This is a genomic window from Micromonospora sp. NPDC049201 (genome assembly GCF_055586805.1).
In genome coordinates this window covers 110,753-334,184 of record NZ_JBVJHM010000008.1, presented here as the reverse complement: position 1 = coordinate 334,184, position 223,432 = coordinate 110,753, and the positions used below count along the sequence as shown (strand labels likewise).

Genomic DNA, 223,432 nt, shown 5'->3' with positions numbered 1-223,432 from the left:
GTCGAGCGGGCGGGACCAGCCGCCCAGCGGCCCGGCGACGGCGCCCACCGCTTCGGCGTCGACGTCGGTCAGCAGCACCCGCCAGCCGTCGGCGTGCAGCGCGGCGGCGAGCGCACGGCCCAGCCCGCCGGCCGCGCCGGTCACCACGGCGGCACCCCGCCCCGAGGTCGTCATCGCCGCACGCTATCCGCCCGCACCGGTCGCCGGCCAGCGGTCAGGAGGTCGGCGGTTCGAGCGGCTGGGGACGGTTCTCCCACTTGGTCGACAGCGCGATCCCGGTACGGGTGGAGGCCACCCCGGGCGTCCGGTTCAGCCGGACGATCAGCTGTTCCAGCTCGGCGATGGTGCCGACCCGCGCCTTGAGCAGGAAGGATTCGACGCCGGCCATGAAGTAGCAGGACTCGATCTCGGGGATCTGGCGGAACGCCTCCAGCACGTCGTCGGTGTCCGCGTCGGAGTTCTCCACGATGCCGATCAGCGCGGTGACCCCGAGCCCGATCGCCTCCGGCTCGACCTCGGCGCGGTACGCCCGGATCACACCACCGGACTCCAGTTTGCCGACCCGCTCGTGCACGGCCGGGGCGGAGAGGCCGACCTGCCGGGCCAGCTCGGCGTACGACAGGCGGGCGTTGCCCCGTAGCAGCTCCACGAGGGCCAGGTCGATCGTGTCCACGGAGAGTGACCCTATCCTCTGGGCCGTGACCGGAGGCGGACGGCACCCGTTGAACATGACGGTACGTTGCCATTCACAAACGTCCCGTCACGGAGGTTCTACGCCGGTACCATTTCCTAACTTCGCAGTGTGTGCGTATTTCGCGTTTGGCGGACACGCCCGGTCCCTGGTGCTGTAATTGCCATACGTCCCTCATGACGGCTCTGGGCTCGCACCGGCCGGGGGCAGTGTGTTCAGCCGGGGGCTTCGTCGACGCGAGGAGGGGGCTGTGGACACTGGAGATCGCCTGCTGACACCGGGTGAGGTCGCTGCGCTGTTTCGGGTGGACCCGAAAACCGTGACCCGATGGGCAGCGGCCGGCCGGATCGGCAGCATCCGGACTCCAGGCGGGCATCGCCGGTTTCGGGAATCCGAGGTGCGAGCCCTGCTTGAGGGGGAGGGCATGCTGGACGAGGCGGAGGACATGGGCAAGGCCCGCAACATGGGCCCGACCGCTTCGACCGGCCCCGGCCCGGCAAACGCCGGCATGTACTGAGCGAGCGGGGCGCGGTCCGGCCGGTGAGGCGGGCCGCGCCCGGCCGGTGAGGCGGGCCGGTGTCGGCCGCTCCGGTGGTGAGCCGGTCAGGCCCTGTCCACGTCCCGACCGTTCACGTCGCGGCGGTCCGCGCCGTTCACGTCGCGGCGGTCCGCGGCGTTCACGTCCCGGCGGTCCGCGCCGTTCACGTCCCGGCCGTCCGCGCCGTTCACGTCGCGGCGGTCCGCGGCGAGCGTGCCCGACCAGCGCCGGAACAGCGTGTGTTCGACGCCGAGCGCGTCGAGCACCTTCCCGGCCACGAAGTCGACCAACTGCTGCGCGGAGGCCGACGCGCCGGCGCCGTAGAAGCCCGGACTGGCCGGCAGCACCACCGCGCCGGCGTCGTGCAGCGCGATGAGGTGTTCCAGGTGGCTGCGGGTCACCGGGGTCTCCCGGGGCACCACCACGACCGGACGGCGCTCCTTGAGGTTCACCTCGGCGGCCCGTTGGAGCAGGTCCTTGGAGAGACCGATCGCGATGCCGGCGCAGGCCGCGGTGCTGGCCGGCACGACCGCCATGCCGCGTACCCGGTAGGAGCCGCTGCTCGGGCCGGCGGCCAGGTCACCGGCGGGCCAGTACCGGAGGTCCGCGTCGGTGAGGTCGCGGTCGAGCCACCCGGCCAGGTCCGCGGCCCAGTGCGCGTCCCGGAAGGGCCGGCCGGTCTCGTCGAGCACGGTCAGCCGGGCGGCCCGGGACACGACCAGGTCGACCGCCGCGCCGGCGTCCAGCAGTCCCCGGACGACCGCCGCCGCGTACGGGGTCCCGGAGGCACCGGAGACGCCCACCACCCATGGTTCGCGCATGCCGTAAGCCTGCCAGGCCAAATGTCCGGTGGGTCGACGGGGTTTCCCGCCGCATGGGATTCTCTGATCCGGCGATCCACCTCCATGGAAGGGCCGGTGATGACGGCGGCGGTGCTGCGGGCGCTGCGTTCCGACTGCCCCGTCGCGCCCCGGTTCTCCCCGTACGCCGACGAGGTGCAGGTCTGGCTCGTCGACCACCTCGACCAGCTCGGCCTGCCGCTGGATCCGGGCACCCGCCGACGGCTGGCCCGCGCCGGCTTCGCCCGGTACGCCGGCCGGCTCTACCCGGACGCCACCGAGCCCGACCTGCGGGTGCTGGCCGCGCTGTTCACCTGGTTCTTCCTGGTCGACGACGCCTGTGACGGGCCGGACGGGCTGGCCCCGGCGCAGATCCGCGCGCTGCGCGACGGCGCGCTCGCGCTGCTCCGCGAGGGCCCGCGAGCCCGCCACCCGGGGTTCACCGGTCCGCTGCGCCGGCTGCTCGTGCAGGCGTGGCGGGAGCCACGGCACCGGATGCCGGCGCGCTGGCGGCTGCGCTTCGCCGACGCGGTGGCCGACCACCTCGACGGCGTGTCGCGGGAGACGGCTGCCACGTCGGCCGGCCGGCAACCCGGTGTCGCGGAGTACGTCCGGTTGCGCCGGGCCACCTCGGCGGCATACGTGTCGTACCCGCTGATCGAGTTCGCCGCCGGTCGCCCGCTGCCCGACGCGGTCTACCACCATCCCGCGTTGCGCCGTCACGCGGACCTCGCCAACGACCTGCTCTCCTGGTTCAACGACATCGCCTCGCTGGAGCGGGACCGGGTCACCGGCGGGGGGCACAACCTGGTGCTGGCGGTGGCCGCCGAGCGGGACGTGCCGTTGCCGGTCGCGGTCGACCTGGTGGCCGCGCACTGGCGCGCCGAGATGAGCCGCTTCATGGCGCTGCGTGCGGCGGTGCCGTCCTTCGGCCCGGCGTTGGACGAGGCCGTCACCATCCATCTCGACGGGGTGGCCGCCGCCGTGCGCGGCACTGTCGACTGGACGCTGGAGAGCGCCCGCTACCCGGTCGCCGCGACGCCCTGACCGCCCGGCGGGCGACCGGCACCGGCACCGGCACCGATCCGCCCGACCCGTCAGGGGCGCAGGCCGAGCCGGACCACCAGGTCGAGCAGCGCGAGCACGAACAACGCGATGCCGACGAACCCGTTGGCGGTGAAGAACGCCCGGTTGACCTTGCTCAGGTCGGTGGGGCTGACCACCAGGTGCTGGTAGCCGAAGGCGACCGCGGTGAGCGCCAGCCCGATCCACCACAGCCAGCCGAAGCCGACAAGCGCGCCGAACCAGATGAACAGCGCGAACGTCACCACGTGCGCGACCGTGGAGGCGTGCAGCGCGAAGCGCCGGCCGTACCGGGCGGGGACGCTGTGCACCCCGATCTCCCGGTCGATCTCCGAGTCCTGGCAGGCGTAGATCAGGTCGAAGCCACCGATCCAGAGCCCGACGGCGGCGCCGAGCAGCCAGGCCGGGCCGGAGCCGTCGAGCGTGCCGGTGACCGCCAGCCACGCGCCGACCGGGCCGACCGCCTGGGCGACCGCGAGGATGGCGTGCGGCCAGTTGGTGAAGCGCTTGCCGTACGGGTAGACCACCAGCGGCACCACGGCCAGCGGCGCGAGCATCAGGCAGAGCGGGTTGAGCAGCGCGGCGGCGGCCAGGAAGACCACGAGCGCGACGGCCGCGCCGGTCCAGGCCGTCCGCACGCTCACCGCCCCGGTGACCAGTTCCCGGTTCGCGGTACGCGGGTTCCGCGCGTCGATCCGCCGGTCCAGGATCCGGTTGGCGGCCATCGCGAACGTCCGCGCGCCGACCATCGCCACGGTGATCAGCAGCAGGTCCCCCCACCGCACCCGCCCCCCGTCGACCCGCATCGCGGTCAGCGCCGACAGGTACGCGAACGGCAACGCGAACACCGAGTGCTCGATCGCGACGAGCTTCAGGAACGACCCCACCCGCCCCCGCGATCTTGCGGTTGCCGCCCCGACAGAAGGGGATGAACCGGACTGGTCAGGGGCCGCATCTGCAAGATCGCGGGAGTCGGAGGTGCCGGTCATCAGATTCCGTACTCCTGCCAGCGCTTGTCGACCAGGGACGTCACCTCGGGGGACATCCGCATCTCCTCCGGCCAACCCCGGGTGTACCCCTCGGTGGGCAGCTTGCGGGTGGCGTCCACGCCGGCCTTGCCGCCCCAGAACTGCTGGTACGAGGCGTGGTCCAGGTGGTCCACCGGGCCCTCGGTGAGGAGCAGGTCGCGGGCGTAGTCGACGTTGCCGAAGGCGCGGAACGCGACCTCGTTGTAGTCGTGCACGTCGCAGTCCTCGTCGACGATCACGATCAGCTTGGTCAGCGACATCATGTGCGCGCCCCAGATCGCGTTCATCACCTTCTGCGCGTGCTTCGGGTAGCGCTTGCGGATCGACACGATCGCGCAGTTGTGGAACACGCCGGCGGCGGGCAGGTCGTAGTCGACGATGTCCGGGATCAGGAACCGCAGCAGCGGCGCGAAGATCCGCTCGGTGGCCTTGCCGAGGCCGTGGTCCTCCTGCGGCGGCTGGGACGTGACGATCGAGTGGTAGACCGGGTCGCGCTGCATGGTCATGGTCTCGATGTGCAGCACCGGGAACGGCTCCACCGGCGTGTAGAAGCCGGTGTGGTCGCCGAACGGCCCCTCGGGCAGCCGCTCGCCCGGTTCGAGGTAACCCTCCAGCACGACCTGGGCGTGCGCCGGCACCTGCAACGGGACGCTCAGGCAGTCGACCATCTCGACCCGCTCCCCGCGCAGGAAGCCGGCGAACAGGTACTCGTCGATGTCGGCGGGGAGCGGCGCGCTGGCCACGTACGCGACCGCCGGGTCGGCGCCGATGGCGACCGCCACCGGCAGGCGCTGCCCGAGCCGCTCGGCGACCGCGTGGTGCGCGGTGGAGTTCTTGTGGATCTGCCAGTGCATGCCGAGCGTGTTCCGGCCGTGCTGCTGGAGCCGGTACAACCCGAGGTTGCGCTTGCCGGTCTCCGGGTGCTTGGTGTGGGTCAGCCCGAAGTTGTGGAAGATGCCGCCGTCGCCCGGCCACACCTGCAACCCGGGCAGCCGGTTCAGGTCGACGTCGTCGCCCCGGTAGACCACCTGCTGGCAGGGGGCGGTCCGGACCTTCTTCGGCGGCATGGACTTGAGCTGCATGACCTTGCCGAGCCCACCCATCATGCCGGTGAAGCCCTGCGGCAGCTCCGGCTTGAGCAGCTCGCCGATCCGCGCGCCGATCTCGTCGAGCGACTCGACGCCGAGCGCCATGGCCATCCGCTTCTCGGTGCCGAACAGGTTGACCGCCACCGGCATCTCGCCCCGGGTGGGCCGCTCGAACAGCAGCGCCGGCCCACCGGCGCGGACGGTCCGGGTGACCACCTCGCTGATCTCCAGCGTGGGGTCGACCGGGACGCTCACCCGCCGCAGCTCACCGGCGCGTTCCAGCGCCGCGAGGAAGTCCTTGAGATCGTCGTACGGAAAGCCACGCCCCATGCCTCCATCCTCCCCCACCCCCCTGAGGTGCAAGGAAGGGCCCCTTCTTAACGCATTCGGTAGAGGCGGGGCCCCCTTTTAACGCCCCGTCGGGCGGGTAGTCGGCGGCATGGGCGACGAGCGGGTGCCGGCGGGATTCAGCGAGCAGCGGGGCCAGGTCGGCGACGTGGAGATCAACTATGTCCGGGGCGGTCAGGGGCCGACGCTGGTCCTGCTGCACGGCTACCCGCAGTGCTGGCGCATGTGGCGGCACGTGCTGCCGGAGCTGGCGCGCTCCTTCGAGGTGATCGCCCCCGACCTGCGCGGTTTCGGCGACAGCGACGCCCCGCCCGGCGGGTACGACAAGAAGACGGTCGCCGCCGACCTGCACGGCCTGCTCACCGCGCTCGACCTGGCCGGGGACATCCGGCTGGTCGGCCACGATCTCGGCACCATGGTCGCGTACGCCTATGCCGCCGCCCATCCCGACTCGGTCGCCCGGCTGGTGCTCAGCGAGGCGCCGATCCCGGACGAGAGCGTCTACGCCATGCCCGCGCTCACCGCGGCCGGCCCGGCGGTGTGGAACTTCGGCTTCTTCACCGTGCCCAACGGCCTGCCCGAGCAGCTCGTCGCCGGCCGCGAGGCGCTCTGGGTCGACCGGTTCACCGACTCGATCATGGTGAACAAGGGCAGTCTCGGCCCGGACGACATCGAGGAGTACGCCGGTCACCTGCGCGACGAGGCGCACCTGCGGGCCAGCTTCGCCTACTTCCGGGCGTTCGGGCAGGACGTCGCGGACAACACGGCGTACCGGAGCACGAAGCTGCCGATGCCGGTGCTGGCCGTCGGCGCGCAGGCCAGCCTCGGTGCCCAGGTGGCCGAGCAGGTGCGCCGGTACGCCGACCGGGTCACCGGCGAGGTGGTCGAGGACTGCGGCCACTGGCTGTTCGAGGAGCAGCCGGCGAAGCTCACCGCCCTGCTGCTGCCGTTCCTCACGGGTTGACGGACGGGCGGGTCAGCCCCGGCGGGCCGACTCGACGAACGCGCGCCAGGCAGCCGGACGGAACGTCAGCACCGCCCCGGCGCGGTCCTTACTGTCCCGGACGGCGACCACGCGCGGCAGGTTGTCGGCCACCTCGATGCAGTCACCGCCGTTGGTGCTGCTCCGGGTGCTGGTGCGCCACCGGGCGCCGGTCAGGTCCGCCATGTCTCCGCCACCTCCGTCAGCAACTCCATCGACTGCCGGGGCGGCAGCGCCTCCCCCTCGATCGACTCCCAGGACGACCGGACCGCCAGCACGTCCTCGGTGTGGTCGATCACCTGGCCCTTGAGCTGATCGTCGAGATAGACGACGTCCTCCCCGGAGGGGAGCGTAGCCAGCACGAAGGCCCCGGCGACACCGGGATATGCGCCGACCGAGGCGGGCACCACCTGGAGCCGGACCCGGGGCCGCTCATTGACCAGCTTGACCAGCCGCAGCACCTGCTCGCGCATCACCAGCGGGCCACCGACCGGCCGGCGCAGCACGTGCTCGTCCAGCACCGCGACGAGCTGCGGCGGCTTCTCCCCGGTCAGCACGGCCTGCCGCGCCAGCCGGGCCTCCACCCGCTGCTCCACCTCCGCCTCGTCGAACAGGCCGACGCTGCGGAACAACGCGCGGGCGTACGCCGAGGTCTGCAACAGCCCGGGCACCACCGTGTTCTGGTACGACCGCAGCACGGTGGCCTGCCGCTCGTTGGCCTCCCAGGCCCGCATCCACTGCGGCGACCCGAACCGGGCCAGCATGCGGCCGAACGCGCCACCGGTGTCGAGCGCCACGTCGGCCCGCTCCCAGAAATCCGGCGGCGGCTTGCGCGCCCCGGTCTCGACCATCGCCACACGTGGAGGATCTGTGCCGCCCCGCGCCGCCCCCGACGCGAAGGAGGGGCCCCCGGTTAACGCCTCCGGTAGAGGCGGGGCCCCCGCTTAACGCCCGCCGCCTTTCCGCCCGCCGCCCGCTTCAGGCGGCCGGCTCCCAGGCGTACCGGTGCAGGGGCGCGTCGAGCGGCGCGGCGGTGAGCCGGTTCGCGAACGTCGAGATGGTGTAGGTCCCGACGCCGAGCACGACGTCCAGCGCGTGCCGTGGCTGCCAGCCGGCGGCCAGGAACGCGTCCAGCTCCGCGTCGGGGACCGCGCCCCGGTGGTCGAGCACGGCGACGGTGAACCGGCGCAGCGCCTCCAGCCGGGGCTCGGGCAGCACGCCGCCGGTTCGCAGCGCGTCGATCAGCTCGGGCGCGGCGTCCTGCCGGGTGAGCGTGGCGGTGTGCATGGCCACGCAGAGGTGGCACTCGTTGCGGGTGGCGACCGTCAGCACGAGCACCTCCCGGGCAACCGGGTCGAGGTCGGCGGCCTCGAAGGCGGCGTTGGCGGCGAGAAAGCCCTTGAGCAGCTCCGGCGAGCCGGCCATCAGGCCGACAGCGGCGGGCAGGTGGCCCAGTTTGCGGTGGACGCCGGCCATGACCGGGCGGGCGGCGGCCGGCGCGGTGTCGGGTTCGTACGCGGTGAAGCGGGACATCCGCGGTCCCCTCTCGTAAGATAGTCAATGTGGTTGACCAAACCGTAAACCAGGTTGTCTAATATGGCAACGCCTGACCGCCCCGGCTTCGCGCTGCCGCTGCTCCTGCTGGCCGGCTTCCGTACGCTCGTCGACGACCTGCACGCCGAGCTGGCGCGGCACGGGCACCCCGAGCTGCGACCGGCGCACGGCTTCGTCCTCCAGGCCGTCGGACCGGCCGGCACCACCGCCTCCGACCTCGGGCAACGCCTCGGCGTCTCCAAGCAGGCCGCCGGCAAGACGGTGGACCGGCTGGTCGCGCTCGGGTACCTGGAACGCGTGGACGATCCCGCCGACGCCCGCCGGAAGCTGGTCCGGATGACCGCCCGTGGCCACGACGGGTTACGCCGCTCGGCGGTCGTCTTCGACGCGCTGCGCGACCGCTGGGCGGCCACGCTCGGCGCGGACCGGGTCGCCGCCATCGAGGACGACCTGCGCCGGATGGTCCCCGCCGACGTGTTCCGCCTCGACGTCCCCGGCTGGTTCGGCGCGTGAGCCTCAGCGGCCACCGAGCACGAGAGGGGCACCCGACCTCCGGTCGGGTGCCCCTCTTTGAACACTTCTACCGGAAGATGACGTCACTTCTGTTGACCTTGCAGTTGGCGTCGTTCCAGCCCTCACCGAGGTAGCTGGGTTCGCTGCCCTTGGCGACACCCTTGTACTTGCCGCAGATGACCGCCGAGCCGATCACGACCACGCGGGTGATCGTCGCGGTGTCGTTCCAGTTGCTGTTGATGCCGGCGAGCATGTCGATGTCGTCGACGAGGACGTTGTCGACACGCACGTGGCGGGTGTAGGAGGTGGAGCAGTTGCCGCAGGCGCGGTACAGCTTGCCGGACCCCTTGAGGTAGAAGCCGGAGATGCTGACGGTGCCGTTGCCGTTGTGCTGGAAGGTCTTGTCACTGCCGCTGCGCGCGCCGCCACCGATGACGTAGGACGTACCGCCGTTGGTCTGCTTGAAGGTGGCGGCGTCCTCACCGATGTCGTTCCACCACACGTTGCGCAGCGTGCAGGTGCCCTCGCAGTGCACGCCGTCACCGGCGGGCGAACCGAGGATGACGTTCTGGAGCGTGCCACCGTTGGCGATCTTGAACATCGGGTCCTGCGACTCGCCCTGCCCACCGTCACCCATGCAGCAGTACGTCTTCATGCCGCCGTCGAAGGTGCCGGAGACGTTGACCGTGCTGGAGATGTTCACCGAGCCGGCCGACGACGGCCACGCGCCTGTCGGCGTGCCCGGGTTGCCGGTCGGGCCGGACGTCGGACCGCTGGTGGGACCACTGGTCGGGCTGGTGGTCGGCGTCGACCCGCCGCTGGAGTACGTCTCGAACTCGGCGATCCGCGGGGTGCCGGACGCGCTGGTGATGACGAAGGAGATCTTCTTCAGCGACGTCGAGGAGAAGTTGATGGTGCTCGGGGCGCTGCCGCCGCTGGCGAGGACGGAACCCGTGTCGTAGTTCTTGAGTTGCCAGCCGCTGATCGAGCCGCCGCCCGAGGCCTGCACGATGACGGCCGAGGACACCGTGGTGGCGCTGCCCCACTTGACCGAGATCGTGCCGGTCGAGCCGCTCGGCGACCAGTAGGTGCCGGCGTTGCCGTCGATGACGTTGCCGTAGCTGGTGCCACTGGCCTTGCTGGAGCCGTCGGCGCCGGCGCCGAGGCTCAGGTTCGTGGCGGCCGACGCGCTGGGGACCTGCAACGCCAGCGCGACGACGGCGCCCGCGACCGCAGCGGCACCGCCGGTCAGCCACCGAGTGGCGACTTTGCGTCTCATCCGGTTTCACCTTTCAAGCGTGTGTACCCTGTGTTAGAAAGCGCTTTCAGGTAAACCATAGACACCTATCGATGTCAAGGCAAGGGCCATCCTCCGTCGCGCTGGACGGATGGACGACGCGTACGTGGTGGGTGATCCCGACGGGCTCAGCCCGCTTCAGACCGAGATCCGTGACGCGGTGGCCCGCGAGCTGCACGCCCAGTTCGCGCTCCGGGCCGACCGCCTCGACCTGGCCGACCTGCCCGAGGTGGCCTACCAGATCACCCGTCGGATCGACGAGGTGCTGAGTCGTCGCGTCACCGCCTCGTAGGACGTCCTCACCTCCGACCCGCCGCCGTCACGGCCCTCTCGTCGTCGGTGACGGCCACGTCACGCGCCCCCGCGTCAACTGGGTCCCCGCAACGAGGCGGCCGGTCTGCCCGGACGGGCACGAGCGAACGGCCGTGGAGATCGGAGATCCCATGAAGAGGCTCGCCCTCCAGGCCGGGCTGGCCGCGTTGGCCCTCACCGCCGCGCTGCTCGTCGGCGCACCCCCGGCCTCGGCCGCCACCACCACGTTCCCGTTCGCCGCCACCCAGGACAGCTACGTCAGCTCGTCCAGCCCGAACGCCAACTTCAACAGCACCAACTCCCTCGTGGTCGGCGCCGCCCCGGTCCGGATCTCCTACCTCCGGTTCACCGTCACCCGCCTGACCGACCCGGTCTCCAGCGCGCGCCTACGTCTGCACGTCCGGAACACCGCAAACGCCCCCAGCCCCAACGGCGGCACCGCGCAGGAGGTCGGTACGTCCTGGTCGGAGAGCACGCTTACCTACGCCAACCGGCCGGCGTCCGTCGGCGGCCCGCTCGGCTCGCTCGGCACGGTCCGGAGCAACACCTGGTACGAGCTGGACGTCACCGGCGCCGTCACCGGCAACGGCGAGGTGGCGTTCTCGCTCTCCTCCACCAACCCGGACGGCGCGTTCTACGACAGCCGGGAGTCCGGCACGTACGCGCCGATGCTGGTCATCACCACCGGCCCGCCACCGACCGGGGACAACGTGCTGCTCAACGGCGGCGACATCTCCGCGTGCAGCACCACCGGGGCCGTGCAGACCGCGCAGCTCATCGCCCGCGAGCCCGGCACCGTGATGGCCGGCGGCGACCTGACCGACAGCGGTACGGCGACGCAGCTCGCCGACTGCTACGGCCCGACCTGGGGGCAGTTCAAGAGCCGCACGAAACCCATCCTCGGCAACCACGACTACCTCACCGCCGGCGCGCTCCCCACCTTCGACTACTTCGGCGCGGTCCTGCCGCCCGGCAAGGGCTACTACTCGTTCGACCAGGCCGGCTGGCACATCGTGGTGCTGAACAGCAACTGCTCCCACGTGGGCGGCTGCCAGGCCGGCTCGCCCCAGGAGAAATGGCTGCGCGCCGACCTGGCCGCACACCCGAACCGGTGCACCCTGGCCCAGTACCACCACCCGCTGTTCAGCTCCGGCGGCCGGACCTCCTCGAACGTGCGCCCGCTGTTCCAGGCGCTCTACGACGCGGGCGCCGAGATCGTCATCAACGGCCACAACCACCAGTACGAGCGGTTCGCCCCACAGAACCCGTCCGGCGTGGCCGACCCGACCCGGGGCATCCGGGAATGGGTGGTCGGCACCGGCGGCCGGCCGCTGATGAAGACGTTCCCCGAGCCGGCCGCGAACAGCCAGGCCAGGAACGGGAACACGTTCGGGGTGCTCAAGCTGACGCTCTCCCCGAACGCCTACACGTGGCAGTTCCTACCGGTGACCGGCGCGACCTTCACCGACTCCGGCAGCGGCACCTGCCACTGACCCACCGTCACACCCTCCCCATAGGATCGCGGACGCCGGCCGCTCGGGCCGGCGTTCCCGTCCGCAAGGAGTTCGATGAGACGTCTGCGCGTTTCGGTCGGCGCGGCGGCGCTGGCCACGCTCGGGGTGGTCGTGGCGCTGCCGGCCCCGGCCACCGCCGACCCCGGTTCCGGCTGGGTCGGCGGCTGGCTCGGCGACACCACCCTCGGCGGTCCGGCCGCCCCCGCCCGCACCGCCGCGTTCTCGCTCAGCAGCGACGCCGACGCGGTGCACCCGCGCGTCCGCATCGACGTGAGCGGCCTCGCCGGCGTCGCCACCGCCACGTTCCCGGCCGGCTGCGATCGGGCGGGCGCGGTGGCGACCTGCCCGATGCCCGCCGACGCCACCACCGACGAGTTCGGCGGCGTCACCGGCACCGTTCCGATCGTGCTCCGCACGGTGGCCGGTGCGGTCGACGGCACCGCCGGCACGATCGCCTGGGCGACGTTTGCCGACGGCGTCGACGGCGAGGCCCAGCAGGCGGCCGTCACGGTGCGCACCGGGCCGGACGCCGTCGACCTGGTCGACGCGTACGTGGCAGGCGCCGCAACCGGCGACCGGCTGGCCGTGCCGGTGACCCTGGTCAGCGCCGGCGACCAGCCGGTGACCGGCCTGCGGGCCACGTTCCGCTTCCCGGTCGGGCTGGAGCCGGCGGCGTTCCGCAACTGCCGGTACGGCACGGGTGGCCAGCTCAGCACCGTCGTGGTCTGCCACTTCGGCCGTGAGCTGACGCCGGGCGTGCGCTACCAGGTGCCCGGCGGCTTCCCGACCATCGTCGGCCCGGCCGCCATCGGTGACAAGCGCATCGTGCAGACCGTGGTGCCCGAGGCGACCGCCGGCCCGCTGCCCGAGGGCGTGGTGCTGCGACGCCGCCCGGCGGACGCGGCGCTGCGGCTGCGCCCGGTCGGCGACCCGGTCGACGTGCTCGGCCCGGATCAGCAGTCCGCCTCCGGTCAGTATTATCTCCGCGCCGTCCGTGGCGCGTTCGACGTGGTCGCGCTCGGCGCGACCGCCGCCGGGGCACCCGGCGACACGGTGCGGGTCCGGGTCGGCCTGCGCAACGACGGGCCGGGCGTGCCGGACGGCACCGTCTCCGGCGACAGCGCCGCCCGCTTCACGTTCACCCCACCGGCCGGGACGGTGGTGACGAACGCGCCGGAGCACTGTTCGGGCAACGGCGACGAGGAGGACCCGGGCGCGCCGATCACCTGGTACTGCACGGTGCCGGACGGTGTCTTCCCGGCCGGCGACACTTTCCTGGTCGACGTCGACCTGCGGATCGACGGCCCGCTGGGCACGCCCGGCACGGTCGCCCTGCCCTACGGCTACCCCCGGCCCGACGACGACCCGACGAACGACACCGCCCCGGTCGTCATCGGCTGAGCGGGCGACGACGCGACCGCCGGGAGTCGCCCGACTCCCGGCGGTCGATGCCGCGCCCAAGCCAGCACCACACCCAAGCCAGCACCACGCCCAAGCCGGCGCCGCGCTCCGATCGGTGAGGGGCGTGGCGACGCGCGCCACCGGGGAGCCGCCGCCGTCAAGACCCCCGAACGGTGATCGGCCGGACGGCCGAAGACCGAACGGCCCGTCTCCGCCCACGTTCGGCAGTCCGGGCACCCCGACGGGGCCACGACACGCCCCCCGGCGGCCCGCTTCCGCATTGCCTGTTCGGGCCCGCCAACACGAATTCCCGAGAAACGCGTCACCCGTCCGGACCGAGCCACCTGAACAATTCGTACCACCGTGGACAGTCGCCGTCGGGCAAGTAAGTTTTCCGACGTTGCGATGCCCTTCGGCGAATGGTTCGGTCAGTTCACCGAAACAATTCTCACGTGAATTGGCGGGTGACAACGGGCATGGCAACATTCGACCAGAAACACCAGACCGTGCGTGGCAACCAATTCAACGCCGACCGGATCGACCTGAGCGACGCCACGTTCACCGGGCTCCCGGACGACGACCCGACCACGCTCCTCCACCGACTCGACGCCGTCCGCGCCGCCGTCACGCAGGCGACCGAGCGTGGCGTCATCGACCCGGCGGCCGGTACAGCGATCGCCGAGGAGCTGCGGGTCGCCGCCGCGAGCATCGCCCGCGACGACCGGGCGGAGGCGTCGACCCGCGTACGCCGGGCCACCGAGGCGCTTCAGGTCGCGGCGCCCGTGGCGGCCATCGGCGCCGCGCTGGTGACCGTGTGGAACGCGCTCGGCGGGGTCTCCTGATGGCCGGCTACGACCAGCGCAACCAACGGGTCTTCGGCGCACAGATCAACGCCGAAACGGTCATTGCCGGTATGACCACGAGCCCGGGCGAGTTGATGGGCTACGGCCGTCGTGCCATTGCGGAGGGGCTCTATCCGAAGGCGGTCGAGTTCTTCACCGAGGCGATCGCCAAGGGCGCGGCCGGCGCGGACCCGCACTATTATCTGGCGCTCGCACTGCTCGGCGGTCGCAAGCCCAGCCGGATGGGAAGCGGTGCCCAGCGGACCATGGACCAGGTGGACGAACACCTCGGTCGGGCCCTCCGGATCGAGCCGACCGCCGCCCACGTCCGCGCGCTCTGGATCGCGCTCAAACGGGACCACTACGCCGACCGCATCGACCACGGGCCGAGCGTGGAGGAACTCCAGGCCGGCCTCGGCGAGGTGGCCCCGGTGCACGCCGCCGAGATCACCCCCTTCACGGACAGCCGGCAGGACCCGCTCTGGCAGGCCACGCTGGCGGTGGCCCGGGCCGGGATCGAGGCGCGTCGGCCGAACGTGCACCGCTACTTCGTCCGTGTCCCGAATCCACCGCTGCTCGGCACCGCCAAGACGATGATGATCATCGGCGGGGTGCTGGCCGGGCTGGGCCTGATCCTGCTGCTGATCGCGCTGAAGGAGACGGCGCTGTGCTGCCTGGCGGTGCCGCTCGGCATCGGCAGCGCGGTCATGCTGGTCAAGGGCTTCCAGGAGTACACGTCGTTGACGTCGGCCTACCAACGCGACCTGGCCGCCTCGCAGCCCAGGCCGACCGACGAGCAGATGGACCTCTGGCTGTACTTCGACAAGTTCGGCATCAGGGACCACGCGCTGCGCCACCTGGACACCGCCCTGGACGATCTCGTCTGCGAGCCGCAGCTCGTCATCGGGCCGGCGTCCCCCACCCAGCAGGCGCGCGGCCAGGACGGCGTGCTGCGCTTCTCGCGCTACAAGATCGTCATCCTGCTCCTGGGGCAGAGCCGGATCTCGGTGTTCTCCTGCGAGTGGGACTTCATCCGCTGCATCGTGTCGAACACCGACGCGTTCGACTTCCGCTACCGCGACATCACCGGCCTGCGGATGCGGCAACTGCACGGGGTCACCGAGGGCAGCCAGCTCGTGATCAAGGGAGAGGACGGGCGGGACGTCCCGGTCCACTTCAACAAGATCTTCGAAATGATCATCGCGGGCACCGACCGGATCGCCGTCACCATCGACGTCACCGAACAGGGCACCGGCACCGGGCTGCAACCCACCGGGGCCACCGCCACCGAACGACTCATCCGACGCCAACTGGACGAGGCGGGACGCTAGACCGCCGCGGTCGGTACCCCCGGCCGGCCGCGGCCCCGCGTCAGTTGACCCCGGCGTACGAGTGCAGGCCGGTGAAGAAGAAGTTGACCCCGAACAGGTTCATCAGCATGGTCAGGAAGCCCACCACGGCGATCCAGGTGGCCACGTTGCGCTTCACGCTCGGCGTGGCCCGCGCGTGCAGGTAACCGGCGTACACCACCCACGAGATGAACGCCCAGGTCTCCTTCGGGTCCCAGCCCCAGGCGCGACCCCAGGCCGCCTCGGCCCAGATCGCGCCCGCGATGACCGCGAACGTGAAGATCGGGAACGCGAAGGCGTGCGTCGTGAAGGTCAGCCGCTCCAGCCCGGCCGCCGCCGGCAGCCGGCGGGCCAGGGTGTACGGGAAGCTGCGCCGCCCCTGCTCCCAGCCTTCCCGCATCAGGTACGCGGCGGCCGGCACCACGCCCAGCAGGAAGATGCCCGAGGCGAAGATGATCGTCGACACGTGGATGATGAACCAGTACGACTGGAGCGCCGGCATCAGCGGCACGACCTGGACATAGAGCTTCAGCTCGGCGAACGCCAGCAGCAGCACCATCACCAGCGTCAGGAACAGCCCGAGCCGGCGCAACGACGGCTGCTTCCAGAGCACCACGAGCCACGCGGCCACCCCGATCCAGGTGACCGTCAGCACGAACTCGTACATGTTGCCCCAGGGCATCCGCTCGGCGGCGATGCCCCGCGTGACCACCGCGCCCAGGTGCAGCGCGGCGGCGAGCGCGGTGAGCCAGGTGGCGATCCGCCCGGCGAACGCGGCCCGCGCGGCCGAACGGTCGGGACGCGGCGGCGCGACCGGCGCGACCGGCGCGTCTACAGTCCCCCCGGTGCTGCCGACGCCCGCGCCGACCAGCTCGCGGGCCGGGGCGGCCACGGCCACCTTCCGCGCGTTGCCCAGCGCGAACTCCACGGCGTGGCTGATCATCGCGATCAGGTACGTCAGGATCGCGAACGTGACCAGCTGATCCGAGAGTGCGGACATCACTCGTCTCCTTCTCGCGCCCGCCGCTGCTCCGGCCCGCCGCCGCTGACCGCGGCGACGAGCTGCGTGAACTCGTCGGCGAACCCTGGGTGCTCGGTGCGCGGCAGCCCACCGGCCTCCACCAAACTACTACCGCCCGTCGGAGATCCACCGTCGGGGGGCGACACCCGGAACCAGACCCGCCGCCGCCGGGCGAACAGCGAGCCCATCAGCCCGAGCAGCAGCGTGCCGCTGGCCACCAGCAGCAGCGTCTGGCCGGGCGCGTGCCGGATCGCCAGCGTCACGTACGGCCGGGTGCCGACGAACTCCAGCGTGCTGCCGTCGTCCAGGGTCCACGTCTCGCCCGGCCGCAGCAGCTTCGTGCCGATCTGCTTCAGCTTGCCGTTGTCGACCTGCCGCTTGTCGAGTTGGTAGACCGAGCCGGGGATGCCGGCGTCCAGCCCGAGGTTGCCCCGGTAGGCGGTCAGGTTCAGCGCCGGGTCCCGCTCGGCCGGGAACTTCGACGCCACGTACGGCGCGCGGTCCCCGACGGTGGGCAGGTAGAGCCCGTCGAAGGCGACCTGCTGGTCCGGGGCCCGGGTGCCGGTCCTCGGGTCGACGTTCGCGTCCGGGAAGACGGCCACGCCCTCCTCGGTGGCGTTCGGGTCACCGGTGCGCAGGAACGGGTCGTCGCTGGTCTGGCTGGTGCCGAACCGGTCGGTGTACTTCAGCACCGGCGCGTAGCCGTTGCCGAGCAGGTAGACGTTGGCCGCGTCGAGCCGCAGCGGTGAGTTGACCGAGAAGCCGGCGGTGCGGGGCGGGTCACCGGGGGAGTCCACGCTGACCGTGGCCCAGAAGCGGGACGCCTGCCCGGAGTCCAGGTAGTCGGCCTCGAACTTCTCCAGCGTGAGGCAGAACGGCGGCAGGTCGGCGCTGTCCACCCGCGGGCCGAGCGATGCCTCGGCGTACTGCTGGCGGGTGTTGCAGAACGCGTTGTCCGCGCCGGCGACCAGGATGCGGTTGCCGTGCCAGCCGTACCAGGAACCGACCGCGACCCCGAGCAGGACGGCGATCAGCGACGTGTGGAACAGCAGGTTGCCGGTCTCCTTGAGGTAGCCCTTCTCGGCGGAGACCTCGTTGCCACGGACGGTGACCCGCCATCGGCGGCGGCGCAGCACCGCCGCGATCGCCGCCGGGTCGGCGGCGGCCGGGGCCTCCAGCACCGCGTGCTGCGGCAGCCGCTCCAGCCGCTTCGGCGCGGCCGGCGGACGCATCCGCAACGCCCGGACGTGGTCGCGGGTACGCGGCAGGATGCAGCCGATCAGCGAGGTGAACAGCAGCACGTAGATCGCGGAGAACCAGACCGAGCCGAAGACGCCGAACATGCCGATCTGGTCGAGCCGGGGCGCCAGGTCGGGGTGGTCGACGAACCACTTGTCGACGTTCTCCGGGTTGACCCCGCGCTGCGGCAGCACCGAGCCGGGGATGGCGGCGACCGCGAGCAGGAACAGCAGGATCAGCGCGGTACGCATGCTGGTGAGCTGCCGCCACGAGTTGCGCAGCAGGGCCAGCACCGGGTTGACCCGCCGCCGGGGCGCCTCCGCCGGCGGGGTGGCCGGCCGGTCGTCCACGGACGTCATCAGATGCTCACCTCACCCACGCCCACGTGCGTCTGCAACCAGATCACCACGTTCGTCCAGCCGCCGGTGACCAGCGCCAGGCCGATCACGATCAGCAGGGCCCCGCCGACGCGGGTGACCCAGCGGCTGTTGCGCCGGACGGCGCGGAACACCCCGAGCAGGCGTTGGAAGCCCAGCCCGAAGACGACGAACGGTACCCCCAGCCCGAGGCAGTACGCCACGGCGAGCACCACCGCCCGGTCGGCCCGGCCCTCGGTGGCGGCCAGGCCGAGCACCGCGCCGAGCGTCGGCCCGGTGCAGGGCAGCCAACTCAACGCGAAGACCGCGCCGAGCACCGGCGCGCCGAGCAGCCCGGCGGCGGGCAGCGCGCGGATGCGGAACTCGCGCTGCATGCCGGGGAGCACCCCGAGGTAGCCGAGCCCGAGCACCACCACCAGCGCGCCGATGACGATCTCCAGCGTGCGCTCGTACCGGAAGAAGAGCTTGCCGACGCCGGAGAAAAGGATGGCGGTGGAGACGAACACGGCGGTGAAGCCGGCGATGAAGAGCAGCGTGCCGGCGAGCACCCGCCCCTTGACGGCGACCGTGCTGCGGGCCGGCGCCCGCTCCACGACGCCGACGCCGCCAGCGGCGCTGTTAAGAGGGGGCCCCTGCTCTACCGGAGGCGTTAACAGGGGGCCCTTCCTTACACCCTCCAGGTCGGCGCCGGCGAGGCCGGTGACGTACGACAGGTAGCCGGGCATCAGGGGGAGCACGCATGGGGACAGGAAGCTGACCAGGCCGGCCAGTGCCGCCGCGCCCACCGCGAGCAGCAGCGGGCCGGACGCGGCGAGCCGGGCGAACGTCTCGCCCATCAGCGGGAGCCGTTCGGCGCCGGCCGCTCGGCGGCGACCTTCTCCACGATCGGCCGCAGCTCGTCCCGGGTCACCGCGCGGCGGATCACCACCGCGATGCGTCCGTCCCGGTCCAGCACCACGGTCGCCGGGGTGCTGTTCGGCGGGATGTCGAAGTTGAGCGCCTGCCGGCTGGACGGGTCGAAGATGCTCGGGTAGGTGACCCGGCCCTCCTCGAACGCGATCGCCTTGTCCTTGCTGTCCTGCACGTTGATGCCGAGGAACGTCACGCCGGCGCCCTTGGTGGCCTGGTAGGTGGCCTCCAGGTCGTCCGCCTCGGCCCGGCAGGGCGCGCACCAGGAGCCCCAGAAGTTGACCACCACGACCTGCCCACGGTCGCGGGCGACGTCGTAGTTTTCGCCGGTGAGCAGCTCACCGCTCACCTTCGGGGTCTTGGACCGCTGGTCCGGGGCGCAGGTCACGGTGAGCCCGTCGGCCGCGCACCGGCTCTCCTGGCTGCCGGAGGAGCAGCCGACCAGCGCCGTACCGGCGGTGACGGCGGCGAGCAGGGCGGCGGCGAGCCTCCGGGTGAGCATCAGGCCCCCTTGGCCGTCCGGGCGGTCGGCGAGATCGCGATCAGGTGGGCCGCCGGCTCGGAGTAGCCGATGCCGGCGATCCGGGCGCCGTCGAAGTGGAACGAGGTGAGGCTGGCCAGGCCGCACTGCCGGCGGCGCGGGTCGTGCCAGAGCCGCTTGCGCTCGACGTAGCGGCGCAGCGTCCAGATCGGGAGCTGGTGCGAGACGAGCACCGCCTCGCGCCCCTCGGCGGCGACCCGGGCGGCGTGCAGCGCGGCGAACATCCGCTCGGCGATCACCTGGTACGCCTCGCCCCAGGACGGCGTGACCGGGTCGCGCAGCACCCACCAGTTGCGCGGGTCGCGGAACGAGCCGTCCCCCGGGGAGACCTTCTTGCCCTCGAACCAGTTCGCGCTCTCGATCAGCCGCTCGTCGACGCCGACGGAGAGGCCGAACTGCGCCGCGATCGGCTCGGCGGTCTGCTGGGCGCGTTCCAGCGGGCTGGCCACCACGTGCACCACGGTCCGCTCGGCGAGCGCCTGGGCCGCCGCCTTGGCCATCTGCACGCCCAGCTCGGAGAGGCGGAAACCGGGCAGCCGGCCGTAGAGGATGCCGTCCGGGTTGTACACCTCGCCGTGCCGCAGCACGTGCACCACAGTCTCCGCCATTGGCTATACCCCCTTCGTTCGCGACTGCGGGGCTCGCAAACCCGGCTCACTCCTCGCGCTCACTGGGCCCCCTTCGTTCGCGACTGCGGGGCTCGCAAACCCGGCTCACTCCTCGCGCTCACTGGGCCCCGCTTCCCGCCGCTGCCGCCGCCCGCGCCGCCACCGGCAGGGCGGCGGCGATCTGGTCCCACGCGGCGTCGTCGATCGCCGCCGAGACGAACCACGACTCGAACGCGCTCGGCGGAAGGTAGACGCCACCGGCGAGCATCGCGTGGAAGAACGCCTTGAACGCCGACACCTGCTGGGTGCGGGCGCTGTCGTAGTCGCGCACGTCGGCGTCGGTGAAGAAGATCGAGAACATGTTGCCGGCGGTGGAGAGGCGGTGCGGCACGCCGGCCTCGGAAAGCGCCTCGGTGGCGAGCTTGCCCAGCGCGGCGGACGTCTCGTCGAGGCGACGGTAGAGCGCGTCGTCGGCGAGCCGCAGCGTGGCCAGGCCGGCCGCGCAGGCCAGCGGGTTCCCCGACAGCGTGCCGGCCTGGTAGACCGGGCCGGCCGGGGCCAGCTTCGCCATGATCTCCGCGCGCCCGCCGAACGCCGCCGCGGGCAGGCCGCCACCCATGACCTTCCCGTACGTCCACAGGTCGGCGTCGGAGGCGTCGAGGCCGTGCCAGCCGGCGCGGGAGACCCGGAACCCGGTCATCACCTCGTCGACGATGAGCAGCGCGCCGTGCGCGTGGGCGATCCGGGCCAGCGCGGCGTTGAAGCCGTCGCGGGGCGCGATCACGCCCATGTTGCCGGCCGCCGCCTCGGTGATGACCGCCGCGATATGCGGCCCCTCGGCGGCGAAGGCGGCCTCGACCGCGCGCAGGTCGTTGTAGGGCAGCACGATGGTGTCGCCGGCCGCCGCGCCGGTCACGCCGGGCGAGTCGGGCAGCCCGAACGTGGCGACGCCGGAGCCGGCGGCGGCGAGCAGCGCGTCGGAGTGGCCGTGGTAGCAGCCGGCGAACTTGATGATCTTGGCGCGACCGGTGAAGCCGCGGGCCAGCCGGATCGCCGACATGGTCGCCTCGGTGCCGGAGTTGACCAGGCGCACCTGCTCGACCGGCGTCCGCGCGACGATCTCCTCGGCGAGGTCCACCTCGCCCGGGGTCGGGGTGCCGAAGCTGGTGCCCAGCGTGGCGGCCTCGCGCAGCGCCTCCACCACGGCGGGGTGGGCATGGCCGAGGATCAGCGGGCCCCAGGAGCAGACCAGGTCGACGTAGCGCCGCCCGTCGGCGTCGAACAGCCAGGGCCCCTCCCCCCGGACCATGAAGCGTGGGGTGCCGCCGACCGCACGGAACGCACGCACAGGGGAGTTGACCCCGCCGGGCACGAGGGCCTTGGCGCGGTCGAACAGGGCCTCGGAGGCCGGAGCGTCGGCCGGGTAACGGCCGGATCCGGCGGAAAAGGTCTCGGTCACGATGCCCCCATTGTGTCAGCGCCCAACCCCTCCCCCACCAGCACCCCGCCCCGGGCGTTACCCGCCTCACCCCCGTGCGGTTTCACGGAAAGCGTGGCCGTCTCGCATTCCATGGCCACTCTTTCCGTGAACCAGCGTGCGCCCGGAGGCGGGGCGGGTGGGGCGGGAAGCGCTCGACGGGCCCGTTGGTGGGGATCGCGATAGGCTGACCGGGTGGATCGTGCCGAACTGTCCATCACCGTGCACCGGACGGGTGACGAAGCCGTGCTTCGCCTGGCCGGTGAGATCGACATGCTCACGGCCGCCCAGCTCTCCGCGGTGGTCAACGAGGTGCTGGCGGATCCGCCGCCGCGCATCGTGCTCGACCTGGGCGGCGTCACCTTCTGCGACTCACAGGGCCTCGGCACGCTCGTGGTGCTCAGCCGCAAGGCCAGCCACGCCCAGTGCGTGCTGATGCTGAGCAACGTCGGCGACTTCCTGCTCCGCGTCCTCGACATCACCGGCCTCCGCAGCGCCCTGATGATCCGCTGACCCGACCTCCCCGCGATCTTGCGCTTTCGGCCCCACACGTGGGTGGTTCATCCCTTACGTCGGGGCCGAAAGTGCAAGATCAACGGGTCAGGTGATGGGGAGGTCGCGGCGGCGGAAGGTTTGCAGGCCGGTCAGGGTCAGGATTACGGCCAGGACGGTCAGCAGGAACAGCGGGGTGGGGGTCCAGGTGGCGCGCAGCACCTGGGGGGTGTGCGTGAACGGGGACAGGTCCAGCAGCCACTGGTTCAGGTTCAGCACCGCGCCGAGCTGACCGAGCAGCACGCAGAGCGCCAGCACCGCCCACGCGGCCGACGCGAACCGGGGCAGCAGCCCGTGCAGCAGCACGGCCAGCCCGGCCAGCACCCAGGCCGCCGGCGCCTGGGCCAGCCCCGCGCCGAGCATCCGGCCCACCTGCCGGGGCACGTCGCCCACGCTGAAGCCGTACGTGAGGCCGGTGGCCAGGCCGGTCACCGCGAGCACCACCACCGGGCCGAGCAGCGCGAACGCCACGTGCGAGAGCAGCCACGTCGAGCGGCGCGTACCGGTGGCGAGCACCGGTTCGGCGCGACCGGCGGACTCCTCCGCGCGCATCCGCAGCGCCGCCTGGATGCCGTACCCGGCGGCGGCCAGCCCGGCCAGGCTCAGCGTGGCGCCCAGGTAGGCGTCCGCCAGCCCGGACGCCCCGCCGATCCGGGCCATGATCTCCTCCAGCCGCGGGTTGCCCTCCACCGAGCGGCCGGCCGCCTCGGCGGCGCCGCCCAGGATCAGCCCGAGCAGGCCGAACCCGACCGACCACCAGAGGAGCTGCCCCCGGTGCAGCCGCCAGGCCAGGCCGAACGGACCGGACAGCGCCCGATCGGCGGTGGCCGGCCCGAGGCGGGGCGGCAGCAGGCCCGCGCCGAGGTCGCGGCGGACCGAGACCGGGTACGCGAGCGCGGCCAGCAGCACCGTGGCGGCCAGCGGCAGCAGCAGCACCCACCACCGGTCCCCCTCGTACGCCCGCACCCGGGCCGCCCAGCCCAGCGGCGACAGCCAGCTCGGCCAGTCGTTACCGGCGGTGTCCCCGACCAGGCGCAGCGCGAACGCGACGCCGAGGCCGGCGAGGCCGATGCCCCGCGCCCCGCCGGCGGTCTCGGTGAGCTGCGCGGCCAGCCCGCCGAGCGTGGCGAAGACCATCCCGGTCGACGCCGCGGCCAGGCCGTACGCCCAGGAGCCGGCCGCCGGCAGCCCGGTCGAGGCGAGCCCGGCGGCGGTGAGCAGCCCGAGCAGCAGGTCGGCGGCGTACGTGACGAGCAGCGCTGCGGTCAGCCCGGCGTACCGGCCGAGCACGCTGCCGCCGAGCAGCTCCCGCCGGCCGGCCTCCTCCTCGGTGCGGGTGTGCCGGATCACCGTGAGCAGGCTGGCCAGCGCCACGATCACCAGCAGGAACCCGCTGCGCTGGGCGGTCAGCGCGCCGACGCTGTCGCCGTAGACCGGGCCGAGCAGCGCGACGATGGACGGGTTGCGGGCGGTCCCCTCGGTGTACGCGGCCCGCTCGGCGGCGGTGGGGAACAGCTCGAAGAAGCTGGTCGCGTACGACATCGGCAGCACGGCGAGGACCAGCACCCAGAGCGGCAGCAGGACGCGGTCCCGGCGCAGGATCAGCCGGGCCAGGTGACGGGTCCCGGTGAGCGCGCTCATGAGGCGACCTTCTCGGGCGCGGTCTCGTAGTGCCGCAGGAACAGCTCCTCAAGTGTCGGCGGGGTGCTGACCAGGCTGCGGACGCCCAGCTCGGTGAGGCGGCGCAGCGCGGCGTCCAGCGCGGCGGCGTCCACGTCGAAGCGCACCCGGTGCCCGTCCACCCGCAGGTCGTGCACGCCGGGCAGGTCGGCCAGCCCGTCGAGCGGGGCGGTGACCTCGGCGTCGATCGCGGTGCGGTGCAGGTGACGCAGGTCGCCGAGCGTGCCGGACTCCACCGCGCGACCGGCCCGGATGATGGTGACCCGGTCGCAGAGCGCCTCCACCTCGGCCAGGATGTGGCTGGAGAGCAGCACGGTGCGACCGTCGTGGCGGGCCCGGCGGACCCAGTGCTGGAACACCTCCTCCATCAGCGGGTCGAGCCCGGAGGTCGGCTCGTCGAGGATGAGCAGCTCGACGTCGGAGGCGAGCGCGGCCACTAGGCCGACCTTCTGCCGGTTGCCCTTGGAGTAGGTCCGGCCCTTCTTGCGCGGGTCCAGCTCGAACGACTCCAGCAGCTCGGCGCGGCGCCTCGGGTCGAGCCCGCCGCGCATCCGGCCGAGCAGGTCGATCACCTCACCGCCGCTGAGGTTGGGCCAGAGCGTGACGTCGCCGGGCACGTAGGCGAGGCGGCGGTGCAGGGCCACCGCGTCCCGCCAGGGGTCGCCGTCGAGCAGTCGGACGGCCCCCGCGTCCGCCCGCAGCAGGCCGAGCAGCACCCGGATGGTGGTCGACTTGCCAGAGCCGTTGGGGCCCAGGAAGCCGTGCACCTCACCGGTGCGGACGCTCAGGTCGAGTCCGTCGAGCGCCCGGGTCCGGCCGAACGTCTTCACCAGGCCGGACACCTCAATGGTGTTTTCCATACTTCGGAAGCTACGCTCGTTTCAGAAACTTGTGAAGACAGTGAGAGGTGAGAGACGATCACGGAGATGACCGCCGAGGAGAAGACCATGAGCCAGCCCCCCGCGTACGACGAGGAAGAGGTCCACCTCTTCGTCGAGCGGATGGCGATGGCCTTCGCCGACGTGGGCTTCCCCCGGATGGCCGCCCGGGTCCTGTTCACCGTGATGAGCGCCGACGACCCGCTGACCGCCGCCGAGATCGCCGCCCGACTGGGCGTCAGCGCGGCGGCCGTGAGCGGCGCGGTCCGCTACCTCACCCAGTTCGCCATGCTGGTCCGCGAACCGGTGAAGGGCTCCCGGCGCGACCGCTACCGGATGCCGGACAACCCCTGGTACGAGGCGACCATCACCAAGACCAACCTCTACAAGAACTTCATCGACATCGCCGGGGGTGGCGTCGACGCGTTGCGCGGGCGGGGCACGCCGGCCGGCGAACGGGTCGCCGAGATGCGGGACTTCTTCCTCTTCGTACAGGAAGAGGTGGAGTCGCTCGGCGACCGGTGGCGGGCCCGGCGTGCCGCGACCGGGCACGGCGGCCCGGCCGGCGGCTGACCGTTCAGCGGGTGTTGCCCCAGCGGGCCTGCTCCAGCAGGTCCGCCGCCCGCTCCCGGGCCGCCGGGTCGTCGTCGGCGCGCAACAGCGCGGTCGCGGCGTCCACCGCCTCGGCGAGGCGCCGCCACTGGAGGTCCCGCTCCCGCACCAGGTCCGCCTGGGCGGCGAGCTGCCGCGTCTTCACCCACAGCTCGACGAAGACGGTCACCTTGGCCCGCAGCACCCACGGATCGAACGGCTTGGTCAGGTAGTCGACCGCACCGACCGCGTAGCCACGCAGCGCGAGCTGGGCGTCCTTGTCCGCCGCGGTGAGGAAGATGATCGGTACGTGCCGGGTGCGCTCCCGCCGCTTGATGTGGGTGGCGGTCTCGAAGCCGTCCATGTCCGGCATCTGGGCGTCGAGCAGGATCACCGCGAAGTCGTCCACCAGCAACTGCTTGAGCGCGGCCTCACCGCTCTCCACCGCGACCGACTGCACCGGGAGCCCCTGGAGAATGGCCTCCAACGCCATCAGGTTCTCCCGCCGGTCGTCCACCAGCAGCGCCTTGGCCGTCTGCGTCACGCGTTCTCCTCGCCTTTGCTGCGGCCGATCCAGGACGCCATCAGCCCGATCAGCTCGTCCAGGTCCACCGGCTTGGTGATGTAGTCGCTGCCGCCGGCCGCGAGCGCCGACTCCCGGTCGCCGGGCATCGCCTTCGCGGTCAGGAACACGACCGGCAGGTCCGCGAACCGGTGGTTGCGGCGGATCTGCGCGGTCGTCTCGTAGCCGTCCTGATCCGGCATCATCGCGTCCATCAGCACGATGTCCACCTCCGGATGCTCGGCGAGCTGGCGCACCCCGTCCACCCCGTTGTCCGAGTACAACACGGTCATCCCGTGCAGTTCCAACGCGGAGGTCAGCGCGAACACGTTCCGGACGTCGTCGTCGATGATCAGGACGGTCACGCCGTCCAGCCGCCGGGTCGCCGGCGTCTCCTGCGGCTGCGGCAGCTCCATCGGCATGAGCAGCGACGACGGCAGGCCCGCGCGGCTCGGCGACGGCGGCGCGGGCGCCACCACCGCGTCCGGCGCCAGCACATCCGGTACGAAGAGCGTGAACGTCGACCCCTGCCCGGGCGCGGACGACACGGTGATCGTGCCACCGAGCAGGCGGGCCAGGTCCCGGCTGATCGACAGGCCGAGCCCGGTGCCGCCGTAGCGCCGGCTGGTGGTGCCGTCGGCCTGCTGGAACGCCTCGAAGATCAGCGAGAGCTTGTCGTCCGAGACGCCGATCCCGGTGTCGATCACGGTGAATGCGATGACCCGCTGCGCGTTGGTCAGCGCCGGCACGTCGAAGACCGCGTTCTCGGCGGCCGGCCCGATGCGCAGCGTCACCGCGCCGTTGTCGGTGAACTTCACCGCGTTCGACAGCAGGTTGCGCAGGATCTGCTGCAACCGCTGGGCGTCGGTGACCAGAGCCGGCGGCAGTTCCCGGCTGACCCGCACCTGGAAGTCGAGCCCCTTCTCCTCGGCCTGCGGCGCGAACGCCTGCTCGACGTAGCCGCGGATCTCGGCAAACTGGATCTCGGCCGGCTCCACGTCCATCCGGCCCGCCTCGATCTTGGAGAGGTCCAGGATGTCGTCGATCAGCGACAGCAGGTCGGACCCGGCGCCGTGGATGGTCCGGGCGAACTCGATCTGCTTCGCGCTGAGGTTCCGCTCCGGGTTCTCCGCCAGCAACCGCGCCAGCAGCAGCAGCGAGTTCAGCGGCGTCCGCAGCTCGTGGCTCATGTTGGCCAGGAACTCCGACTTGTACGCCGACGCGCGGGTGAGCTGCTGCGCCTTCTCCTCCAGGCCGAGCCGGGCCAGCTCGATCTCCCGGTTCTGCGTCTCGATGTTGGCCTTCTGCTCCGACAGCAGCTTCGCCTTGTCCTCCAGCTCGGCGTTGGTGCGCTGCAACTCCGCCGACTGGTCCTGCATCTCGTGCGCCAGCCGCTGCGACTGCGCCAGCAGCTCCTCCGTACGCCGGTTGGCCTGGATGGTGTTGACCGCGACGCCGATGGTCAGCACCAGCCGCTCCAGGAACGACAGGTGCAGCTCGGAGAAGGTGGTCACGCCGGCGAACTCGATCACGCCGAGCAGCTCCCCCTCGAACAGCACCGGCAGCACCACCAGGTCGGCCGGGGGCGTGTCGGCCAGCCCGGAGCGGACCACCAGCCGGCCGCCCGGCTGCGCCTTGACCCGGATCGTCCGGCGGGACAGCGCGGCCTGCCCGACCAGCCCCTCGCCCGGGCCGAACGTGACGTCGTGGCCCCGGGCCACGTAGCCGTACGAGGCGGTGAGCCGCAGCCGCATGCTGCCCTCGGAGCTGTCCGCCAGGAAGAACGCGCCGAGCTGCGCGTCGACCAGCGGGGTCACCTCCATCATGATCATGCGGCAGACCTCGCCCAGGTCCCGCTGACCCTGGAGCAGGCCACCGATGCGGGCCAGGTTGGAGTCGAGCCAGCCCTGCTCGGCGTTCTTCTTGGTCGTCTCCCGGAGGGTGACGATCATCTGGTTGATGTTGTCCTTCAGCTCGGCGACCTCGCCCTGCGCCTTCACGTTGATCCGCTGGGTCAGGTCGCCCCGGGTCACCGACGTGGAGACCTGCGCGATGGCGCGCAACTGCGTGGTCAGGGTCGAGGCGAGCTGGTTGACGTTCTCGGTGAGGTCGCGCCAGGTGCCGGAGACGCCCTTCACCTGCGCCTGACCGCCCAGCTTGCCCTCGGTGCCCACCTCACGGGCCACCCGCGTCACCTCGTCGGCGAACGACGAGAGCTGGTCCACCATCGTGTTCACGGTGTTCTTCAGCTCCAGGATCTCGCCCTGCGCGTCCACCGTGATCTTCTGACCCAGGTCGCCCCGCGCCACCGCCGTGGTCACCGACGCGATGTTGCGGACCTGACTGGTCAGGTTCGACCCCATCGAGTTCACGTTGTCGGTCAGGTCGCGCCAGGTGCCGGAGACGCCCTTCACCTGCGCCTGACCACCCAGCTTGCCCTCGGTGCCCACCTCACGCGCCACCCGCGTCACCTCGTCCGCGAACGACGAGAGCTGGTCGACCATCGTGTTCACCGTGGACTTCAGCTCCAGGATCTCGCCCTGCGCGTCCACCGTGATCTTCTGCGACAGGTCGCCCTTGGCGACCGCGGTGGAGACCTGGGCGATGTTCCGCACCTGGGCGGTCAGGTTGGACGCCATCGAGTTCACGTTGTCGGTGAGGTCCCGCCAGGTGCCGGCCACGCCGCGTACCTGGGCCTGACCGCCGAGCTTGCCCTCGGTGCCCACCTCACGCGCCACCCGCGTCACCTCGTCCGCGAACGACGAGAGCTGGTCCACCATCGTGTTCACCGTGGACTTCAGCTCCAGGATCTCGCCCCGGGCGTCCACGGTGATCTTCTGCGACAGGTCGCCCTTCGCCACCGCCGTGGTGACCGACGCGATGTTGCGGACCTGGGAGGTCAGGTTCGACGCCATCGAGTTCACGTTGTCGGTCAGGTCGCGCCAGGTGCCGGAGACGCCCTTCACCTGCGCCTGACCACCCAGCTTGCCCTCGGTGCCCACCTCACGCGCCACCCGCGTCACCTCGTCGGCGAACGACGAGAGCTGGTCGACCATCGTGTTCACGGTGTTCTTCAGCTCCAGGATCTCGCCCTGCGCGTCCACCGTGATCTTCTGGCCCAGGTCGCCCTTCGCCACCGCGGTCGACACCTGGGAGATGTTCCGGACCTGGCTGGTCAGGTTGCCGGCGAGCTGGTTGACGTTCTCGGTGAGGTCGCGCCAGGTGCCGGAGACGCCGCGTACCTGGGCCTGGCCGCCGAGCTTGCCCTCGATGCCGACCTCGCGGGCCACCCGCGTCACCTCGTCGGCGAACGACGAGAGCTGGTCCACCATCGTGTTCACGGTGTCCTTCAGCTCCAGGATCTCGCCCTGCGCCGCCACCGTGATCTTCTGACTGAGGTCGCCCTTCGCCACCGCCGTGGAGACCTGGGCGATGTTGCGGACCTGGGAGGTCAGGTTCGACGCCATCGAGTTGACGTTGTCGGTCAGGTCCTTCCACGTGCCGGCCACGCCCGGCACCTGCGCCTGCCCGCCCAGCTTGCCCTCGGTGCCCACCTCACGCGCCACCCGGGTCACCTGCTCGGCGAACAGCCGCAGCGTGTCGGTGAGCGAGTTCATGGTGTCCGCCAGCTCGGCCACCTCGCCGCGCGCGCCGACGGTGATCTTCTGCGACAGGTCACCCTTCGCCACCGCGGTCGCCACCTGGGAGATCGACCGCACCTGGCCGGTCAGGTTCGACGCCATGGTGTTCACCGAGTCGGTGAGGTCTTTCCAGGTGCCGGCGACGCCGCGCACGTCGGCCTGGCCGCCGAGCTTGCCCTCGGTGCCCACCTCACGGGCCACCCGCGTCACCTCGTCGGCGAACGACGAGAGCTGGTCGACCATGGTGTTCACGGTCCGGCCGATCCGCAGGTACTCACCGCGCAGCGGGCGCCCGTCGATCTCCAACGCCATGTGCTGGGACAGGTCGCCGTCGGCCACCGCCACGATGACCCGGGCGATCTCGGTGGCCGGCCGGCCCAGGTCGTCGATCAGCGAGTTGACCGCCCGCTGCCCCTCCGCCCAGGAGCCCTCCAGGCCCTCGTCGTCGAGGCGCTCGGTCAGCCGGCCGTCCCGGCCGACGATCCGGCTGATCCGGCGCAGGTCCAGCTGCTGCCGTTCCTGGAGCGACACCACGTCGTTGAACGCGTCGGCCACCTCGCCGGAGCGCCCCGCCCGACGCGGCAGGCGGACCCGGAGGTCGCCGCGAGCCACCCGCTGCAACGCCTCGACCAGCTCGCCGAGGAGCGCCTCGTGGTCGGTGGCGGACGGATCCGCGCTCACCGACTGTTTCGCCGTGGTCATCATTCCTCGCTCAGCTCGGGGCCCACCGGCTCGTGCCGACACGCGGCCATCCCATCATTCTGCCGCGCGATCCGTCGAGGTCACGGCGGGCGGGGGCGCGTCACGGACGGTATCCGCCCGAGATTCCGGGTTCGGGCGGGGTGGTTGGCAGCCGGGGTGGCGGCGGTAGAGGATACGGAGGTGGCAGCGGATGCGGGGCCGGCCCACGGCGGCGGCGCGGACGAGCACGTCCGCCGCGTCCGCCTCCCCGCCGACCGGCGCACCCCCGCGGCGGCCCGGGCGCTGGTGCGGGCCATGCTCCTCGAAGCCGGCCTGCCCGAACTGCTCAACGAGGCGCTGCTGCTCACCACCGAGCTGACCACCAACGCGGTCGAGCACGCCCGCACCGAACTGGACATCGAGGTCGAGGCCGACCCCGCCGGGTTCACGGTCACCGTCACCGACTTCGCCTCCGGCCCGGTCGACGAACTGGTCGTCGGCGTGCGCAACACCACCGCCGACATCACCGAGGTGGCCGCGCGCGGTCGTGGCCTGCTGCTCGTCGACCACTTCGCCAGCCGGTGGGGCACCACGTACCTCCCGACCGGCAAGGGCGTCTGGTTCCGCCTGGACCGGCCCGGTCGGGGTGGGCCCGCCCGGCTGTCCGCCGCACCGGCCCGGGCCGGCACGGAACGCCCGGACCAGGGCACGCCGAGCGCCGCGGCGATGAGCGAGCTGATGCAGACCACCCCCGACGCGTACGCCGACGATCCGCTGCCCGAGTTCGCCGCCGGGCTCCTGACCCGGGTCGGCGAGATGGTGGGCGCGGCCGGCGGCACGGTCCGACTGGACCGCGGGGACGGGCAGGGCACCCAGGTGTTCGCCCGCTACGGCCGGGCCCCCCGGGAGGGCAACGAGCTGCTGCGCGTCCCGCTCGCCGTGCACCGCCCGTACGCCGGCGAGCTGGAGCTGGACGCGGCGCCCTCGGCGTACGCCCGGCCGCTCGCGGTGCTGGCCGCCGAGCGGCTGTCGCTGCACCTGGAGAACGACCGGCTGCGTCGCGCCGACGTCCGCCGGTCCGCCTGGCTGACCTTCCTCGCCGAGGCGAGCGAGCTGCTCGCCCAGTCGCTCGACGTCGAGCTGACCATGGCGCTCGTGCCGCAGCTCGTGGTGCCCCGGCTCGGCCAGTGGTGCGCGGTGCACACCACCGACGAATGGGGGCGGCTGCGTCTCGCCGCGTCCAGCCACGCCGACGAGGCGATGCTGCCCCACCTGCACCGGGTCCTCGTCGAGGCCGGCCCGGACTCGATCCAGTCCCGGCTGCGCGAGGCGTCCCGCAGCCAGACGCAGGTGCCGCTGGGCGGGCCGATGGAGGGCTTCGCCGTCCCGTTGATCGCCCGCGGGCAGCGGCTCGGCACGCTCGCCGTGGGCCGCCACCAGCGGCACCGGCACGACCCCGACGAGGTCTCGGTGCTGGAGGACGTGGCCCGGCGGGCCGCGCTCGCCATCGAGAACGCCCGCATCCACGCCGAGCGTCGCCGGGTCGCGCAGACGCTCCAGCAGTCGCTGCTGCCGCCGGTGCTGCCGGTGGTCGAGGGCATCGGCTTCGCCGCCGAGTACGTCCCGACCGGCGACGACGCCGAGGTCGGCGGCGACTTCTACGACGTGGTGCCGCTGCCGGACGGTCGCTGGCTGGTGGTGGTCGGGGACGTCTCCGGCAAGGGCGTGCAGGCCGCCGCCGTGACCGGCCTGGTCCGCGACGTGATCCGGGTGCTGGTGGGCGACGGCAAGCCGCTGCCGGAGGTGCTCGGCCGACTCAACGAGACGCTCGTCGAGCGGGGCGGCGGGCGCTACTGCACGCTCGCGCTGGCGGCGGTCACACCCGGCGACGGCGACCAGCTCGACGTCTCCCTGCACCTGGCCGGCCACGACCGGCCGGTGCTGCTGCACGGCGGTGGCGGCGCGACGTTCGTCGGCGCCAGCGGCACCGCGCTCGGCCTGCTCGACGCCATCACCACCCCGACGGCCGAGCTGGCGCTCAAGCCGGGCGACGCGCTCATCTTCTACACCGACGGGGTGACCGAGCGGCGGCGCGGCCGGGAGCTGTTCGGCACCGAGCGGCTGCGTGAGTCCGCGGCGCCGCTGGCCGGCTATTCCGCCGACGTGGTCGCCGCCCGCCTGCGCGCCGCCACCATCGCGTTCTCCGCCGAGCCGCCGCGCGACGACATCGCCGTCCTGGTGCTCCGCAACGACATCCCCTGATCGCCCACGCGGCTCGGGTCAGAGGCCGCCGGGGAGGCGGCCGGGGGCCAGCCGACGGTGCGGATCCAGGTGCGCCTTGGCGCTGCGCAGTCGCGGCAGCGCGGGCAGCTCGCCCCAGAGGTCGACGCTGCGGCGCACCGGGGCCGGCGCCGCCACCACCACGCACCGGCCCTGCCGGGCGATCAGCACGCTGCGGACCGCGGTGAGGATCGAGGCGACCCGCTCGGGTGCCAGCGACCCGGGCAGGGCGGCGTACGCGGAGCCGATCCCGGCGGAGCCGCGCACCGGCATCGGGGTGCCGGCGGCGTCGCGCAGCGCGTAGACCGCGGCGTGCAGGTCGGTGGCGGGCAGGTCGATGCGCAGCGCGGTGTCGCCCGGGGCGAACGGATAACGGCCCCACCACTCGGGCGCGTGGCGGTTGACCACGGCCTCACCGCCGAGCACGGCGGTCAGTCGCTCGGCGCGTCCCGCCACGTCGGACGGGCCGCCCTCCAGCAGCACCACCAGGCTGCCCACCGCCGGCCGCCCGGTGACCGCCGGATGGTCGGGGCGGCCGACCACCGAGGGATGGCTGGCGGGGATCCGGCGGCGGGGCAGGGGGATCGGGACCGGCAGGTCCAGCTCGACGGCCGCCGGATCGACCCCGGCGGCCTGCACCGCGCGGACCAGGTCGGGCAACTCCAGCGGCGACCAGAGCGGGCGGGACACCCAGACCCGGCCGGCCGGTGCCGCGTGCACCCGCATGGTGGCCGAGACCAGCACGCCGAGGCCGCCCTGCGAGCCGCAGAGCAGCCGGGCCACGTCCAGCCCCGGCAGGCCACCGGACCCGAGGACCGCGTCACCACCACCGGCAACCGGGCCGCCGGCACCGAGACCACCACCGGCCGCACCGACGGCGACGAGGCCACCGAGGTCGAAGCCGCCCGTCGGGGCCGCGCGTTCGAGGCGTGCCGTGCCGGACTCGCCGACGCTGACCAGCTCGCCGTCGGCGTCGAGGTAACGCACCCCGACGAGTTGCGCGCACGGGCTGCCGTGCCGGTGGCGCAACGGGCCGGCCTCGTCGGCGGCGAGCACCCCGCCCAGCGTCGCCCCCGGCGAGGGCGCGTCGACCGGGAGCCGCCGGCCGGTGCGGCCCAGCGTGGCCTGGACGGCACGCAGCGGCGTGCCGGCGCCGATCTCGGCCACCGCGGCGTCCCTCGGCTCGTGCCAGACGCCGGCCAGCCGGCCGGTGTCGAGCATGATGTCGACCCGGCCCGGGGCGGCACCCCAGTCGATCTTCGTGCCGGCGCCGCGCGGCACCACGGTCAGGTCGTGCGCCGCCGCCAGCCGGAGCACCTCGGCGGCGGCACGCGGGCCGCCCGGCACGGCCACCCAGCGGGCGGTGCGGCCGGCCACCTCGTCGGCCGGGCCGGCGAAACGGGCGAACGGACGGCCGCAGATCTCGGCCAGCTTCCGGGTGATCTCAAGGGCTCCGGGTCGGTCGGTGGAACGCGCAGCAGCCGCCATGGCGGCAATCGTACACATGTTCGAAAATGCTGGCGGCGCGTCGCGGGCTTCGCGCGGCGCGGAGCCCGGCGGCGGTCCGCCGAGCGGTAACGTGACGCCGTGACCACGACCCCACAGCCCACGGCGAAGCGCGTTCCGGCCGAGCGGACCCACCACGGTGACACCGTCGTCGACGAGTACGCCTGGCTCGCCGCCAAGGACGACCCGGAGACGATCGCCTACCTGGAGGCCGAGAACGCCTACACCGAGGCGCGCACCGCCCACCTGGCCGGGCTGCGGGCCGAGCTGTTCGAGGAGACGCGCCGACGCACCCAGGAGACCGACCTGTCGGTGCCGACCCGCAAGGACGGCCACTGGTACTACACCCGCACGGTCGAGGGGCAGCAGTACGGCGTGCGCTGCCGGCGTGCCGTCCGCCCCGGTGAGACCACGCCCCCGGTCAGCGCGGACGGCGCCCCGCTCGACGGCGAGGAGGTGCTGCTCGACGGCAACCAGCTCGCCGAGGGGCACGACTTCTTCTCGCTCGGCGCGTTCGACGTGAGCCCGGACGGTCGCTGGCTGGCCTACTCCACCGACTTCTCCGGCGACGAGCGGTTCACGCTGCGGATCAAGGACCTGTCCACCGGCGAGCTGCTGCCCGACGAGGTGCCCGACACGTTCTACGGCACGGCGTGGTCCGGCGACGCCTCCACGCTGTTCTACGTCACAGTGGACGACGCGTGGCGGCCGAACCGGGTGTGGCGGCACACCGTCGGCACCGGCCCGGGCGAGGACGTGGTGGTCCACCAGGAGGACGACGAGCGGTTCTGGGTGGGCGTCGAGCTGACCCGCTCCGAGCGCTTCGTGGTCATCGACATCCACAGCAAGATCACCAGCGAGGTCCGGGTCATCCCGGCGGCCAACCCCACCGGCGAGCCGGCGATCGTGGCCCCACGGCGGCAGGGCGTCGAGTACGCGGTCGAGCACCACGGCCACCGCTTCCTGATCCTGCACAACGACGGCGCGGAGGACTTCGCGCTGGCGTACACCTCGGCCGACGCGCCGGGTGACTGGACGCCGCTGATCCCGCACACGCCGGGCACCCGGCTGGAGTCGGTCGACGCGTTCGAGAACCATCTCGTGGTCTCGCTGCGCGGCAACGGGCTCACCGGGCTGCGGGTGGTGCCGGTCGGCAGCGACGACAGCTGGGACATCGACTTCCCCGAGCCGATCTACAGCGTCGGGCTGGACGCGAACCCGGAATACCGCACCGGCGCGATCCGACTGCGCTACGCCTCGCTGGTCACGCCCGAGTCGATCTACGACTACGACCTGACCGGCCGCGAGCTGACGCTGCTGCGACGCAAGCCGGTACGCCCCGGCCCGGACGGGCGGGCGTACGACCCGGCCGACTACGAGCAGCACCGGGACTGGGCGCTGGCCGACGACGGCACCCGGGTGCCGATCTCCCTGGTCTGCCGCCGGGACACCCCGCGCGACGGTTCCGCGCCGGCGGTCATCTACGGCTACGGCTCGTACGAGGCCAGCATGGACCCGTGGTTCTCGATCGCCCGGCTGAGCCTGCTCGACCGTGGCGTCATCTTCGCGGTCGCGCACATCCGCGGCGGTGGCGAACTGGGCCGCCGTTGGTACGACGAGGGCAAGCTGCTGGCCAAGAAGAACACGTTCACCGACTTCGTGGCCTGCGCCCGACACCTGGTCAAGGCCGGCTGGACGGCGAGCGACCGGCTGGTCGCCCGGGGCGCCTCGGCCGGCGGCCTGCTGATGGGCGCGGTGGCCAACCTGGCCCCGGACGCGTTCGCCGGGATCGTCGCGCAGGTGCCGTTCGTGGACGCGCTCTCCTCGATCCTCGACCCGTCGCTGCCGCTGACGGTCACCGAGTGGGAGGAGTGGGGCAACCCGCTGGACGACCCCGAGGTCTACGCGTACATGAAGTCGTACACCCCGTACGAGAACGTGACCTCGGCCGACTACCCGGCGATCCTGGCGGTGACCAGCCTCAACGACACCCGGGTGCTGTACCACGAGCCGGCCAAGTGGATCGCCCGGCTGCGCGCGCTCGCCCCGCAGGGCGACTACCTGCTCAAGACCGAGATGGGCGCCGGCCACGGCGGGCCCAGCGGCCGGTACGACTCCTGGCGCGAGGAGGCGTTCGTCAACGCGTGGACGCTGGACCGCCTCGGCCTCGGGTGAGCGGGGAAGATCAGCCGGCGGCGCGACGCGGGCCGACCTGGCTGATCCTCGCGGTGGTCGCCGCCGCGCTGGTGGTCTGCTGCTGCTCGACCGCGATCGGCCTGGCCGTCGCCGGCTCCGCCGGCCTGCTCGGCCGCTGACTCAGGTGGTGCGCAGCTCCTCCACGGACGTGGCGGCGCGCAGGAAGAGCAGGCCGGCCACGACCGTGACCAGCACCGCCGCCAGCCCACCCGCCGCGAACCAGGCGAGCTGCTCCCACGGCACGTCCGGCGTGACCGTCACCTTCGGCACCCATTCGGTACGCGGCTCGCCGCCGTTCGTGCCGCACCCCGCTGTGCCGGCGGCGCAGACCTGCTGCATGAAGCCGCCGCCACTGGGTGCCGGCATCAGGCCGGCGACCAGCAGGTAGCCGACGGCCAGCGCGAGCCCGATCGCCGGCACCGCCGGGGCGAGCGCCACCCAGAGCAGCGCACGGCCGATGGTGGGCCGGGGCACGCCGGTGGCCACCTGGGCCGCGTACGCCCGCCGTCGGCTGGTGATGCCCTCGACCACGGCCACCAGCAGCCCGCCCGCGGCGATCGCCATGGCCACCGCGACGGCCAGGTCGACCAGGTCCATCGCGCCGAGATAGAAGTCCGGGTTGGACAGGCCACCGCCGGTGCGACGAGCCAGTTCCTCCTCGGCCTGGAAGTCGGCCCGTACCCCGGCGGCCCCGGCCCCGAAGATCAGCGCGGCCAGCAGCGCGGCGAACGTGCGGCTGCCGGCCCACGGGTCGGCGGTGAGCCGGCGCGCGGCGAGCAGCGCGGCCGGACCGCGCCCGTGGCGGTGCAGCAGCCGCCCGGTGGTGTACGAGATCCAGCCGGTGCCCGACACCACGCCGATCATGGCGGTCAGCCCGCCGAGCGTCAGCAGCAGCGGCACCACCGAGTCGGGCGGCGCCTGGTCGCGCCGCTCGTACCACAGCCCGATCGGCCGGATCGCGGCGAACGACGCCAGCGCGACCAGGATGAGCAGGCCCGGCCACGGCCACGGCGCCTTCGTGCGGACCCGGCGCACCACGCCGAACGGGGTGGTGGTGACGCGGCGCAGCAGCAACGCGCTGGCCAACGCGGCGACCAGCGGCAGGCCGAGCACCACGGCGGCCACGGCCACCGGGCCCGGGTGCACGTCGGTGGGAAGCGGCAGCCGCCCGTCGGCGGCCGGCCGGTGCAGCAGCCGACGGCCGACCTCGAACACGGCCAGGCCGGTGCCGGTGCCGAGCAGGCTCGCCACCCCGGTCTCGGCGACCGCGAGCCCGGTGACCTGGCCCGGGGTGGCCCCGGCCAGCCGCAGCGCGGCCAGCCGTCGGTCGCGCCCGGGCGCGCCGAGGCGAGCGCACTGCCCGGCCAGCCCGAGCACCGGCACGCAGAGCAGCAGCAACGCGAACGCCACGCCGGGCCGCAGGCCGGGCTCGCGCAGCAGCCCGTTGGTGTACTGCGCGGACTCCGTCCAGTCGTGACCGGGCGGTTTCGCCACCGCCAGCACGGTCAGCGCGGCCAGCCCGGCCAGCGTCGCCAGCGCGGCGCTCAACGCGGTCAGTGCCACCCGCGCACCGTCCGTGCGGGTTCCGGCCAACGCGAGTCGCAGCAGCGTGCCCGGCCTCACCGCGTGCCGCCCGGCAACACCGGATCGAGACCCAGCCCGCTGTGGTCGACCATGCCGTCGCGCAGGCTGACCTCCCGGTCGGCGTACCCGGCGATCCGCGGCTCGTGCGTGATCAGCACGACCGTGGTGCGTTGCTCCCGGGCCAGCCGGACCAACTGGGTGAGCACCTGCTCGCCGGCGAGCGTGTCGAGCGCGCCGGTTGGCTCGTCGGCGAAGAGCACCCGCGGCTCGGTGACCAGCGCCCGGGACAGCGCGCAGCGCTGCTGCTGCCCGCCGGACATCTCGCCGGGTCGGACGTCGGCGACCTCGGCCACACCGAGCCGTTCCAGCCAGGTGAGCGCCGCCGTCCGCGCCGCCCGTCGTCCCGTGCCGGCGAGAAGCAGCGGAAGCGCGACGTTCTCCGCCGCGGTCAGCTCGGCGACGAGCTGACCGAACTGGAACAACACCCCGAACTCGGTACGGCGCAGCCGGGAGCGGGCCGTCTCCGACCACGTGTCGATCCGCTCTCCCCGCCAGGTCACCTGGCCCGCGTCGGGGCGCAGGATGCCGGCGAGGCAGTGCAGCAGCGTGGACTTGCCGCAGCCGCTCGGGCCGGTCACCGCGAGGATCTCGCCCTCGGCCACGTCGAGCGTCACGCCGCGCAGCGCCGGTGTCGGGCCGTACGCCCGGACCACGCCGCGCGCTTCCAGGAACGTCACGAGTGCACCTCCCGGTGCCAGTCGGCGACCCGGTCCAGGGTGGTGTGCAGCCACCGTAGGTCCGCGTCGAGGTGAGCGATGGCGAAGTCGGCGGCGACCACCTCGTCGAGGTGGGCACCGGGGGTGGTCTTGACGGCGGTCAGCTCGCGCAGCCGTGCGGCGTGCGCCCGGCGCTGGGCGATCAGGTAGGCGCGGGCCTGGTCGGCGTCGGCCACCAGCAACGCGACCACCACCTTGGCGAAGAGCGTGCTGGCCACGTACGGCATCGGTGGCTCGACGGCGGCCAGCCACCGGTCGAGCGTGGCCCGTCCGTCGTCGGTGAGCGCGTAGGCGGTGCGGTCCGGGCCGCCCTCCCGGCCCTGGCCGGACGGCGTCACCAGGCCGTCGCGGTGCAGCCGGGCCAGCGTCGCGTAGACCTGGCCGAAGGCCAGCGGGCGGGCCCGGGGCAGCCGCTCGTCGTGGGCGCGCTTCAGCTCGTAGCCGTGGCGCGGCCCGGCGGCGAGCAGCCCGAGCAGGACGTGCTGGGTGGACACCGGCCTACTATTCGCTGAGCGAATAGCAGTGTCAAGAGCGGCCCGCGCCGGCCAGGGCCGACGCGGGCCGGTCGGTTCAGCGGCTCCAGGCCGGGTCGCGCCCGGTCCGGCCCAGCAGTGCGTCCACCGAGCCCGGGGCCGCGTCGGTCGGCACCGGCGCGGCGAACACGCCCATCCGCTGACCCATGTCGCCCCGCTCGTCCAGGAACTCGTGCAGGGCCGCCACCACCGACGGGTCCACGGTGAACTCCTGGTCGGTGGCGCGGGCCAGGTCCCAGCCGTGCACGGTGAGATCGATCAGAGCCATCGACCCGATCGTCTTCTGGGGCACGCCCATGCCCGCCGAGACGCCCTCCAGCACGGCCGGATCCGACCACGTCTCGACCAGCCGCGCCGCCTCCTTCGGGAACCGGTCCCGCCAGCCGCTGGTCAGGTGGTCGGTCCGGACCGACCAGTCGACCTCCTCGCGCCGGGCCAGCGCCTCGAAGTTGACCACCACGTCGAACAGGTGGTTGAGCAGGTCACGCACCGTGTAGTCACGGCACGGCGTGGGTCGGTCGAGGTGGTCGTCGGAGATGCCCCGCACCACCGCCACCGTGCCCGGCTCGGCGAGGGCCAGCAGCTCACTAGTCTTCGTACTCATAGGACCCAGGGTATGGGAGCCGTCTTGAGGAAATGCGACACATCGGTTCGATCGAAATCGATGCATTGCGTTGCGTAACCGCGATCGGCACCGTGGAGGTGAGGCCGGACCGCCTTTGCTCTGCAGCCATGGACGCATCGCGCACGTAAGGTGACGACGCCCCCCGACCGCCGCAGCACCGCTCGACCCGAAGACCCTGCTCAAGACCGTGCTGCGCCCGTGGCTGCAGAGCAAAGGCGGCGGAAGCTTCACCCACCGCCCGAGCCGACGGACACCGTCAGTAACCACTGCGAACAACTACGGTAAGTGGTCGACCGGAGGTCAGCGACGGCGGACCGCCACCACCGCGACATCGTCGTGGATCTCCGGCGGCGCCAGCTCGATCAGCAGCCGCTGGCAGAACTGGTCGAGGTCGTCGTCCACCCGGGTGGCCACCACGCCGAGCGCGGCCATCCCGTCGTCGATGGTGGCGTCCCGACGCTCGATCAGCCCGTCGGTGTAGAGGACGAGCGTGGCGCCGGCCGGCAGCACGAACTCCAGGTCGGGCGGGCGGGGCGCGCGCACGCCGAGCAACGCCGCGGACTGCGAGACGAACTCGACCCGCCCGTCCCGGCTCAGCAGCGGCGGCAGGTGCCCGGCGCTGGCCATCCGGATCAGCCCGGTGCCCGGGTGGAGCAGCAGCACGCAGATGGTGGCCAGCTCGTTCGGCAGCAGCGTCCGCATCAGCTCGTTGACCCGGTCCAGGATCATGCCCGGCTGGTGCCCCTCGACCGCGTACGCCCGGACCGCGTGCCGCAGCTCGGCCATCACGGTGGCCGCGTGCAGCGAGTGCCCGGCCACGTCGCCGATCGCCACCAGCAGGTGCCCGTCCAGCATCACCAGCTCGTAGAAGTCCCCGCCCACCTCGGTCTGGGCGCTCGCCGGCTCGTAGCGGACGGCCAGGTCCAGGCCGGCCACCTCGGGCAGCCGCCGGGGCAGCAGGCTGCGCTGGAGCGTCACCGCGATCCGATGCTCCTCGTCGAAGGAGCGCTGCGCCTCCACCGCCGACGCCACGGCCTGCGCGAGCTGCACCAGCACCGGCGTCCGCACGGTCTGGGTGGCCGTCGGCACCACCACGTAGAGCGGCGCCCGGTCCTCCCGCAGCCGCGAGGCGGCCACGGTCACCGTGTCCCCCTCCGGCCAGTCGGTCAACGGCCAGTTGCCCGGCTGGTCCACCCACACCCGGGTACCGATCGGCACGCCGGTGTCGTCCACCACCCACGGCACGATCCCGGCCGGCGTGTGCGGGTCGCCGGCCACGCCCGCCAGGCAGTCCCCGTCGAACGTCTCGGCGACCACCGCCGCCGGCGACCGGAAGATCCGCGCGGCACCGGACGCGGCGGCCTCCAGCAGCCGGACGAAGTTCGGCGACGCGTGCATCTCCACCGTGGCGTCGGCCAGCGCGGCCAACCGCTCGGCGAGCTGCTCCGCCCGCCGCCGGGCCTGGTAGTAGCGCAGCACCGCGTGCGCGGTGGCGACCAGTTCCTCCGGCTCGATCGGCTCGGCCAGGTACGCGTCCGCGCCCCGGGTGAGCCCCTGCGCCCGGTCGACCACGTCCACCGCGTGCGCGGAGACGTGGATGACCGGCACGGACGGGTACGCCTCCTTGATCCGCTCGCAGACCTCGAAGCCGCTCATGTCGGGCAGTCGCACGTCGAGCACGACCAGATCGACCGGTTCCCGGGCCACCCGCTCCAGCGCCGCCGTGCCGTTCTCGGCCTCCACGGTCACGAACCCGGCCCGGGCGAGCCAGTTCACCAGCAGGTAACGCTTCGGGCCGCTGTCGTCGACCACCAGCACCGTCGCCGGCCCGCCCTCCACCGTCACGCTCCGCCCACGGGTAGGACCACGGTGAACGTGCTGCCCCGGCCCGCTTCGCTGGTCAGCTTCAGCGTGCCGCCGAGCAGGGCGACCAGCCGCCTGGCGTACGGCAGGCCGAGGCCGGTGCCGCCGACCCGGGTCGTGCCCGGCACCTGGTAGAACTCCTCGAAGATCCGTTCGTGCAACTCGGGCGGGATGCCGACGCCGGTGTCGGTGACCGAGAGCGACCACACCTCGTCCCGACGCTCGGCGCGCAGCCGCACCTCGCCCCGCTCGGTGAACTTCAGGCCGTTGTGCAACAGGTTGCGCAGCACCTGGGCGAGCAGCACCTCGTCCGAGCGGACCGTCGCCGGGGCCGGCGGCTCCTCCACCACCAGCTCCACCTCGGGTCGGGTGGCCAACGCCCGCAGCGTGCCGCGAAGCTGCCCGAACACGGCCCGCAGGTCGACCTCGGACCAGTCCGGCTCGATCCGGCCCGACTCGGCCTTCGCCAGATCGAGCAGCTCGTTCACCAGGGCCAGCAGGTCACCCGCGGACGACCGGATCAGCCCCACCTGGCGGGCCTGCTCGCCGGTCAGCGGATCGGACGCGGAGTCGGCCAGCAGCCGCCCCAGACCGATGATCGCGGTGACCGGGGCCCGCAGCTCGTGACTGACGTTGGCCAGGAATCGGCTCTTCGACTCGCTGGCGGCTCGCAACTGGGCGGACTTCTCGTCCAGCTCGGCGTAGAGCGCCACCACGCCACGGTTGGTCTCCTCCAGCTCCTCGGTGAGCTGGTTGTAGAGCGCCATCACGCCCTGGTTCGTCTCCTGGAGCTCGGCGTTGAGCACCGCCAGCTCGTCCCGCTGCGAGCGCACCTCGTCGAGCGCGGCGATGAGCTGCGCGTTCTGTGCGGCCAACTCGTCCAGCGCGGAGCCCGGAGCGCGTTCCGCCAGCTCGGCGCGGAGCTGGTCGGCGCGTTCCGGCGTCAGCTCCTCGGCATGGTCCGGTACTCGTCGGGACATCCTCACGACGGTAACGCCCTCGACCGACATCACCCGCAACGAGTCCACGAGACGAGCGACCGCGCCGGACTGGGGCTCGTACCGGCCGCCGGGGAACGGACGGACCGGAGACAGGTCCACCCGCAGCTCCGCCCGACCGGCCGCACCGTCCCGGTCGACGGCGAACGTGACGTCGGCGCCGGCCACCCCGTGCAGCAGCTCCCGCGCCACCTCGCTGAGCGCGGTGGCGATCCGGACCTGGTCCTGGTGCTCCAGCCCGATCGCCGCGGCCACCTCCCGGCCCCGCTGCCGGACCAGGAAGATGTCCTGCTCGACCCGGAGCGCCAGGTGCAGGAGCGGTTCGGTGCGTTCACTCATTGTGCCGCCCGGGCGACCAGGACGCAGGCGTCGTCACGGCGGATCCCGGCGTCGCGGAGCAACGCGGCGGCGGCCAGCAGCGGCGGGCGGGCTACCAGCCCGGGGTAGTCGTCCAGGTCCCAGCGGTCCACCACGCCGTCGCTGTGCATCACCAGCGTCGCGCCGGGCGGGAACGGGTAGTCGTACCCGCGAACCGTGGGCCGCTGGTGCCCGGCGATGCCCGGCAGCGACACCAGGCCGCGCCGCCGCTCGCCGGTGGCCACGATCATGGCGGCGATGTTGCCCAGGCCGGCGTAGTGCAGTTGCCCCGTCCCGGCATCGGGCTCGGCCACCGCGAGCGCCGCGCCCCGGGTGTGCGAGATGGCGGCGTGCAGGTGCCGCACCACGACGTCCGGCGGGCCGGCCGGGGCCGAACGGAACGCGGCGACCGCGGCGCCGGTGGCGGCGGCGGCCAGCGGGCCGTGCCCCAACCCGTCGCAGACCAGCACCTGCCGTCGGTCCTCGACGAGCCGGACCGCGTACCCGTCGCCGCTGTCCTGCTCGCCGGTGATCGGCCGGGCCAACCCGCCGGCCCAGTCCGGCGCCGGTGGCGGACCGTCCCAGACCTGGGCGGTCAGGACCGTGCCCCGGCCGGGTCGTGAGTAGGCGTCGAACCGGCTCGACTGCCGGGCGATCGCGCCGAGACCGATGCCGAGCGTGCCGACCGTGGAGTGCCCGTCGGCCGAGGAGACCGTGAGATCGGCCATCCCCGGACCCGAGTCGATGGCCACCAGCTCCACCCCGGCCCGCCCGTCCCGACGCGCCGGACGGAGCAGCAGGGCGCCCTCGCGGGCGTGCTTGACCAGGTTGCTGGTGATCTCGGCGGTGACGATGGCCAGATCCGCGATGCGCTCCGTGCTGAGCCCGAGCTGCCTCCCGAGCCGCTCGGCCACCCGGCGTACGCCGCCGGCGGTCGCGCCGTTGTCGACCCGGAACCACACGCCGTGGTCGGGGACCACGTCGGTGCTCATCGTGACCACTTGGTGATGGTGATCTCCGTGCCCTCGCCCACGGCGGTCCGGATGTCGAAGTCGTCAACGAGCCGACGGGCGCCGCTGAGGCCGAGGCCCAGCCCGCCGCCGGTGGTGTAGCCGTCGGTGAGGGCCAGGTCGAGGTCGGGAATGCCCGGGCCCTGGTCGGCGAAGACGATCCGGACGCCGCGCCGGCGGCCGTCGGAGACGGTGGTCACCTCGGCGTTGCCCCCGCCGCCGTAGATCAGCGTGTTGCGAGCCAGCTCGCTGGCGGCGGTGACCAGCTTGGTCTGGTCGACCAGGGAGAGCCGGACCGCGACCGCGGTGGTCCGCACCAACTGCCGGACCCGCACCACGTCCTCGTCGCTACGGATCGCCTGCGTCGCCGGCACCCCCAGGTCGACGCCCGTGGTCATGGCGTCGCCGTCGTCTCGGTGTCCTCGTCGCCGACGAGCTCCGCGTCCCAGTCGTCGGCGCGACTCGCCGCGATCAGCTCCATGCCGCGCTCGACGTTCAACGCGGTCCGGATGCCGTTGAGCGACAGCCCCAGCTCGACCAGCGTGATGGCGACGGCGGGACGCATCCCGACCACCACCGTCTCGGCGTCCAGCACCTTCGAGATGGACGCGATGGTGGAGAGCATCCGGCCGACGAAGGAGTCGACGATGTCCAGCGCCGTGATGTCGATGATGACGCCGTGGCAGCCGGTGGCGACGATCCGCTCGGCCAGGTCCTCCTGGAGCTGGATCGCCGTCTGGTCGGACATGTCGACCTGGATGGAGACCAGCAGGATGTCGCCGATCTTGAGGATCGGCACCCGCTCCATCACGACTCCCGGCGGGCGCGGCGGGCGGCGGTCTCGACCCCGGTCAGGCGCAGCACGTGACGGAGCGCGTCGGCCAGGCTCGCCTTGGTGGCGATGTCGCCGAACTCGATGCCGAGCGCGACGATCGTCTGGGCGATCTGCGGGCGGATGCCGGAGATGATGCAGTCGGCGCCCATCAGCCGGGCGGCCACCACGGTCTTGAGGATGTGCTGGGCGACCTGGGTGTCCACCGCCGGCACGCCGGTGATGTCGATGATCGCGTACGGCGAACCGGTGTCGACGAGCGTCTGGAGCAGGCGCTCCATCACCACCTGGGCACGGGCCGAGTCGAGCGTGCCGACCAGCGGGACGGCGACCACGCCCTCCCAGAGCTTGACCACCGGGGTGGAGAGCTCCAGCAACTGCTCCGCCTGGTCGGCGATCAGGCTCTCCCGGGCCCGGACGAACGTCTCGAAGGTGAACAGCCCCATCTGGTCGATCAGCGAGGAGAACGCGACGAAGTCGCGGAGCGTGCCCTCGCCCCGCTCCTGCTCCATCAGCTCCAGCAGGGCGTCCTTGATCGCGAACACGCTGATCGCGGTCTCGGTGGCGCTGAATCCCTGGCGGGCCCGGTTGGTGGAGAGCTCGGCGAGCACCGCCCGCAGCTCCCCACCGTGCTCGTCGGCCAGGTCGCCGATGCCCTGCCGGCCGGCGTCGGCCACCGCGCGGTGCAGCTCCTGCACCTGGCGGGCCAGCTCGGCCCGGCTGAGCCGGCCGCGCAACGAGCCGGCGACGATCTCGATCCAGCGGTTGGTCAACCGGTCCTCGTGCCGACTCAGCAGTTCGGCGAGCCGACCGCCCTGCTCTGCGCCCAATGCCACGTTGACCTCCCAGATCTGGACGGGCGGACTCTATCACCGGGGGTTGCCGCACTACTTGCCACGGGGCAAAGAAATGATCGACAGCACCTGTGCCGGCTCCCGTTCTGCGCGGCGCGGTCATTGTGGGATACCGTTCCCCCGAACACAGGAGGTCGACGAATGTCCCTGACGGTGCACACGGAACAGCGCGGCGACGTGGTCGTGGTGTCGGTCGCGGGCGAGCTGGACATGGCCACCGCACCGCAGCTCCAGGATCAGATCACCGACCTGCTCGACAAGGGGCGCAGCCGCCTCGTGTTCGACCTGGCCGAGGTGTCGTTCTGCGACTCGACCGGGCTGTCGGTGTTCGTCCGCGCCAAGAACAGCTGCGACGAGGCCGGCGGTGTGGTCCGGTTGGCCGCCCCGCAGCGCGGCGTGCTGCGCATCCTCGAGGTCAGCGGTCTGGTCGAGGTGCTGCACACGTACCCGACGGTGGACGAGGCCGTCGCGGGCGACCCCACCCCGGCCTCCTCCTGACCGACTCCGCTCAGCGCTCGTCCTCGATGTAGCGGGGACGGGCGATCACCATGCCCGCGGTCGTCTGCACGGCGAGTGCCACCAGCAGGAAGCCGAGTGGGGCGGTCCAGCCGCCGGTCGCCTCGTAGAGGATGCCGACCAGCAGCGGGCCGAGCGCGGCGATGACGTACCCGGTGCTCTGCGCGAAGGCGGAGAGCGCCACGGTGCCCTCGGCGGTCCGGGCCCGCAACCCGATCGTGGTCAGGATGAGCGGGAACGCGCCCTGGCCGAGTGCGAGCAGCAGCACCCAGAGCGGCGCCAGGCCGCGCGGGGCGAGCGCCAGTCCGACGTACGCGGCGGTGGAGAACGCGGTCAGCGACAGCACCAGCGGACGCAGGGTCGCCAGCCGGCCGGCCAGCGCCGGCATCGTCAGCGCCACCGGCACGCCGAGCGCGGTCACGCCGGCGAGCAGCAGGCCGGCGGCCTCGGGCCGGTAGCCGGCGTCCCGGAAGAGCTGAGCCAGCCAGCCCATGATCGCGTACCCGCTGAGCGACTGCGCCCCGAAGTAGACCGCCATGGCCCAGCCGAGCCGGGTCCGGCCGGGCCGCACCCGCGCCGGGGCGGCGACGACCGCCGGGGTCGCGGCCCGGTCGGCGGCCCGGCGCGCGGCGCGCGCCCGCAGCGCCAGCGGCACCCACGGGATCACGGCCAGCGCGGCCAGCCCGGCCCAGACGCCGAGCCCGGCCCGCCAGGAGCCGAAGGCGTGGGCCACCGGCACCGCGGAGGCGGCGGCCACCGTCGTGCCCACCGTCAGCGCCATCGTGTACGCCCCGGTGACCAGCCCGGTGCGGTGCGGGAAGTGCTGTTTGACAAGCATCGGCAGCAGGATGTTCGCCACCGCGATGCCGGCCAGCGCGAGCGCGCTGGTGAGCACGAAGACGGCCGCCGAGCCGGTGACCGCGCGCAGCACCTGCCCGGCGGTGAGCGCGACCATGGCCAGTACCAGCACCCGGGGTGCCGCCCAGCGGCGGACCAGCCACGGGGTGAGCGCGCCGAGCCCGGCGAACGCGATGGTGGGCAGCGTGGTGACCAGGCCGGCCATGGTGCCGGAGAGGCCCAGCCCGACGCGGATCTCGTCGAGCAGCGCGCCGAGGCTGGTCACCGCCGCCCGGAGGTTCAACGCGACAAGCAGCATCCCGACCAGCACCAGGAGCCCGCCGCGCACCGGGGAGACCGCCGCCGGGTCCGGGGTGGCCGCCGGCGCCGGCCCGGGGGTGACGTCGGCGGTGGGCGCGGTCGCGGTGGGCGGGGGTGGCGGCGTCATGACCTCGAACCTACAATCATGGGATGAATTTCGGCAGCAGGTGTAACCGGTGACACCCGCCGTGGATTCCGTCGTCGTGCCGCCGCGCGGCCACCGGGTCCACCGGACGATCGAGCGGCTCCGGGCGCGCATCCTGGGCGGCGAGTGGCCGGTGGGCGCACGCATCCCCACCGAGCCGCAGCTCGTGGCCGCGCTCGGCGTGGGGCGGAACACGGTCCGCGAGGCGGTCCGTGCCCTGGTCCACGCCGGTGTGCTGGAGTGCCGGCAGGGCTCCGGCACCTACGTGGTGTCGACCGACGAGCTGGCCCCGGTGGTGGCCCGCCGGCTCACCGACGACCGGATGACCGAGGTGGTCGAGGTCCGGCGCGCGTTCGAGGTGGAGGCCGCCCGGCTCGCCGCGCTGCGGCGTACCCCCGAGGACCTGGCGGCGCTCGACGCCGCGCTCGCCGCCCGGGAGGCCGCGTGGCGCTCCGGCCGGGTGGACGAGTTCGTGGAGGCGGACGCCGCGCTGCACACGGTGGTGGTGGCCGCCGCGCACAACCCCATGCTCGCCGAGCTGTACGCCTCCGTCGGCGCCGCGCTGCGCCGCACCGTCGCGCAGGCTATGGGCCCGGCGCTGACCGCCGAGCGGTACGTCGACCACGGTCGACTGGTGGCGGCGATCCGGGCCGGCGACCCGACGCGGGCAGCGATCGAGGCCGGTGCGTTTCTTGAGGGGCCGACCGAGGCATAGGTTGTGCCGGACGCAGATTCGGACAGCACGGGAGAGCGAATGCTCAAGGGCTTCAAAGACTTCATCATGCGCGGCAACGTCGTCGACCTCGCGGTCGGCGTCGTCATCGGTGCCGCGTTCACCGGCGTGGTCACGCAGCTGACCAAGTCGTTCCTGGAACCACTGGTCCGCGTGTTCATCGTGTTGATCACCGGCAACAAGAACGGGCTCACCGGCTCGACCCCGAGCTTCCGGGGCATCCCGTTCGACTGGGTGGCGTTCATCAACGCGTTGATCACGTTCATGCTCACCGCGGCGGCCCTGTACTTCCTGGTCGTCTACCCGATGAACCGGCTCGCCGAGCGGCGCAAGCGCGGCGAGGAGCCGCCGCCCTCCGCGCCCAGCGAAGAGGTGAAGCTGCTCACCGAGATCCGGGACGCGCTGCTCGCCGGCAACCACGGCACGCCCGCCCAGCGCGGCGCGCTGGACGACGTGCTCGGCCGCCGGCAGGAGCCGCCGGCCCCGCGCTGACGCCATAGCCCACCGGCCCCCGCGGAGATTCCGCGGGGGCCGACCCGAATCGAACACATGTTCGATAGAGTCCCGGCATGGAGCAGCGTAGGCACTGGTGGAACGGGAAATGGGGCCGGCTCGCCCGGCGGGACGTCTTCCTCCGGGTGGACGGCGACCGCTGGCACGTGGAGCAGCGCGCCGGTGGCGCCGAGGGCGTCTCCCGCTTCTACGAGCACACCAGTGTCGAGGAGGCCGAGGAGACGGTCCGCGCGCTGCTCGACGGGCCGGACACCTGGCGCGAGCTGTCCCCCCGCCCGCCGGGCGGCTGGGCCCCCTCCGTTTAGCGCCCGCGCGCCCTGGGAACCGCTTCGGCATGAGCCAGCAGCAGGACACCGTCTCCCGGGTCACCACCGGCATGCGGGTGGTCGACTCCACCGGCGTCGAGGTGGGCACCGTGGATCTCGTCCAACGCGGCGACCCCGCCGCGGTGACCGTGGAGGCGCCTGCCCCGGTCGACCCGGGCAGCAGCCTCGACGAGCTGATCGAGTCGGCCGCCGTCGACGAGCCGGACGTGCCCGCCGACCTGGCCGCGCGATTGCTGCGCGAGGGCTACCTCAAGGTCTCCACCGAGCTGGCCGACACCGGCGCGGTCTACGTGCTGGCCGACCGGATCGCGGCCGTGGCCGACGGCGCGGTCCGCCTCACCGTCCCGGCCGCGGAACTGCCCGCCGAGGAGTGACCACCACGACCTGCGCGCCCGGGTCCGATGCGGACCGGCCATCGGGATCGGCCGGCGACGCGGCGGGCGGCGGGCGGCGGAAGAGCAGGAGCATCAGGCAGCCGGCGACCAGGCCCCAGAACGCGCCGCCGATGCCGAGCAGGCTGACCCCGGACGCGGTGACCACCAGCGTGACCACGGCGGCCTCCCGGGTCTCCGGCTGGGCGACCGCCGCCGACACCGCGCCGGCCAGCGCGGCGAGCAGCGCGAGCCCGGCCACCGCCTCGACCAGCACCGGCGGGGAGAGCAGCACCAGGGCGGTCGCCACGCCGGCGCCGAGGCCGAGCAACGCCATGCCGATCCCGGCGGTGACCGAGGCGATCCAGCGCCGGTCCGGGTCGGGGTGGGCGTCCGGGCCGGCGGCGAGCGCGGCGGTGATCGCGGCCAGGTTCACCGCGTGGCCGCCGGCCGACGCGCCGAGCGTGGTGGCGAGCCCGGTGACCCGTAGCGCGGAGCCCAGCGGCGCCCGGTAGCCGTAGCCGGCGAGCACGGCGGTGCCGGGCACGTTCTGCGCGGCCATGGTGACCAGGAACAGCGGCAGCGCGAGCCCGACGACGGCGGGCAGCGTCCAGGTCGGCGCGGTCAGCGCGACGACCGGGGCGACGTCCAGCCGGGCCGGGCCGGAGGTGGTCAGCGCGATCGCCACCACGGCCACCGCGAGCGCGCCGGGCACCGCCCAGCGGCGCGCGAACCGGTGCAGCAGCAGCCAGACGAGCACCACCGGCCCGGCCAGCCGGGGCACCTCCACCAGGGCGCGTACCGGCGCGGTGCAGAGCGGCAGCAGCACCCCGGCGAGCATGGCGGAAGCGACCGGGGCGGGGATCGCCGCGACCGCGCGGCCGAGCGCGGGGATCAGCCCGGCGGCGATGATCAGCAGACCGGTGAGCAGGAAGGCGCCCACGGCGGCGGGCCAGCCGCCGGGGACCGGCCCGGTGGCGACCAGCAGCGCCGCGCCCGGTGTGGACCAGGCGATGGCGAGCGGCAGCCGGTGCCGCAGACCGAGCCAGACCGCGCAGGCGCCGCTTGCCACGCAGAGCGTGAGCAGGCCGGAGGCGGCCTGGGCCGGGTCGGCGCCGACCGCGCGCAGCCCGGCCAGCACGACGGTGAACGAGCTGGCGAAGCCGACCAGGGCGGTCACCACGCCGGCCAGTACGGGTTGGAGTCGACCGGCCACGCTTCCTCCTCCGGTGTTCCGTTTACGGAACGACATGATGTAGCACGATAGCCCCATGGACGTCGGCCCGCGGATCCGCGCCCTCCGGATGGAACGAGGGCTCTCACTCTCCGAACTCGCGCGGCTGGCCGGCGTCGGCAAGGCCACGCTCTCCGGCCTGGAGAACGGCGTCCGCAACCCCACCCTGGAGACGCTGTACGCGATCACCGCACAGCTCGGGGTGCCGCTGACCGCCGTGCTCTCCGCCCCCGAGCAGACGCCGACCGTACGCGGCGCAGCGGTCGGCGCGACGCTGCTGGAGGTGTTCCACGACCGCGACGCGACGTACGAGCTGTACCGGATGCGGGTCAGTCCGGGGCCGGCGCAGCTCTCCCCCGCCCACCAGGCCGGCGTCACCGAACACGTGACCGTCTTCTCCGGCGTGCTCCGGGCCGGCCCGGTGGACGCCCCGCTCACCGGCGGCCCCGGAGAGTATCTGCGCTGGACCTCCGACGTGCCGCACAGCTACGCCGCGGTGGGCGAGGAGCAGGTCCGGGCCAGCCTGCTGTTGCGCTATCCGCGTCCATCCGGGAAGGACGGTTGACGGATACCCGGGATGCAAGTCGGTGACATTTCTTTCCACCGACCCGGCAGCGCGTAGAGACGCGGAGCGGGTCTTCTTGGCAAGCTTGTCCCCATGACGCTCATCCTCCGCTCGGCCATCCTCAACGACGTCGGCCTCGTCCGGACCAACAACGAGGACTCCGCCCTCGCCGGTGACCGCCTGGTGGCGGTGGCCGACGGCATGGGCGGCCTCCCGGCCGGCGAGGTGGCCAGCGAGATCGTCATCCGGATCCTGGACGAGCTGACGCCGCCCACCGGCGCCGAGGAGGCGGCCGACGCGCTACGCGCCGTGGTCAGCACCGCCAACCAGCGGATCCGGGCGGCCATCACGGTGGACCCGGCCCGCGACGGCATGGGCACGACGCTGACCGCTGCGCTGCTGGCCGGTGAACGGCTGGTCCTCGCCCAGGTCGGCGACTCCCGCTGCTATCTGCTGCGCGACCACGAGCTGACCCAGCTCACCCGCGACGACACGTTCGTACAGGCGCTCGTCGACCAGGGCGCGCTCTCCCGCGACCAGGCCCGGCACCACCCGCAGCGCTCGCTTGTCACCCGCGCGGTGCAGGGCCAGGACGCGCCGCCGGCGGTGGGGGCGCTCACCGTCTTCCCCGGCGACCGGCTGCTGCTGTGCAGCGACGGCCTCTCCGACTACGTGGAGGACGCCGCCATCGCCGCCGCGCTCGCCACCTACGGCGACCGGCAGCAGTGCGGCGAGCAGCTCGTGAAGCTGGCCCACCAGGCCGGCGCACCGGACAACGTCACGGTGGTCATCTCCGACGTCGCCGAGGCCTGACGGCGACCCATTCGGGTTGCGACCCGGGGGCGGGCACGTTGGGATGAACGGATGCACATTCGCCGGCTGAGCGCCGAGGAACGCCCGACCACCAGCTTCCCGCTCCAGGCGTACGCGTTCGAGGCGTCGCCGATGACGCCGGCCCGGACCGACGAGTTCCGCGCCTACCTGCCGACCAACGCGGGGAACACCACGCTGGTGGTCGAGGAGGACGGCGTCGCCACGGCCGCGGCCTCGGCGATCCCGATGCGGCAGAACCTGCGCGGCGCGGTGCTCCCGATGGCCGGTGTCGCCGGGGTGGCCACCCATCCGCTGGCCCGCCGGCGCGGGCACGTCCGGACGCTGATGCACCAGCTCCTCGACGGGATGCGGGACGAGGGGCACCAGCTCAGCGCGCTGTACCCGTTCCGGCCCTCGTTCTACGAGCGCTTCGGCTACGCCGGGTTGCCCCGGCGGCGTACCGCGGTGTTCGCCCCCGCGGAGCTGGCGCCGCTGCTGCGCGCCGAGCTGCCCGACGAGCTGGTCTGGGAGCGGATCGGGACGGGCTACCCGCGGTGGCGCGCCTACACCGACCGGTGCCTGCGCGAGCGCCACGGCTTCGCGGTCTTCCCCGACTTCCGGGCGGTCGGCCTGCGCGAGCGGGACGACCGCTGGCTGCTCAGCGTGGTACGCGACGGCGAGACGGTCGGCGCGGTGACCTACCGGATCGACGACCACGCCGGCACGCTGGTCGCCGACGACCTGCTCTTCGACGACCCGTACGCCCGGGCGTCGCTGCTCCAGTTCTTCGCCCGGCACGTCGACCAGGTGAACCGGGTCAGCGTCGAGCTGGGTCCCGACGAGCTGCCCGAGCTGTGGCTCACCGACTTCGACGTGCACGTCGAGACGCGGGCGCGCCGGCCCGACTCCTCCGCACCGATGGCCCGGCTGCTCAGCCTGGAGGCGCTGGCCGAGCAGCCGGTCGGGGTGGGGCGGGTGCTCGTCGAGCTGGTCGGCGACCGCTGGCTCGCCGGCCGGCACCTGCTCGACGGCACCACCGGCAAACTGGCGGTGCTGCCGGCCGACAGCGCCGCCGAGGGCACCGTGCCGGCGGCCCGGCTGACCGCCGCCGGGCTGTCCGCCCTGGCGTACGGCGTGCTCGACCCGACCGAGGTGGTGGTACGCGGGCTGGGCGAGGTGCCGGCGGACGCCGCCGTCGAGCTGCGTCGACTCTTCCCGCGTGAGCTGCCGTACCTGTTCGCCGACTTCTGATCGGATTGCCGGCATCGACGCGGGGTAGGTTCCTGCGAGTGCCGGAATGGTGGGAAGCGGGATTCTGGGGTCTGCTGGCCGGGTCCGCCCTGTTGATCGGGGCGGCCGTCGGGTTCTTCGCGCGGGTGCCGCGCCGGGCCACCGCGTCGGTGATGGCGTTCGGGGCGGGCGTGCTGCTCTCCGCCGTCTCGTTCGAGCTGATCGAGGAGGCGCACGAGCAGGGCGGCCTGCTGCCGGTGGCGATCGGCGCGGCGGTCGGCGCGCTCACCTACACCGGGGCGAACGTGCTGCTGGCCCGGCACGGGGCGCGGCACCGCAAGCGCTCCGGCGACGAGCAGCCCTCCGAGCGGGAGCAGCCCGGCTCGGGTAACGCGATCGCGGTCGGCGCGCTGCTCGACGGCGTACCGGAATCGGTGGTGATCGGCGCGAGCCTGCTGGCCGGCGGCCCGGTCAGCCTCGTCACCGTGATCGCGGTCTTCCTCAGCAACGTGCCGGAGGGGTTGTCCAGCGCGGCCGGCATGCGGCAGGCCGGGCGGTCCCGGCGCTACGTGTTCGGGCTCTGGGCGGCCATCGCGCTGATCTCCGGCGCCGCGTCGCTGGCCGGTTACACGCTGCTCGGCGGCGCCCCGCCGGAGGTGCTGGCCACCATCACCGCGCTCGCCGCCGGCGCGATCCTGGCCATGATCACCGACACCATGGTCCCGGAGGCGTTCGAGGACGCCCACCTGCTGGTCGGCCTGGTCACGGTGCTCGGCTTCCTGGTCGCCTTCGCCCTGTCGCACGCCTGACCGCCGGCTTAGCCGCGGGTTAAGGATCGCCGACGGAGTCGTGCCGGGGCGGCCGGTCCCCCTAGCATCGGCGGGTGCGCGTGAAGTCCGCTGTCTCCCTCCTCGTCCTCGCCCTGGCCACCGCCACGCTGCCCGGGTGCGGCGGCGATTCGTCCGACCGGACCGCCCCGGCCGCCGCCACCGGCACGCCGGCCGACACACCGGCCGGTGCCCCCGATGCCGCTGCCCCGGCCGCCCCGGCCGCCTCGCCGAGCGCCCGCGCCGGCCTCGGCACCGCCAAGCCGAGCCCCGGCCCGGCCGCTGTCGCGTTCCGCGCCGGCAACCCGGACGGGCGGGCCACCGTGCCGGCCGAGGCGCGGGCCGTGGACACGTCGCGTCCGACCCGTACCGTCGGCACCGGCACGCCGGCGAGCTGCACCTCGGCGGCGGTGGTGAAGGCGGTGGCGGCCGGCGGCATCATCACGTTCGACTGCGGCCCGGCGCCGGTGACCATCACCATGAAGGCCACCGCCAAGGTGGTGAACGCGCACGGCCCGCGCATCGTGCTGGACGGCGGCGGCAAGGTCACGCTGAGCGGCGGCGGCAGCCGACGGATCCTCTACCTGAACACCTGCGACCCGGCGCAGGGCTTCACCACCTCGCACTGCCAGAACCAGGACCACCCGCAGCTCACCGTGCAGAACCTGACGTTCGCGAACGGCAACTCGACGGGCGAGCGGACCGAGGGCGGCGGGGGCGGCGCGATCTTCGTCCGTGGCGGCCGGGTCAAGGTGGTCAACTCCCGGTTCGTCGACAACCGCTGCGACCGTACCGGGCCGGACCTGGGCGGCGCCGCGCTGCGGGTGCTCAGCCAGTTCGAGAACAAGCCGGTGTACGTGGTGGGCAGCACGTTCACCGGCGGGGTGTGCGCCAACGGTGCGGCGTTGAGCAGCATCGGCGTCTCCTGGACGGTGCTGAACAGCGTCTTCCGCGACAACCAGGCGGTCGGCACCGGCGCGAACCCGGCCCGGGGCGGCACGCCGGGCGGCGGCAGCGGCGGCGCGATCTACTGCGACGGCAACGAGTTCGCGGTGAAGCTCGCCGGCACGATCGTCGAGGACAACAGCGCCAACGAGGGGGGCGGTGCCATCTTCTTCGTCAGCAACAACCGCACCGGCACCCTGTCGATCACCAGCTCGACCCTGCGCCGCAACCCCAGCAGGGGCTTCGAGACGAAGGGTGCCCCCGGCATCTTCTTTCTCGGCGCCCGCCTCACCCGCGGCTGAAGGCCGGGCCCCTGCTTAACGCCTCCGGTAGAGAAGGGGCACCTTCTCACCGCAGCGCGGAGGTCAGTACGGGTTGGGGTGGCCGGGGAGGTGGCCCTTCGGCACGGCAGCCGCGCGGCCGGGGAGGGTGGGGTCCGTCGACAGGGGTGGCGACGTGGTTCCCGACCTCGTCGACATGCCGGCGATCAGGTCCTTCAGGGCGGTCACCGTGTCGACCCGGGGCACCCAGCCGAGGTCGGTCTCGGCCCGCTGCGCGGACATCAGCGGGACGTTCAGCGCCAGGTCCACCCAGCCGGTGTCGACCGGTTGCAGCCGGGCCCGCCAGGTCACCGCCGCCGCGGCGCGCAGCACCGGCACCGCCACCGGCACGGTCCAGCCGTGGAAGTGCCGCGCCACCAGCGCCGGCGTCAACACCGGGTCGGTCGCCACGTTGAACGCGCCGCGCGCGTCGCCGAGGACCGCCCGGGCGTACGCGTCGGCCACGTCGTCGGCGTGCACCGCCTGCATCCGGAGCCGCCTGTGCGAGGGCACCAGCGGGATCCGGCCGTAGCGCAGCAGCCGCACCGGCACCAGCGGGCCGAGGAAGTAGCGGCTGATCTCGGTGCCGGCGTCACGCTGGAAGATCAGACCCGGCCGCAGCCGGACCACCCGCAGCTCCGGGTGCTCCCGCCGCACGTCGTCCAGCAGCGCCTCCACCTCGGCCTTGTCCCGGCTGTACGACGACGTCCGCACCCCGGTCGCCGGCCAGTTCTCGCTGACCGGATGGTCCTTCGGGCCGGGCGCGTAGGTGCCGACGGATGAGGCGTACACCAGGGCGGGAACGCCGGCCCGGACGGTGGCCTCGATGACCGCGCGGCTGCCGCCGACGTTGGTCCGGTAGAGCGTGCGCCGGTCGTGGCTGGGCTGGATCTGCCAGGCCAGGTGCACGACCGCCCGCGCCCCGGCGAAGATCCGCACCAGCTCGTCGGCGCCGCGGGCCGCGCCGATGTCGCAGGAGTGCCACTCGACGTCGTCGTACGGCTCACCGGCGTCCGGCCCGGGCAGCCGGCGGGCCACGCCGACCAGTTCCGCCCCCGACTCCTGCCGCAACCGGCGCAGGACCGCCGTTCCCACGTTTCCGGTCGCCCCCACGATCACGATGCGCATGCCCGTCCGGTACCCGCTGAACCGGACAGCAACCGTGCGGGAGCGCGACTTCCGGCCCGGGCGGGGAGACCGCCCGGGCCGCGCCCGTCAGCGCCGGACGAGCGTGAAGCCGCCGGGCAGCACCTCCGCCGGCACCGTGCCACCCCGGGTCCGGGTCCGGGAGCGCCGTACGCCCTGCGCGTCGTACGTCTCGACGCACGCCGTCCCCGCGCCGGGCACGGTGACCGGGACGGTCCGGGGCGAGCGGGCGGCACTGCGCAGCAGCGCCGTCGTCGATCCGGTGCCGGCGATCACGTACCGGGAGACGAGCGGTTCGAGCAGGACCGCGTCGACCACGGCGTCCCCGCCGGCCGAGACCGCGACCAGGTCGACGGCGTCGGCCGGCGCCTCCGCCGGGCCGCTCGGCGTCACCGGCAGCAGCGCGCCGGGCGCCGGCGAGGTCCCCTGCGCGCCGACCCGCCCGTGCCGGACGGTGCCCACGGTCCGCGACCGGCCGTCGGGCGAGGCGGCGGACCACCGGGTGACGGCCCGGCTGCCCGGCCGCAACTCGACCACCGGCAGCACCAGCCGGGGCTGGTCCGCGGCCGGCAACCGCCAGCGGGCGGTCGCGCCGGCCGGCAGCAGGGCGTACGCGCCGCTGAACGCGGACTCGCCGGTCCACGTCGACTCGGGGGTGACCACCTCCGCGCCGCCGGTCAGCGTGGCCTGTTCGGCCTCCACCACGGTGCCGCCGACCCGCGTCACGATCCGGCCCTGCCGGGCCAGCGCCGCCACCTCGGGGTGGGCGTCCAACGCCAACATGCTGAGCAGGCCGTGGATGGTCGACTCGGCACCGGCGTTGCGGTTGACCGTCCCGTCGCCGGCGATGCCGTCGACGGTGCGCCCGGTCGCCGGGTCGTACCCGGGCACGCCGGCCGCGTTCGCGCCGAAGTACCAGGCGGCCGTCAGGCCGGCGAGCTGCCGGAACCCGTCGCGCCCGGTGGCGACGGCGACGGCGAGCAGCGACTGCACGCGGGAGTCCACGCCGTAGGCGATCTGCGACCGGTCCGTCGGGGTGGGCTGCCGCCCGTTGTCCGGGCCGCCGGAGGTGAGCAGCCACGGCGTGAAGACCGCCGCGTCGGCCACCGCCGCCGGCAGCAGCCGCCGGTCACCGAGCACCCGCGCGGCGACGGCCAGCGCCGCGGGCATCTGCGAACCCCAGGCGTGCCACACCGACCGGGACAGCGCCCAGGGGCGAACCGCGCCGAACGGCCACTCCCGGACGTCCCCGTCGGCCAGCGCGGCGATGCCCTCGGCGAACCGGCTCAGCGCCCGCCGCGCCCCGGCGCCACCACCGGCCCGCACGTACGCGGCCAGCCCCAGCACGGCCTCCGCGGTGGCGTCCGCGCCGTCCGCGATCAGCCAGCCGGGCGTCCGCTCGCCGTCGACGACCTGCCACGTGCCGTACCGGACGAGCACCTGGCGTTCCAACGCGCCGACCGCGAGGTCGAGGCGCTCGCGCAGGAACGACGCGAACCCGGGGTCGGCGGTACGCCAGGCCGCGTACCCCTCGCCCAGCGCCCAGACGGTGCGGGCCAGCCAGTACGACGGGCCGCTGTCGGACGGGTCGGGCAGCTCGACCGGTTCGGCGCTCGGGTTCAGCGTGCCGTCGGGTTGCATCCAGAGCACCACGTTCCCGGCGTCCGGCCCGGTGGCGGTCTGGAGGTAGGTCAGGCCCCGCAGCAGGGCGTACGAGGCGTCGCGGCTGGTGGTGGCGCCGGTGGACCGCCAGTGTCGCAGGTAGACCACGGCGGCGCGGGCGATGTCGTCGGCGTTGTAGGCGCCCTGCCCCCAGGTGTCCGTCGCCGGGTCGTACGCCCCGCCGCCGACGCGCCGGAACGTGCCGTCCGGGTTCGGTTCGGCGTACGTCCACAGCACCCCGACCGTCGGCGTGTCGGCGAGCCGGTACGTGGTGTGCCCGGCCTGCGCGGGCGGGGTGACCCGGTCGAGCAGGAAGTCCAGGTGGGACAGGTTCGTCAACGGGTCGGCGGGGGCGGCCCCGGCGGGGGCGGGCGGCGCCAGCAGCGGTCCGGCCAGCGCGAGGCTGCCGCCCAGCAGGAGGGATCGGCGTTTCATGGTGGTCTCCTCGGGCGTCAGGGGGTGCGGTCGAGCCGGGCGACGCCGATCTTCGTGTCCGCCATTCCGTAGAACACGAACCGCACGCCGTCGACCTCCTCGATCGCGGTGGGGAAGACGACGTTGGGCACGGTGCCGGCCTTCTCGTCCTCGGTGTCCGGCACGAGGATGGGCTCGGCGGTGCGGGCCAGCACCCGGGCCGGGTCGGCCGGGTCCAGCAGCATCGCCCCGGCCGCGTACTCGACGCGTTGGGTGGTCGGGTCCCAGCCGCTGGGGACGTGGCCGGTCACCCCGTGGTGGAGCAGCAGCCAGCCCTCCGGCACCCGCAGCGGCGGCGGGCCGGCGCCGATCTTCAGCTCCTCGTAGGGGAACTCGGACAGCGCCACGCAGCGGTGGTCGCGGGGGCGGGCCAGCGCGGTGACGTCGGCGTGCACCTCGTCCGCCGGCACGTACGAGATCCAGATGCCGGGTCGCTCGTCGGTGGTGCCGGCCGGCAGGTGCACGCCCTCGCCGGGGCGGAACCAGCCGAGGTCCCACATCGGCCGGTGCAGCATGGCGTAGCAGGGCCGGCCGTCCGGGCCGGGCACCGGTTCGGGGAAGAACACCGCGTCCTTGTTGGGGAACAGGTTGAGGTCGGTGTCCAGGTCGGGCTGGTAGGCGAACTGCACCGGGCCGAGCCGCCGCCAGGAGCGCAGGTCGGTGGAGACGGCCAGCGCGAGGCGGGGGCCGAGCGGCCCGTACGCCACGTACGTCATCAGGTGCTGGCCGAGGTCCGGCACCCAGGTGGTGCGCGGGTCCTCCACCCCGGCGTTGTTCAGGCCGCGTTCCCAGCCCTCGTCCGGGGCCAGCACGACGCCGTGCCGGCGCACGCCGACCGGTACGCCGTCGCGCAGTTCGACCTCGGCGAGCCCGACGCGGGACACGTTACCGTCGGCGACCAGCCGGGGCAGCAGGTGCAGCCGGCCGTCCGGGGTACGCCCGCTCGCCGGGTTGAGCACGCCGGCGGCCTCGAAGGGTTCGGCCGGGTCCGGCGCCATCAGCACGCCCAGCCGGGTCAGCGTGTACGGGACAGTGGTCGAGACAGGCATGTCAACCTTTCACACCGGAGCCGATGTCGGTGGAGATGAAGTGTCGTTGGAAGGCCACGAAGAGGCCGACGGCCGGCGCGGCGAGCACACAGGCCCCGGCCAGCACCGCGCCGTACGGGTTGGCGGCGCGGGCGGCCACGTTGCTGATGTAGTTGGCCAGGGAGACCGCCAGCGGCTGCATGTCCGCCTGCTTGGTGATCAGGAACGGCCAGAGGAACTCGTTCCACGGCCCGATGAAGGTGAGCAGCACCGCGGTCAGCAGCGCGGGGCGGACCAGTGGCAACGCCACCGACCAGAGCACCCGCAGTTCCCCGGCGCCGTCGATCCGGGCGGCGGCGAACAGCTCGTCCGGCAGTTGCAGGAAGAACTGCCGGAAGACGAAGACCGCCGTGGTGTTGATCGCGAACGGCAGGATCATCCCGAGGTAGGAGTCGGCCAGCCCGTACCCGCGCACGATCAGCACGTAGAGCGGGATCAGCAGGAGCTGGAAGGGGATCACCTGGACCAGCAGCACCAGCGCGAACAGCGTGCCCCGGCCCCGGAACCGCAGCCGGGCCAGCGCGTAGCCGGCGAGCACCCCGAATACCACGGTGCCGAGGATGACGCCACCGGTGAAGACGCCCGAGTTGATCAGCGAGCCGAGCAGGTCGACCCGGGAGTTGATGTCCCGGTAGTTGTCCAGGGTGAGCCCGGAGGTGGGGAACGCCCCGGCGACCGAGGTGTCCGGTTCGGCCTGGAGGCTGCCGATCAGCATGTAGTAGAAGGGGAAGAGGAACAGCAGGGCCCCGGCGAACAGCACCACGTGGCGCAGCAGCCCCGGCCACCGGGCGGTGGAGGTCGGTGTCACGTCAGTCCCTCTCGATCAGTCGGCGGTTGACCAACGAGATGAGCAGCACCCCGATCACCAGCAGCACGCCGATGGCGGCGGCCACGTCCGGCTGGCCCTGCTGGATGCCGCGCTGGTACATCACCAGCACCGGGGAGGCGGACGCGCCGTTCGGGCCGCCCCCGCCGGTGAGCAGGTAGGGCTCGGTGAACAGGTTGGCGCCGGTGATGGTGGCCAGGATGACCACCAGGGCGGTCGCCGGGCGGACCGCCGGCACGGTCACCGACCGGAACCGCCGCCACCAGCCCGCGCCGTCGACCGACGCCGACTCGTACAGCTCCTTCGGCACGTTCTGGAGCGCGGCGAGGTAGAGCAGGATGAAGAAGCCGAGCTGCTTCCAGACCACGAACACCGCGATGACCGGCATCGCCAGACCGGCGTTCACCAGCCAGGACGGGTCGGGCGCCAGCGGGCCGAGCACGGAGTTGACCAGGCCGTCGGAGTTGAACAGGAACAGCCACACCCCGACCACCGCCACGCTTGCGGTCACGTACGGCACGTAGAACGCGACCCGCAGGAACGTCCGGGCGTGCACCACCCGGTTCAGCGCGACCGCAAGCAGCAGCGCCAGCACCGTGGTCAGCGGCACGTTGATGACCAGGAAGATCCCGATGTTGCCGAACGACTGACGGACCGCGGGGTCGGCGAGCACCGCGCGGTAGTTGTCCAGCCCGACGAAGGGCCGGTCCACCACCGCGCCCGGCGCGGCGAAGAAGTAGTCGTGGAAGCTCATCCAGATCGCGAACCCGAGCGGGTAGGCGAACACCACGGCGATGAAGACCGCGTACGGCGCGGCCAGCACCAGGCCCACCGGGTGGCGGCCCAGCACGGCCGCCACCCGGCCCCGGCCGGCCGGTTTCGGGCTTCGCGCGGCGGCCCCGGGGGCGGGGGCCGCCGCGGTGTGGGCGGTGGACATCAGGAGCCGGCGGCGAGCTGGTCGACCTTGTCCGCGGCGGCGCCGAGGGCGTCGGGCACCGGCTTCTTACCGAAGATCACCGACTCGGAGTACGCGTCGCGGAACGCCTGCCAGACGGCCACCGAGTTCGGCACGTTCGGCACCTCGACCGTCCGGGCCGCCTGGTCGGCGAACGCCTGGTAGGCCGGGTTCTTGGCGAAATAGTCCGGGTACGCGGCGGCCAGGTCGGTGCGCAGCGGCATCTGACCGGTCTTGGCCAGCAGCGCGCCGTCCTGCTCCTTGCTGGTGGCGAAGCGCATCACGTCCCAGGCGGTGGCGCGGTTCTTGCAGGCGGAGTACATGGCGACGTTCTTCGCGTCGCTGAACGTGCGGATCTGGTCGGCCGGCTTGCCGGTGGACGTCGGCACCGGCACCGCGCCCCACTTCACCTTGTTGCCGTACACCGAGATCGCCCACGGACCGACGATGGCCATGGCGGCCTTGCCGTCGGCGAACGAGTCGCCGTTGTACTTCTCCTTCGGGGCGAGGCCCTCGGCGTAGAGCGTCTTCCAGAACTCCGCGACCCGCTGGCCCTCCGGCGAGTCGAACTGGGCCTTGCCCTGGTCGACGAGCTGCTTGCCACCGGTCTCGGCCGCGAACAGCGGGTAGAAGTCGAACCAGGACTGGAAGAACTCACTGGTCGGGGCCGGGTAGATGGCGGCCGGCGCGGCGCCCGACGACTTGATCTTCCGGGCGGCGGCGAGGAACTCGTCGTACGTCGCCAGCGGGGGCCGCTCCGGGTCCAGCCCGGCCTTGGCGAAGACCGTCTTGTTGTAGAAGATCATCACCGGGTTCGACTTCCACGGCAGTTGGTAGAACTTGCCGTCCGGCGACTTGTACTGGTCAGCCGTCTGGCCGGTGCGCTCGGCGATGTAGGCGGCACCACCGTCGAACGAGTCCAGGGCGACCAGGCCGCCCTGCTTCTGGAACTGCGGCACGGCCGCCGGCGCGGTGTTGAAGATCAGGCAGGGCGCGTTGCCGGCGGTGATGGCGGCCCCGATCACCTCCTCCGAGCTGGTGCCCGCCGGGATTTCCTGGGCGGTGATCTTCTGGTCGGCGTGCTCCGCGTTCCACGCCTCGACCATCGCCTTGCCCCAGGCCAGTTCCTCCTGGTTGTTGGAGAGCCAGATGTCGATCGGGCCACGGGCGGCGTTGGCCTCGGCGGCGTCACCGCCACCGCCGCTGCCGTCGCAACCCGCGGTGACGGCGAGCGCGGCGGTCAGCAGCAGGGCCGGAAGGGTACGTTTCATGTCTGCTCCGATCGGGACGGTGCGGGGGAACGACGCCGCTGGGCGGGCGGCGCCGGTGGTGGTGGTGCGGTGGAGGCACGGAGAACGAGCTGCGCGGGCGGCGTGGGCACGTCGGCCACCGGCTCGCCGTCGATGAGTTCGAGCAGGACGTGCGCGGCGGACCGCCCCCACTCGAACGGGTCGGTCCGCACGGTGGTCAGCGGCGGGCTGACGTAGCCGGCCAGCTCCGCGTCGTCGAACCCGGTCACGGAGAGCTGCCCGGGCACGTCGACACCGAGTTCCCGGGCCACCGCGAGCCCGGCGATGGCCATCAGGTCGTTGCCGTACACGATCGCGGTGGGCCGCTCGGCCCGGTCGAGCAGCACGCGGGTGGCCTGCGCGCCGCCGGCCGCCGAGAAGTCCGACGCCACGCAGAGGTCGGCGGGCAGGCCGGCGTCCGCCAGCGCCCGCTCCCAGGCCAGCCGCCGGACCCGGCCGTGCAGGAAGTGGTCCGGCCCGGCGACGTGCCCGATCCGGCGGTGCCCCAGCTCGACCAGGTGGGCGACCGCCGCGGCGATGCCCGGCCGGTCGTCGATCAGCAGTGCCGGCCAGCGGCTGGGCACCATCGGGCGGGCGATCGTCACCGCCGGTAGCCCGAGCTGTTCCAACAGCGCGAGCCGTGGGTCGTCCACCCGCAGGTCGAGCAGGAAGACACCGTCCACCCGGCCGTCGGCGGCCAACTTCCGGTAGCCGGCCTCCTCGGCCGACTCGGGCACCACCTGGAGGACGAGCGCCTGACCCCGGTCGGACAGGGTCCGCTCCACCCCGGCGATGAAGGCGGGGAAGAACGGGTCCGCGCCGAGCAGCTCGGGCGGGCGGGCGATCACCAGGCCGACCGCGAACGCCCGCGAGGCGGACAGGGCGCGGGCCCGGTGGCTCGGCTCCCAGCCCAGGGCACGGGCGGCGGTGAGGATCCGCTCCCGCGTCTCGTCGGCCACCCCGGGGCGGCCGTTGAGCGCGAAGGACACCAGACCCTTCGATACGCCGGCCGCGCGGGCGACGTCGCGGATCGTCGGTCGACCTGGCCGGGTCACCGGCACCTCCCTCGTCGGACGGACTACTAAACCGGTTTAAGAAACGGAGGTTAGACCCGTTCCCGTGACTGCACAACAGGAGACGGCCGATCGATGTCCGGCGGCTCGGTGGCAGGTCAGCGCCTTGGCCGGGCAGATCCGTCCGGGGCGCGGACAGCGGTTGCGTGCACCGATGTCGATCTGGTCAGCCGCCCTCCGGCCCGAGCGCTACGCCTTCAGGAGAAGTTCGGCGACCTCGGCCAACACGTCGGAGTGATTGGCCTGAACAAATAGCCTGGCCCGATCCGGGATACGCCACCCCTTTTCCTGGAGGTAGTCCCGGTGGCGCCCCCGGGGCACCGGCGAGGCCAACCTGAAGAGCTGCCGAGCACCCGGGTCCCAACTGGACGATGCAGCAGCCGGCAAAGACCGCACGCGGTCCATGACGTCGACGGGTCCGATGTAGCAGGACACGACCGTGGCCCCCCCGCGCCGTAGGGCGGCGATTTCCGCGATCGGCTCACCGTCAGTGCTCTCGCCATCCGAGATGATGAAGAGAATCTCCGATACCCGGGGGGCCAGCGGCCGTCTGATCCGCTTCACGCTTCGACCCAGGATGAGCCGGGCGACAATCCGGACGCCGGAGCGAACACGCGGAGGACCGGCTTGCGCGGTTCGGAAGGCCACACGGATCGTGGCGAGAAGGGCCGCTCGGCCGGCAGCGCGTACGGCGCCGGGAAGAGCACGAACGGCGGCCCGAGCGGCGGTCAACCACTCCCCCAGATTCCACCTCGCCACTGGCTTCGCCACTCCTCGCCCTCCGAGCCCCCATCGGGTGGCGATGCGTTCTGCGGTGAACCGTTGGCCGGCGTGCCGCACCGCCGAAGTCAGTGGCGTGCTTCCGTAGAGAAAATCACCGAGCTCAGAATCCACCGACCCCGCGGCGGCCAGTCGACTCAAAATGCTCGCTAACTCACCGACCGTGAGCATGGTTGAGCCGGCGTCCTTCAGGCGTTCCTCAAGCAGGTCGACGAAGGTCATTCGCCGACTAGCCACGGTGCGGACCATTCGCTCGGCCTCGCGGGTCTTGGCTCGAAAACCGCTGATTTCCGCCTTCAGCCACAGCACCAAGGCGCGGTAGGCGTAGAAGGGCCCGCCACTGACGAGCTTTCGCCAGTGGTGTCCGTCGGCGACCTCAAACTCTTTCTCGGAGAGATTGGGAAGGCTGGTGGCGATCTCCTGCTGCACACGCGGTGAATCACGCAGGTTGGCCACCAGTGTCGCGGCCTGGGCCGAGTCCAGATGCTTCCGGGCCCAGAGAGCCCACCCCTCCTTGCCGTGGTGCAGGGCGAGACGGGTGAGTTCCGAATAGGGATCGTCCGCCGGCCAGCCCTGCGGACCGATCGGCACCGTCGTGCTGTTTGCGCCGTGCTTGTCGCGAAGACGCAGCAGCGTCAGCAGGTCGACCACGGGTCCGATCTGGCGGGTGCCGAAGGCGAACGCGAACACTCGGACCGACGGCGCCGCCGACAAGTTGTCCGGCCCCTCGGCCTGAGACTTCTCCGCGGCCCGCCGCAGGGCCGCGGTCCACCCCTCCAACCGGCTGAGCGTCTCGTTCGTATCGTTGCGTAGGCTCGCCTGCATCGACGCGGATACGTCGACCAGCAGCCCGACCAGGCTCGGCAAGGCGTCAGCGGCCCTTCGGCAGCACCTCGGCCCTGCCGGGAGCGGGTGCGGGAAGCGCCTTGACGAAACCGTCGAGGGCATCAGAGTGATTCACCTGGACGAAGCAGGCCGCATCACGTTCGACGGCCCATCCCTCTCGTAGCAGCCGGCGGCCCAGCGGCGAGTCGACATCGAGTCGAGAGGCCATCCGGAACAACCGGGCGGCGCCGACCGGCCAGTCGGCCGACGCTCGTGCGGGCATACGCCTGGGTGAGGCAAGGTCGAAGTTCGTGAGATAGCAAGAGACGATGGTGACACCCATGTCTCGAATTTCCGTAGCCACCGGTTCCGGGTCGCCGTCGGTCGACTCTCCGTCGGAGACGATCAACAGCAGGGCGTTCAGGTCCGGGACCTGCTCGAACTCGCGCGCGAACCGGTCACGGACCGCGGTGAGGGCGGCGCGCATCGGTGTATGTCCGAAGATCAGGGGCTGGGCATCGGCCAGCCGCTGCGAACTGCTCCGCCAGAGACGTGCGAAGTCCCGGATGTCCAGCGTGCTGTCACCAAGTGCGGCGAGGCGCTGGTTCAGCCTTCGCTGGACCTCCTGCGCGATTCGTTGTTTGATCTCATGGCGGGCGAGGTCCTCGGCCTGGTTGACAAGCGCACCCAGGCCGAAATCCCGAGCGAGCCCGCCGAGATCGCCCCAGCCGCCGCCGCCGGAATACTGAGCCTTCAGCTCTGCGGCGTACCGTTCACCGAGTTCCCGCGCCTCCTCCGGTGTCATCACCTCCTTCGCTGCTTCGAGCAGTGAGAAAAGGTCGCAGACCTCGCCGCTGCGCAGTCCGAACGCGTACCCGAAGATCAAGGCATCCGACTCGGACGAAACGTTCGCGCGCAGGTCGGCATCCGCGAAACGACTCAACGAACGCCGAACGGACTCCAGTCGGGTACGGCCGTCTCCGTCACGGTTGTCGAAGCTTTCCTCCATAGACCCTGAGACATCCAGAGCCAGCCCCACCAGCAGCCGCCCCGGCGAGGTGCCGATCGTGCGCTGGGCTTGTCTTGCCGGCTTCGCCGCAGCAGGCTCATGCGTCTCGTTCCGTCGGAGAAGCACCGGGACGTCACGATCCGGGCTTGACGCCAGCCGCAACTGGTGGACGCCCTGGCGGAACGAGAACTCGACGTCCTTGCCGGCGCCGATCGAGTCGTAGAAGGCAGCTGAGAAGCCGATTGCCGCGTGGTCCGAGATCGGCTGCTCCATCCCAATGGTGAAAGGGACGCCCATCGACATGAACCGGCCCTGACTCACCGAATAGCAGGCGTTCAGCAGCACGCACTCCAGCGGTGGCGCGTAGTCCGCCAGCAAATCGGCGAGCGCCTCCATCGGTGGCACCGACCACGCCTGGCTCGCGTCCTCGAAGACGAGGCCGGCCTTGGTTCCGTGACCGGAGAAGTGCACGATTGCGTAGTCGTCCTCGAGTAGTGCGCGGCGAACATCGTCAACCGTTGCGGCCAGGCACGAGTACAGGCTGATGTCCTCTCGGAAGCGGCTGCGCCTGATGCACTCGCGGATCGCCCGCTCCTCCGCGTCGAGGCGGAGCCGGGCACTTCCCCTGGGGTTGGCGAAGATCGCCAGAACTTTCTTCATTACCGAAAAAGCGTAGAGGATACTCCGCTGTCGGATGCCTGTCGGAACTTCGACAGCGATAGGCGACGATGGAGCGTCGGCGAACTCGTAGACTCGCAGTGCGTCAATCCAGGTGAACCGGGCTCCCGCACTACCCGTCATCGCGCGCTGCGGCACCGGCGTTGGTCTGCCCGCCGCTCTGTGCCGGCCGGGACGTGCCCAGCTCGCCCAGCAACTCCGCCGCCACCTGCTCCGGTTCGGCCAGGCAACGCCAGGCCGGCACTCGACGGACCGGCGTGGAACCGCCGATGATGTCCAGCCGGGCGAGCACCTTCCGCAACTCCCGGCCGTCGGGATTCCCCGCTGGATCGTCGACGACGACCGCCAACTCGGCGTCCCCATGCCGCATCACCAGATCGACAAGGTGCCCGGCCACGCCGACGTCGCGCCGCACGGTGAGACCGGCACCCCGAAGGGCGAGGTGCAACCGGTCCGCCGCCCCGGTCGCGGAGTCCAGCGGGACACTGGCGGCCTCGGGCCGCGACGCCAGGGCGGTCAGCAGTCCGCGTTGACCCGACCACCACGACCGGTCACCGACCACCACGAGCTGGGACCGGGCTCGGGTGACGGCGACGTTCCACAAGTTTGTCTGGTGCACCAGCCAGCCACGGGTTCGGTCCGGAACGCCGTGTGCGCCCACCGGTGAGACGACCATGATGTCCCGTTCGCTGCCCTGGAACTTGTGGATCGTCGCGCAGAGCAGGTTGTCGGTGAGGCTGGCACCGCGCAGGGCCGCCGCCAGCCGACGTTGATGCGCGGCCAGCGGCGTGACCACCCCGATCGAGGCCTCGGGGTATGCGTCACGCAACTCCGTCACCTCGGCGACGACCGCGTCGATCTCAATCTGGTTGAGCCCGGACCCGGTCACCCCAGGGCTGAACGCTCCGGGCACGTCGCGCCAGCGTACGGCCGGATCGGCCACGGCGGCCAGCCGGGCCGGATCGGTCAACACGGTAAGCCGGCCCTGGTAGACCTCCCGGTTGGGCACATCGACGATGTCCGGATGGCACCGGTAGTGCTCGTCGAGGAGAAATGCCGTGCCCGCGGCGGCGGCGAACGCGTCGTACGCGGAATGGGCGGTGTACGTCAGTCGGCGGCTGGTGAGCCAGCCGGCGCTCAGACCGACGCGGGCCCGTTCGGTGACGTCGTCGGGCTCGGGCAGGTCCACGACGGGCGCGAGCTGACGCGGGTCCCCGATCAGCAGGGCACGCTTCGCGCGGAACAGCATGGGCAGGATCGCGGGAATCGTGCACTGCGCCGCCTCGTCGATCACCACCAGGTCGTACAGGGCCGGGCTCCGCTTCAGGCGGCGGGCGGAGAGGGCGGTCACCGCCCAGCCCGGCAGCACCCGCAGCAGCTCTGGGAAGTAGGACCAACTGTCCGACTGCGGTCTGGCCATCTCGTCGGCCCGGTCCTGGAGCAGACGCGTCCCCGCAGCCACCCGCCGGGCGATCTGGGCCCGTAACAGGCCGATGCTGAGGGTGGGCCGTCCGGTGGTGATCAGCTCGACCAGTCGCCGCCAGGAGACGTCGGCATCCGGCGCCTCGGCGAGGAGCCGTCGGCGCTCCCGCCAACGCAGCTCGATCACCGCCCGCTCGGCGAGCACCTCGACGGCGTCGCGATCGACGAGCTGATACGACCGCAGTCGCCACCGGTACCACCAACCGAACCAGCGGCTGGAAAGCGCCCGATCGGTCAGCTCGACGAGCTGCGCCAGCGCCCCGTCGTCGGTCGGCAGCGTGACCGCACCGGCGTCGGGGGCAGCGGCACGCTCGACGGCCAGGTCCGTGAGGTCGCGTTCGAGCAGCCGCCGCTCGTCCAGCACCGCACGGAGGCCGGCGACCTCCTCAGCAAGCAGGCGCAACTCGTGCAGTGGGGTCCGGTCGTCCGGCGTGGCGAGCCGGTCCGTCGGCGGATACGCGGCCAGGACGTCGGCGATGTGGGTGGGTTCCTGGGTGCGGTGTTCCTTGTTGCCGGTACGCAGCAGCAGGCCCGGGCCGAGCAGGTCGGTCACCCGGCCGAGCACCGAGTCGACGGCCTGGTTGCTGGTGGAGCCGATCAGCACGCTCTGGCCGGCGGCGGTCGCGGTGGCGAGCAGGGCGGTGACGAGTTGACTCTTGCCGGTGCCCGGCGGCCCCTGGGCCACCGTCAACGGTTGGGACATCGCCGCCTGGATGATCTCTTCCTGCGCCTCGTTCGTCGCGCTCATCGCCACCGTCACGGCCGGCGTCGAGGACACCTCGTCCGGTCGGCGCGCCAGCGCGCCCAGCGCCGTCCGGTCGATGAGCCGGGGATTCTTGATCATGCCGCGCAGGTCGTCGACGAGCTGCCGCTGCGGGGCCTCGGCGGCGTCCACCGCATACATGATCGCGGCGTTCTGCACCCCGTTAACCGGTCCCGGCCGGATGGTGCCCACCAGCATCTTCGGGTCAAGCTCGGTCACCGGGTTCAGCCCGAACGTCTTCGCGAGCATTTCGACGGTGGCGGCGAGCGAGCCGGGATCTCCCGGCACGAATGCCTGCTCGACCCGTTGCAGCAGTTCGTCGCTCTCCACCTCGGAGAGCTGGAACAGGTCGACCAGCGCGGCGCTGGGGCGGGGTGGGAAGGAGGCGTGCAGGACGTCGTCCGCGCCGACGGTGACGTCACAGACCAGCAGCGGAGCGAGCCGGACCGGCTTCTGCCGGGCCGGACGGACGGCGACGACCGGATAGCCGTACTGCAGTTCCCTGCCACCGTCGCGGGCTCTCACGGCGAGCGCGGCCGCCGAACCGCTCAGCCTGACGGGTGTCTCCGAGGTGAAGACCGCCTCGGACCCCGGTGGCGCGGCGACGTACGACCGGGTCTCGTGCGGATCGATGAGCGACTGCAGCACTGTCGACCGCTGCATGCAGTTGATGTAGTAGGTCACGAGGCGGCGCCACTGGTCCGCGTCGAACGGCGCCTCGTCGGCCGGGCTCGGCGTGACGGCGGTGACCTGTCTCGTCGCGGCGGCGGATCCCGGTGCCGTCGCCAGCCTGATCGGCTCGGTGACGCCCTCACTCGACTCGACCGGGGTGTGCTGGCGGCGCCGCGCCATTTCAGTAAGGGCGTACCGGGAGAGGTCGTTGCTGGTGATCCAACCGTCGTCGGCCGGCCCTTCGGCCGCGCCGCGCAGACCCTCGAGAAGCACTTCGGTGAAGACCGACGGGCGATCCGGTCCCTGTGCCTTCGATGCCTTCATGTGCGAGCTGGACGTCAGGATGAAGGTGCCGCGTTGACGCTTCAGGCGGCGCGGCTCCTCCCGCACCCCACCTCGGAACCGGTTCCGTGCGGTGAACGCGCCGGAGAAGCAGCAGTCGAGGAGGACCACCTTCTGGCTGGCCTTGGTGTCGTTGAGCAGATGCCGCAGAGTGCCGTCGGTGTCCAACGCGGACGCGTGCAGACTTCCACTGACCGTGTCCGTGGCGGCCAGGAACAGTGACTGTCCGTCACCGTGAAGCACTCCGTGGCCGGAGTAGTAGAGCAGGGCCAGGTCGTCCCTTCGGCGCGCGCCGTAGAACTCCTCGATGATCTGGCGTAGGTGTTCCGCGGGCAGGTCCAGTTCCGCGCGTACGGTGTCGAACTCGCCGGCACCGTCGAGCAGCGTCTTGAGCTGCGTCACGTCGTGACGCACCGACGGAAGGGGCGCGAGTTCCAGGTCGACGTGGCACGTGGACGTGCCGAGCAGCAGCGCGTGCCGTCCCATCAGGGACGGGCCCGCTCGATCGCGGCCCGCACCGTCCTGATCAGTTCATCGGTCTGGCCGTGGGTCGGCCGGTCGATGGTCAGCTCGATGTCACCGACCCGCAGGTGCACCCGGCGCCCGTCGTGGCGTCGGAAGAAGGCCAGAACCACGTCGACGAACGCCTGAACGTAGCCCGGGTCCGTGCCCACCAGCACGGTCACCACGCCGACCGCCAGTTCGGCGACGCCTTTGCTGTCCGGGGTGACATCCGGGCGTTCGACGCGCTCCACGTCGCCGATCTCACGGAGTTCGTCCGTCAGATCGTCGGTCAGTTCACCGAGTACGAACTCGTCGTCGTCGACGAGCGGTGTGAAGTCGACCCGAACGCGGACGTGCGACATCCGACCTCCTGCATCAGCGGTGCTGACCAACCTACGCAAGAAGGTCGAGATCACCTCACATCTGTCGGTTTGCCGATCGAACGCCCCACGCCGCCCGACCACAACTCCGGCGAGCGTCCTACGGGCGGATCCTCTGCCAGAGCGCCGAAGCGACGGCGGGAGAGGCGGGTGGCACTCGCGGACGGAGCAGGTTCCGGGGGCCGACGCGGGGCTCTCCGCCACGGCGAGCAGCGGCAACTCGACGCTGAAGCGTATGCCTTGATCGGGTAGCCTGTGGCCCGACGGGCCGTTAGCTCAATTGGCAGAGCTGAGGACTTTTAATCCTTAGGTTCTGGGTTCGAGTCCCAGGCGGCCCACTCTCTTCACAGCTCGGCGCCCCTCGACGGAACCGCCGCGGTCACCGCGAGTTGGCCGGTCAGAACCGGACACCTGCAACGTGCAGGCATTGGCCCATCACCGACCCACTTGAGGTACATTTTTCTGTACTTGCCATGGAGGTGGTCATGCGGACCGTGAACTTCACCCAACTGCGGCAGAACCTGGCGGCCGAGCTCGACAGCGTCATCAACGACGCGGAGGAAGTGGTGGTTACCCGATCCGGCCATGAGCCCGTCGTGATCGTGCCGCTTGCGGAGTACGAGTCGATGAAGGAGACCGAGTACCTCCTACGCAACCCGAGCAACGCCGCCGCGTTGCGCCGGTCGATGGCGGAGCTTGAGAGCGGCGACGCGACCGACCGGGATCCGATCGACCCGACCACCGTACGGGACGTCGCGTGAGGTTGGTCTTCACCGCGACCGCGTGGAGCCAGTACCTCAGCCACACCGATCGAAAGCTGGTCACGCGCATCAACGAGCTGATCGCAGGCGTGATGCGCAACGGATACGAGGGCATCGGAAAGCCCGAGCCCCTTCGGGGTGAGCTGTCCGGCTTCTGGTCCCGCCGGATCGATCGGGAACATCGGCTGGTGTATCGAATCACCAAGGACGACGTCGAGGTCATCGCCTGCCGATACCACTACGTCGACCGCTAGCGTCAGCACATGGCGCACGGCACCCGCGACGAGTTGCTCGACCACCTGGCCGAGGCCGTCGGGTCCGTCACCGGCACCCACCCGACGCGCGTCGCCGTCGACGGGCCGCCGGCCGCCGGCAAGACCACCCTCGCCGACGAGTTGGCCGCCGTCCTGCGCGAGCGGGGCCGCGACGTCATCCGGGCGACCGTCGACGACTTCCTGTTCCCCCGGGCCCAGCGCTATCCGCGCGGTGAGTTCTCGGCCGAGGGCTGCTACTTCGACGCCCACGACCGGGAATCACTGACCCGGGTGCTGCTGGACCCGCTCGGCCCGGGCGGGGACCGGCGTTTCCGCCCCGCCGTCTACGACCACGCCGCGGACACGGTGCTGTCCCCGCCGGTCACGACCGCCCCCGCCGACGCCGTGCTGGTCTTCGACGGCGTCTTCCTGCTGCGCCCGGAACTGCTCGAACGGTGGGACCTGCGGGTCTTCGTGTCGATCGCACTCGACCGGACCGTGGAGCGGGCCGTGATCCGGGAGCGCCAGGTGTCGTCCCGGGCGGCGGTCGAACGCCGCTGGCGTGAGCGGTACCTCCCCGCCCAGCAGCTCTACTTCGCCACGGCCCGTCCGACCGAGCACGCGGACATCGTCGTGCACAACGACGAACCACGGCAGCCGGTCTGGGAGAGCCGCGCCGGTTGGAGGCAGGATGGTGGCCGTGACCGCCGCACCCCGTCCTCCGCTGGCCACGCTGGAAGCGGTCCTGGAGCGCCTGACGTACGTCAACGAGGAGACCGGCTACACGGTGGCCCGGGTGGCCACCGAGCGGGGCAGTGACCTGCTGACCGTGGTCGGCGCGCTGCTCGGCGCGCAGCCCGGCGAGAGCCTGCGCCTGCACGGACGCTGGTCGTCGCATCCGCGCTACGGCCGGCAGTTCGAGGTCGACTCGTACACCACCGTGCTGCCCGCCACGATCCAGGGCATCCAGCGCTACCTCGGTTCGGGTCTGGTGAAGGGGATCGGGCCGGTGTTCGCCGAACGGATCGTCGCGCACTTCGGCCTGGACACGTTGCGGGTCATCGAGGAGGAGCCGGCCCGACTGGTCGAGGTGCCGGGGCTGGGTCCGAAGCGTACGGCGAAGATCACCGCCGCGTGGGAGGAACAGAAGGCCATCAAGGAGGTGATGGTCTTCCTCCAGGGTGTCGGCGTGTCGACCTCGCTGGCGGTGCGGATCTACAAGCAGTACGGCGACGCCTCCGTCGACGTGGTCACCAAGGAGCCGTACCGGCTGGCCGCCGACGTGTGGGGCATCGGCTTCAAGACCGCCGACACGATCGCCCAGTCCGTGGGCATCCCGCACGACAGCCCGCAACGCGTGATGGCCGGCCTCCAGTACACGCTCTCCGAGGCCACCGACGACGGGCACTGCTACCTGCCCGAGCCGGAGCTGGTCGCGGACGCGACGAAGATCCTCGACGTGCCCGCCGACCTGGTGGCCCGCTGCCTCGACGACCTGGCGGCCGACGAGGGGGTCGTCCGCGAGGCGCTGCCCGGCGGGGACGGGGAACCGGTGCCGGCGGTCTACCTGGTGCCGTTCCACCGCGCCGAGCAGTCGCTCGCCAACTCGCTGACCCGGCTGCTGCACGACCGGGTCGACCGGCTGCCCCACTTCCACGACGTCGACTGGGACAAGGCGCAGCGGTGGTTGCGCGCCCGCACCGGCAACGACCTCGCCGAGGAGCAGGAACAGGCCGTCCGGCTCGCGCTGACCTCGAAGGTCGCGGTGCTCACCGGCGGGCCGGGCTGCGGCAAGAGCTTCACCGTACGCTCGATCGTCGAGCTGGCCGTCGCGAAGAAGGCGAAGGTCACGCTCGTCGCGCCGACCGGCCGGGCCGCGAAGCGTCTCGCCGAGTTGACCGGCCATCCGGCCGCCACCGTGCACCGGCTGTTGCAGCTACGCCCCGGCGGCGACGCCTCCTACGACCGCGACAACCCGATCGACGTCGACCTGCTGGTGGTCGACGAGGCGAGCATGCTCGACCTCATTCTCGCCAACAAGCTCGTCAAGGCCGTCCCGCCCGGCGCGCACCTGCTGCTGGTCGGTGACGTCGACCAGCTTCCGTCGGTCGGCGCCGGTGAGGTGCTCCGCGACCTGCTCGCCGCCCCGTCGATTCCCCGGGTGCGGCTGACGCAGGTCTTCCGCCAGGCCGCCGAGTCCGGCGTCGTCACCAACGCGCACCGCATCAACGCCGGCCGTCCGCCCCTCCTCCAGGGGCTGCCGGACTTCTTCCTCTTCGCCTGCGAAGACACCGAGGCCGCCGCCGCCCTGACCGTCGACGTCGCCTGCACCCGCATCCCGGCCAGGTTCGGCCTGGACGCCCGACGCGACATCCAGGTGCTCGCCCCCATGCACCGCGGCCCGGCCGGCGCCGGCGCGCTGAACACGCTGTTGCAGCAGAAACTCACCCCGCCCCGCGAGGGACAGCCGGAACGGCGGATGGGCGGGCGGGTGTTCCGCATCGGCGACAAGGTCACCCAGATCCGCAACAACTACGACAAGGGTCAGGCGGGCGTCTTCAACGGCACGCTCGGCATCGTCACCGCCCTCTCCCCGGAGGACCAGACGCTCACCGTCCGCACCGACGAGGACGAGGACATCGCGTACGACTACGACGAGCTGGACGAACTCAGCCACGCGTACGCCATGACCATCCACCGGTCCCAGGGCTCGGAGTATCCGGCCGTGGTGATCCCGCTGACCACCAGCGCCTGGATGATGCTGCAACGCAATCTGCTCTACACCGCCGTCACCCGTGCCAAGCAACTGGTCGTCCTGGTCGGTTCCCGCCGCGCGCTCGCCGCCGCCGTCCGCACCGTCGGCGCCGGACGACGCCACACCGCCCTCAACCACCGCCTCGCATAGCCCTCAACCCACCCCACCCCACCCCACCCCTACCCCACCCCACCCCACCCCGGCGCGTCGATCTTGCACTTGCCGCCCCGACGAAAGGCGCATAAGCCGCGCTTTGTGGACCCAAAGTGCAAGATCGACGCTTCGTAGGGCGGGCCAGGCGCACCGGGGCACGTCTTTGGCGACGGCACGGGCGAACGTGCCTCCACGATCACGAGCGGCTGCTCGGGCGGGACGCGTTGGCGGTGGGCGCGGCTGGCGGTGGGCGCGGTGGATCGGCGGGGCGGCCGAGCGGGGCGACGGCACCTGATCAATATCGGACGGCGGCGGCCCGCGGACGTGATGACGGCGCGCACGCTGTGGCGGCGGCGAGAGCGACGCGGGCGCGGCGGCGGCCTGGCATCGGTGGGCCGTGGACGGGGACGGGGACGGGGACGCTGGCGACGGCTGGCGCGGTCGACAGGCCGAAGGCGACGCTTGCCTGACCGAGCGTGGATAGTCCCCCACGGACCGTACCGGAGGTCCACCAGCGACGGTGACCCCCGTTCGCCGCCGACTTGACCACCCCTCCCCCGCGCGCGCGAGCGACAGCGTCGCTACCAGGGCATTTGCCCACCTTATTCGATCTTGACGGCGACGAGAGTCGAATGTAACGACTTGGCATCAAGGCGAGCCGCGTTCTTGTCCCGGGGTTTGTTAGCCCCCTGTACTAACCGGGTGACGTGCATTGATACCTCCGGAGCAACGCCGCCCGAGCAGCCGGGACAGGCGGTGGGCACCCTTCGGCGAGACCAGGTTCCGGCCCGGGTCCGCACCGGCGAAAAGGTGCGCCCGGAGCAGGCACGCGTGCACAACCGGGAACTGCTGCTGCGGATGCTGTACCGGGAAGGACCGCACAGCCGGGCGGATCTGGCGCGCCGCACCGGGTTGACGCGGGTCTCCGTCTCGGACGTGGTGAGCGATCTCCTCACCGACGACCTCGTGGTCGAGGTCGGTACGCGGGCCGGGACCCGGCCGGGCAAGCCGGCCATGATGCTCGAATTCAACGAGCGCGCCTACCAGACCGTCGCCCTGGACCTGAGCCACTCGACGCTCTACCGGGGGGCCGTGCTCGACCTCGGCGGCACCGTCGTGGCCCGCCAGCAGGTCGAGATCGAGGGCAGCACCGGCGCCGACGCCCTGGCGAAGGTGACCGGTCTCGTCGAGGCGCTTCGCCGGCAGGTGACCGCGCCGCTCCTCGGCATCGGCATCGGCACGCCGGGCATCGTGGACCTCGGCGGCGTCGTCCTCAGCGCACCCAACCTGGGCTGGCAGGACATCCACCTCCAGGCTCTGCTCAGTGAGCGTTTCGCCTGCCCGGTGGTCGTGTCCAACGACGCCAACGCCACCGCGCTCGCCGAACGCAGCTACGGCGAGAGCGCCGCGGACACGCTCCTCGTCCGGGTCGGCGTCGGCGTGGGGGCGGGACTACTGCTCGGTGGCACCCCGATCCTGGGCAGCCGGTTCGCGGCCGGCGAGATCGGCCACGTGGTCGTGGACGCCGGCAGCGAGCGGCCCTGCGTGTGCGGCAAGACCGGCTGCCTGGAGACCTGGCTGTCGACCCGGCGCATCCAGGAGGACCTGTCCGGGGCCCACACCGACGCGGAGCGCGCCCGGGTGCTGACCGTCGCGGGCGAGGCGCTCGGCTCCGTGCTGGCGCCGATCGTGGCCGCGCTCAACATCTCCGAGATCGTCCTCAGCGGACCGCACCGGGTGTTGGAGGGGCCGCTGGCCACGGCCGCGATGGAGACCATCCGCCGGCGCGCCCTGACCGAGGTCCACGGCGACATCGTCCTCCGGCTCTCCGAGCTGGGCGACGACATAGTCCTGCGCGGCGCGACCGCCATGGTCATGAGCCAACAGCTCGGAATCGCTTGACCCGACGCCGACCGGCGCTGGCTTTGCAGCACAAGAAGGGAACATAGTGCAACTACCCCGCACGCTGACGGCAGCGCTTGCCGCAGTCGCTCTCGCCCTCGCCGGTTGTAGCGGTGGCGGCCAGGCCAATGAGGCAGGCTCCGCCCAACTCGTCCTCGGCAACAACGGCGACGTCCTGACCTGGGACCCGGCAGAGATGAAGGAGGGCGCGGTCATCCACTACGCGGAGGCCGTCTACGACCCGCTGCTCCGCAAGACCGCCGACTCGAAGATCGAAGGCAACCTCGCCTCCGAGTACGCGTACAACGACGACCTCACCGAACTCACGCTGAAGCTGCGCGACGGCGTCACGTTCAGCGACGACACCGCGCTCGACGGCGAGGCGGTGAAGGTCAACATCGAGGCGCGGAAGAAGGGTGCCGGCAGCGCATCCGAGGCGGCCCGGGCGATCGAACGCGTCGAGGTCGTGGACCCGAAGACGGTCCGTCTGCACCTCAGCGAGCCCAGCCCCGGCCTGCTCGCCGGCCTGGCGACGTACCTGGGCTACATGGTGAGCCCCAAGGCGCTCGCCGCGGGCGGCATCGCCACCACCCCGGTCGGCTCCGGGCCCTACCTGCTCGACGCCGGCGCGTCCGAGAAGGGCGTCAGCTACAAGTTCACCGCGCGTGAGGGCTACTGGAACCGCGAGGCGTTCCCGTTCGAGACCGTGGTGATCCGTCCGTACGAGGAGTTCACCGCCCGCTACAACGCGCTCGCGACCGGGCAGATCCAGTTCATGTACGGGACCTCCGACATGGTGCCGAAGGCGAAGACCGACGGGCTCACCGTCAAGACGGTGCCCGGCGAGTGGCAGGGCATCATCCTCCAGGACCGGGCCGGCAAGGCGTCGGCGGCGCTCGGCGACGTGCGGGTGCGGCAGGCGATCAACCACGCGCTCGACCGCAAGGCCATCCTGGAGACCCACTACGGCGGGTTCGGCCAGGTCTCCACGCAGACGTTCAACCCGGCCAGCGAGGCGTGGGTGCCGGAGCTGAACGAGCGCTACCCGTACGACCCGGCGAAGGCGAAGGAACTGCTGGCGGCGGCGGGCTACGGCAACGGCTTCAAGATCAAGATTTCGTTCAGCGAGGGCTTCATGTCCCCGCTGGTGCCGATCGTCGCGCAGTACCTCTCCGACGTGGGCATCACTGTCGAGCAGGTGCCGGTCAACGGCTTCGCCAACGGCGGCCTGGAGACCCTCAAGGGCCAGCCGGCGTTCATGCTCTCCTTCTCCACCAACATCCCGGCGTGGACGGACGTGCTGAACAAGCTCACCCCGACGTCGCTGTGGAACAACTTCAAGTACACCGACGACACCGTCACCCGGCTGCTCAAGGAGATTCCCGCGGCGCAGGGCGACAAGCAGGCGGCGCTCTACAAGGAGCTGAACACCCACCTGGTGGAGCAGGCCTGGTTCGCCCCGATCGTCACGCAGGAGAACGTCTACCTGTTCAAGCCGGACATCGACGTGACCATGCAGCAGGCACAGCTCATGCCGAGCCTGCGCTTCTTCGCCCCGGCCAAGTAACCCGCCCGTCGATCCCCGGGTGGGCCGGTCACCACCGGCCCACCCGGGGGACCACCCCGGTCAGCTAGGAGGTAGCAGGCATGTTGGGCTTCATCGGCCGGCGACTGGTCACGGGCCTGCTGTTGGCGTTCACGGTGGTGACGGGGATGTTCTTCTTCCTCATGCTCACCGGCTCCGACCCCGCCCGGGGCGCGCTCGGCCTCTACGCCACGGAGGAACAGGTCGCGGTCAAGCGCGCGCAGCTCGGCCTCGACCGGCCGGTCGTCCAGCAGTACCTGGACTGGCTGGGCCACGTCGCGCGGGGCGACCTGGGTGTCTCGTCCGCGCAGAACGCCGACGTCATGGACCTCATCGTCTCGCGCCTTCCGGTCACCGTGTCCCTCGCGCTCGGCGCCGTCCTGGTGGCCGCCGTCCTGGGCGTCGTCCTCGGGCTGCTCGCGGCGACCCGGCCCGGGACGTTCGACCGCGCGCTCCAGGTGGTCATGGTGCTCGGCTTCAGCCTGCCGAACTTCTGGGTGGCGATCATCCTGGCGCTGATCTTCGCCGTGCGGCTGGGCTGGTTCCCGGCCACCGGCTACGTCCACCTGGGCGACTCCCCCAGCGGCTGGCTCTGGTCCATCACCCTGCCGATCATCGCGCTGTCGATCGGGTCGATCGCCGCCATCGCCCAGCAACTGCGCAACTCCGTGATCACCGTCAGCGGCCAGGCGTACGTCCGGACGCTCCGCAGCCGCGGCCTGTCGCAACGCCACATCCTGCTGGTGCACGTGCTGCGCAACGCGTCGCCGCCGGCGTTGACCATGCTCTCGTTGCAGTTCATCGCCGCGATGAGCGGCGCCGCCATCATCGAGCGGGTGTTCGGCCTCCAGGGCATCGGCGCGGTCGCCATCAATGCCTCGGGCAACAGCGACATCCCCGTCATCATGGGCGTCCTGCTCTTCACCGTGCTCGTCGTCGTGCTCGTCAACCTGACGGTCGACATCCTCTACGCCGCTTTGAATCCGAAGGTACGGAACGCATGAGCGCCGACACGACGGTCCGTGCGGGCCGCACCTCCAGAAGACTCCGCGCCTTCCTCGGCAACCCGATGGGGGTGGTGGCCGGCGTCGTGCTGCTCGCCATCGTGGCCGCGAGCGTCCTCGCCCCGCTCCTCGCCCCGCAGGATCCCAACCTGGTGGTGCTCTCCGAGGCGCTCCGGCCGCCGAGCGGCGACCACCCGCTGGGCACCGACGGGAACGGCCGGGACATCCTCAGCCGGCTGCTGTGGGGCGGCCGGGTGAGCCTCCAGGCCGGCGCGATCATGGTGACCGTCGCGCTGCTGTGCGGAATTCCCGCCGGCCTGCTCGCCGGCTACCGCGCGAAGTGGTTCGACGGGGTGTCGAGCTGGATCTTCAACATGCTCATGTCCCTGCCCGAGATCCTGATCATCATCGTGGTGATCGCCTCACTCGGCAGCGGCCTCGCCCCCACGATGATCACGCTCGGGGTGCTCGCCTCACCGGACATCTTCCGGCTGACCCGGAGCGCCGTGATCGGCGTACGCGAGGAGCTGTACTTCGACGCCGCCCGCGTCGCCGGACTGTCCGACGTCCGGATCATCTTCCGGCACGTGCTCTCCGTCGTGCTGGGTCCGGTGCTCGTGCGGTCCTCGTTCATCTTCGGGATGGCGATCATCGTGCAGTCCGGGCTGGAGTTCCTCGGCTTCGGCGACCCGCAGCGCCCGAGCTGGGGCGGCGAGCTGAGCAACGCGTTCCAGAACTTCCACCGCGCCCCCGAGCTGGTCATCGCGCCCGGCGTGGCGATCGGCGTCACGGTCATGGCGCTGGTGCTCTTCGGCACGGCGCTCGCCGACTCGCTCGGCATCAGCCTGCGGCGCAAGACCAAGCGCGCGGCGCGCCCCGCCCGCACCGACGACACCCCGGTCGACCGGATCGGGACCGGCGAGACGCCGGCCGACCGGGCCGCGGTCGGCGACGCGCCGGTGCCCGCCGCGCCGCCCGCCGACGCCCTCCTGCGCGTCGAGGACCTGGCGGTCCGGTACGTGGCGGAGGACGGCACCACCAAGGAGGTGGTACGCGGCGTGTCGCTGCACGTCGCGCGCGGCGAGGTTCTCGGCCTGGTCGGGGAGTCCGGCTCCGGGAAGTCCCAGACGTCGTTCGCGATCCTCGGGCTCCTGCCCCCCGACGCCACCGTCTCCGCCCGGCAGATCGCGCTGGACGGGCAGTCGCTCGTCGGGTTGCGCGAGGGCGAGCTGCGCAAGCTGCGCGGCACCCGGATGGCGTACGTCCCGCAGGAGCCGATGTCGAACCTCGACCCGTCCTTCACGATCGGCGCCCAGCTCACGAAACCGATGCGGCACCGGCTCGGCCTGTCCCGGAAGGCCGCCACCGCGCGGGCGCTCGACCTGCTGGACCGCGTCGGCATCCCCGACCCCCCGCGTACCCTCGCCGCCCATCCCCACCAGCTCAGCGGTGGCATGGCCCAGCGTGTGCTCATCGCGGGCGCCGTCTCCTGCGACCCGGAGCTGCTCATCGCCGACGAACCGACCACCGCGCTCGACGTCACGGTCCAGGCCGAGGTCCTCGAACTCCTCCGTGGCCTGCAACGCGAGCGCGACATGGGGCTCGTCCTGGTCACCCACAACCTGGGTGTGGTCGCCGACATCTGCGACCGGGTGGCGGTCATGCGCGACGGCCTCATCGTCGAGCAGCAGCCGGTCGCCGGCCTCTTCGCGAACCCGCGACACGAGTACACCCGCATGCTCCTGAACGCGACCCTCGAAGACGCGCCGCCCCGGCGGGAGCGCGGCGACCTCCAGGAGGTGGGGTCGTGAGCGCCCCCGACGACACCGGCACGCCCCTGCTCGACATCCGCGACGTCGACGTCGTCTACCGCGGGGCCGGCTGGCGCCGCCCGTCGTTCCACGCGCTGCACGCCGTCTCGATGCGGGTCGGCGCGGGCGAGACGGTCGGTCTGGTCGGCGAGTCCGGCTCCGGGAAGACCACGCTGGGCCGTGCCGTGCTGGGCCTCGCCCCGATCACCGGCGGCACGGTCACGTTCGACGGCGTCGACATCACCCACGCGAACCGGCGCGCCCGCCGCGCGTTGAGCCGCGACATCCAGGTCGTCTTCCAGGATCCGTACTCGTCGCTCAACCCGGCCATGACCGTGGAGACCATCCTCGCCGAGCCGTTGCGGGCCCAGGGCGTGGCCCGGGCCGAGGCCACCGCGCGGATCGGTGAGCTGCTGCGCCAGATCGGTCTGGAGGCGGACGCCGGCCGCCGGTATCCGCGCGAGTTCTCCGGCGGGCAGCGGCAACGCATCGCCATCGCGCGCGCTCTGGCGCTGAAGCCCCGGCTCATCGTCTGCGACGAGCCGGTGAGCGCGCTCGACCTGTCCACTCAGGCCCGCATCCTCGACCTGCTCATCGACGTGCAGGAGAAGACCGGCGTCGCGTACCTCTTCATCTCCCACGACCTGTCGGTGGTCCGCTACGTCTGCCACCGGGTCGCGGTGATGCTCAAGGGCCGGATCGTCGAGACCGGCGACGGCGACGTGGTCACGTCCCGGCCGGAGCATCCCTACACCAACCGGCTCCTCATGGCGTCCCCCATTCCCGACCCGGTCCGCCAGGCCGAACGACGCCGCCGGTACGCCGCTCTCTAGGAAAAGGAAACATCGTGCAATTCGGCTTCAGCTCCTACTCCTTCTACCAGCACCTGCGTACCGGCCGGATGAGCCTCTTCGAGGTCATCGACTGGATCGCGGCCAGTGACGCCACCCACATGGAGATCGCGACCGTGTCGCTCTCCCCGGAGATCTCCAACGACACCTCCACGCTCGACCAGGACCCCGATCTCGTACGCGAGATCAAGACGCGTGCCGCCGACCAGGGCGTCACGCTGTCCAACCTGGTCGTCCCGGCCGACCTGCTCGGGGCCGACGCCGACCGGCACATGCAGCGGGTCAAGCGGCACCTCGACGTGGCCGCCGCGCTGGGCATCACGCTCTTCCGCCACGACGTCGCCAAGTGGGCGCACCGGGCCAGGGACGTCGCCGAGTTCGAGGCGCTGCTGCCCCGCATGGTCGAGGCGTGCCAGGAGATCGCCCGGTACGCCGCGCAGTACGGCATCACCACCAGCGTGGAGAACCACGGGCTGCTGATGAACGGCGGCGAGCGGGTCCGTCGGCTCATCCACCTGGTCGACGAGCCGAACTTCAAGACCACGCTCGACGTCGGCAACTTCATGTCGGTGGACGACAACCCGGTGGTCGCGGTCGCCGACAACGCGCCGTACGCCAGCATCGTGCACCTGAAGGACTTCTACGTCCGCTCGCAGTTCCCCGGCGACGGCTGGCACCACACCCCCGGCGGCACCTACCTGCTCGGCTCCATCGTCGGCTACGGCGACCTGGACATGCGCCGGATCGTGCGCGGGATCCTCGACGCCGGCTACGACGGCTTCGTCTCCATCGAGTTCGAGGGCATCGAGGAGTGCCTGATGGCGAACCCGATCGGCCTGGCCAACGCGAAGCGGCTCTTCGCCGAGGTGGGGGCGGCATGAACGAACGCACCGAGCGAAGCGAGGGCCGTGAGGGCATGCCCGGTCGGCACGGCCTCGTGAGCCGGCTCGGGGTGGGCGTGATCGGCGTCGGGAGCATCGCGGACATGCACCTGGGCGCGTACGCCGCCAACCCGGACGTCCACCTCGCCGGCGTGTTCGACGTCAACCAGGAGCGGAGCGCGCAGAAGGCGGAGACGTTCGGCGTGACCCGCGTCCATCCCACGCTCGACGCCCTGCTCGCCGATCCGGAGATCGACGCGGTGAGCATCTGCACCTGGAACGACACCCACGCGGAGATCGCCACCGCGGCGCTGGACGCCGGCAAGCACGTCCTGGTGGAAAAGCCGTTGAGCCGTACCGCCGGGGAGGCGCAGGCGCTCGTCGACGCGGTCGCGCGCAACGACCGCCGTCTCCAGGTCGGTTTCGTCAGACGGTTCGGCGCGAACGCGCTGGTGCTCAGGTCGTTCGTCGACGCCGGGATGCTGGGCGACGTCTACCACGCGCGGGCGACGAACATCCGACGGCTCGGCAACCCGGGTGGCTGGTTCGCCGACCGGGCGCGGTCCGGCGGCGGGCCGCTCATCGACATCGGCGTGCACGTCCTAGACCTCTGCTGGTACTTCATGGGCACACCGCGGGCGGTCACCGTCAGCGCGGTCACCCACTCGCCGCTCGGCAACCGGGCGAACGTCACCTCGCTGTCGCGCTACAAGGTCGCCGACTACGACCCGACGCGCAGCGACGTGGAGGACTTCGCCGCCGCGCTGATCCGGTTCGACAACGGCGCGTCGTTGGTGCTGGAGACCAGCTATTCCCTGCACGCGCTGGAGGACCGCCTCGAAGTGGCGGTCTTCGGCGAGCGCGGCGGCGCGGAACTCGAACCGGCGCTGCGCATCGCCACCGAGATGCAGGACACGGTGCTGAACGTGGCACCCCAGATCGACAACCTGTCGTTCGACTTCGCCGAGGGGTTCGCCAACGAGATCGCGCACTTCGTCGCGCTCTGCCTCGGCGAGGCCGAGGAGGTCGCGCCCGTCTCGCACGGCGCGGAGGTGATGCGCATGCTCGACGGGGTCTACGAGTCGGCGCGGACCGGTCAAGAGATCAGGCTCTCCTGACATGGCCGACGCACGGGGACCGGTCCGGGTCGGCGTGGTGGGGTGCGGCAACGTCAGTTCCCGGTACCTCGCCAACCTGGCCGGCCAGCCGGCCGTCACGGTGGCCGCCTGCGCCGACGCCGACCCGGCGCGGGCCCGGGCGCTTGCGGCCGCCCACCGGGTGCCGGCGGTGCTCCCGGTCGACGACCTGCTGGCCGATCCGGGTCTCGACCTGGTGCTCAACCTCACCCCGCCCCGGGCGCACGCCGAGGTGAGCCTGCGCGCGCTGGCGCACGGCAAGCACGTCTACACGGAGAAGCCGCTGGCCACCACCATGACCGACGGTCGCCGCGTCCTCGACGCCGCGCGGGCCCGGTCGTTGCGGGTCGGCACCGCGCCGGACACGTTCCTGGGCGTCGGGGCGCGGACCTGTGCGGCGCTCGTCGCCCGGGGCGCGATCGGCACGCCGACCTCGGTGGCCGCCGCGATGATGAATCCCGGGCCGGAGCGGTTCCACCCGGAGCCCGAGTTCCTCTACCAGGAGGGCGCCGGCCCGCTGTTCGATATCGGCCCGTACTACCTCACGGTGCTGACCGCGCTGATGGGTCCCGTCGTCCGGGTGGGGGCGCTGGGCGGCACGGCGCGGGCGCAGCGGGAGGTGCTGACCGGGCCGCGCGCCGGGTCGACCTTCCGGGTGGGGACGCTCACCCACGTCAACACCGTGCTGGAGTTCGCCGGCGGGGCGCTGGGCACGCTGGTGACCAGCTTCGACGTCGCGGCGACGCGTACGCCGCACCTGGAGATCCACGGGACCGAGGGCACGATCGTCGCCGCGCAGGCCAACTCGTGGGGTGGCCCGGTGCTGCTCAAGGGGCCGGGCACCGACTTCGTCGAGGTGCTCCCCGGACCGCGCGAGTCCGACGGGTTCATGGGGATGGGGCTGGTGGACATGGCCGAGGCCATCCTGGCCGGGCGTCCGGCGAAGGCGACGGGCAACCGGGGGTTGCACGTGCTGGAGGTGCTCACCGCCATCGCCGACGCCGCCCGCGCCGGCGGCGGCTTCACCACGATCGGGTCGACGCTGGAGACCGCCGGCTGAGCGGAGGCTTGCGCTGGAGCGAACTCCAGCGCCTAGCGTCGCCGCCATGGCACAGACGACAGGCATGGCACTGACGGCTCCCGGCGGAAGCTGGACGCCGTACCCGTTCGAACGCCGGGCTCTGCGCCCGGACGACATCGCGGTACGCGTCACCTGGTGCGGGGTCTGCCACACCGACCTGCACGCGGCCGAGGCGCTGACCGCGGACGCCCCGCCGCTGGTGCCGGGGCACGAGTTCGTCGGCGAGGTCACGGCGCTGGGCAGCGAGGTGACCGGCTTCCGGGTGGGCGATCCGGTCGCGGTCGGCAACATCGTCGACTCGTGCGGCACGTGCGGCGCGTGCCGGGCCGGCGAGCAGCAGTTCTGCGTGGACTTCCCCACCCTGACCTACGGCGGTCGGGACCGCTTGGACGGCAGCGTGACGCGCGGCGGCTGGGCGCGGGACTACGTGGTGCGGGAGTCGTTCGCGTACCCGCTGCCGGCGGGGCTGGACCCGGCCGGCGCGGCGCCGCTGATGTGCGCCGGGGCGACCGTGTTCGAGCCGCTGCGCCGCTGGGAGGTGGGCGCCGGGGACCGGGTCGGCGTGGTGGGGATGGGTGGCCTCGGGCACCTGGCGGTCAAGTTCGCCAGGGCGCTTGGCGCGCGGGTGTCGGTGTTCACCACCTCGCCGGGCAAGGAGGCCGGGGCACGTGAGCTGGGCGCCGACGAGGTGATCGTCTCCGGTGACGCGGCGGCGATGGCGGCGCAGGCGGGCCGGTTCGACTTCATCCTCGACACCGCGTCGGCCAAGCACGACCCGTCGCCGTACCTGCGGGCGCTGCGGATGGACGGCACGCTCTGCATGCTGGGCATCCCGGACCGGTACGAGCCGGAGGCGCTGGCGCTGCTGCTCGGCTACAAGCGGCTGGCCGCGTCCGGCAGCGCGGGCCGCCCGCGTACCCGGGAGATGCTGGAGTTCGCGGCCCGCCACGGCATCGTCGCGGACGTCGAGAAGGTCCCGGCGCGGGAGGTGGGTCGCGCGCTCGACCGGCTGGCCCGCAACGACGTGCGCTGGCGGTTCGTGCTGGACCTCTCCGACCTCGGGTGACCGACGTACGGTTGGCAGGTGAACGCTACCGCGACCGCTCTGGGCATCCGTGAGGTGTCGGAGCTGACCGGCATGAGTCTCGACACCCTGCGCTGGTACGAGCGTGAGGGCCTGATCCCGCTGGTGAAGCGCACCTCGGACGGCCGCCGCCGGTACGGGCCGGCGGCCGTCCGCTTCGTGCGCCTGGTGCAGGCGCTGCGCCGCACCGGCATGCCGATCGCGGAGATCCGCCATTTCGTGGCGCTCGGCCCCGGCACCCCGGAGCACTCCGCGCAGCGGCTGCGGATCCTCCAGGAGCAGGAGGAACGGCTGCACCGCCGCCGCGCCGAACTGGACGAGGACCTGCGGGTGATGCGGCACAAGATGGCGGATTTCCGCGACCTGATGGCGCACGGCCGCACCTGCGAGGACGACGACCTGCCCGACGACTGCGGTGGCCCACCGTCACCACGGTGAGCCACCGCCTGTCGGTCAGTTGGCGACGAGCCGGAACTGCTGGTTGGCCTGGCCGTTGCAGTCGTAGAGCTGGACCTGCTGGCCGTTGGCGGTGCCCCAGACGTCGAGGCAGCGGCCGGACTGCACGCCGCTGATGGTGCCGTTGGAGTTGACGTTCCACTGCTGGTTGGCCTGCCCGTTGCAGGCGTAGATCTGGACCGCCGCGCCGTTGCCGGAGCCGGCCGCGTCCAGGCAGCGGCTGCCGCCGTAGATGGTCAGCTGCTTGCTGCCGGTGTACGTCCACTGCTGGTTGGTCTGGCCGTGGCAGTCGTAGAGCTGCACCCGGGTGCCGTTGGTCTGCGACGAGCTGGGCACGTCGACGCACCGGCCGGACTGGCTGCCGACGATCCGGCTGGCGCCGCCGGACGGCGGCGGCGTGGTCGGCCCGGAGGTCGGCGTCGCGGTCGGCGAGGTGGTCGGCCCGGGGCCGGCCGCGTTGAGCGCGTTCAGGACCGAGGTGTACGCGGCCTTCTTGTTGCCGCCGCCGTCGAACAGCAGCGGGTTCTCGTTGGAGCGCCACGAGTCGCTGTCGCGCACGCCCCACACGGTGATGCCGATGCAGCGCGGCACGTTCAGGCACGCCTGGGTCAGACCTTGGTACTGCGAGGTCGACGAGTTGGTGACGTCGACCTCGGTGAGCGCCACGTCCACGCCGAGCGCGGCGAAGCTGGACAGCGTGGTCTGGAAGTTGCTCGGCAGCGAGCTGCCGCCGGTGAAGTGGGTCTGGAGACCGACGCAGTCGATCGGCACGCCCCGGGACTTGAAGTCCTGGATCATCCGGTAGACACCCTGCGTCTTGCCGTACGACCAGTTCTCGATGTTGTAGTCGTTGTAGCAGAGCTTCACCGACGGGTCGGCCGCCCGCGCGGTGCGGAACGCCACCTCGATCCAGTCATTGCCGGTGCCCTGGAGGTTCGAGTTACGGCGGCTGCCGTCCTCGTTGAACGCCTCGTTCACCACGTCCCACGCGGCGAGCTTGCCCTTGTAGTGGGCCATCACACCGTTGATGTGGTTGATCATCGCGTTGCGCAGCGTGCTGCCCTGCATGTTCTGCATCCAGCCGGGCTGCTGGGCGTGCCAGGCCAACGTGTGACCGCGCACCTTCAGGCCACGCTGGGTGGCCCAGTTGTAGATCTGGTCACCGGAGTTGAAGTTGAACTGGTTCTGGTTCGGCTCCGTCGCGTCCGGCTTCATCTCGTTCTCGGCCGTGATCATGTTGAACTCACGCGCCGCGATCGTGCTGTACGTCGAGTCGTTCAACCGGCTCGCCGCGATGGCGGTGCCGAAGTAGCGGCCCGACTGCGCGGCGGCGGCGCCCAGCGTGCTGGCGGCCTGGGCCGGGCCGGGCACCACAAGCGCGGCCCCGGCCAGGGCCAGCGAGCCGGCGGTGGCGGCCAGCAGCAGGCGGTAGGGGCCACGCCTTAGTAGACGTTTCATGACACTCCTCTGCATAACGGATGAGGATGCGCAAGGCTGTGTGCACGGACCGCGCACCTGGCGGGGACACCACCGGGACGGTGGTGCGCGGTCCGGGTCACCGGCCCCGAAACTTCCGGAAAGCTACCGGTAACTTCACCGCAACATACTCGCGAGAAGTTGATCGGTCAACGTCAATGAGCGCAGAAACCGGCTCGGCACAGTCGCCGAAACTTCCAGTCCCCGGGCACCGTGCATCAGGCGATGCGGGACCGACCGAGATCGGTCAACTCGTCCGGACCACGGCTCGCACCGCGCCCGACGACGATCAGCCGAGCGCGGTGTACTGCGGCGGGAACCGCAGTTCCAGCTCGACCGTCTGCGCCTCCGCCCGGCTGACGGTTATCGGCTCGGGTCGTCCGGTCCGGTAACCCTGGGCGAAGTCGACCCCGAGGTTCCGCAGCAGTTCGATGGTCTGCTCGTCCTGGACGTACTCGGCGGCGACCCGGATGCCGAGCGCCTCGCAGAGCCTGACCAGCATGGACACCAGGGCCTGACTTGCCGGCGACCGGCAGAGGTCGACGATGAACGTCCCGTCGATCTTGACGAGGTCCACCGGGAGTTGTTTCAGATGGGTGAGCGTGCTGTAGCCGGTGCCGAAGTCGTCAAGTGCCAGGTGGCAGCCGACCTCTCTGATCCCCGTCGCGAAGGCCAGCGCCTCGTTCCGGTTCTCGATGAGGGCGGTCTCGGTGATCTCGAACGTCAGACACTCCGGCCTGACGCCGTGCCTGTCGATCGCCTCGGTCACGAAGGCGAGCAGTCCCGGGTCGGCGAGCGACCTGCCGGAGAGGTTGACCTGGTAGTGGGAGGTCTGGGCACCCCGGCCGATCAACTCCAGGGCGTGGTCGACGACCCACTTGTCCACCGTGAGGATCTCCCCGACCCGCTCGGCCATGTCGAGGAAGGCCCAGGGTGCGACCGGCTCACCGGTGTCACTCCGCACCCGCAGCAGGATCTCGTGGCGGGTGACCTGGTTGAGCTGGAGATCGACGATGGGCTGCGCGTAGAGGGCGAATCTGTTCGCCGAGACCGCGTGCCGCACCCGGGAACGGCACCGGTCCGCCCGCTCGCCGTCGGCGACCGGCTGGTCGAGCACGGTGATGGAGGCCGCGTTGCGGCGGGCGTCGCGGGCCGCGTGCTCGCCGTCGACGAGCAGGTCGAATCCGCTCGCACTGATCCCACCGCCGAAGTGCACCACGCCCGCCGAGGTGTTGAGTCGCACCGCCTTCTGCCGGACGCTGAACAGATGGTTCCGGAACCGCTCGACGATCCGGGCCGCCAGGCGCTCCGCGTCGTCCCCGCCCGGCGTGAGGAGCACCCCCCACAGGCCGGAGCCGACCAGGCCCCCCGTCAGCTCGCTCCCGACGACCGTACGCAGGAGACGGGCGACCGCCGCGGTCAACTGGTCGCGGTCCTCGTCGGTGAGCGCCTCCGGCAGCCGGGTGGCGGGTTCGGTCGCCACGACGACGACGGCGCCACCGGTGGTGCGGCGGGCCCGATCGACCTTGTCGATGACGTAGCCGCGGGTCGCCAGCCCGGTAAGGGCGTCCCGCGCGGCCGGGTCGGCGCAGAGCATGCGGCTGCGGACGGCGAGCCGGCGACGTTCCCGCCGGGCGAGTTCGAGCGTGGTGACGTCCTCACCGGTGGCGATGATTCCGGAGGGCTCGCCCTGGTCGGTCGTGATCTCCAGGTGGCAGTGCACGTGGCGGATGCTGCCGCCAGGGCGGATCACCCGGAAGCCGACCTCGCCGGGACGCTTCCGCTCCCATACGGCCCGGACCGCCGCACGGACCCGCCCCGCGTCCCCGGGATGCACGAGGCCGAGAAGCGTGTCGGGGGTGAGCCGGAACGTTCCTGGCGCGTGCCCGAAGATCCGCGCCATCTCGTCCGACCAGAAGATCCGCCCGACGCCCTCGGTTCCACCGGCCGTCCAGGTGACGGTGCCCAACTTCGACAGTTGGGCGGCGCGCGCGACCCGGGCCGCCTCGTCTGCGTCGCAGGTCAACGGGTCGACGAGGTCGGCGTCGACCAGGATCTTGTAGCCCTCGGCGAGTGAGACGTCGTACTGGCTCTGCGCGGCGCGTGCGACCCGCCGCGCCCGGGCGAGTTCCAGCGGACTGGGCGTGGTCTCGGCCAGCGCCAGGATGTCATCGAGATCCACGGCTCTCCCCCTGCCGCCGGTGACCGTCCGGGCCGGTGTAGCCGGCCTCCTCGGCCAACTCGCGCAGCCCTCGCCGGGCAGCCACCTTGTAGGAGCGGACGCTGTTCTCGGTCAGCCCGAGGATGCGGGCGATCTCCTGGTTGGAGAATCCCTCCTGCGCCATCTGGAACACCTCGGCGTACCGCGTCGGGAGCTGGTGCAACCAGCCCCGCAGCGTCTCCTGCGCCTCCCACACGTCGGCGATGTTCGAGCGCGGTCCCGGCGGCAGGTCCTCCGGGGCCATCGCGGCCTCCCGCTGACACCGCTGACGGTCCTTCATGATCTTGAACCGGGCGGTGACCACGATCCAGCCGATCGGCCGGTCGTGGGCCCGCAGCTCGGACCACTTGACCCGCCCGTGCAGGTACGCCTCGTTGAGCGCGTCCTCGACCACCTCGCGGTCCCGGCACGCCGACCTGAGGATCCGCTCCACCTGGTGGTAGGAGGCCTCGGCGAACACGGCGAACTCCTGGTCGTGCGCGGCCTTCACGCGAGCGGCCTCAGCCTTCCGCACCGTCTCGCGGTCGGCCTGGTCCGTCGTCAGGGCGGCGGTGCCCTCGAACTCCATCACGCCGCCTCCTCGACGGCCTCGGCCTTCGGCACGCCGCGGCCACCCAGCTCCACCTCGCGGTGCCCGTCGCGGTCGCGTTCCACGATCCGCACCATGTCGTGGTCGGTCTCCGCGAGCCTGATCAACCAGGTGACCCGGGCTGTGGTACGTGTCGTCGCCTCGCGTTCCTCCTGCATGCGTGCCCGGTACGCGACCCACGCGCGCACCAGTCCGGCCGCTGCCCCCGCGACGGCCACAGCCACGGCCATCACCTGATAGCCGGTGAGCGGTTCCGCCAGCGCTTCGTTCATCGTTCTCCTGCCCCCTTCGGTCGCCAATTACTATCCGTGGCGGGCAGCGGATGTAGACGCCTCCGCGTCCACAATGTTCTCGAAGATCGATGATCAAGGTTCCTGGCAGCGCATACAGCACAAAGTCATCTCATCGGAACGCTGCGCGAAGTGGTCATGACAATCCCATGGGGGCAATTTGCGCGTAGCTCTCCGTCACTCTCGGCTATCGGTCAACCACCACGGCCGGTCCCGCGCGCCCGGTCCAGCACCTCTTCGACCGTGAGCGGGCTGCGCGGGTGGTGGCTCAACGACAGCGGCGTCCGGATCTTCCGCGGCGCGGTGCCCTCGGCGGCGAGATAGAACTCGCCCACCGTCAGCCGGGAGATGTCCGGCACGTCCCCGCCCTTGGCCCGGGCCATCTCGCGAGCCGCCTCGATCTGGATGGGGCTGTTCATCAGGCCGTACACCTGGGTCGCCGCGTTGCCGGGGATGCGGTTGTGCAGCCCCTTCGGCGCCTGCGTGGCGAAGATCAATCCGAGCCCGTACTTGCGGGCCTGGGCGGCCAGCGCCAACGTGCTCTGGGTGCACGCGGTCATCGCCCCGGACGGGGCGAACGTCTGCGCCTCGTCCATCACGAGCAGCCCCAGCAGCGGCCGGTCACCGGCCGGGTGCTTCTTGATCCAGGCGAACAACGCCATCTGGAGCTGGTTGACGAAACTCTGGCGGACGTCGTCGGACGGCAGCCCCACCAGGCTGACGACCGAGACCCGGGCCCGCCTGCCGGCGGCGGGGGTGAGCAACACACCCGGGTCCATCGGCGTGCCCTCGCCGCCGAAGAGCGGGTCGTTCACCATGGCGGCGGTGAGCGTCTGGGCGAGACCGAGACCGATCTTGTCGGCGTCCTCCAGGTCGATGATCCCGTCCGGCAGGTCGGCGAGCGTGTCGACGAGGCCCTTCAACCGGGAACCGCCGCGCCGGCCGTAGTGCTCGACGGCCTTGCGCAGCACCGCCAGCCCCAGGTGCGCCCGGGTGGCCCGTCCGGTGACCATGGCCCGGGGCGCGAGCGCCGCGACGGCCGCCTCGACGGCTTCGCCGAACTCGTCCGGGTCGTCGCGCACGCTGGTGAAGTCGGGCAGCGGCTGGAAGCTCAGCGGACGGCCCGAGCTGCGGCGCGGCGTCCAGACCACCACGTCGGTGTGGGCCAGGTAGTCCGCCGCCCGGGCCGCGTCACCCGGCCGCCACTGCGGCGGCGGGTCGGGCCACGCCTCCCCGAGCCGGGCGAGGTCGTTGTTGGGGTCGAGCACGATGGCGGAGACACCCGCGAGGGCACACTCCTCGACGATGCGGCGGATGAGCACGGTCTTGCCCGACCCGGAGCCGGCGAAGATCGTGGCGTGTTTCCGGAGCGCCTCGAAAGCCAGCGGCACCGGGGCGTCGTCGTCGTACCCGTGGCCCACGACAAACGCCGGCCCGCTCGCGGCCGAGGGCGGCGTGGGCCGGGTCGCGGGCCGGGTCGACGCGGGCGCCGGTGGCGGTCCGTCGGCCGCCGTCCACCCGTCGACGTCCGCCAGCGCGTGCCGCAGGAACGTCAGGCTCCGGGCCGGACGCCGGTCGGCCAGCCAGCCTCGCAGGTCCATGGTGGTCTCGGCGAGCATCACCCGAAGCGCCGAGAGGGTCCGCAGGTCCTCGTCGTCCAGGCCGATCGTCCGGCCGCCCGCCGCGTGGAACGCGTCAAGCGTCCTCCGGGTGGCCGCGCTGGTCGACCAGTCGCGGTTGCGCAGCAGGAACAGTTTGCGTTTCGTCAGCCCGGTGTCCAGGGCCGACGCCACGCTCGCCTTGCGGAGCCGGGCCAGCGCCGCGTTGCCGTGGTGGTTGTCGCTGACCGCCCGGAAACACCAGTGCACCTGGTCCTCGGTGTGCTCGTTCAGCGTCAGGCGCAGCCGGGCGTGCAGCGGCGGGTCCGTGCTGGGCGGCGGATCGACACTGAACGCCGCCCCGGCGTCACCGCGTTCCAGGATCCAGGCGGTGAGCCCGGCGGTCAGCAGCGCCGGCATCGTCCCGTCCTCCGACGCCCGATCGCGCGGCGCGACGAGATCCGCGGCTGCTCGCAGCTCCGCGAAGCGGGCGTCGTAGCGGTCCGTCTCCTCGGCGGTGGCCGTCGCCGGAGTGGGCCGGGGCACCCGGGACGGCGCGGCGGACGGCTCGCCCAGGCCGGTCATCTCCCGGACCTCGTCGTCGGCGAGGCAGGCCCGGATGTGCCCGTCGATCTCGATCAGCAACTGGCGCGGGGTGAACGACCCGGCCCCGGCGAAGGCACGCGGGGACACCGGCCACGAGGGGTACGGCGGGGAGAACCCGACCCCCCGGTAGCGCAGCGCGAACCGCTTCTCGACGATCGCCCGGCCCAGGTCGGCGTCGTCGATGCGGCGCAGCATCGGCGTCTCCCGGAACCGGTCGGCCACCGTGTCGGCGGCGGTGGACCGGATGATGGTCCATGAGTTCGGGATGCAGGCGAGCACGGTCAGCGTGCGCCGCGTCGTCTGGCGCAGCGACATCAGGCCGTCCGCCATCCGGGCCAGCGTCAGCGCCTGCTCCGGGCTCATCGCGGCGCCCACCACCGCGGGGTCGCTCTGGATCGCCAACTGGGCGATCAGCGTGTCGATCTGGTCGATCGCCACCACGGACGGGCCGGTGAGCGCCAACAGCCAGGACAGGTCCTGCACGATCTGCTGGGCCGGGCGCGGCACCCGACGCATCCCCCAGGCCGCACGCTCGCCGGGCGTCATCTCCTCGCCGGAGAGGAAGTAGTTCTCCGCGACGTCCCGCTGGGAGATGTTCTCGGAGGCGCTCAGCGCGAGCGCCCGCGCCGTCTCCTGGCAGGTACGGGCCGCGTGCCTGTCGAAGTCGCCGAGCCCTTCCAGGAACGCGTCGAGTGCGGCGCGGGTGAGTCCGGTGTCGCCCATCACCGCCCGGCGGGCCGTCCGGGGCGCGCCCACCAGCGCCGACAGCCGCCGCAGCAGCAGCTTGAGCTGCGTCTCCGGGCTACCGGGCACCGGCCGGGCCAGGCCGTCCAGCATCGCGGCGAGCACCCCGTCCCAGAAGCTTTCGGCGTCGAGCAGGCCGACCAGGAAGAAGTAACCACCCCGCTCCTGCACCCGCTCGCGGATCACGCCCAGCAGGTGGGTCTTGCCGGACCCCCGCTGACCCTGGACGACCAGGCCGAGCGGGCTGCCGTGCGGGTTCGACGCGGCCTCGTCCACGCCGGCGAGGACGTCCCGGACGACCGGGAGGTGCAGGCCGTCGACGTGGAAGGGCAGCGGTCGCCACACGTCGTCGGGCACCGGCGCCCAGTCGAACCGCAGCGCTGCCAGCGCGGCCCGTTCCGCCTCGTCCATCACACGCCGATCGCCAGCAGGTGGTTCTCCTGCCCGCCGAGTCGCAGCGCCGCCGCGTGGTCCGCCTCGGTGAGCGTCTTCTGGTTCGACTCCGGTGCGATGCTCACGCCGTCGCTCCGGCTGAGCCCGCGCAGCGCCTCGTCCAGATGCTCCCGGGACACGTCGGCGAAGAACGGGCGCAGCCGGCGCAGGCTCACCCAGGCCCCCGGCTCGTCGGCGAGCGCCCGGTAGGCGCTGACCACGCGCGCCTCCATCGACCCGGTCGGCCCGGCCGCCGGAGCGCGCACGTCGGTCAGGGCGAACAGCTCGGCCAGCGTGGCGCAGCCGCTGCGCGCCAGGACGCGTTCACGCAGGTTGGTCTGGAGGGCGGCCAACGCGGCACCGAGCGCGGACGCGCCGCGCAGCGTGAAGTCGAGGTCGGTCTGCATGCGTACCCAGCCCTTGTCGTCGAGCTGGAGGGCGTACGTCGACCCGCTCCGGCGGCTGGCGACGTACTGCAGACGGGTGAGCTTGTCCCGCTGCGGCTTGCGTACGTCGAGCTGGTAACGGTCCCGGAGTTCGGTGTTCAACACCTCCCGCGCCTCGGCCATGAGCACGACGAGGATCGCGCTCTCGGATGCGGTCAGCTCATCGCCGGCCATGCTGCCGTCCTTCCGCCATGTCCCGGCGACGGGCCCGCAGATACGTGCCGATCTGCTGGACCACGGCGCCGACGTCGTGGATCACCCGGGCGTTCGTGAAGCGCAGGACCGTGTAGCCGTCCAGTTGGAGCTGGACGTCGCGCTGCCGGTCGGCCTCGTAGTGGACCGGACGGCAGTGCTCCGGCCCGTCGATCTCCACCACGCACCGTTCGTCCGGCCACAGTAGATCGAGTCGCACCGGCGTGGCCAAGCCGTGCGACTGAAAGCTCTGGTTCCACAGTCGTCCGGCCGCCCAGCTCTCGGCCGCGAGTGCCGCCTCCAACCGTTTCTCGACCTCGCTGCCCGGATGTGGCTTCCCCACCGCCACACCGCCGGGCAGCGGGGCGCGCGGCGGCGCGAGCCGGAACGCCGGCAGCCCCTCCGGCCCGGCCGCGCCGGCCCCCACCAGCCAGACGGCCGGACCGCCGTGCTGCCCGAGCCAGGTGGCCCCGGCCGCGACCACCGCGCCGTCGCCGGCCGCCGGTTCGACGAGCAGCACCACCCGCCGCCGCCCGAACGCGCCGGCGACGAGGCGGGCCAGCGCCGCCGCCCGGGTACGCACCGGAAGCGGCGTGGCCGTGGTGGCCCGTCCGCCGGTCACCGCGTAGCGGGCCAGGTCGGGCAGGAACGTGCCGGGATACCGCTCGCGACGGGCCCGCGCGGTGGCCGCGAGCCGGACCGCCGCCAGCCCGGCCGTGTCCGGGCGGACCCCGTCGGCGATCTCGGGCAGCCAGGCCGGCAGCAGCTCGACGGCGACCTGTTCGAGCCGGTCCAGCGCGGCGTGCACGACGTCCGCCGGCATGACGGGCCGAGCGGCCGGGCGGTGCACCACGGCGGCCAGGTCCGAATGGTCGCGGGCGATCAGCATGGCCAGCGCGTCGGTCTCCGCGTCGGGCAGGGCGACGACGCGATCGGTGGGGACGTCGGCGAGGCTCCGGTTCGACAGCAGCGCCAGCCCCTCCCCACCGTCGACCGAGACGTCCCGGATCAGGGTACGAATCCGATTCGGACCACACCAGGCTGTCGCACTGACCGCAAACCGACAGTGCCCCGGACCGGCCGATCCCCGGTCGGTCAGCGCAGCGCGGCGGCGAACATGCCGGCCTCGTACGAGCCGCCCCGCTGGTGCACGATCACCGCGACCCGGTTCGCCGCGTTGATCAACCCGACCAGGCAGACCAGCGCCGCGACCTGATCGTCGTCGTAGTGTTCACGCACCCGCGCCCAGGTCTCGTCGGACACCCCCTGGTGGGCGTCGGCGAGCCGGGTGCCCTCCTCGGCGAACGCCAGCGCGGCGCGTTCCGCCTCGGTGAAGACCGTCGACTCGCGCCAGGCGGCGACCAGGTGCAGCCGGACCGCGCTCTCCCCCGCGGCGACTGCCTCCTTGGTGTGCATGTCGATGCACCAGCCGCAGCCGTTGATCTGGCTGGCCCGCAGCGACACCAGCTCCTGGGTGGAGTGCGGCAGCGACGACTGCTGGATCACCAGGCCCGCGTTGGCGAAACGCTTGAAGAAGTTCGCGGAGATCGTGTTCTCGAACAGGTTGAATCGGGTCTCCATGGTTCTGCCTCTCCGGTGGTGTGGCGTTCGGTCGGACACGAGATGCCGGCGGCGGGGCCGGCGTGACACCGTGGCCGGGTGACGACCGCCACAGCGGTGCGGCGTCACAGCGGGCCGGCGGCCGGCGTCTGGTGGGGAACGCAGTCGAGCAGCGGAGGAGCCAGCCATGGCGGACCCGGCCACCGAGGAGTTCCTCGCCCACCGGAACCTGCTCTTCACGGTCGCGTACGAGATGCTCGGCTCGGCCGCCGACGCCGAGGACGTGGTCCAGGAGACCTGGCTGCGGTGGGCCGGTGTCGACCTCGACGAGATCCGGGACCGACGCGCCTACCTGGTCCGGATCACCACCCGCCAGGCGCTGTCCCGGCTGCGCGCGCTCGGCCGGCGCAAGGAGTCGTACGTCGGGTCGTGGCTGCCCGAGCCGCTGCTGACCACCCCCGACGTGGCCGACGACGTGGCGCTGGCCGACAGCGTCTCGATGGCGATGCTGCTGGTGCTGGAGACGCTCGCGCCGACCGAGCGGGCGGTGTTCGTGCTGCGTGACGTGTTCGACGTCGGGTACTACGAGATCGCCGAGACGGTCGACCGGACGCCGGCCACGGTGCGGCAGATCGCGCACCGGGCGCGCGCCCACGTGGCGGCCCGCCGGCCCCGCCGTACCGTCTCCGCGGCCGAGACCCGCGACGCGCTCGACGCGTTCCGGCGGGCGGTCGAGACCGGCGACCTCCGGTCGTTGCTCGCGGTGCTCGCCGAGGACGTCGTGCTGGTCGGCGACGGCGGCGGGATCAGGCAGGCGATCCCACGCCCGGTCGCCGGCGCCGACAAGGTGGCCCGCCTGCTGGCCGGCGGCTGGCGTCGGGTCGCCGAGGCGGCGTCGATGGCGCCGGCGCAGGTCAACGGCTACCCGGCGTTGCTCGTGCGGCTCGACGGCGAGCTGGACACGGTCGTGGCGGTACGCCTCGACGACGGCCTGATCACCGGGCTCTACGCGGTACGCAACCCGGAGAAGCTGTCCCGGATGAGCCGGGAGACGACGCTGAGCCGCCGTGCGACGATGCCCGGGTGAGCAGCGACGCCTCCGCCCGAGCCCGGATGAGCAGCGACGCCCCGCCCGACGTCACCGCCCTCGCCATCAACGTGGCCGTTCCGGAGGCGCTGCGCTGGACCGACACCCGGCGCGGCGAGGAGTTCACGTTGACCACGCTCAACATCCGGCTGCTGCCGGACGGCCGGCTCGCCGCGAAGGCGTACGGCCGGCCCACGGCGGGTGGGCGCGGCGCGTACGTGTCGTTCCGGGTGCCGGACCGGCCGGAGCTGGCCGCGCTGGTGGCGGCGGCGGCCGACCGCGCGGCCACGCTCTGGTCCGCCCACCGCGGCCTCGACTGAGCGTCACGCCGGGCGGTTCCGCTCCGCCCGGCGCACCACCTCCGGCGTCACCAGTCCCACCACCAGGAACACGCCGCCGAGCAGCAGCCAGCCGGGCGCGCCCCAGGTGATGCAGCACAACGCCAACACGGTCGGCGCCACCACGTTCGCCAGGCCGGCGCCGAACCCGAACACGCCCATGTACTGCCCCTGCGCGTGTGCCGGGGCCAGGCTGAAACGCAGCTCCATCGAGCCGGCGGTGTGCCACAGCTCGCCGACGGTGTGCACGCAGACACCGAGCCCGATGCCGGCGACGGCGAGCCAGGTGGGCAGCGTGGCGGTCGCGGCGACGACCGCCATCCCGGCGAGGAAGGCGACCCCGGCCCGGCGTACGGCCCGGCCGGCCGCGTCGCTGCTGTCCACGCCCCGGCTCGCCCGGACCTGGAGCAGCACCACGAGCGCGGTGTTGGCCAGGGCGGTCGCGCCGACCAGCCAGCGGGGCGCGTCGGTGTGCCCGACGATCCACAGCGGCAGCGCGAAGAGCAGCACCTGGTGGTGGATCGACATGACGCCGTCCAGCACGGTGACGGCCACGTACCCTCGGTCGCGCAGAGCGGCCCAGGGGCCGGCGCGTGGTGGCGCGGGCACCGGCGGCAGCGCCGGCAGGGCGGCGACCACGGTCGCGGCGGCGACGAAGCTGAGCGCGTTCGCCAGCACCAGCGCCAGATAGGCCGGGCGGCTGTCGAACTGCACGGCGAACCCGGTCGCGATCGCGGCGCAACTGCCGGCCAGATTGGCGACCGAGCGCAGGTACGCGCGATATCTCGGCAGGTCGTCGCCGCCGATTCCGCGAACGAGTGGTCCCCGCGCCGCACCCCCGGCGGAACGGGCCAGTTCCCCGACGCAGAGCGCCACCAGGACCAGCCAGAAACTGCGGACGACAAGCAGCGCGCCCATCGCCGCGCCCTGGATCGCGAGCATTCCCAGGTAGACCTCCCGGGGCCCGCGCCGGTCGGCGAGATGCCCCACCGGTACGCCCGCGAGCAGGCCGGCGGCGGCGGCGACGCCCATGCCGAGGCCGACCTGGGCCAGCGGCAGACCGATCACGCGGGTGAAGAACAGCGCGGCGGTGACCATGAAGACGCCGCTGCCGATCATGTTGACGAACGTCGCCAGCGCGAGAATGCGCTGTGGTCGCGTTTCCGGCACGATTCCCCGCCGGACCAGTGGCGGAATTCGCTTCTCGATTGTGGGCACAGTGGACACCGGTGACCTCCCCGTCAGATCAGCTCGGCGAATCTAACGAGGATTTCCGCCCGATCTGATCGGTTCGTCGGCCGATACCGCAGATGCCCGATGCTTGCTAACTTGGATGTCGTGGGGAGGTCAGCGCCGCACGCCCACCCCGCCGTAACCGTGCGACACCGCGGCCTGCGGCTCGCCGTCCGGCCGCCAGTCGGCCAGCCGGACCAGACCGGGCTCGACCAGGTCGTACCCGTCCAGGAAGCGGGCCACGTCGGCGTGGGTGCGGGGCACCAGCGGCGCGCTGCTGCGCCGGTAGACCTCGGTGCCGGCCCGCGCGGGCAGCGGCGGTGCGCCGTCCAGCGTCAGGTGCGACAACGCGAGCAGGCTGCCGGGGGCGGTGGCGTCGCGCAGCCGGGCCACGGCCGTCCACGGGTCGTCCGCGTCGGGCACGAAGTGCAGCACCGCGACCAGCAGCAGCGCCACCGGCTCGCGGAGGTCGAGCGTCGCGCGCAGCGTCGGGTCGGCCAGCAGCTCGTCGGGCCGCCGCAGGTCACCGCGGACCACCACGGTGCGACCGCCGTCGGTGGGCAGCAACCGCCTGGCGTACGCGACCGCCACCTCGTCGGTGTCCACGTAGACCACCCGGGCGTTCGGGTTCACCGCGCGGACCACCTCGTGCACGTTGCCCTGGGTGGGCAGCCCGGCGCCGACGTCGAGAAACTGGCGTACGCCCCGCTCGGCCGCCCACCGCACGGCCCGGCGCAGGAAGGCGCGGTTGGTCTGGGCCGCCACGCCGGTGTCCGGAAAGATCTTCAGGATCTCCTCCGCGGCGGCCCGGTCGGCCGCGAAGTTGTGGCATCCGCCCAGGTAGTAGTCATACATTCGGGCGACGTTGGGTCGCGTTTCAGCAGCCGTCACGCCCTGATGTGTAGCACCCTGGGCGACGAACCGCTGACCCGTTGTTCCCAGGAGGTACCGATGACCGATCGGCGGCAGACCGTGGAGGTCGACCCGGTGCTGTTCCGCGCCGTCTACGACTCGCCCGCCTCGCTACCGGGGCGGCACCGGTGGACCACTCCCGAGTCGGACGTACGCCGGATGGAGCGACTGCTGAACATCCCGGCGCACAGCATCGGCGCGCCGCTGTGGGTCAGCGGCGACGAGCCGGACTGCCCGAAGTGCGGACGCCGGGTGACCTGGTACGACATCGTCTCGTCCGCGCTGCACGGGGTGCACGACACGGCGATGATCGCGCGGGTGGTGCTCGGTGAGCGGAAGTACGTCAACACCGAGGTGCCGGACGCGGTGCCCGGTGTCCACTGTGCCGACTGTCGCACCCCGATCACCGGGCTGCGCAGCTTCAAGTGCCACAACTGGGCGTACGCGTTCGAGGCGCTGGAGAAGATCGTCGAGCGGATGTCCGGCGTACCGGCCCAGCCGCCGCGCACCGCCCCGTGACGCGCCCACCTCATCCACCTCCCGCACCGATGGTGGTCGATCATCCGCCTCGGGTGACGAGCAGCAGCGTGGCGGCGGTGCCGAGGATGAGGAACGGCCCGAACGGCAGGTGACTGCGCCAGCGGACCCGGCGGACGGCGAGCAGCACCAGCCCGCCCACGCCGGAGAGGGTGACCGAGAGCATCAGCCCGGCCACCAGCACCGGCCAGCCGTACCAGCCGAGCAGCGCGCCCGCGCCGAGGGCCAGCTTGGCGTCGCCGAGGCCGAAGCCGCGCCGGCCGAACAGCACGGTGGTGGCCGCGAAGCCGGCGGCGAGCGCCAGCCCGGCGGCGACGGCCCGCACCCAGGGCGCCGGGCCGGGTCCGGGCAGCGCGGTCGCCCCGAGCAGCACCGCGGTACCGGCGGCGGCCGGCCAGGTCAGCCGGTCGGGCAGCCGGTGCGCCGCGGCGTCCACGAGCGCCATCGGCACCGCCCAGGCGAGCCACCAGGCCAGCGCCAGACGCGCGCCGGGCAGCCCGCCGGCCAGCGCCAGCACCGCGACGGCGACCGCGAGCGCCACCTCCGCCACGGCCGGAGGCGCGCCGATCCGCGCCCGGCAGCCCGGGCAGCGGGCCGCCGGCCCGAGCGCCGGCCACGGCCGGTCCAGCCGGATCGGCGTACCGCAGGCGTCGCACGCCGTCCGGTCCGGGCGGTCCGGCGGTACGGCGTAGCGGGCCACCGCCAGCCGGACCGGCGGCCCGACCGCGAGGGTGGCCAACAGCCGGACGAGCGGGCGGCGGGTGACGGCCGGCGGGCCGGGGTGGCGGACCCGTTCGGTGGTCATGCCGGCTCCCCCGTCCGGTCGCCGGTGGCTCCACTGCGGAGCACGCAGAGTGACGGCACGTTGATCGGCGTGTGGCGGATGGCGCGGAAAGTGGCGTCCGGCGGGGCCCCGGAACGGCCGGTGCCGGCGATGGGTGCCGGGCGTGGCCGGCCGGCGGGACGGATGGGACGAGCGGGGTGCACCCCACCCATACCGGTGGCGCGGCGGCCGGCCGGCGCGGGCGGGTGGACGGGTGCGGGTGAGCGCACACCGACTGCCGGGGAGGCCGGGGAGGACCCGCTCGTCACCGTCCGGAACACCACCGGCCGCCACCACCCGTCTTCACTCAACGTGTTCACGTGAATTGCCTCTGTTGCATCGGCGGACGTCAGCCTATGCTCGCCCCTTGGGTACGACGCAACCCCCGCTCAATGGCGTCGGAGGCGGACCGGAGACATCACTTCCACATTTGACGAAGATCAGCACAGGTAAATGCACACGGTGGCGGTCGAGGTCCGGTCCGACAGATCCGGGCGTGCTTCCGCATGCCCGGAGCGCTCAGCGCGACCGCACCGGGCCGGCACCGAGGAGGGCTCGGCGTTGCGCACATGGCAATCCCGCCGATGGGAAGGCGGCCTGCTCAGCCTCGTGCTGGCGGTCGGCGCCGCCGGCTGCGGCACCGGGCCCGAGGCGGCCACCGGCCCACTGACCAGCCGCGCCGCGGCACCCGCCGCGCATTCCACCGCCGAGGAGAAAGCGGCCGAAAAAGCGGCACTCACCGCCTATTCCGGCTATCTCGCCGCGTCCCGGGCGGCGAGTGCCCGCAGCGATCCCGGCCATCCCGCCCTCGGCCGATTTCTGGCCGACCCGCTGCTGACCCAGGTTCGGTTGGCAATTCGTGACGCGAAGGAGCACGGCGCGATGCGTACCGGAAAACTGGTTTCCACCCCCACGGTGGTCTCGGTCGACCTGGCCGCCGAAACGCCCACCGTCGAGATCCAGGACTGCCTGGACGCGACCGGCTACCGGCTGGTCTACGTCAAGAACCGCAAGCCCGTGCCCGGCACCGACGGCGGCCGGTACCTGGCCACCGCGACCGCGGCCCGCTATCCCGACGGTCGCTGGCTCGTCAACGCCGGCGCCGCGCACCGGGACCAGCCGTGCTGACCTGGGGAGGAGGGAGCGTCCCGGCCGACCGGGTCGGGACGCCCCGCCGGTGGTTCGTCGCCGGCCTGGTGGCGGTGCTGACGCTGGCCGGCTCTCCCGCCCGCGCCGCCGACCCGGGCGGCTCGTGCCCACCCGACCAGAACAACTGTGACGTCTGGGACGACGACCCGGGCGTCCCGGGTGGCGGCGGCGGGCCGGGCGGCGGCGGCAACGACGGCGGCGGCAGCGGCAGCGGCGGGGGCACCGCGAAGTGCCAGTGGAACGGCCAGGTCGTCAAGTGCTACGACGAGTTCATGGGCTGGTTCAACAACAGCGACGGCTGCTACTACAAGCTGAACGAGCCCCAACTCCCCGCGCCCGACGGCAAGCAGTGGTACACCGCCAGTTGCCAGGACGGTGCCACCGGCCAGCAGGGAAGTGTGCTGCTCGACGCGCCGCCGGGCGGCTACGGCACCCCGCCCGACCCGGAGGAGCTAGCCCGTCGCGCGCTGGCCTCGATCTCGCTGCTGCCGCCCCGGGCGGCGGTCGCGCCCCGGCGCAGCAAGGGTCCGGGGCTGGTCGGGCTGCCGGTCTGGATGTGGGCCAGCCCCGGCAACTCCTACTTCGGGCCGCTCAGTGCCTCGGCCTCCGAAAGAGGACTGACCGTCACGATCACCGCGAAGGTCGACCGGATCGTCTGGCACATGGCCGACGACCTCGACGTCGAGTGCCGCGGGCCGGGCACGCCGTACAGCGCCAGCGGGCCGCTCGCCGGCGCCCCCTCGCCCGACTGCGGCCTGCGCAACGGCTACTCCAAGGCCGACACGTACGAGGTCTACGCCACCACGTTCTGGACCGTCGACTGGTCGTCCAGCGGCGGGGAGAGCGGCGTGATCGACCAGAGCCGGGTCAGCGGTGTCGTCCCGGTGCAGATCAACGAACTTCAGGTGGTGACCCGATGAGTGTCGTGGCGGCCCGGAACGGGACCCCGGTGGAGGCGCCGGTGGCGCCGCCCAAGGTGGTCCGGCAGCGGCGCATCCGGCCCGGCCTGCTCGGCCTGGCGATCCTGCTGATCGCGCTCGGCGGGCTGGGCGCGGCGTTCGCGGTCACCTCGGTCCGGTCCACCGGCAGCTACCTGGCGGTCGCCCGGCCCGTCGAGGTGGGCCAGCAGCTCACCGCCGACGACCTGGTGCCGGTCCGCGTCTCCGGCGGGCGCGAGCTGCGGCCGGTACCGGCCGACCGGATGAAGGAACTGCTCGGCCTGCGCGCCGCCGTGCGGCTCACGCCCGGCACGCTGCTCACCCCGGCCCAACTCACCGACGCGCCGCTGCTCGGCCCCGGCCAGCAGCAGATCGCGCTGGGGCTGGCGGCCGACCAGGTGCCCGCCCGCAAGCTGCACCCCGGCGACAAGGTGCTGCTGGTCAGCACGCCGACCGCCGGCACCAACGGCTCCGACGCGGCCCGGGGCGGCGGCACCCGGTTCGCGGCCACCGTGATCGACACCGCCACGCCGGAGAACGGCGACGTGGTGGTCTACCTGGCGCTGGCCGTCCGGGACGTGCCGGCGGTGGTGGTGCTGGCCGCGGACGACCGGATCGCGCTCGTGCTCACCGAGGCGGCCTGATGGCGATCATCGCCCTGGTCTCGGCGAAGGGTTCGCCCGGCGTCACCACCACCACGCTGGCCGCCGCGCTGAGCTGGCACCGCCGGCTCGTGCTGGCCGAGTGCGACCCGTCGGGTGGCTCCATCCTCGCCGGCTACCTGGGCGGCGCGCTCGACGGCCCGCGCGGCATCGGCGAGCTGGCCGTGGGCGAACTGCGCGACGGCAGCCTGGAGAGCACGTTCTGGTCCCAGCTCGTCGACCTGGACGCGCCCCGCCGCGAGCGGCTGCTGCTGCCCGGCGTGGTCGACCCGGCCCAGGCCGGCAGCGTGGTCCCGCTCTGGCAGCGCTTCGCCGACTACTTCACCGGGCTCGAACGCGGCATGCCCCCCTACGACGTGCTTGTCGACTGCGGGCGGCTGGCGGTCGCCGGTCCACCCTGGCCGCTGCTGCGGGCCGCCGCGGTGGTGCTGCTGGTCACCCGCGCACACCTGCCCGACCTCTCCGCCACCCGGGCCGCGGTCCGGGCGATCGAACGGGACCTCACCGAGCACCGCGTCCCCCCGGGCAACCTGCGCCTGCTGGTGGTCGGCGACGGGCACGGCACCAGCGAGATCAGCAAGGCGCTGCGGCTGCCGGTGATCGCCCGCCTGCCGCACGACCCGCGTACCGCCGAGGTGCTCGGCCGCGGCGGCACCGTACGCGCCAACCGGCCGCTCATGCGCGCGGCCGGCGCGTTGGAGGTGCCGGTCCGGGCGCTGCTCGACCGGCGTCGGGCCCGGCTGTCCTGGCCCGGCGTGACCGCCGCGGCAGCGGTCAGCGCGCCGACCGCGCCGGGGGTGCCCGGTGCGGTTTGAGCCGGTCTCGCACGACCCGCGCGGGCAGCAACCCGGCGTCGTCTCCACGGTCCCGCCGCTGCCGCCGCCGAACGGACGGCACCACGTGGCCGGCCCGGCGCTCCCCGCCGCACCGCCCGCCCCGCCACCCCGCCCCCGGGTCGACTTCGCGGTCGTCCGCGAGCTGCGACGGGAACTGAGCGAACGACTCACCCACTGGCAGCGCGGCCAGGAGTTCGACGTCGACGCCGAGGAGGTCGAGCGGGCCCGACTGGCGGTCGCGGTGGTCTCCGCGTACGCCGACTCGGTGCGCCGGGCCGGCACGCCGATGCCCGCCGACGCGGAACGGTTGCTGCTCGACCAGGTGACCGCCGAACTGGTCGGGCTGGGCCGGCTCCAGACGCTGCTCGTCGACGACACCATCGAGGAGGTGCACATCCTCGGCTGCGACCAGGTGCGCATCACCCGGCACGGCGGCGGCGTCGACTGGGCCGAGCCGATCGCCGAGACGGACGACGAACTGGTGGAGATCCTCCAGGCGGCGGCCCGCCGGGCCGGGGCCACCGAGCGGTCGCTCTCCACCTCCAAGCCCACGCTCGACCTGCAACTGCCCGACGGCAGCCGGCTCGCCGCGGTCTTCCTGGTCAGCCACCGCCCGTACGCGGTGATCCGCAAGCACAACACGCTGGACGTGAGCCTGGAGGACATCGCCGGCGGTCGCCCCGACCTGGACGAGATGATCGATCCGCTGCTGCGCGACTTCCTCCGCGCGTCCATGCGCGCCGGGTTGAACATCATGGTCGCCGGGCTGGCCGGGGCCGGCAAGACCACGGTCATCCGGGCGCTGATGGACGACATCCCGGCCGACGAGCCGTACGTGCTGCTGGAGGAGAGCCGGGAACTGCTGCCGGCCCGGCGCGGGCACAAGCACCGGGCGGTGATGAGCTTCGAGTCCCGGGAGGGGCACGGCGAACGCGGCGCGGACGGGCGACCGGCCGGTGAGGTGAGCATCGCCGACCTGATCCCGGTGTCGCTGCGGATGGGCGTGCTGCGGATCATCGTCGGCGAGGTGCGGTCCCGGGAGATCGTGCCGATGCTCCAGGCGATGACCACCAGTCGCGGGTCGATGTGCACCATCCACGCCCGTACCCCGGCCGGGGTGAGCGAACGGATCATCGAGCTGGCGCTCTCCCACGGCCGGGAGATGACGGTCGACCAGGCCCGGCGGATGGCCGGCAACGCGCTCGACCTGATCGTCTACGTCACGGTCGAGGACGAGACCGCGATCGGTGGCCGCAAGCACCGCTTCGTCTCGCACGTCGAGGAGGTCATCGGCGTCGGCGAGGGCAACCGGATCACCACCACCACGGTCTTCGGTCCCGGGCCGGACGGCCGGGCGGTCCCCCGCCACCTGCCGGAGCGGATCCGCGACCAGTTGATGCGCGTCGGCTACGACTCCCGCCTGCTCACCCGGTTCGTGGAGGCCGGCGTCGGCGCCTGGCGGCGGCCCCGGCACACCCGCCTCGGGCGACGGCCGAACGGGGGGCCGGCGTGACGCAGATCGAGCTGATCGCGCTGGTCTCCGGCGCGGCCTGCGTGGCCGGGCTGGTGCTGGCCGTGGTCGCGCTGGTCGGCACCCGCCGGCCACCGGGGTCGACGCCGGGCAGCACCGGCCCGGGTCTGAGCCGGCTCTGGACCGGCGCCGGGGCCGGTCGCGCCGACCAGCGACGCCACCAGCTCCTGCTGGGCGGCGCGGTGGCCGCCGGCGCGGTGGCGTTCCTGCTCAGCGGGCTGCCGGTGGTGGGCCTGCTGGTGGCGCTCGCGGTGCCCGGGGTGCCGTGGCTGTTCGCGGTCGGCCGGGCCGAGCAACGGGCCATCGCCCGGGTCGAGGCGGTCGGCGAGTGGACCCGGCGGCTCAAGGACATCTCGGCCACCGGGCAGGGACTCCAGCAGGCCATCGTCGGCACCATCACCACCGCGCCGGAGGAGATCCAGGAGGAGGTACGCACGCTGGCCGCCCGCCTCCAGGCCGGCTGGCTGGCCAAGTCCGCGTTGCTGGCGTTCGCCGACGAGATCGCCGACCCGGTCGCCGATCAGGTGGTGGCCGCGCTGATCCTGCACCTCACCGACCGGGGCGAGCGCCTCGGTGACGTGCTCCGCTCGATCGCCGGCGCCGCGTCCGCCGAGGTGGCCACCCGGCGCGAGGTCGAGGCGAAGCGGACCCAGCCCCGGTTCGCGGTCCGCTTCCTCACCGGCATGACGCTCGCCACGCTGGCGTACGGGCTGCTGAACAGCGACTACATCCGCCCCTACGGCACGTTCACCGGCCAGCTCGTGATGGCGGTGCTCGGCGCGGCCTTCATCGGCCTGCTGGTCTGGGTGCGATCGATGAGCCAGCCGCCCCGTCCGGCGCGTTTCCTGCCGGCGCCCGACCCGGAGGAGGCGATCGCATAGTGGTCCTCAACTGGCAGCTCGCGGCGGCGGTGCTGGGCGGATCGGCGGTCGGCCTCGGCCTCTTCCTCGTGGTCCGCGAGGCGCTACCGGCCACCCCGGCGCTCGGCCCGGCGCTGCGCCGGCTGCACCAGCCACCCGGTCAGGCCCCGACAGCCGGCGCGGGGCCGGACTGGCTCGGCGGCTTCGCCCGCTGGCTGCGCCCGCCGACCCGGCAGCTCGCCCTGCTCGACCAGACCCCCGAGCAGTACGCCCTGTCGGTGCTGCTCTCCGCGCTGATCGGGTTCGTCACGCCGGCGGTCCTCTCGGCCGTGCTCCTCCTGGGCGGGGTGTCCCTGCCGGTGGCCGTGCCGGTGCTGGCCAGCCTCGGGATGGCGCTGCTCGCCGGCCTGGTCGCGCACCGCTCGGTGCTGACCAGGGCGGACGCCGCCCGGGACGAGTTCCGCCAGGCGGTCTGCACCTACCTCGACCTGGTGGCGTTGCAACTCTCCGCCGCGCACGGCCCGGTGCAGTCGCTGGAACGCGCGGCGGCGGTCTGCGACGGCTGGGTGTTCGACCGGATCCGGGAGGCGTTGCGGCTCGCCCAGCTCCAGATGCACTCGCCGTGGGACGAGTTGCAGGAGCTGGCGGACCGGATCGGCATTCCGGAGCTGGGTGACGTGGGCGCCATCATGCGCTCCTCCGGCAGTGAGGGCGCCCAGGTGCACGAGACGTTGCGGTCCCGTGCCGACTCGCTGCGCGACCAGATCCGTACCGACAACCTGACCCGCGCCGAGGGGGTGACCAGCAAGTTGGACATTCCCGGATCGCTGCTGGTCTTCGTCCTGCTCGGCTTCGCCGTCTATCCGTTCCTCGCCCGCCTGTGAACCCCACCCCCGAGAAGGAGAAGACCATGCACCTCTACGCCTACCTCTACGCGACGGTGAGCACCCGCCTCGCTGAACTACGCGGGGACAGCGAGCGCGGCGACAGCCCGGTCCCGACCGCCGTGATCATCTTTGGCTTGGTCGCGGTGGCCATGGCGGTCACCACGCTCGCTCTGACCAAGGCGAACGACTGGATGAACGCCATCCCGAACAACACCGCGCCGTGATCTCCCACCCCGCCCGTACGGTTCGGCGCCGACCGGCACCCGCCGGTCGGCCCGTTCCGCGCGGTCCGGGGCGGATCGCCGCCACGCTGCGCGCCCGCCTCGACGCGGGCGGGCGCGAGCGGGGCGCCAACCCGGTCGAGCTGGCCGTGATGATGCCGGCCATCCTGGTGCTGCTCTTCGGCTCGATCCAGGTCGGCGTCTGGTTCGTCGCCCGGTCCACCGCGCTCAACGCGGCGCAGACCGCTGTGAACGCGCAACGCACGTACGACGCCGGGCCGGACGCCGGCCGGGCGCAGGCGATCACGTTCCTGCGCCGCTCCGGCGACTGGCTGGTCGGCTGGGACAAGAACGGCCCGACCTGCGTGGAGACCGCCACCGACGTCACCTGCACGGTGCGCGGGCGCTCCCTGTCGGTCGTCCCGGGCGTCGACTTCGAGGTCACGCAGACCGCGCACGGTCCCGCCGAACGCTGGACCACGGGATGAGGCCGGTGCCACGGGACCGCGGTTCCGTCTCGATCGAGGTGGCGGTGCTCGCCCCCGCCTTCATCGGGCTGATGGTGCTCGCCGGGGTCGCCGGCCGGACCGCCGTCGCCGACGAGGCGGTGGAGTCCGCCGCGCACGACGCCGCCCGGGCCGCCTCCCTGGCGCGCGACGCCCGCGCCGGCGAGAAGGCCGCCGAGCAGGCGGCCCGCGACCAGCTCAACTGGTCCGGCCTGCGCTGCACCGCCCCGCCGAGGCTGGACCTGAGCGGGTCGGTGGCCGGGCAGGAGACCACCTTCGCCACCGCGTACCGGAGCGCGGCCGGCGTGCCGGCGACCGTCACGGTGACGGTCACCTGCACCGTCTCCTTCGACGACCTGCGCGCGCCCGGCCTGCCCGGGGTGCCGGGCGGCAGGACGGTCGCGGCGCGCTTCACCTCGCCGCTGGACACCTACCGGAGCCGCGGATGACCGGCCGGCGTGGGGCGGAGAGCGGCCGGGTGAGCCTGTTCCTGGCCGTGGCGATGACCGGCGTGCTGGCCGTCGTCAGCCTCGCCTACGACGGCGCCGGGCAGCTCCGAACGCTGCAACGCGCCGACAACCTGGCCGCCGAGGCGGCTCGCAGCGGCGGTCAGATGATCGACCGCGCGAGCGCCATCGAGGGCGGTCCGAAGCGGATCGACCAGGTCGCCGCACGTGCGGCCGTCGCCGACTATCTCAGCGCCGCGGGTGGGGTCGGTGGCCACGACGTCGACTTCCCCGTGGTCGGCCTCGAGACCCAGATCCGGGTACGCGTCCGGATCACCTACCGCCGGGACCTGATCGGGCTCTTCGGCGCGCAGAAGACCGCCACCGTCACCGGTGAGGCCACCGCTCGGGCGCTCACCGGACCGTAGGAAGGGAAGGCCGCCATGGGTGCACCCCGACGCTCCGCCGTCCACCGCGCCGGCCAGGTTCTCACCGGGCTCGGCGCTCTCGTCGTGCTCGTGGGGCTGCTGGTCGGCGGACCGGTCGCCCTGCTGGCCTTCGCCGGCAACCCGCTGCCCGACCACCTGCCCACCCTGGCCGAGGTGGGTACGGCGTTGACCAGCCGCGACGACGGGCAGCTCTTCCTGCGGGCGCTGGCCGTGGTGGGCTGGTTCGGCTGGGCCACGTTCGCGTTCTCGGTCGTGGTGGAACTGCTCGCGTCGGCGTTGCGCCGACCCGCGCCGAAGCTGCCCGGCATGCACCGCCAGCAGCGGGCCGCCGCCGCGCTGGTCGGCTCCGTGGCGCTGATCCTGGCGGCGAGCCCGGCCGCGGCCAGTGCCGCGACGCTGGCCGCGCCGCAACCGGTGGTCGCCGCGCCGGCCGTCACCACGGCGTACACCGCACCTCAGCTCGCGACGCCGACGCCTGCCGCACCGGACGCCACCGGCCCGGCGGTGTACCGGGTGGCGAAGGGCGACTATCTGGGCGAGGTGGCCGACCGTTACCTGGACGACTTCGACCGCTACCGGGAGCTGGCCCGGTTGAACCGGCTCGCCGACCCGGACCGGATCCGCCCCGGCCAGTTGCTCGAACTGCCCGGCGGCGCGGTGGACGAGGGGGCCCGTCGACACGCCGCCGGCCGGCTGGTGGTGACGCCGGCGAAGCCCGCCCCGGCGAAGCCCGACGGGGGCGGTACGTCAGCGATGGCGCCGAAACCGAAGCCGAAGCCCGCGCCGCACACGCCGGCGCGGGACACCACGCCCACGGTGGAGGCACCGGAGGGACAACCGCCGGCCATGGCGGCGGGCGCGTCCCGGGCCACGGCCGAGGAGGGCATCAACCGCCCGCTGGCCATCTCGGCGGTGCTGGCGGTGGCGAGCATCGTGGGCGCCCAGATCGGCGCTGTCCTCGGACTGCGCCGCCGGCCGGTGCCGGCCCGCGCGCTGAGCAGCCGCGCGCTGGGCAACGGCCGGCACCGCCGCGACTGAGGCCGGTGCGTCGCGGCGCGACTGGGGCCGGTGCGCCGCCGCTTGCCGGATGCGCCGCCGGCGCGGGCGCCGGATCAGGGCAGCCGGGCCTCGACCCGGCCGGAGACCACGCGGGTGGGCAGCACGACCTGGTCGTTGGCGGCCGGGCCGTGCACCACCTCGCCGCCGTTGAGGCGGAACGCGCTCCCGTGCCACGGGCACACCACGCAGGCGTGGCCGTCGATCTGCCGCACCTCGCCCTCACCGAGCGGGCCGCTCTGGTGCGGGCAGCGCTCCAACATCACGGTGACGTCGTCACCGTGCCGGTAGAGGATCACCGAGACGTCGTCGATCTCCCGGGTGACCAGTTCGCGCTGCGGCAGGCTGTTCAGGTCGCCCACCGGGTGCCAGCCCTCGCCGATCAGGTGCAGGTCGGAGACGCTCTGGCTGACCTGGGCCCCCTGCTTGTAGGCGAGGTGCCCACCCAGGTACGCGCCGCCGCCGGCGGCGGACAGCCCCAGGTAGGCCAGCGCCCGGCCGAGGCCGTGCCGCCCGTTCAGTCGGGCCGCCAGCGAGCCGGCGTAGAGCGTGAGGCCGACGATGTTGGCCCCGGCGTGCACCAGCCCGATCCGCCGCTGGTCCCGGGAGAGCGCCGCCCAGTCGTTCCACCCGGCGACCGCCGCCGGCAACGCGCTGACCGTGCCGAGCCCGACCAACGCGGTGGCGGCCCGGCGCTGGCCCGGCAGCAGGTCCACCACGGCGGCGGAGATCCACGCGCCGACCGGGACCTGCACCATGGCGGGGTGCAGCGGATGGCCCAGCCAGACGCCGTGCAGCGCGTCCCGGACGCGTTGCGAGCGCAGCGTGCCCTGCACGACGCGCTGGACCCGGTCGCCGACCCGGTCGAGCCCGGAGGCCTGTTCGAGCTTCGTCAGTAGTTCGCGCACCTGTTCCGACTTCCCGGCAGCAGAGCCCCCAAACCGGACGCCGGGCAAAACCCTGACCGGACCGGCCGGGGCGGACGACATCCTGGATATACTGCAACGGTCGGTCGTATATAGGGGGCGGTATGACCAAGATCCTGGTGGACGTCGACGACGAGGCACTGGCGGACGCGGCCCGGGCGTTCGGCACCAAGACCAAGAAGGACACGGTCAACGTGGCTCTGCGCGAGGGCGCGGCCCGCCTCCGCCGCGCCCGCGCCCTGGCCGAACTGGCCGGCCGTGGACGGGCGGGTGACTTTGACGAGCTGCTCGACAGGGGGCACTACCGCTCGTGAAGCTCGCCGACTACCTGATCGACACCAGCGCCCTCGTCCGGCTACTTCGTGACCCGGAGGTACTGGACCGGTGGGAGCAGACGGTGACCGCCGGGCTGGTCGCCGTCTGTCCCCTCGTCGAACTGGAATTCCTCTACACCGCCCGGTCCGTCGCCGATCGCGCGCAACTGGCGGATCAGCTCCGGACCGTCTTCGGATGGGTGACGATGCCCGACCGGGTCTATGAGCGCGCGGCGGAGACGCAGCTCGACCTGACCGCACGGGGGGCGCACCGGTCGGCCGATGCGGTCGACCTGCTCATCGCCGCCGCCGCCGAATATCACGGGCTCTCGCTGCTGCACTACGACCGGGACTTCGACCAGGTAGGCGCGGTCACCGGCCAGCCGATGCGCTGGCTGGCCCCACCCGGCGCGATCAAGTAGTAGCGTGCCCGGCGCTCGCGCGGGCATGCTGGGACGATGGGGGTACGCGTCGAGCACGCCGACCGCGTGACCACGGTGATCCTGGACCGGCCGGAGGCCCGTAACGCGGTGGACGGGCCGACCGCCAGGGCGCTCGCCGACGCGTTCCGCGCGTTCGACGCCGACCCGGACGCGGCGGTCGCCGTGCTCTGGGGCGCGGGCGGCACGTTCTGCTCGGGCGCCGATCTCAAGGCGATCGGCACGGCGCGCGGCAACCGGGTCGAGGCCGAGGGCGACGGTCCGATGGGTCCGACCCGGATGCGCCTGTCCAAGCCGGTCGTCGCCGCGATCTCCGGCTACGCGGTGGCCGGCGGCCTGGAGCTGGCGCTCTGGTGCGACCTGCGGGTCGCCGAGTCGGACGCGACGCTCGGGGTGTTCTGCCGGCGGTGGGGGGTGCCGTTGATCGACGGCGGGACGGTCCGGCTGCCCCGGCTGATCGGGGAGAGCCGGGCGATGGACCTGATCCTCACCGGGCGGCCGGTGCCGGCCGACGAGGCGTACGCGATGGGGTTGGTGAACCGGCTGGTCCCGCCCGGTGCGGCGCGGGCGGAGGCCGAGCGGCTGGCCGCCGGGATCGCCCGGCACCCGCAGACCTGCCTGCGCAACGACCGGGCGGCGCTGCTCGACGGCGCCGGCCGGCCCGAGCCGGAGGCACTCGCCGTGGAGCTGGCCTACGGCACGGAGTCGCTCGCGGTCGACGGGGTGCGCGGCGCCGGCCGGTTCGCCGCCGGTGCCGGCCGGCACGGTGCGCCGGCCGGCTGAGGCGTCACTTCAGGTTGCGCAACGCGTCCTCGATGGCCCGGTGGAACGTCGGGTACGTGTAGATCATGTGCCGGAGCTGGCTGATCGGTACCGCCGCGTGCACGGCCACCAGCAGCGCGGAGAGCACCTCGCCACCGGCCGGGCCGGCCGAGGTGGCGCCGACCAGCACGCCCTGGTCGGCGTCGGCGACCAGCTTGACGAAACCGGCGTTGCCGGTCTTGTGGATCCAGCCCCGGGTGGACGAGGTCAGGTCGGTGTACCCGATCTGGACGTTGATGCCCCGGTCGCGGGCCTGCTGCTCGGTGAGGCCGACGGCGCCCACCTCGGGGTCGGTGAACGTGACCCGGGGCAGCGCCCGGTAGTCGGCGACCGGGACGCTGCCCGGCGCGACCGTCGACCCGCCCGCGCTCATCGCACCGCCGACGGCGCTGACCACGCCGGCCGCGCCGCCGACCACGCTCGCGGTGCCGCTGGCGTCCGGCCCGCCCCGGGTACGCCGCATGTGGTCGAGCACGTCGGCCACCACGATGCCGGCCTGGTACATGGCGATGTGGGTGAACGCGCCCTCGCCGGTGAGGTCGCCGACCGCCCAGATGCCCTCGGTGACGTGCATCCGGTCGTTGACCGGCAGGTAGCGCTGGTTGGCCTCCACGCCGACCGTGTCCAGCCCCAACTCCTCCAGGTGTGCCCGGCGGCCGGTCACCACCAGCAGCTTCTCGCCGCGGAACGAGACGCCGTCGCCGTGGACGGTGAACTCGTCGCCGTCGTGGCTGACCCGGCCGGCCTTGACCCCAGTGTGGATCTCCACCCCGTCGGCGCGCAGCGCGTCGGCGGCGAGCGCGGACGCCTCCGGTTCCTCGACGGCGAGCACCCGGTCGCCGGCCTCGACGACGGTGACCCGCACGCCGAACCGGGCGAACACCTGGGCCAGTTCCAGCCCGATCGCGCCGCCGCCGAGCACCAGCATCGTGCCCGGCAACTCCTCGACCTCGATGGCCTGGTGGTTGGTCCAGTACGGCGTGTCGGCCAGCCCGTCGACCGGCGGGATCGAGGGCCGGGTACCGGTGCCGAGCACCACCCCGTAGCGGGCCTCGAAGACCTGGTCACCGACGCGTACCCGGTTCGGGCCGTCGAGCCGGCCGCTGCCGCGTACGAACCGGCCGCCCTTGCCGGTGAAGCGGTCCACCGCCGCCTTGTCGTCCCAGGTGTCGGTGGCCTCCTGGCGGATCCGCTTCGCCACCGGCGCCCAGTCGGGGCGCACCTGCGCGGAGCCGGCCAGCTCGTTCACCCGGTGCGCCTCGGCCAGCGCGTTGGCTGCCCGGATCATCATCTTGCTCGGCACGCACCCCCAGTAGGGGCACTCGCCGCCGACCAGGTCCCGTTCGATGCCGACCACGTCGAGGCCGGCCTCGGCGAGCCGCTCGGCCACCTCCTCGCCGCCGACGCCGAGCCCGACCACGACCACGTCCACCAGTTCCGGCTCTGCCATCCCGCCAGCATTCCGCACGGCCGGGGCCGCCGACCACCGGACCCGGCCGGAATTCCTCCGCCGGTAATGAGTGCGACGGCCTACCGTGACCGGATGCACGCGCGTTTCGCCCCGGTCCGGGACTGCTTCCACGACCTGTTCACCGCCGGCCGGGAGACCGGCGCGGCGCTGTCCGTCTGGCACGACGGCACACCGGTGCTGGAGCTGGTGGGCGGCAGCCGCGCGGCCGTACCGCCCGGTGCGGTGACGCCGGCCGTCGGGGCGGGTCGGCCATGGCTGCCGGACACGCTCGTCGACGTCTACTCGGTGGGCAAGCCGGTGGTGGCGTGCTGCCTGTTGTTGCTTGTCGACCGGGGTCGGGTCGACCTGGACGCGCCGGTGTCCGCGTACTGGCCGGGGTTCCGCGCCCCGGCCACCGTGCGGCAGGTGCTCGACCACACCGCCGGGTTGCCGGCCTTCCCGGTGCCCCGACCCGCCGAGGCGGTCACCGACTGGGAGCTGCTCTGCGCCGACCTGGCCGCGGCCGAGCCCGAGTGGGTGCCGGGCACCGTCGCGGGCGAGCACGCCTGGACGTACGGGCACCTGGTGGGTGAGCTGGTCCGCCGGGTGGACGGGCGGTCGGTGGGGCGCTTCCTGGCCGAGGAGATCGCCGGCCCGTGGCGGCTGGATCTGGCCTTCGGACTGGGCCCGGCCGACCGGCGGCGGTGCGCCGACCTGTCGTACGGCGATCCGGGCTGGCCGGACCGGATGCGCGGTGAGCCCGGCTCGCTGCGGGCCCGGGCGCTGGACAACCCGCCGGGCGGGCGGGACGTCGCCGTGGTGAACGGCGACGCGTGGCGGGCCGCGGAGATCCCGGCGGTGAACCTGCACGCCACCGCGTCCGGGCTGGCCCGGTTCTACGCGGGTCTGCTCGCCGGCGGCATCCTCGACGGGATCCGGCTGTTCGGTGCGGACCTGGTGGCCGAGGCGACCCGGGTGCAGTACGCCGGCCCGGATCTGGTGCTGGACCGGACGGCGCACTGGACGCTCGGCATGCAGTGGGAGCCGGACGGCAGTTGGGGCATGGGCGGCATCGGCGGCAGCAGCGCCTGGGCCGACCCGGCGCGCGGCTACACGTTCGCCTACGCGACCGCGCGGCTGGCCGACCACGACCGGGTGGACGAGCTGGTCGAGGCGTGGCACGCCTGCCTGTGACCGGGTGCGGTCAGCGCATCCAGACCGGATCGCTGCCGGGGACGTCCAGCGGTGACGGGTAGTCGAGGCCCCGACGGGTCCCGTCGGGCAGCCGCCACGGCTGGTGCACCGCCTTGCCCGGCACCGACTCCAGCTCCGGCACCCAGCGCCGCACGTACGCGCCGTCCGGGTCGTAGCGCTCGGCCTGCCGCACCGGGTTGAAGCCCCGGTACGGCCGGGAGTCGTTGCCGGTGCCGGCCACCCACTGCCAGTTGCCGGAGTTGTTGACCCGGTCGCCGTCGAGCAACCAGCGGAAGAAGACGTCCAGGCCCGGCCGCCAGTCCAGCCCGAGATGTTTGGTCAGGTAGCCGGCCGTGATCAGCCGGGCCCGGTTGTGCATCCAACCCTGGGCGCGCATCTGCCGCATGCCGGCGTCCACGATCGGCATCCCGGTGCGCCCCTCGGTCCAGGCCGCCAGCGCGTGGCTGTCGTCCCGCCAGTCCTCCCGGGCGCTCCGCCGGTAGGCGGTGGTGGACAGGTCCGGGAATCCGGCGACGACCTGGTGGTAGAAGTCGCGCCAGCAGAGCTGCCGGACGAACGGCCCGTCGCGGTCCCCGGCCCGGTTCGCCACCGCCAGCGGGGAGACACAACCCCATCGGAGGTACGGGCTGAGCCGGGAGGTGTCGTCGCCGGCCATGTCGTCGTGGATGTCGTCGTACCGGTCGAGGGTGGGCAGCCAGGCGGTGAGGCGGCGCCGGGCGACGCTCTCCCCGCCCTCGGCGGCGTCCGGGCTGTCGCCCTTCGGCGGTTCCGGCAGCCGGCCCGGGTCGACGCCGTTGGGCAGCCGGACCCGCTTCGGCGCGGCCAACTCCTCCCGGAGCCGCACGCCCTGCCAGGCCCGGAAGTAGGGGCTGAACACCCGGTAGTGGTCGCCGCCGGCCGGCCGCAGCGCGCCCGGCTCGACGATGGTCAGCCCGGGGAAGAGCCGGAGGAACATCCGGTGCCGCTCGCACTCGGCGCGCAGGCGGCGTTCCCGCCGGTGGGCGTACCGGGTCACGTCGGCGGAGAGCCCGATGCCCTCGGCGCCGACCTGCCGCGCCAGCTTGACCGTCTCGGCCACCGGGTCGCCGCGTCGGACGACCAGGTCACCGCCGCGTCTGCGCAGCGACTCGCGCAGCTCGGCCAGGCTCTGGTGGAGGAAGCGGGTGCGGTTCGGGGAAAGCTTCTGCAATGTCGGGTCGAGCACGTAGAGCGGCACCACCCGGTCGAACGCCGAGACGGCCGCCGCCAGCGCCGGGTGGTCGTGCACCCGCAGGTCGCGGGTGAACAGCACGACGGCCGTACGCTCGGTCATCCGGCCAGGGCCGGGGTGAGCGCCGGGCCGGGCACCCGCACCGGCGTGCCGGTCGGGGTGAGCAGCGACCGGGCGGCCACCGACATCCGCCGCCGCTGCGGCACCAGGGCCCGGCGGACGAAGACGTCGAACTCCTGGGCGGCGACCTCGTCGAGGATGCCCCCGTAGAGCGCGTACGCGGTGCGCATGCACGCCTGCGAGGCGGGGTTGAGCAGCGGGATGCCGGGCGCGGCGGCGAGGTAGTGGGCCTGGGCGCGGGTCACCTCGTACTCGATCAGCTCGCGGATCGCCGGCGTGGTCCGCCCGGCGGCCTTCGCGGCGAGCAGGTCGTCGCGGGTGACCTCGAACTTGGCCAGGTCCTCGTCGGGCAGGTAGGTCCGGCCGCGGTCGAGGTCCTCGGCGACGTCCCGGATGAAGTTGGTGAGCTGGAACGCGAAGCCGAGCTGGCGGGCGGGTTCCCGGGCGGCGGCCGGATCGGAGCTGCCCAGGATCGGCAGCATCATGGTGCCGATGACGGCGGCCGAGCCCTCCATGTAGTCGAGCAGGTCGTCGTAGGTGGGGTACGACATCACCGTCAGGTCCATCGCCATGCTGCGCAGGAACGACGCGAAGTCGGCGCGGTCCAGGTCGAACACGGCGATGGTGTGCAGCACGGCGGGGAGCAGCGGGTCGTCGACCGACGCACCGTGCAGGCCGGCGACGAACCGGTCCGACCATTCGCGCAGCCTGGCGGCCCGCTCGGCGGGCGGCAGGTCCTCGGTGCGGTCGACGATCTCGTCCGCGTAGCGGGTGAAGCCGTACAGGGCGTGCACATGCCGCCGTTTCCAAGCGGGGAGCAGCCGGGTGGCGAGATAGTAGGTACGGCCGTGACGCCGGTGCAGCTCGCGGCAACGGTCATAGGCAGCGGTGAGATCCGTGTCCACCGGCCCTCCTCGGTTTCGACGCAGCAATCGACGCAACTCGTAACCCTAGGGTACGCTCCCTCACATGGCCAACGACGCAGTTGCGGGTAATGCGCTCCGCGTCGCGCCGGCACAGCCGGAAGCGACGGACGATCCGGTCCGCGGCGTACTGGCCGCGTTCACGAAAGACCTGGTCAGGGGCGTTGACGACACGTTGACGGCATTCCTGGCCGCCGAAGTCGACGCGCTGACCGAGATCGACGCAGCCATGGGTGGTTTCGCCGCGACCGCACGCGACTGCGTGCTGGCCGGCGGCAAGCGGGTGCGCCCCACGTTCGCGTACTGGGGGTGGCGCGGGGTGGTCGGCGGCGACGCGCCGCTCGGCACGGTGCTGCCCGCCCTCTCCGCGCTGGAGCTGCTGCACGCGTTCGCGCTGGTGCACGACGACGTGATGGACGCCTCCGACACCCGGCGCGGCCGGCCCACCGCACACCGCGCCGCCGCCGCGCGGCACCGGGCCGCCGGGCACACCGGGGATCCCGACCGGTACGGCGAGGCGGTGGCCGTGCTCATCGGCGACCTCTGCATGGTCTGGGCCGACCGGCTGATGGCACACGCCACCGTGCCCGCGGACCGGCTGCTCGACGTGCGCCGCTGCTACGACCAGATGCGGGTGGAGACGGTCGCCGGGCAGTTCCTCGACGTGCTCGGCGAGAACGACGCGGCGAGCTGGTCGGTCGACCGGGCACTGCGGGTGGCCCGCTACAAGACCGCCAGCTACACCGTCCAGCGACCGCTGCTCTTCGGTGCCTGCCTGGGCGGCGCCGACGCGGACGGCCCGTTGATCGCCGCGTATACCCGCTACGGGCTGGCCGTCGGTGAGGCGTTCCAGCTCCGCGACGACCTGCTCGGCGTCTACGGCGACCCGGCGACCACCGGCAAGCCGGCCGGGGACGACCTGCGCACCGGCAAGCCGACCGCGCTGCTGATGCTGGCCCGGCAGCTCGCCGACCCGGCCCAGCGCCGCACGCTGGACCGGGCCGGCACGGTCGCCGACGCGTCCGAGGTGGCCCACCTGGCCGACCTGGTCCGGGACACCGGGGCCGCGGCCGGGGTGGAACGGATGATCGCCGAGCGGGTCACCGAGGCGTTGGCCGCGCTCGACACCGCACCTATCGACGAGACCGCGCGCACCGCGCTGACCGGCCTCGCCACCGCCGCCACCGCGCGGCGGTCCTGATGAACACCTTCGTGAGCACGAGCAAGGGAGCCGGAATGCGCACCGTGAACGGACGGACCGACCGGGTGGTCGTGGTCGGCGCCGGGCTGGGTGGGCTGGCCTGCGCGCTGCACCTGGCCGGCAGCGGCCGTCAGGTGACCGTGCTGGAACGCGAGCCGGTGCCCGGCGGGCGCGCCGGCCGGCTCAGCGTCGACGGGTACGAGTTCGACACCGGGCCGACCGTGCTCACCATGCCCGACCTGATCGCCGAGGCACTGGGCGCGGTGGGCGAGGAGCTGCGCGACTGGCTCGACCTGACCCCGCTCGACCCGGCCTACCGTGCCTACTACCCGGACGGGTCGACGCTCGACGTCATCACCGACACCACCCGGATGGCCGCCGAGATCGCCAAGGTCTGCGGTCCCCGGGAGGCGGACGGCTACCTGCGCTTCGTCGACTACGCGCGCAACCTGTGGAAGTGGGAACGGGCCGACTTCATCGAGCGCAACCTCGACGCGCCGACCGACCTGCTCACCGGCAACCTGCTGAAGCTGTTCGCCAACGGCGCGTTCCGGCGACTCCAGACGAAGATCAACCAATTCTTCCGCGACCCGCGTACCCAGCGGATCTTCTCCTTCCAGGCGATGTACGCCGGCCTGTCGCCGCACGACGCGCTGGCCATCTACACCGTCATCGCGTACCTCGACTCGGTGGCCGGGGTCAGCTTCCCGCGCGGCGGCATCCACGCGGTCTCCCGCGGCATGGCCGGCGCGGCCGAGAAGCACGGCGTGCAGATCCGGTACGGCACCACGGTGACCCGGGTCGAGACCGCCCACGGCCGGGCCACCGGCGTGATCACCTCGGACGGCGAGTTCGTCCCGGCCGACGTGGTGGTGCTCAACCCCGACCTGCCCGTCGCCTACCAGGAGCTGCTGCCGGAGAGCCGGCAGCGCAAGCTCACCTACTCGCCGTCCTGTGTGGTCCTGCACGTCGGTTCGACGCAGGGCTATGGCAAGATCGCCCACCACAACATCCACTTCGGACGTGCCTGGAAGGGCACGTTCGACGAGGTGATCCGGCGAGGCGAGCTGATGACCGACCCGTCGCTGCTGGTGACGAACCCGAGCCGCACCGACCCGTCGGTGGCCCCGGCCGGCCGGCACACCTACTACGTGCTGGCCCCGGTGCCGAACCTCGACCGGGCGCCGTTCGACTGGGCCGGTGACCTCACCGGGCGCTACGCCGACCAGCTCGTCGCCACGCTGGAGGAGCGCGGCTACGTCGGTTTCGGCGACGGCATCGAGGTGCTGCGCACCGTCACACCGGCCGACTGGGCCGCGCAGGGCATGGCCGCCGGCACCCCGTTCGCCGCCGCGCACAGCCTCTTCCAGACCGGCCCGTTCCGACCGTCGAACCTGCACCGCACGCTGGGCAACGTGGTCTTCGTCGGCTCCGGGACCCAGCCCGGCGTGGGGGTGCCGATGGTGCTGATCAGTGGCAAGCTGGCCGCCGCGCGAATCACCGGGCAGTCCCGGTGAGCGCGAGGAGCGCAGCGAAGCGGAGCCCCGCAGTCGCGAACGAAAGGCGGGCCCGGTGAGCGCGAGGAGCGCAGCGAAGCGGAGCCCCGCAGTCGCGAACGAAAGGCGGGCCCGATGACCGGGCGGGAGAAGCACCTGGTCGAGCTGGTCGACGACGGTGGCCGGGTGATCGGCGAGACCAGCGTGGCCACCGCCCACCAGCCGCCCGGCCGGCTGCACCGGGCCTTCTCGGTGCTGCTCGTCGACCCCGCCGGGCGGGTCCTGCTCCAGCGGCGGGCCGCGGTCAAGACCCGGTTCCCGCTGCGCTGGGCGAACTCCTGCTGCGGGCACCCGCTGCCCGGCCAGTCGCTGGTCGACGCCGCCAACCGCCGGCTCGGTGAGGAGCTGGGCGTCGATCCGGTCGACCTGACCGAGGTGGGGACGTACCTCTACTACGCCGAGGATCCGGCCACCGGCCGGGTCGAGTTCGAGTACGACCACGTGCTGCGCGCCGACGTGCCCGCCGACCTGCCCACCCGGCCCGACCCGGACGAGGTGGCCGAGTTGCGTTGGGTGGATCCGGTCGCGGTGATCGCCGACCTCGACGCCGACCCCCGGGCGTACGCGCCCTGGCTGGGCGGCGTGGTGAACCGGCTCCTGCACCCGGCCGACCCGGCCCGGTCGGGCGAGCCCGCCGAATCATCCCGGTCGGGCGTGCCCGCCGCCGAGGCACCGGAGCGGTCGGGTGGCCGATGAGGCGCTGAGCGCGGGGGCCGTCGCGCGCCGGTTGGGCGTGGCGGTCACCACGCTGCGCACCTGGCACCAGCGGTACGGTCTCGGCCCCAGTGAGCACGTGCCCGGCCACCACCGGCGCTACACGCCCGCCGACCTGGCCCGGCTGGAGATCATGCGGCGGCTCACCGTGGAGGGGGTGTCGCCCGCCGAGGCGGCCCGCTGGGCCCGGCAGGCGCCGGCCGTGCCGCCGCCGGAACGGCTCGGCCTGAAGGCCGGCGTCAGCACCGCCCGGGACGGCGGCGGGGCCACCATCCCGGTCGGGCGGGCCGGCCCGGTCGCCCGTGGCCTGGCCCGGGCCGCCATGCGGCTGGACTCGGTGGCGATCGGCCGCACCATCGCGGACTCGCTCGCCGCGGACGGCGTGGTGGCGACCTGGGAGGGGCTGCTCCGGCCGGTGCTCGCCGGCATCGGGGAGCGGCACGCCGCCACCGCCGGTCTGATCGAGGTGGAGCACCTGATGTCCCGGTGCGTCTCCGAGGCGTTCGCGTCGGTGGCGCGCGCCCACCCGGCCGTCGGAACGCCTCGGATCCTGCTCTCCTGCGCGGACGAGGAGCAGCACTCGCTACCCCTGGAGGCGCTGGCCGCCGCGCTGGCCGAGATCGGTGTGAGCTATCGCATGCTCGGGGCCCGGGTGCCGACGCCCGCCCTGGTCGAGGCCGTCAACCGGACCGGGCCGGCGGCCGTGGTGGTCTGGTCGCACATCCGCGCCACCGCCGATCCGCACCAGCTCATCGCGCTGCTGGCCGCCCCGCGCCGGCCGCTGCTGGTGCTGGCCGCCGGGCCGGGCTGGCGGGCCGACTCGCTACCGGCCGGAGTGGTCCGCCCGGTCGACCTGGCCGAGGCGCTCTCGCTGGCCGTGGCCGTACGGGATTCGCTGGATCAGTCGACGGCGGGCTGAGGCCCCACTCCCGCTCCGGGGGCGGCGTCCACTACGGTCGGAAAGTCCGTCTGACCCGACCCCCTCCGGGAGCGACAGATGCCTCGACGCACCCTGTTGGCGTTCGCCCTCGGCCTGGTACTCCTCGTCACCGGCTGCGGCGGCCCGGGCAAGGCCCCCCAACGGGTCACCGCCCAGCCGTCCGTCCCGGCCGCGCCGTCGCCGACGCCGACACCCAGTCCGAAGCCCCAGCCGAGCCGCACCACCCCGAAGCCGAAGCCGACGCTGCGTCCGCTGCCCAAGAAGCTCCCGGCCGGGCTGCACCGGCGCAGTGGCAGCCCCGGGGTGGCGCTCACGTTCGACGACGGGCCGGACCCCCGCTACACGCCGCAGATCCTGGCCCAGCTCCGGGCGGCCCACGTCACCGCCACGTTCTGTCTGGTCGGTAAGCAGGCCAAGCGCTACCCGCACCTGGTGGCCCAGATCGTCCGCGAGGGGCACCAGCTCTGCAACCACAGTTGGCGGCACGACGTGGACCTCGGCCGGCGGCCGGCGGCCGAGATCCGGGCCGACCTGGAACGGACCAACCGGGCCATCCGCGCCGCCGCGCCCGATGCGCCGATCACCTGGTTCCGCCAGCCGGGCGGCCGGTGGACCGCCGAGGAGCTGACCGTCGCCCGGCAACTGGGCCTGCGTCCGCTGCACTGGAGCGTCGACCCGCAGGACTGGGACCACCCGCCGGCGAAGAAGATCATCGCGCGGGTGGAGTCGGCTGCCCATCACGGTTCGGTCGTGCTGATGCACGACGCGGGCGGCGACCGAACCCAGACCATGGCCGCGTGCCGGCGCCTGATTCCCGATCTCAAACGGCGGTACGGCATCGTCCGGCTCCGGTGACACCGTCGCTGAGCTGCGGCTTCGCTCGGCGGTGTGCGGGCGGCCATACCGGTTTGGCCGTCCGAGGAGGGATGGCATATGCTTCTCCTGCCTCCGGCGGGGCCGGATGGGAGCAAGTCCGCTTGAAGTTGCGAGTGTGCAATGATGGCGGGGCCGCCCTCATCGTCTAGCGGCCCAGGACGCCGCCCTTTCAAGGCGGTAGCACGGGTTCGAATCCCGTTGGGGGCACGGTCCGGCTCGCGCCGGATGCAACATCAGCAAGGTCCTGTGGAGCAGTTGGAGTGCTCGCCGCCCTGTCAAGGCGGAGGTCGCGGGTTCAAGTCCCGTCAGGACCGCAAGCGCTGACGCCGCGCACCTCATGCGCGGCGTTCTGCGTATCGGCAGTGCGATAGCATGTGCCGAGCACCACGGCCAGGTAGCTCAGTTGGTACGAGCGTCCGACTGAAAATCGGAAGGTCGGCGGTTCGACCCCGCCCCTGGCCACATAGCCTTTCGCCGGGCTACAGGAGCGCCGACCAGCGGAAACGCCGGTCGGCGTTCTGCTTTCCTACCGCCAGCCGTCCGTCCGGGTCGATTCGCGAGGACGAGCAGCTCGCGTCATGGCCGCGAGGGTTTCAAGCCCTCACGCACTGCGGCCACGGGGGTACATTCCAGCAAGGTATCGCCACTCTGAGTAACCGTCAGCTCCGCTTGGGCGCGGATCGCGCTAGCGCTCCGTAGTTGCAAACCCAGGCCCCAAATGTAAGTTTGGAACTCGAGACTTTAGATGTGACCTCGAGCGCTAAGCTGGACTTCTAATTACAGCGCTGAAATTAAAGTTTCTAGGGGATGGCTTACAAACCGTGGACCTCGAGGCGTTCGCCTCGTCTCCCGCCGGCATCCTGGTCCCGATCAACGGCCACGACGCTCGGTACGACGAGCCCTACGATCACCAGGCGTTCCTGCCGCACCCTCTGCCGATCCGCCTTACCCTCGAGCAGGAAACCTTCCGGAACCTCACCGCGGCAACCGCTGCCGTGGCGCGGCTTGATCAGGCAGCGATCAGGCTTCCAAACCCCATGCTTCTGGCAAGGCCGGCGATCCGCCGCGAGGCTGTCAGCACCTCCGCCCTTGAGGGAACCTATGCAGCACTGGACGACGTGCTTGAGGCCGACTTCCTGGCGGACCGGGAGGTATCAGCCACCGTTTCCGAGGTCGTGAACTACGTCCGAGCCGCCGAGCTGGCGTACGAGTGGATCAAGGACAGGCCGATCACCATCGGCATGCTGCGCGAACTCCAGAAGATCCTCGTACGGGGAACCTGCGGGGAAACAGCCGACGCCGGCAACGTCAGGACCATCCAAGTCTTCATCGGCCTCAGCGCCGGCCGCGTCAACGAAGCCCGCTTCGTCCCTCCGCCACCGGGCGACCAGTTGCAGGCTGGCCTGGAGGCGTGGGAGGACTGGATCACCGGCAGGGACGACTTTCCACTGATTGCCAAGATGGCCCTCGGCCACTACCAGTTCGAGACACTTCATCCGTTCAACGACGGAAACGGTCGCCTGGGGCGGTTGGTCTGCGTACTCCAACTCGCCTCCGAAGGAGAGCTGCGCGTTCCGGTTCTGAACCTCTCGCCATGGTTGGAGGTGCGACGGCGGGAGTACCAGGACCACCTCCTCCGGACCAGCATGACCGGCAAGTTCGATCCCTGGATCCGGTTCTTCTCAGAGGCAGTACGAGCACAGGCGGTCTTGGCCGTCGACCGCATCGACGCTCTACTCGATTGGAAGGAGCACGCGCTCGAGCGCCTCAGAGACGCCAACGTGCGGGGGGTAGCCGTCAGGATCGTTGAGGACCTGATCGGTTACCCGATGATCAGCCCAACCACCGCGTCCAAGATGTACGGCGTCTCTTATCCGGCGGTGAACACTGCCATCCGCCGGTTGGAGCATCTCGGGATCCTGCAGGAGCGGACGGGACGACGCTACGCCCGCCTCTTCGCCGCCAAGGACGTACTTCGGATCATCGATTCCCGGTAGTCGCAACTCGCGATCTCCTCGTCGTCACCCCCGGCCTCGGGGACCGGGTCAGCGCTCTGCGCGCTGTGGGCGCACACCGCTCTGGATGGCTTCCCAGACACTCCGGCCGGTTTGACGCAGCGCCTGGCCGGCCTGGCTGGCCAACTGTCCTGCCCCGCCACCCGGCGACTGTCCCCGCCCCGGCTCCCCGTCACCTGATCCGGCGCCACTTCCGCCGATCCCACCCTCGCCACCGCGGGTAGCGGTAGTGGCCGCACCAGCCGGTGGGGCACCGCGGGCCCCGGCCTCCGTCGCGGACGCGGACGGCTCCCCCGAATCGGCCGCATGCGTCGGCGCCGCACCGGCCGGCCAGGCACTCTCACCGCTCTCCGGGCCCACCTCCTCGGGCGGGACGTCCGCCGACCGGTCGCCGGTGGGCGGCGCAGCCCGGACAAGCGAGTCCACCGCGGCGGGTCCGGCCCGGTCGAGCACCTCACCGCTCTCGGCCACCTCCTCCACCACCGGCCCGGCGACCCGGCCGGTCGCCCGGTGCACGTCGTCGACCGTCACTCCGACGGAGCGAGCCAGCGCGTCGATCAGTTGCGGGTTGCGGTCGATAGTCGTCAGCGCCCGGTCCAGGATCTGCACCAGCTTCTCCAGCCGTACCTTGAGCAGGGCCTCGGCCCGGACCCCGGTGATGTCCAGCTCGACGCCCTCCAGGTGCACCCGCACGCCCGCGTCGAGTTGGAGCAGGTTGGCCAGCCGGGCCCGCAGCGAGAGGTCCGCGTCGAGCCCGTCGACCGCGAGCCGGATCTCGTCGACCGACAACTCCGGCACGTCGAGCAGGACGTCCGGCTCCGGCTCGGCCGCAGCCCGGGAGACGGTCGGCTCCCGGGCCCGTTCGGTGGCTCCGCTGTCGCTCATGCTCCGCTCCCCCATCGGTCGGTCCGGGCCAGCGGCGGTTACCCGCTTTCGGATCCGACATCCGCCGGGCGGTTCACGGTCGGGAACCGGCGTTCCCGCTGTCCGGAAGCAGCCGAAAGCAAAGCTGCACAGCGAGACATCAGCCGGTATGGTCCGGGCTTATGGGACAGGAGATGGCCGATCCGGATGAGGTCCGGCAGGAATCCGACCGCTTCTACCTCCGCAGCAGCATCCTCGTCCCGGCATCCGGCGAGCGGGCGTACGCCGTCTTCACCGGCGCGCTGGCCGACTGGTGGGTGCGCGAATACACCTGGTCCGGGCCGGAGGCGCTGGCCGGGCTCGGGGTCGAGCCGAGGGCCGGCGGCATGCTCTACGAGATCGGCCCGTACGGCTTCCGCAACGACTGGGGCCGCGTGCTGACCTGGGATCCGCCCCGCCGACTGGTCTTCACCTGGCAGATCGGGCCGGACCGGGTGCCGGTGCCGGACCCGGCCCGGGCCAGCGAGGTGGAGGTGCTCTTCCACCCGGAGGGCCCCGACTCGACCCGGGTGGACGTCGAGCACCGTTACTTCGACCGGCACGGCTCGGCCGCCGAGGGCTACCGCGAGGCACTCACCGCCGGCTGGCACGAGCTGCTCTGCCGCTACCTGGCGACGGTCACCCGGACCACCGACTGACCGACCCCACGCGACCGCGCGGCTCAGCCGGCGATGCCCCGGCTCGCGCCGCTGCCGGTCAGGCCGGTGTCGCCCAGGTCGGCCCGGCGGCCCGCGGCGGCACCCGAGCCGAAGCCACCTCCGGCGAGCCGGCGGCGCGGGGCGGTACGCAGTCGCGGGTACGTCTCGGCGAGCCGGCGCTGGACGCGGTCGGAACGGTCGGCGAGCACCAGCGCCACCGACGGCACGCCGGCCTCGGCGGCGGCGCCGGCCTCGGCCGCGCGGAGCCGCTCGGCGATCACCTGGGCGAAGCCGGCCAGCCAGGTGCGCCGGAACGCGGCCGGGTGCTCCCCGACCGGCACGGCGGCCCCGGCCAGCCCGTGCGCCGCTTGGACCAGCAGCGAGGTGAAGAGCAGCTCGACCCGTTCCAGGTCGCTGGCGAAGCCGAACAGGTGCATGGCGAAGCCGTTGCCGTGGCGGCGGCGGACGCAGCGGCAGCGCAGCGGGTCGGCGACGGCGGCGAGCAGGCCGGCCTTGTCCCGGGCGTACGGGGCGACCACCTCGACCGTCCGGTCACCGACCGGGTCGACGGCCGGGTCCCGGGCGGCGAGCAGCGCCCGGTCGACGCCGTACCGGGCGATCAGCTCGGTGGCCTTGGCCATGAACGTGGCCGCCTCGGCGGGCGTGCAGGCCGGGTCCTCGGCCTGGGCGAGCAGCTTGCGCACCTTGCTGAGCATCGCCTCGGACATCAGTCAGGGTTACCACAACCAGGCGACGGCTGGTCAGTCCTCCCGGCTGCGCAGCGTGGCGATGGTCGATCCGGCGAGCGTGAGCAGGCAGTCGGGCAGCAACCCGTCGGCCGCTGCCGCACCGAACAGCGCCTCGCCGGTGTCGGCGTCGTCGTTGGCGTACGCGCTGACGAACCGGGCCACCCAGCGGGTGTCGTAGTCGGCCTGGTCGATGTCGGGAAAGTCGAGCGCGGCGGTGCCCGCCGGGGCGTCGTCGCCGAGCATGGTGGCGGCCAGGCACCAGGCCACCCCGTACGCACCGGCCAGCCCGGAACGGTCCACCACCGCGTCGAAGGCGCCGACCACACCGGCGCCGTCGCCGGCCAACGCCGAACGGAGCACGGCGGTCGCGTCGTCCAGCGTCTGCTGTGCGTCATCGGTCACCTGCGGAACAGTAACGCCGGGGGTCAAGCGGTGACCCGGAACCAGCATGTCGATCACCGAGAGTGATACCCGCAGTCGGGGTGCCGACGGAGCCCGGTCCACAGTCCCGCGTGCCGCGCCGGCACGCTAATGTGCGCAGCGGACCTTCGCCGGAGGAAGGACGACCATGCTTGGAAATCGCACGTCGCGCGCGGCCCTGTCCATGGCCTGCGCGGCGCTCCTGCTCGCTACCAGCGCCTGCGGGAGTGACGAGCCGAAAGACGCGGGCACCACCCAGGTCCGCCTCTACGGCACCGACGGCAACATGCAGAACTCCTTCGCCGCGGAACTCAAGGACCGGGCGAATCTCCTCAACGGCATGAAGGGCACCACCCCGCTCACGCCGCTGCCGGAGAGCTTCAAGGAGCGGCTACGCAACGTCAATCCGAAGCTGACGGACTATCTCTACTCCGCCGAGTCGTACGACGCCGTGGTGATCAGCGCGCTGGCGGCCCAGCTCGCCGGCACCACCGCGCCGGCCGAGATCGCCAAGCAGATCGTCGGCGTGACCACCGGCGGCCAGCGCTGCGACGAGGTGGCCGTCTGCCTCCAGCTCGCCCGTGCCGGCCAGGACCTGGAGTACCGGGGGGTGTCGCTGACCCGGGCCGGTTTCACCGACAACGGCGAGCCGGCCACCGCGAGCTACGGCACGCTGCACTTCGACAACCAGCAGCTCGACGACGCGAAGACCGAGTTCGTCGGCGCCGGCGAGGAGTCCGGGGCGAGCACCAAGACGCCGCCGCGCGGCCGCAAGCCCCGCGCCGGCAAGGCGAAGGACGCGCCGCTGGTGCTCGGCGGCCTGCTGCCGAAGACCGGTGACCTGGCGTTGGCGTACCCGCCGATGGCCGCCGCGGTCACGCTCGCGGTCAACGAGATCAACGCCGGCGGCGGGGTGCTCGGCGAACCGGTGAAGTTCGTCGAGGGCGACGACGGCACCAACCCGGCGGTGGCGAAGGCGACCGTTGCCACGCACGTCGCCCAGGGCATCCCGGTCATCATCGGCGCCGGCGCGTCCGGCATCTCCCGGGCGGTGCTGCCGGACGTGGTGGCCGCCGGGCGGATCCTCTTCTCGCCGTCGAACACGGACGCGGGGCTGAGCACCGTGGACGACAAGGGGCTCTACTTCCGTACCGCCCCGCCGGACAGCCTCCAGGGTCGCGCGCTGGCCGACGTGATGCTGCGGGACGGCCCCCGCAAGATCGTGCTGCTGGCCCGTAAGGACTCCTACGGCGAGGGCCTCCAGGAGAACGTCCGGGCCGAGCTGGAGAAGGCCGGGGTCGGGGCGGACCGGGTCAAGCTGCTGACCTACACGCCGCCGGAGGACCCGAAGACGCCCGTCGACTTCACCGGCATCGCCGGGGACATCAAGAGCTTCGGCCCGGAGGCCGTGCTGGTGATCGGATTCGGCGAGTCGGCGGCCGCGATCACCGCGCTGGCCGACGCCGGGGTGCAGATCCGGGACTGAGCCCGACGAGCATCGAGGGCCGCGCCGGGAGTTCCCGGTGCGGCCCTCGGCGTTCGCGGTTCAGCGCGCCCGGCGCCGCTCCAGGAACTCGGTCATCCGCCGGTGCTTCTCCTCGTCCTCGAAGAGCACCGCCTGGCTCAGCAGGTCGAGCTGCGGGTGCGCGGCCGACGGCGCGTCCACCGCCAGCTTGGTCAGCCGCAGCGCCAACGCCGAGCCCTTGGCCATCTCGTCGAGCAGGCCGTGCGCGGTGGGCAGCAGCTCCGCCGGGTCGTCCACCACCCGGTTCACCAGGCCGATCCGCAGCGCCTCGTCGGCGTCCACCCGCCGGCCGGTGAAGAGCAGTTCCTTGGCCCGGGCCTCGCCGATCAACGCCGGCAGCCGGTAGGTCGCGCCGGCGCCGGCCAGGATGCCCAGCCGCACCTCGGGCTGGCCGAAGACCGCCCGGCCCGTGCACACCCGAAGATCGCAGGCGTACGCCAGCTCGGCGCCGCCGCCCAGCGCCGGGCCGTCGACGGCCGCCACGGTGGGCATCGGCAGCGCCCGGATGCGCGCGAAGACGCCCTGGTTGATGGCGGCCAGCGCGTCCAGCCGGCCGCGCTCGCGGAGCTGCCCGATGTCGGCGCCGCCGGCGAAGATGCCCGCCGCCCCGCCGGTGAGCAGCATCAGCCGGGGGCGCGCCTCCAACTCGGCGCAGACCGTGTGCAGCTCGCCGACCAGGTCGGCGTCGATCGCGTTGCGTTTCTCCGGTCGGTCCAGCGTGACCACGAGCCGGTCCGGCAGTTCCTCGATCCGCAGCCCGCTCATTGTTTGACGCCGCCTTCCCAGGTGTAGAAGCCCTGCCCGGACTTCTTGCCCAGCCTGCCGGCGGCGACCATCTCCACAAGCAGCGGCGGCGGCGCGAAGCGGTCGCCGTACGCGGCCTGGAGCGTCCGCGCGATGTCGAGTCGGACGTCCAGCCCGACCAGGTCGGTCAGCTCCAGCGGGCCGACCGGGTGCCGGTAGCCGAGCACCATCGCCTTGTCGATGTCGGCCGGGGCGGCCACCCCGTCGGCCACCATCCGGATCGCCTCCAGACCGAGCGTGACGCCGAGCCGGGAGGTGGCGAAGCCGGGCATGTCGCGTACCACGACGGGGTCCTTGCCGAGCCGGGCGGCAAGCGCGACGGCCGCTTCGGTGGTCTCCGGCGCGGTGGCCGCGCCGACCACGACCTCCAGCAGCGCCATCGCCCAGACCGGGTTGAAGAAGTGCAGCCCGAGGAAGTCCGCCGGGCGGTTCAGCCCGTCGGCCAGCTCGGCGATCGGGATGCTGGAGGTGTTGCTGCCCAGCAGCGCCGGCCGGCGGCCCTCGGCCTCGCGGAGCACGGCGCGCTTGAGGTCGAGGCGCTCCGGGACCGCCTCCACGATCACGTCCGGTCCCTCGGCCACCTCGGCCAGCCCGGCCCGCAGGGTCACCCGGACCCGGTTGGCGGTGGCCGCCTCGGCGGTCAGCTTGCCCCGCTGCACGGCGCGGTCCCACAGCTCGCCGAGCCGCCGGACCGCGTCGGCCCCCCGGTCGGGGTCCACCTCCACCAGCTCGACCGCGTACCCGGCGCCGGCCGCCACGTACGCGATGCCGAGGCCCATGGTGCCGGCCCCGACGACCACAAAACGACCACTCATCGTGTCCCCTCGCCGCGGCGGTGGCGCGCGGGGTCTCCGCCGCACCGGGCCGGCCGCTCGCTCGTCCCTGGATGCGACCCTATGCAGGACGGGCCCGCCGGGCATGCGTGGGGGCCGGCCGGATGGGGTAAAGACCGGCGTCAACGCCGAAGGAAGGAACGAGATGAGCCAGGCACCGGAGAGCGCGGAGCGCACCGAGACGGTCGAGACGCGCGGTGACGAGCGGGTGGACCTGCTTCGTGCGGACACCAACAATGACGGCAAGACCGACGTGTGGGTGGTGGACACCGACGGCGACGGCAAGGCCGACCTGTTCCAGTTCGACACCGACGGCGACGGCAAGGTGGACATCACCATGGTCGACATCGACGAGGACGGTACGCCGGACGAGGTGGTCGACGGCGACGGCGGCCTCCCCCCGCAGGAGACCACCCCCACCGTCCAGGTCTGAGATACAAGGAGGGGCCCCTTCTTATCGCGTAGGCGATAGCAGGGGCCCCTTCCTAACGGCGCAGCGCCAGCGTGGCGAGGTAGTACGGACGGTCGGTGTCGTCCACGTCGGTCAGTCGCCACGGGGAGCCGTGGACCAGCTCGGCGAACTCGTCGGGCGAACACACCAGGTAGTCGAACCATTCCGTGCCGAGCAGCCGGTAGCGCAGCCGCAGCCGGAGCTGCCCGCCGAGCCGGCCGCGCCGCCTGTTCGCCTCGTGGTAGCCGGTGTGCACCGGGTCGGTGGTGCCGTACGGGTCGGTGCCGTGCGCGATCACCCGCGCGCCGGGACGGGCCAGCGCGGCGAGCGCGGCCAGCAGCGCGGGGGCGCGCTCGCGCCCCTCGAACAGGCCGAGGTTGTTGCCGAGCAGCAGGAACGTGTCGTAGCGCCGGCCGTCCGCGACGTGCTCGTCGACGGTGCCGTGCACCAGCTCGCGGACGCCCCGGTGGCGGCTGACGCGCAACGCGCCGAGCGAGGTGTCCAGCCCGGTGACCGGCACGCCGCGCTCCTGGAGGTGCAGCGCGATCCGGCCGGCGCCGACGCCGACGTCGAGCACGTGCCCGTGCACCCGGTCGACCGCCCGGTGGTCGTGCGGCTGCCACTGCTGCGGCGGGTCCAGGTAGTGCCCGGCGGGCGCGCCGTTGACCAGCCCGTCGTCCCGTTCGATGATCTCGATGACCGGCCGTGGCAGCCGTCCACCGGCCATCGGCCGGGGGCCGACGCCGGTGGCCACCGCGTACGCGTCGCGGATCATCTCGCCGAACACGTCGCCGATCGTGGGCTCCCCGGTCATGGGTGCACGCTATCCGGGCTCGCTTCCGCCGTCGCAGCCGTATCCTGGGCGGCGTGACCGACCTGGACCGCCTGGCGGCGGAGAAGTACGTCCTGCTCACCACGTTCCGCAAGGACGGCCGGGCGGTGCCGACGCCGGTGTGGGCCGTGCGCGACGGCGACGCGTTGGCGGTGTGGACGGTGTCCGACTCCGGCAAGGTGAAACGGATCCGGCGGGACGGCCGGGTCACGGTGGCGCCGTGCGACGTGCGGGGCCGGCCGCACGGCGAGGCGGTGCCGGGGCACGCGACGATCGACGACCCGGAGAGCACGCGCCGGGTCCGTGGGCTGCTCAAGCGCAAGTACCGGCTGATCGGCCGGTTGAGCCTGCTGGGCAGCCGGTTGCGGCGGGGCGAGGGCGGCACGGTGGGGCTGCGGATCGTGCTGGACGCGCCGGCCTCCGGACACGATTGAGGGCGGCGGATCGTCGCTGTCGCGACGTCCCACCGCCCCTGATCGGAACGCCTGAGAGATCGTCCGGGTCGTCAGTCCCCCTGACGCTGCTGGGGGATCTGCCCCTGCAGCAGGGCCCGAACCTCCGACTCGCGGTAACGGCGGTGGCCGCCCAGGGTCCGGATGGCGCTGAGCTTGCCAGCCTTGGCCCACCGGGTCACCGTCTTCGGGTCGACACGGAACATCGACGCCACCTCGGCCGGTGTGAGTAGCGGCTCGGGTTCGTGCGTTCGCGATGCCATCGGGGTCACTCCTCCACATGTATAGACATCGGCCGGGGTCCCGCCGGCCGACGCGTCTCCCATGGTCCGGCTAGTCCCCGATGTCCGACATGGGCCGAACGGCTGAAGGTCCCTAGACGGACGGATGAACCATGCCCGATTTTTACGACTTTTACACCGCAGAAACCACCTTATTAGGACTCATGATCACGGTTCGTGATGCGTCAATTACGAGACACTCTCACAGTGCCCACCAGTGAAGGGGGCAAACCGGGTGTCAGTTGCAGCGTTCCAGGAGCTGCACCGCACGCCAGCGGGCGACCAGCTTGTCGTACGCCGCCGAGGCCTCCTCGGCCTCGCCCCGGGACAACCCGGCGAGGCCCGCCGCGACCAGCTCGGTCGAGTCGTCGGCCGCCAGCGTCTCATCCGGCAGCAACTGCACCAGACCGCCGTAGTCCAGCTCCACCACCGAACGCGGATGGAACTCCTCCAGCCAGCGGGCGGCCTCCTCGACCGCCTCGGTGATCGGCGCCTCGCCGACCGACTTGCGCAGCACGGACAGCGCCCGGGACGAGCGGCGGCGGGCCTTGGAGATCTCCGTGCGGTAGCGCAACGCGCGTCGTTCCGGCTCGGTGACCAGGTGCCGCTCACCGGCCTCGAACAGCACGAACCAGCGCAGCGGCACGCCCCACGTGGCGACCTGCTCGTGGACCCGGGGCACCCCGTGCTCCAGCACGCGTGCCCCGCTGCGCCAGTCCTCCACCACCGCCTTGGCCTGACCGGCCAGGACCGGCGGCACGAACGCGTCGGCGAGCACCGACGGCACCCCGTCGCGAGCGCTCAACGCCGCCTCGGCGACCCGGATCCGCAGGTTCCAGGGGCAGACCAGCAGCGCGTCGTCGGATTCCAGCACGTACGCCTCGTCGGGCAGGTCGGGCAGCCGGGTCCAGCCCGCGCCGAGCGCCTCGATCACCGAGGTGCGCTGCCGGCCCGGTCCGTCCAGCGGGGCGATCGCTCGGCCCTCGCTGACGTACCGGCGCCAGTACGACTGCCGGTCCCGGTCGAAAGCGGTCAGCGGCTCGTACACGCGCAGGTATGAAGCGAAGAGCGACGGCACGGCGCGATCCTCCCACGAGACGGGACCGTCCGTCGCCGCCGTCACACCGGCGGCGTGACGGGCGCGACAGTACGGTTCCGGCCGATATTAGGCTCAACGGCACCGGCACCATCCCGCCGGCGTGCCACCTCAGGTTCCGCGCCCCACAAGGGCGCACACCGACACAGGAGTCAGCCATGGGCGTATTCGCCAGCACCGACGACCCGTCATCCTCGGGTCACGAGCAGGTCGTGTTCTGCCAGGACAAGCAGTCCGGCCTGAAGGCGATCATCGGGATCTACTCCACCGCGCTGGGCCCCGCCCTCGGTGGGACCCGGTTCTACCCGTACGCCAGTGAGGCCGACGCCCTCGCCGACGTGCTCGACCTGTCGCGGGGCATGGCGTACAAGAGCGCTTTGGCGAACCTGGACCTGGGCGGCGGCAAGGCGGTCATCTGGGGCGACCCGGAGCAGCTCAAGAGCGAGGCGCTGCTGCGCGCGTACGGCCGCTTCGTGGAGTCGCTCAACGGCCGGTACTACACCGCGTGCGACGTCGGCACCGACGTCAGCGACATGGACATGATCGCCCGGGAGACCCGCTACGTCACCGGTCGCAGCGTGGCGCACGGCGGCGCGGGGGACTCCTCCGTCCTCACCGCCTGGGGCGTCTACCAGGGCATGCGGGCCGCCGCCGAGCACGTCTGGGGCAGCCCGACGCTGGCCGGCCGCCGGGTCGGCGTGGCCGGTCTGGGCAAGGTCGGCAAGTACCTGACCGCGCACCTGCTGTCCGACGGTGCGGAGGTCGTGGCGACCGACGTCAACCCGCGCGCCCGGGAGTGGGTGCGCACCACCCACCCGCAGGTCACCCTGGTAGACGACACCGCCGAGCTGGTCGCGTCCGACATCGACGTGTACGCCCCGTGCGCGCTGGGCGGCGCGCTGAACGACGAGACCGTGTCGGTGCTGCGGGCCAAGGTGGTCAGCGGCGCGGCGAACAACCAGCTCGCCCACCCGGGCATCGAGAAGGTGCTCGCCGACCGGGGCATCCTCTACACGCCGGACTACGTGGTCAACGCCGGCGGCGTGATCCAGGTCGCCGACGAGATCGAGGGCTTCAACTTCGAGCGGGCCAAGCTGCGTGCCACCCGGATCTTCGACACCACCCGGGAGATCCTGCGGCTCGCCGACGACGAGGGCGTTCCGCCGGCGGTGGCCGCCGACCGGCTCGCCGAGCGGCGGATGGCCGAGGTCGGCCGCCTGCGCACCATCCACCTGCGGTGAACCGGTGCCCGGGGGCGGGCGCCGGTCCACCCCCGGGCCGCACCCGGGCCCGAGTTGGGCGTTAAGCTGTTTTTGGTGTGTTTACGTAGCAGTTCGTCCGCTGTCACGGCCGGCCCCGGCTTTCACTCCTTACCGGGTACACTGTGTGACGGCCGGAACACTGCGACGCGCTGGGCCGGTCGACGGTGACCCGAGGTGCCGAACGGTGGCATCCCCATGTACCGTAAGAGCCACGAGAGATGCCTGACGTCATCGGGGCCCGCCTTCGGGCTGCCCCGCATTCTGTGCGAGGGGGTCGAGCCATGGGGCGCGGCCGTGCTAAGGCCAAGCAGACGAAGGTGGCCCGGGAGTTGAAGTACCACTCCCCGAACACCGACCTAACCGCCTTGCAGCGTGAACTGGCGGGTAGTGGTAAGTCTGAGCACAACTTCGACGACGACTACAAAGAGTATGTCGACGACGATGACGAGGACCATGCGGACGACGATCCGGACCCCTGGGCCCGTCCGACCCGCTGACCTCCGGTCACATCTGAGCACGCGGTAGCCCCCGCGTGCTCACGCATGTGCTCAGCCGGAGCCGACGGAGCACCGACGATCAGGGACCTGCCGCACCGGGACGCCTCCCCGGCTGCGCCGGCAGGTCCTTGATCGCGGACCCGGCACTCAGCGCGGGCGGTTGTTCCAGTTGTAGAACGTCGGAATGTTCTCGAAGTGGTTCCACGCGCACACCGCGGTGCCGCTCTCGCCCGGCGCCTCCGCCCGCAACAGGCGCGCCGCCTCCGCCTCGTGGAGCAGCGCGGTCAGCCCCGCGGCGGCGTCCCGCACCCGGCCGGCGACCGTTTCCCGGTCGGTGTCACTGGTGATCTCGGGCATGCTCCAACACTCCCTCCAGTAGGCGGATCTTGCTGTTGCGGCAGTGCTCGGTCTCCGTACCGTCGAACCGCCCCTGCTCGAAGTAGCGGTTGGCGGCGTGGCCACCGCCGCAGAAACCGAAGTACGGACAGGACGCCCGGCACGCCTCCACCCCGGTGAGGAACTCGCCGACCCACGGCGTCCGCCCGGCGCCGGCGAGGATCTCGCCCAGCGGGGTGACCAGCACGTTCCCGCTGCCGAAGTCGCCGTACCTCGGATCGGTGAAGCCGGCCAGCTCCGGCGAGAGCACCACCACCGAGCCGTCGTGGCCGACCGTCGGGATCGGGTCGAGCCGACGGGGCAGCAGATCGTCCGCGGCGCCGGCCAGCACCGCGCCGGCGTACCGCAGCGACCACTCCACCTCGCGCAGGTGGATCCGGGGATCCCGACGCCAGGCGGCGACCAGCTCGGCCCAGAACCCGGTGACCGAGGCGCCGTCCCGGGCGTTCGACCGGGTGTTGACCCCCTCGGTCTCCTCGATGTTCACGCCCAACACCTCGCAGCCCAGGTCGAGGAAGTAGGCGTACAGCTCGGCCGCCAGGCCCGGCTCCGGCCGGGAGACCACCGCCAGGGCCGAGAACGGCAGCCCGTGCCGGCGCAACGCCGCCACCCCGGACACGATCCGGTCGTACGCCGGCCGGCCGCCCCGGGTCACCCGCTCGGCGTTGCGCGCCCGCGGGCCGTCCACGCTCACGCTCACCCGCACCCGGTGCTCGGCGAAGAAGGCGCACCAGGCGTCGTCGATCAGCGTGGCGTTGGTCTGCACGTGGTGCTCGACCTCCGCCCCGAACGGGGCCAGCAGCGCGGCCAGGTGCTCCCGGCCGGCCGCGAGCGGCTCCCCGCCGTGCCAGACCACCGAGCACCGCCCCTGGGCCGCCCACCGGTTCACCGACGCCGCCACCGCCTCGGCCACCGCCACCGACATCCGCCGGTCCGCCGCGCGCAGCGGCAGGTAGCAGTAGGCGCAGTCGAGGTTGCACAACGTGGTCGGCTGCATCACCACGTACGAGGGGACGGCGGCGATGCCGCGCATCCCTCCCGGCGTGCGTGCAGCCATCGAACCTCCCCCGCGCGCCGGAAAACCGAACCTTCAGGCTAGGCGGAGGCGGCCACTCGGGTGAACCCCCGATCAGGTGCCCGGCTGATCGGCGCAGGGTGACCAGCGCGATCAGCCCCGGGTGTGCTGCCCGACCATCTGCACGTTGCCGGAGCCCTCGATGATCTCGCCGGCCTGCCACGCGTCGACACCGCGACCGGTCAGGGTGGCCAGCGCCCGGTCGGCGTCCTCGGCGGCGACGATGGCGAACATGCCGACGCCCATGTTGAACGTCGACTCCATCTCCGGGTCCTCGATCCGGCCCTTGGACTGGATCAGGTCGAAGATCGGCTGCGGCTTCCAGGTCGACCGGTTGACCACCGCGTCGACGTGCTCCGGCAGGACCCGGACCAGGTTGCCCGGGATGCCGCCGCCGGTCACGTGGGCCAGCGCCCGCACCTCGGCCTCGGCGATCAGCTTGAGGCAGTCCTGCGCGTAGATCTTGGTCGGGGTGAGCAGCTCCTCGCCCAGCGTGCGCTGGCGGCCGAAGTCGTCGAGCACCACGTCCAGCCGCATCCGGCCGGCGCCCAGCAGCACGTGCCGGACCAGCGAGTAGCCGTTGGAGTGCAGACCGGAGGAACGCATCGCGATCACCACGTCGCCCACCTCGACCCGCTCCGGGCGCAGGATCTCGCTCTCCTCCACCACGCCGACGCCGGTGGCCGAGATGTCGTACTCGTCCGGGCGCAGCACGCCGGGGTGCTCGGCGGTCTCGCCGCCCAGCAGCGCGCAGCCGGCGTACCGGCAGCCGTCGGCGATCCCGGCGCCGATCTCGGCGACCCGGTCCGGGACGACCTCGCCGGTGGCGATGTAGTCGAGCAGGAACAGCGGCTCGGCGCCGCAGGCGACCAGGTCGTCGACGACCATGGCGACCAGGTCGATGCCGACCGTGTCGTGGATGTCGAGCTGCTGGGCGATCACCAGCTTGGTGCCCACGCCATCGGTGGAGGAGGCCAGGATCGGGCTCTTGTACTTCTTCGTGTCCAGCCGGAACAGGCCGGCGAAGCCGCCCAGGTCACCCATGACCTCCGGGCGCCGGGTCTCCCGGACCTTGGACTTGAGCAGCTCGACCGCGCGGTCGCCCGCCTCGATCGACACCCCGGCGTCAGCGTACGAGACCGAGCGTTTGCGCTGCGTGCGGCCGGACCCCGCCGACCAGGGCTGGCGGTCGCCGCCGGCGCCCGTCGGGCTGGATCCTGCGCCGCTGCGCTCGGACACGTGCGTCACGGTTCTCCCCTTTGTGGTTCCGCGGGGCCGGAACGCCGGACCCGCGTCGGTGGTGCTACGGGTGATGGGTCGGTGTGGCGACGAGCGGGCCGGTGGGCTCGGCCGCCTCGGCGACGACCCGGCGGCCCACTCCCTCGAGCACGTGCTTGCCGATCAGGTTGCCGGCCGGCAGTTCGATCGGGTACTCCCCATCGAAGCACGCCCGGCAGAGTCGGGTCTTCGGCTGCTCGGTCGCCGCGATGAGACCGGGCAGTGAGACGTAGCCCAGCGTGTCGGCGCCGATCGACCGCCGGATGCCATCGTTGTCCAACCCGTTGGCCAGCAGCTCGGCCCGGGTGGCGAAGTCGATGCCGTAGAAGCAGGGCCAGCTGACCGGCGGCGACGAGATCCGCACGTGCACCTCCAGCGCGCCCGCCTCACGCAGCAGCCGGACGATGGCCCGCTGGGTGGTGCCCCGGACGATCGAGTCGTCCACCACCACCAGCCGCTTGCCGCGGACGTTCTGCCGCAGCGGGTTCAGCTTGAGCCGTACGCCGAGCGCGCGCAGCGTCTGCGAGGGCTGGATGAACGTGCGCCCGACGTACGTGTTCTTCATCAGGCCCTGGCCGTAGGTGATGCCGGACTCCTCGGCGTAGCCGATGGCCGCCGGGGTGCCGGACTCCGGCACCGGGATCACCAGATCCGCCTCGACCGGGTGCTCCTTGGCGAGCTGGCGGCCGATCTGCACCCGCGCCGCGTGCACGTTCCGGCCGGCGATGGTGGCGTCCGGCCGGGCGATGTAGACGTACTCGAAGAGGCAGCCCTTGGGCTCCGGTGCGGCGAACCGGCTGGAACGCAGCCCGTCCTCGTCGACGGCGATCAGCTCGCCCGGCTCCACCTCGCGGACCACGCTCGCGCCGACGATGTCCAGCGCGGCGGTCTCGCTCGCCACCACCCAGCCGCGCTCCAGCCGGCCGAGCACCAGCGGGCGCACGCCGTGCGGGTCACGCGCCGCGTAGAGCGTCGACTCGTCCATGAAGACGAAGCTGAACGCGCCGCGCAGCTGCGGCAGCACCTCCAGCGCGGCCGCCTCGACCGAGAGGTCGGGCCGGCTGGCCAGCAGCATGGTGACGAGCGACGTGTCGTTGCTCGACCCGTCGGAGTCCAGACCGCGGGCGGACACCTCGCGCTGCAACTCGGCGGTGTTGACCAGGTTGCCGTTGTGGGCCAGCGCGATCGTGGTGCCGGCGCTGGTGGCCCGGATCGTCGGCTGGGCGTTCTCCCAGGTCGAGCCGCCCGTGGTCGAGTAGCGCGCGTGCCCGATCGCGACGTGCCCGCGCAGGCTGGCCAGCGTCGGCTCGTCGAACACCTGGGCGACCAGGCCGAGATCCTTGTAGACCACCACGCCGGAGCCGTCGCTGACCGCGATGCCCGCGGCCTCCTGGCCGCGGTGCTGGAGGGCATAGAGCCCGAAATAGGTAAGGTTCGCGACTTCCTCGCCGGGCGCCCAGACACCGAAGACGCCGCACGCGTCCTGGGGGCCGGGTCGCTGGGGGTCAAGGTCGTGGCTCAGCCGGCCATCGCCTCGGGGCACCTGCCGCTCCCTCGTGCTGGGGGGTCTGGACTGGCCTGGCGGAGTCGGGGGGCAGCTCCGCACCGTGGGCCGGGACCGTCGTCGGCCACCAGTGTACGCGAACCCGCGTCGCCACCGACAGTCACCAAGTGTCCGCTCAGCGTGGCTCGGAACGCCGACGCCGGACGGTTAAATCGGGAGGTACGCGGAGAGGTCGGCGCGGTTGCCGGAGACCCGGACGCGACCCTCGGTGACCGCCTCCACCCAGCCGAGCCGGCCGGTGGCGATCGACAGCCAGGTGCCCGGGTCCATCTCCACCACGTTCGGCGGGGTGCCACGGGTGTGTCGCGGCCCGGCCACGCACTGCACCGCGCCGTAGGGTGGGACGCGCACCTCCACCGATCGGCCGGGAGCGCGCTCCGTGAGGGCGGTCAAGAGCATCCGGACCGCTTCCCGGAGCACCGGCCGTTCGGGCGTACGCCCCTCGTCCAGTGCCGCCAGAGCGGTGAGCACCGAGTCGGAATAAGCGTGCGGAGAGGACACGACGGGACGATACGACCCGGCAGAAGGCGGCCCGACGCCGGCCCTGGGTAGAGATGATCCGGTCAGACAAGGCATAGTTGCCGACGGCGTAATTCGTACCGTGAGTGATCAACCCGGCCGGACCGGCCGGCGGGAAGATCAGACCCGGAAGGCGGTGGACGTGTCCACACACCGACGTGCCTGGCAGCATCGGGCCGGTGTGGTCGTAGCGCTGATCTTCGGCGCCCTGCTCACCGTCCCCGCCACACCCGCCCTCGCGGCCGACGTCAGCGTCTCGCCGGGCTCGGTCACGCTCAACGCCGGCAGCGACACCACAGTGACCGTCCGGGTCACCCCAGGCGAGGGCGACCAGAACGCGCAGATCGGCATCACCGGCCTGCCCTCCGGCGTCAGTTGCGTCTCCGGCTGCGGCCAGGTCAACTTCGCGCCGGGCAACCCGATGCCCAGGACGCAGCTGCTCACCATCCGCGCGAACGACAACGCCGGGGACGCCAACGGCTCGGTGACCGTGCAGGTGCAGCCGGACAAGTCCGACGCGGCGACCGGCAACTTCAACCTCACCGTCAAGGGCAAGGCCGCGCCGCCGCCGCCGCAGCAGCCGCAGACCGTCAAGACGGTCTCCGGCAAGGTGGTCGACTCCAACGGTGAGCCGATCTCCGGCGCGCTCGTCATGCTGCGCGACAGCGCCGGCAAGGAACGCCGGACGAACACGAACGGCAGTGGCAACTTCAGTTTCGGCGGTTCCGCCGACAACCCGATCGCGCCGGGCCGCATCGACCTGGGCGCCTCCGCCGACGGCGCGACCCCGAGCGCCAAGTCGATCAACGCCGCCGCCGGCCAGTCCGTGACCGGCGTCCGGCTCAACGTGGCGCTCAAGGCGTCGGCCAGCCCGAGCGCGACGCCGTCGGCCAGCGAGTCCGCTCCGCCGTCCGAGGAGGTCACCGAGGACGAGGCCACCGACGGCCCGGCCACCGAGGCCCCGGCCGCCCAGCAGCCGACCGGGGCCAGCGAGGACTCCGGCGGCTTCGGCAACTGGCTGCTGATCCTGCTCGGCGGGCTCTTCGTCGCCGTCGGCGTGGGCACCATCGTGCTGCTCTACATGCGCCGCAAGAACGACGAGGGCGACGGCGACGGTCCCGACGGGCCGGTCGGTCCGGGCGGCCCCGGCGGCGGCGCGGCGGGCGCGGTCCCCGCGGCCCACGGCGCCTACCGGGGTGTGGACGACCAGACCCGGGTGGTCAACGGCATGGGCGCCGGGCCCGCGCCGACCATGGTCGGGGGTGCCGCGATGAGCGAGGCGCCGACCATGCTCCAGCGCCCGGTGGTGGACGACGTCCCGCCGGACCCGTACGGCGCGCCCCCCGGGCCCGCGTACGGCGTCGGGGCGGGACAGGCCGGCTACGGCTACGGCGACGACGCGCCCGGTCAGGGCGGCTACGGCTACGGCAACGCGCCCTCCTCGGGTGCCGGCAACGGCTACGGCAACGCGCCCTCCTCGGGCGGCGGCTACGGCAACGGCCCGTCCTCCGGCGCCGGCTACGGCAGCCCCGACTACGCGGCCGGTGCTGCCGGGGCGGCCGGCGCGGCCGGCTACGCCGCGGCCCAGGGCGGCGGCGGGTACGCCAACGAGCGTTTCGACGAGCCCACCGGCCGCTACACCGGCGACAGCACCCAGTACGCGCCGGCGGCCGACCCGTATCCGACCAGCACCTACCAGCCGGAGCAGGGTCGGGGCTACGACCAGCCCGGCCCGGGCCAGTACGGCCGGGGTGCGGAGCAGGCCGACGGCTACGGCGCCGGGGCTGGCTACGGGGCCGCGTCGGGCGGCGGCTACGACGGCAATCCCGCCGGTGGCTACGCCGGCGGCCGGCAGCAGGGCGGCTACGGCGACGCCCCCGGCTACGGCGACAGCCGGCCGGGTGGCGGTTACGGCGACGCGCCCACCGGTGGCTACGGCGGTGCGCCGGCGGGGGGTGGCTACGACAACGCCCCCGCCGGTGGCTACGGCGACGCCCCGGGCTCGGGCTACGGCGACAGCCGGCCGGGTGGCGGCTACGGCGACGCGCCCACCGGCGGCTACACCGGCGGCCGGCAGCCGGGCGGCTACGACGACGCCCCGACCGGCGGCTACGGCAGCCACCAGGGTGGCGGCTACGACGGCCGGCAGCCGGGCGGCTACGACGGCGGCACGGCCGGCGCGGCCTACGGCAACGCCCCCGGTGTTTACGACGGCGGTCACCAGCAGGGCGGCTACGACCAGCAGGGCGGATACGACCAGCGCGGCGGGTACGGCCAGCAGGGCGGCTACGGTCAGGAGCCGCCGCAGCAGCGCGGTCCCGGCTACGACAACCAGGCCGGCTACCCCGACGACCCGGCGCAGTCCGGTCGGGGCCGTGCGGACGGTACGCCGGAACGGGGCGGGCGACGCCTCGACTGGCTGGACGACTGACCCACGTTCTTCGTGCCACCCGTGGCCGTCCGGCACCCGCCGGGCGGCCACGCTCGTCAGGTCACCAGAGCACCGGTCCATCGGCCCACGATCTTGGTACGGCACGGCCCCTCCGGGGGCGGTCTCGTACCAAGATCTTCAGTCGCCGAAGGCGAGGAAACCGTCAGGCGGGGGCGAAGTAGCCCTGGCGGAGCACCGGCACGACGTCGGAGACACCGATCTCGGCGGCGACCTCGACATCCTCGGCGAACCCGCCTTCGGTCAGCTCCCGGCCGGAGACGCAACCCCGCACCGCCGCCGGCACGTCGGGCGTGCTGGCGAGTGCCGCCAGCGCCATGGCCGCCTCCACCGAGAGGCCACCCGGCACGCCGGCCAGGGCGTCCAGCACGCAGGCGGCCCCGAGTTGGTCCTCCACGCTGGGGCGCAGCGACCCGTCCGGCCAGCGCTCACCGGCGGCCACCACGCCCACGGCGGCGTCGTTCGTGCCGTACCCCTGGTGGCGGAGCCATCGCCCGACGGCGCGTGCGTTACGCAGGCACGCCGCCACCACCGGCATCCCGGTGGCGCTCGCCGCGGCGCTGATCGCCGAGCCGTTGGGCGACGGCAGCACCAGGTCGGCGACCACGGGTGCGGACCGCAGCGCCGCCGGGGAGAGCGACCACGGATGCTCCGGAGTCGTCTGCCGGCGGCCCACCGCGGCGACGGCACCGACCCGGCGGGCGTACTCGGCCGCCTGCTCGCCCCACGGGAACGGGTGCACCCGTGAGCCCCGGCTCACCGCCACCTCCACGGCGGTGGTGAACGACAGGACGTCCACCACCACCAGGACGGCGCAGACCCGGCCGAGTTCCGCCGCTCCGGTCAGGCCCCAGTCGAATCGGGCGCCGGCGCCGGGCTGCGTGAAGACGCCCACGTTCGTGACCTCAGCGCTGGTCCGGCTCACCGGCAGCCGGGCGGGCATCGCCCGGGGTGGAGTCGGACGGCGGCCCGGTGACCTCCGCCGGGGACGCCTCGGCCCGTCCCGTGGCCGGCCCGGCCGGTTCGTCGTCGACGCGCGCCGGAGCGGACCCGCCGGACTGCGCCTCGGCCCGCGCCGGAAGCGACCCGGAGGACCCGGTGTCGCCCCGCGACGGGTCGGCGGCGTCGGTGCCGGCTGCCGTGCCGGTCGGCGTGTCCCCGGCTTCGGGCGTGCCGGCTCCAGCTTCGGGCGTGCCGGCTCCGGCCTCGGGCGAGACCTCCCGGGCCGGGGCGGAGCCAGTGCCCGCTTCCGCCCGCGTCGGGCCGTCCGACGGTGCCGGCGCTTCCGCGTCCGGGGCCGTCCGGGCGATGGGCTCCGCGTCGACCCGGGCGGGATCCACCCCCACCGGCTGCTCGGCGGTCGCCGGCAGCACGGTGGCGGTGCCGGTACGGGTCGCCGCCACCTCCACCCGCGGCGCCTCGGCGGCGCCGAACAGGCGCGGCAGCGTCGCGCCGTGCGCCTCACGCAGCTCGTCCAGGCCGATCCGGAACTGGCCGCGCACCTCCAGCGCGCCACCGGCCGGGTCGGTCACGCCGATGTACTCCCACGGCACCCCACGCTCGGCGCAGAGGGCGGTGAACGCCTTCTCGTGCCCGCGCGGCACCGACACCAGCACCCGGCCGGCGGACTCGCTGAACAGGAACACGAACGGCATCGAGCCGTCGGCGAAGTGCTCCGGCAGGGTGACCCGGGCACCGACGCCGCGACGCAGGCTGGACTCGACCAGGCTCTGCGCCAGGCCGCCGTCGGAGAGGTCGTGCGCCGAGCTGACGTGCCCCACCCGGGCCGCCTCGGCCAGCAGCTCGCCGAGCTGCCGCTCGCGGGCCAGGTCCACCTGCGGCGGAATGCCGCCCAGGTGCTCGTGGGTCACCCAGGCCCACTCCGAGCCGGACAGCTCGACGTGCGTCTCGCCCAGCAGGAAGAGCTGGTCGTGGTCGCCGGCCGGCCGCGGCACGAAGCCCATCGGCACCCGCGCGGCGACGTCGTCGAGGATGCCCAGCACGCCGACCACCGGGGTCGGGTGGATGGCCGCCGCGCCGGTCTGGTTGTAGAAGCTGACGTTGCCGCCGGTCACCGGGATGCCCAGCTCCAGGCAGCCGTCCGCCAGGCCGCGTACGGCCTCGGCGAACTGCCACATCACGCCCGGGTCCTCCGGCGAGCCGAAGTTGAGACAGTTGGTCACCGCGATCGGCTTCGCGCCGGTCACCGCCACGTTCCGGTACGCCTCGGCCAGCGCCAGCTTCGTCCCGTGGTACGGGTCGAGGCGCGCGTACCGGCCGTTGCCGTCGACGGAGAGCGCGACGCCGAGGCCGCTGCGCTCGTCGATCCGGATCACGCCGGAGTCCTCCGGCTGGGCGAGCACGGTGTTGCCGAGCACGTACCTGTCGTACTGCTCGGTCACCCAGGTCTTGTCGGCCAGGTTGGGCGACGCGATCATGCGCAGCACGGTCTCCCGGAGCGCGTCCGGGGTGCTCGGGCGGGGCAGCGTCTCGGCCCGGTCGGCCTGGAGCAGGATCAGGTCGGCCGGCTCCCGCATCGGGCGGGCGTAGACCGGCCCGTCGTCGACGAGCGAGCCCGGCGGCACGTCCACCACGAGCTGGTCGCGCCAGGTGATGACGAGCCGGCCCGGGCGGCCGTCCGGCGACGGCGCGGTGACCTCGCCGATGGCGGTGGCCCAGACGCCCCACTTCTCGGCGGTCTTGAGCACCGCCTCCAGCTTCTCCGGCGTGACGACCAGCAGCATCCGCTCCTGGGACTCGCTGGCCAGGATCTCGTGCGGCTCCATCGAGGGCTCGCGCAGCGGCACCCGCTCCAGCCACACCCGCATGCCGGTGCCGGCGGAGGCGGCGGTCTCGGTCAGCGCGCAGGTCAGGCCGGCGCCGCCGAGGTCCTGGATGCCGACGACCAGTTCGGCGTCGTACAGCTCCAGGCACGCCTCGATGAGCAGCTTCTCCATGAACGGGTCGCCCACCTGCACGGACGGGCGGCGCTGCTCGCTGCCCTCGTCGAAGGTGGCGCTGGCCAGCACGGACACGCCGCCGATGCCGTCGCGGCCGGTCCGGGCGCCCATCAGCACCACGACGTTGCCGGGGCCGGTGGCGTCCTTCTTCTGGAGCCGGTCGACCGGCAGCACGCCCAGGCAGAGCGCGTTGACCAGGGGGTTTCCCTGGTAGCAGGGGTCGAAGACCACCTCGCCGCCGATGTTGGGCAGGCCGAGGCAGTTGCCGTAGCCGCCGACGCCGGCCACCACGCCGGGCAGCACGCGGGCGGTGTCCGGGTGGTCGGCCGCGCCGAAGCGCAGCGGGTCCATCACGGCCACCGGGCGGGCGCCCATGGCGAGGATGTCGCGGACGATGCCGCCGACGCCGGTCGCCGCGCCCTGGTACGGCTCGACGAAACTCGGGTGGTTGTGCGACTCGACCTTGAAGGTCACCGCCAGCTCGTCGGAGACCCGGACCACGCCGGCGTTCTCCCCGATGCCGGCAAGCAGCCGGTCGCTCGGCGGCGCCTTCTCCCCGAACTGACGCAGGTGCACCTTGCTCGACTTGTAGGAGCAGTGCTCGCTCCACATGATCGAGTACATGGCCAGCTCGGCCTGGGTCGGCCGGCGGCCGAGGATCTGCCGGATCCGGTCGTACTCGTCATCGCGCAGGCCGAGTTCGGCGTACGGCTGAAGCTCCTCCGGCGTGCCGGCGGCCTGCGGCACGGTGTCCACGCCCGGCGCCCAGTCGTCGGTCGGGCCGGCCTGCGGCGACACGCCCTGCGGCGCCCGCAGGCCCGGATCCGGATGGGTGGTCATGACGTCTCCTTGCTGCGCTCGCCGTCGGGACGGCGGGTGAGCCGACCGATGGTCACGCCGGGGCTCCCACCAGGTGCTTGAGCACCGAGGTGAAGAAGCCGAGGCCGTCCAGGGAGGGGCCGGTGAGCGCCTCCACCGCGTGCTCGGGGTGCGGCATGATGCCGACGACGTTGCCGGCCTCGTTGGTGATCGCGGCGATGTCGCGCTGTGATCCGTTGGGGTTGCCACCGACGTACCGGGCCACGACGCGGCCCTCGGCCTCCAGCCGGTCCAGCGTGGCGGCGTCGGCGACGTAGCAGCCTTCGCCGTTCTTGACCGGGACGAGCACCTCCTGGCCCGGCTGGAACGTGTTGGTCCAGGCGGTGCCGGTGGCCTCGATCCGGAGGACCTGGTCCCGGTTGCGGAAGTGCAGGTGCTGGTTGCGGGTGAGCGCCCCGGGCAACAGATGCGCCTCGCAGAGGATCTGGAAGCCGTTGCAGATGCCCAGCACCGGCAGGCCGCCACGGGCGGCGTCCACGATCGTCTCCATCACCGGCGCGAACCGGGCGATGGCGCCACAGCGCAGGTAGTCGCCGTAGGAGAAGCCACCGGGCAGGACGACGGCGTCCACGCCGTGCAGGTCCGGGTCGCCGTGCCAGAGCCGGACCGGCTCGGCGCCGGCGATCCGGACGGCCCGGGCCGCGTCCCCGTCGTCGAGCGAGCCGGGGAAGGTCACCACACCGACCCGGGCGGTCACGAGTGCGCGCCCGCGGTCTCGTCGGCCTCGACCACGCGGACCGTGAAGTCCTCGATGACCGGGTTGGCGAGCAGCTTGTCGGCGATCTCGCGGGCCCGGTCCAGGTCCGTTTCGCCGGTGAACTCGATCTCGATCCGCCTGCCGATCCGGACCGAGGCGACGTCACCGACGCCGAGCCGGGGCAGTGCGTTTGCGACGGCCTGGCCCTGCGGATCGAGGATCTCGGGCTTGAGCATGACGTCGACGACGACGCGAGGCACTGGGCACTCCTGACTGTGTACGCAGTTGGGTGCCGGCCCACAAACGGCCGAGCGCAGCCAGCCTACCTGGCAGATACCGCCCGACCCGCACCGGCCGGGGCCAGTTCGAACAGTGGACGGCGGGACCCGGGAGACCGTTGCGCGTTCGTTGCGGCGTCGATACGTATTCGTTGCGCGGCGCACCCGACCAGAGGCCGGGGCAACGGCTCTCACCAGGGGTTTCACGTCCCACCACCGGGCGGACGGGGCTGACTTCCGACAGCGGGCCGCCAAGCCGCCGACACACCCCAAGGCATCGGCCCAACTCGATTCATGTCTTGTGACGGGACTCGGCCCGGCCGTAGCATGCATCGTCAGATGTCGATGCTAGTGATCGACGTCTCCCGCCGGCCCACCCCGCCCGGCGGGTACCGATCCGCGCCCGGGGATCCCGGGTGTCGCGCAGAAGGAGCCCCGACATGCGCCTCCGTCCCCTGCTCGCGGTGCTGACCACCGCGCTCGCCGGCGTGCTGGCCACCGCGTCCGGCGCCGGTGCCGCACCGGCCGGTCCGCAGCCGATCATCGGCGGCAACACCGTCTCGTCCGCGCCGTGGGCCGCGGCCGTCTTCAGCAACGGCTCGTTCACCTGCTCGGGCAGCGTGATCGCGTCCCAGTGGGTGCTCACCGCCCGGCACTGCGTCAGCGGCACCATGTCGGTACGGGTCGGCAGCGTCTACTACGCCTCGGGCGGCGTCACCCGCAGCGTGAGTGCCTCCTACACCCGCTACGACCTGGCCCTGCTCCGGCTCTCCAGCACGGTCAGCACCTCCGCGGTGTCGCTGGCCAGCAGCAACCCGCCGGTCGGCTCCACCAACTCGATCTACGGCTGGGGCATGACCTGCTACAGCGGCTGCGGCGCGTCGCCCCAGCTCAAGACCGCCAACGTCCAGGTGACCAGCACCAACGTCACCGACGCGTACGGCGGCCAGGCGATCCGGAGCACCCGGATCAACGGCAACGCGTGGCGCGGCGACTCGGGCGGCCCGCAGTTCTACAACGGCCGGCAGGTGGGCGTGGCCTCCACCGCCGACGGCTCCAGCATCCAGAACTACGGCAGCGTCGCGTACAACCGGTCCTGGATCACCTCGGTGGCCGGTGTCTGACGGTTGGCGTCGAAGCGGCGCGGATGGCCGGGACCCGCCCGGCCGTCCGCGCCGCGCTGTTTTGCAGCATCCGATCGGGTGCCCACGGCACCCGAACGCCTCCGCCGGTGGCTGACAGCATCGAAACCGTGCTGGTCGTGACGACGGATCAACTGCCCGGCTACGAGATCCGCCAGATCCTCGGCGAAGTGGTCTCCTCGATGGCGAGGACCCGCAACCCGTACCGCGAGGGGGTCAAGAACCTGCGCGGAGGCGCCTACGACCCGATGGCCCCGGACAACCTCACCCGGTGGCGGACCGACTCGGTGGCCCGACTGGGTGAGGAGGCCCAGCGGCTCGGCGCGAACGCGGTGATCGGGATGCGTTTCGACAGCCGCGACTGCGGCGAGATGTGGATGGAGATCTGCGCCTACGGCACCGCCGTGATCGTCGCGCCGAAGATGCCCGACGTCATGCCGCCCGACCAGCCGATGATCGCCGCCGAGACGGCCCACGACCCGGAGATCGCCAGCGCCCCCGGCGGCATCGCCGAACCGGCCAGCGCCCCCAACCTCTCGACGGCCGCCGAAACCCCCACCGGCCCCTGACCCCGCGTCTCGGCGTCGTGCGTCTCGCCGCCGTCTTGTCGCTGCTGATTCACGGAAAGTGCGGCCATCGAACGCGAAACAGCCACTCTTTCCGTGAATCAGCGGGCACCAGCGAAGGTCGGTCAGAGGATGGGGGGTGGGGAGTAGGCGGCAGCGTCGGGGTGGGACTGGACGATCTTGGTGATGCGGGCGACCAGGTGGGCCACCTGGGTCTCGGCGGCGCCGGTGAAGGTGTTGCGGTCGGTGACCAGGGCGTCGATGTCCGCACGGGTCAGGTTCAGGCGACCGTCGGCGGCCAGGCGGTCGAACAGATCGTTCCCCGCCGCGCCCTGCTCCCGCATGGCCAGCGCCACGGCCACCGCGTGCTCCTTGATCACCTCGTGGGCGACCTCCCGACCGACGCCCCGACGCACGGCGGCGACCAGGATCTTCGTGGTGGCCAGGAACGGCAGGAAGCGCTCCAGCTCCCGGTTGATCACCGCCGGGTACGGGCCGAACTCGTCGAGCACGGTCAGGAACGTCTGGAACAGGCCGTCGGCGGCGAAGAACGCGTCCGGCAGCGCCACCCGCCGCACCACGGAACAGGAGACGTCCCCCTCGTTCCACTGGTCACCGGCCAGCTCGCCGACCATCGACAGGTAACCCCGGATGATCACCGCGAAGCCGTTCACCCGCTCCGAGGAACGGGTGTTCATCTTGTGCGGCATCGCGCTGGAGCCCACCTGCCCCGGCTTGAAGCCCTCGGTGACCAGCTCCTGCCCGACCATCAGCCGGATCGTGGTGGCCAGCGACGACGGTGCGGCGGCCACCTGCGCCAGCGCGGAGAGCACGTCGAAGTCCAGCGAACGCGGGTAGACCTGCCCGACGCTGTCCAGCACCCGGGCGAACCCCAGGTGCCCGGCCACCCGGCGCTCCAGCTCCGCCACCTTGTCCGCGTCGCCGTCGAAGAGGTCGAGCTGGTCGGCGGCCGTGCCCACCGGCCCCTTGATCCCGCGCAGCGGGTAGCGGTCGATCAGGTCCGTCAACCGCTCGTACGCGATCAGCAGCTCCTCCGCGGCGGACGCGAAGCGCTTGCCCAGCGTGGTGGCCTGCGCGGCGACGTTGTGCGACCGGCCGGTCAGCACCAGGCCGGAGTATTCACCCGCGTGCCAGGCCAGCCGCGTCAGCGTGGCGACCACCCGGTCCCGGATCAGCTCCAGCGACGCCCGGATCTGGAGCTGCTCGACGTTCTCGGTGAGGTCCCGGGAGGTCATCCCCTTGTGCACGTGCTCGTGCCCGGCGAGCGCGCTGAACTCCTCGATCCGGGCCTTCACGTCGTGCCGGGTGACCCGCTCGCGAGCGGCGATCGAGGCCAGGTCGACGTCGTCGACCACCCGCTCGTACGCCTCGACCACCCCGTCCGGCACCGGCACGCCGAGGTCCCGCTGGGCCCGGAGCACCGCCAACCAGAGCCGGCGCTCCATCCGCACCTTCTCCTCCGGCGACCAGAGGGCGACCAGCTCGGGCGAGGCGTAACGGTTGGCGAGCACGTTCGGGATCGTCGTCACGTACCGCATTCTTTCGTACGCCCCGGAAGGCCGGCCACCAGGCCGGTCCCGGCGGCCGTTCCGGCGGGATGTCGACGATGCGACAGTGACGCTCCGGCGTGAATTCCACGGATATGCTGTCCGCCCTCCGTCAATGATCCTCGATCCGGGAAGGCGTCCCCGATGTCCCAACCCGTAACCGATGTCGACACTCTGCCCTTTCTGGTGTCCGTGGACGTGTCGGACGACCCGGACACCATGGGGTTGTTCCGCAAGGGCGAACGCGAGGTGGCGGTCCGGCACATCCCGATCGCCGTGCTCCGGGAGAGCGTCCGGCACACGGTGGCCGCGCTGCGCACGGTCTTCGACGAGGTGGCCGAGGAGACCGGGCGGCTCCGGCTCGCCGAGGCGCAGTTCAGCTTCGAGGTGTCGGCCAAGGGCGGTCTCAACCTCGTCGGCACCACCGAGATCGGCTCCAAGGGCACGGTCACGCTGACGTTCCGGGAGTAGCCGTCGTGGCCGCCTTCCGCGCTCTCCTGCTCGGCGTCGCCGAGTACGACGACCCGCAGATCGTGCCGCTGCCCTTCGTCCCGAACGACATCGGTGCGCTCAGCGTGGCCCTGGAGGAGACCGGATACCGCGTCCGAACGCTCGACGGTGGCCGGCTCAGCCGGCCGAAGATCTGCGCCGAGGTGGGCCAGTTCCTCGGCGACGCCCGCCCGAACGACAGCCTGCTCGTCTATCTCAGCGGGCACGGCGCCCACACCGAGGGCGTCGACTACCTGGTGCCGTCCGAGGCCGACCTGCGGATCCCGCTGCGGGAGTCGATGGTTCCGCTCACCTACTGGGCCGGTGCGCTGGAGCGCAGCCGCGCCGGGCAGGTGCTCTTCGTGGTGGACGCCTGCCGGGAGGGGTTCGACCAGCAGTCCATGGCGGTGGAGCTACAGCGGTGGAGCACCGGGCGAATCGACCACGTGGCGCAGCAGCGGATCGCCTTCCTGTTCGCCTGCGGGCCCGGGGAGAAGGCCCAGTTCGTTCCCGGTACCGCCGACTCCTTCAGCGTCTTCTCCCGGGCGTGGCAGCAGATCCTGGTCAACGGTCAGACCGGCCACACCCTTGACGACCTCGTCGCCGCGCTCAACGAGCAGATGCGGGAGCTGGCGGCGGCCCACGGCCGGCGGGTCCAGACCGCCCACGTCGAGCCGGCCGGCGTGGAGATCACCCCCTTCCCGATCTCGTCGCGCCGGTCGACGCGGCGTTCGTTCGACTGGGTGGCCCAGGCGCAGTCCCACCGGGCCTGGGACCTGGTCACCCCGTCGCTGGTCAACGAGGAGCTTCGCGCCTCCACCGTCAGCCTGGTCGAGCACGTGGTACGCCTGCGCCGGGACGCCGCCCGGGAGTTGACGCGTGATCCGTGGCACGAGCCGGACCTCGCCACGCGCATCAGTCGTCGGGTCGAGTTCCTGACGAGCCTTCTCGCGTTTCCCGGCGCGAACCCCGACGGCGAGCTGCACCTGTCCGCGGCCGAGGCCGCGCTGCTGGTCGCCGGCCCGTACCTGTACGACACGTGGTGGGCGCTGCGCGCCGCCCGAGCCGCCCACGTCGATCCGGCCACCTGGCCCGCGCCCGAGCAGCCCGATCCCGACAGCGACTCCTACCGGCGCTTCGCACAGAGCTTTCCGCGGCTGTCGCGCCGCCTGAACAGCCAGGCGCAGCACCCGGACGTCGCCGGGCAGATCGGCTGGTGGCTACTGCACCGCTGGATCGCCCGGCAGTCCCTGACCCACTCGTCGGACGACGACGTCGCCGAGTTGATTCCGCTCGGCGTCGCGTCACTGCACCTGTCCGCGCGGGTCTTCGAGAAACCCCGGGTGATCGAGCTGATCCGGAGCCTGCGCGGCGGTCCGGGCTTCCTCACCCGTACCGACCGGCCCGGCCGGCTCCGGAGCCGCCGCACGGTCGGCGCGGGGACCGCCGACGAGCAGCCGGTACGGGAGCGCCTGGTCGCCTACCTCCTGGCCGCGGGACGCGCCATGGCCATCGAGGCCCCCGCGCTGCCCGAGGTGGTCGTCGAGCACATGGGGATCAGCGACCCGGTGTCACCTGACGAACTGCACGCCTCCATCGACGCGGTGGAGTGGGAATCCCGCGGGCCGGTGCGGGTGCTGCGCACCACCTGCGCCCACCCGGCCATCGAGATCGCCCTGCGGGCCCACGTCGAGTTCTTCGACACGCTCCTGGTCGAGATCCAGGACGCCGCCGCCGAGGACACCCACCTCCACCCGCTCTCGGCCCTGCCGGCACACGCCTCCGCGGACCAGGTCCGCCCGAGCGAGGGGCCGGACGGACGGGCCTACCAGTCCGCCGGGGTGCGGTTCCACCTCGCCGAGGACCGCATCCAGGAGCTGCTCATGGGTGAGCAGCTCTACGGTGATCCGCTGCTGGCCATCAGGGAGCTCTACCAGAACGCGCTCGACGCGTGCCGCTACCGAGCCGCCCGGAACGAGTACCTCAGGCGTACCGACAGGGCCGTGCCGCCGTGGGAGGGCCGGATCGACTTCGTCCAGGGCCGGGACGAGCAGGGCCGCGCCTACCTGGAGTGCACGGACAACGGCGTGGGGATGGGGGTCCGGGAGCTGACCGACGTGTTCTCACAAGCCGGCACCCGCTTCGTCGAGACGTCCGAGTTCGTGGAGGAACAGTCGCGGTGGGCACGCCTGGCACCGCCGATCGAGTTCTTCCCGAACAGCCGCTTCGGGGTCGGCGTGCTGAGCTACTTCATGCTCGCCGACGAGATCACGGTGGAGACCTGCCGATTCGGTCAGGAGGGGCGTCCCGGCAGCCGCCTCTGGGTGTCCATCGCCGGGCCGGGCAACCTGTTCCGGATCCGGGAGACCGGGCTGGGACAGGACGCCGGGACGAAGGTCCGGCTCTATCTGCGGAAGGACACCGAGGAACTCTCCAGCTTGGACTTCCTCCGTCGGCTCCTCTGGGTGGCGGAGTTCCGGACCACCGTGACGTACGACGGCGAGACGGCCGTGTGGGAACCTCGCCGGCTGTCAACGATCGCTCCGTTGGGGACCGACCCGGTGGACGGGAGAGAGGAGACCGGCCGGGCGCGTAGGGCTCCGACAGTGGTCAGCTCGGAGCCTCATCCGGTGTGGTGGTGCAACCGTTCCGGCGCCGTCCTGGTGGACGGCATCTGGGTCGAGGCGTCGGCCATCACCGCCGTGGTCAACCTGCATGGCACGCGCGCGCCACGGCTGTCGGTCAACCGGACAAGGCTGTTGGACGACGAGTCGCGGCAGGTGACCGAACTCCTTGAGATGGCAGCCGAAGCCGCCGGTGCCGCCGACAGTCCACTGTTCCACCACGACTGGCTCTCGGAACTCACCTCGCGCGTACCGCTGGTGGCGGATGCGGTGTTCGAGTTGGCGCTCCGGGCGGGTCGGACGTCCTGGCCCGGAAGCCCGCTGGTGGACGAGCTCCACACCGTCGGCTGTTATCCGCCCGACGCGGGGATGCCGGTGTTTCACCTCGGCTCCCCCGCAGCAGCCCGCCCCGCAGGGGAGCGGCCAAGTGTAGATCTCACCGAGCTGACCCAGCCGGACGGAACCTGGCGCCTGGTCGCATGGATCGCCGCCGGCCTTTACGGACCCGAGCTGACGGTGGCCCACGGAGGGATCGTCCGGGCGAGACCGAGTGACTCCCTGCTCACCCGGACCGACGCCAACAGGCGCTCAGTCGATCCGTCCGAGCCACTCCCGATCGGTCACCTCATCGCGATAGCCACCAATCCCGGCCCGTCCCTTTCGGCGGTTGTCGAGCGACTCGTCGAACTGGGTTTTCCGGCGCCCCGGCACGAGCTGCCCGATCTGTCGAGTCCGATCGACCGGCTGCTGCTGAGCAAGGACCTCGACGGGCACGAGCCGTGGTTGGACCAGGCCGACGAGGTGGCGGTCCCGCACGTCATGGCGGCGGCGGCGGAGGCGGGCGTCGCCGCCGACGTGGCCGCCGATCGGCTCCGCCGGCTCGGCTTCACCGTACGAGACATTCCGACCGGTGACCTGGACGCGATCGACTACATCGTCGCGAGCCCCCGGTTGGACGGCCAGCGGCCGTGGCTCCCGCCTGACCAGGCCGTCTCCGGTGGGCACGTCGTCGCCGCCGCGTTCGTGGCCGGCATCCCGGCGGAGGAGGTCGTCGGCCGGCTACGTCGGCTCGGGTACCTCGCCGTGGTGCCGCCACCCGGTGGTCTGCCTTCCGAGGTGGAGATGAAACTGGTCTGGACCGACGACGATCTGCCGAGCGCCGCACCCCGCGTACCGTCGGTCAAGCGCTCGACCAACCGCCCCGGCCCCCGGGGTCGCCGGTACGTTGCGTCCGGCTTCGACGGGGTGCTGGACGCGTCAGAGTCCCTCCCTCCGCACGTGGTGGCCGAAGCGGCCGCCCGCAGCGAGCTGAGCCCGCGCCAGGCCGCCGAACGGCTACAGCAGCTCGGTTACCGGCTCGTCAGACAGCATTTTCCCGACTTCGCGGCCGAGAACGATCTCATGTTCCTCAGTCAGGATCTCGACGGGCAGCAACCGTGGTTGGACCCGGACGCCATCGTCCTACCCGCCCATCTCGTCACCGCGGCGACTCGGATCGAGGTGACTCCCGCCGAGGTGGCGTCACGGCTCGCGGAGTACGGCTTCACCATTCCGGCGGTGGTGCTCCCGACCGCCGCCACCTTCACGGACGTCGGCCTGCTCAGCCGCGACCTGGACGGAGACACGCCCTGGCTGGACGGGACGAGGACCGTTCCTCCGGGCCACGTCCTGCTCGGCGCGAGACGCACTGGGCTCACCCACGCCCAGGTGCACGAACGGCTCCAGGAACTCGGCCTCACCACCCGGCCGGACCTGCCGCCCGACGACGTCACGTCGGCGGACCTGATCATTGTCAGTGTGCAACTGGACAGTGAGCCGCCCTGGCTCGACGCGGATCAGGAGGTACCGGTCGGCCACCTCGTCGCCGCGGCGCACCGCACCGGCCTCAGCCCGGCCGGGGTCGCGGAACGGCTCCGGGCTCTCGGCCACGCGACATCCCAGCACGCGCTGCCGGAGTACGTCTCGGCTGACGACCCGGTGCTCGTCAGCCGGTCCCTCGACGGTCAGGCCCCCTGGACGGACCCGGCCGAGCCGCTCGCCCTCGGGCGCCTCGTGCTCGGCTCCGACATCACCGGGCTCAGTCCGGCGCGGGTGTCGCAGCGGCTCGAAGAACTCGGTTTCCAGGGCTTCGACGAGTGGCACGTCGGGCCCTCGATCGGTCTGCCCGAGGGTGCCACCGTCCGGCTCGTCCCGCCGGTGGTCAGCGCGGAGACGGACGGCCGGTGAGCGCGCGCCAGAGCCCGTCGCCCGCCTCCTCCTCGGTGTCGAAGCGCTGCCGGACGTCGTACGTCCCGCGCTCGTAGGCGCCGATCTCCCAGCCGCCGGCGCGGGCCCGGCGCAGGAACCAGAAGTCGGGCGGGACCGGCACGTGTTCGTGCACGCCCTCCAGCGCGAACGCGTCCGGGGACAGCCCGGCCGCCAGCAGCGCGGCGCGTACCTGGTGCCGGTCCACGCCCGACCTCCCGTCTCGTGTCAGGGCCGTGGCCTGTGCTCACACCCCGGCGGTCAGATCCTCTTCCACCAGGAAACCGTTGTCGAGCAGCCACTGCACGGTCAGCGTGGCCCCGGCCTGCGGCAGGTACGCGGGGTTGAGCTGGAACTGGGTGCCCATGCCGGGCTGGGCGAACCACGACGCGATCGGGCCGGAGTCGACAGTGAACGGCTTGACCACGCAGTAGGCGTGGTAGTTGGCCAGCGGGGCGTTCGCCGGGGTGTTCAGGCTCTGCGGGGTCAGCGCGCGCGAGCTGAACGGCGTGCCGAGCGGGGCGAGGAACGCGCCACCGGTGAAGCCGAAGCGGTCGAGCCGGTAGCCGGCCAGCAGCGTCTGCGCCTGCTTGATCGGCCGGCCGTCGGGGGCGATGACGAACCCGTTGGCCGGCGGGTAGACGTACGCCGCCGGGGTCCCGGTGGTGTACTGCGCCAGGAACTGGCTCTCGGTCAGCGCCCCGAACCGCTGGTAGCCGGCGAGCAGCGGCCCGACCGGCGAGGCGAAGGGCAGCGTGGCCGGGCCGAGCATCGGGTTGTTGTCGTAGAACTCGGTGGTCGGCGGCGCGGTCGGCGGGGTGCCCGGCCGGCAGAGGCTCTGCGTGGGCGGGGGCTGCGGCCCTTCGGACGCGTCACCGACCGGGGCGGGGGTTACCGTCCGGGCGGCGAGCGTGGTGGCGGCGACCGCACCGACCGGTTGGGCGGCGCCGGGTACGAGAACGAATGCCGCCCCGGAGACGAGAGCGAGCAACCAATGGCGTTTTTTCACCGATAACCTCCAGTTTGAGTCGGATCAGCGCGACTCATCCTGAGGGATTCTCGGTATTAACGTGAGGTTTTGTCCGGTTGGCTACCTGATCGAGGCGTTCCTTCCGTTCAGCGCTCCAGGATCGCGGTCACGCCCTGTCCACCGGCCGCGCAGATGGAGATCAGGCCGCGTCCGCTCCCCTTCCGGTCGAGCAGCTTGGCCAGCGACGCGACGATCCGGCCACCGGTGGCGGCGAACGGGTGCCCGGCGGCCAGCGAGGAGCCGTTGACGTTCACCCTGTCCCGGTCGATCGGGCCGAGCGGCGCGTCCAGGCCGAGGCGCTCCTTGCAGAACTCCGGCGACTCCCAGGCGGCCAGGGTGGCCAGCACCTGCGAGGCGAACGCCTCGTGGATCTCGTAGAAGTCGAAGTCCTGGAGCGTGAGGCCGGCCCGAGACAGCATCCGGGGCACCGCGTACGCGGGGGCCATCAGCAGCCCTTCGTCGCCGTGCACGAAGTCGACCGCGGCCGTCTCGGACCAGGCGAACCAGGCGAGCACCGGCAGGTTGTGCGCCCGCGCCCACTCCTCCGAGGCCAGCAGCACTGTCGACGCGCCGTCGGTGAGCGGCGAGGAGTTGCCGGCGGTCATGGTCGCCCGGTCGGCGTCCGGGCCGGTGGTACCGAAGATCGGCTTGAGCGAGCCGAGTTTCTCCAGGGAGGTGTCCGGGCGGAGGTTCTGGTCGCGGGTCAACCCCAGGTAGGGGGTGATCAGGTCGTCGAAGAACCCGTCCTCGTACGCGGCGGCGAGCCGCTGGTGCGAGCGGAGCGCCAGCTCGTCCTGGGCGGCCCGGTCGATGTTCCAGCGCAGCGCGCTCCGGGCGGCGTGCTCGCCCATGGACAGCCCGGTACGCGGCTCGGCGTTGCGCGGGATCTCCGGCTTGAACGGCTGGAGCGGGCGCAGCTTCGTGGCCAGCCTGAGCCGCTCGCCGAGGGTCCGGGCGGAGTTGAGCTGGATCAGCGTGCGGCGCAGGTCCTCGTTGACCGCCAGCGGCGCGTCCGAGGTGGTGTCCACGCCGCCGGCCACGCCGACGTCGATCTGCCCGAGGGCGATCTTGTTGGCGACGCCGATGGCGGCCTCCAGCCCGGTGCCGCACGCCTGCTGGACGTCGTACGCCGGGGTGTGCGGGTCGAGCCGGGAGCCGAGCACCACCTCACGGGTGAGGTTGAAGTCCCGGGAGTGCTTCAGCACCGCACCGGCCGCCACCTCGCCGAGCCGCTCGCCGGCCAGCCCGAACCGGGCGACCAGCCCGTCGAGCGCCGCGCCGAGCATGTCGGCGTTGGACGCGTGCGCGTAGCGCGAGTTGGACCGGGCGAAGGGGATGCGGTTGCCGCCGACCACTGCGACCCGCCGGACACTCTGCACGATCGGCCTCCTCGAAGCTGTCGCCGAACCCTACTCGCCAGTAGGCTACGCCTATGACCGACAGGTACGCGAGCTTCGTCCAGACAGGGGCCGGTCGCGCGCTGGTCAAGCGCCTCGGGCTGCCCGACCCACCCCGACTGCGCCGGCACACGCCGGGCGACCCGCTCGCCCCCGGGCCGGTCCTGCTCGGCTCCTCGACCGGCGGCCAGCTCACCGAGCCGGTCCGCCAACGCCTGACCGCCGCCGGGGTCGAGCTGGCCGACCCGGCCGCCACCGCCGCCGACAGCCGCTTCGCCGCCCTGGTGTACGACGCCAGCGGCGTCACCGACTCCACCGAGCTGCGCCAGCTCTACGACTTCTTCCATCCGCAGGCCCGGTCGCTGCTGCCCAGCGGTCGGGTGATCGTGCTGGGCACGCCGCCTGTCGAGTGCGACTCGCCCCGACAGGCGACCGCCCAGCGCGCGCTGGAGGGGCTGACCCGCAGCATCGGCAAGGAGTTCGGCCGGGGCGTCACCGCCCAGCTCGTGTACGTCACCCGGCACCGCGACCCCAGCACGCCGGTGAGCCTGGAGTCCACGCTGCGCTTCCTGCTGTCCGGTCGCTCCGCGTACGTCTCGGGTCAGGTCGTCCGGGTCGGCACCGGCACCGCCGTCGTGCCGGCCGACTGGAACCGGCCGCTGGACGGGCAGGTGGTACTGGTCACCGGCGCGGCCCGGGGCATCGGCGCGGCGCTGGCGAAGGTGCTCGCCCGCGACGGCGCCCGGGTGGTGGCACTCGACGTGCCGGCGGCCGGCGACGAGCTGGCCGCGGTGGCCAACGACGTCGGCGGCAGCGCCGTGCAGCTCGACCTGACCGCGCCGGACGCGCCGGCCCGGCTGGCCGAGCACCTGGCGTCCCGGCACGGCCGGGTCGACGTGGTGGTGCACAACGCGGGCATCACCCGGGACAGGACGCTCGGCCGGATGGACGCCGACCGCTGGGACTCGGTGATCGACGTGAACCTGTCCAGTCAGGAACGGATCAACGACGTGCTGCTGGAACGCGACCTGATCCCGGCCGGCGGGCGGATCGTCGCGGTCTCCTCGATCGCGGGGATCGCCGGCAACCGGGGGCAGACCAACTACGCGACCAGCAAGGCCGGCGTGATCGGTCTGGTCGACTCACTCTCCCCGGTGCTGCGCGAGCGCGGGATCAGCCTGAACGCGGTCGCGCCCGGGTTCATCGAGACCCGGCTGACCGCGCGCATCCCGCTGACCATCCGGGAGGCGGGCCGCCGGATGAACAGCATGGCCCAGGGCGGCCTGCCGGTGGACGTGGCCGAGACGATCGGCTGGCTCTCCTGGCCGGCGACCGGCGCGGTCAGCGGCAACGTGGTCCGGGTCTGCGGCCAGAGCCTGCTGGGGGCGTGATGGCACCCCACGACCCCGACCGCGAGGACCTGACCCTGCCCGACCTGATCGAGGGCCCCACCCGGGACCTCACCTCGGCCCGCGCCGCCGCGCTGGCCCACTCCGACGATCATGAGGTTGACGGCGCTTCAGGAGATCCACAAGGCCGCCAACCTCATGATCGACCGGATGGGGGGCCGGGTGGGCGACGTCAGGAAGTGCTGGGGCGGCTGCCGGCGGCCGGCGGGCTGTACCGGCGGGCGCTGCTGGGGGCGGTGCCCGGTCTGGGCGGGCGGCGGGGGCGGGGGCGGGAGCTGCCGGCCGTCGAGCTGACCGTCGCCGGGGTGCCGGTGGATCCGGCACACCTGGCCGCCTACGACCGGGTCTGCGGGTTCCGGCTGGCCGACCGGCTGCCCGCCACGTACCTGCACGTGCTCGGGTTCCCGCTGTCGCTGCGGCTGATGACCGCCGCCGACTTCCCGATCCCGCTCACCGGCGTGGTGCACGTGGCCAACCGGATCACCGTGCACCGACCGGTCCGGGTCGGCGAGACCGTCGACTTCCACACGTACGCGGAGAACCTGCGTCCGCACGAGCGGGGCCGGCAGCTCGACGTGGTGCTGGTCGGCTCGATCGACGGCACGGAGGTGTGGCGCGGCTTGTCGACGTACCTCGGGAAGGAGCGTGCGGCCGGCGGTGGCCCGCGGCGCGATCGTGGTGACCGCCCGACGCCGCCGGCCACCACGGCGCAGTGGCGGGTGACGCCGCGGGTGGGTACGGACTACGCGCGGGTCTCCGGCGACCACAACCCGATCCACACCTCGAAGCTGGGCGCCCGGCTGTTCGGCTTCCCGCGCCCGATCGCACACGGCATGTGGAGCAAGGCGCGTTGCCTGGCCGCGTTGGAGGCCCGGCTGCCGGACGCGTACACGGTGGACGTGGCGTTCAAGCTGCCGGTGCCGCTGCCGTCCACGGTGGCGTTCCGGGCCGCCGCCGACGGGGGCGGTTGGGACTTCGGGCTGCACGGCGCACGGGACGGACGACCGCACCTGGTCGGCACCGTCCGCTGAGGAGAGGGGGCTTGCCGGCCCCCTCTCTCGTGCGTTAAGTTGTTCTCAGATTGAGTTGTTCTCAACCTGAGAGAGTGAGCGCCGTGAACGAGCAGGACTTCCTCGCCGGATACGACCCCCGCGACTACCCGGCGGTCGCGGTCACCGTCGACGTGGTGGCGCTGACCATCCGCGAGGACGCGCTTCACCTGCTGCTGATCCGCCGGGGCGCGCCGCCGTACGAGGGGCACTGGGCGCTGCCCGGCGGCTTCGTCCACCCCGACGAGGACCTGGCCGCCGGCGCGCGACGCGAGCTGGCCGAGGAGACCGGGCTCGGCGGCGAACGGCTGCGCCGGGTGCACCTGGAGCAGCTCGGCAGCTACGGCGCACCCGACCGGGACCCGCGCATGCGGGTGGTCTCCGTCGCCCACCTGGCGTTCGCACCCGACCTGCCCGACCCGGTCGCCGACAGCGACGCCGACGAGGCGATCTGGCTGCCGGTCACGGCGCTGACCAGCCGGCAGCTCGCCTTCGACCACGGCCGGATCATCGACGACGGCTTGGAGCGGGCCCGCTCCAAGCTGGAGTACACGCCGCTGGCCACCCGGTTCCTCGCGCCCGAGTTCACCGTCACCGAGCTGCGTGCGGTCTACGAGACGGTCTGGGGACACCCGCTGCACGCCGGCAACTTCCACCGCAAGGTGCTCTCCGTGCCGGGCTTCGTGGAGAGCACCGGCGCCAGCACCGAGCGCGGCGGCGCACGCGGCGGCCCCCGCGCCAAGCTCTACCGCCCCGGCGACGCCCGCCTCCTCCACCCCGCCCTGCTGCGCCCCGCCCGCGAGGAATCCATCCGATGAGGTGCAAGGACGGGCCCCCGCTTAACGCCTCCGGTAGAGAAGGGCTCCCCTCTCACCGGCAGCTCAAGGCGCCGCAGCACCCGAGCGACAACGACCTGATGGCCCGGGAGGCACGCGCGCTGCGGCGGATCGCCGCGCGAGGCGACGCCCGCCACCTGGCGTACGTGCCCCGGCTGGTCGACTCCTACCCGGTGCGTGACCCGTCGACCGGCGCGGAACTGCTGGTCAACGAGTTGGAGACGGTCCCCGGGCTGCACAGCCTGGAGGACGTGCGCCGGGCGTACCCCGATGGGGTCGACCCCCGCGACGCGGCCTGGATGTGGCGACGGCTGCTGGTCGCGCTCGGCCTGGCCCACTCCGCCGGCGTGGTGCACGGCGCGGTGCTTCCCCAGAACGTGCTGATCGAACCGGACGCGCACGGCCTGGTGCTCGTCGACTGGTGCTTCTCCACCGAGCCCGGCGGGCTGGTGCCGGCCCTGGTCACCGGCATGGCCGACTGGTACCCGCCGGAGGTTACCGGGAAGCGGCCCTGCGGCCCCGGCACCGACATCGCGCTGGCGGCCCGCTGCCTGGACTGGCTGATGGCCGACCGCGCGCCACGCGAGCTGCGCGCGTTCGCGGCCGGCTGCCGGCAACCCGCGCTGACCGCCCGGCCGGACGACGCCTGGCGGCTGCTCCGCGAACTCGACGAGGTGCTGGAGCGGCTCTACGGGCCGCGCACCTTCCGACCCTTCACCCTCAACCCCTAGGGAGGCTGCCATGGGCAGCGGAATCTGGTCCACCGACGTGTACGACGCCGCCGACCGTTACCGGCGTCGGACCGGCAAGAGCGCGTTCTCCTACAGCGACAGCGGGGCCCGGCAGGTGCACCCCGCACTCGACCCGCGCGACGCGACGCGGGAGAGCCGCGACTCCGCCGAACACCCGCAGTCGACGCCGATCGCGGTGCTCTTCGACGTCACCGGCTCGATGGGCCACGTGCCCCGGGTGCTCCAACGCAAGCTGCCGCAACTGCTCGGCCTGCTGCTCCGCCAGGGGTACGCCCGCGACCCGCAGGTGCTGTTCGGCGCGATCGGCGACGCCACCTGCGACCGGGTGCCGCTTCAGATCGGGCAGTTCGAGTCCGACAACCGGATGGACGACGACCTCGGCCGGATCGTGCTGGAAGGCGGCGGGGGCGGCCAGATGATGGAGTCGTACGAGCTGGCGCTGCACTTCATGGCCCGGCACACCGCCACCGACAGTTGGGAGAAGCGGGGCCGACGCGGCTACCTGTTCATCATCGGCGACGAGCTGGCGTACCCCCGGGTGAAGGCGCGTGAGGTGACCCGGCTGATCGGCGGTGGCCTGGCCGAGGACCTGCCGATCCGGCAGGTGGTGGACGAGGTGACCGCGCGGTGGGACACCTACTACCTGCTCCCGGCCGGCAGCCACTACGCCGGCAACCGCAAGGTGCTCGACTTCTGGCGCGGCCTGCTCGGGCAGAACGCGGTCGAGCTGGACGACCTGGACGCGGTCTGCGAGACCATCGCGCTCACCGTCGGCCTCGGCGAACAGGCCATCGACCTGGACGCCGGGCTCAGCGACCTGGACCGGGCCGGCTCGACCGCCGCCCGGACCGTCTCCCGGGCGCTCGCCGGGCTCGGCGGCGGCCGGCGCGCGGTCGCGGCGCTGCCGTTCGCCCCGACCGACGGCGGGAACGGGGTCACCCGGCTGTGAACCACGTGCTGGTGGTCGACCTCGGCTACGGCGACGCCGGCAAGGGCACCGTCGTCGACGCGCTCTGCGCGACCCGGCCGGTGCACACCGTGGTCCGCTTCAACGGGGGCGCGCAGGCGGCGCACAACGTGGTGCTGCGCGACGGGCGGACGCACACGTTCGCGCAGTTCGGCGCCGGCACGTTCCGTACCGGGGTGCGGACGCACCTGGCGCGGCACGTGGTGGTGGACCCGCTGGCGCTGGCCGCCGAGGCCGACCACCTCGCGTCGGTCGGCGTGCCCGACGCGTTCGACCGGCTGACCGTGGACGGGGAGGCGCTGCTGGCCACGCCGTACCACCGGGCCGCCAACCGGGCCCGGGAGATCGCCCGGGGAGCCGACCGGCACGGCTCCTGCGGGCTCGGGGTGGGCGAGGCGGTCGCGTACGGCCTCGCCCACCCCGACGAGGCGCCCCGGGTCGAGGACTGCCGCCGGCCGGCGGTGCTGCGCCGCCGGCTCACCGCGCTGCGCGACCGGCTCACCGCCGAACTGGGAGCGCTGGACGCGCCGCCGGTCGACGACTGCCTGCCCGCGTACGCGGCGTTCGCCGACCGGGTGGCGATCGTCGACCGGAGTTGGCTTGCCGGGGCGCTGCGCGCCGGCACCTGCGTGTTCGAGAGCGCGCAGGGCGTACTGCTGGACGAGTGGCACGGCTTCCACCCGTACACGACGTGGAGCACCACGACGTTCGCCAACGCCGAGACGCTGCTCGCCGAGGCCGGGATGGCCGGGACCGCGCAGCGGCTCGGGGTGCTGCGGGTGACCACCACCCGGCACGGCCCCGGCCCGCTCGTCACCGAGGACCGGGCGCTGCCGTTCACCGACCCGCGCAACCCGACAAACGAATGGCAGGGCCGGTTCCGGTTCGGGCACTTCGACGCCGTCGCCCACCGGTACGCCCTCGACGTGGCGGGCGGCGTGGACGGGCTGGCGCTGACCCACCTCGACCTGGCCGGCCCTCGCCTGCGCATGTGCCGGCGGTACGCGGACGGGCTCGACCGGCTCGTGCCCGGCCCACCCGGGGACCTGGACCGGCAGGCCGCGCTCACCGCCCGGCTGATGCGTGCCCGGCCGGTGCTGGACGAGTCGCCCACCGACTGGCCGGCAGCGGTGTCGGAGGCGCTGACCACCCCCGTCCTGCTCACCTCCCACGGCCCCACCGCCGAGGAGAAGGAGGGGCCCCTTGTTAACGCATTTTGTATAGGAAGGGCCCCCGCTTAACGCCCAGCGTCGAGCATGGGGGCATGGGGGACGTGCTCGACCTGCTGCACCAGACGGTGACCTCGCCGTGGGTGTACCTGGTGATCGTCGCGGTCACCGCGGTCGACGCGTTCTTCCCGGCGGTGCCGGGTGAAACCGTGGTGATCACCGCCGGCGTGTTCGCGGCGAGCGGCGAGCCGAACCTGGTGGCGGTGATCGTGACCGCCGCGCTCGGCGCACTGGTCGGCGACCACGTCTCGTACGCTATCGGGCGCGGCGGGGGCGCGCACCGGCTGGCCCGGTTGCCCGCCGACAGCCGGCGGCGGGCGAGTTCCGAGTGGGCCCGCCGGGCGGTCGACAGGCGTGGCGGGATGATCCTGACGACCGCGCGCTACGTGCCCGGCGGTCGCACCGCGGTCACGCTCACCATGGGCGCGGTCCGCTATCCGCTGCGCTCGTTCCTGCTCTACGACGCGTTGGCGTGCGGCACCTGGGGGATCTACTGCGGGCTGCTCGGCTACTTCGGCGGGCTGGCGTTCGAGCACAACCCGGTCACCGGGCTGCTCGCCGGCATCGGCATCTCGGTGGCGGTCACCGGCCTGTTCGAGGCCGCCCGCTGGGCCCGTCGCCGGGCGCGCGCCCGGGCCGCGGCGCGACGCGGCGGTTGTTAAGAGGGGGCCCGACCTATACCGCAGGCGTTAACAGGGGGCCCCTCCTTCCACCGCTCCCGGGCGCCAGGTGATGCCGCGCAGGAGTTGGTCGGCGCCCAGCCAGGCGACGTTCATCATCCGGGTGGCGGTCTTCTCGGCATCGGCCTCGGGGTGGTCGGCCAGCCAGTCGGCCAGCGACTCGGACGCGCCGACCAGCGCGTACGCCACCACCTCCAGGTCGGTGGCGCCGACCTCGCGGCCGGAGGCGCGCAGGGCGTGGTCGAGCATGCCGGCGACCACCTCGACCAGCCGGCCGCGCATGGTGGCCAGCTCGGCGGCGAACGGCTGGGAGCCCCGGGCCTGCCGGTAGAGCACCGCCCAGCCGTCCCGGTGCGCGCCGACGAAGCCGAAGAACGCGCGCAGCCCGCGCCAGAGCCGCTCGTCGGCCGGCAGGTCGGGGGCGGCGGCGCCGGCGATGGCCTCCATCATCCGGGTGCCCTCGCGGTGCAGGCAGGCGACGAAGAGTTCCTCCTTGGTGCCGAGGTAGGCGTAGACCATCGGCTTGGAGATGCCGGCGTCGTCGGCGATCTCGTCCATGCTGGCGGCGTGGAAGCCGCGTCGGGAGAAGACCTTGACCGCCGCGTCGAGCATCTGCTGCTCGCGTACGGCGCGGGGAAGGCGCTTGAACGTCGGTGTGCTGGACACTCTTGCAAGCATACCTACTCGTGCGTAAGGTTACGCTGGAGTAACCAAAATCGAGAGGTGTCTTCCATGACTGACTTCGACCCGGCCAACTTCGCGAACGTCGGCCCGAAGGAGTTCGCGCAGCTGGTCAAGTCCACGCCGGACGACAAGATCGCCGAGATCATGTCCGGTGACGCGCGCGGCAAGATCCTCAGCGAGGTCTTCAACCGGATGCCCACGCTGTTCCGGGCCGACCGCGCCGGCTCCACCAACGCGGTCATCCACTGGAACATCACCGGCCGTCCGGACGGTGGCACCGACACCTACGAGATCGTCATCGAGAACGGCACCTGCACCGTCTCGGACACCCCGACCCGGGACCCGAAGCTCAGCCTCACCATGGGCCCGGTCGAGTTCCTGAAGATCGTCTCCGGCGGCGCCAACCCGGTGATGATGTTCATGACCGGCAAGCTGAAGGCCAAGGGCGATCTGGGCCTGGCGGCCAACATCGCCAACCTGTTCGACATCCCCAAGGCCTGACCATGGCCGAGTTCTCGCTCGACCTGAACGAGGAACAGCGGGACCTTCGCGACTGGGTGCACGGCTTCGCCGCCGAGGTCGTGCGCCCGGCCGCGGCCGAGTGGGACGCCCGGGAGGAGACTCCCTGGCCGGTCATCCAGGAGGCGGCGAAGGTCGGCCTGTACGGGTTCGAGTTCCTCGCCACCTGCTGGGCCGATCCCACCGGCCTCTCCCTGCCGATCGCCAGCGAAGAGCTCTTCTGGGGCGACGCCGGCATCGGCCTGAGCATCTTCGGCACCGCCCTCGCCGTCGCCGGCATCTACGGCGCCGGCACCCCGGACCAGCTCGTCGAGTGGGTGCCGCAGTGCTTCGGCGACACCGACCAGCCGGCCGTCGCCGCGTTCTGCACCACCGAGCCGGAGGCCGGCTCCGACGTCGGGTCGATGCGGACCCGCGCCGTCTACCACGAGGCCACCGACGAGTGGGTGCTCAACGGCCAGAAGGCGTACGCCACCAACGGCGGCATCGCCGGGGTGCACGTGGTCACCGCCTCCGTCGCCCCGGAGCTGGGCTCGCGCGGGCAGGCCGCGTTCGTCGTACCGCCGGGCACGCCCGGCCTCAGCGCCACCCGCAAGCTGCGCAAGCTCGGGCTGCGCGCCTCGCACACCGCCGACGTCTTCCTCGACGACGTCCGGGTGCCGGGCCGCTGCCTGCTCGGGGGCAAGGACGCCCTCGACGAGCGGCTGGCCCGGGCCCGCGCCGGCCAGCGCGCCTCCGGCCAGGCGGCGATGCGCACGTTCGAGCTGTCCCGGCCGACCGTCGGCGCGCAGGCGCTCGGCGTGGCCCGCGCCGCGTACGAGTACGCGCTGGACTACGCCAAGGAGCGGGTGCAGTTCGGACGGCCGATCATCGAGAACCAGGCGGTCGCGTTCGCGCTCGCCGACATGCGGATGGAGATCGACGCCGCCCGGCTGCTGGTCTGGCGGGCGTCCTGGATGGGCCGCAACAACCGGCCGTTCACCGCCGGCGAGGGCTCGATGTCGAAGCTCAAGGCCGGCGAGGTGGCGGTCTCGGTGACCGACAAGGCGGTCCAGCTCCTCGGCGGCGCGGGCTTCCTGCGCGACCACCCGGTCGAGCGGTGGTACCGGGACGCCAAGATCTACACCATCTTCGAGGGCACCTCCGAGATCCAGCGGCTGGTCATCTCCCGGGCCATCTCCGGGATGCAGATTCGCTGATCGCCGCCGGACCCCGGCCCGCGACGGCACGCCGTGCCGGGCGTACCGATGCGCGGCCGGGGTCCACCTGGTCGCCGTCGGCGCCGTCGCGGGCCGGGCCCCCTCGCGTGACCGACCAGGTCGGATGCATGATCGGGAGACTCGAACGCGAAGGAGGTTGCGCCGTGGACCTGCCGTTCATCGTCGCCACGCTGACCCGACGCGGACTGCTCACCCCGGGCCGCCCGATCCGGGTGGCCTCGCAACTGAACGCGCTGCGCCGGTGGGGCTGGAGTCTCGCCGGGGAGTTGCGCCAAGCCGCCGCCCGCGACCCCGGCCGGGTCGCCGTGGTGGACGAGCACGGCGCCGCACTGACCTACCAGGAGCTGCTGGACCGCTCGGAGCGGTTGGCCCGGTCGCTGCGCTCCGGCCTCGGCGTGCGGGCCGGCGACCGGGTGGGGCTGCTCTGCCGTAACCACCACGGGCTGATCGAGGCGATCGTCGCGTCGATGCTGCTCGGCGCGGACGCCGTCCTGGTCAACACCGGCCTCTCCGCGGCCCAACTGGTCACCGTCGCCGACGAGCAGGGCCTGCGCGTGCTGGTGCACGACGCCGAGTTCGCCGACCGGGTGCTCGGCCTCCCGGCCGAGCTGCACCGGGTCGACGAGCGACGGCAGGAGGAGCTGATCGCCGGCGCGGTGCCCGGCGACAAGCTCCAGCCGCCGGAACGCGACGGCCGGACCATCGTGCTGACCTCCGGCACCACCGGCACGCCCAAGGGCGCCCGCCGGCCCACCCCGCACGGCTTCGGCCCGCTGGTGTCCATCATCGACCGGATTCCGCTGCACGCGCGGGACGTCGTCATGATCGCCGCCCCGGTCTTCCACACCTGGGGGTACGCCGCCCTCCAGGTCTCGTTCGCGCTGCGCGCCACCGTCGTGCTGCACCGTCGCTTCGACCCGGCCGCCACGCTGGCCGCGCTGGTCGACCAGACGTGCGACGCGCTCTTCGCCGTACCGGTGATGCTGCAACGGCTGATGGAGGTCGCGCCGCCGGCGCACCGGCCGCCGCTCAAGGTGGTCGCGGTCAGCGGCTCCGCGCTGCCGGGCAACCTGGCCACGGCGTTCATGGACCGCTACGGCGACGTGCTCTACAACCTGTACGGCTCGACCGAGGTCTCCTGGGCGTCCATCGCCGGTCCGGTCGAGTTGCGCGCCGCGCCCACCACGGCCGGCCGGCCGCCGCACGGCACCCGGCTGGAGATCGTGGACGAGGCGGGCCGGCCGGTCCGGGACGGTCGGGTCGGCCGGATCTTCGTCGGCAACGAGATGCTCTTCGAGGGCTACACGTCGGGTGCCGGCCGGGAGAGCCGCGACGGGCTGCTCGACACCGGCGACCTGGGCCGACTGAGCCCGGAGGGCCTGCTCTTCGTGGACGGGCGTGCCGACGACATGATCGTCTCGGGTGGCGAGAACGTCTTTCCCTCCGAGGTGGAGGATCTGATTGCCCGGTTGCCGCAGGTCCGCGAGGTGGCCGTGCTCGGCGTGCCGGACCCGGAGTACGGGCAGCGGCTGGCCGCGTTCCTGGCGCTGCGCCCCGGCGAGACGCTCGACCCGGAGGCGGTCCGCGAGTACGTCCGGCGCTACCTGGCCCGCTTCTCGGTGCCCCGCGATGTGATCTTCGTCAAGTACCTGCCCCGCAACGCCACCGGCAAGGTGCTGAGTCGGGAACTACGCCGGTACTTCGACTGATCGGCTGACCACAGAGGACGGAGCATGGTGCTACCTTTGCCCGCGTTTCAGTGGGCGAACGGGGAATAACACCATGGTCCGACTCCGCCGACGAACCGCGCTCGGCCTCCTCCTCGGCGGCGCGTCCGCCTCCGCGCTCGGCCCCCTCGAACCGGTGCGCGGCGAGCACCGCGAGAGCGCCCCGGTCCCCCGGCAGCTCCCACCGGTCGAGATCGAGAACCGCGCGGCCGGCGCGCCCTGGTGGCCGGCGACCGGCGGCCGGGCCGCCGACGACCGGCGACGTCAGATCCAGGGGTACGCCTCGACGACGAGCGTCGCCCCCGGCGAGACGATCGACTTCCACGTCGCGGTCGACCCGGCCGGCCCGTTCCGGATCACCGTGCACCGGATCGGCTGGTACGCCGGCGCCGGTGCCCGCACGCTGCTGACCAGCCCCGAGCTGGCCGGCGAGCCGCAGCCGGTGCCACCCGCCGACCCGGACACCGGCGCGCTCGACTGCCGGTGGCCGCGCTCCTGGCGCCTGCGCGTGCCCGAGGGCTGGGCCTCCGGCCTCTACCAGGCGGTCTTCACCTCGGCCGCCGGCTGGCGGGCGGCCACCCCCTTCGTGGTACGCGACGACCGGCGGGCCGCCGCACTCTGCGTGGTGCTTCCGGTGACCACCTGGCAGGCGTACAACCAGTGGCCCCGCGACCGGCGGGCCGGTCGGAGCCTCTACAACGGCTACCGCCCGAACGGGCGACGCGATCCCGCGCTGCGGGCCCGCGCGGTCTCCTTCGACCGCCCGTACGCCGGCGCGGGCCTGCCCACCCAGGCCGACCGCGACCAGGACGCGATCCGGTGGCTGGAACGCAACCACTACGACGTCAGCTACGCGACCAGTTTCGACCTGCACTCCGGTCGCCTCGACCCGGCCCGGCACCGGGGCCTGGTGTTCTGCGGGCACGACGAGTACTGGTCGGCGGAGATGCGCGGGGCCGTGGAGGCCGGGCTGGCCGGCGGCACCAGCCTCGCCTTCTTCGGCGCGAACAGCGTCTACTGGCACGTACGCGTGGCCGCCGCCGCGGACGGCCGCCCGGAACGCCTGGTCGAGTGCGCCAAGACCCGCCCCGACCCGGGCGAGGACGCCGCCGGCCCGACGGTCACCTGGCGCGACCTGGACCGGCCGGAGCAGGCGCTGCTCGGCGTGCAGTACAACGGCATCGTGCTGACCCCGCAGCCGCTCGTGGTGCGCTCGGCCGACCACTGGGTCTGGGCCGGCACCGGGGTGGCCGACGGGGACCGCATCCCCGGCGTGGTGGCCGGCGAGGCGGACGGCCTGAACGCGGGCGTCCCCCGCCCCGGCGGGACGATGCTCAGCTCGTCGCCGTACCCGGCGCAGCAGGGTGGCCGGCGGCTCCAGGCCACCCACGTCCACGAGACGCCGCAGGGCGCGGTCGTGTTCGCCACCGGCACGCTCGGCTGGACCATGGCACTCGATCGGCGCGGCCACCGCGATCCACGTATCGAGCGGGCCACCGCCAACGTGCTCGACCGGATGGTCGCCCGGGACCGGTCCGCGCCCGCCTGACGGCCACCTACGGGACTTCCACCCAGGACCGACACGGGTGCGGTGCGGTGATCGGCGCGGCGCTCGCCATGGTGCCGCCCGCGCTCCCGGTCAGCCCGGGATCGTGATCCGGCCGTCCACCGCCGCCGCCGCGATGTCGGTGCGGTGGTGGGCGCCGGCCAGCTCGATGCCGCGTACCAGCGCGTAGGCGGCGTCGCGCGCGGCGGCCAGGTCCGGGCCGGTGGCCGTACCGCAGAGGACCCGGCCGCCCGCGGAGCGCAACGTGCCGTCGACGTCGCGGCGGGTGCCGGCGTGGATGATCCCGGCGCGGTCCGCGCCGGTGATCACATCACCGGTACGCGGGCCCGCCGGGTAGCCCTCGGCCGCGACCACGACGGTGACCGCCGCGCCGTCGCGCCACCGCAGCGGCGGGTGCGCGCCAAGCGTGCCGGTGGCGGCGGCGTGCAGCAGCCCGGCCAGCGGCGTCTCCAGCAGGGCGAGCACCACCTGCGTCTCCGGGTCGCCGAAGCGCGCGTTGAACTCGATCACGCGAGGACCCTTCGCGGTGATCGCCAGGCCCACGTAGAGCAGGCCGGCGAACGGGGTGCCCCGGCGGCGCAACTCGGCCAGCGTCGGGTGCACCACGTCACGCATCACGTCGTCGACCAGGCCCGCCGGCGCCCACGGCAGCGGCGCGTACGCGCCCATGCCGCCGGTGTTCGGCCCGGTGTCGCCGTCGCCGACGCGCTTGAAGTCCTGCGCCGGCAGCAACGGCAGCGCCGCCTCGCCGTCGGTGACCACGAAGAGCGAGACCTCGGGACCGTCGAGGAACTCCTCGATCACCACCCGGCCACACTCGGCGGCGTGCCGCTCGGCGACCGCCCGGTCGTCGGTGACCACCACGCCCTTGCCGGCGGCGAGCCCGTCGTCCTTCACCACGTAGGGCGCGCCGAAATCGTCCAGCGCCCGCGCCACCTCGGCCGCGTCGACGCAGGTGTACGCGCGGGCGGTCGGCACGCCGGCGGCGGTCATCACGTCCTTCGCGAACGTCTTCGAGCCCTCCAGCCGGGCCGCGTGCGCGCCGGGGCCGAACACCGCGATGCCCTTGGCGCGTACCGCGTCGGCGACGCCGGCCACCAGCGGCGCCTCCGGGCCGATGACCACCAGGTCCGCCGCCAGCTCGACGGCGAGCGCGGACACCGCGTCCGGATCGGTGGGAGTCACCTCCCGCAGCGCGGCGACCTCCGCGATCCCCGGATTCCCCGGTGCCGCGACAAGCGCCTCGACGGCCGGGTCGCCGGCCAACCCGAGCGCGAGCGCATGCTCCCGCCCCCCACCACCCACAAGAAGAACCCGCACGACCGGCATCCTACTGACCCCACCACCCCACCCCGTCGATCAAGGAGTTCGCGTCTCATTTCCGGCCCTACGTGACGCAAATTTCTTGATCAACGGGGGCGCCGGAGGGCGCGTGCGACGGTATGGGGGATGTAGTCGGGGCGGAGAGTGTCTTGCCAGGTGAAGCGAAGGACCGTCCAGCCGGCGTTGGCCAGGCGGTTCTGTCGGGTGCGGTCCTCGTAGATCGCCCGGGGTGACCCGTGCGCGGCCCGGCCGTCCGCCTCGGCGATGACGCGGGCGGTGCGCCAGCCCAGGTCACCCACGCCGAGCAGGTAGCCGTCGTCGTCGCGGACCTCCACCTGCAACACGTCGGGCGGCACGCCGCCGTCCACGCACCGCAGTCGGACCCGCGTCTCCAGGGGTGACTGGGCCCGACCGTCCGACTCGGCCAGATGACGTCGGGCCGCCACGGCACCCCGCCGCCGGGCGATGAGCGCCACGATCAGGGACAGATCCGACTCGTCGATCAGCTCCCGGTTGAGCGCCGAGTCGACGACGCACACCGCGGGGTAACGATCGGCGCGGAGGATCACATCCGCCACTGTGCGGGCAGGGGTCGTGACTGCGACGCCGTCGGTGGTGCGGGCATCGTCAGGGCCGAGGGTGAGCTGGTGCACCACCAGATCGGGGTCGGTCGGGCGCTGCGGACGCGGACGGTCCGGAGGCACCGACACGTGGACCGCCGGCGTGGCACGCAGGCCGCCGATGCGGTGCAGCTCGGCGGCGGTGTCCAGCACTGCGACGGCACCAGCACCGAGGCTCTCCACGGCAGCCCGGATCCTGGCCCGCCGGAGTGACGCGACGTCCACCTGCGGCACCGGCACGAAACAGCCACGAGCGACCCGAATCCACCGCCCGGACCGAGCGAGATGACGCACTTGGTCCCGACTGAAACCCAGAGCGAGGGCCTGCACGGCGGTCACCACCCCGCCCTGCCGAGCAGCCACCCGCCCCAGCGTCACACGATCAGCCACCACCCCAGGCTGCCCCCGAACCGCCCCCTCCAGAACCCCTGTGGACAAACCTGTGGACAACCCACACGCCGGAGCGTCGTTGATCAAGAAGTTTGGGTCTGGATCAGCTCGAATCCTGACGCAAACTCCTTGATCAACTCGGGAAAGGGCGGGGAGGGAGGGGGTTGGGGGTTAGGGGAGGAGGGGGTGGCGGAGGACGTTTTCCTCGCGGCCGGGGCCTACGCCGACGACGCTCACCCGGGTGTTGGTCAGCTCCTCGATCCTTGCGATGTAGCGGCGGGCGTTCTCGGGGAGCTCGTCCTCGGTCCTCGCCTTGGTGATGTCCTCCCACCAGCCGTCGAGCTCTTCGTAGATCGGCGTGGCGTGGTGGAACTCGGTCTGCGTCATCGGCATGTCGTCGAAACGCTCGCCGTTGATCTCGTACCCGACGCAGATCGGCACCTTGGGCAGGCCGGTCAACACGTCCAGCTTGGTCACCACCAGGTCGGTGACGCCGTTCAGGCGGCAGGCGTACCGGGCCACCACCGCGTCGAACCAGCCGCACCGGCGCTCCCGACCGGTGGTGGTGCCGTACTCGTGGCCGACCTTGCGCAGGTGCTGCCCGTTGTCGTCGAACAGCTCGGTCGGGAACGGGCCGGAGCCGACCCGGGTGGTGTACGCCTTGCTCACCGCGATGACCTTGGTGATCGCGGTCGGCGGGATGCCGGCGCCCACGCACGCCCCACCGGCGGTCGGGTTCGACGAGGTGACGAACGGATACGTGCCGTGGTCCATGTCGAGCATGGTGGCCTGGGCGCCCTCCAGCAGCACGGTCTCGCCCCGGTCGAGCGCGTCCCAGAGCATCACCCGGGTCTCGGCGATGTACGGCCGCAACCGCTCGGCGTACGCGAGGTACTCCTCGACGGTCTCGTCGACGTCGATCGCCTTGCGGTTGTAGACCTTGAACAGCGTCTGGTTCTTCTCCCGGAGCGCCAGCTCCAGTTTCTTGCGCAGGATGCCCGGGTCGAGCAGATCCTGGAGCCGGATGCCCATCCGGGCGACCTTGTCGCCGTACGCCGGGCCGATGCCCCGGCCGGTGGTGCCGATCCGGGAGCTGCCCAGGTAGCGCTCGACCACCCGGTCCAACGCCCGGTGGTGCGGCATGATCAGGTGCGCGTCGCCGGAGATGCGCAGCCGGGAGACGTCCACACCGCGCTCGGCGAGCCCGTCGATCTCCTGGAGTAGCACCTTCGGGTCGACCACCACGCCGTTGCCGATGACGATCATCGCGCTCGGCGAGAGCGCGCCGGACGGCATCAGGTGCAGCGCGTACTTCTGGCCGTCCGGCGTGATCACGGTGTGGCCGGCGTTGTTCCCGCCGGAGTAGCGCACGACGTAGTCGACCCGCTCACCCAGCAGGTCGGTAACCTTGCCCTTGCCCTCGTCGCCCCATTGGGCGCCGAGGAGCACGATCGCTGGCATCTTCTCCGCCTCCAGAAGGCTCGGGTGCCAGGTGGCGACCGGTCGGCGAGCCCGGGGTGTCAGGCTAACAAGTAGTGACGGCGGGACCGGCAGGGGTTCGTCGAGAAGCAGGAGGCTCGTTCGTGTACGACGTGGTGCTGCTCACCCTCGGCTCGGAGCGGGACGCTCCCGGTGCGGGCTGCGGCAGCGGCGGGGCCTGCTGCGGTGGCGCGGACGAGACCGTCGAGGCAGCCGGCGAGGAGCGCTGCGAGACGCCGCGCGTACCGGTGCTGGCCTGCGCGGACGCACTGACCGCCCGGGGCGCGCGGGTGACCACGGTGACCGCCCGGTCGGATGCGGAGATCGACGAGGTGCTGGCCCGCCTCGACGGCCCACCCCGCCCCGACGGCCTCACCTGGCCGGACCCCGACGGCAAGACCCGGCTGATCGTCGCCACGGCCAGTGACGGCCAGTTACGCGCCGTGCTGCGCCGGCTGGTCCGCCGGTACGCTCCGCCGCCCAGCCGCCGCCCCGCCGACCTCGCCGAGAACCGCACGCTGCCCGACCTGCCCCCGGTCGGCGTACTCCCGCTCGATCCGGCCCGGTCCGGGCCGGCGCGGGACCTGGCCGCGCAGCTCGGGCTGCCGCGTGACCCGGCGGCGGTGGCCACGGCGGTGCTGGACGGCACGGCACGCCGACTGGACCTGCTGCGCAACGACGGCGGCTCGGTGACGCTCGACGGCGCGCTGCTCGGCGCCGCCGACGACGCCGGGCGGCCACTGCACTGGCGGGCCCGCGTCGAGGTCGACGGCGCGGTGCTCAGCGACGGCACCGAGCCGATCACCGCGTGCGCGATCGGCAACGCCGGCGGGTACGCGCGCCTCGGCGAGGTGACGCTGCTGGCCGACCCGGATCCGACCGACGGCCGGATCGCGGTGGGCGTGGCCGTGCCCGTGGTCACCCGATCCGCGTTGGGCCGGAAGAAGGTCCGGCTCGAGGTACGCCGGGCCCGGGGCCGGGCCGTGGCGGTCGTGCCCCGGGACGATCGGGTGCCCTTCCTCGACGACGGCGTCGAGGGTGAACTGAGTCGGAAACGGTCCTGGTGGACCGAGCCGGGCGCCTGGGCGGTCTGGACGGGCTGACCCTGATCGATCCGTGCCGGGCCACACCGCTGGCCGGACCGCCTATCCTCGGCGGGAGGGATCTGGAGGAACCGTGGTGCACGAGAACGACGACCGGGCCCACGTACCGGGCCGACCGCAGGTGCCGGAGCGGGACATCGAGCCGCTCTGGCCGCCCGAGGAGATCGACGGGGTGGTCACCGCGCCGCCGTGGGCGGCCCCGGCCCAGCCGGCCGTGCCACCTTGGCCCCTCCCGCCGGCCGACGCCCCGGTTCCGTCGCCACAGGCCACCCCGGTCCCGTCACCACAGGCCACCCCGACCCCGTCGCCGCAGGCCACGCCGGTCCCATCGCCACAGGCCACCCCGGTTCCGTCGCCGCAGGCCACGCCGATGCCCGTTCCGGGCCCGGGTGGGCCGCCGGCTCCGGCGTGGGCCGCCTCGACAGCCGACGTCGATCGAGCCGGGCCGGCGGCGCATCCGTACCAGCCGGCGACGCATCCGTACCAGCCGGCAGCGCATCCGTACCGGCCGGCGACGCTGAACGACCAGCCCGCCGCCCCGGCGAACGGCCCCGGGGCCACCGCCGCACCCGTGGACGACGCCGGTCCAACCCCGACCCCGACGCGGGTGAACGGTGGCGGTGACGTCCCGGCGAACGGCCGGACCGAGTCACCGTGGGCGCAGCCACCGCAGCGCGCCACCGTCGAGGCCGCCACCGCTCCGGTCGGTTCGGCACCCGTGGACGGTCCGCAGCCGGCGGCCGGGCCGGGCGACCCGGCCGAGGAGTCCCCGCCCCGGCTCGGCCCGTTCCCGCCGTCGCCGGGCGTGCCCCTGCCGCAGCAGCCGCACGGCACCGGCACCGGCACCGGCACCGGCACCGGCACGGTCTACCCGCCGGTCACCTACCCGCCGCAGCCCGGTCAGCCGGGTTGGTACCCGCCGGGATGGCCGCCGCCGCAGCCGGGAACGCCACAGGAGGGGGGCGGGCCGTCCCCGGCCGGTGGACCGGTCCAGGCGGGAGCACCGCCACACGGCGGCGTACCGCCACACGGCGGCGTACCACCCGTACCACCACAGGCGGTCAGGTCGGCCCAGGCCGGGGTGCCGCCGCACGCGGTGATGCCGCCACAGGCCGGGATGCCGCAACCGGGTGTGCCGGCACAGCCGCCGCAGCCGCCGATGTCCGGGCCGCCGGCGACCGGGACGGCGTACCCGCCGCTGCCCGGACCGGCGCGTCAGCCGGCCGTGCCGCCCGGGGTGTACCCGGAGCAGGGCTGGCCGGCGCCGCAGGTGGTGCCGCCGACGGCGGAGGACTTCGCCCGGCGGCGTCAGGTGCGGCCGGTCGACCCGGTGGCCACCATGGGCGTCCGCGCGGTGGTGAACCGGATCGGGCTGGTCCGGCTCGCGCCCGGTCGGCACGAGCAGGAGATGAAGCGCGACATCGAGATGGTCCGCCGCAACTTCGGCGGGCTGCGCCAGGTGACCGTGGTCAACCCGAAGGGCGGCGCCGGCAAGACGGTGGCCATCCTGCTGCTCGCCATGACGTTCGGTCAGAAGCGCGGTGGTTACGTGCTGGCCTGGGACAACAACGAGACCCAGGGCACCCTCGGCATGCGGGCGCAGCAGGACTTCCACGCCCGTACGGTGCGGGACATGCTGCGCGACCTGGGCCAGTTCCAGGGTGCGCAGGGGCGCGTCGGCGACCTGTCGCAGTACGTCCGCTCGCAGGGCGAAGGGATGTTCGACGTGCTCGCCTCGGACGAGTCGGCGACCGGCGGTGAGATGTTGACCGCCGCCGCGTTCGCCGAGATCCGGGACGTGGTCAGCCGCTTCTACAAGCTGATCTTCGTGGACACCGGGAACAACGTCCGGGCGCAGAACTGGCAGGCCGCCATGGACGCCACCGACCAGTTGGTGGTCACCATGTCGGCGCGGAACGACTCGGCCGAGACCGCCGCCCGGATGCTGGACCACCTGGAGCAGAGCGGCCGGCAGCGGCTGGTCCGGCAGGCGGTCACGGTGGTCTCGATGCCACCGTCGCGCAAGGAGATCGACCTGCCGGCCATCCAGGCCCACTTCGCCGCCCGCACCCGGGCGGTGCTGCTGGCGCCGTACGAGCGGCTCATCGACACCGGCGAGCCGTTGCGCTACGGCCAGCTCTCGGCCGCCACCCGCGACGCCTGGCTGAAGATCGCCGCGTCGGTGGCGGAAGGGCTGTAGGACGGCGCGACGGCCGGCCGGGTCCGGGCCGGCCGTCGCGGGACGGATCAGTCGCTGGCCAGCGCATCCCCGGCGGCCGGGTCGCAGTCGCGGAGGAACTGGGCGCAGCGGGCCGCCTCGTCGGCCTCGCCGATCTCACCGGCGGCCCGGGAGAGCACGTAGAGGCAGCGGAGGAAGCCCTGGTTGGGCACGTGCGACCAGGGCACCGGCCCGTGTCCCTTCCAGCCGCTGCGGCGCAGCTGGTCCAGGCCCCGGTGGTAGCCGGTGCGGGCGTACGCGTACGCCGGGACGACCTGGCCCGCGGCGAGCGCGCGGCCGGCCAGCGACGCCCAGGCCGCGCTGTAGGTCGGGAAGCGGGCTGCGACCTCGGCGTACGCCTCTTCGGTGCCCTGCTCGACCGCGGCGGCGAGCGCGGCGTCGGCCTCCTCGGAAACCGGGAGCAGGGTGGCCGGTGGCTCTGGCAACAGGTTCTGCATCGCCCCATTCAACCCGCTTCGCCCTGGCGCGCGCGAGGGGGGCCGGCCGGTCGGTCGGCTGAACGGCTGAGGGTTTCGTCACGCCTCGGCGGGACCACACGTACCCGCGGCCCATGCCGCCGCGGTGGTTCTTGCACTACAACTACAGGTCCGGAGCCTCCCCAGGACCGGTTACGCAGGAGCCCGGCGGCGCACCCGCCGGGCTCCTGTCCGTACCGCCCGGGTTTGCGAGGTTGCCCGGCCGGGGCAGGATGATCTGGTGCCGACCCCACCACCCGCGGACGTCATCGAGCCGCACGCGCCCCACGTCGACGAGGTCCAGACCCGGACCGAGTTCGATCACCGGCTGGCCGGGGGGACCCTCGCCGGCCTGACCGTGCAGGGGCTCCGCCTCGACCTTGATCCGGTTCCGGACCTGCGCGACGTCGACGTCGCCGGCACGCTCTTCGTGGGCTGCCGGTTCGCCGACCGTGAGGTGGGCGCGGACCTGGTCCGCCGGGGCGCCAACGTCGTGCCGCCGTTCTCCGGGCTGCCCTACCCGACCCAGCCGTCGCACCTCTACACGGCCGACGACCTGGCCGCCGGCTTCGCCGAGGGCGGGTTCGCCGGGATGTACGACACCCGGGTGTACGCGCACTTCCGGGCGCACGGCGGCGCGCTGCCGGACGTCCGCGAGGCGCTCGGTCAGCGGCTGCACGACCACGGCGTGGACAACGCGCTGGCCGACGCGACCCGGGCGTGGCTGGCCGTGCACGGGCCGCAGTCCGTGGTGGGCGTGATGGGTGGGCACGCGGTGCCGCGCGGCAGCGCCGCGTACCGGATGGCGGCGGTGCTGGGTCGGGAGCTGGCGCGGGCGGACCGCCTGGTGGTGACCGGCGGCGGTCCGGGGGTGATGGAGGCGGCGAACCTCGGCGCGTTCCTGGCGGCCTGGCCGGCCGAGGAGCTGTCCGCCGCCATCGACGTGCTGGCCGCCGCGCCGGACTTCACCGATCACGACCGGTACACGGCGGCGGCGCTGGCGGTACGCAAGCGGTACGCGGACGGCCCGTCGCTGCCCTCGCCCCGGCCGGCCGCGCCGGACACCGGGTGGGCCCGCTCCGGCGGCCTGGCCATCCCCACCTGGCTGTACGGCCACGAACCGGCGAACCTGTTCGCCGGCCGGATCGCCAAGTATTTTTCCAACGCCATCCGGGAGGACACCATCCTGCGCCTGGCCCGGGGCGGCATCGTGTTCGCGCCCGGCCGGGCCGGAACCGTGCAGGAGGTGTTCCAGGCCGCCACCAAGACGTTCTACGGCACCGACGGCGCCAGCGGCGCGTACGTCTTCCTCGACCGCGCGTTCTGGACCACGGAACTGCCGGTGGAGTCGCTGCTGCGACCGTTGTTCGCCGCGTCCCCGTTCGGCGACCTGTCCCGCACGATCCACCTGACTGACGACGCCCGCGAGGCGGTCGCCCTCCTCGTGCGCTGACCGTGCAAGGAGGGGCCCCCTTTTAACGCCTGCGGTAAAGGAGGGGCCCCTTGTTAACAGACGTCTGTTAACAAGGGGCCCCTCCTTTCACGCGGAGCGCGTTACTTCATCCGGGTGCCGGTGGAGCGCAGGTGCTCGCAGGCCTCGACCACGCGGGCGGCCAGGCCGGCCTCGGCCAGCTTGCCCCACGCCCGCGGGTCGTACTGCTTCTTGTTGCCGACCTCGCCGTCGATCTTCAGCACGCCGTCGTAGTTGCGCAGCATGTGGTCCGCGACCGGGCGGGTGAAGGCGTACTGCGTGTCGGTGTCGATGTTCATCTTCACCACGCCGTAGTCCAGCGCCTCCCGGATCTCCTCCAGCAGCGAGCCGGAGCCGCCGTGGAAGACCAGGCTGAGCGGCTTCTCCTTGCCGTACTTGGCGCCGACCGCGTCCTGGATCTGCTTGAGCACCTCGGGACGGAGCTTCACGTTGCCCGGCTTGTAGACGCCGTGCACGTTGCCGAAGGTCAGCGCCGCCATGTAGCGGCCCTTCTCGCCCAGGCCGAGCGCCTCGACCATGGCCAGGCCGTCGTCCACGGTGGTGTAGAGCTTGTCGTTGATGGCGTTCTCGACGCCGTCCTCCTCGCCACCGACGACACCGACCTCGATCTCCAGGACGATCTTGCCCTTGGCGGCCTCGGCGAGGAGCTGCTCGGCGATCTCCAGGTTCTCCGCCACCGGCACGGCCGAGCCGTCCCACATGTGCGACTGGAACAGCGGCTCCTGGCCGTTCTTGACCCGCTCCTGGGAGATGGCCATCAGCGGCCGGACGAACTTGTCCAGCTTGTCCTTCGGGCAGTGGTCGGTGTGCAGCGCGATGTTCACCGGGTACTTCTTGGCCACCTCGTGCGCGTACGCGGCGAACGCGGTCGCGCCGGTCACCATGTCCTTGACCGACGGGCCGGACAGGTACTCCGCGCCGCCGGTGGAGACCTGGATGATGCCGTCGCTCTCCGCGTCGGCGAAGCCCTTGAGCGCCGCGTTCAGCGTCTGGGAGGAGGTCACGTTGATCGCGGGGTACGCGTACCGGCCGGCCTTGGCCCGGTCCAGCATCTCCGCGTAAGCCTCGGGGGAAGCGATGGGCATGTCGAACGCTCCTTACTTACCGCTCTCGGCCGTACAGGCCGTCGTCTTTCCTCGGGTGCGCCGGACCGCGCTGTCCACCGCGGGCAGTATCCCGTAGAAGCGAACGCGGGACACAACCGACCCGGGCACCGCTCACCGTTCCTCCAGACGGTCCGGCACGGCGACGCTGATCAGCCAGCTCACCACCGACACCACGATGGCCCCCCAGAAGGCGGCCCAGAAGCTGTCGACGTGGAACGGCAGGCGCAGTACGCCGGCGATCCAGTCGGTCAGCAGGAACAGCAACGCGTTCACCACGAGCGCGAACAGACCGAGCGTGAGCAGGTAGAACACGCAGCCGAACACCTTGATGAGCGGCTTGAGCACCGCGTTGACCACGCCGAAGACGAGCGCCACCACGATCAGCGTGAACACCGTGTTGCCGCCGTTGCGGCCGGTGACCTGCACTCCGGGCACGATCAGCGTGGCCACCCACAGCGCGACCGCGGTGATCGCCAGCCGGATGAGGAAGCCCACGCCTTCATCCTGGCACCGGCCGCGCGCCCGGGGAGGCGCAATCGCCGACTCCGCGCTTCGCCCGGCTCCGAGCGGTGGCCCCGACCAGCCCGTACGGTGGTGGGGACACGGTCGGAACGAGACGCAGGGAGGGACGATGGGACAACCCGACGAGGACTTCGCCCCGAGCGACCACCTCGCTCCGGAGGAACGCGACCCCGAGGCGGAGCCGGCCGACGCGGTCGAGCAGGCCGCCCCGGCCACCCTCGACGACACCGACGGTGAGCCGCACCGGGGCCTGGAGGTCGCCGACTGGGACGCCATGGAGCAGGCCCGCGTGGTGGGCGCCGACGAGGACGACTACCGCTGACGCTGGTCAGCGCAGGCTGACGACCTGCGCCGGGTGGGCGGCGGTCCAGCCGGCCAGCCGGTCGCCCCGCAACGCCTCCAGGAACCCGTCGACGAGTGTCGGGTCCGGTTCGAAGCCGCGCGCCGTCCACTCCTGGAAGCGGACCGGCAGGCCGAGCGCGACCGGGTCGGCGGTGCCCGCCCGAACGGCCACGGAGAGCAACGCCGGCAGGGACAGGTCACCGGTGTCCGTGGTCAGGGCCGGTCCGACCTGGCCGATCAGCCGGCCGAGGCGTACCGGATCGGTGGTGATCCCCTGCTCGCGTATCTGGCGGAGCAGGCCGGCCGCGTACCGGAGCGCGTTGCGTTCCCGGTCCAGCACGGCCTCGCGCAGGCCGTACCGCTGTCGGAGCAGGTCCACCGCCTGCGCGCCGTCGAGGCGCTGACAGCCGGCCGGGAAACGCCTGTCGGTGTGCACCGAGCGCACCGCCGCCGGCAGGCAGACCGGTACGCCGCCGACCGCGTCGGTGAGCGTCCGGGTGGCCTGGTAGGTGAGCACCGCCCCGGCGTCCACCGACGCCCCGGTCAGCCGGGTGACCGCCTGGCGGGTGGCCCGGTAGCCGGCCGCCAGGTCACCCGAACCGGCACCCCGGGCGAAGGTCGCGCTGAGCTTGTCCGTCCCGCCGTCGGGCATCGGCACGAGCAGGTCACGCGGGATGGACACGAGGTAGAGCCGGCTCCGGTCGGCCGGCACGTGCACCAGCACGATCGAGTCGGCCCGCCGGCTCGCGTCCGCCTGGTCCAGGCCGAGCAGCAGCACGTTCAGCGCGGTGGCGGGGGGCGGCGGCGCGGCGGTGGCGAGCGGCGTGGGCTGTGGCGGTCGGGGCGCCACCACGGTGAAGCCGACGAGCGCGACGGCGGCCACCGCCAGCGCGGTGCCGGCCAGGCGTACCCGCCGACGGCGGCGACGTCGACGGGCCACCGCCCGGTCGATGGCGGCCCGGACCGGGCCGGTGGACGGCGTCAGCGCCTCGTACCGGGCGAACGCGGCCCGCAGCTCGTCCTCGATCATGAGCAGACCTCCACGTGTTCGGCTCGGAGCGTGGCCAGGGCGCGCGAGATGTTCGACCGGACGGTGCCGACGGCGCAGCCGAGCACCTCGGCGATCTCCGCGTCGGACAGGTCCTCGTAGTAGCGCAGCACCAGCGCGGCGCGCTGCCGTCTGGGCAGCCGGGACAGCCAGGACCAGACCTGGTCCCGGTCCACCGCGGACTGGGCGTGGTCGGCGGGCGCGGGCACCGCGTCGTCCGGCTCGCCACGCAGCAGCACCCGGCGGGCCCACGAGCCGCGCCGCCAGTCCACGAACTGGTTGGTGAGCATCCGGCGCACGTACCGTTCCGGCGCGTCGGCGCGGGCCACCCGTCGCCAGTGGAGCTGGACCCGGACCATGGTCTCCTGCACCAGGTCCTGGGCCTGGTGCGGGTCGCCGGTCAACATGACCGCGTACCGCAGCAGCGCGCCCAGCCGCGCGTCGACGAACTCCTCGTACGTCACTGCACCTCCCGGTGTCCCGCTCGGTAGACGGGCGCGGGGGCACCGAACATTGCGTCGGTGGTGATCAACCGTTCGGTCAATGTTCGTCGTTCGGGGCACCGGACCGGCTTAAGGAATCTTTAAGCTCCACGGGCTCCACCTGATCATCCCCACGGGAGGACCCCCTACATGCTCAGCAACTCCACCCGGCGCTGGCTCGCCGGGTTGGGCGTCGCAGGCGCGTTCGTCGCCGCCTCCGCCACTCCCGCCGTCGCCGCGGCCCCCCAGGTCAAGCTGGGCCTCTACTTCAGCGACACCACGATCGCGACGAACTCCGACGGCAAGATCGACAGAAGCAGGATCTACAGCTCCGCCCCGACGGTGCTGCACGACGTCGCCGTCCGCTACGACTTCTCCGACCTGGCCGGCAAGGTGACCGTCAGCAACGCGGACGACCCCTACTGCAGCACCCCGTCGGAGTACGTGCTGCTCTGCGCCGACCCGTTCGACATCGACGCGGACGTGTGGGGTTCGAGCGGCATCTTCGAGGTGCAGCTCAAGGCCACCGCCAAGGCGAAGGACGGCGATGCCGGCACGCTGAAGGTGACCATGACCGCGGCCGGCTACGAGCCGGTCTCGCACGACGCGAAGATCCGGGTCGGCGAGGGCGTCGACCTGGCCGCCGGTCCCGAGACCAAGACGTCGGTCGCGCCGGGTGGCACCTTCACCGCTCCGGCCACGGTCAGCAACGCGGGCGAGCTCACCGCCAAGGGCGCAGTCGCCATCTTCTACAACGACTACGGCCTCAACGCGGCCAAGCACTTCAACAACTGCACCTACGCGGGCGACGAGCTGCGCACCTGCACGTTCGACGCGGAACTGCCCTCGGGCAGCACCTTCAGCGCGTCGCTGCCGTACGTCCTCGGCGCGGACACCTACGCCCCGAGCTCCAAGTACGGCGAGATCATCTGGATGACCCCGGCCGAGTTCGAGGACTTCCAGAAGGACGTGGGCTTCTACCAGGAGACCATCGGTAAGCCGGGCACCGACGGCGAGCTGGCCCTCACCGCGGTCCCCGGCAAGGCGACCGCCCGGGGCTTCCAGGCCGATCGGCAGCCGGAGAACAACGGCGCGATCATGACGGTGACGGCGACCGGTAAGAACGGCACCGATCTCGAGGCGCTCGGCACCTCGGTGACCGGCAAGGCCGGCGCCACCGTGAAGGCGACCTTCGGGCTGCGTAACAACGGTCCGGCGACGCTCGACTACAACCGGGCGGGCAGCTCGGTCACCTACCTGAACTTCGACGTGCCGCAGGGCACGACGGCGGTCGCCGTACCGGAGAACTGCATCACCAGGAACGGCGAGGAGTGGGGCGAGCCGGGCGAGCCGGGCCAGCGCCACTACTTCTGCTACTTCGGCAGCGTGCTGAAGGCCGGCGAGTCGGCGATGCTGGACTTCTCGCTCCGGATCGACAAGGTGATCGCCAACGCGACCGGGCCGGTGAAGATCAATGTCACGTGCCAGTGCGACGGCGGCTTCATCCGTGACCTGAAGCCGGCCAACGACACCGCCAAGGTCGTCGTGAACGCCGCCGCGGGTGGCGACGGCGGCCAGGGTGGCGGTGACGGCGGCACGCTGCCGATCACCGGTTCCTCCACCGGCCTGATCGCCGGCATCGGCGCGCTGCTGCTCGCCGCCGGCTTCGGCGGCTACGTGGTGGCCCGCCGCCGCAAGACCCGCTTCGTCGCCTGACCGAACCACCCCGGGTGCCCCGCCGACCACCACATCGGCGGGGCACCCCCACATCCAGAGCACCCCGAAAGAAGACCCCAAAAGCAGCACGGTCCGACGGAGACCGACCACGACAGGGTTTCCGGGGGAGCCCGACCCGCGCAGGGATCAAGCCTGACCGCCCGGAGCGGGTCGGGCTCCCCCGGAAACCCCCACGACACCACAGCAAAGATCAAGGAACATCAACCCCGTGCTGCTGACCCTCACCACGACCCACCACCCCGCCACCGACCTCGGCCACCTCCTCGTCAAGCACCCGGACCGCGTGCAGAGCTTCGACCTGCCCGCCGGCACCGCGCACGTGTTCTACCCGGAGGCGGACGAGGCGCGGTGCACGGCGGCGCTGCTGGTCGAGGTGGACCCGCTGAAGCTGGGCGGGGGCCGGGGCCGCAGGCAGTCGACCTCCCCGGAGGGCTTCACGCTCGGGCAGTACGTCAACGACCGCCCGTACGCCGCCTCCAGCCTGCTCTCCTCGGCGCTGACCAAGGTGTTCCGTTCGGCGCTGCGCGGCGAGTCCCGGGACCGCCCCGAACTGGCCGCCACCGAACTCCCGCTGACCGTACGGGTGCCGGTGCTGCGCTGCCGGGGCGGTGCCGAGCTGGCGGTGCGCGTCTTCGCCCCGCTCGGCTGGACCGTGACGGCCACCCCGGTCCCGCTCGACGAGACGTACCCGGACTGGGGTGACAGCCGCTACGTCGACCTGACGCTGACCGGGACGCTGCGGCTCGCCGACGCCCTCAACCATTTGTACGTGCTGCTGCCGGTGCTGGACGACGCCAAGCACTACTGGGTCGCCCCGGACGAGGTGGACAAGCTGCTGCGGGCCGGCTCCGGCTGGCTGGCCGACCACCCGGAGCGGGGCCTGATCACCCGCCGCTACCTGGCGCACCGCCGGGCCCTGGCCGGCGCGGCGCTGGCCCGCCTGGCCGAGCTGCGCCTGGCCGACGAGCCGCCCGCCGACGACAGCGTCGACCCGGGCGCCGCCGAGGACGCGCCGGCCGGGAACGCGGACCCGCGTCGCGCGTCGCTGGCGGTACGCCGGCGGGAGGCGGTGCTCGCCGCGTTGCGCGACAGCGGCGCGAGCCGGGTGCTGGACCTGGGTTGCGGTGGTGGTGCGCTGCTCACCGCGCTGGCCGCCGACCGGCGGTTCACCGAGGTGGTGGGCGTCGACGTGGCCGACCGGTCGCTCGCCATGGCGGCCCGTCGGCTGCGGCTGGACCGGCTGCCGGAGCGGCAGCGGGACCGCATCCGCCTGCGGCAGTCGGCGCTGACGTACCGGGACGACCGGCTGCGCGGCTACGACGCGGCGGTGTTGATGGAGGTGGTCGAGCATCTCGACCCGCCCCGGCTGCCGGCGCTGGAGGACGCGGTGTTCGGCCACGCCCGGCCGGGCACGGTGGTGGTGACCACCCCGAACGTGGAGTACAACGTCCGCTACGAGGGGCTCGGGCCGGGCCGGTTCCGGCACGCCGACCACCGGTTCGAGTGGACCCGGGCGGAGTTCGCGGCCTGGGTGGCCCGGGTCGCGGCGGCGCACGGCTACACCGCCGCGCTCGGCGGCGTCGGCGACGACGACCCCGAGGTGGGTACCCCGACCCAGCTTGCGATCTTCACCCGCGACGACCGGAAGGAGGAGACGAGCCGATGACCGTCCTGGACATCCCCGAGCTGGCGCTGGTGGCGCTGGTCGGCGTCTCCGGCGCCGGCAAGTCCACGTTCGCCCGCCGGCACTTCGCGCCCAGCCAGGTGCTCTCCTCGGACATGTTCCGTGGCCTCGTCGCCGACGACGAGAACGACCAGTCGGCGTCCGCCGACGCGTTCGACGCGCTGCACCACGTGGCCGGCATCCGGCTGCGGCGCGGTCGGCTGACCGTGGTGGACGCGACGAACCTCCAGCCGCACGCCCGGGCCGGGCTGATCCGGGTGGCCCGGGAGCACGACGTGCTGCCGGTGGCGATCGTGCTCGACGTGCCGGAGACGGTGGCCTGGGAACGCACCGAGGCGCGCGCCGACCGGACGCACGGCCGGCAGGTGCTCACCCGGATGCGCCGTGACCTGCGGCAGTCGTACGGGCGGCTGGCCCGGGAGGGCTTCCGCAAGGTGCACGTGCTGCACGGCGTCGAGGAGATCGACGCGGCCGAGGTCCGCTACGAGAAGCTGTTCAACGACCGGCGCGAGCTGACCGGCCCGTTCGACATCGTCGGGGACGTGCACGGCTGCCGCGCCGAGCTGGAGGGGCTGCTGTCCCGGCTCGGCTACGCGCTGCGCCGCGACGACGCGGGCCGCCCGGTGGACGCGTCGCACCCGTCGGGGCGTACCGCGGTCTTCGTGGGTGACCTGGTGGACCGCGGCCCGGACTCGCCCGGCGTGCTCCGCCTGGTGATGGGCATGGTGGCGGCCGGGCACGCGATCTGCGTGCCGGGCAACCACGAGCAGAAGCTGCTGCGCAAGCTGCGCGGCCGGGACGTGCGGCTCACCCACGGCCTGGCCGAGACGATGGCGCAGCTCGCCGCGGAGCCGGCGGAGTTCGTCGCCGGCGCGGAGGCGTTCATCGACGGTCTGGTCAGCCACCACGTGCTCGACGGCGGACGGCTGGTGGTGGCGCACGCCGGCCTGAAGGAGGCGTACCACGGCCGGGCGTCCGGCCGGGTGCGGTCGTTCGCGCTCTACGGCGAGACGACCGGTGAGACCGACGAGTACGGCCTGCCGGTGCGTTACCCGTGGGCGCGCGACTACCGGGGTTCGGCCATGGTCGTGTACGGGCACACCCCGACGCCGGAGCCGGAGTGGGTCAACAACACGATCTGCCTGGACACCGGCTGCGTGTTCGGCGGCAAGCTGACCGCGCTGCGCTACCCGGAGAAGGAGCTGGTGGCGGTCCCGGCGGAGCGGGAGTGGTACGCCCCGGCCCGCCCGCTGGTCCCGCCCGTCCCGGCACGGCCGGACACCGTGCTGGACGTGGCGGACGTGACCGGTCGGCGGCACCTGACCCACGCGTACGGGTCGCTGACCGTGCCGGCCGAGAACGCCGCCGCCGCGCTGGAGGTGATGAGCCGGTACGCGCTGGACCCGGGCCGGCTGGTGTGGCTGCCGCCGACCATGGCGCCCTGCTCCACGTCGACCGTGGCGGGGTTCCTGGAGCACCCGGCGCAGGCGTTCGCCGACTACCGCGCGGCCGGCGTCGACCGGGTGGTGTGCGAGGAGAAGCACATGGGCTCCCGCGCCGTGGTGCTCGTGGAACGGGAGCCGGGCCGGTTCGGCGGCGGGGCGGTGCACACGCGTACCGGCCGGCCGTTCTTCGGGCCGCCGCTCGACGACGAGCTGCTGGCCCGGGTGCGCGCCGCGGTCACCACCGCCGGTCTCTGGGCCGAGTTGGACACCGACTGGCTGCTGCTCGACACGGAGCTGCTGCCCTGGTCGGCGAAGGCGGGCGGCCTGATCCGCGAGCAGTACGCCAGCGTGGGCGCGGCCGGGCGGGCGGCGCTGCCGGCGGTGCTGGCCACGCTGGACGCCGCGGCCGGGCGCGGGCTGCCGGTGGACGGGTTGCGGGCGCGGATGGCCGAGCGGGCCGCCGAGGTGACGGCGTACTCGGCGGCGTACCGGGCGTACGTCGGTCCGACGGACGGGTTGCGCGGCGTCACGCTGGCCCCGTTCGCGGTGCTGGCCGGTGCCGGGGCGAGCTACGCGGACCGCGACCACGGCTGGCATCTGGCGCTGGCGGACCGGCTCCGCACGGCCGACCCGGAGTTCTTCACGCCGACCCGGCGGCTGGTGGTGGAGCTGGCCGACGAGGCGGCGGTGTCGGCGGCCACCGACTGGTGGCTGGCGCTGACCGCCGCCGGTGGCGAGGGCATGGTGGTCAAGCCGTACGCCGGCCTGGCCGCCCGGTCGCCGAAGGGCTCGTTGCTCCAGCCCGGGATCAAGTGCCGGGGTCGGGAGTACCTGCGGATCATCTACGGTCCCGGGTACACCGAGCCGGCGCAGCTCGCCGCGCTGCGCAAGCGGTCGCTGGGCCGCAAGCGCGGCCTGGCGTTGCGGGAGCACGGCCTGGGCCTGGCCGCCCTGGACGCGCTCGCCGAGGACGCTCCGCTCTGGCGTCGTCACGAGCTGGTGTTCGCGATCCTCGCCTGCGAGTCCGAGCCGGTCGACCCGCGCCTCTGACCTACCCTCGCTGTTTCCGGGAAAGTGGGCCCATCGACGGGCGAATGGGCGCTCTTTCCGGGAAAAAGCGGGGGTGGGCCGGGGGTGGGGGGTGGACGGGTACCCTATGTGGCCGTGGACACAGCAGAGAAGACCCGGATGATCTCCGAGAACGTGGCGTTGAACCCGCTCGACCCGAAGGACCTCATCCACACCTTCGGGATGATCGGCGTCTGGGCGATCCTGTTCGCCGAGACCGGTCTGCTGGTCGGCTTCTTCTTCCCGGGTGACTCGCTGCTCTTCCTGGCCGGGGTGGCCGCCTCGCCGGTGGCCGACGCCATCTTCGGTGACGGCACCCGGTTGTCGCTGGCCGGGCTGATGATCGGCGGCCCGATCTGCGCGATCGCCGGCGCGCAGCTCGGGCACTGGCTCGGCGCGCGCTACGGCCGACGCATGTTCGACAAGCCCAACTCCCGGCTGTTCAAGCGGGAGTACGTGGCGAAGGCGGAGCACTACTTCCAGAAGTTCGGCCCGGCCAAGGCCGTGGTGCTGGCCCGGTTCATCCCGATCGTGCGGACGTTCCTGAACCCGGTGGCCGGGGTGCTCGGCATGCCGGCCCGGCAGTTCTTCGTGTGGAACGTGGTCGGCGCGGTCCTCTGGGTGGACGGCATCCTGCTGATCGGCTACCTGCTGGCCCGCCAGATCTACGACGCCATCGGCGACAAGATCGACAGGTACATCCTGCCGGTCGTCGCGTTGATCATCCTCATCTCGGTGCTGCCGATCTTCTTCGAGTTCCTCCGCGACCGGCGGGCGCGCAAGCGCGGCGAGGCGGTCGCGGTGATCGCCGCGGCGACCGCGGCCGGCGCCGTGGACGCCGCCCGGGACGCCCTCGACGGCGACGACCACCCACACGGGCACGGCGGCCAGCACCGCCGCTGACCGATTCGGACACACCGAAGGCCGGCCCCCGGGCGGGGGCCGGCCTTCGCGTCTGACCTGTCGGGTCGCGGGTGACACGGATGACGGCAGCCGTCACCGTGCGTCGATGGCGCCACCCCTGGCACGCCACCGGTCACCCACATCCGGGCGGAACGGCCTGTCGGGTTCGACGCGCGTGTCAGCGCGCCGGGACCCGGCCGGCCGACCCGTCCGCAACCGGGCAGTGGTGTCAGCGAGCCTTCTTGGTGGCCCGCTTCCGCGGCGGGGTGAGCAGATCCGCGATCGTGGCGATCGCGGTCGGCACCAGCCGGTAGTACGCCCAGACACCGCGCTTCTCCCGCTCCAGCAAGCCGGCCTCGGTGAGGATACGCAGGTGGTGACTGACCGTCGGCTGCGAGAGGCCGAGCGGCGCGGTGAGGTCACACACGCACGCCTCCCCCTCGGGAGCCGACTGGATCAGGCTGAGCAGCCGCAGCCGGGCGGGGTCGGCGAGGGCCTTGAGGACCCCCGCCAGCCGCTCGGCGTCGGCGCGTTCGATCGGCTCGCCGGCAAGCGGCGAGATCTGAGGCATGGTCATTTCAGCCAACGCAGTTCCCACGTATTCCATCCTTCCACCAGCAGCATCGATCCGCCTGCATATCAGCAGATCCGAATCGGCAAACTTTTAGGCCACAAGGCCGAGGTCAGCCAACGTATAGGCCGCCCGATAAGGCAGTCCGGCGGCTCGCACCGCGTCGCCGGCGCCTCGATCAACAATAACCGCCACGCCCACGACTTCCGCGCCCGCCTCACGCAACGCCTCGATGGCGGTCAACACACTTCCGCCCGTGGTCGAGGTGTCCTCCACCGCCAACACCCGACGCCCGGACACGTCCGGGCCCTCGATCCGGCGCTGGAGGCCGTGCGCCTTGCCCGCCTTCCGGACCACGAAGGCGTCCAGCGGGCGATCGGTGCCGGCCGAGGCGTGCAGCATCGCGACGGCCACCGGGTCGGCGCCCAGGGTCAGGCCACCGACCGCGTCGTACGCCCAGTCCGCGGTGAGGTCGCGCATCACCCGGCCGATCAGGGGAGCGGCCTGGTGATGGAGCGTGACGCGACGCAGATCGACGTACCAGTCCGCCTCACGGCCCGACGAGAGCACCACCCGACCGTGGACCACAGCCAGGTCAGTGATGAATTTACGCAGGTCGTCGTGGTCGCCCATGGCGATAGAGCGTACTTCCCGAGTCTGTACGCCGTCTGTGGGGCCCACCGCCGTCAACCCTCCGGGCAACCGATGAGTGGCGATGCCCGGCTACGCTGTGCGACCGTCCATCCCGGTCAGGCGACGGATCGACCCGATCGCCGGGAGCACCGCCCGGTCACCCACCAGCCCGGTCGACAGCTCCCCGGGTGTCGCGCGTGAAGCCGCGCAGCAGCCGTTTCGGCGCGTGCCGCAGCCCGGCCACGGCCAGCTTGTACTTCCAGTCCGGAACGCTCACCAATTTGCCTTTGCCCAGGTCACGAAGCCCTTCATCGACGACGGAGTCAGCCCGCAGCCAGGCCCAGGCGGGCAGTCGGGACATGTCTATGCCGGTTCGCTCGTGAATTCCGGTGCGCGTGTAACCGGGGCAGAGCGCCATCACACGTACACCGAGCGGAGCCACCGACTGGCCGATCGACTCACTGAAATTGGTCACCCACGCCTTGCTGGCGGAGTATGTCGATCCGGGCATGGGCACCCCGAACCCCGCAACCGAAGAGACATTTATCACTGCCCCGTGACCTCGTTCGATCATCGGACCGAGAGCCGCGTGGGTGAGCCGGAGCACCGCCAACACGTTGAGTCGGACCAACCGCACCTCGTCCGGCACGGCCGACCTGACGAACGGGGTGTCCAGACTGATCCCGGCGTTGTTCACCAGCAGTTCCACCGGCGAGCCGGCGGTCAGCCGGCGCTCGACCATCGCCCAACCGTCGTCGGTGGACAGATCGGCCGGGAGCGTCTCCGCCGCGCCGCCGTGCCGGCCGGTCAGCTCGGCCGCCAGCGCGCCGAGCCGGGCGGCGTCCCGGGCCACCAGCACCAGGTCCCACCCGTCGGCGGCGAGCCGGCGGGCGAACGCCTCGCCGATCCCCAGGCTGGCGCCGGTGATGAGGGCCCGGCGACGGACGGGTGCGGCGGCGTCGGTCATGGACGATCCTCCGGAGGGGGCGGGCCGGACGGGGACGACGGCGGCGCGGACGGAGGCATCGGCGGCGCGGACGGCGACGAGGGCGCGGACGGCAACGGGTGCGCGGACGGAGGCATCGGCGGCGCGGACGCGGGTGGCGCGGACGGAGGCGACGACAACGGCGGGGGCCCGGTCGGTGTGGTCAGGCCGGGTGGCGGGCCCCAGGGCGTCGGCCCCGAGGCGGGACCGCCGGACACGGTCGCGCCGTAGCCGGTGGCCGGGCCGGACCGCGCCGGGGCCGGACGGCGCAGGAAGGCGTTCGCCGAGGGCGCCGCGAGCAGCGCGACGACCACCAGGTACCCGAGGATCTGCGCGACCAGCATGGCCGCGTTCGCCGCGATCCAGAAGTCCGGGTACGCGCCGCCGACCAGTCCCAGCAGGTCGGCGGTGACCCGGTCGTCGGCACCGAGCCGCAGCGGGGCGGCCCGCTGCCCGACCAGCGTCGCGAACCCGCAGCAGCCGCAGAGCAGCCCCAGCCCGGCGACCGCCCAGGTGGCCACCCGTGCGCCGGGGCGGCCGGCGCGCAGCCCGAGCGCGAGCCCGACCAGCAGCAGCGCGGCCAGCACGCCGAGCACGGCGGCCAGCACGGTCGAGCCGCGCAGCAGGCCGGCGACCCGGTCGATGTCGTCACCGCCCGCGTCGGTGCCCGCCGCGGCGGCCCGGAACCGGTCCACCGTGCCGCCGGCGATCACCAGGTTCGTCGCCGCGTACGCCACGGCGCCGACCGCCATCAGCAGCAGCACCGCCACCGCCGCGACGACCGTGCCCGGCCGGCGGGGCGCGGCCCGATCGGGGTACGACACGACAGGTCCCTCCGGTAGGCGTCGGCTTGCAACCTACTCGGAGGGACCGTCGGCGTCGCTGATATCCGGACGTCAGTTTCCGGAGGGCGGCTCCGGGTCACGACGCTCGCCCGGCTGACCGGTCGGCCCGGCCGGCGGTGGCGTGGTCGGCGGCTGGTCGGGGGTCGACGGGTACGCCGGGTACGCCGGGTCGCCCGACTGCCCCGGAGCCGACGGATAGCCGGGGTCGGCCGACTGGCCCGGTGCCGACGGGTACGCCGGGTAGGCGCCACCCGGCACCGGCGGCTCCCAGCCCGCCTTCGGCTTGCGGAAGAACTCGTTCGACTTCGGCAGCGCCAGCAGGATCAGCGCGCCCAGCAGCGCGAGCAGCGCGACGACGCCGAGCAGCGTGCTGACCGGGGCGAACCAGGACGGCAGCGCGTCCTCCAGCCGGCGCTGGATCTCCTGCCCGCTGGGCAGGTCGCCGCTGGTGTTGCCGCCGCCCATGGTGCCGCCGGAGACGCCGTTGAGCAGGCTGCCGCCGGTGCAGCAGAACAGGATGCCGCCCACCACCCAGGTGGTGATGCGGGAGGCGTTCTTGCCCCGGTTGTTCAGCAGCGCCAAGACGACGAGACCGGCCGCCAGCAGCAGCGACAGGATCGACGTGCCGATGGTGAAGGCGTACGCGACGTCGCCGGCCGACTCGGCCGAGGTGCCGGCGTACGCGTCCTTCAGCACGTCCCGGATCTTGCCGATGACGGACAGCGTCACGATCAGGTTCAGCACCTGGATCGCGGCGACGAGAATGAGCAGCCAACTGGAAAGCGTCACCACACTGGGACGCACGCGGGGCGAGGTGCCCGGAGCATCGACCATGATTCTCCCTCCCTGGATGAGATCACCACCGTAGCGATCCCGGGCCAGGTGAGCACGGCAGGAGGCCTCAGCGGTCGGCGGCGCGGCGCAGCCGCCGGTGCTCGGCGGTGACCACGCCGAGCAGCGCGAGGTCGAGCGCGACCGCGGAGACCGCGCCGAACTGGTTGACCGTGAAGTTGAAGACCTGTCCGAACAGCAGGTCGACCAGGATGGCCAGCTTGAACAGGCGGAACGCCTCGGTCCGGTCCCGGCGCAGCAGCCAGGCCGCGCGCAGGCTGAGCACGGCGGTGACCAGCGCGGTGGCGCTCACGCCGAGCACCGCGCCCCACTCCCGTTCCTGGTCCAGCGCTCCGGTCACGCCGTCGACGACCACCGCCACCACGGTCGCCACCGGCTCCACCACCAGCCAGACCACCACCGGCCAGACCAGCCAGCGGCGGCCCACCGCCCAGGCGGCGAGGCGTCGGGCCCACGCCGCCCCGCGCTGCCAGAAACGCACCGGCGGCGGTTCCCGGCGGGGCACCGCGTCCAGCACCTGGGCCAGGGCCGCCTCGGTGGCCGGCCCGGTGCCCTGCACCAGGCGCAGCACCGCGATCCGACGCCTGTCGGTCAGCCCGCCGGGCAGGCCGCTGAGCACCAGGTCGAGCGCGTTGGCGGCGCGTTCGGCCGGGGTCAGCCTGGCCCGGCCGGTGCGCCCGCGTACCGCCTGGGTGAGCAGCACCAGCAGGGCGAACGCGACGTAGATGATGGCCGCGGCGGGTGCGTAGAAGTAGTCGGTGCGGGCGGTGACGAACTTGCCGACCTCGTCGATGAAGAGCCCGAACCCGACTCCGCCGACCACCGCGCCGGCGGTGCGCGGCCCACCACCGAGGAACACCAGCGCGATGCCCAGGCCGACGACGAGCAGCAGGCCACCCCAGAGCACGTGCGCGATGTGCAGCCCACCGCCGCCGAGCTGCGGATAGTTGGCGGCCTGGAGGTAGGCCCGGACGGCCAGCACGGTGACCACACCGGAGAGCACGAACGCCTGGAGGTACGCGGCGGCGTCGATCGCCCGGGTCGGCAGCCGGCGGACCAGCCGATGGTGTGCCCGCATGCTCCGAAACCTAGTAGCCGCGCCACTCCTCGCGGGCGTACTCCAGGACCCTGGGCTGCAACAGCGTGGAGGCGGGCACGTCCACCCGGCCCCGGTCGGCGGGGAACGTGGCGGCGGCGGCGAGCACGGCCGGGGTGAGGAAACGCAGCGGCGGCGCGTCGGCCGGCAGGGCCAGCTCGGGCGCGGCGTCGCCGGGCGCGGCGAGCACGAACCCCCAGTCGCCGAAGCTCGGCACGTCGACGTGGTACGGCACGGTGGCGAACCCCGCCTCCCGCACCGACCGCTCGATCGACCAGTACGACCGGGGCGCGAAGTAGGGCGAGCCGGACTGCACCACCAGCCGCCCGCCCGGGGCCAGCACCGGCCGGACCAGCGCGTAGAACTCGACCGTGTAGAGCTTCGCGGTGGCCGTCTCGTCCGGGTCGGGCAGGTCGGCGATCACCACGTCGAAGCGTTGCGTGGCGGTCCGCAGCCAGCCGAACGCGTCCAGGTTGAGCACCCGTACCCGGGGGTCGGTGAGCGAGGCGTGGTTGAGGTCGCGCAGTTGCGGCTCGCTGCGGGCCAGCGTCACCACGGCCGGGTCGAGGTCGACGAGCGTCACCGAGCGCACGTCCGGGTACTTCAGGATCTCCCGCGCGGCCAGCCCGTCGCCGGCGCCGAGCACCAGCACGTCACCGTGCGGCCCGCGCATCGCCGGGTGCACCAGCGCCTCGTGGTAGCGGTACTCGTCGACGGAGCTGAACTGAAGGTCACCGTTGAGGAAGAGCCGCAGGTCGGTGTCGGTGTGGCCGACCTCCCGCACCGAGCGGGTCAGCACGATCTCCTGGTAGCGGCTGCGCTCGGCGTGCACCACCGGGTCGCGGTAGAGCTGCTGGCGCGCGGTCACCTCGAAGTCGTGGGCGGTCACCCAGGCGTACCCGAGCAGGAGCGCGACCACGACGGAGCCGGCGCCGAGGCCGACCCGCGCCCGGCGGCTCAGCTCGTCGCGGAACACGGTGAACACCAGCACCACCCCGGCGACGGCGTTCACCGCGCCGACCACGAGCGCGCCCTTGAGCTGACCGAAGATCGGCATCAGCAGGAACGGGAAGGCCAGCCCGCCGAGCAGCGCGCCCACATAGTCGGCGGCGAACAGGTCGGCCACCGCGCTGCCCGCCGACTGCTCGCGGATGCGTTGCAGCATCACCATCAGCAGCGGGATCTCCGCGCCGATCAGCAGGCCGAGCACGAACGCGGTGCCGACCAGCGCCGGGCCGTAGAGGTCCAGCCAGGCGAACGCCGCGTAGAGGCCGAGCACGGAGAGACCGCCGAGCAGCGCGAGCGTCAGCTCGATCGCCGCGAACGCGGGCGCGGCCCGGGACTGCAACGGCTTCGCGACCAGCGCGCCGACGCCCATCGCGAAGACCATCACGCCGAGCACGATCGACGCCTGCCCGACCGCGTCGCCGATCAGGTAGCTGCCGAGCGCGACCAGCGCCAGCTCGTACACCAGGCCGCAGGCCGCGCAGACGAAGACCGCGAGCAGGACCGCCGCGCGGGCCGCGCGCCACCGCGGCCGTGCGGGCACGTCGACGGTCACGCTCCCTCCCGGGTACGCCCGGCGGGTCCCGCCCCGGCGCGCTGCGCGGGCACCGGTCCTCGAAGCTGTCGATTCCGCTGTCGCACGCCCACGGCGATGAACAGCGCGGCGACCAGGAACAGCCCGACCGTGGTGAGCAGCAGGACCCACCGGTCCCGCCAGAAGTCGCTGCCGGCGTCCGGCAGCGGGGCGGCCGGGGTGGCCGGCTCGGCGGTGGGGGTGGCGGCCGGGTCGGCCAGCCCTCGCTCGGCGGCGAGCAGCGGCAGCATCGTGGCGGCCCGGGTGACGGCCCAACCCGGTTCGTCGACGAACGCGTCCTCGTCCAGCCCGAAGCGGCCCAGCCCCGACTCGATCGCAGAGAGGTCCGAGAAATCGATGTCCGACGAGCCTCGGACCCGGATCGCGGCGGAGTCGTTCGACTCGCTGCTGGACGACGTGTAGAAGACGTTGGCGGTCACCTCGATCCAGCGCGCGCAGCCGGCCGCGCCCTCGACCGCGGTGCCGTCGCCGAGGTTGGAGCCGACGCTCACCGGGTCGTACCCGTCGAGCAGTCGCCACCCGTAGCAGATGCCCTGGCTGTCGGCGGCGGTCTCAAGGATCGGCACGGTGCCGGAGCGCTCGTCGGCGGCCGGCGTGGGAACGGTGGTGTCCGAGTCGCCGGTGATCGCCCCGAGGACGCAGGCACCGACCGTGACCCCGATGATCACCGTCCAGATCAGCACCTGTTGGCGCTTTTTCTGCGCGCCCGTCGCGGTGGTCTTGCTGTTGGTCATCAGCTGATGGCGGCGGCGATGATCGCGCCGGTGGCGACGTGCACCGTGGCGGAGATCCAGACCGCCGGGTGCGGGTCCGGGTCGACCAGCAGCTCGCCGAGCTTGCCGGGGGTGGCCACGTCGAGCAGCACGAACGCCGCCGCCATGATCACCAGACCGAGGAACCCGTACGCGGCGGCGCCGACCAGCCCGAGCGTGAAGTCGTCGTCACTGGCCACGATCGCGGCGACCACGACGGTGCCGACGCCGACCAGGTTGGAGGCGAGCAGCAGCGTGGCGTTGCGGTTGCGCTCGACCCAGATCAGCTCGTGGAGCTTGCCGGGGGTGGCCAGGTCGACAAGCAGGTAGCCGACGGCCATCAGGACCACGCCGATCACGCCGTAGGCGAGGGTGACCAGCAGATCGGTGACGAGATGCTGCACAGGAACTCCAGGGTGAGGGAAGTCGGACGGGCTACTTGCCGGCGCCGGGGCCGCCGCCCCGGACGGTGCTGCCTCGGCCCCAGCCCCAGCTGTTGCCGACGACGCTGTGGTACCGGGGGTACGCGGTGGACATCCGCTCCAGCAGGATCACCGAGCCGACGGCGAGCGGGAGGATCACCACCGAGTCGTCGTCGTAGCGCAGGTACACGCCGCTGCCGTCGACGTACTGGTCGGCCGGCTGCCAGGTGTCGGTGATCTCCTTCGAGACCTGGCTCGGCGACCGGTTCGAGGTGTACGCGACGGCCTGCGAGCCGATGTCCCGACCGGACGCCCGGGAGTAGTGGTCCTGCACGTAGCCGCGTGGCGAGAAGTTGCCGTAGAAGATCGCGAAAGCGGCGACCAGCGCGCCGACCACGGCGACCGCCACGCCCACCACGAACCACCGTCGGTACGTCACAGCTCCTCCACCACCGTCTCGGTCAGGACCAGCTCGTTTGTCTGGGGGTAGGCGTGCCAGGTGCGCCAGGCGACCGGGCCGCCCGGCGGGTCGGGTCGGACGGCGAGCGCGGTGACCGCGTCCTCGTCGCCGGGAAACACCCCGACCAGGGCGTACGGGTCGCCGGCCAGTTCGGCGCGGAGCGCCGCGACCCGGGTGCGCAGGCCGTCGCCGGCCGGCCGCAGCACGGTGGCGGTGAACCGGTAGCCGGCGGTCGCGTCGTGCAGCGTGTCCGGCAGGTGCGGCCGGCGGCCGGGCAGGCAGGCGACCGTCTCGGTCAGCCCGCCGGCGACGACCTGGTGGGAGGCGCCGAGCAGGCGCAGCCGCAGCCGGGTCCCGCCGGGCAGGTCGACGTCGCGGACGGCCAGCGCCGGCAGCTCCGGGCCACCGAGCGTCAGGCTCAGGTCGGCGGCGCGGCTGTCGACGTACGGGGTCTGAAGGGCGACGAGCACGCTTACTTCACCTGATCCGGGCCGCCCTGCGGGTAGATCATCACCTCGGCGCGGCGCAGTTCCTCGCCGAGGTTCACCTCCCAGCCGGCCTCGCCGTACGCCTCGAACGACAACCGGGCCCCGCCGGGTGCCTGGTAGTCGTGGTAGCGCATGGTGCCGCGCGGGTCGAGGCCGGTGCCCTCGGTCGCGGTGTAGCGCGCCTGGCCGGACTCGTCCCAGTTGTAGCGGCGACCGGCGATCTCCAGCGTCGGGGCGCCCGGCGTCACCGTGGCCCCCGGCTCACTGGCCCAGAGCACCATCTCCAGGTCCGGCTCCGCCTCGACGGAGAGCCAGCGCTTCACACCACCGGCGTCGTCGAGCAGGTGTTCCGCCCAGCTCCAACCGCCCTCGACCAGGTGCACCGAGCCGCGCACGGTGTACGGCACCTGGCGGATCTCGACGATGTCGCCGGGCTTGAGCGCGCGCGGGTCGCCGCGCAGCGCGTCCGAGTCCCGGTCCCGGAACGGGTCACCGGGTGCCGCCTTCGGGCGTGGCGCCGAGCGGGACCTGCGCAGCGCGATCACGGCGATCACCACGCCGGCCACCCCCAGCAGGCACCCCAGCGTGGCCACCACGTACGCCACCGAACCGTTCATGACCGCTCCCCCCAACCTGCATTGGCGGAGACGGTAACAACCCCGCGCACCTCGACCGAAGCGCTGTTCGCTGAGTGTGGGGTCAGCTACGTTCTGCCGCGAGCCGCTCGGCCGCGTACTCACGCAGCGTGGTGCGGCCCATCACGCAACCGTGGAACGTGGTGAACTCGCCGTCGTCGTCGCGCAGCCGTTCCCAGGCGTCCCGCCCGGCCGCCGGGTCGACGGCTTCCAGCAGCGTCGCCGCGTACGCCTTCCCCGCCGGCGAGCCCTTCTTCAGCAGCCGCTCGACCCGCCTCCGGCCCGACTCCGGGTGCTCGCGCAGCTCCTGCTCCAGCCGCCGGTACGCGTAGGTCGCGGGCAGCACCTGCCCGGCGAACCCGACCCCGCCGAACGCAAGGGTGTCCGCGTCGTCAAGCTCCCGCACCGCCTGATCCAGCTCCCGCTTCCCACTCATACCCCACTATGTGCCCACCCCACCCCCTCCCCACCCCTCCCCCCTCCTCCCCCCGCCCTCAGGTGTTGATCAAGGAGTTTGCGTCGGCCAAGGGCCCTCCGGATGACGCAAACTCCTTGATCAACGATGTGGGGGGTTGGGGGGTGGGGGGTGGGGGTGGGAAGGGGGGCGGGTAGGGGAAAGGCCCGGCCGGAGGCCGGGCCTTTCGGGGTGGAGCGGGTCAGGCGGCGGTTACGGTCAGGCCGTCCTTCGTGTCGGCCAGGTCGACCTGGACCGTGTCGCCGTCGCGGATCTCGCCGGCCAGGAGCGCCTTCGCGAGGCGGTCACCGATGGCCGACTGCACCAGCCGGCGCAGCGGGCGCGCGCCGTAGATCGGGTCGTACCCGTGGTCGGCCAGCCAGGTGCGGGCCTCGTCGGTGACGTCCATGCCGAGCCGACGGTCCGCCAGCCGGCGCCGCAGCCGGTCGAGCTGGATGTCGACGATGGCCCGCAGGTCCTGGCCCTGGAGCGCGGCGAACACCACGATGTCGTCGAGGCGGTTGAGGAACTCCGGCTTGAAGTGCGACCGGACCACCGCGAGCACCCCCTCGCGGCGCTCCTCCTCGCTGAACGTGAGGTCGCTGATCACCGACGACCCCAGGTTCGAGGTGAGGATCAGGATGGCGTTGCGGAAGTCCACCGTCCGGCCCTGGCCGTCGGTGAGCCGGCCGTCGTCGAGCACCTGGAGCAGGATGTCGAAGACGTCCGGGTGGGCCTTCTCCACCTCGTCCAGCAGGATCACCGAGTACGGCCGGCGGCGCACCGCCTCGGTGAGCTGGCCGCCCTCCTCGTACCCGACGTAACCGGGCGGGGCGCCGACCAGGCGGGCCACCGAGTGCTTCTCGCCGTACTCGCTCATGTCGATGCGGACCATGGCCCGCTCGTCGTCGAAGAGGAACTCGGCGAGCGCCTTGGCCAGCTCGGTCTTGCCGACGCCGGTCGGGCCGAGGAAGAGGAAGCTGCCGGTCGGGCGGTCCGGGTCGGCGACGCCGGCCCGGGCGCGGCGGACCGCGTCGGAGACCGCGCCGACCGCCTCGGCCTGGCCGACCACGCGGGCCCGCAGCGACTCCTCCATCCGGAGCAGCTTGGCGGTCTCGCCCTCCAGCAGCCGGCCGGCCGGGATGCCGGTCCAGGAGGCGACCACGGCGGCGATGTCGTCCGCGCCGACCTCCTCCTTGAGCATCGCGCCGTCGGCCTGGAGCCGGGCCAGCTCCTCCTCGGCCTGCTTCAGCTCACCCTTGAGCGTGGGGATCCGGCCGTAGCGCAGCTCGGCGGCGCGTTCCAGCTCGCCGTCGCGCTCGGCCCGCTCGGCCTCGCCGCCGAGCCGCTCCAGCTCCTCCTTGGCGGTGGAGAGCTTGGTGATGTGGCTCTTCTCGGTCTGCCAACGCTCGGAGAGCGCGGTGAGCTGCTCACGCTTGTCGGCCAGCTCCTTGCGCAGCCGCGCCAGGCGCTCGGCGGAGGCGGCGTCGGGCTCCTTGGCCAGCGCCATCTCCTCGATCTCCAGCCGGCGCACCGCCCGCTCGATCTCGTCGACCTCGACCGGGCGGGAGTCGATCTCCATGCGCAGCCGGGACGCGGACTCGTCGACCAGGTCGATCGCCTTGTCCGGCAGGAACCGGTCGGTGATGTAGCGGTCGGAGAGCGCGGCGGCGGCGACCAGCGCGGCGTCGGTGATGCGTACGCCGTGGTGCACCTCGTAGCGTTCCTTGAGCCCGCGCAGGATGCCGATGGTGTCCTCGATGGTCGGCTCGCCGACCAGCACCGGCTGGAAGCGGCGCTCCAGCGCCGGGTCCTTCTCGATGTGCTCGCGGTACTCGTCGAGCGTGGTCGCGCCGACCATCCGCAGCTCGCCCCGGGCCAGCATCGGCTTGAGCATGTTGCCGGCGTCCATCGAGCCCTCGCCCTTGCCGGCGCCGACCACGGTGTGCAGCTCGTCGAGGAACGTGATGACCTGCCCGTCGGAGTTCTTGATCTCCTCCAGCACGGACTTGAGCCGCTCCTCGAACTGGCCGCGGTACTGCGCGCCGGCCACCATCGCGCCCAGGTCCAGCGAGACCAGCTTCTTGTTCCGCAGCGACTCGGGCACGTCACCGGCGACGATGCGCTGGGCCAGGCCCTCGACGATGGCGGTCTTGCCGACGCCCGGCTCACCGATCAGCACCGGGTTGTTCTTGGTACGCCGGGACAACACCTGGATCACCCGCCGGATCTCCGAATCCCGGCCGATCACCGGGTCGATCTTGCCGTCGCGGGCACTGGCGGTCAGGTCGACGCCGTACTTGGCCAGCGCCTGGTAGGTCTGCTCCGGATCGGCGGTGGTGACCCGACGGTCCCCGCCCCGGACGGTCGGGAACGCGGCGACCAGGTTCTCCTCGGTGGCGCCGGCGTTCTTCAGCGCGACCGAGACCGCGCCCCCGACCCGGGCCAGCCCGGCCAGCAGGTGCTCGGTGGAGGTGTACTCGTCGCCGAGCGGCCGGGCGATCTGCTCGGCGGCGCCGATGGCGTTGACGAACTCCCGGGCCAACGTCGGCTCGGCCAGACTGGAGCCGCGCGCGGCGGGCAGCGCGTCGACCGAGCGCTGGGCGGCCCGGCGCAGCTCGGCGGCGTCTGCGCCGACGGCGCGCAGCAGGCCGGCGGCGGTCGAGCCGTCGGTGTCCAGCAGGGCCAGCAGCAGGTGCCAGGGCTCCACGGTGGCGTGACCGCGCTGGTTCGCCAGCGCGACGGCACCGGTGATGGTCTCGCGGCTCTTGGTGGTGAGGCGTTCCGTATTCATGGGCTCCCCCGGGATCGGCGTGTCCACTGGACATGACACAACCAGAGTTGAGTCTATTCCGCTCAACTCCGCCTGTGTGACCCGGGTCACTCTTCGCCCTTCGGGTGCACCCGTTGCCGCTCGGACGACAACCGGTGCACCCGGTCGTCAGCGACCGCGGCGGCCGGGGAGACGCGTGGTGCAGGGCGTCACGTGGTCGGCGCGCAGCACGCAGCGCCGGCCGCCGTCGAGCTTGCGGTCGCAGAACACCCAGTGGCGTACGCCCTGGTCGTCCTCGGCCGAGACGGTGATCCCGCCCAACTCCACCGCCGCGAGGAACCCCAACGACCGGCCGGCCGTGCGGCCGAGCATTTTCGCCCGGGCCAGGTCCGACGCCCGCACCGGCAGGTGGATCACATATCGCCCGGTCATCGACGACCTACCAGGTCACGCATCACGTTGATCCCCTCTCGCCGAACGGGGTCGGGACGGACCACCGGGGCGCCCGCCCCGACCCGGGAAGCACTCCAGGTGCCATCCGGGAGCGTTCACGAGCAACCTACAATCGGTACCGGTTGTAGGTCAACGACCGACCCACGATTGCTTGAGGTTGGAGGTGGATGCGTGATCGAATGGGCGTGCCATCCGGGGAGTGTGTATGCCCAAGCAGCAGTACCAGGTGCTCGCAGACGAGCTGAAGAGCAAGATCGATTCGGGAGAGTGGCCGCCCGGCCACAAGCTGCCGAGCCGCGCCCAACTGTGCAAGGAGCACGGCGTCTCCGACACCGTGGTCGGCAAGGCGATGATGATCCTTCGCGCGACCGGCCTCACCGAGACGCTGGAGGGCGTCGGCGTGTTCGTCGCCGACCCGAAGTAGGCGGGCCAGCACTCGGATCGGGTGGTGGCTCGGCCTCGGGAGCAGCATGTGCCTGGCAGAGGTAGCCTCACCGGCGTGCGAGTACGTGTCGAACAGACCGCCTTACCGGGAATCGGCGTACGTCATGACCTGATGACGGAATCCGGCCGCCGGCTCGGCGTGGTCTCCCATCGCAATGGCCGCCGCGACCTGGTCCTCTACGACCCGGACGATCCCGACTCCTGTCAGCACGACATACCGCTGACCGACGACGAGGCGGAGGCGCTGGCCGACATCCTCGGCGCGTCGCTGATGCTGGGTCAGCTCTCCGGGCTGCGCGAGCAGGCCGCCGGGCTGCTGACCGAGCAGATCGTGATCCCAGCCGGCTCGAAGTACGTCGGTCGGCGGCTCGGCGACACGAAGGCCCGCACCCGGACCAGCGCGTCCATCGTGGCTGTGCTGCGTCAGGGCGAGGTGAACGTCTCGCCCGACCCCACCTTCCGGTTCGAATCCGGCGACGTGGTCGTCGTGGTCGGCACCCGACAGGGGCTCGACGGCGTCACCTCCATCCTCGCCGAGACCGACCCGGACGGCTGACGCGTATGCACGAAACCCAAATCCTGCTCGTCGAGGTCGGCGCGCTGCTGCTCCTGCTCGGCCTGCTCGGCCGGCTCAGCCGTCGCGTCGGCGTCTCGCCCATCCCGCTCTACCTGCTCGCCGGCCTCGCCTTCGGGCACGGCGGCCTGCTGCCGCTCAACGCCAGCGAGGAGTTCTTCGCCGTCGGCGCGGAGATCGGCGTGATCCTGCTGCTGGTCATGCTCGGGCTGGAGTACAGCGCGAACGAACTGGTCGGCAATCTCCGCTCGGCCGCGCCCGCCGGGCTCATCGACGCGGTGTTCAACGCGCTGCCCGGCTTCGCGTTCGCGCTGCTGCTCGGCTGGGGCTGGGTCGCCGCCGTGGTGCTCGCCGGCGTCACCTGGGTGTCGTCCTCGGGCGTGATCGCCAAGGTGCTCGGCGACCTGGGCCGGGTCGGTAACCGGGAGACCCCGGTGATCCTCTCCATCCTGGTGATCGAGGACCTGGCGATGGCGCTCTACCTGCCACTGGTCACCGCGCTGCTCGCCGGGGTCGGCCTGATGAAGGGCGGCATCGCGCTCGCCATCGCGGTGTTCACCGTGGTCGTCGTGCTGGCCGTGGCGATCCGGTACGGGCACCTGATCTCCACCGCGCTCTCCGCCAAGGATCCGGAGGCGCTGCTGCTCGGCGTGCTCGGCCTGACCCTGCTGGTCGCCGGTATCGCGGCCAAGCTCCAGGTCTCCGCCGCGGTCGGCGCGTTCCTGGTCGGCATCGCGCTGTCCGGGCCGGTCGCGCACCACGCCACCCAGTTGCTGTCGCCGCTGCGGGACCTCTTCGCCGCGGTCTTCTTCGTGTTCTTCGGGCTGGTCACCAACCCGCTGGACATGCCGCCGGTGCTGCTGCCCGCGCTGCTGCTGGCCGTGGTGACCATGGCGACCAAGGTGGCCACCGGCTACCTGGCCGCCCGTCGGGCCGGGATCGCCGAGCCCGGACGCTGGCGGGCCGGCCTGGCGCTCACCCCGCGCGGTGAGTTCTCCATCGTCATCGCCGGGCTGGCCGTGTCGGCCGTCTACCCGGTGGAGCCGAAGCTGGCCGCGCTCGCCACCGCGTACGTGCTGATCACGGTGGTGACCGGCCCGCTGCTCGCCCGGCTGCCGGACACCACCTGGTTCAAGCAGTGGCTGCGCCGACGCGCCGCCGCCACCCGACCGGTCACGGTGCCGGTGGGCGACTGACCCCGTGGCCGGGCCTGATCGGCTGCTCAGCCGGTCCGGCCCGGCAAACGGTTGTCAAATTGATTCTGGGAAGGTCTACCACTGCTCCGCCGAAGCGCGTTAACGTGTCGCCCCAGCAGTCTGGGTCCGCGGGTGGCCGGAGCCCCCGTCAGCGTCAGCGGAAGGTCGGCCGGTGAACGTGCGGGAAGAGACGTTCCACGGCTTCGCCAACCCGGTCGACCCGTCGCCCGCCGAGCTGCGGGCCTGGGCGTACCAACCGGACTCGGTGCCGCTGGCCTCCATGCCACCGGACTGGGACCTGCTGGTCGCCGGTGACCACCTGGTGCAGACGCTGTTCGACCTGGCCATGGACCGGTCCTGCCCGGCCCGCCGGTTCGCGCTGCACTGCCTCTACATCTACGCCGCCGACGGCATCCGGACGAACTTCCGCGCACACCCGAAACGCCGCTTCCGCAAGCTCGTCGAGCAGGCCGAACGCGCCGGCGACGACCTGATGCGCAACTGGGCGCACAACAGCCGGGTGCTGCTCGCCCGTCCGGATCTCTTCGTCTACCGCGACTGGTGCGAGGGCGGCCTGGTGCGCGAGAACCGCCGCCTCTGACCCCACCCGCGGCACCCGGCCCGCGCGAAACGACGAACGGGCCGGGGCCCCCCGTGGGTCCCGGCCCGCACGTCGACGGATCGGTCAGGTCGATCCGCCCTGCTTCTTGCGCCGTTCGTCGTCCCTGGCGCGGTCCACACCGTGGTCGGTCTGGTCGGCGAAGCGCCCTTCCTTGACCTTGTCGCTGAAGCGGCCCTCGGTGACCCGGTCGAACCGCTCCTTGACGTTCTCGGCCACCTTCTCGAGGCGTTCCTCCGCGCGTTCCGCCACTTTCTTCGCCGGTTCCGCCATGGCTCCCCCCGCCAGCCCGGATTCCGTTTCAGGGCTTTCATCCCTGATCCGAAGCCTAGTGGAATCCACTCCGCCGCACTCCCTCTTCCGCAACCTCCGGCCGGCACCGGTGGGACGCCATGGATCCCTCCGCGGCCCGGAGACACCCATCGCGTTCCACCCACTTGCTCTGCAGCCAGGGGGGCAACGGGGGAGACGACGGAAGGCCGGCAACGGCCCCGGGAACAGCGGGGACGTGCCGGCCCTCGGACGAGCGCGAGCAGCAGGTGTCAGCGATCGGGGGTACGGCGGGGACGCCAGACCACGAGCGCGGTGGAGGTGCGGTTGGTGGGCACCAGGTCGCCGCGGGGGAAGCCACCCAGCGACTCCAGCTCGGCGATCCGCCGGTACGCGGCGTCCAGCTCCGCCTCCAGCCGGGCCACCCGCTGCTGCGCCTCCTCCAGCAGCCGCTCCAGCCCGATGATCCGCTTGACCCCGGCCAGGTTGATCCCGTCGTCCTGACTGAGCCGCTGCACCTCGCGCAGCAGCACCACGTCCCGGACGCTGTACCGGCGACCGCCGCCGGCCGCCCGGCCGGGCTGCACCAGGCCCAGCCGGTCGTACTGGCGCAGCGTCTGGGGGTGCATGCCCGCCATCCGCGCCGCCACCGAGATCATCAGAATCTTGGCTTCGTAGGCCGGGTCACCCGAGCCGACGTACTCCTCCGACATGCCCGCTCACCTCCGCTGCCGCCGTCAACTGAATCGACGTACCCGCGCGTCGAGATGTTCCCGCGCGGCGGGCGGGGTCTGTGCCGCGAAGGTCTCCAGCGCCGCCCGCGCCTCGTCCGACACCTTCGCCGGGACCACCACGTCGAGCGTGACCAGCAGGTCACCGGCGCGGCCGTCGTTGCGTACGACGCCCTTGCCGCGGGCCCGCAGCACCCGCCCGGCGGGGGTACCCGGTGGCACCCGCAACGTCACCGTGCCGTCCAGGGTCGGCACCCGCAGGTCGGTGCCGAGCACCGCCTCGGCGTACGTGATCGGGACGTTCAGGGTCAGATCGTCCCCGGTGCGTCCGAACAGCTCGTCCGGGCGCACCTTCACGTGCACGAACAGATCTCCCGCCGGGCCGCCCCGGTCGCCGGGTTCGCCGCGGCCGGCCAGTCGGATCCGCTGGCCGTCGGCCACCCCGGCCGGGAAGCGCACGGTCAGCGTGCGGGTCTTGGTGACCCCGCCGGTGCCGTGGCACTCCGGGCACTTCTCCTCGACGATCGTGCCGACACCCTGGCAGTTGCGGCACGGCTCGGAGAAGCTGAACGACCCCTGGTTGCGGGTGGTCACGCCGGCGCCGTGGCAGACCGGGCAGGCCAGCGGCGTGGTGCCCGGCTTCGCGCCGTTGCCGTGGCAGGTGTCGCAGACCCCTGGTGCGCGCAGCGTCAGCGGCAGCGTGACGCCGCGGACCGCGTCGGAGAAGTCCAGCGCCACCTCGGCCTCGACGTCCCGGCCCCGGGCCGGACCGCGCGGGCGTGCCCCGCCGCCGGCGCCGCCACCGGAGAAGATCGTGCTGAACAGGTCGGTGAAGCCGCCGCCACCGAACCGGGCGTCGCCACCACCGCCGGCACCACCGCCACCGCCGAACAGGTCGGAGACGTCGAACGGCGCGCCCCCGGACTGGCCCGCGCCGCGGGCGCCGCGCCGGAACGCGCCCGAGCCGAAGAGCGACCGCATCTCGTCGTACTCGCGACGCTTCTTCTCGTCGCCGAGCACCGCGTACGCCTCGGAGACGGTCTTGAACCGCTCCTCGGCCCCGGCATCACCGGGGTTGTGGTCCGGATGCGACTCCCGGGCCAGCTTCCGGTACGACTTCTTGATCTCGTCCGAGGAGGCGGACTTGTCCACGCCCAACGCGGCGTAGTAGTCCTTCTCGAGCCAGTCCTTGGAACTCACCGGTCCACCCCCTTCCACGGGTCGAATCCCGGTCGTCCCGCCCGCCCGGTGCGGGCGGGCGGGACGTCACGGGTCGGCACTACTCCGGGTCCGCGACCGCGACCAGAGCCGGCCGCAGCAGGCGCTCGCCGAGTTGGTAACCCCGGCGCATGACCTGCACGCAGGTCGGCTCGGTCACGTCGGCGGAGGTCTGGTGCGCCACCGCCTCGTGCCGGGTCGGGTCGAACGGGTCGCCCTTCTCGCCGAACGCGGTCAGGCCGAACTTGCCCAGCGCGGCGGTGAGCTGGTCGGCCACACTGCCGAACGGACCCACCAGGTCGCCGTGCTCACGGGCCCGGTCCAGGTCGTCGAGGATCGGCAGGAGCGCGGTGAGCACCCCGCCGGTCGCCTGCTCCTGGACCAGGTTGCGGTCGCGGTCGACCCGCTTGCGGTAGTTGGCGTACTCCGCCGACACCCGCTGGAGGTCGCGGGTGCGCTCCTCCAGGTCGGAGCGGAGCGACTCCAGCTCGGCGCCGAGCGGCGCCTTGCCGGTCTCGTCGCTCGGCTCGGCCGGCGCGTCGACCACGGGGGGCCCGGCGACGTCGGCGTCGCCGCCGATCTCGTCGACCACGACCTCGGCCTCCTCGACCAGCCCTTCGGCGGGCGCGTCGGCGGCGGCGTCGGCGGCGGACGGGTCGTTCGCCGGCTCCTCGGTCACCTTGCCGAGCTTGCGCTTGTCGCGGATGACGACCCGCGGCTCGTCGCCGGCGTCCTTGCCGGCGCCCGCGGAGCCACCCGGCGCCGACCCGGTGGAACCCGGGTCGGCCGCTCGTGGCGTGTCCGTCATGCGGTCACCTCATCCCTCTGCGGTGCGGATCGTGCCGGGACCGACTGTCACTTCTTGTCCTCGTCCACGATCTCCGCGTCGACCACGTCGTCGGCGCCGCCGGCCTGCGGACCGCCGGTCGCACCCGCGCCGGCACCCGGCCCGGCCGCACCCGCACCGGGAGCACCCGGCTCACCCTCCTGCTGCTGCGCGTAGAGCAGCGAGCCGGCCTGCTGGGAGACCTGGGCCAGCTTCTCGTGCGCGGCCTTGATCTTCTCGATGTCCTGCCCGCCGAGGGCGCTGCGCAGCTCGCCGAGCGCCTCGTTGAGCTGGTCCCGGTTCTCGGCCGGCAGCTTGTCGCCGCTCTCGGCGAGGAACTTCTCGGTCTGCCACTGGAGCGCCTCGGCGACGTTGCGGGTCTCCGCCTCCTCGCGGCGGCGCTTGTCCTCGTCGGCGTGCTCCTCGGCGTCCCGGCGCATGCGCTCGATGTCGTCCTTCGGCAGCGAGGAGCCGCCGGTGATCGTCATCTTCTGTTCCTTGCCGGTGCCCAGGTCCTTGGCGTGCACGTTGACGATGCCGTTGGCGTCGATGTCGAACGTGACCTCGATCTGCGGCACGCCGCGCGGCGCCGGCGGGAGGCCGGTCAGCTCGAACGTGCCGAGCTTCTTGTTGTAGGCCGCGATCTCCCGCTCGCCCTGGAACACCTGGATCAGCACCGACGGCTGGTTGTCGTCGGCCGTGGTGAAGACCTCGGAGCGCTTGGTCGGGATGGTGGTGTTGCGCTCGATGAGCTTGGTGAAGATGCCGCCCTTGGTCTCGATGCCGAGGCTCAGCGGCGTCACGTCGAGCAGCAGGACGTCCTTGACCTCGCCCTTGAGCACGCCGGCCTGGAGCGCGGCGCCGACGGCGACGACCTCGTCCGGGTTGACGCCCTTGTTCGGGTCGCGGCCGGTGAGCTGCTTGACCAGGTCGGTGACGGACGGCATCCGGGTCGAGCCGCCGACCAGGATGACGTGGTCGACGTCGGCGACCTTGATCCCGGCGTCCTTGACGGCCTGCTCGAACGGGCCCTTGCAGCGGTCCAGCAGATCCTGCGTCATGCGCTGGAACTCGGCGCGGCTCAGCGTCACGTCGAGGTGCAGCGGGCCGGCCGCGCCGGCGGTGATGTACGGCAGGTTGATGTTGCTGGTGGTGGCCGCGGACAGCTCGATCTTGGCCTTCTCGGCCGCCTCCTTGAGCCGCTGCATGGCCATCTTGTCCTGCGAGAGGTCGATGCCGTGCTCGCCGCGGAACGTCTTCACCAGGTGGTCGATGATCCGCTGGTCCCAGTCGTCGCCGCCGAGCTGGTTGTCACCGCTCGTCGATTTGACCTCGACGACGCCCTCGGCCAGCTCCAGCAGGGACACGTCGAACGTGCCGCCACCGAGGTCGAAGACCAGGACGGTCTGCTCCTTGGAGCCCTTGTCCAGGCCGTACGCCAGGGCGGCCGCGGTCGGCTCGTTCACGATCCGCAGCACGTTGAAGCCGGCGATCTCACCGGCCTCCTTGGTGGCCTGGCGCTGCCCGTCGTTGAAGTAGGCCGGGACGGTGATCACCGCGTCGGCGATCTGCTCGCCCAGGTACGCCTCGGCGTCCCGCTTGAGCTTCATCAGCGTCCGCGCGGAGATCTCCTGCGGGGTGTACTTCTTGCCGTCGATGTCGACGGTCCAGTTGGTGCCGATCTCCCGCTTGACCGAGCGGATGGTCCGGTCGGGGTTGGTCACCGCCTGGCGCTTGGCGACCTCACCGACGAGCACCTCGCCGTTGCGGGCGAACGCGACGATCGAGGGAGTCGTACGCGAGCCCTCAGCGTTGGCGATGACGGTGGGCTCACCGCCCTCGAGAACGCTGACGCAGGAGTTCGTCGTGCCGAGGTCGATGCCGACCGCACGTGCCATGTTCGCTTCCTCGCTTCATAACGGGTGAGCAGGTCGGTTGGCCTGCCCGGCGGGGTCGCCCGGAAGGCAGCCGCCACAAGTTGAGTGAACTTGACTCAATAGTGCCACGCGATCGGCAAACCGCAAGTCGGGGTTGAGTCGACTCGACGCAACCTGACCGTTATTACCGTCCGGTTGTCTTACCTTGCGTCGGTCGGGCACGCTTTAGCGGTGACGACGCATGGCGATTCCGCCACCCGTGCCGGCGCGCCCGCCGTCGCAGCCCGCACCGGAACCCCCACCGGCGACGACCAGCCCGCCGAAGCAACGGCGGCCCTGTCCGCCGCGCTCACCGAGCTGCGGGCCGCGATCGACGCGGCTCGCTTCCCGCTCGCCCTGCCCTCGGCCGAGTCGGCCCGGCACGCTGCCCGGAGCCTCACCGACCAGCTCGACGACTACCTGCTGCCGAGGTTGGCCCGACTCGACGCCCCGCTGCTCGTGGTGGTCGGCGGCTCGACCGGCGCCGGCAAGTCGACGCTCGTCAACAGCCTGGTCCAGGCGCGGGTCAGCGCGGCCGGGGTGCTCCGGCCCACCACCCGGTCCCCGGTGCTGGTCTGCAACCCGGCCGACGCCGCCTGGTTCCGCCAGGGCGAGCTGCTGCCCGGCCTGACCCGCACCACCGAGCCGAGCGAGCACCCAGGCACCCTCCAACTGGTCACCGCCCCGGCGCTGCCGGCCGGGCTGGCCTTCCTCGACGCCCCCGACATCGACTCGGTGGTGGACGCCAACCGGGCGCTCGCCGGGCAACTGCTCGCCGCCGCCGACCTGTGGTTGTTCGTCACCACCGCCGCGCGCTACGCCGACGCCGTGCCCTGGGAGCTGCTGCGCAGCGCCCGGGCCCGGGGCACCGCCGTCGCCATGGTGCTCGACCGGGTCCCGCCCGAGGCGGCCGACGAGATCGCCGCCCACCTGTCCGAGATGCTCGCCTCGCAGGATCTGGGCGCCGCGCCGTTGTTCGTGCTGCCGGAGACCTGGGTGGACGGGCAGGGCCTGCTGCCGGACCGGATGACCGCGCCGCTGAGCGGCTGGTTCGCCCGGCTCGCCGGCGACGCGGAGGCCCGCTCGGCGGTGGTCCGGCAGACGCTCGACGGCGCGCTGGCCGCCCTGCACCCGGTGGTCGAGGGGTTGGCCGACGCCGCCGACGAGCAGATGACCGCCGCCGAGGCGCTCGACGAACGGGTCCGGGCCGCCTACCGGGGTGCCGAGCGCACCGTCGACCAGGGGCTCCGGGACGGCCGGCTGCTCCGGGGCGAGGTGCTGGCCCGCTGGCAGGAGTTCGTCGGCACCGGCGAGTTCTTCCGCAGCCTGGAGGCGCGGATCGGCCGGCTGCGGGACCGGATGGTCGCGGCGGTCACCGGTCGGCCCGCCCCGGCGGCGGAGCTGCGGACCGCGATCGAGTCCCAACTGGTGACGCTGCTGCGCGGGGTGGCCGCCGAGGCGGCCGAGAACGCGTACACCGGTTGGAAGGCGCACCCGGCCGGCGCGGCGCTGCTCGAACCGGAACTGGCGTACGCGTCGGCCGACCTGCCGGCGCGCGGCGAGCAACTGGTCCGCGACTGGCAGCGCGCGGTGCTGGAACTGGTCCGCGTCGAGGGCGGCGACCGGCGGTTCGTGGCCCGCACCGCGGCGTACGCGGTCAACGCCACCGGCCTGGCCGTCATGATCGGCGTCTTCGCCTCCACCGCGTTCATCCCGACCGGCCTGGAGGTCGCCGCCGGCACCGGCACCGCGGTCGCCGGGCAGACCGTGCTCCAGGCCATCTTCGGCGACCAGGCGGTGCGTAACCTGTCCCGCAAGGCGCGGGTGGACCTGCTCGACCGGGTCGGCGCGCTGCTCACCGAGGAGGCCGCCCGCTTCCTGGCCCGCACCGAGGCCGCCCGCCCGGCCACCGACGCCGGTGCGGCGTTGCGCCAGGCGGCGGTGACGGTCGAGCGGGCCCGGCACCGCAGGGGCCTCACCACCGCCGACGGCGCCCCGTCGCCCACCACCACCGACCAGGACGGACGCCACCACCCGTGAGCGCGAGGAGCGAGCCGGGCCTGCGAGCCCCGCAGTCGCGAACAAGGACGGCATCATGACGAACCTCGTGGGACGGATGCGCGAGGCGTTCCGAAGCGACCAACGGATCGACCCGGACGTCCTGATCGCGCGCCTCCAGGCGGTCCAGCGTTTCCTCGGCGCGGTGGACGGCCAGGTGCCGGACGCCCAACTGGTGGCCGCGCACACCGTGGTCGAGCGGGCCGGCGACCGGCTCGCTCTCTCCGGCCGGCACACCGTGGTCGCGCTCGCCGGCGCCACCGGCAGCGGAAAGTCGAGCCTGTTCAACTCGCTGGCCCGGATGGACCTCTCCCCGGTCGGCGTGCGCCGGCCGACCACCGGCGTGGCCCACGCCTGCGTGTGGGGTCCGCTCGACGGCGCGGTACGCCTGCTCGACTGGGTCGGGGTGCTGCCCCGGCACCGGTTCGTCCGGGAGAGCCCGCTGGACGGCGACGACGAGTCCAACCTGCACGGTCTGGTCCTGCTGGACCTGCCCGACTTCGACTCGGTGCAGCACCACCACCGGCTGGAGGTCGACCGGCTGCTCGGCCTGGTCGACCTGGTGGTCTGGGTGGTCGACCCGCAGAAGTACGCCGACCGCGTGATCCACACCGGCTACCTGCGCGAGTTCCACCGGCACAAGGACGTGACCGTGGTGGTGCTCAACCAGGCCGACCGGTTGCACCCGACCGCGCTGCCCACCGTCCTCGACGACCTGCGCCGGCTGCTCGACGCCGACGGGCTGGGCGGGGTGCCGCTGCTGCCCACCGTGGCCACGGACCCGGCCGGGCTGGCCGGGCTGCGGGCCGAGCTGGAGAAGACGGTCGCCGAGCGGCAGGCCGCGCTGCGCCGGCTCTCCGGCGACGTGGACGCCGTGGTGACCGACCTCGAACCGCTGGTCGGGCCGGAGCCGCCACGCACCCGGCCGGGTGACGCCAGTGCCCAGGAGCTCACCCGGGCACTGGCCGGGGCGGCCGGTGTGCCGACCGTGGCGCAGGCCGTCCAGGGCGCGTACCGGCACCGGGCGGTGAGCAGCACCGGCTGGCCACTGGTGCGGAGCTGGCGGAAGCTGCGCCCGGATCCGCTGCGCCGGTTGCACCTGCCGGGGCGGGACCCGGACGCGCCGGCCGAGAGCCTGATCTCGGCCACCTCCGTACCGGATCCGACCGCCGCGCAGCGCTCGGCGCTGAACCTGGCCATCCGGGCGGTGGCCGACCGGTCCGGCGCCGACCTGCCGGCGCCGTGGCCGACCGCGTTGACGGCGGCGGCCCGGTCCCGGCTGGCCGAGCTGCCGGGCGCGCTCGACCACGCGGTCGCCGCCACCGACCTCGGTATGAACCGGCGACCGGCCTGGTGGCGGGTGGTCGGCGCGATCCAGTGGCTGGTCACGCTCGCGGCGGTGGGCGGCCTGGTCTGGCTGGTCCTGGGGTACGCGCTGCGCTTCCTCGGCCTGCCACCGCTGGAATACCCGAAGCTCGGCGAGGTGCCCTGGCCCACCGTGCTGCTGCTCGGCGGCCTGCTGGCCGGGCTGCTGGTGGCGGCGCTGACCCGGCCGGTGGTCGGGTGGGCGGCCCGGCGGGCCCGCGACCGGGCCGAGCAGCGCCTGCTCACCTCGGTCGGCAGCGTCGGCGAGAAGTACGTGCTGGATCCGGTCTGGGCGTTGCTGGCGCGGTACGGCGCGGCACGGGACGCGCTGCACGAGGCCGGCCGGCGCTGAATCGGGTGCGCGGAGCGGTGTGACGGCCGTCGGCGCGGCGTAGGGTCGATGCATGGCCACGCCACAGACCCCCTACGACGCGGTGCTGCACGCCGCGCGCGACGTGACGAGGCTCGACTCCGCCCTGGACGCGGAGATGCTCGGTGCCGCATTGCTGGGCAGCGTCTACGCCGTCGCGGAGCACGACCGACAGCGAGCCGTCCACGAGTTCGTGACCGGCTTCCTCGCCGCCACGTCACGCCGGCGCAGTGCCGCCGCGACCACCATCCGCGCCGTCTTCGCCGCCCTGGTGCCGGACGCCGAGGGCGCCGCCCGGGTCCGGCCCGGCGCGTACGCCCCGGCGTGGGCCGGTCAGCTCGGCCGGGTGCGCCTCACCGGCACCTGGGCGTACGGCGACGTGTACGGCGACCAGACCTCCTACCTGGCCACGTTCGCCTACGAGGACGAGGAGCAGGGCGGGCCGGAGCACGCCCTGGTGGCCCTCGTCGACCACAACATCGGCATCACCAAGGACGTGTTCGTCGGCGGTCCGGCGGCCCGGATCGTCGAGCAGGCCCGGGAGATCTGCACCGAGGACGAGCTGACCTGGTTCCGTGCCGAGGACCCGGCCCGGATGCACGCGGAGGTGGGCCGCCACCTGGCGGTCACCGACGACCTCGCCGAGTTGCCCGCCCAGGGCTCGCTCGCCACCGACCGGGCCCTGGTGGGCGCCCGCCTGGCGGCCCTGCCCGGGCCGCGACCGCCGATCGGGCCGGAGGTCGTGCCGCCGGCCACCGACGAGGAGCGGACCAGGCTGGTACGCGCCTTCCTCGACTCGCCCGAGGCCGCCCGTTTCGGCCTGCCCGAGGTGGCCGACGGCGAGCTGGCCTCGCTGCACTTCTGCCTGGGTCTGCTACTGGATCACGCGGCGAGCTTCCCGGACGCCGACCCGATGCGGTGGAGCCCGATGGTCGTCGAGCTGTTCCTGCTCGACTGGGTGCACCGTCGTGCCGTGCTGGACATGGACGACGCCGCGATGCTGCCCCGGGTGTTGCGGGCCTGGGCGGCGTACGCGGGCCGACAGCGTGGGCTGACGCCACCCGCGACCGCCCGGACGGACGAGGCGATCACCGAGATGGTCCCCGAGTTCGCCCGGCTCTACAGCACCGGTGAGCGGCGTAGCGCGGCCACCGCGGCGGTGGCGCAGTTGATGGCGGACGGGGTGGACCCGGACGACCCGGCGGCGCTGGACGCCTGGATCGAGGCGAACCGGCACCGCCTCACCGACGACCCCGCCTGAGCCGTTCCGGCTCGCCACTCGGCGACGGCCCCTGGCTCGGCTCCGACGTGGGCCCGGAGGTCGGCGCCGAGGTCGGCCCGGACGACGACGGCTCGGCGGTCGGCCCGGAGGTCGGCACGGACGTCGGCTCGGCGGTCGGTCCGGACGAGGTGCCGGTCGGCTCGGGGGTGGGCGCGGAGGAGGTGGTGGTGGGCTCGGGCACCGGGACCGGATCCTGCGCCGGTTCGGACGCCGAGGGCGTGGGCGAGGGCGTGGGCGAGGGCGAGGGCGAGGGCACCGGCGACGGCCTCGGCGGCCGGACCGGTGTGGACCGGGGCGGTTCGGGCGGGGCCACCGGCGCGGTGGCCGGCCGGGACCGACGCGCGGAGTCGAGGTCGCTCCTGTCGGGCGGGATCGGGGCGGCCGGGAACGCCGGTCGCGGCGGCGCGGTGGTGGTGACGGCGTCGACCGCGGGCGTGGACGCCGTCAGCACCGGGGCCGGCGTGGTCCGGGGCAGCGGGATGACCACCGGCCCGACGGAGGGCGTCGGGATGAACGGCGTGCCGGCGTCGGGCAGGGCGCTGTTCCCCACGGTCGCCGAGCCGGTGCTGATCGCGGCCAGGATCGGCATCGAGGCGGTACCGGCGAGCAGCGCCACGGTCAGCAGGTAGCCCCGGCTCGGGCCACCGACGCCGGGGGCGCGGTGCGCGCCGACCACCCGGCGGTAGCGGGCGGCGGGCAGGGCCCGGTGCCGGCCCAGGAAGGGGGCACCGGGAGGACCCTCTGGCTCGGACACCGGCACACTCCTCGTACGCGTCGACGGAACGGAACAGCACGCCCGAATATCCGGACAAAAGCGGCGTGAGCGCTCATCGCCAGCTTGACCGAGTGACAGTCAGTTCACCAGCCGCAACCGCGTGTCGACACACATTTTGTCCGCCGGGGCCCGTCACCTGTCGGGACAAAAGCGCTCATCCGTCGCGAAGCCGATGGAAGCTCACCGACGGGGGAGGCCATACTGTGGGCCCGCTCACCTCCTCTGCAATCATTCAGGCACGACGGCAACGCAGCCGCTACCTCCGCGCACCCCGCGGCTGGTGCGGAACGGCGCCGGCGCTCCCGGGCCTGGGTCCCCCGACGGACCCCGGCTCACGCCGCGCGGCAACCCTCACCGGGGCTAGGCGCGGTCGCCAGGGACCGACCCGGCAGCAGCCGGGCGGGCGCACGAGGTGCGCGGCTCGGGTCACCCCCGGCGGCGCAGACAGACAGGGAGAGACCGATGGCAAAGGGCGACCCCGGGGCCGCCACCCGCAGCAAGCGGGCCGCACCCCGTACCAGGCGCGCCGCCGCGACCGGCGAACCGGAACTCGTACAGCTGCTCACGCCGGAAGGCGAGCGGATCGAGACCGCGCTCGGCCCGGACGGGACCGAGTACCGCGTCGACTTCACCGACGAGGAGTACCGCGGGCTCTACCGCGACCTCGTGCTGGTCCGCAAGCTCGACGCCGAGGCGACCGCCCTGCAACGCCAGGGCGAGCTGGGCCTGTGGGCGAGCCTGCTGGGCCAGGAGGCCGCGCAGGTGGGCTCCGGCCGGGCGCTGCGCGCGCAGGACATGGCGTTCCCGACCTACCGGGAGCACGGCGTCCTCTACTGCCGCGGCATCGACCCGATCATGCCGCTCGGCCTGTTCCGCGGCGTCGACCAGGGCGGCTGGGACCCGAACGAGTTCAAGTTCAACATGTACACGATCGTCATCGGGGCACAGACCCTGCACGCGACCGGGTACGCCATGGGCGTCGCCATGGACGGCAAGACCGGCGGCGAGGACGGCGAGGCGGTGATCGCCTACTTCGGTGACGGCGCCACCAGCCAGGGCGACGTCAACGAGTCGTTTGTCTGGGCCAGCGTGTTCAACGCGCCGTTGGTCTTCTTCTGCCAGAACAACCAGTACGCCATCTCCGAGCCGCTGGAGCGGCAGACCCGCGTCCCGCTGTACCGGCGGGCCGGCGGTTTCGGCTTCCCCGGCGTCCGGGTGGACGGCAACGACGTGCTCGCCTCGTACGCGGTGACCCGGCACGCGCTGGACACCGCGCGCAGCGGCCAGGGCCCGTCCCTGATCGAGGCGTACACCTACCGGATGGGCGCGCACACCACCTCGGACGACCCGACGCGTTACCGGATCGCCAGCGAGGTCGAGGCATGGCAGGCCAAGGACCCGATCGCCCGGATGAAGGCGTTCCTGCTCAAGCAGCAGATCGTCGACGAGTCGTTCTTCACCGAGATCGACGAGCAGGCCCGTACCGAGTCGGTGCACCTGCGGGAGCGGGTGCTCAACATGCCCGACCCGCAGCCGGTCAGCATGTTCGACCACGTCTACCCGCACGGCTCCCCCGAGCTGGACGAGCAGCGGGCCCGGTTCTCGCAGTACATGGAGTCGTTCGAGGGGAGCGCGCACTGATGGCCACGGAGACGCTCACGCTCGGCAAGGCACTCAACACCGGTCTGCGACGGGCCCTGGAGAACGACCAGAAGGTCGTCATCATGGGCGAGGACGTCGGCAAGCTCGGCGGCGTGTTCCGGATCACCGACGGCCTCCAGAAGGACTTCGGCGACCAGCGGGTGATCGACACCCCGCTGGCCGAGTCCGGCATCATCGGCACCGCGGTCGGCCTGGCCATCCGCGGCTTCCGGCCGGTCTGCGAGATCCAGTTCGACGGCTTCGTCTACCCCGCGTACGACCAGATCGTGTCGCAGGTGGCGAAGATGCACTACCGCTCGCAGGGCAAGGTGCGGATTCCGATGGTCATCCGGATCCCCTACGGCGGCGGCATCGGCGCGGTAGAGCACCACTCGGAGTCGCCCGAGGCGTACTTCGCGCACACCGCCGGCCTCAAGGTGGTCACCTGCGCGAACCCGCAGGACGCGTACGTGATGATCCAGCAGGCCATCGCGTCGGACGACCCGATCGTGTTCCTGGAGCCGAAGCGGCGCTACTGGGAGAAGGGTCAGGTCGACCTGGACGCCCCGCTCACCGACGCGTACCCGCTGCACGGCGCGCGGGTCGCCCGGCCGGGCACGGACGCGACCGTGCTGGCGTACGGCCCGATGGTGCGCACCGCGCTGGACGCGGCCACCGCCGCCGCCGAGGACGGCCGGGAGCTGGAGGTCATCGACCTGCGGACGCTGTCGCCGCTGGACCTGACCGCCGCGTACGAGTCGGTGAAGCGCACCGGCCGCTGCGTGGTCGTGCACGAGGCGCCGGGCAACCTGGGTCTCGGGTCGGAGATCGCGGCCCGGATCACCGAGGAGTGCTTCTACTCCCTGGAGTCCCCGGTGCTGCGGGTGACCGGTTTTGACATCCCCTACCCGGCCGCCCGGGTGGAGGAGGAGTACCTGCCGGACCTCGACCGGGTGCTCGACGCCGTCGACCGCACCTTCGGCTGGTGAGCGGCATGTCCCGGATCAAGGAGTTCAACCTGCCCGACCTGGGCGAGGGCCTGACCGAGGGCGAGATCCTCGCCTGGCTGGTCAAGGTGGGCGACGACATCGAGCTGAACCAGCCGATCGTCGAGGTGGAGACCGCGAAGGCGGCGGTCGAGATCCCGGCGAAGTGGGCCGGCCGGGTGCAGGCGATCTTCCACCCGGAGGGTTCGACGGTCGAGGTCGGCGTGCCGATCATCGCGATCGACACCGACCCGGGCGCCGGGCCGGTGGAGCAGTCGACGACCGGCACGCCCACCGCCGACCTGCCCACCCCGTCGGCGGCCTCGCTGGCCGCTGTCGAGGTGGCACCCGAGGAGGGCATGGTCGAGCCGGGCCTGATCGGTGGCGTGGCGCCGGGTGGGCGTACCGCCGTGCTGGTCGGCTACGGCCCGCGCAACGCGCCGGCCAAGCGCCGCCCGCGCAAGGGCGCCGCCCCGGCGCCGGCCGCCCCGACCCAGGCGGCCCCGGTCCCGACCGCGCCGGTCCAGGCCGCGCCGGTGCCGGTGCCGGCGGCGACCCCGGTGGCCCCGACGCCCGCGCTGAACGGCAACGGCAACGGCCGCGCGGGCGGCGGCCCGGTGCTGGCCAAGCCGCCGGTCCGCAAGCTCGCCAAGGACCTCGGGGTCGACCTGGCCGCGCTGACCGGTTCCGGTCCGCTCGGCTCGATCACTCGCGAGGACGTACAGCGGGCGGCGAGTGGGACCCCGGCGGCGGCCGAGCCGCTGACGGTCACCGCGCCGGCGGCATCGGCCGCGTCGGCCGCGAGCTTCGGCGCGGACCGCGAGCAGCGCATCCCGGTCAAGGGGGTACGCAAGCTCACCGCGGAGAACATGGCCCGCTCGGCGTTCACCGCCCCGCACGTGACGGAGTTCCTGACCGTCGACGTGACCCGGGCGATGAAGGCGCTGGACCGGCTCCGCGACCGGCGCGAGTGGCGCGACGTGCGGGTTTCCCCGCTGCTGCTGGTCGCCAAGGCGGTGCTGCTGGCGGTCAAGCGGTACCCGATGGTCAACTCGACCTGGGCCGGCGACGAGATCGTGGTCAAGGAGTACGTCAACCTGGGCATCGCGGCGGCCACCGAGCGCGGCCTGATCGTGCCGAACATCAAGGACGCCGGCCGGCTGACGCTGCGTGAGCTGGCGGACGCGATGACGGCGCTGGTGCAGACCGCGAAGTCGGGGAGGACGTCCCCGGCGGACATGTCCGGCGGCACGCTCACCATCACCAACGTCGGCGTCTTCGGCGTCGACACCGGTACGCCGATCCTGCCCCCGGGCGAGTCGGCGATCCTCGCCTTCGGCGCGGTACGCGAGCAGCCGTGGGTGCACAAGGGCAAGGTGAAGGCCCGGCTGGTCACCACGCTCGGCCTCTCCTTCGACCACCGGATCATCGACGGTGAGCTGGGGTCGAAGTTCCTGCGCGACATCGGGGACTTCCTGGCCGATCCGGAGGCGGCGCTGCTCGCCTGGACCTGACGTACCACCGCTCCGGCAACGGCCGGTGTGTCACGGGTGAACGCCCGGCACACCGGCCGTTGCCGTTGATGAAGGAATCATCGGCTCAGCGATGAAGATGCCTACGATCCTTAGGCAGGTGGCTCAGCTCACCTTGTAATCGATGGCGATCATGCGTGCGGTGCGCTTAAATAGAGACATCAAGGGCTGACAACCGAATAGCCAGGAGGAGAGACCCAAGATGAGCATGATCGAGCGAATCCGCACCCGCCGCGACGCCAACCGCCGGGCCCGTGCCATCGAGCACGCCCTGCGTTCCGCCAACTCGCCCGCGGTCCGCGCAGAGCTTCTCGCCATCGCCCAGCGTCACCTGAGCTGACGCCACCGACGTTCCACAC

210 protein-coding genes, 4 tRNA genes and 4 pseudogenes (1 of these 218 only partly in view) are annotated in these 223,432 nt (G+C 72.7%); 109 read left to right on the top strand and 109 right to left on the bottom strand.

The window, feature by feature from the left end; all coding sequences use genetic code 11:
• Positions 1–174: the 5' end (the start) of an SDR family oxidoreductase gene (locus ACZ6O5_RS19810; RefSeq protein WP_465978970.1), read on the bottom strand. The gene continues 669 nt to the left of window position 1, outside the view; only the first 174 of its 843 coding nucleotides appear in the window; its start codon is at positions 172–174; its stop codon lies off the left edge, out of view.
• A gap of 40 nt (positions 175–214) precedes the next feature.
• Complete coding sequence (locus ACZ6O5_RS19805) at positions 215–673, bottom strand: Lrp/AsnC family transcriptional regulator (RefSeq protein WP_281943661.1); 459 nt, start codon at positions 671–673, stop codon at positions 215–217.
• 268 nt (positions 674–941) lie between these two features.
• Between ACZ6O5_RS19805 and ACZ6O5_RS19800 the strand changes: the two genes are divergently transcribed.
• Positions 942–1,208 (top strand): BldC family transcriptional regulator, encoded by a 267-nt coding sequence (locus ACZ6O5_RS19800; RefSeq protein ID WP_013473529.1) that lies wholly within the window; start codon positions 942–944, stop codon positions 1,206–1,208.
• Between the two features lie 218 nt (positions 1,209–1,426).
• Here ACZ6O5_RS19800 and ACZ6O5_RS19795 read toward each other — a convergent pair.
• A pseudogene (locus tag ACZ6O5_RS19795) lies at positions 1,427–2,050 on the bottom strand (UbiX family flavin prenyltransferase); the annotation flags it as partial.
• 84 nt (positions 2,051–2,134) lie between these two features.
• Here ACZ6O5_RS19795 and ACZ6O5_RS19790 point away from each other — a divergent pair.
• Entirely contained in the window at positions 2,135–3,115 is a 981-nt protein-coding gene (locus ACZ6O5_RS19790; RefSeq protein WP_465978968.1) for a terpene synthase family protein, read from the top strand.
• Between the two features lie 50 nt (positions 3,116–3,165).
• On the opposite strand, the gene mqnP is transcribed toward ACZ6O5_RS19790, so the two are convergent.
• On the bottom strand, positions 3,166–4,140 hold the full coding sequence (gene mqnP, locus ACZ6O5_RS19785; RefSeq protein ID WP_465978966.1) for a menaquinone biosynthesis prenyltransferase MqnP: 975 nt from the start codon (positions 4,138–4,140) through the stop codon (positions 3,166–3,168).
• Positions 4,140–5,597: a menaquinone biosynthesis decarboxylase gene (locus ACZ6O5_RS19780; protein ID WP_465978964.1), complete on the bottom strand. Its 1,458-nt coding sequence runs from the start codon at positions 5,595–5,597 to the stop codon at positions 4,140–4,142. Before ACZ6O5_RS19780 ends, mqnP begins: the two co-directional genes overlap by 1 nt.
• Before the next feature lie 109 nt (positions 5,598–5,706).
• Here ACZ6O5_RS19780 and ACZ6O5_RS19775 point away from each other — a divergent pair, with 109 nt between their 5' ends.
• Positions 5,707–6,579: an alpha/beta fold hydrolase gene (locus ACZ6O5_RS19775; RefSeq protein ID WP_465978962.1), complete on the top strand. Its 873-nt coding sequence runs from the start codon at positions 5,707–5,709 to the stop codon at positions 6,577–6,579.
• A gap of 12 nt (positions 6,580–6,591) precedes the next feature.
• Here ACZ6O5_RS19775 and ACZ6O5_RS19770 read toward each other — a convergent pair whose 3' ends face one another.
• The 3 genes from ACZ6O5_RS19770 to ACZ6O5_RS19760 form a co-directional block, all read right to left on the bottom strand.
• Positions 6,592–6,783: a DUF397 domain-containing protein gene (locus ACZ6O5_RS19770; protein WP_465978960.1), complete on the bottom strand. Its 192-nt coding sequence runs from the start codon at positions 6,781–6,783 to the stop codon at positions 6,592–6,594.
• Positions 6,771–7,448, bottom strand: a complete 678-nt coding sequence (locus ACZ6O5_RS19765; RefSeq protein ID WP_465979087.1) for a DUF5753 domain-containing protein — start codon at positions 7,446–7,448, stop codon at positions 6,771–6,773. Before ACZ6O5_RS19765 ends, ACZ6O5_RS19770 begins: the two co-directional genes overlap by 13 nt.
• A gap of 127 nt (positions 7,449–7,575) precedes the next feature.
• A complete protein-coding gene (locus ACZ6O5_RS19760) occupies positions 7,576–8,130 on the bottom strand; it encodes a carboxymuconolactone decarboxylase family protein (RefSeq protein ID WP_465978958.1) in 555 nt (184 codons plus the stop codon).
• A 63-nt stretch (positions 8,131–8,193) separates the two neighbouring features.
• Here ACZ6O5_RS19760 and ACZ6O5_RS19755 point away from each other — a divergent pair, with 63 nt between their 5' ends.
• Positions 8,194–8,664 (top strand): MarR family winged helix-turn-helix transcriptional regulator, encoded by a 471-nt coding sequence (locus ACZ6O5_RS19755; protein WP_465978956.1) that lies wholly within the window; start codon positions 8,194–8,196, stop codon positions 8,662–8,664.
• Positions 8,665–8,731: 67 nt separating this feature from the next.
• Here ACZ6O5_RS19755 and ACZ6O5_RS19750 read toward each other — a convergent pair whose 3' ends face one another.
• Positions 8,732–9,943, bottom strand: coding sequence for a pectate lyase (locus ACZ6O5_RS19750; RefSeq protein ID WP_465978954.1), 1,212 nt, complete (start codon positions 9,941–9,943; stop codon positions 8,732–8,734).
• Between the two features lie 109 nt (positions 9,944–10,052).
• Between ACZ6O5_RS19750 and ACZ6O5_RS19745 the strand changes: the two genes are divergently transcribed.
• The 5 genes from ACZ6O5_RS19745 (at position 10,053) to ACZ6O5_RS19725 (ending at position 15,361) form a co-directional block, all read left to right on the top strand.
• Positions 10,053–10,253, top strand: coding sequence for a hypothetical protein (locus tag ACZ6O5_RS19745; protein WP_425785216.1), 201 nt, complete (start codon positions 10,053–10,055; stop codon positions 10,251–10,253).
• Between the two features lie 151 nt (positions 10,254–10,404).
• On the top strand, positions 10,405–11,766 hold the full coding sequence (locus tag ACZ6O5_RS19740) for a CBM96 family carbohydrate-binding protein (RefSeq protein ID WP_465978952.1): 1,362 nt from the start codon (positions 10,405–10,407) through the stop codon (positions 11,764–11,766).
• A gap of 75 nt (positions 11,767–11,841) precedes the next feature.
• Entirely contained in the window at positions 11,842–13,188 is a 1,347-nt protein-coding gene (locus tag ACZ6O5_RS19735; protein ID WP_465978950.1) for a hypothetical protein, read from the top strand.
• A 476-nt stretch (positions 13,189–13,664) separates the two neighbouring features.
• Positions 13,665–14,030 (top strand): hypothetical protein, encoded by a 366-nt coding sequence (locus ACZ6O5_RS19730; RefSeq protein WP_465978948.1) that lies wholly within the window; start codon positions 13,665–13,667, stop codon positions 14,028–14,030.
• A complete protein-coding gene (locus tag ACZ6O5_RS19725; RefSeq protein WP_465978946.1) occupies positions 14,030–15,361 on the top strand; it encodes a hypothetical protein in 1,332 nt (443 codons plus the stop codon). The genes ACZ6O5_RS19730 and ACZ6O5_RS19725 overlap by 1 nt, the downstream gene beginning before the upstream one ends.
• Before the next feature lie 40 nt (positions 15,362–15,401).
• Here ACZ6O5_RS19725 and ccsB read toward each other — a convergent pair whose 3' ends face one another.
• The 6 genes from ccsB to hemL form a co-directional block, all read right to left on the bottom strand.
• The gene (gene ccsB / locus ACZ6O5_RS19720; protein WP_465978944.1) at positions 15,402–16,379 is read right to left on the bottom strand and encodes a c-type cytochrome biogenesis protein CcsB; all 978 of its coding nucleotides are present in this window, start codon (positions 16,377–16,379) and stop codon (positions 15,402–15,404) included.
• Entirely contained in the window at positions 16,379–17,998 is a 1,620-nt protein-coding gene (resB, locus tag ACZ6O5_RS19715) for a cytochrome c biogenesis protein ResB (protein ID WP_465978942.1), read from the bottom strand. Before resB ends, ccsB begins: the two co-directional genes overlap by 1 nt.
• The gene (locus tag ACZ6O5_RS19710; RefSeq protein WP_465978940.1) at positions 17,998–18,852 is read right to left on the bottom strand and encodes a cytochrome c biogenesis CcdA family protein; all 855 of its coding nucleotides are present in this window, start codon (positions 18,850–18,852) and stop codon (positions 17,998–18,000) included. Before ACZ6O5_RS19710 ends, resB begins: the two co-directional genes overlap by 1 nt.
• Entirely contained in the window at positions 18,852–19,427 is a 576-nt protein-coding gene (locus ACZ6O5_RS19705; protein ID WP_465978938.1) for a TlpA family protein disulfide reductase, read from the bottom strand. Before ACZ6O5_RS19705 ends, ACZ6O5_RS19710 begins: the two co-directional genes overlap by 1 nt.
• Positions 19,427–20,074, bottom strand: coding sequence for a histidine phosphatase family protein (locus ACZ6O5_RS19700; RefSeq protein ID WP_281943686.1), 648 nt, complete (start codon positions 20,072–20,074; stop codon positions 19,427–19,429). The genes ACZ6O5_RS19705 and ACZ6O5_RS19700 overlap by 1 nt, the downstream gene beginning before the upstream one ends.
• Before the next feature lie 118 nt (positions 20,075–20,192).
• A complete protein-coding gene (gene hemL, locus ACZ6O5_RS19695; protein ID WP_465978936.1) occupies positions 20,193–21,533 on the bottom strand; it encodes a glutamate-1-semialdehyde 2,1-aminomutase in 1,341 nt (446 codons plus the stop codon).
• A gap of 213 nt (positions 21,534–21,746) precedes the next feature.
• On the opposite strand from hemL, the gene ACZ6O5_RS19690 reads away from it, so the two are divergent.
• Positions 21,747–22,064: an STAS domain-containing protein gene (locus tag ACZ6O5_RS19690; RefSeq protein ID WP_465978934.1), complete on the top strand. Its 318-nt coding sequence runs from the start codon at positions 21,747–21,749 to the stop codon at positions 22,062–22,064.
• Positions 22,065–22,151: 87 nt separating this feature from the next.
• Here the strand turns inward: ACZ6O5_RS19690 and ACZ6O5_RS19685 are convergent, their stop codons facing one another.
• Together ACZ6O5_RS19685 and ACZ6O5_RS19680 are read right to left on the bottom strand one after the other, a co-directional pair.
• Positions 22,152–23,744 (bottom strand): ABC transporter permease, encoded by a 1,593-nt coding sequence (locus ACZ6O5_RS19685; protein WP_465978932.1) that lies wholly within the window; start codon positions 23,742–23,744, stop codon positions 22,152–22,154.
• The gene (locus ACZ6O5_RS19680; protein ID WP_281943694.1) at positions 23,741–24,643 is read right to left on the bottom strand and encodes an ABC transporter ATP-binding protein; all 903 of its coding nucleotides are present in this window, start codon (positions 24,641–24,643) and stop codon (positions 23,741–23,743) included. Before ACZ6O5_RS19680 ends, ACZ6O5_RS19685 begins: the two co-directional genes overlap by 4 nt.
• 87 nt (positions 24,644–24,730) lie before the next feature.
• Here ACZ6O5_RS19680 and ACZ6O5_RS19675 point away from each other — a divergent pair, with 87 nt between their 5' ends.
• The gene (locus tag ACZ6O5_RS19675; protein ID WP_465978930.1) at positions 24,731–25,234 is read left to right on the top strand and encodes a GbsR/MarR family transcriptional regulator; all 504 of its coding nucleotides are present in this window, start codon (positions 24,731–24,733) and stop codon (positions 25,232–25,234) included.
• 4 nt (positions 25,235–25,238) lie between these two features.
• Here ACZ6O5_RS19675 and ACZ6O5_RS19670 read toward each other — a convergent pair whose 3' ends face one another.
• Together ACZ6O5_RS19670 and ACZ6O5_RS19665 are read right to left on the bottom strand one after the other, a co-directional pair.
• Positions 25,239–25,796, bottom strand: coding sequence for a response regulator (locus tag ACZ6O5_RS19670; RefSeq protein WP_465978928.1), 558 nt, complete (start codon positions 25,794–25,796; stop codon positions 25,239–25,241).
• The gene (locus ACZ6O5_RS19665) at positions 25,793–30,157 is read right to left on the bottom strand and encodes a HAMP domain-containing protein (RefSeq protein WP_465978926.1); all 4,365 of its coding nucleotides are present in this window, start codon (positions 30,155–30,157) and stop codon (positions 25,793–25,795) included. Before ACZ6O5_RS19665 ends, ACZ6O5_RS19670 begins: the two co-directional genes overlap by 4 nt.
• 180 nt (positions 30,158–30,337) lie before the next feature.
• On the opposite strand from ACZ6O5_RS19665, the gene ACZ6O5_RS19660 reads away from it, so the two are divergent.
• The gene (locus tag ACZ6O5_RS19660; RefSeq protein ID WP_465978924.1) at positions 30,338–32,398 is read left to right on the top strand and encodes a SpoIIE family protein phosphatase; all 2,061 of its coding nucleotides are present in this window, start codon (positions 30,338–30,340) and stop codon (positions 32,396–32,398) included.
• 18 nt (positions 32,399–32,416) lie between these two features.
• Here the strand turns inward: ACZ6O5_RS19660 and ACZ6O5_RS19655 are convergent, their stop codons facing one another.
• A complete protein-coding gene (locus ACZ6O5_RS19655; protein ID WP_465978922.1) occupies positions 32,417–33,904 on the bottom strand; it encodes an FAD-binding oxidoreductase in 1,488 nt (495 codons plus the stop codon).
• Between the two features lie 99 nt (positions 33,905–34,003).
• Here ACZ6O5_RS19655 and ACZ6O5_RS19650 point away from each other — a divergent pair, with 99 nt between their 5' ends.
• Together ACZ6O5_RS19650 and ACZ6O5_RS19645 are read left to right on the top strand one after the other, a co-directional pair.
• Complete coding sequence (locus ACZ6O5_RS19650; RefSeq protein WP_465978920.1) at positions 34,004–36,097, top strand: S9 family peptidase; 2,094 nt, start codon at positions 34,004–34,006, stop codon at positions 36,095–36,097.
• Positions 36,094–36,237, top strand: a complete 144-nt coding sequence (locus tag ACZ6O5_RS19645) for a hypothetical protein (RefSeq protein ID WP_465978918.1) — start codon at positions 36,094–36,096, stop codon at positions 36,235–36,237. The genes ACZ6O5_RS19650 and ACZ6O5_RS19645 overlap by 4 nt, the downstream gene beginning before the upstream one ends.
• 1 nt (position 36,238) lies before the next feature.
• Here ACZ6O5_RS19645 and ACZ6O5_RS19640 read toward each other — a convergent pair whose 3' ends face one another.
• The 10 genes from ACZ6O5_RS19640 to ACZ6O5_RS19595 all read right to left on the bottom strand — a co-directional run bounded on the left by ACZ6O5_RS19640 (position 36,239) and on the right by ACZ6O5_RS19595 (position 45,532).
• Positions 36,239–37,741 carry an FtsX-like permease family protein gene (locus ACZ6O5_RS19640; protein WP_465978916.1) on the bottom strand — a complete coding sequence of 501 codons (1,503 nt, stop codon included), beginning with the start codon at positions 37,739–37,741 and terminating at the stop codon, positions 36,239–36,241.
• Positions 37,738–38,439, bottom strand: coding sequence for an ABC transporter ATP-binding protein (locus tag ACZ6O5_RS19635; protein WP_465978914.1), 702 nt, complete (start codon positions 38,437–38,439; stop codon positions 37,738–37,740). The genes ACZ6O5_RS19640 and ACZ6O5_RS19635 overlap by 4 nt, the downstream gene beginning before the upstream one ends.
• On the bottom strand, positions 38,436–38,972 hold the full coding sequence (locus ACZ6O5_RS19630; RefSeq protein ID WP_465978912.1) for a PadR family transcriptional regulator: 537 nt from the start codon (positions 38,970–38,972) through the stop codon (positions 38,436–38,438). Before ACZ6O5_RS19630 ends, ACZ6O5_RS19635 begins: the two co-directional genes overlap by 4 nt.
• A 76-nt stretch (positions 38,973–39,048) precedes the next feature.
• The gene (locus tag ACZ6O5_RS19625) at positions 39,049–39,615 is read right to left on the bottom strand and encodes a TIGR03086 family metal-binding protein (RefSeq protein ID WP_465978910.1); all 567 of its coding nucleotides are present in this window, start codon (positions 39,613–39,615) and stop codon (positions 39,049–39,051) included.
• 321 nt (positions 39,616–39,936) lie between these two features.
• A complete protein-coding gene (locus ACZ6O5_RS19620) occupies positions 39,937–41,475 on the bottom strand; it encodes a SpoIIE family protein phosphatase (protein WP_465979085.1) in 1,539 nt (512 codons plus the stop codon).
• Positions 41,476–41,477: 2 nt separating this feature from the next.
• A complete protein-coding gene (locus ACZ6O5_RS19615) occupies positions 41,478–42,836 on the bottom strand; it encodes a sensor histidine kinase (RefSeq protein ID WP_465978908.1) in 1,359 nt (452 codons plus the stop codon).
• Positions 42,833–43,846: a SpoIIE family protein phosphatase gene (locus ACZ6O5_RS19610; protein WP_465979083.1), complete on the bottom strand. Its 1,014-nt coding sequence runs from the start codon at positions 43,844–43,846 to the stop codon at positions 42,833–42,835. The genes ACZ6O5_RS19615 and ACZ6O5_RS19610 overlap by 4 nt, the downstream gene beginning before the upstream one ends.
• Positions 43,843–44,262 carry an ATP-binding protein gene (locus ACZ6O5_RS19605; protein ID WP_465978906.1) on the bottom strand — a complete coding sequence of 140 codons (420 nt, stop codon included), beginning with the start codon at positions 44,260–44,262 and terminating at the stop codon, positions 43,843–43,845. The genes ACZ6O5_RS19610 and ACZ6O5_RS19605 overlap by 4 nt, the downstream gene beginning before the upstream one ends.
• Positions 44,259–44,672, bottom strand: coding sequence for an STAS domain-containing protein (locus tag ACZ6O5_RS19600; protein ID WP_465978904.1), 414 nt, complete (start codon positions 44,670–44,672; stop codon positions 44,259–44,261). Before ACZ6O5_RS19600 ends, ACZ6O5_RS19605 begins: the two co-directional genes overlap by 4 nt.
• Positions 44,672–45,532, bottom strand: a complete 861-nt coding sequence (locus ACZ6O5_RS19595) for an STAS domain-containing protein (RefSeq protein ID WP_465978902.1) — start codon at positions 45,530–45,532, stop codon at positions 44,672–44,674. Before ACZ6O5_RS19595 ends, ACZ6O5_RS19600 begins: the two co-directional genes overlap by 1 nt.
• A 159-nt stretch (positions 45,533–45,691) precedes the next feature.
• On the opposite strand from ACZ6O5_RS19595, the gene ACZ6O5_RS19590 reads away from it, so the two are divergent.
• Positions 45,692–46,048 carry an STAS domain-containing protein gene (locus ACZ6O5_RS19590; RefSeq protein ID WP_067310147.1) on the top strand — a complete coding sequence of 119 codons (357 nt, stop codon included), beginning with the start codon at positions 45,692–45,694 and terminating at the stop codon, positions 46,046–46,048.
• A gap of 10 nt (positions 46,049–46,058) precedes the next feature.
• On the opposite strand, the gene ACZ6O5_RS19585 is transcribed toward ACZ6O5_RS19590, so the two are convergent.
• Positions 46,059–47,351: an MFS transporter gene (locus ACZ6O5_RS19585; protein WP_465978900.1), complete on the bottom strand. Its 1,293-nt coding sequence runs from the start codon at positions 47,349–47,351 to the stop codon at positions 46,059–46,061.
• 49 nt (positions 47,352–47,400) lie between these two features.
• On the opposite strand from ACZ6O5_RS19585, the gene ACZ6O5_RS19580 reads away from it, so the two are divergent.
• From ACZ6O5_RS19580 to ACZ6O5_RS19565, 4 genes are all read left to right on the top strand, one after another.
• Complete coding sequence (locus tag ACZ6O5_RS19580) at positions 47,401–48,084, top strand: FadR/GntR family transcriptional regulator (RefSeq protein WP_465978898.1); 684 nt, start codon at positions 47,401–47,403, stop codon at positions 48,082–48,084.
• A 39-nt stretch (positions 48,085–48,123) separates the two neighbouring features.
• Complete coding sequence (mscL, locus tag ACZ6O5_RS19575; RefSeq protein ID WP_405091996.1) at positions 48,124–48,594, top strand: large conductance mechanosensitive channel protein MscL; 471 nt, start codon at positions 48,124–48,126, stop codon at positions 48,592–48,594.
• A 77-nt stretch (positions 48,595–48,671) separates the two neighbouring features.
• Positions 48,672–48,920: a hypothetical protein gene (locus ACZ6O5_RS19570; RefSeq protein WP_107154595.1), complete on the top strand. Its 249-nt coding sequence runs from the start codon at positions 48,672–48,674 to the stop codon at positions 48,918–48,920.
• 29 nt (positions 48,921–48,949) lie between these two features.
• Positions 48,950–49,315, top strand: a complete 366-nt coding sequence (locus tag ACZ6O5_RS19565; RefSeq protein ID WP_107154594.1) for a hypothetical protein — start codon at positions 48,950–48,952, stop codon at positions 49,313–49,315.
• Here the strand turns inward: ACZ6O5_RS19565 and ACZ6O5_RS19560 are convergent.
• Positions 49,278–50,528 (bottom strand): benzoate/H(+) symporter BenE family transporter, encoded by a 1,251-nt coding sequence (locus ACZ6O5_RS19560; RefSeq protein ID WP_465978895.1) that lies wholly within the window; start codon positions 50,526–50,528, stop codon positions 49,278–49,280. The genes ACZ6O5_RS19565 and ACZ6O5_RS19560 overlap by 38 nt on opposite strands.
• A gap of 55 nt (positions 50,529–50,583) precedes the next feature.
• On the opposite strand from ACZ6O5_RS19560, the gene ACZ6O5_RS19555 reads away from it, so the two are divergent.
• From ACZ6O5_RS19555 to ACZ6O5_RS19535, 5 genes are all read left to right on the top strand, one after another.
• The gene (locus ACZ6O5_RS19555; protein WP_465978893.1) at positions 50,584–51,111 is read left to right on the top strand and encodes a helix-turn-helix domain-containing protein; all 528 of its coding nucleotides are present in this window, start codon (positions 50,584–50,586) and stop codon (positions 51,109–51,111) included.
• 93 nt (positions 51,112–51,204) lie between these two features.
• The gene (locus ACZ6O5_RS19550; RefSeq protein ID WP_465978891.1) at positions 51,205–51,924 is read left to right on the top strand and encodes a PP2C family protein-serine/threonine phosphatase; all 720 of its coding nucleotides are present in this window, start codon (positions 51,205–51,207) and stop codon (positions 51,922–51,924) included.
• Positions 51,925–51,975: 51 nt separating this feature from the next.
• The gene (locus tag ACZ6O5_RS19545; RefSeq protein ID WP_465978889.1) at positions 51,976–53,175 is read left to right on the top strand and encodes a GNAT family N-acetyltransferase; all 1,200 of its coding nucleotides are present in this window, start codon (positions 51,976–51,978) and stop codon (positions 53,173–53,175) included.
• Positions 53,176–53,213: 38 nt separating this feature from the next.
• Positions 53,214–53,963, top strand: a complete 750-nt coding sequence (locus ACZ6O5_RS19540) for a ZIP family metal transporter (RefSeq protein WP_465978887.1) — start codon at positions 53,214–53,216, stop codon at positions 53,961–53,963.
• A 74-nt stretch (positions 53,964–54,037) separates the two neighbouring features.
• Entirely contained in the window at positions 54,038–55,228 is a 1,191-nt protein-coding gene (locus ACZ6O5_RS19535) for a hypothetical protein (RefSeq protein WP_465978885.1), read from the top strand.
• Between the two features lie 63 nt (positions 55,229–55,291).
• Here the strand turns inward: ACZ6O5_RS19535 and ACZ6O5_RS19530 are convergent, their stop codons facing one another.
• The 11 genes from ACZ6O5_RS19530 to ACZ6O5_RS19480 all read right to left on the bottom strand — a co-directional run bounded on the left by ACZ6O5_RS19530 (position 55,292) and on the right by ACZ6O5_RS19480 (position 71,176).
• Positions 55,292–56,374 carry an NAD-dependent epimerase/dehydratase family protein gene (locus tag ACZ6O5_RS19530; RefSeq protein WP_465978883.1) on the bottom strand — a complete coding sequence of 361 codons (1,083 nt, stop codon included), beginning with the start codon at positions 56,372–56,374 and terminating at the stop codon, positions 55,292–55,294.
• 87 nt (positions 56,375–56,461) lie between these two features.
• Positions 56,462–58,489 (bottom strand): hypothetical protein, encoded by a 2,028-nt coding sequence (locus tag ACZ6O5_RS19525; protein WP_465978881.1) that lies wholly within the window; start codon positions 58,487–58,489, stop codon positions 56,462–56,464.
• Positions 58,490–58,506: 17 nt separating this feature from the next.
• Positions 58,507–59,577, bottom strand: a complete 1,071-nt coding sequence (locus tag ACZ6O5_RS19520) for a glycoside hydrolase family 130 protein (RefSeq protein WP_465978879.1) — start codon at positions 59,575–59,577, stop codon at positions 58,507–58,509.
• Between the two features lies 1 nt (position 59,578).
• Entirely contained in the window at positions 59,579–60,424 is an 846-nt protein-coding gene (locus ACZ6O5_RS19515; protein ID WP_199199815.1) for a carbohydrate ABC transporter permease, read from the bottom strand.
• 1 nt (position 60,425) lies between these two features.
• A complete protein-coding gene (locus ACZ6O5_RS19510; protein ID WP_465978876.1) occupies positions 60,426–61,379 on the bottom strand; it encodes a carbohydrate ABC transporter permease in 954 nt (317 codons plus the stop codon).
• Positions 61,379–62,668: an extracellular solute-binding protein gene (locus ACZ6O5_RS19505; RefSeq protein ID WP_465978874.1), complete on the bottom strand. Its 1,290-nt coding sequence runs from the start codon at positions 62,666–62,668 to the stop codon at positions 61,379–61,381. The genes ACZ6O5_RS19510 and ACZ6O5_RS19505 overlap by 1 nt, the downstream gene beginning before the upstream one ends.
• Positions 62,665–63,741, bottom strand: coding sequence for a LacI family DNA-binding transcriptional regulator (locus tag ACZ6O5_RS19500; protein WP_465978872.1), 1,077 nt, complete (start codon positions 63,739–63,741; stop codon positions 62,665–62,667). Before ACZ6O5_RS19500 ends, ACZ6O5_RS19505 begins: the two co-directional genes overlap by 4 nt.
• Positions 63,742–63,948: 207 nt before the next feature.
• On the bottom strand, positions 63,949–65,406 hold the full coding sequence (locus ACZ6O5_RS19495; protein ID WP_465978870.1) for a hypothetical protein: 1,458 nt from the start codon (positions 65,404–65,406) through the stop codon (positions 63,949–63,951).
• A 4-nt stretch (positions 65,407–65,410) separates the two neighbouring features.
• Positions 65,411–67,033 (bottom strand): CHAT domain-containing protein, encoded by a 1,623-nt coding sequence (locus tag ACZ6O5_RS19490; protein WP_465978868.1) that lies wholly within the window; start codon positions 67,031–67,033, stop codon positions 65,411–65,413.
• A gap of 130 nt (positions 67,034–67,163) precedes the next feature.
• Positions 67,164–70,796 carry an AAA domain-containing protein gene (locus ACZ6O5_RS19485; RefSeq protein ID WP_465978866.1) on the bottom strand — a complete coding sequence of 1,211 codons (3,633 nt, stop codon included), beginning with the start codon at positions 70,794–70,796 and terminating at the stop codon, positions 67,164–67,166.
• The gene (locus tag ACZ6O5_RS19480; RefSeq protein WP_465978864.1) at positions 70,796–71,176 is read right to left on the bottom strand and encodes a hypothetical protein; all 381 of its coding nucleotides are present in this window, start codon (positions 71,174–71,176) and stop codon (positions 70,796–70,798) included. Before ACZ6O5_RS19480 ends, ACZ6O5_RS19485 begins: the two co-directional genes overlap by 1 nt.
• Before the next feature lie 283 nt (positions 71,177–71,459).
• On the opposite strand from ACZ6O5_RS19480, the gene ACZ6O5_RS19475 reads away from it, so the two are divergent.
• From ACZ6O5_RS19475 to ACZ6O5_RS19405, 15 genes and pseudogenes are all read left to right on the top strand, one after another.
• Positions 71,460–71,532: transfer RNA gene (locus tag ACZ6O5_RS19475), tRNA-Lys, on the top strand.
• 147 nt (positions 71,533–71,679) lie between these two features.
• Positions 71,680–71,955: a type II toxin-antitoxin system Phd/YefM family antitoxin gene (locus tag ACZ6O5_RS19470; RefSeq protein ID WP_465978862.1), complete on the top strand. Its 276-nt coding sequence runs from the start codon at positions 71,680–71,682 to the stop codon at positions 71,953–71,955.
• Positions 71,952–72,209 (top strand): Txe/YoeB family addiction module toxin, encoded by a 258-nt coding sequence (locus ACZ6O5_RS19465; RefSeq protein ID WP_465978860.1) that lies wholly within the window; start codon positions 71,952–71,954, stop codon positions 72,207–72,209. The genes ACZ6O5_RS19470 and ACZ6O5_RS19465 overlap by 4 nt, the downstream gene beginning before the upstream one ends.
• Before the next feature lie 9 nt (positions 72,210–72,218).
• Positions 72,219–72,887: pseudogene (locus tag ACZ6O5_RS19460) on the top strand (nucleoside/nucleotide kinase family protein); the annotation flags it as partial.
• Between the two features lie 13 nt (positions 72,888–72,900).
• Entirely contained in the window at positions 72,901–75,114 is a 2,214-nt protein-coding gene (gene recD2 / locus ACZ6O5_RS19455; RefSeq protein ID WP_465978858.1) for an SF1B family DNA helicase RecD2, read from the top strand.
• Positions 75,115–75,873: 759 nt separating this feature from the next.
• Positions 75,874–77,019, top strand: a complete 1,146-nt coding sequence (locus ACZ6O5_RS19450) for an ROK family transcriptional regulator (RefSeq protein WP_465978856.1) — start codon at positions 75,874–75,876, stop codon at positions 77,017–77,019.
• Positions 77,020–77,065: 46 nt separating this feature from the next.
• A complete protein-coding gene (locus tag ACZ6O5_RS19445; RefSeq protein ID WP_465978854.1) occupies positions 77,066–78,586 on the top strand; it encodes an ABC transporter substrate-binding protein in 1,521 nt (506 codons plus the stop codon).
• An 80-nt stretch (positions 78,587–78,666) separates the two neighbouring features.
• Positions 78,667–79,608 (top strand): ABC transporter permease, encoded by a 942-nt coding sequence (locus tag ACZ6O5_RS19440; RefSeq protein ID WP_465978852.1) that lies wholly within the window; start codon positions 78,667–78,669, stop codon positions 79,606–79,608.
• On the top strand, positions 79,605–81,419 hold the full coding sequence (locus ACZ6O5_RS19435; protein WP_465978850.1) for a dipeptide/oligopeptide/nickel ABC transporter permease/ATP-binding protein: 1,815 nt from the start codon (positions 79,605–79,607) through the stop codon (positions 81,417–81,419). Before ACZ6O5_RS19440 ends, ACZ6O5_RS19435 begins: the two co-directional genes overlap by 4 nt.
• Complete coding sequence (locus ACZ6O5_RS19430) at positions 81,416–82,252, top strand: ATP-binding cassette domain-containing protein (protein ID WP_425785174.1); 837 nt, start codon at positions 81,416–81,418, stop codon at positions 82,250–82,252. The genes ACZ6O5_RS19435 and ACZ6O5_RS19430 overlap by 4 nt, the downstream gene beginning before the upstream one ends.
• A gap of 14 nt (positions 82,253–82,266) precedes the next feature.
• Positions 82,267–83,151: a sugar phosphate isomerase/epimerase family protein gene (locus tag ACZ6O5_RS19425; protein WP_465978848.1), complete on the top strand. Its 885-nt coding sequence runs from the start codon at positions 82,267–82,269 to the stop codon at positions 83,149–83,151.
• On the top strand, positions 83,148–84,269 hold the full coding sequence (locus ACZ6O5_RS19420; RefSeq protein WP_465978846.1) for a Gfo/Idh/MocA family protein: 1,122 nt from the start codon (positions 83,148–83,150) through the stop codon (positions 84,267–84,269). Before ACZ6O5_RS19425 ends, ACZ6O5_RS19420 begins: the two co-directional genes overlap by 4 nt.
• A 1-nt stretch (position 84,270) precedes the next feature.
• Positions 84,271–85,347, top strand: coding sequence for a Gfo/Idh/MocA family protein (locus ACZ6O5_RS19415; RefSeq protein WP_465978844.1), 1,077 nt, complete (start codon positions 84,271–84,273; stop codon positions 85,345–85,347).
• 46 nt (positions 85,348–85,393) lie between these two features.
• Positions 85,394–86,434, top strand: coding sequence for an NAD(P)-dependent alcohol dehydrogenase (locus tag ACZ6O5_RS19410; RefSeq protein WP_465978842.1), 1,041 nt, complete (start codon positions 85,394–85,396; stop codon positions 86,432–86,434).
• A gap of 18 nt (positions 86,435–86,452) precedes the next feature.
• On the top strand, positions 86,453–86,890 hold the full coding sequence (locus ACZ6O5_RS19405) for a MerR family transcriptional regulator (protein ID WP_431935921.1): 438 nt from the start codon (positions 86,453–86,455) through the stop codon (positions 86,888–86,890).
• A gap of 15 nt (positions 86,891–86,905) precedes the next feature.
• Here ACZ6O5_RS19405 and ACZ6O5_RS19400 read toward each other — a convergent pair whose 3' ends face one another.
• The 8 genes from ACZ6O5_RS19400 to ACZ6O5_RS19365 form a co-directional block, all read right to left on the bottom strand.
• Positions 86,906–88,366, bottom strand: a complete 1,461-nt coding sequence (locus ACZ6O5_RS19400; protein WP_465978839.1) for an endo-1,4-beta-xylanase — start codon at positions 88,364–88,366, stop codon at positions 86,906–86,908.
• A gap of 307 nt (positions 88,367–88,673) precedes the next feature.
• Complete coding sequence (locus tag ACZ6O5_RS19395; protein WP_465978837.1) at positions 88,674–90,566, bottom strand: EAL domain-containing protein; 1,893 nt, start codon at positions 90,564–90,566, stop codon at positions 88,674–88,676.
• The gene (locus ACZ6O5_RS19390; RefSeq protein WP_465979082.1) at positions 90,553–91,173 is read right to left on the bottom strand and encodes an RNA polymerase sigma factor; all 621 of its coding nucleotides are present in this window, start codon (positions 91,171–91,173) and stop codon (positions 90,553–90,555) included. Before ACZ6O5_RS19390 ends, ACZ6O5_RS19395 begins: the two co-directional genes overlap by 14 nt.
• Positions 91,173–91,466: a hypothetical protein gene (locus ACZ6O5_RS19385; RefSeq protein WP_465978835.1), complete on the bottom strand. Its 294-nt coding sequence runs from the start codon at positions 91,464–91,466 to the stop codon at positions 91,173–91,175. The genes ACZ6O5_RS19390 and ACZ6O5_RS19385 overlap by 1 nt, the downstream gene beginning before the upstream one ends.
• 212 nt (positions 91,467–91,678) lie before the next feature.
• Positions 91,679–94,843 carry a helicase HerA domain-containing protein gene (locus tag ACZ6O5_RS19380; RefSeq protein WP_465978833.1) on the bottom strand — a complete coding sequence of 1,055 codons (3,165 nt, stop codon included), beginning with the start codon at positions 94,841–94,843 and terminating at the stop codon, positions 91,679–91,681.
• Positions 94,843–95,484 carry a hypothetical protein gene (locus ACZ6O5_RS19375; protein WP_465978831.1) on the bottom strand — a complete coding sequence of 214 codons (642 nt, stop codon included), beginning with the start codon at positions 95,482–95,484 and terminating at the stop codon, positions 94,843–94,845. The genes ACZ6O5_RS19380 and ACZ6O5_RS19375 overlap by 1 nt, the downstream gene beginning before the upstream one ends.
• On the bottom strand, positions 95,471–96,391 hold the full coding sequence (locus ACZ6O5_RS19370) for an endonuclease domain-containing protein (RefSeq protein ID WP_465978829.1): 921 nt from the start codon (positions 96,389–96,391) through the stop codon (positions 95,471–95,473). The genes ACZ6O5_RS19375 and ACZ6O5_RS19370 overlap by 14 nt, the downstream gene beginning before the upstream one ends.
• Positions 96,392–96,597: 206 nt before the next feature.
• Entirely contained in the window at positions 96,598–97,083 is a 486-nt protein-coding gene (locus ACZ6O5_RS19365; RefSeq protein WP_465978827.1) for a carboxymuconolactone decarboxylase family protein, read from the bottom strand.
• A gap of 166 nt (positions 97,084–97,249) precedes the next feature.
• Here ACZ6O5_RS19365 and ACZ6O5_RS19360 point away from each other — a divergent pair, with 166 nt between their 5' ends.
• Entirely contained in the window at positions 97,250–98,149 is a 900-nt protein-coding gene (locus tag ACZ6O5_RS19360; RefSeq protein WP_465978825.1) for an RNA polymerase sigma-70 factor, read from the top strand.
• Complete coding sequence (locus ACZ6O5_RS19355) at positions 98,146–98,469, top strand: hypothetical protein (RefSeq protein ID WP_465978823.1); 324 nt, start codon at positions 98,146–98,148, stop codon at positions 98,467–98,469. Before ACZ6O5_RS19360 ends, ACZ6O5_RS19355 begins: the two co-directional genes overlap by 4 nt.
• A 3-nt stretch (positions 98,470–98,472) precedes the next feature.
• On the opposite strand, the gene ACZ6O5_RS19350 is transcribed toward ACZ6O5_RS19355, so the two are convergent.
• Together ACZ6O5_RS19350 and ACZ6O5_RS19345 are read right to left on the bottom strand one after the other, a co-directional pair.
• Positions 98,473–99,714 (bottom strand): MFS transporter, encoded by a 1,242-nt coding sequence (locus ACZ6O5_RS19350; RefSeq protein WP_465978821.1) that lies wholly within the window; start codon positions 99,712–99,714, stop codon positions 98,473–98,475.
• A gap of 120 nt (positions 99,715–99,834) precedes the next feature.
• Complete coding sequence (locus tag ACZ6O5_RS19345; protein WP_465978819.1) at positions 99,835–100,611, bottom strand: SAM-dependent methyltransferase; 777 nt, start codon at positions 100,609–100,611, stop codon at positions 99,835–99,837.
• Positions 100,612–100,671: 60 nt separating this feature from the next.
• Here ACZ6O5_RS19345 and ACZ6O5_RS19340 point away from each other — a divergent pair, with 60 nt between their 5' ends.
• On the top strand, positions 100,672–101,151 hold the full coding sequence (locus ACZ6O5_RS19340; protein ID WP_465978817.1) for a hypothetical protein: 480 nt from the start codon (positions 100,672–100,674) through the stop codon (positions 101,149–101,151).
• A gap of 40 nt (positions 101,152–101,191) precedes the next feature.
• Here the strand turns inward: ACZ6O5_RS19340 and ACZ6O5_RS19335 are convergent, their stop codons facing one another.
• Positions 101,192–101,974, bottom strand: a complete 783-nt coding sequence (locus ACZ6O5_RS19335; protein WP_465978815.1) for a prepilin peptidase — start codon at positions 101,972–101,974, stop codon at positions 101,192–101,194.
• Between the two features lie 579 nt (positions 101,975–102,553).
• On the opposite strand from ACZ6O5_RS19335, the gene ACZ6O5_RS19330 reads away from it, so the two are divergent.
• The 12 genes from ACZ6O5_RS19330 to ACZ6O5_RS19275 all read left to right on the top strand — a co-directional run bounded on the left by ACZ6O5_RS19330 (position 102,554) and on the right by ACZ6O5_RS19275 (position 111,515).
• Positions 102,554–103,120, top strand: a complete 567-nt coding sequence (locus tag ACZ6O5_RS19330) for a hypothetical protein (RefSeq protein WP_465979080.1) — start codon at positions 102,554–102,556, stop codon at positions 103,118–103,120.
• Positions 103,114–104,061 (top strand): hypothetical protein, encoded by a 948-nt coding sequence (locus tag ACZ6O5_RS19325; protein ID WP_465978813.1) that lies wholly within the window; start codon positions 103,114–103,116, stop codon positions 104,059–104,061. Before ACZ6O5_RS19330 ends, ACZ6O5_RS19325 begins: the two co-directional genes overlap by 7 nt.
• The gene (locus tag ACZ6O5_RS19320) at positions 104,058–104,723 is read left to right on the top strand and encodes an SAF domain-containing protein (protein WP_465978811.1); all 666 of its coding nucleotides are present in this window, start codon (positions 104,058–104,060) and stop codon (positions 104,721–104,723) included. Before ACZ6O5_RS19325 ends, ACZ6O5_RS19320 begins: the two co-directional genes overlap by 4 nt.
• Positions 104,723–105,556 carry a P-loop NTPase family protein gene (locus ACZ6O5_RS19315; protein ID WP_465978809.1) on the top strand — a complete coding sequence of 278 codons (834 nt, stop codon included), beginning with the start codon at positions 104,723–104,725 and terminating at the stop codon, positions 105,554–105,556. Before ACZ6O5_RS19320 ends, ACZ6O5_RS19315 begins: the two co-directional genes overlap by 1 nt.
• Positions 105,546–107,090 carry a CpaF family protein gene (locus tag ACZ6O5_RS19310; RefSeq protein WP_465978807.1) on the top strand — a complete coding sequence of 515 codons (1,545 nt, stop codon included), beginning with the start codon at positions 105,546–105,548 and terminating at the stop codon, positions 107,088–107,090. Before ACZ6O5_RS19315 ends, ACZ6O5_RS19310 begins: the two co-directional genes overlap by 11 nt.
• Positions 107,033–107,989: a type II secretion system F family protein gene (locus ACZ6O5_RS19305; RefSeq protein WP_465979078.1), complete on the top strand. Its 957-nt coding sequence runs from the start codon at positions 107,033–107,035 to the stop codon at positions 107,987–107,989. Before ACZ6O5_RS19310 ends, ACZ6O5_RS19305 begins: the two co-directional genes overlap by 58 nt.
• Positions 107,989–108,852 (top strand): type II secretion system F family protein, encoded by an 864-nt coding sequence (locus ACZ6O5_RS19300; RefSeq protein WP_465978805.1) that lies wholly within the window; start codon positions 107,989–107,991, stop codon positions 108,850–108,852. The genes ACZ6O5_RS19305 and ACZ6O5_RS19300 overlap by 1 nt, the downstream gene beginning before the upstream one ends.
• A gap of 26 nt (positions 108,853–108,878) precedes the next feature.
• On the top strand, positions 108,879–109,079 hold the full coding sequence (locus tag ACZ6O5_RS19295) for a hypothetical protein (RefSeq protein ID WP_465978803.1): 201 nt from the start codon (positions 108,879–108,881) through the stop codon (positions 109,077–109,079).
• Between the two features lie 74 nt (positions 109,080–109,153).
• On the top strand, positions 109,154–109,564 hold the full coding sequence (locus tag ACZ6O5_RS19290) for a TadE/TadG family type IV pilus assembly protein (RefSeq protein ID WP_465979076.1): 411 nt from the start codon (positions 109,154–109,156) through the stop codon (positions 109,562–109,564).
• Positions 109,561–110,031, top strand: coding sequence for a TadE/TadG family type IV pilus assembly protein (locus ACZ6O5_RS19285; RefSeq protein ID WP_465978802.1), 471 nt, complete (start codon positions 109,561–109,563; stop codon positions 110,029–110,031). Before ACZ6O5_RS19290 ends, ACZ6O5_RS19285 begins: the two co-directional genes overlap by 4 nt.
• A complete protein-coding gene (locus ACZ6O5_RS19280; RefSeq protein ID WP_431935899.1) occupies positions 110,028–110,456 on the top strand; it encodes a hypothetical protein in 429 nt (142 codons plus the stop codon). Before ACZ6O5_RS19285 ends, ACZ6O5_RS19280 begins: the two co-directional genes overlap by 4 nt.
• 15 nt (positions 110,457–110,471) lie before the next feature.
• Positions 110,472–111,515 carry a LysM peptidoglycan-binding domain-containing protein gene (locus tag ACZ6O5_RS19275; RefSeq protein WP_465978800.1) on the top strand — a complete coding sequence of 348 codons (1,044 nt, stop codon included), beginning with the start codon at positions 110,472–110,474 and terminating at the stop codon, positions 111,513–111,515.
• Between the two features lie 74 nt (positions 111,516–111,589).
• On the opposite strand, the gene ACZ6O5_RS19270 is transcribed toward ACZ6O5_RS19275, so the two are convergent.
• Positions 111,590–112,441 (bottom strand): Rieske (2Fe-2S) protein, encoded by an 852-nt coding sequence (locus tag ACZ6O5_RS19270; protein WP_465978798.1) that lies wholly within the window; start codon positions 112,439–112,441, stop codon positions 111,590–111,592.
• A 122-nt stretch (positions 112,442–112,563) separates the two neighbouring features.
• Between ACZ6O5_RS19270 and ACZ6O5_RS19265 the strand changes: the two genes are divergently transcribed.
• The 3 genes from ACZ6O5_RS19265 to ACZ6O5_RS19255 are packed head-to-tail and all read left to right on the top strand — an operon-like array spanning position 112,564 to position 113,996.
• A complete protein-coding gene (locus tag ACZ6O5_RS19265; protein ID WP_465978796.1) occupies positions 112,564–112,773 on the top strand; it encodes a type II toxin-antitoxin system VapB family antitoxin in 210 nt (69 codons plus the stop codon).
• Positions 112,770–113,195: a PIN domain-containing protein gene (locus ACZ6O5_RS19260; protein WP_465978794.1), complete on the top strand. Its 426-nt coding sequence runs from the start codon at positions 112,770–112,772 to the stop codon at positions 113,193–113,195. Before ACZ6O5_RS19265 ends, ACZ6O5_RS19260 begins: the two co-directional genes overlap by 4 nt.
• 36 nt (positions 113,196–113,231) lie before the next feature.
• Positions 113,232–113,996: a crotonase/enoyl-CoA hydratase family protein gene (locus ACZ6O5_RS19255; protein ID WP_465978792.1), complete on the top strand. Its 765-nt coding sequence runs from the start codon at positions 113,232–113,234 to the stop codon at positions 113,994–113,996.
• Positions 113,997–114,000: 4 nt separating this feature from the next.
• Here the strand turns inward: ACZ6O5_RS19255 and ACZ6O5_RS19250 are convergent, their stop codons facing one another.
• Complete coding sequence (locus tag ACZ6O5_RS19250) at positions 114,001–115,485, bottom strand: dihydrolipoyl dehydrogenase family protein (RefSeq protein ID WP_465978790.1); 1,485 nt, start codon at positions 115,483–115,485, stop codon at positions 114,001–114,003.
• Positions 115,486–115,578: 93 nt separating this feature from the next.
• Here ACZ6O5_RS19250 and ACZ6O5_RS19245 point away from each other — a divergent pair, with 93 nt between their 5' ends.
• Complete coding sequence (locus ACZ6O5_RS19245) at positions 115,579–116,679, top strand: serine hydrolase domain-containing protein (protein ID WP_465978788.1); 1,101 nt, start codon at positions 115,579–115,581, stop codon at positions 116,677–116,679.
• Positions 116,680–116,689: 10 nt separating this feature from the next.
• On the opposite strand, the gene ACZ6O5_RS19240 is transcribed toward ACZ6O5_RS19245, so the two are convergent.
• Together ACZ6O5_RS19240 and ACZ6O5_RS19235 are read right to left on the bottom strand one after the other, a co-directional pair.
• Positions 116,690–118,012: a cryptochrome/photolyase family protein gene (locus tag ACZ6O5_RS19240; protein ID WP_465978786.1), complete on the bottom strand. Its 1,323-nt coding sequence runs from the start codon at positions 118,010–118,012 to the stop codon at positions 116,690–116,692.
• Positions 118,009–118,935 carry a phytoene/squalene synthase family protein gene (locus ACZ6O5_RS19235; RefSeq protein WP_465978784.1) on the bottom strand — a complete coding sequence of 309 codons (927 nt, stop codon included), beginning with the start codon at positions 118,933–118,935 and terminating at the stop codon, positions 118,009–118,011. The genes ACZ6O5_RS19240 and ACZ6O5_RS19235 overlap by 4 nt, the downstream gene beginning before the upstream one ends.
• A gap of 64 nt (positions 118,936–118,999) precedes the next feature.
• Between ACZ6O5_RS19235 and ACZ6O5_RS19230 the strand changes: the two genes are divergently transcribed.
• The 9 genes from ACZ6O5_RS19230 (at position 119,000) to ACZ6O5_RS19190 (ending at position 126,237) form a co-directional block, all read left to right on the top strand.
• Entirely contained in the window at positions 119,000–120,154 is a 1,155-nt protein-coding gene (locus ACZ6O5_RS19230) for a polyprenyl synthetase family protein (RefSeq protein WP_465978782.1), read from the top strand.
• A gap of 35 nt (positions 120,155–120,189) precedes the next feature.
• Positions 120,190–121,671: a phytoene desaturase family protein gene (gene crtI / locus ACZ6O5_RS19225; RefSeq protein ID WP_465978780.1), complete on the top strand. Its 1,482-nt coding sequence runs from the start codon at positions 120,190–120,192 to the stop codon at positions 121,669–121,671.
• A 114-nt stretch (positions 121,672–121,785) separates the two neighbouring features.
• Positions 121,786–122,406, top strand: a complete 621-nt coding sequence (gene idi / locus ACZ6O5_RS19220; RefSeq protein WP_465978778.1) for an isopentenyl-diphosphate Delta-isomerase — start codon at positions 121,786–121,788, stop codon at positions 122,404–122,406.
• Positions 122,396–123,343: a MerR family transcriptional regulator gene (locus tag ACZ6O5_RS19215; RefSeq protein WP_465978776.1), complete on the top strand. Its 948-nt coding sequence runs from the start codon at positions 122,396–122,398 to the stop codon at positions 123,341–123,343. Before idi ends, ACZ6O5_RS19215 begins: the two co-directional genes overlap by 11 nt.
• Positions 123,344–123,421: 78 nt before the next feature.
• Positions 123,422–124,219, top strand: a complete 798-nt coding sequence (locus ACZ6O5_RS19210) for a polysaccharide deacetylase family protein (protein ID WP_465978774.1) — start codon at positions 123,422–123,424, stop codon at positions 124,217–124,219.
• Between the two features lie 155 nt (positions 124,220–124,374).
• A tRNA-Glu gene (locus ACZ6O5_RS19205) sits at positions 124,375–124,447 on the top strand.
• A gap of 33 nt (positions 124,448–124,480) precedes the next feature.
• Positions 124,481–124,554 (top strand) — tRNA-Asp (locus ACZ6O5_RS19200).
• Between the two features lie 74 nt (positions 124,555–124,628).
• Positions 124,629–124,702: transfer RNA gene (locus tag ACZ6O5_RS19195), tRNA-Phe, on the top strand.
• Positions 124,703–125,061: 359 nt separating this feature from the next.
• Entirely contained in the window at positions 125,062–126,237 is a 1,176-nt protein-coding gene (locus tag ACZ6O5_RS19190; RefSeq protein ID WP_465978772.1) for a Fic family protein, read from the top strand.
• A gap of 48 nt (positions 126,238–126,285) precedes the next feature.
• Here ACZ6O5_RS19190 and ACZ6O5_RS19185 read toward each other — a convergent pair whose 3' ends face one another.
• The gene (locus tag ACZ6O5_RS19185) at positions 126,286–127,140 is read right to left on the bottom strand and encodes a hypothetical protein (RefSeq protein WP_465978770.1); all 855 of its coding nucleotides are present in this window, start codon (positions 127,138–127,140) and stop codon (positions 126,286–126,288) included.
• A 161-nt stretch (positions 127,141–127,301) separates the two neighbouring features.
• Between ACZ6O5_RS19185 and ACZ6O5_RS19180 the strand changes: the two genes are divergently transcribed.
• Positions 127,302–127,817 carry an SRPBCC family protein gene (locus tag ACZ6O5_RS19180; RefSeq protein WP_281933532.1) on the top strand — a complete coding sequence of 172 codons (516 nt, stop codon included), beginning with the start codon at positions 127,302–127,304 and terminating at the stop codon, positions 127,815–127,817.
• A gap of 23 nt (positions 127,818–127,840) precedes the next feature.
• Here the strand turns inward: ACZ6O5_RS19180 and ACZ6O5_RS19175 are convergent, their stop codons facing one another.
• Together ACZ6O5_RS19175 and ACZ6O5_RS19170 are read right to left on the bottom strand one after the other, a co-directional pair.
• The gene (locus ACZ6O5_RS19175) at positions 127,841–128,545 is read right to left on the bottom strand and encodes a DUF2786 domain-containing protein (RefSeq protein ID WP_405091928.1); all 705 of its coding nucleotides are present in this window, start codon (positions 128,543–128,545) and stop codon (positions 127,841–127,843) included.
• Positions 128,546–128,578: 33 nt separating this feature from the next.
• On the bottom strand, positions 128,579–128,968 hold the full coding sequence (locus tag ACZ6O5_RS19170) for a hypothetical protein (protein WP_465978767.1): 390 nt from the start codon (positions 128,966–128,968) through the stop codon (positions 128,579–128,581).
• 166 nt (positions 128,969–129,134) lie between these two features.
• Here ACZ6O5_RS19170 and ACZ6O5_RS19165 point away from each other — a divergent pair, with 166 nt between their 5' ends.
• Positions 129,135–130,472 carry an ABC transporter substrate-binding protein gene (locus ACZ6O5_RS19165; protein ID WP_431935883.1) on the top strand — a complete coding sequence of 446 codons (1,338 nt, stop codon included), beginning with the start codon at positions 129,135–129,137 and terminating at the stop codon, positions 130,470–130,472.
• A 60-nt stretch (positions 130,473–130,532) separates the two neighbouring features.
• Here the strand turns inward: ACZ6O5_RS19165 and ACZ6O5_RS19160 are convergent, their stop codons facing one another.
• Complete coding sequence (locus ACZ6O5_RS19160) at positions 130,533–131,276, bottom strand: enoyl-CoA hydratase/isomerase family protein (RefSeq protein WP_465978764.1); 744 nt, start codon at positions 131,274–131,276, stop codon at positions 130,533–130,535.
• On the bottom strand, positions 131,273–132,130 hold the full coding sequence (locus tag ACZ6O5_RS19155; protein ID WP_465978762.1) for a 3-hydroxyacyl-CoA dehydrogenase family protein: 858 nt from the start codon (positions 132,128–132,130) through the stop codon (positions 131,273–131,275). The genes ACZ6O5_RS19160 and ACZ6O5_RS19155 overlap by 4 nt, the downstream gene beginning before the upstream one ends.
• A 163-nt stretch (positions 132,131–132,293) precedes the next feature.
• Here ACZ6O5_RS19155 and ACZ6O5_RS19150 point away from each other — a divergent pair, with 163 nt between their 5' ends.
• The gene (locus tag ACZ6O5_RS19150; RefSeq protein ID WP_465978760.1) at positions 132,294–132,581 is read left to right on the top strand and encodes a hypothetical protein; all 288 of its coding nucleotides are present in this window, start codon (positions 132,294–132,296) and stop codon (positions 132,579–132,581) included.
• 52 nt (positions 132,582–132,633) lie between these two features.
• Here ACZ6O5_RS19150 and ACZ6O5_RS19145 read toward each other — a convergent pair whose 3' ends face one another.
• The gene (locus ACZ6O5_RS19145; protein ID WP_405091923.1) at positions 132,634–133,413 is read right to left on the bottom strand and encodes a class I SAM-dependent methyltransferase; all 780 of its coding nucleotides are present in this window, start codon (positions 133,411–133,413) and stop codon (positions 132,634–132,636) included.
• A 53-nt stretch (positions 133,414–133,466) separates the two neighbouring features.
• On the opposite strand from ACZ6O5_RS19145, the gene ACZ6O5_RS19140 reads away from it, so the two are divergent.
• Positions 133,467–133,865 (top strand): PPOX class F420-dependent oxidoreductase, encoded by a 399-nt coding sequence (locus ACZ6O5_RS19140; protein WP_465978758.1) that lies wholly within the window; start codon positions 133,467–133,469, stop codon positions 133,863–133,865.
• Between the two features lie 71 nt (positions 133,866–133,936).
• Here ACZ6O5_RS19140 and ACZ6O5_RS19135 read toward each other — a convergent pair whose 3' ends face one another.
• Complete coding sequence (locus tag ACZ6O5_RS19135; RefSeq protein ID WP_007073996.1) at positions 133,937–134,146, bottom strand: BldC family transcriptional regulator; 210 nt, start codon at positions 134,144–134,146, stop codon at positions 133,937–133,939.
• A gap of 256 nt (positions 134,147–134,402) precedes the next feature.
• On the bottom strand, positions 134,403–135,242 hold the full coding sequence (locus tag ACZ6O5_RS19130) for a DUF8083 family protein (RefSeq protein ID WP_107157982.1): 840 nt from the start codon (positions 135,240–135,242) through the stop codon (positions 134,403–134,405).
• 176 nt (positions 135,243–135,418) lie between these two features.
• Between ACZ6O5_RS19130 and ACZ6O5_RS19125 the strand changes: the two genes are divergently transcribed.
• Together ACZ6O5_RS19125 and ACZ6O5_RS19120 are read left to right on the top strand one after the other, a co-directional pair.
• Positions 135,419–136,501, top strand: coding sequence for a Glu/Leu/Phe/Val family dehydrogenase (locus tag ACZ6O5_RS19125; RefSeq protein ID WP_281933548.1), 1,083 nt, complete (start codon positions 135,419–135,421; stop codon positions 136,499–136,501).
• Between the two features lie 302 nt (positions 136,502–136,803).
• Positions 136,804–137,019 carry a DUF3073 domain-containing protein gene (locus ACZ6O5_RS19120; protein WP_107157984.1) on the top strand — a complete coding sequence of 72 codons (216 nt, stop codon included), beginning with the start codon at positions 136,804–136,806 and terminating at the stop codon, positions 137,017–137,019.
• A 147-nt stretch (positions 137,020–137,166) separates the two neighbouring features.
• On the opposite strand, the gene amcA is transcribed toward ACZ6O5_RS19120, so the two are convergent.
• From amcA to ACZ6O5_RS19095, 5 genes are all read right to left on the bottom strand, one after another.
• Positions 137,167–137,376, bottom strand: coding sequence for a multiple cyclophane-containing RiPP AmcA (gene amcA, locus ACZ6O5_RS19115; RefSeq protein WP_465978755.1), 210 nt, complete (start codon positions 137,374–137,376; stop codon positions 137,167–137,169).
• Complete coding sequence (gene amcB / locus ACZ6O5_RS19110) at positions 137,357–138,448, bottom strand: cyclophane-forming radical SAM peptide maturase AmcB (RefSeq protein ID WP_465979074.1); 1,092 nt, start codon at positions 138,446–138,448, stop codon at positions 137,357–137,359. The genes amcA and amcB overlap by 20 nt, the downstream gene beginning before the upstream one ends.
• 135 nt (positions 138,449–138,583) lie before the next feature.
• Positions 138,584–139,738, bottom strand: a complete 1,155-nt coding sequence (gene purM / locus ACZ6O5_RS19105) for a phosphoribosylformylglycinamidine cyclo-ligase (protein ID WP_465978753.1) — start codon at positions 139,736–139,738, stop codon at positions 138,584–138,586.
• Between the two features lie 55 nt (positions 139,739–139,793).
• Entirely contained in the window at positions 139,794–141,311 is a 1,518-nt protein-coding gene (gene purF, locus ACZ6O5_RS19100) for an amidophosphoribosyltransferase (protein WP_107157988.1), read from the bottom strand.
• A 168-nt stretch (positions 141,312–141,479) separates the two neighbouring features.
• Positions 141,480–141,803, bottom strand: coding sequence for a sterol carrier family protein (locus ACZ6O5_RS19095; protein WP_425785999.1), 324 nt, complete (start codon positions 141,801–141,803; stop codon positions 141,480–141,482).
• Between the two features lie 190 nt (positions 141,804–141,993).
• On the opposite strand from ACZ6O5_RS19095, the gene ACZ6O5_RS19090 reads away from it, so the two are divergent.
• The gene (locus ACZ6O5_RS19090) at positions 141,994–144,282 is read left to right on the top strand and encodes a carboxypeptidase-like regulatory domain-containing protein (RefSeq protein WP_465978751.1); all 2,289 of its coding nucleotides are present in this window, start codon (positions 141,994–141,996) and stop codon (positions 144,280–144,282) included.
• A 163-nt stretch (positions 144,283–144,445) separates the two neighbouring features.
• Here the strand turns inward: ACZ6O5_RS19090 and ACZ6O5_RS19085 are convergent, their stop codons facing one another.
• The 4 genes and pseudogenes from ACZ6O5_RS19085 to purS all read right to left on the bottom strand — a co-directional run bounded on the left by ACZ6O5_RS19085 (position 144,446) and on the right by purS (position 149,096).
• Positions 144,446–145,243: a 2-phosphosulfolactate phosphatase gene (locus tag ACZ6O5_RS19085; protein WP_465978749.1), complete on the bottom strand. Its 798-nt coding sequence runs from the start codon at positions 145,241–145,243 to the stop codon at positions 144,446–144,448.
• 475 nt (positions 145,244–145,718) lie between these two features.
• Positions 145,719–148,100 (bottom strand): annotated as a pseudogene (gene purL / locus ACZ6O5_RS19080) (phosphoribosylformylglycinamidine synthase subunit PurL); the annotation flags it as partial.
• A 52-nt stretch (positions 148,101–148,152) separates the two neighbouring features.
• The gene (gene purQ, locus ACZ6O5_RS19075) at positions 148,153–148,836 is read right to left on the bottom strand and encodes a phosphoribosylformylglycinamidine synthase subunit PurQ (RefSeq protein WP_405091918.1); all 684 of its coding nucleotides are present in this window, start codon (positions 148,834–148,836) and stop codon (positions 148,153–148,155) included.
• On the bottom strand, positions 148,833–149,096 hold the full coding sequence (purS, locus tag ACZ6O5_RS19070; RefSeq protein ID WP_465978747.1) for a phosphoribosylformylglycinamidine synthase subunit PurS: 264 nt from the start codon (positions 149,094–149,096) through the stop codon (positions 148,833–148,835). Before purS ends, purQ begins: the two co-directional genes overlap by 4 nt.
• Positions 149,097–149,554: 458 nt before the next feature.
• On the opposite strand from purS, the gene ACZ6O5_RS19065 reads away from it, so the two are divergent.
• Together ACZ6O5_RS19065 and ACZ6O5_RS19060 are read left to right on the top strand one after the other, a co-directional pair.
• Complete coding sequence (locus ACZ6O5_RS19065) at positions 149,555–150,238, top strand: S1 family peptidase (RefSeq protein WP_396772256.1); 684 nt, start codon at positions 149,555–149,557, stop codon at positions 150,236–150,238.
• Between the two features lie 23 nt (positions 150,239–150,261).
• On the top strand, positions 150,262–150,825 hold the full coding sequence (locus ACZ6O5_RS19060; protein ID WP_465978744.1) for a YbjQ family protein: 564 nt from the start codon (positions 150,262–150,264) through the stop codon (positions 150,823–150,825).
• Positions 150,826–150,947: 122 nt separating this feature from the next.
• Here ACZ6O5_RS19060 and purB read toward each other — a convergent pair whose 3' ends face one another.
• Positions 150,948–152,372 (bottom strand): adenylosuccinate lyase, encoded by a 1,425-nt coding sequence (gene purB, locus ACZ6O5_RS19055; protein WP_465978742.1) that lies wholly within the window; start codon positions 152,370–152,372, stop codon positions 150,948–150,950.
• 162 nt (positions 152,373–152,534) lie between these two features.
• Here purB and ACZ6O5_RS19050 point away from each other — a divergent pair, with 162 nt between their 5' ends.
• Both ACZ6O5_RS19050 and ACZ6O5_RS19045 read left to right on the top strand, forming a co-directional pair.
• Positions 152,535–152,861, top strand: coding sequence for a Pepco domain-containing protein (locus ACZ6O5_RS19050; RefSeq protein WP_465978740.1), 327 nt, complete (start codon positions 152,535–152,537; stop codon positions 152,859–152,861).
• Between the two features lie 5 nt (positions 152,862–152,866).
• Complete coding sequence (locus ACZ6O5_RS19045; protein ID WP_465978739.1) at positions 152,867–157,729, top strand: wHTH domain-containing protein; 4,863 nt, start codon at positions 152,867–152,869, stop codon at positions 157,727–157,729.
• Here the strand turns inward: ACZ6O5_RS19045 and ACZ6O5_RS19040 are convergent.
• From ACZ6O5_RS19040 to ACZ6O5_RS19030, 3 genes are all read right to left on the bottom strand, one after another.
• Entirely contained in the window at positions 157,704–157,955 is a 252-nt protein-coding gene (locus ACZ6O5_RS19040) for a hypothetical protein (protein ID WP_396772260.1), read from the bottom strand. The two genes, ACZ6O5_RS19045 and ACZ6O5_RS19040, sit on opposite strands and share 26 nt — an antisense overlap.
• Before the next feature lie 39 nt (positions 157,956–157,994).
• Positions 157,995–158,756: a TNT domain-containing protein gene (locus ACZ6O5_RS19035; RefSeq protein ID WP_465978736.1), complete on the bottom strand. Its 762-nt coding sequence runs from the start codon at positions 158,754–158,756 to the stop codon at positions 157,995–157,997.
• A gap of 107 nt (positions 158,757–158,863) precedes the next feature.
• The gene (locus tag ACZ6O5_RS19030) at positions 158,864–160,156 is read right to left on the bottom strand and encodes an acetyl-CoA C-acetyltransferase (protein ID WP_465978734.1); all 1,293 of its coding nucleotides are present in this window, start codon (positions 160,154–160,156) and stop codon (positions 158,864–158,866) included.
• A gap of 53 nt (positions 160,157–160,209) precedes the next feature.
• Here ACZ6O5_RS19030 and ACZ6O5_RS19025 point away from each other — a divergent pair, with 53 nt between their 5' ends.
• The 7 genes from ACZ6O5_RS19025 (at position 160,210) to ACZ6O5_RS18995 (ending at position 167,078) form a co-directional block, all read left to right on the top strand.
• Positions 160,210–161,565 carry a 3-oxoacyl-ACP reductase gene (locus ACZ6O5_RS19025; RefSeq protein ID WP_465978732.1) on the top strand — a complete coding sequence of 452 codons (1,356 nt, stop codon included), beginning with the start codon at positions 160,210–160,212 and terminating at the stop codon, positions 161,563–161,565.
• Positions 161,565–162,614 carry a MaoC/PaaZ C-terminal domain-containing protein gene (locus ACZ6O5_RS19020; protein ID WP_465979072.1) on the top strand — a complete coding sequence of 350 codons (1,050 nt, stop codon included), beginning with the start codon at positions 161,565–161,567 and terminating at the stop codon, positions 162,612–162,614. The genes ACZ6O5_RS19025 and ACZ6O5_RS19020 overlap by 1 nt, the downstream gene beginning before the upstream one ends.
• Positions 162,615–162,697: 83 nt before the next feature.
• Positions 162,698–163,450: an NUDIX hydrolase gene (locus tag ACZ6O5_RS19015; protein WP_107158027.1), complete on the top strand. Its 753-nt coding sequence runs from the start codon at positions 162,698–162,700 to the stop codon at positions 163,448–163,450.
• Positions 163,447–164,199, top strand: coding sequence for a protein kinase family protein (locus ACZ6O5_RS19010; RefSeq protein WP_465978730.1), 753 nt, complete (start codon positions 163,447–163,449; stop codon positions 164,197–164,199). Before ACZ6O5_RS19015 ends, ACZ6O5_RS19010 begins: the two co-directional genes overlap by 4 nt.
• 10 nt (positions 164,200–164,209) lie before the next feature.
• On the top strand, positions 164,210–165,169 hold the full coding sequence (locus tag ACZ6O5_RS19005) for a hypothetical protein (RefSeq protein WP_281933589.1): 960 nt from the start codon (positions 164,210–164,212) through the stop codon (positions 165,167–165,169).
• Positions 165,166–166,428, top strand: coding sequence for an adenylosuccinate synthetase (locus ACZ6O5_RS19000; RefSeq protein WP_465978728.1), 1,263 nt, complete (start codon positions 165,166–165,168; stop codon positions 166,426–166,428). Before ACZ6O5_RS19005 ends, ACZ6O5_RS19000 begins: the two co-directional genes overlap by 4 nt.
• Positions 166,429–166,451: 23 nt before the next feature.
• Positions 166,452–167,078, top strand: coding sequence for a DedA family protein (locus tag ACZ6O5_RS18995; protein ID WP_465978726.1), 627 nt, complete (start codon positions 166,452–166,454; stop codon positions 167,076–167,078).
• 27 nt (positions 167,079–167,105) lie between these two features.
• On the opposite strand, the gene ACZ6O5_RS18990 is transcribed toward ACZ6O5_RS18995, so the two are convergent.
• Positions 167,106–167,762: a TetR/AcrR family transcriptional regulator gene (locus tag ACZ6O5_RS18990; RefSeq protein ID WP_465978724.1), complete on the bottom strand. Its 657-nt coding sequence runs from the start codon at positions 167,760–167,762 to the stop codon at positions 167,106–167,108.
• 66 nt (positions 167,763–167,828) lie between these two features.
• Here ACZ6O5_RS18990 and ACZ6O5_RS18985 point away from each other — a divergent pair, with 66 nt between their 5' ends.
• The 4 genes from ACZ6O5_RS18985 (at position 167,829) to ACZ6O5_RS18970 (ending at position 172,795) form a co-directional block, all read left to right on the top strand.
• Positions 167,829–168,281 (top strand): SCP2 sterol-binding domain-containing protein, encoded by a 453-nt coding sequence (locus ACZ6O5_RS18985; RefSeq protein ID WP_465978722.1) that lies wholly within the window; start codon positions 167,829–167,831, stop codon positions 168,279–168,281.
• A 2-nt stretch (positions 168,282–168,283) separates the two neighbouring features.
• Positions 168,284–169,498: an acyl-CoA dehydrogenase family protein gene (locus ACZ6O5_RS18980; RefSeq protein WP_465978720.1), complete on the top strand. Its 1,215-nt coding sequence runs from the start codon at positions 168,284–168,286 to the stop codon at positions 169,496–169,498.
• Between the two features lie 164 nt (positions 169,499–169,662).
• Entirely contained in the window at positions 169,663–171,228 is a 1,566-nt protein-coding gene (locus ACZ6O5_RS18975) for an AMP-binding protein (RefSeq protein ID WP_465978718.1), read from the top strand.
• A 73-nt stretch (positions 171,229–171,301) separates the two neighbouring features.
• Positions 171,302–172,795, top strand: coding sequence for a N,N-dimethylformamidase beta subunit family domain-containing protein (locus tag ACZ6O5_RS18970; RefSeq protein WP_465978716.1), 1,494 nt, complete (start codon positions 171,302–171,304; stop codon positions 172,793–172,795).
• A 90-nt stretch (positions 172,796–172,885) separates the two neighbouring features.
• Here the strand turns inward: ACZ6O5_RS18970 and purD are convergent, their stop codons facing one another.
• The 4 genes and pseudogenes from purD to ACZ6O5_RS18950 form a co-directional block, all read right to left on the bottom strand.
• On the bottom strand, positions 172,886–174,133 hold the full coding sequence (gene purD, locus ACZ6O5_RS18965; RefSeq protein WP_465978714.1) for a phosphoribosylamine--glycine ligase: 1,248 nt from the start codon (positions 174,131–174,133) through the stop codon (positions 172,886–172,888).
• A gap of 89 nt (positions 174,134–174,222) precedes the next feature.
• Positions 174,223–174,939, bottom strand: a complete 717-nt coding sequence (locus tag ACZ6O5_RS18960) for an endonuclease domain-containing protein (RefSeq protein ID WP_465979070.1) — start codon at positions 174,937–174,939, stop codon at positions 174,223–174,225.
• A 75-nt stretch (positions 174,940–175,014) separates the two neighbouring features.
• Positions 175,015–175,119, bottom strand: a pseudogene (locus tag ACZ6O5_RS18955) (type IV toxin-antitoxin system AbiEi family antitoxin domain-containing protein); the annotation flags it as partial.
• Positions 175,120–175,317: 198 nt separating this feature from the next.
• Positions 175,318–176,607 carry an adenylosuccinate synthase gene (locus tag ACZ6O5_RS18950; protein ID WP_465978712.1) on the bottom strand — a complete coding sequence of 430 codons (1,290 nt, stop codon included), beginning with the start codon at positions 176,605–176,607 and terminating at the stop codon, positions 175,318–175,320.
• 122 nt (positions 176,608–176,729) lie between these two features.
• Between ACZ6O5_RS18950 and ACZ6O5_RS18945 the strand changes: the two genes are divergently transcribed.
• Positions 176,730–177,728 (top strand): diacylglycerol kinase family protein, encoded by a 999-nt coding sequence (locus tag ACZ6O5_RS18945; RefSeq protein WP_465978710.1) that lies wholly within the window; start codon positions 176,730–176,732, stop codon positions 177,726–177,728.
• A gap of 73 nt (positions 177,729–177,801) precedes the next feature.
• Positions 177,802–179,928, top strand: coding sequence for a MinD/ParA family ATP-binding protein (locus ACZ6O5_RS18940; RefSeq protein ID WP_465978708.1), 2,127 nt, complete (start codon positions 177,802–177,804; stop codon positions 179,926–179,928).
• A gap of 47 nt (positions 179,929–179,975) precedes the next feature.
• On the opposite strand, the gene ACZ6O5_RS18935 is transcribed toward ACZ6O5_RS18940, so the two are convergent.
• Positions 179,976–180,404: a DUF3151 domain-containing protein gene (locus ACZ6O5_RS18935; protein ID WP_465978707.1), complete on the bottom strand. Its 429-nt coding sequence runs from the start codon at positions 180,402–180,404 to the stop codon at positions 179,976–179,978.
• 259 nt (positions 180,405–180,663) lie between these two features.
• Between ACZ6O5_RS18935 and ACZ6O5_RS18930 the strand changes: the two genes are divergently transcribed.
• Positions 180,664–181,875: an LOG family protein gene (locus ACZ6O5_RS18930; protein ID WP_465978705.1), complete on the top strand. Its 1,212-nt coding sequence runs from the start codon at positions 180,664–180,666 to the stop codon at positions 181,873–181,875.
• Positions 181,876–181,976: 101 nt separating this feature from the next.
• On the opposite strand, the gene fbaA is transcribed toward ACZ6O5_RS18930, so the two are convergent.
• Both fbaA and ACZ6O5_RS18920 read right to left on the bottom strand, forming a co-directional pair.
• Complete coding sequence (gene fbaA, locus ACZ6O5_RS18925; RefSeq protein WP_465978703.1) at positions 181,977–182,999, bottom strand: class II fructose-bisphosphate aldolase; 1,023 nt, start codon at positions 182,997–182,999, stop codon at positions 181,977–181,979.
• A gap of 132 nt (positions 183,000–183,131) precedes the next feature.
• A complete protein-coding gene (locus ACZ6O5_RS18920) occupies positions 183,132–183,515 on the bottom strand; it encodes a phage holin family protein (RefSeq protein WP_465978701.1) in 384 nt (127 codons plus the stop codon).
• Between the two features lie 136 nt (positions 183,516–183,651).
• Between ACZ6O5_RS18920 and ACZ6O5_RS18915 the strand changes: the two genes are divergently transcribed.
• A complete protein-coding gene (locus ACZ6O5_RS18915; protein ID WP_281933614.1) occupies positions 183,652–183,864 on the top strand; it encodes a hypothetical protein in 213 nt (70 codons plus the stop codon).
• A 6-nt stretch (positions 183,865–183,870) separates the two neighbouring features.
• Here the strand turns inward: ACZ6O5_RS18915 and ACZ6O5_RS18910 are convergent, their stop codons facing one another.
• Together ACZ6O5_RS18910 and ACZ6O5_RS18905 are read right to left on the bottom strand one after the other, a co-directional pair.
• Positions 183,871–184,914, bottom strand: coding sequence for an LCP family protein (locus ACZ6O5_RS18910; protein WP_465978699.1), 1,044 nt, complete (start codon positions 184,912–184,914; stop codon positions 183,871–183,873).
• On the bottom strand, positions 184,911–185,396 hold the full coding sequence (locus ACZ6O5_RS18905) for a SigE family RNA polymerase sigma factor (protein ID WP_465978697.1): 486 nt from the start codon (positions 185,394–185,396) through the stop codon (positions 184,911–184,913). The genes ACZ6O5_RS18910 and ACZ6O5_RS18905 overlap by 4 nt, the downstream gene beginning before the upstream one ends.
• 168 nt (positions 185,397–185,564) lie before the next feature.
• Between ACZ6O5_RS18905 and ACZ6O5_RS18900 the strand changes: the two genes are divergently transcribed.
• The 4 genes from ACZ6O5_RS18900 to ACZ6O5_RS18885 all read left to right on the top strand — a co-directional run bounded on the left by ACZ6O5_RS18900 (position 185,565) and on the right by ACZ6O5_RS18885 (position 192,251).
• A complete protein-coding gene (locus ACZ6O5_RS18900; protein WP_465978695.1) occupies positions 185,565–187,130 on the top strand; it encodes an LPXTG cell wall anchor domain-containing protein in 1,566 nt (521 codons plus the stop codon).
• Between the two features lie 229 nt (positions 187,131–187,359).
• Positions 187,360–188,817 carry a 3' terminal RNA ribose 2'-O-methyltransferase Hen1 gene (locus tag ACZ6O5_RS18895; RefSeq protein ID WP_465978693.1) on the top strand — a complete coding sequence of 486 codons (1,458 nt, stop codon included), beginning with the start codon at positions 187,360–187,362 and terminating at the stop codon, positions 188,815–188,817.
• Positions 188,814–191,330: a polynucleotide kinase-phosphatase gene (locus tag ACZ6O5_RS18890; RefSeq protein WP_465978691.1), complete on the top strand. Its 2,517-nt coding sequence runs from the start codon at positions 188,814–188,816 to the stop codon at positions 191,328–191,330. Before ACZ6O5_RS18895 ends, ACZ6O5_RS18890 begins: the two co-directional genes overlap by 4 nt.
• 138 nt (positions 191,331–191,468) lie before the next feature.
• Complete coding sequence (locus ACZ6O5_RS18885) at positions 191,469–192,251, top strand: DedA family protein (protein ID WP_405094107.1); 783 nt, start codon at positions 191,469–191,471, stop codon at positions 192,249–192,251.
• A gap of 229 nt (positions 192,252–192,480) precedes the next feature.
• On the opposite strand, the gene ACZ6O5_RS18880 is transcribed toward ACZ6O5_RS18885, so the two are convergent.
• The 15 genes from ACZ6O5_RS18880 to ACZ6O5_RS18810 form a co-directional block, all read right to left on the bottom strand.
• Positions 192,481–192,858: an ArsR/SmtB family transcription factor gene (locus tag ACZ6O5_RS18880; protein ID WP_007073957.1), complete on the bottom strand. Its 378-nt coding sequence runs from the start codon at positions 192,856–192,858 to the stop codon at positions 192,481–192,483.
• Between the two features lie 57 nt (positions 192,859–192,915).
• Positions 192,916–193,455, bottom strand: coding sequence for an orotate phosphoribosyltransferase (gene pyrE, locus ACZ6O5_RS18875; protein ID WP_107162644.1), 540 nt, complete (start codon positions 193,453–193,455; stop codon positions 192,916–192,918).
• Between the two features lie 157 nt (positions 193,456–193,612).
• On the bottom strand, positions 193,613–194,422 hold the full coding sequence (locus ACZ6O5_RS18870; RefSeq protein ID WP_431933840.1) for an SDR family NAD(P)-dependent oxidoreductase: 810 nt from the start codon (positions 194,420–194,422) through the stop codon (positions 193,613–193,615).
• Positions 194,419–195,264 carry a hypothetical protein gene (locus tag ACZ6O5_RS18865; RefSeq protein WP_465978689.1) on the bottom strand — a complete coding sequence of 282 codons (846 nt, stop codon included), beginning with the start codon at positions 195,262–195,264 and terminating at the stop codon, positions 194,419–194,421. Before ACZ6O5_RS18865 ends, ACZ6O5_RS18870 begins: the two co-directional genes overlap by 4 nt.
• Positions 195,265–195,336: 72 nt before the next feature.
• Entirely contained in the window at positions 195,337–196,119 is a 783-nt protein-coding gene (locus ACZ6O5_RS18860) for a hypothetical protein (protein ID WP_465978687.1), read from the bottom strand.
• 67 nt (positions 196,120–196,186) lie between these two features.
• Positions 196,187–197,185 (bottom strand): hypothetical protein, encoded by a 999-nt coding sequence (locus ACZ6O5_RS18855; RefSeq protein WP_465979068.1) that lies wholly within the window; start codon positions 197,183–197,185, stop codon positions 196,187–196,189.
• Between the two features lie 40 nt (positions 197,186–197,225).
• Positions 197,226–198,794, bottom strand: coding sequence for a polyamine aminopropyltransferase (locus ACZ6O5_RS18850; protein ID WP_425785099.1), 1,569 nt, complete (start codon positions 198,792–198,794; stop codon positions 197,226–197,228).
• Positions 198,791–199,567, bottom strand: coding sequence for a hypothetical protein (locus ACZ6O5_RS18845; RefSeq protein ID WP_465978685.1), 777 nt, complete (start codon positions 199,565–199,567; stop codon positions 198,791–198,793). The genes ACZ6O5_RS18850 and ACZ6O5_RS18845 overlap by 4 nt, the downstream gene beginning before the upstream one ends.
• Positions 199,567–199,989, bottom strand: a complete 423-nt coding sequence (locus ACZ6O5_RS18840; RefSeq protein WP_465978683.1) for a DUF350 domain-containing protein — start codon at positions 199,987–199,989, stop codon at positions 199,567–199,569. Before ACZ6O5_RS18840 ends, ACZ6O5_RS18845 begins: the two co-directional genes overlap by 1 nt.
• A gap of 31 nt (positions 199,990–200,020) precedes the next feature.
• A complete protein-coding gene (locus ACZ6O5_RS18835; RefSeq protein ID WP_281933638.1) occupies positions 200,021–200,446 on the bottom strand; it encodes a DUF4247 domain-containing protein in 426 nt (141 codons plus the stop codon).
• Positions 200,443–200,937 carry a DUF2617 family protein gene (locus tag ACZ6O5_RS18830; protein WP_465978681.1) on the bottom strand — a complete coding sequence of 165 codons (495 nt, stop codon included), beginning with the start codon at positions 200,935–200,937 and terminating at the stop codon, positions 200,443–200,445. The genes ACZ6O5_RS18835 and ACZ6O5_RS18830 overlap by 4 nt, the downstream gene beginning before the upstream one ends.
• A 2-nt stretch (positions 200,938–200,939) precedes the next feature.
• Complete coding sequence (locus ACZ6O5_RS18825) at positions 200,940–201,572, bottom strand: DUF4178 domain-containing protein (RefSeq protein ID WP_405091883.1); 633 nt, start codon at positions 201,570–201,572, stop codon at positions 200,940–200,942.
• 82 nt (positions 201,573–201,654) lie between these two features.
• Positions 201,655–202,026, bottom strand: a complete 372-nt coding sequence (locus tag ACZ6O5_RS18820; protein ID WP_465978679.1) for a hypothetical protein — start codon at positions 202,024–202,026, stop codon at positions 201,655–201,657.
• Between the two features lie 220 nt (positions 202,027–202,246).
• Complete coding sequence (gene clpB, locus ACZ6O5_RS18815; protein ID WP_465978677.1) at positions 202,247–204,838, bottom strand: ATP-dependent chaperone ClpB; 2,592 nt, start codon at positions 204,836–204,838, stop codon at positions 202,247–202,249.
• Positions 204,839–204,985: 147 nt separating this feature from the next.
• Entirely contained in the window at positions 204,986–205,249 is a 264-nt protein-coding gene (locus ACZ6O5_RS18810; protein ID WP_465978676.1) for a hypothetical protein, read from the bottom strand.
• A 226-nt stretch (positions 205,250–205,475) separates the two neighbouring features.
• Here ACZ6O5_RS18810 and ACZ6O5_RS18805 point away from each other — a divergent pair, with 226 nt between their 5' ends.
• From ACZ6O5_RS18805 to ACZ6O5_RS18790, 4 genes are all read left to right on the top strand, one after another.
• The gene (locus tag ACZ6O5_RS18805) at positions 205,476–205,694 is read left to right on the top strand and encodes a winged helix-turn-helix domain-containing protein (protein ID WP_465978674.1); all 219 of its coding nucleotides are present in this window, start codon (positions 205,476–205,478) and stop codon (positions 205,692–205,694) included.
• 75 nt (positions 205,695–205,769) lie between these two features.
• Positions 205,770–206,270, top strand: a complete 501-nt coding sequence (locus tag ACZ6O5_RS18800) for a cation:proton antiporter regulatory subunit (protein ID WP_107158231.1) — start codon at positions 205,770–205,772, stop codon at positions 206,268–206,270.
• 5 nt (positions 206,271–206,275) lie between these two features.
• Positions 206,276–207,484, top strand: a complete 1,209-nt coding sequence (locus tag ACZ6O5_RS18795; protein WP_465978672.1) for a cation:proton antiporter — start codon at positions 206,276–206,278, stop codon at positions 207,482–207,484.
• A 172-nt stretch (positions 207,485–207,656) separates the two neighbouring features.
• The gene (locus ACZ6O5_RS18790) at positions 207,657–208,085 is read left to right on the top strand and encodes a hypothetical protein (protein WP_465978670.1); all 429 of its coding nucleotides are present in this window, start codon (positions 207,657–207,659) and stop codon (positions 208,083–208,085) included.
• A gap of 84 nt (positions 208,086–208,169) precedes the next feature.
• On the opposite strand, the gene ACZ6O5_RS18785 is transcribed toward ACZ6O5_RS18790, so the two are convergent.
• The 5 genes from ACZ6O5_RS18785 to dnaK all read right to left on the bottom strand — a co-directional run bounded on the left by ACZ6O5_RS18785 (position 208,170) and on the right by dnaK (position 213,046).
• Positions 208,170–208,376, bottom strand: a complete 207-nt coding sequence (locus tag ACZ6O5_RS18785; RefSeq protein WP_107158247.1) for a hypothetical protein — start codon at positions 208,374–208,376, stop codon at positions 208,170–208,172.
• A gap of 269 nt (positions 208,377–208,645) precedes the next feature.
• Positions 208,646–209,086: a heat shock protein transcriptional repressor HspR gene (locus ACZ6O5_RS18780; RefSeq protein WP_107158228.1), complete on the bottom strand. Its 441-nt coding sequence runs from the start codon at positions 209,084–209,086 to the stop codon at positions 208,646–208,648.
• Positions 209,087–209,110: 24 nt separating this feature from the next.
• On the bottom strand, positions 209,111–210,304 hold the full coding sequence (gene dnaJ / locus ACZ6O5_RS18775; protein WP_465978667.1) for a molecular chaperone DnaJ: 1,194 nt from the start codon (positions 210,302–210,304) through the stop codon (positions 209,111–209,113).
• Positions 210,305–210,383: 79 nt separating this feature from the next.
• Positions 210,384–211,130: a nucleotide exchange factor GrpE gene (gene grpE, locus ACZ6O5_RS18770; protein WP_465978665.1), complete on the bottom strand. Its 747-nt coding sequence runs from the start codon at positions 211,128–211,130 to the stop codon at positions 210,384–210,386.
• Between the two features lie 47 nt (positions 211,131–211,177).
• A complete protein-coding gene (gene dnaK / locus ACZ6O5_RS18765) occupies positions 211,178–213,046 on the bottom strand; it encodes a molecular chaperone DnaK (RefSeq protein ID WP_405091876.1) in 1,869 nt (622 codons plus the stop codon).
• 210 nt (positions 213,047–213,256) lie between these two features.
• Here dnaK and ACZ6O5_RS18760 point away from each other — a divergent pair, with 210 nt between their 5' ends.
• The 8 genes from ACZ6O5_RS18760 to ACZ6O5_RS18725 all read left to right on the top strand — a co-directional run bounded on the left by ACZ6O5_RS18760 (position 213,257) and on the right by ACZ6O5_RS18725 (position 223,413).
• The gene (locus ACZ6O5_RS18760) at positions 213,257–215,104 is read left to right on the top strand and encodes an ABC transporter (RefSeq protein WP_465978663.1); all 1,848 of its coding nucleotides are present in this window, start codon (positions 213,257–213,259) and stop codon (positions 215,102–215,104) included.
• A gap of 55 nt (positions 215,105–215,159) precedes the next feature.
• Positions 215,160–216,839, top strand: coding sequence for a GTPase (locus ACZ6O5_RS18755; protein WP_465978661.1), 1,680 nt, complete (start codon positions 215,160–215,162; stop codon positions 216,837–216,839).
• A gap of 52 nt (positions 216,840–216,891) precedes the next feature.
• The gene (locus ACZ6O5_RS18750; RefSeq protein ID WP_465978659.1) at positions 216,892–218,118 is read left to right on the top strand and encodes a hypothetical protein; all 1,227 of its coding nucleotides are present in this window, start codon (positions 216,892–216,894) and stop codon (positions 218,116–218,118) included.
• A 47-nt stretch (positions 218,119–218,165) separates the two neighbouring features.
• The gene (locus tag ACZ6O5_RS18745) at positions 218,166–218,768 is read left to right on the top strand and encodes a hypothetical protein (RefSeq protein WP_465978657.1); all 603 of its coding nucleotides are present in this window, start codon (positions 218,166–218,168) and stop codon (positions 218,766–218,768) included.
• 608 nt (positions 218,769–219,376) lie between these two features.
• Positions 219,377–220,555 (top strand): pyruvate dehydrogenase (acetyl-transferring) E1 component subunit alpha, encoded by a 1,179-nt coding sequence (gene pdhA, locus ACZ6O5_RS18740; protein WP_107158221.1) that lies wholly within the window; start codon positions 219,377–219,379, stop codon positions 220,553–220,555.
• Entirely contained in the window at positions 220,555–221,544 is a 990-nt protein-coding gene (locus ACZ6O5_RS18735) for an alpha-ketoacid dehydrogenase subunit beta (protein ID WP_465978654.1), read from the top strand. The genes pdhA and ACZ6O5_RS18735 overlap by 1 nt, the downstream gene beginning before the upstream one ends.
• A 5-nt stretch (positions 221,545–221,549) precedes the next feature.
• Positions 221,550–223,055: a dihydrolipoamide acetyltransferase family protein gene (locus tag ACZ6O5_RS18730; protein WP_465979066.1), complete on the top strand. Its 1,506-nt coding sequence runs from the start codon at positions 221,550–221,552 to the stop codon at positions 223,053–223,055.
• A gap of 220 nt (positions 223,056–223,275) precedes the next feature.
• On the top strand, positions 223,276–223,413 hold the full coding sequence (locus ACZ6O5_RS18725) for a hypothetical protein (protein ID WP_405091869.1): 138 nt from the start codon (positions 223,276–223,278) through the stop codon (positions 223,411–223,413).
• Positions 223,414–223,432 lie beyond the last annotated feature (19 nt).

What these genes read in the sequence shown, in the direction of transcription:
- ACZ6O5_RS19065 (WP_396772256.1), top strand. Translation starts at nt 149,555, where the DNA reads ATGCGCCTCCGTCCCCTGCTCGCGGTGCTGACCACCGCGCTCGCCGGC.
- ACZ6O5_RS19265 (WP_465978796.1), top strand. Translation starts at nt 112,564, where the DNA reads ATGACCAAGATCCTGGTGGACGTCGACGACGAGGCACTGGCGGACGCG.
- ACZ6O5_RS19725 (WP_465978946.1), top strand. Translation starts at nt 14,030, where the DNA reads ATGGCCGGCTACGACCAGCGCAACCAACGGGTCTTCGGCGCACAGATC.
- ACZ6O5_RS19365 (WP_465978827.1), bottom strand. Translation starts at nt 97,083, where the DNA reads ATGGAGACCCGATTCAACCTGTTCGAGAACACGATCTCCGCGAACTTC.
- ACZ6O5_RS19005 (WP_281933589.1), top strand. Translation starts at nt 164,210, where the DNA reads ATGGGCAGCGGAATCTGGTCCACCGACGTGTACGACGCCGCCGACCGT.
- ACZ6O5_RS19320 (WP_465978811.1), top strand. Translation starts at nt 104,058, where the DNA reads ATGAGTGTCGTGGCGGCCCGGAACGGGACCCCGGTGGAGGCGCCGGTG.
- mqnP (WP_465978966.1), bottom strand. Translation starts at nt 4,140, where the DNA reads ATGACCGGCACCTCCGACTCCCGCGATCTTGCAGATGCGGCCCCTGAC.
- amcA (WP_465978755.1), bottom strand. Translation starts at nt 137,376, where the DNA reads ATGCCCGAGATCACCAGTGACACCGACCGGGAAACGGTCGCCGGCCGG.
- ACZ6O5_RS19590 (WP_067310147.1), top strand. Translation starts at nt 45,692, where the DNA reads ATGTCCCTGACGGTGCACACGGAACAGCGCGGCGACGTGGTCGTGGTG.
- ACZ6O5_RS19550 (WP_465978891.1), top strand. Translation starts at nt 51,205, where the DNA reads ATGACGCTCATCCTCCGCTCGGCCATCCTCAACGACGTCGGCCTCGTC.
- ACZ6O5_RS19210 (WP_465978774.1), top strand. Translation starts at nt 123,422, where the DNA reads ATGCCTCGACGCACCCTGTTGGCGTTCGCCCTCGGCCTGGTACTCCTC.
- pyrE (WP_107162644.1), bottom strand. Translation starts at nt 193,455, where the DNA reads ATGGGCGACCACGACGACCTGCGTAAATTCATCACTGACCTGGCTGTG.
- ACZ6O5_RS19020 (WP_465979072.1), top strand. Translation starts at nt 161,565, where the DNA reads ATGGCACCCCACGACCCCGACCGCGAGGACCTGACCCTGCCCGACCTG.
- ACZ6O5_RS19490 (WP_465978868.1), bottom strand. Translation starts at nt 67,033, where the DNA reads ATGAAGAAAGTTCTGGCGATCTTCGCCAACCCCAGGGGAAGTGCCCGG.
- ACZ6O5_RS19060 (WP_465978744.1), top strand. Translation starts at nt 150,262, where the DNA reads ATGGCCGGGACCCGCCCGGCCGTCCGCGCCGCGCTGTTTTGCAGCATC.
- ACZ6O5_RS18885 (WP_405094107.1), top strand. Translation starts at nt 191,469, where the DNA reads ATGATCTCCGAGAACGTGGCGTTGAACCCGCTCGACCCGAAGGACCTC.
- ACZ6O5_RS19230 (WP_465978782.1), top strand. Translation starts at nt 119,000, where the DNA reads ATGGCCAACGACGCAGTTGCGGGTAATGCGCTCCGCGTCGCGCCGGCA.
- ACZ6O5_RS18900 (WP_465978695.1), top strand. Translation starts at nt 185,565, where the DNA reads ATGCTCAGCAACTCCACCCGGCGCTGGCTCGCCGGGTTGGGCGTCGCA.
- ACZ6O5_RS19735 (WP_465978950.1), top strand. Translation starts at nt 11,842, where the DNA reads ATGAGACGTCTGCGCGTTTCGGTCGGCGCGGCGGCGCTGGCCACGCTC.
- ACZ6O5_RS19555 (WP_465978893.1), top strand. Translation starts at nt 50,584, where the DNA reads ATGGACGTCGGCCCGCGGATCCGCGCCCTCCGGATGGAACGAGGGCTC.
- ACZ6O5_RS19010 (WP_465978730.1), top strand. Translation starts at nt 163,447, where the DNA reads ATGAGGTGCAAGGACGGGCCCCCGCTTAACGCCTCCGGTAGAGAAGGG.
- ACZ6O5_RS18870 (WP_431933840.1), bottom strand. Translation starts at nt 194,422, where the DNA reads ATGACCGACGCCGCCGCACCCGTCCGTCGCCGGGCCCTCATCACCGGC.
- ACZ6O5_RS19615 (WP_465978908.1), bottom strand. Translation starts at nt 42,836, where the DNA reads ATGAGTGAACGCACCGAACCGCTCCTGCACCTGGCGCTCCGGGTCGAG.
- ACZ6O5_RS19285 (WP_465978802.1), top strand. Translation starts at nt 109,561, where the DNA reads ATGAGGCCGGTGCCACGGGACCGCGGTTCCGTCTCGATCGAGGTGGCG.
- ACZ6O5_RS19750 (WP_465978954.1), bottom strand. Translation starts at nt 9,943, where the DNA reads ATGAGACGCAAAGTCGCCACTCGGTGGCTGACCGGCGGTGCCGCTGCG.
- ACZ6O5_RS19145 (WP_405091923.1), bottom strand. Translation starts at nt 133,413, where the DNA reads ATGACCGGGGAGCCCACGATCGGCGACGTGTTCGGCGAGATGATCCGC.
- ACZ6O5_RS19740 (WP_465978952.1), top strand. Translation starts at nt 10,405, where the DNA reads ATGAAGAGGCTCGCCCTCCAGGCCGGGCTGGCCGCGTTGGCCCTCACC.
- ACZ6O5_RS19775 (WP_465978962.1), top strand. Translation starts at nt 5,707, where the DNA reads ATGGGCGACGAGCGGGTGCCGGCGGGATTCAGCGAGCAGCGGGGCCAG.
- resB (WP_465978942.1), bottom strand. Translation starts at nt 17,998, where the DNA reads ATGACGTCCGTGGACGACCGGCCGGCCACCCCGCCGGCGGAGGCGCCC.
- ACZ6O5_RS19150 (WP_465978760.1), top strand. Translation starts at nt 132,294, where the DNA reads ATGAGCCAGGCACCGGAGAGCGCGGAGCGCACCGAGACGGTCGAGACG.
- pdhA (WP_107158221.1), top strand. Translation starts at nt 219,377, where the DNA reads ATGGCAAAGGGCGACCCCGGGGCCGCCACCCGCAGCAAGCGGGCCGCA.
- ACZ6O5_RS19410 (WP_465978842.1), top strand. Translation starts at nt 85,394, where the DNA reads ATGGCACAGACGACAGGCATGGCACTGACGGCTCCCGGCGGAAGCTGG.
- ACZ6O5_RS19335 (WP_465978815.1), bottom strand. Translation starts at nt 101,974, where the DNA reads ATGACCACCGAACGGGTCCGCCACCCCGGCCCGCCGGCCGTCACCCGC.
- ACZ6O5_RS18935 (WP_465978707.1), bottom strand. Translation starts at nt 180,404, where the DNA reads ATGCAGAACCTGTTGCCAGAGCCACCGGCCACCCTGCTCCCGGTTTCC.
- ACZ6O5_RS19605 (WP_465978906.1), bottom strand. Translation starts at nt 44,262, where the DNA reads ATGACCACGGGCGTCGACCTGGGGGTGCCGGCGACGCAGGCGATCCGT.
- ACZ6O5_RS19050 (WP_465978740.1), top strand. Translation starts at nt 152,535, where the DNA reads ATGTCCCAACCCGTAACCGATGTCGACACTCTGCCCTTTCTGGTGTCC.
- ACZ6O5_RS19510 (WP_465978876.1), bottom strand. Translation starts at nt 61,379, where the DNA reads ATGTCCACCGCCCACACCGCGGCGGCCCCCGCCCCCGGGGCCGCCGCG.
- ACZ6O5_RS19435 (WP_465978850.1), top strand. Translation starts at nt 79,605, where the DNA reads ATGAGCGCCGACACGACGGTCCGTGCGGGCCGCACCTCCAGAAGACTC.
- ACZ6O5_RS19665 (WP_465978926.1), bottom strand. Translation starts at nt 30,157, where the DNA reads ATGACCACGGCGAAACAGTCGGTGAGCGCGGATCCGTCCGCCACCGAC.
- ACZ6O5_RS18970 (WP_465978716.1), top strand. Translation starts at nt 171,302, where the DNA reads ATGGTCCGACTCCGCCGACGAACCGCGCTCGGCCTCCTCCTCGGCGGC.
- ACZ6O5_RS18860 (WP_465978687.1), bottom strand. Translation starts at nt 196,119, where the DNA reads ATGGTCGATGCTCCGGGCACCTCGCCCCGCGTGCGTCCCAGTGTGGTG.
- ACZ6O5_RS19295 (WP_465978803.1), top strand. Translation starts at nt 108,879, where the DNA reads ATGCACCTCTACGCCTACCTCTACGCGACGGTGAGCACCCGCCTCGCT.
- ACZ6O5_RS18825 (WP_405091883.1), bottom strand. Translation starts at nt 201,572, where the DNA reads ATGAACGGTTCGGTGGCGTACGTGGTGGCCACGCTGGGGTGCCTGCTG.
- ACZ6O5_RS19700 (WP_281943686.1), bottom strand. Translation starts at nt 20,074, where the DNA reads ATGGCGGAGACTGTGGTGCACGTGCTGCGGCACGGCGAGGTGTACAAC.
- ACZ6O5_RS19135 (WP_007073996.1), bottom strand. Translation starts at nt 134,146, where the DNA reads ATGGCATCGCGAACGCACGAACCCGAGCCGCTACTCACACCGGCCGAG.
- ACZ6O5_RS18750 (WP_465978659.1), top strand. Translation starts at nt 216,892, where the DNA reads ATGGCCACGCCACAGACCCCCTACGACGCGGTGCTGCACGCCGCGCGC.
- ACZ6O5_RS18980 (WP_465978720.1), top strand. Translation starts at nt 168,284, where the DNA reads ATGGCCGAGTTCTCGCTCGACCTGAACGAGGAACAGCGGGACCTTCGC.
- ACZ6O5_RS19585 (WP_465978900.1), bottom strand. Translation starts at nt 47,351, where the DNA reads ATGACGCCGCCACCCCCGCCCACCGCGACCGCGCCCACCGCCGACGTC.
- ACZ6O5_RS19520 (WP_465978879.1), bottom strand. Translation starts at nt 59,577, where the DNA reads ATGCCTGTCTCGACCACTGTCCCGTACACGCTGACCCGGCTGGGCGTG.
- ACZ6O5_RS19765 (WP_465979087.1), bottom strand. Translation starts at nt 7,448, where the DNA reads ATGGTCGAGACCGGGGCGCGCAAGCCGCCGCCGGATTTCTGGGAGCGG.
- ACZ6O5_RS18805 (WP_465978674.1), top strand. Translation starts at nt 205,476, where the DNA reads ATGCCCAAGCAGCAGTACCAGGTGCTCGCAGACGAGCTGAAGAGCAAG.
- ACZ6O5_RS18910 (WP_465978699.1), bottom strand. Translation starts at nt 184,914, where the DNA reads ATGATCGAGGACGAGCTGCGGGCCGCGTTCGCCCGGTACGAGGCGCTG.
- ACZ6O5_RS18820 (WP_465978679.1), bottom strand. Translation starts at nt 202,026, where the DNA reads ATGAGTGGGAAGCGGGAGCTGGATCAGGCGGTGCGGGAGCTTGACGAC.
- ACZ6O5_RS19755 (WP_465978956.1), top strand. Translation starts at nt 8,194, where the DNA reads ATGGCAACGCCTGACCGCCCCGGCTTCGCGCTGCCGCTGCTCCTGCTG.
- ACZ6O5_RS19675 (WP_465978930.1), top strand. Translation starts at nt 24,731, where the DNA reads ATGAGCCAGCCCCCCGCGTACGACGAGGAAGAGGTCCACCTCTTCGTC.
- mscL (WP_405091996.1), top strand. Translation starts at nt 48,124, where the DNA reads ATGCTCAAGGGCTTCAAAGACTTCATCATGCGCGGCAACGTCGTCGAC.
- ACZ6O5_RS19480 (WP_465978864.1), bottom strand. Translation starts at nt 71,176, where the DNA reads ATGTCGCACGTCCGCGTTCGGGTCGACTTCACACCGCTCGTCGACGAC.
- ACZ6O5_RS19160 (WP_465978764.1), bottom strand. Translation starts at nt 131,276, where the DNA reads ATGAGCGGGCTGCGGATCGAGGAACTGCCGGACCGGCTCGTGGTCACG.
- ACZ6O5_RS19175 (WP_405091928.1), bottom strand. Translation starts at nt 128,545, where the DNA reads ATGTCCGAGGCGATGCTCAGCAAGGTGCGCAAGCTGCTCGCCCAGGCC.
- ACZ6O5_RS19440 (WP_465978852.1), top strand. Translation starts at nt 78,667, where the DNA reads ATGTTGGGCTTCATCGGCCGGCGACTGGTCACGGGCCTGCTGTTGGCG.
- ACZ6O5_RS19370 (WP_465978829.1), bottom strand. Translation starts at nt 96,391, where the DNA reads ATGCTGATCGCCCGCGACCATTCGGACCTGGCCGCCGTGGTGCACCGC.
- ACZ6O5_RS19790 (WP_465978968.1), top strand. Translation starts at nt 2,135, where the DNA reads ATGGAAGGGCCGGTGATGACGGCGGCGGTGCTGCGGGCGCTGCGTTCC.
- ACZ6O5_RS19530 (WP_465978883.1), bottom strand. Translation starts at nt 56,374, where the DNA reads ATGCGCATCGTGATCGTGGGGGCGACCGGAAACGTGGGAACGGCGGTC.
- ACZ6O5_RS19240 (WP_465978786.1), bottom strand. Translation starts at nt 118,012, where the DNA reads ATGACCGAGCGTACGGCCGTCGTGCTGTTCACCCGCGACCTGCGGGTG.
- ACZ6O5_RS18845 (WP_465978685.1), bottom strand. Translation starts at nt 199,567, where the DNA reads ATGACCAACAGCAAGACCACCGCGACGGGCGCGCAGAAAAAGCGCCAA.
- ACZ6O5_RS19360 (WP_465978825.1), top strand. Translation starts at nt 97,250, where the DNA reads ATGGCGGACCCGGCCACCGAGGAGTTCCTCGCCCACCGGAACCTGCTC.
- ACZ6O5_RS18810 (WP_465978676.1), bottom strand. Translation starts at nt 205,249, where the DNA reads ATGACCGGGCGATATGTGATCCACCTGCCGGTGCGGGCGTCGGACCTG.
- ACZ6O5_RS19250 (WP_465978790.1), bottom strand. Translation starts at nt 115,485, where the DNA reads ATGGCAGAGCCGGAACTGGTGGACGTGGTCGTGGTCGGGCTCGGCGTC.
- ACZ6O5_RS18780 (WP_107158228.1), bottom strand. Translation starts at nt 209,086, where the DNA reads ATGTCGGAGGAGTACGTCGGCTCGGGTGACCCGGCCTACGAAGCCAAG.
- ACZ6O5_RS19185 (WP_465978770.1), bottom strand. Translation starts at nt 127,140, where the DNA reads ATGAGCGACAGCGGAGCCACCGAACGGGCCCGGGAGCCGACCGTCTCC.
- ACZ6O5_RS19180 (WP_281933532.1), top strand. Translation starts at nt 127,302, where the DNA reads ATGGGACAGGAGATGGCCGATCCGGATGAGGTCCGGCAGGAATCCGAC.
- ACZ6O5_RS19545 (WP_465978889.1), top strand. Translation starts at nt 51,976, where the DNA reads ATGCACATTCGCCGGCTGAGCGCCGAGGAACGCCCGACCACCAGCTTC.
- grpE (WP_465978665.1), bottom strand. Translation starts at nt 211,130, where the DNA reads ATGACGGACACGCCACGAGCGGCCGACCCGGGTTCCACCGGGTCGGCG.
- ACZ6O5_RS18985 (WP_465978722.1), top strand. Translation starts at nt 167,829, where the DNA reads ATGACTGACTTCGACCCGGCCAACTTCGCGAACGTCGGCCCGAAGGAG.
- ACZ6O5_RS19570 (WP_107154595.1), top strand. Translation starts at nt 48,672, where the DNA reads ATGGAGCAGCGTAGGCACTGGTGGAACGGGAAATGGGGCCGGCTCGCC.
- ACZ6O5_RS19165 (WP_431935883.1), top strand. Translation starts at nt 129,135, where the DNA reads ATGCTTGGAAATCGCACGTCGCGCGCGGCCCTGTCCATGGCCTGCGCG.
- ACZ6O5_RS19385 (WP_465978835.1), bottom strand. Translation starts at nt 91,466, where the DNA reads ATGAACGAAGCGCTGGCGGAACCGCTCACCGGCTATCAGGTGATGGCC.
- ACZ6O5_RS19120 (WP_107157984.1), top strand. Translation starts at nt 136,804, where the DNA reads ATGGGGCGCGGCCGTGCTAAGGCCAAGCAGACGAAGGTGGCCCGGGAG.
- idi (WP_465978778.1), top strand. Translation starts at nt 121,786, where the DNA reads ATGACCGGGCGGGAGAAGCACCTGGTCGAGCTGGTCGACGACGGTGGC.
- ACZ6O5_RS19770 (WP_465978960.1), bottom strand. Translation starts at nt 6,783, where the DNA reads ATGGCGGACCTGACCGGCGCCCGGTGGCGCACCAGCACCCGGAGCAGC.
- ACZ6O5_RS19315 (WP_465978809.1), top strand. Translation starts at nt 104,723, where the DNA reads ATGGCGATCATCGCCCTGGTCTCGGCGAAGGGTTCGCCCGGCGTCACC.
- ACZ6O5_RS19485 (WP_465978866.1), bottom strand. Translation starts at nt 70,796, where the DNA reads ATGGGACGGCACGCGCTGCTGCTCGGCACGTCCACGTGCCACGTCGAC.
- ACZ6O5_RS19565 (WP_107154594.1), top strand. Translation starts at nt 48,950, where the DNA reads ATGAGCCAGCAGCAGGACACCGTCTCCCGGGTCACCACCGGCATGCGG.
- ACZ6O5_RS19780 (WP_465978964.1), bottom strand. Translation starts at nt 5,597, where the DNA reads ATGGGGCGTGGCTTTCCGTACGACGATCTCAAGGACTTCCTCGCGGCG.
- ACZ6O5_RS18915 (WP_281933614.1), top strand. Translation starts at nt 183,652, where the DNA reads ATGGGACAACCCGACGAGGACTTCGCCCCGAGCGACCACCTCGCTCCG.
- ACZ6O5_RS19280 (WP_431935899.1), top strand. Translation starts at nt 110,028, where the DNA reads ATGACCGGCCGGCGTGGGGCGGAGAGCGGCCGGGTGAGCCTGTTCCTG.
- ACZ6O5_RS19245 (WP_465978788.1), top strand. Translation starts at nt 115,579, where the DNA reads ATGCACGCGCGTTTCGCCCCGGTCCGGGACTGCTTCCACGACCTGTTC.
- ACZ6O5_RS19125 (WP_281933548.1), top strand. Translation starts at nt 135,419, where the DNA reads ATGGGCGTATTCGCCAGCACCGACGACCCGTCATCCTCGGGTCACGAG.
- ACZ6O5_RS19470 (WP_465978862.1), top strand. Translation starts at nt 71,680, where the DNA reads ATGCGGACCGTGAACTTCACCCAACTGCGGCAGAACCTGGCGGCCGAG.
- ACZ6O5_RS19525 (WP_465978881.1), bottom strand. Translation starts at nt 58,489, where the DNA reads ATGAAACGCCGATCCCTCCTGCTGGGCGGCAGCCTCGCGCTGGCCGGA.
- ACZ6O5_RS19255 (WP_465978792.1), top strand. Translation starts at nt 113,232, where the DNA reads ATGGGGGTACGCGTCGAGCACGCCGACCGCGTGACCACGGTGATCCTG.
- ccsB (WP_465978944.1), bottom strand. Translation starts at nt 16,379, where the DNA reads ATGTCCGCACTCTCGGATCAGCTGGTCACGTTCGCGATCCTGACGTAC.
- ACZ6O5_RS19420 (WP_465978846.1), top strand. Translation starts at nt 83,148, where the DNA reads ATGAACGAACGCACCGAGCGAAGCGAGGGCCGTGAGGGCATGCCCGGT.
- ACZ6O5_RS19380 (WP_465978833.1), bottom strand. Translation starts at nt 94,843, where the DNA reads ATGGACGAGGCGGAACGGGCCGCGCTGGCAGCGCTGCGGTTCGACTGG.
- ACZ6O5_RS18880 (WP_007073957.1), bottom strand. Translation starts at nt 192,858, where the DNA reads ATGGAATACGTGGGAACTGCGTTGGCTGAAATGACCATGCCTCAGATC.
- ACZ6O5_RS19600 (WP_465978904.1), bottom strand. Translation starts at nt 44,672, where the DNA reads ATGGAGCGGGTGCCGATCCTCAAGATCGGCGACATCCTGCTGGTCTCC.
- ACZ6O5_RS18795 (WP_465978672.1), top strand. Translation starts at nt 206,276, where the DNA reads ATGCACGAAACCCAAATCCTGCTCGTCGAGGTCGGCGCGCTGCTGCTC.
- ACZ6O5_RS18735 (WP_465978654.1), top strand. Translation starts at nt 220,555, where the DNA reads ATGGCCACGGAGACGCTCACGCTCGGCAAGGCACTCAACACCGGTCTG.
- ACZ6O5_RS19685 (WP_465978932.1), bottom strand. Translation starts at nt 23,744, where the DNA reads ATGAGCGCGCTCACCGGGACCCGTCACCTGGCCCGGCTGATCCTGCGC.
- ACZ6O5_RS19625 (WP_465978910.1), bottom strand. Translation starts at nt 39,615, where the DNA reads ATGAGTACGAAGACTAGTGAGCTGCTGGCCCTCGCCGAGCCGGGCACG.
- ACZ6O5_RS19275 (WP_465978800.1), top strand. Translation starts at nt 110,472, where the DNA reads ATGGGTGCACCCCGACGCTCCGCCGTCCACCGCGCCGGCCAGGTTCTC.
- ACZ6O5_RS18730 (WP_465979066.1), top strand. Translation starts at nt 221,550, where the DNA reads ATGTCCCGGATCAAGGAGTTCAACCTGCCCGACCTGGGCGAGGGCCTG.
- ACZ6O5_RS19025 (WP_465978732.1), top strand. Translation starts at nt 160,210, where the DNA reads ATGACCGACAGGTACGCGAGCTTCGTCCAGACAGGGGCCGGTCGCGCG.
- ACZ6O5_RS18950 (WP_465978712.1), bottom strand. Translation starts at nt 176,607, where the DNA reads ATGCCAGCGATCGTGCTCCTCGGCGCCCAATGGGGCGACGAGGGCAAG.
- ACZ6O5_RS19610 (WP_465979083.1), bottom strand. Translation starts at nt 43,846, where the DNA reads ATGAGCACCGACGTGGTCCCCGACCACGGCGTGTGGTTCCGGGTCGAC.
- ACZ6O5_RS19340 (WP_465978817.1), top strand. Translation starts at nt 100,672, where the DNA reads ATGACCGATCGGCGGCAGACCGTGGAGGTCGACCCGGTGCTGTTCCGC.
- ACZ6O5_RS19760 (WP_465978958.1), bottom strand. Translation starts at nt 8,130, where the DNA reads ATGTCCCGCTTCACCGCGTACGAACCCGACACCGCGCCGGCCGCCGCC.
- ACZ6O5_RS19655 (WP_465978922.1), bottom strand. Translation starts at nt 33,904, where the DNA reads ATGGCGGCTGCTGCGCGTTCCACCGACCGACCCGGAGCCCTTGAGATC.
- ACZ6O5_RS18785 (WP_107158247.1), bottom strand. Translation starts at nt 208,376, where the DNA reads ATGGCGGAACCGGCGAAGAAAGTGGCGGAACGCGCGGAGGAACGCCTC.
- ACZ6O5_RS19705 (WP_465978938.1), bottom strand. Translation starts at nt 19,427, where the DNA reads ATGCTCACCCGGAGGCTCGCCGCCGCCCTGCTCGCCGCCGTCACCGCC.
- ACZ6O5_RS19155 (WP_465978762.1), bottom strand. Translation starts at nt 132,130, where the DNA reads ATGAGTGGTCGTTTTGTGGTCGTCGGGGCCGGCACCATGGGCCTCGGC.
- clpB (WP_465978677.1), bottom strand. Translation starts at nt 204,838, where the DNA reads ATGAATACGGAACGCCTCACCACCAAGAGCCGCGAGACCATCACCGGT.
- ACZ6O5_RS19085 (WP_465978749.1), bottom strand. Translation starts at nt 145,243, where the DNA reads ATGCCCGCCCGGCTGCCGGTGAGCCGGACCAGCGCTGAGGTCACGAAC.
- amcB (WP_465979074.1), bottom strand. Translation starts at nt 138,448, where the DNA reads ATGCGCGGCATCGCCGCCGTCCCCTCGTACGTGGTGATGCAGCCGACC.
- ACZ6O5_RS18995 (WP_465978726.1), top strand. Translation starts at nt 166,452, where the DNA reads ATGGGGGACGTGCTCGACCTGCTGCACCAGACGGTGACCTCGCCGTGG.
- crtI (WP_465978780.1), top strand. Translation starts at nt 120,190, where the DNA reads ATGCGCACCGTGAACGGACGGACCGACCGGGTGGTCGTGGTCGGCGCC.
- ACZ6O5_RS18755 (WP_465978661.1), top strand. Translation starts at nt 215,160, where the DNA reads ATGACGAACCTCGTGGGACGGATGCGCGAGGCGTTCCGAAGCGACCAA.
- ACZ6O5_RS19680 (WP_281943694.1), bottom strand. Translation starts at nt 24,643, where the DNA reads ATGGAAAACACCATTGAGGTGTCCGGCCTGGTGAAGACGTTCGGCCGG.
- fbaA (WP_465978703.1), bottom strand. Translation starts at nt 182,999, where the DNA reads ATGCCCATCGCTTCCCCCGAGGCTTACGCGGAGATGCTGGACCGGGCC.
- ACZ6O5_RS19390 (WP_465979082.1), bottom strand. Translation starts at nt 91,173, where the DNA reads ATGGAGTTCGAGGGCACCGCCGCCCTGACGACGGACCAGGCCGACCGC.
- ACZ6O5_RS18890 (WP_465978691.1), top strand. Translation starts at nt 188,814, where the DNA reads ATGACCGTCCTGGACATCCCCGAGCTGGCGCTGGTGGCGCTGGTCGGC.
- ACZ6O5_RS18725 (WP_405091869.1), top strand. Translation starts at nt 223,276, where the DNA reads ATGAGCATGATCGAGCGAATCCGCACCCGCCGCGACGCCAACCGCCGG.
- ACZ6O5_RS19730 (WP_465978948.1), top strand. Translation starts at nt 13,665, where the DNA reads ATGGCAACATTCGACCAGAAACACCAGACCGTGCGTGGCAACCAATTC.
- ACZ6O5_RS19375 (WP_465978831.1), bottom strand. Translation starts at nt 95,484, where the DNA reads ATGGCCGGCGATGAGCTGACCGCATCCGAGAGCGCGATCCTCGTCGTG.
- dnaK (WP_405091876.1), bottom strand. Translation starts at nt 213,046, where the DNA reads ATGGCACGTGCGGTCGGCATCGACCTCGGCACGACGAACTCCTGCGTC.
- ACZ6O5_RS19710 (WP_465978940.1), bottom strand. Translation starts at nt 18,852, where the DNA reads ATGGGCGAGACGTTCGCCCGGCTCGCCGCGTCCGGCCCGCTGCTGCTC.
- ACZ6O5_RS19400 (WP_465978839.1), bottom strand. Translation starts at nt 88,366, where the DNA reads ATGAAACGTCTACTAAGGCGTGGCCCCTACCGCCTGCTGCTGGCCGCC.
- recD2 (WP_465978858.1), top strand. Translation starts at nt 72,901, where the DNA reads ATGGTGGCCGTGACCGCCGCACCCCGTCCTCCGCTGGCCACGCTGGAA.
- ACZ6O5_RS19745 (WP_425785216.1), top strand. Translation starts at nt 10,053, where the DNA reads ATGGACGACGCGTACGTGGTGGGTGATCCCGACGGGCTCAGCCCGCTT.
- ACZ6O5_RS19415 (WP_465978844.1), top strand. Translation starts at nt 84,271, where the DNA reads ATGGCCGACGCACGGGGACCGGTCCGGGTCGGCGTGGTGGGGTGCGGC.
- ACZ6O5_RS19505 (WP_465978874.1), bottom strand. Translation starts at nt 62,668, where the DNA reads ATGAAACGTACCCTTCCGGCCCTGCTGCTGACCGCCGCGCTCGCCGTC.